Here is a 223,654-nt window from a genome sequence, read left to right as displayed (position 1 = left end):
CACCCGAAGATCAGTTGCGCGTACTCCTCCCGTTCGAGATCGCCTACGACCAGCTATTCTTCGAAACGAAGCGCAATAACATCACGGGTACGGTGCAATGGCAGCCGACGTCCGACACGGACATCCAGGTCGATGCCACCTATACGCATGTGAACCGCAAGCGCGACCGTGCGCAGCTGGCGATCCGCGCCGCGCCGCAATTTTTTCCGCTGCGCGAGGGGCAGGACAATGTCTACGACCCCTCCAATTCGACATTGCTTCGGTATCGTTCGATTGCCACCGACTATGGCCCGGGCGACGCGCGCAACCCCGGCTATGTCCGCCCGGTGCAGGAATATGAAGACACCTATGAGGAAACCTTCGTTCTCGGCTTCAATGCCGAGCACAAGGCAGGGCCATTCACGTTCAACCTGTCGGGTGGCCATTCGAACAGCAAGGGCCGCGACAATGACTATATCTATGCGACAGCGCAGCTCGAAAATCAGGCTCAAGCCGGAGCGGCAAGCTTCGACAATGGCTTTAACGGCTTCGACAATCGCCCCGGCTTTACTAAGGGTTATGACTGCGTCTCGGGAGGGCTTTGCTCGATCTTTTTGAGCGATACTGTTCCCAATCGAACGCAAGGCGGTACCAACGGCGCCAATCCGAACCTCGCGATCGTCGACGACGGATTTGAATTCGATATCGGCTCGATCAACTCGCGCGACCGTGCGATCAACGACAAGGCCACGAGTCTCTTCTTCGATGTCGACTGGGAAACCCGCTTCGGACCAATCAAGTCGATCGAGTTCGGGGTGAAATGGGACAAACGCAACCGCGTTCAGCGCCAGACCAACACCTTCCTCGATCGCTTCGCATTCGGCGATCCGCGCGCCAGTATCTTGCCGTTCGTCGTGGCCGGGGAAAGCGCCCTGCGCGACGGTTTTGGCGAGCAACTCGGCCTCCGGCGCGACAGCATCACGGACGGCATCGTCAAGTTCGACCCCTTCGCCCTGCGAACCGCGCTTCAGGAACAGCGTGGAGACGCCGGGATCACTTCGCCCGACGGGCGCGATTTCCGCGATCTGACGCTTGAAGTCTTCGGCGGCTATGCTCTCGCCAACTTCGAATTCGCCGATGGCCGCATCTTTGGCGACGTTGGCGGACGCTGGGTCAAGACCAATGTTGACGTCAGGGGCGGTTCGCTTCCGACGCCAAGCTTCCTGTCATTCGCGACGCGTCCCGAAAACCTCGCCTTCTTTGGATATTTCGGTCCTGGCGATCCGGCAAATACGACAACATTGGCCGACGCCCAGGCGGCTGTGATTGCGGTACTCGGTCCCGACCTGGTCGCTCAAACCGACCCGAGCTTCGTGCCGCTGGAATCTGTCGATGCATCAGATACGTTCAGCTACAATAACTTCCTGCCGTCGCTGAACCTGAACTGGCTCGCTTCGGAGAAGCTGATGGTCCGCTTCGCGGCGTCGCAGACGATGGCGCGCCCGAACATCGACCGTTTGCGGCCGAACTTCCTGTTCAACGAAAATACGTTCGCCAATTCCTTCGCAAGCGCCGGCAACCCCAGCCTGCGGCCTTTCAGATCGACCAACCTCGATCTGTCAGTCGAATGGTATTTTGATCGAAACTCGCTCTTTTCGGTCGCCTTGTTCAACAAGCAGATCAAGGATGCCGAACGAACGGTTTCGGAAACTTTCTATATCCGCGACTTCCGTAGCCTGCTTTTCGATGCGAACGGACGGTTCGATCCCAATAGCGGCTTTGAGCCGACGGCTTCGTCGTTGCTTCTTCCCTATACGCCGAACGCGCAGCCGCTCGACCAGTGTCTGCCGAACCGCGTGCTCGACCTGTCGCTTCAGAACCCGCTGCGTGAGTGCGAGATCGTGCAGTTCAACCGGCCCGTAAATGCGGGCAGCGGTTATGTCCGCGGCGTCGAGGTCTCGCTCCAGCACAACTTCACCTATCTGCCGGGTATTCTGAGCGGCCTCGGATTTGTGGCCAACTATACCTATGCGGACTCGGAACTGAAAGAGCAGACGATTACCGACGCGCTCGGCAATCCGCAGGTGTTCCGTGCGGCGCCACTGCCCAACACGTCGAACCACACCTTCAACCTGACGGGTTTCTATGAGAAGGACGGCATACAGCTCCGTGTGGCCTACAACTGGCGCTCTGATTATCTCGTCTCTTCGGCTCCCGAGCAGGGCGGTCTGCGCCGTTACTCTGAGGGCTATGATTCGCTCGATATCTCGGGTGGATTCGACATCACCGACCGGCTCCAGTTTAACTTCCAGGCGGTGAACTTGCTCGATACGGTGCGTCGCGATTATGCGGTGTTGGAGGCTGACGAGCCGGTCCCAAATGCAATCGCCGGCGAATCCTTGTCGCTGGGGAGTGCCCCCAAGGACCGCACCCTTCTGATCTCGAACACGGGCCGTATATTCCGTTTCGGCTTGCGCTATACCTTCTAAGCCGATCGGAAATACCGATGGCCGCTCGTCTGTGATCAGGCGGGCGGCTTTCATGCGTCTACAAATCACCAATAGACTTCAATTGGCTCAGGGATGCAGCAAGTTCGACCCTCCACTTTGCTAGGTGGCAGATAGTGTGTGTTCGGGTCAGGAATCGTATATAGGAGCCTGAAGAAGAGGGTGGCCGCGGTCCCGGGGCGGTTCAATCTGGAATGGCTGGTGATGCCTGCGCTGATCCATCAGCAATTCTATCTGTTCCGCGACAGGCAGCAGTCGGCCGGGCTTGCCATGTGGGCGAAATATACGCCTGAGTCTGTGGCAAAGCTCGATAGGGGCATGAACGAGCCCGAGAGCCGTTTGACGCACGCCCATTGGAACTCGGCAGAACCATGCCGAGAATTTCTGTGATTGACCCAAATAATGCAGTGAAAAGACATGCTTTGGTGCCGGTTTTCCGCTGCTTTGCCGCGAGGCGCGAAGATGGCTAGTGACATCATAATCCGCTCCTCGGACATCCGGCGCTCAACTCGCATACATCGGAAATCTCCCCGAGTTTGTCCCCGAAAATTGCTTGAGTACGGAATCGAAACTCGCTAAACGCGAAAAATCCGCAGTTTTCTGCGGCTTTCGGCCTCGCCGATCTTAGGCTTTGGCGGCATGTCAGCGGTTTTTGGTACCGCCATGCGCAGGTTCGAATCCTGCCGCCCCAGCCAGCCGGTGAGTTTCCGATCGTGGGCGTTCCTCAGGGCGCGAACAGCCAGCCCGCGGCCGCGCCCGCCGCGATTATCGCCGGCGTTCGCGCGCTGCCCCTTGCGTTCCAGATCAGCGCCGCTGCGGCGGCAAATATCGTCACCGCCACGCCGACGTTGGAGGCGCGTGCGGCGGTCGAAGTGCCGAGCTGAACCAGTGTCGCGGCGATGACGCCGACGACTGCGGCGGCGATGCCGGTCAGCATGCGATGAAGCGCCGGGTTCTCGACTGCAGCCTCGAGCCGTTCGAAAAAGATAAGGGAAAAAGCAAAGGCGGGCAGGAATATCCCGGCGGTAATCGCAACCGCACCGCTCCACCCTCCCGCCATATATCCAGCAAAAGTTGCAAAAATGACGAGCGGCGCAGGCAGGACCCCAGCCACCGCAACGCCATCGAGGAACATTCCGTCGGACAGCCAGCCGCGTCCAACAGTATCGGCGCGCACATAAGGGATGGCGGTATAGGCGCCGCCAAATGTGAGGAGGCCGCCCTTCAGTCCGGCGACGAACAGCGCGGCGGTGGTCGCGCGGCTTGGGGTGAGCGCGGCGCTCAACCCTATGGCGTGCATGTACGGTACGAGCAGGGTCAGGAGCAGGGCCGCGGCGCCTATCAAGGCGAGCATCCATGGTCGATCCGACACAATATAGGCGAGGCCAGATGCAATCAGCGGTATCCAGAATGGAACGCCTGCAAGTGTGGCACCAAAAGCCAGTCCGGCAAGCAGCCAGAGCATTCGGTCTTCCAACACATGGCGTCCGATGCGCTCGATCGCGCGCAGGATGATTGCCAGCACCACAAGCTGCACGCCGAAAAAGGCACTCGCCATTGCCGTGCCGCTGGCGAGCCATTCGTCATAGGCCCAGGCCGCGGCCAGCATCAGCGCGAAGCCCGGCAGCATGAAGCCCAGCCCGGCGAGAAGGCCGCCTATTCGCCCGCGCGCAATCATCCCCATGTGAACGCACAGTTCGTGCGCTTCCGGTCCGGGTAGAACCTGCATCACCGCGAGCAACCGGTTGAAGCGCGCCGACGATATCCAGCCTTCGTCCTCGACCAGCGCTTCGCGGATCATCGCGATTTGCGCGACCGGACCGCCAAAAGCCAGCAGGCCAAAGCGCAGGAATTTGAGGAACAGCTGCGGAAGGGTCGGAAAATGTGGCGCCGCCTGCTGCGTCATGGCATTCCCCTTGTTCGCGTCGCCACGGGCGGGGCGCTCCCCCCGTCTGCGATCCTATCGCGCTGGCGCCGTATCCGGTCAAGAAGCGCGAAAGCCGCTTGATCTCGGCTCAGACAAAGGGGCAGGTTCTAAGTCTCGGACGCGGGCAGCGGAATGTCGTGGCCGCCGGGGGGCTGGCAATCGGTCTGTTCGGGCTCAGACTGTTCTCCGACCCCCAAGCGATCTTGCACGTCGCCGAACTCGGCGTCGTGCTCTTCCACTTCATCATCGGGCTCGAAATGCAGCTATCGCCGCTCTGGTCGATGCGCGGAGAAATCTTTGGGCTGGGGGCACGCAGGTGTGTCTGTGCATCGCATTGTTCATCGGCGTCGACATTGATGATCAGCTTCGCGCGCTTTGGTCAGATCGTCAAACCCGATAGCTGAGGCAGCGAACCTTTGTCCCCCGCCCGCCGCGCCCGGCGGCCGCGACGGGGGAAAGGTTGTTTGTGCACAAAAAGAACATTAAGTGAACAAAATGATCGCGTCAACCCCATTTCGATGCGCGGAGTCGATGCGCCGGTGCTACGAGATCCGGCAGCAAATCACGCCCGAAAGGCCATTGCCCCCAACAGGATATTGACATAATCAATGTCAATATAATCGAGGGGAGAGCGAGGGTCATGGCGGTGCGCGTGCACAGCTGGAGGGTGCCGGGTCGCGTCGGTAGGTTGTGCCGCACCGTCTTATTGATTCTGGCAACCCTGTTCGCGGCGACGCCAGCGCAGGCACAGCGCCCTGCGGCGTCGCCGCGTTACCCCAATGTCGTGATCCTGCTCGCCGACGATTGGGGCTTCACCGACGTCGGGGCCTTTGGCGCCGAATTCGCGACACCGAATATCGACGCGCTCGCGCGCACGGGAGTGCGCTTTTCCAATTTCCATGTCGCCGGCTCCTGTTCGCCGACCCGCGCGATGCTCCAGACGGGGGTAATGAGCCACCGCGCGGGGCTCGGCAACATGCCCGAAACCATCCCCGACGAACATCGCGGAAAGCCGGGATACGACACGGTAATGAACCATCGCGTCGTGACGATCGGCCAGATGTTTCAGGCGGCAGGTTATCGTACCTATCTGACCGGCAAATGGCATTTGGGCAGCGATGCCGGGCGGCTTCCCGAAGCACGCGGCTATCATCGCGCCTTCAGCCTGGCCGATGCGGGCGCCGACAATTTCGCGCAGCGCCCGATCGAGGGGTTATACGAAACCGCTGCCTGGACCGAGGGCGGCAAGCCCGCGACCTTGCCGGCCGACTATTATTCGTCGCGCTTCGTCGTCGAACGGATGATCGACTATATCGAGGAGGGCCGTGCCGCGAATGCGCCCTTCTTCGCTTCGATCAACTTCCTCGCCAATCATATTCCGATCCAGGCACCCGACAGCGACATCGCTCGCTATGCGGCGATGTACCGCGACGGCTGGACCGCGTTGCGTGCGGCGCGGGCAAAGCGGGCGGCGGCGCTCGGGATCGTCCCCGCCGGTGCGCCGATGGTCCGGATGGCGACCACGCCCGATTGGGCGACGCTCGATCGCGACGAGCGCGCCGCCGCGGTGCGCGTGATGCAGGCCTATGCCGGCATGGCGACGGCGATGGACCGCGCGGTCGGCCGCCTTGTCGCGCACCTCAAGGCGACCGGCGATTATGAGAATACGATCTTCGTCTTTCTGTCGGACAATGGCGCCGAGCCGACCAATCCGTTCAACCGCTGGCGCAACCGGTTCTTCCTGAACCAGCAATATGATCTTTCGACCGCCAATATCGGCCGGCCGAACAGCTTCAGCGCGATCGGCCCGGGATGGGCGAGCGCTGCCGCATCGCCGCTAGCCGGATATAAGTTCAGCGCGGCCGAAGGCGGATTGCGAGTCCCGCTCATCATTGCCTGGCCCGGCAACGACAAGGTCGGGGCGGGCACAATCCAAGCGGGCTTTGCGCATGTGACCGACATCGTCCCGACGCTGGCCGAACTGGCCGGCGTTGCGCTGCACAGCGGCGAATGGCAGGGCAAGGCAGTCGAACCGGTGATGGGGCGCAGCCTCGTGCCGATGCTCGGCGATGCGGCAGGCAGCGTGCACGGCGATGATCCGCTTGGTTACGAATTGTCGGGCAATGCTGCATTGTTTCGGGGCGATTTCAAGCTGGTGCGCAATCTGCCGCCGGTGGGCGACGGGCGCTGGCGATTGCACGATTTGTCGCGCGATCCGGGAGAGACGCGCGACCTGTCGGCGGCGATGCCCGACCGCTTCGCGTCGATGCTCGCCGACTATCGCGCCTTTGCCAAGGCGAACGGCGTACTCGACATGCCGCCGGGATATTCGGCCGCGGACCAAATCGATCGCTATGCCTTCGCGCAGCAGGGACGCGCGCGGCTGATCCGGCTTGGGCTTTGGGTTGGTGGGACGTGTCTGTTGGTAGCTGCCCTTGTTTGGGCATGGCGGCGCAGACGGCGACGTCCGGTGCACTAGGCGGTCATTCCCCGGCGGCGAGCGCCGCCGCCAGCGCCTCGGCCATATGCGCGGTCACGTTGCCTGCCGCTTCGACCGACATTCCGTGATCGTGACGCAGCGCCCGCCAGTTCTGGAACGACAACGCCGCGCAGAGCGCTTCGGCCGGAACCGTGCGGCCGCGCATTTCCTTGGGCAGTAGTCGCAGCACCAGATCGCGCTCGATCGCAACCACTTTCCCATATTGCGCGGTGAGGAAGGGCGACTGGTAGCGTTTGATGTTCGCGGCAAGGCGAAAAGGCAGCATCGTTTCGAAAACGCGCGCGCGCCGCTCGACCAGATCGCGCAGGTTCACGCGCCAGTCGGTGCTGTCGTAGGGGGCTGTAACGATCGGCAACACACGTTCGGCGATTGTCGCAGAAATCTCGGCGTAAAGCGCGTCCATGTCGTCGAAATGACGAAAGACGGTGCGCAGTCCCAGCCCCGCTTCCTCGGCAACGCGCGCTGCGCTCGGCATCAGGTCGCCGCCCGCGATCAGGGTCATCATCGCCTTGACGATCCGGCGCCGGCTCGACCGGCCGCGCTCGCGTCGGCCGTCGACGCGCGCGGGCGCGGCGACTTCACTGATCCGGCTTTGCAAGCTTTGGGCCATAAAACCCCGCTGGCCTGTTCCGTTGCCTTCGTCAATGCCGCGCTTGCGCGACCACCGACATAATGACACATATAGTGTCACTTTCATAGCTGTGCGGCAGCGAGCAGGGGTGGGGCGATGGCAAAGGGCTGGATCGGGCTGAGCGTCGTGGCGCTCGCCGTCGCGGGTGGATATTGGGCTTACACCGAAAACCGATATCGGCTGCCCGGCATCGTGCAGGATTGGCGCGACCCCGTTCAGCCGAACCGTCCGGTCGTGTGGCAGGCCGGTCCCGACGCAGCACGGAGCGGTGAGCGGCCGCCCAACATCATCCTGATCGTCGCTGACGATCTGGGCTATAACGACATCAGCTTGAACGGTGGCGGCATTGCGGGCGGCATCGTGCGCACGCCCAATATCGACCGCATCGCGCGTGAAGGAGTGAATTTTACGACGGCCTATGCCGCCAACGCGACCTGTTCGCCTTCGCGCGCCGCAATGATGACCGGGCGCTATCCCACGCGCTTCGGATTCGAATTTACTGCTGTGCCGACCGAATTTGCGGAGAATCTTGTCCATGGCGGCGGAGTCGGGCCGCTCGAAGCGGTGTTTCACGCGGACCGCATCACCGACGACATACCCGATTATCCCGACATGGGCGTCCCGGCGAGCGAAGTGACGATCGCCGAAACCGTCAAGACAGCGGGCTATCGCACGCTTCACATCGGCAAATGGCATTTGGGGGAAGCGCCCAAGCTCCAGCCGCAGGCGCAGGGTTTCGACGAAAGCCTCGCGGTGCTGGCGGGCGCGGCGATGTTCCTGCCCGAGGATGATGCGGACGCGGTCAATGCCAAGCTTCCTTGGGATCCGATCGATCGCTTTCTCTGGGCCAATCTGCGCCATGCGGTGACGTTCAACGGCAGTCCGCGCTTTGCCGCGAAAGGGCATATGACCGACTATTTCGCCGACGAGGCCATTGAGGCGATCGAGGCGAACCGGAACCGGCCCTTCTTCCTCTACCTTGGTTTTACCGCGCCGCACACACCGCTGCAGGCGACGCGCGCCGAATATGACAAGTTCGTGCAGATCAAGGACCACAAGACGCGCGTATATGGTGCGATGGTCGCGCATATGGATCGGCGGATCGGTGACATTCTGGCAAAGCTCGAACAGCTTGGCATCGACGACGACACGCTTGTCATCTTCACCAGCGACAATGGCGGCGCCTGGTATGCGGGGATTCCCGATCTCAACGCGCCGTACCGCGGCTGGAAAGCAACCTTCTTCGAAGGCGGCATCCGCGCGCCGCTCTTCATGCGGTGGCCCAAGGCAATTGCGGCAAACACGGCTCGCGCCGATGTCACCGGTCATATCGACATTTTCGCGACGATCGCGGCGGCGGCGGGCGCAAAGCTGCCCAGCGGACGCCTACTCGACAGCGAAGATATATTGGCCGGCCCGGCGCAGCGCGATGCGATCTTCTGGCGCTCGGGGGACTATCGCGCGGTGCGCACCGGCGACTGGAAACTGCAGCTGACAAAGCGGCCTGAAAAGGCGCGGCTCTATAACCTTGCGACCGATCCCACCGAACAAACCGACCTTGCGGCGCGCGAGCCCGCCCGCGTTGCGGAGCTGCGCACGCTGATTGCAAGGCAGAACGCCGGGATGGCGAAACCGATCTGGCCCGGCCTTGTCGAAGGACCCGTGCGGATTGACGTGCCGCTCGACGCGCCGTGGCGCGATGGGCAGGATTATATCTACTGGACCAATTAGCGAAACGCTTTGCGGGACGGGCCGCCGCCGGACGCTATTTCTTCAGCCCGATCTCGCGCAGCCGATGTTGCAGATAATCGTCGGCGGTAATCGGTTGGGGATAGCGGTTCGGATGCTCGGCATCGATGCAGTTATCGAGCGTCTCGATCAGATAGTCCGAGCGGAAATGCAGGAAGAAAGGCATCGAATAGCGTGCGATGCTTGCGCGCCCTTCGTCGGGGTTGCGAACGCGGTGGGTAGTGGAGGGAAGGCGGTTATTGGTCAACCGCTGGAGCATGTCGCCGACATTGACCGCCATCGCGCCTGCAGGCGGCGACACGGGCAGCCAGCTGCCATCCTTGTCGAGGATTTCGAGCCCCGCCTCCTCGGCGCCGAGCAGCAGGGTGATCGTATTGATGTCCTCATGCGCCTCGGCGCGGATGCCCTTCGCGGGCGCTTCGACCGGCGGATAGTGGAGCAGGCGCATCACGCTGTTGCCGTCTCTCACCGTGTCGTCGAAGAAATCGGGGGCGAGCTTCAGATAGCGCGCGATGCCCGACAGCAGCTGTCCTCCGACGCGGTCGAATTCGGCGAAGAGCTTATCGAACACGGCGCGGAAGCCTTCGACCTCGGCGGGCCAGACATTGTTCGGTTGCTGCGCCGCAAGCGGGTGGCCTGCGGGCAGGTCGCGGCCGACGTGCCAGAATTCCTTGAGATCGACTTCTTTCGCGCCCTTGGCGATCTCGGTTCCGAACGGGGTATAGCCGCGCGCGCCGCCGCCGCCGGGGATGTGATAGCTGCGCTTCGCCTCCTCGGGCAGCGCGAAAAATTCCTTCGCCTTTGTCCATGCATCGTCGATCAGTGCGGGGTCGATGCCGTGGTCGGTAATCATGGCAAAGCCGAAACGCTCGAACGAGGCTCCGAAATCACGGGCAAAATCGTCGGCGGAAAGCGACATGGAAATGACGGGGACGGCGGCGGTCATAAATTGCGAATCCATATGGTCAGGGGTGGCGCCGCAAGGCGCGCGACATGCCGAGCGATTTAGGCGCTGCCGCGTGCGCTTGAAAGGGAAAAAGGCGGTTCCGTCGGCCGCACGGCTCGGCTAAACCGCGCGGCATGAGCAAGCAATATTGGCTGATGAAGTCCGAACCCGACGTCTATCCGTGGGACCAACTCGTCGAGGACGGCACCGGCATATGGGACGGTGTGCGCAACCATACGGCAAAGCTCAACATGATGGCGATGCAAGTCGGCGACGAGGCGCTCTTCTATCACAGCAATATCGGCAAGGAATGTGTCGGGATCATGCGGGTTACCGAAACCGCCTTTCCCGATCCGACCGCCGATGAAGGATCGCCGTGGGTCGTCGTGCGCGTCGAGCCGGTCCGGCCGCTCGATCACCCCGTCACGCTCGCGACCATAAAGGCCGACCTCAAGCTTGCCGACATGGATTTGATCCGCCAGTCGCGGCTGTCGGTCGGGCGCGTGCGCCCGGCTGAATGGACGCATATCCTGCGCCTGTCGGAGAACGCCGCGCGTTGATTCCTGGGGACGTTATGCGCCGCGCAGGCTTGCCTGCAGATGATCCGCCACCGCGGGATGAAGCGGCGCAATGAATTCGCACCCGTAATTATTGCCGTCAGCTCTGCGCACCACGGCCTCGAGCGGTTGCAGTCCGGGCAAGTTCACCCAGATGTGTTTGCCGATTTGCGGGCGAAAGGCGGTGACCATCCGGAACCCGGTCGACGACAGGTCGAACAGGTCAACATCGAATGGATTGAGCCCGGGTTCGCGGAACCGAGCGCGCGCCTTTACGGGGGCACGCTTCGAACGACGAGCGGCTTCGGGGGCTGGTCTGACCTTGAACTTCTGCGTTTCTATCACGGCGCTGATTTCCATAACCCAGTTTCGCTACGTCGATCTAAGCCGTAAACAGTTACCGCAAGATAGACGAACTTGGTAAACAGTCGGCACTCCTGTTTCTTATCGGAACAACTCGACGTCGGTGGCTACAGGCTGTGGGGGCTTTATTTGTCCCGGCGAGAGCGCTTTGTCGGGCGCCTGTCGGGCACGGTAATGGTCCGCGGTTGATCGGCGGCAATCATCATCCCGGCGCCCCTCATACTGCCTCCGACGAAACTCGGGGCGGTCAGACAAGGGGGGCCTCAGGGCGGATTTTGGGATTTCGCTCATGAACTGCTCCGCTTGATCGCTCGAGTGGTCTAGCGGAGCATCGTAAAAATCCTGTTTACTCCGCTCCGCGCACGCGGCCGCGCATCGCTTTCACCGCGCTGCGGGCCTTTTTTCCTTCGGCACGCCGCGCCTTCGCGGCCTTGCTCGGCTTGGTCTTGATCCGCCGTTCGGGACGGGTGAGTGCGGCGTCGATCAGTTCGCTGAGCCGATTCCGCGCGTCGGCGCGGTTCGCTTCTTGGGTGCGAAACCGGCGCGCGAGGATGACAAGCCCCCCTTCGCTCGTCAGCTTGCTGCCCGCGAGTGTCTTCAGCCGGCGAAAGGCATCGGGCGGCAAGCCCAGTGCATAGACGTCAACGCGTAGCTGGCACGCGGTCGCGACCTTGTTGACATTCTGCCCTCCCGGACCCGACCCCGCGAGGAAGCGCTCGCTGATCGCGCTTTCCGGAATCTCAGCCACGGGTTGGTGCCGCGCCCTCGGGCGCCTCGAACCCCAGAGCAGCAAAACGATCGGGGAACGGCGCCTCGGCGATGATTGGCGGCTTGACGTCACGATCGACCACAAGCCGTTCGGCGTGGAGCATCGTCCGGTCGCGCGGGCCGCCGCGGCCGTAGACGGGATCGCCGACGATCGCGAAACCGAGACCTTCGAGCGCGTGGACGCGCAATTGGTGCGTGCGCCCCGTCTCGGGGCGAAAGCGCAGCAGCGCGCGGCCCTCGACGACCGCCAGCTTTTCCCAGTGCGACACCGACGGTTTGCCGGTCGGGTCGCCGACCATCCGCCAGCCCGTTTCGGCGGTCGAGGTTTTGGACAGCGGCAGGTCTATTGTGCCGCTCGCTGCATCGGGAACGCCGTCGAGGATCGCGAGATATTGCTTGTTGACCGCACGGCTTTCGAACGCGCGCGTGAAGCGGCCATGTGCCTTTGGGTTGCGCGCGAGCAGCAGGCATCCCGACGTGTCGCGGTCGAGCCGATGGACGGCAAGCGGCCAGCGTTTGAAACCGAAGCGCAAGCTGTCGAGATGGTTTTCGAGGCTGAGGCTGCCGTCGCGCGGCGGATCGACGGGCAGGCCTTCGGGCTTGTCGAGGACGAGGGCTTCGCCGTCGAGAAAGAGGATGCGGTCTGAAAGAAGCATCGCCGCGCTATAGGGCGGGCAGCCCCTTGCCGAAAGCGGAAACGTCAGCGGCCATCGGATGGATGCAGCGGGAAAGTGACCCGGTCCGGCAGCGGAAACCGCGCCGGACCGGGTGCGGGCGCGGTCCGCGCCGGGTCAAGCGAAAGGAACAAACCCGGCGGGACGCGCTTTCGGGTCAGGCCGCCTGCTGTAGGCCGTCGATCGCGGCGGTCGCGCGGGTGACTGCCGTTTCGTCCGCCATCTGCTGGTCGGCAGCGATGATGGTGACGTCGGTGATTCCGACGAAACCGAGGACGTGGCGCAGATAGCCGGTGGCAAAGTCATAATCGCTGCCAACCGGGACGCCACCCGAGGCGACGACCAGGAAGGCGCGCTTGCCCTTCAGCAGGCCTTCGGGACCGGCTTCGGTGTAGCGGAACGTCTTGCGCGCGCGGGCGATCTGGTCGACCCATGCCTTGAGCGCGGCGGGGATTGCAAAATTATACACGGGGACGCCGATAACGATCGTGTCGGCGGCTTCGAGTTCGGCGATCAACGCGTCCGATCCCGCGAGGGACGTCTTCTGGTCGTCACTGCGTTCGGCTTCGTCGGTAAAGTTGGCGAATACCCAGCTTTCGTCGAGCAGCGCCGGCGGCGTTGCTGCAAGGTCGCGGTGGACGACCTTGGCGCCATAGCTTTCGGCGAGCAGGCGCTCGACAAGCTTTTCGGCGAGCGCGCGCGTGGTCGAACCCTGATAGCGGGCGCTGGCGTCGATACGAAGAATATTGGTCATGGCATTGCTCCTTGAACATTTCGAGAAGGGAGAAGGGGTGGGCCGCCGCCTCAGGGAGGGGACAAGCGGCGGCCCGGGGGGATTTCGTCAGAGGCTGTCGACGAGCACCAGTTCGGCGTCTTCGAGCGCCTCGACGATGATCGTGCCGACATCGCGGATCGCGATGCCATCGCGCGGATCGGCATTCAGACCATTGACGCGGATGCGTCCCTTGGCAGCGACCAGATAGGCGTGGCGTCCGTCTCCGAGGTCGTAGGACACGCTCTCACCGGCGTTGACCGTCGCGGCCGCGACACGGGCGTCGGCGCGGATCGGCAGGACATCGTCGCCCTCGATGCCGCTTGCCAGCGTTACGAAGCGACCCGAGCGATCCGCCTTGGGGAACTGGCGCGCGCCCCATCCGGGGTTGCCGCCGGCACGGTCGGGCATGATCCAGATCTGGAACAGCGTCGTTTCCTCGTCCTCGAGGTTGAACTCGCTGTGCGTCACGCCGGTGCCGGCACTCATCACCTGAACGTCGCCCGCTTCGGTGCGGCCGCTGTTGCCCATGCTGTCGCGATGGGTGATCGCGCCGGTGCGGACATAGGTGATGATTTCCATGTCGCGGTGCGGGTGCGGCGGAAAGCCGGCCTGCGCGGCAATGGCATCGTCGTTCCAGACGCGCAGCGCCCCCCAGCCCATGCGGTCTTCGTCATAATAGTTGGCGAAGGAAAAATGATGGCGGGCATCGAGCCAGCCGTGGTTGGCGTGGCCCAGCGTGTCGAATTTGCGAATGTCGATCATCGGGCATTCCTTTCTCTGGCACGCCCCCGGCATGGCGGCGGCCTTGGGTTGAGCCCAACATAGCGATTGGCATTGTTTCCAAAATAGCATAGATGGAAATCTATTGTTTCCATATGCAGGATGATTGCATGTCGCTCCCCGACTATGAAGGCTGGGCTTGTTTTGTGGCGGTTGCGGACGGCGGAAGCTTCACGGCCGCAGCGTCTTCGCTCGGCCTGTCAAAGGCGACGGTGTCGAAGGCGGTGTCGCGGCTGGAGGCGTCGCTCGGCATCGCGTTGCTTCACCGCAGTTCGCGCACGGTCGCAGTCTCGACCGCTGGTGCGGGACTCCTGGACGAGGCGCGCGCGATGGTTGCGGCGGCGATGGCGGCGACCGAAGCGGCGCGCGGCGACCGCATCGACCTTTCGGGGCCGATCAAGCTGGCGGCGCCGATGAGCTTCGGCATCAAGGTTTTGGGGCCGCCGCTCGCCGTCTTCCTCGAACGGCACCCGGCGGTCACGGTCGATGTGATGCTCAGCGACGCGCGGCATGACCCGGTAGCCGAAGGGATAGACCTGACGCTGCGCATCGCGCCGCTAGCCGATTCCAGCCTGCTTGCGCGAACCATCGCGCCGGTCGCCGCGTCGATCATCGCAAGCCCGGCCTATCTTGAAGCGCATGGTACGCCGCGCCATCCACTCGAACTCGCGCGCCATCGCCTGATCGGCTACGGCCACCGCGACCGCATATTGCCGCTGCATTTTTCGCGCGAAGGCGAGGAAGCGACGGTGATACCGACGGGCCCCATGTTCACGAACAACGGCGACATCATGGTGCCGCTGCTGGTGGCCGGCGGCGGCGTTGCCGTGTTGCCGGAGTTCATCGCGCGTGAGGAAATCGCGGCGGGACAGCTGGTGCCGATCCTCACCGACTGGTCATTGCCGCAGTCTTTTCTGCACCTGCTGTCGCCGCCGACGCGCTTGCGTCCGGCGCGCGTCCGCGCGCTTTCTGACCATCTTGTCGACAGTCTGAAACTGTCATGCACAGGGCGCGACTCGCGGGATTCCGCGGGTTAAGTCAAAATTAACCTTTCCCCTTCATTTGTTTCATGGTTAATGTTCCGGCAGTCCCGCAACGGGGGTCGGGCGCCGGCACCGTTATGACGAGCCAGCGACCGGGTTGCGGGGTCATCGTGGGAAGTCCCTTCGGGGATCGAGTGTAAGGGGTGCCCAATGCGTGTATTGCTGATCGAGGACGAGCCGACGACCGCCAAGGCGATCGACACGATGCTCACGACCGAAGGCTTCAACGTCTATACCACCGACTTGGGGGAAGAGGGCTTGGATCTGGGCAAGCTCTATGATTACGACATCATCCTTCTCGACCTGAACCTGCCCGACATGCACGGCTATGACGTGCTCAAGAAGCTCCGCACCGCCAAGGTGCAGACACCGGTGCTGATCCTGTCGGGCATTTCCGAAATGGATTCGAAGGTGCGTTCGTTCGGCTTTGGCGCCGACGATTATGTCACCAAACCCTTTCACCGCGACGAACTGGTGGCACGCATCCACGCCGTCGTTCGCCGTTCCAAGGGCCACAGCCAAAGCGTCATCAAAACCGGGAAGCTCGCGGTCAATCTCGATACCAAGACGGTCGAGGTCGACAGCATCCGCGTGCATCTGACCGGCAAGGAATATCAGATGCTCGAGCTGCTCTCGCTCCGCAAGGGCACCACGCTGACCAAGGAAATGTTCCTCAACCACCTTTACGGCGGCATGGACGAGCCCGAACTCAAGATCATCGACGTCTTCATCTGCAAGCTGCGCAAGAAACTCGCGCTCGCGTGCGGCGGCGAAAATTACATCGAGACGGTTTGGGGTCGCGGCTATGTGCTGCGCGATATCGACGACGACGGCAACGAGGTGCGCCGCGTCGCCTGACGCAATTTTCTGCGACGACAAGTTCACGAGGGGACCCGGCGCGGAGTGATCCGCGCCGGTTTCCTTTTGGCTTTTTGGTTTAGCGCTTACGGCCGTAGTGGCCGGGCAGGCTCGTCGCACGGCGCAGGCCCGGGCGCCAGGTATCGACCTGTGGTGCGGGGACGATCTGGAACTCGCTCTTGCTGTCCGCGGCTACCAGTTCGTCGGCATGCGCGGCGCGCAGGCGGGCCGTTTCGATTTCCTTGTCGGTTTCGAGCCCGAATCGCTCGCCCGCGACCCAGCGCACGGTCCCGGTCATTGCCTCGTGCCCCGGCATATACAGCGTCACCTGTTCGTCCTTTTCGAGAACATGCGGCCCGCGGCCGCCGACTCCCGTCTGTGACACGTTGCGTAGCGTAACGTCGAATCGGCCCAGCCGCTGGCAGGCGAGTGCAGCCTTAACCAGCCGCGATTGCCGCGGTTGGCGCTTTTCGGCTGAGGCCGTTGAGGCAGATCGGGCCTCGGAATCGGGCATAAGCGACCTAATATTATAATCGACCGCCTGTTCCCACGTCAGGCGGCTATTCTAACTGTTCCCATCGTCCCTCCTAAACGAGGAAGGTGAATTTTCGTATAGCGTTTTTCTATTTCGGTTCCGTTGACGCCAAAAGGAGCACGAAAATTGGCCCGCCGCGCGCCGATACGCAGGCGGGCCTGATATGAGCCGACAGTTGGAAAAGCTTAACGCAGACCCGAAAAGTCGATGTCGACAACGCGGCCGTAACGCACGTCGCAGCTGAACTTGCCGCGGTCGTAATAGCCGCCGCCGCGGCCCCAGCGGCCACGATAGCCGTCGGTCACGACGACACGGCCCTTTACGCGATAGCCGTCGCGCTTGCGGTCGATCTTCGTCACTTCTGTCACGTCGGTGCGGCCATAGCGGCGGCTGCCGCGTTCGACGGCGTTGACGCACTGATTCACCGCGCTGCGGCTGTTGCCATACCGGCCATAGTCATAGCCATACCCATAGCGCGGGTTGTCGTAGCGGCCGCGATAGCGGTTGTCATAGCGACGGTCGTAACGATCATAGCGATCATTTCCCGACGACAAGATGGCGGCGAGGCCGCCGATCACAACGGCGCCTGCGATAATCTCGCCAGCGCTGATGCCGTCGCGATCATGCCGGTCACGCGCCGTCGCGGGGGTGGCGGTCAGCGCCATTGCGCCGGCAGTGGCCGCACCAATCGCGGCCTTGCTTAGCTTGTTCATAGCCATGGTTCGGTCTCCTGAAGCGCAGGCGGCGACAGTCGCTGCCTGTTGAAGACCTTTTACCGGTCTGGCTGTGACGTCACGCTGAACCCGCCGCTTATCTGGCGTTCAGCCTTGGTTTTGCTGGTGTTCATCAACGGAAAGCGGCCTCGGCAAACAAGTGCCGGAGCCACCGAAAGCTCTACCGGGTGGACGGGCTGTGTCAGCCGAAGCTGACGTCGACGACGCGGCCTTCGCGGAAACTGCATTCGAAACGGCGGACGTCGCCGCCGCCGTCCGACGCAGTGCCCGCGACATGCCAGCTGTCCCCATCCGCGCGCGTCTCGCTAACGTCGTCGACGCGGGCGTCGCCGCCCATTTCGCCCTCGACCGCCCAGCTGCATGCATCGGCGGCGCGCGCCTCTGCTTCGCCGCGGCCATAGGCGCCCGTCTGAGGAGCGTCGTCATCGTCTCCGGGGTCATAGTTCGGAACGGCGCGCCGGTCCTGTTCGCGATAAGGCGGGTCATAACGTTCGTCGCGGTCGCGCCGATCCTTGCTTGCAGCGCTCGCAATGGCGGCGATCGTTCCGATGATCAGCAGGCCGCCGATGACGTCGCCCGCGTCGATGCGGTCGTGGTGGCGGTGGCCCCAACCACCGTGACGATGCCGCGCTTCGGCGGGAGTCGCGAAAAGGCCGACCGAACTCAAGACGACTGCGGCTGCGGCGCAAGCACCCGAAAATTTACGCATTGGAATGACTCCACCGGTGCGGGACAAGGGGCGTCTCGCCCGCTCTATTTTCCTCTATTCCCGCTTTGCTGTCGCGTCGCTGAACCGTTGCGCAGATGCGGCCAAAGGAAAGCTCGCCACCCTTGCGGATGACGAGCTCTCGGGTCGCCTCGATAAACTGGTTCAGCAGACGCAGCGCGGCTTGGGCTTTGCCTTTGGCTTCGTGCGCTTTTTGGCAACATAGCGCTTCCGGACCGGTGCCGTTTCATAATAAGTTTTGGTGGTGGTCTCGACGGTTTCGGTTACCAGCGGTTCGCCTTCGATGATGGTCGTGATGACGACGCCCGGCGTGTACCAGCCATAGCCATAATGACCGTAGGCATGGCTGCCATAATAACGATGAGTCGTCCCCGGACGGCCGTCGTAGCGATAGCGGCGGATTTGATGCTCGCCCCGGCTTGCCCACCATTCCTCGCACTTCTTGCGCTCGGCGGCATCGCCGATCGCCGCACCGACGAGTGCGCCGCCGCCGCCGCCAATCAGCGTTCCCGCCGTGCGATTGCCCTTTCCGGCGATGCGGTTGCCGGCGATTCCCCCCACGAGTCCGCCGACAACCGCTCCCCCGCCTGCGCCCCCCCGGCCGCAGCGGCGATACATGTCTTCGTCATGGCGCGAATCCGACGCGCCGTCATAAGCGGGATGATAGGGCGGCGGCGCGTAGCTCGTGCCGGGTCGCCCTTCGACCACACCTTCATAGCTGCCTTCGTAGCGTCGACCGTCGGGGGCTTCATAAGTGCCGTCCCAACGTCCCGACCAGCGCCCTTCGGCCTCATAATGACCGTCGACGCGGCGATAGTCGACCTCGCTCGGGACGCGGTCAGGATAGCCGGTGTAAACGCGCGTATCGGTCGTGGCGGGCGCGCTATAATCGAGGTGCGGCTCGGCGCTCGATGCGCGTCCCGACAGCAACAGCGTTCCCGCAGCCACCCCGAGAAGCAAAATCGTCCGCATGCCAAACTCCCTGCCAACCCCTGCCGAACCATTGCGCTCCGGCAATTTGTTAACAAATGTTTAGCAAAATTAGCGCTGACTCGCGAATCTGTTAACCCTTTGTGCCGCGTCCCATTTTGGGTCAGGCGGTAAATGCCCCCGCGATGCGCGCGACAAGCGCTTCGGCGCCCGCTTGATCAGCCGCCGAAAAGCGGCCGGGCAGCGGACTGTCGAGGTCAAGGACGCCGACCAGGCGATCATCTGCCACGATCGGAACGACCAGCTCGCTCCGGCTGTCGGCGTCGCACGCTATATGGCCCGGAAAGGCATGGACATCGTCGACACGCTGCGTCGCGCGCAGCCGCGCCGCGGCGCCGCACACGCCCTTGTCAAGCGGAATGCGGATGCACGCGGCCTTACCCTGAAACGGACCGAGCACAAGCTCTTCGCCGTCGAAGCGATAGAATCCGGCCCAATTCAGGTCGGGGATCGCCTGCCAGATCAAGGCCGCGACATTGGCCATATTCGCAATCGCGTCGGGTTCTCCGGCGACAAGCGCGTCGGCCGTATCAGCGGCTTCGGCCCAGCGTTCGGCGGGGCCGGTGGCTGAGAAGGCAAGGGCGTAGGACATGGATGGTTTTTCCGTTCAGGGAGTGCAGGGCGACAAGGGAACCGGCGCAGCCGCCGCGTCGCCGCGCCAGCTGAGCTGGAAAACTATATATTGGGCGTCATGATCCGAAAGGCGAGGGCCATTTTTACCGTCGAAGAAGGTTGCGACGGCGAGCGGTTCGATGTGAAGGGCCCGACCGCTGCGATAGCCGACAAGGTCGTAGGCCTGCCGCCACGCCTTGCCGTCGCGCATCGGCGCGGCGCGTCCGGCAAAGCCGCTGCCCTTTGCCGCCAATCGGAAAGCCGGATCCTCGGCAAAGCGGCCGCTGCGGTCGCCCGCGCGATAATTGTTGAAATCGCCAGCCGCGATAAGTGCGGCGTTGCGAGCAACGGCGGCAAGGAAAGCGTCATTCTCCTGTGTCTGCAACAGGTGCGATGCTTCGGCGCGGGTGATCCCGACCTTGGCGGGTTCGCGCGAGTTGCGGTGCGTGTTGAACAGAAACAGCGCCTCTGGCGCGCCGGGAACGCGGAGCTCTGCGAGCGCAGCCCCTTTGTTCGACAGGCAATCATAACCCGCGCAGCTGTGACTGCCGAAGGCTTCGCTTTTCGCCGCGGCGACAGGGATGTCGGTGGCGATATAGAGCCCGCCATCGAGCCATTTGCCGATTCCTTCGCCCTTCCACCAGCGTGCGCCTTCGGCAAAGGCAGCTGGTGCTTCAGCGGCGGGAAGACGCCGAAGCTGGTCCCGCGCCGGACCGGGCAGGATAGAGGTATATCCCGCCTGCACGGCAATTCGGGAGGCGTCGGGCGTGAACGCCTTTTGCAGGATCAATATGTCGGGGCCGCGTCCGGCCGCGCGGCGCGCGGCGATCCAGTCGGCAATGCGTTGAAGCGTCGCCGCGCGGCCGCTGCGGATCGGCCAGGGGAGGCCCTCGACATTCCAGAGCAGGATGCGAAGCCGCACCGCCTTGCGGCCGTCGGCCAGCGTCTCGACCGGCGGCAGCGCGGTAGGGCTATAGCAATCGGCGACCCGTTCGACGCGCGCGGCGCGCCCGTCGGGCAGCACGGCCCAGACCGCGGCGGCGCCCAGCAGGAGCGCCGCCACGGCCCACGGCCAGCGCCTTATTCGACGGCCAGCCCGGTCCATTTCGCCGCAAAGGCATATTTGTCGGCGGCCTCGGCAATGATCTTGTCGGTGGGCTTGCCCGAACCATGGCCGGCGCGTGTTTCGATGCGGATCAGGTGCGGCTTGTCGCCCGTCTCGGCATGTTGGAGCGCCGCGGTATATTTGAAGCTGTGGCCGGGAACGACGCGGTCGTCGGTATCGGCCGTCGTCACCAACACCGCCGGATAGCCCACGCCCGACTTGATATTATGATAAGGCGAATAGCGCAGAAGATTGCGAAAATCGGCTTCCTTCGACGGATAGCCATAATCGTCGACCCAATAGCGCCCGGCGGTGAAACGGTCGAAGCGCAGCATGTCCATCACGCCCACGGCAGGCAGCGCGGCGGCGATCAGGTCGGGGCGCTGGTTGGTCACCGCGCCGACGAGCAGTCCGCCGTTCGACCCGCCCTCGATCGCGAGCTGGCCCTTGCCGGTGATGCCTTCGGCGATCAGAAATTCGCCTGCGGCGATGAAATCGTCGAATACATTCTGCTTGTTGGCGAGGCGGCCGGCATCGTGCCACGCCTTGCCATATTCGCCGCCGCCGCGCAGGTTCGCGATGGCGAGCACGCCACCCTTGTCGACCCAGGCGAGCCGCGTCGGTGAAAAGGCCGGGGTCATCGACACGTTGAAACCGCCATAGCCATAGAGGATCGTTGGCGATCCCTTGCTGCGGTCGACACCCTTTTTCATCACCAGGAACATCGGCACTTCGGTGCCGTCCTTCGACTTGAAGAAACGCTGTTCGACGGTGAAATCGTCAGGTTTGAATGTCAGCTTGGGCTCTGCGAAAATCTCGGTCTTTCCGGTCGCTGTATCGAGGCGATAGATGGTCGTCGGCCGCGCATAGCTGGAAAAGGCATAGAAGGTTTCGGGGTCGGCCGACTTGCCGCCAAAGCCCGATGCCGATCCGATGTCGGCCAGATTGATTTCGGCTACCTTCTTGCCGTCCAGCGCGATCATTTCGGCCTGCGATTTGGCATCGCCCAGATAGGACAGGATGATACGATTGCCGACGCGCGACGCTCCGACGAGCGTCGCTTCGCGCTCGCCCACCAGCTCCGTAAGATCGCGAGGCTTGCGAATGTCCATCGACACGAGGCGCTGACGCGGCGCGCCCTTGTTTGTGACGAAGGTAAAGCGCGTGCCCTCGTTGGTTACATATTCCCAGTTGTTCGCGAAATCGTCGACCAGCACGACGGGCTTTGCCTTGGCTTTGCCGATTGTATGCAGCGTCAGTCCATAGCGTTCGTCGGTCCCTTCGGAACCGATGACGAGCAGATATTTGCCGTCGTCGGTGACGATTGCCGCATTGTTGAGTTTCGGCTTGTCGGGCGTTGCGTGGGTCAGCAGGTCAGCGCTCTGCGGTGTACCCAGCTTGTGAAAATAGACGCTGTGATTTTCGTTGAGTGACTGGAAAGCCGCGCCCTCGGCGGGTTCGGGGAAGCGCGAATAGAAAAAGCCGCTTCCGTCTTTCGCCCAGTCGAGCGCGGAAAATTTCACCCAGCGCACCTCGTCGGCGAGGTCCTTGCCCGTCGCGACGTCCATCACGCGCACGATGCGCCAGTCGGTGCCGCCGTCCTGCACCGAATAGAGCAGATATTTGCCGTCCTCCGACGGCGTCCATTCGGCAAGCGCGGTCGCGCCGTCCTTGGCCCATTGGTTCGGGTCGATCAGTACGCGGCCTTCGCCGTGCAGTCCGTCGCGCACATAGAGCACCGACTGCGGCTGCAGCCCGTCATTGCGCGCATAGAAATAGCGCGACCCCGCCTTCTTCGGCAGGCCGAAGCGTTCGTAATTGTAGAGTTCGGTCATCCGCGCCTTGAACGCATCGCGTCCCGGCAGAGTGTCGAGATAAGCATCGGTGACCTTGTTCTGTTCGGCGACCCACGCGGCAACCTTCGGATTGACGCGCACATCGTCCTCGAGCCAGCGATAGGGATCGGCGACATCGACGCCAAACTGGGGGTCGATGGTGTCGCCACGCTCGGTCGCGGGATAGGCGAGCGCCGGTGCGCTTGCCGATGCGGCACTGTCCTCGGCGGCAAAGGCGGTGGCGGGCGACATCAGCAGCAGCGCGAGCGCCAGCGGCGCGCCGAAGGAGTTACGGGACATGGCAAGGCGATCCTCATCGTTGGGGTAATATTCGTGCGTCTCAATGTAAGCATCGACAAGGGGCGGGCAAGAGGATTCGGGGGGCGACGACATTGAGCGTGGCCCAATCGGGTGGGCGTCAGATCTCGATAATGATACGGACTTTGTCGGTCGAAGTGCCCGCAAGCTGCGCAATAGTTTCGCGGCTATGCGCCACATATTCCGTCAATCCCACCGATCGGGCAGGTGTCTCCAGTGCGTCGTAGGACAGGTCGAGAAGATCCGACAGCGCCTTCATCCGATCGACCTTCGGTCGCATCCGACCCTTTTCCCATCCGCACACCGTCGCGACACTGACGCCGAGGGCTTGGGCAAGCCGGGACTGGCTATAGCCGCGCGCCGCGCGTTCGCGGCGCAGGCGGTCGGCGAAGGAAACGGGTATCAGGGCTGGTTTCACACGGGGGGATCGCTGGCGACTTGTTGCTATGTTTTGCACAACGATAATCCCATTTCCGGCGACTGCAACCAGCGAAAGTGCAGAAACGACGCCAAACAAGAAACGGGCGGCGATGATGTCATCGCCGCCCGTCTTTTTTCTTTCATGTCGAAGCCTCAGGCTTCGGCCATATCCTCGTCGTACTGCTCGGCCGGACCCGAATCCTGGCCCTTGGCATCGATGTCGCGATCGACGAATTCGATGATCGCGATCGGCGCCGCGTCCGAAGCGCGGATGCCAGCCTTGATGATGCGCGTATAGCCGCCGTTGCGGTCCTTGTAGCGCTCGGCGAGAACGTCGAACAGCTTCTTGAGCTGCGTGTCGTCCATCAGGCGGCTCTGCGCGAGGCGACGATTGGCGAGCCCACCGCGCTTGGCGAGCGTGACCAGCTTTTCGACATAGGGGCGCAGTTCCTTCGCCTTGGCGACAGTCGTCGTGATCTGCTCATGCTTGATGAGCGATGCCGACATGTTGCGGAACATTGCGGTGCGGTGCGCGCTCGTGCGCTGCAGCTTCCGGCCACCCGATTTATGACGCATAATCCATTCCTTCGTTTGTCAGAGGGGCCGTTTGACGGAACCCCAAGCCAGGCCCGCTTGCGGAGGAGCCCATTCCCTGTCCCCTCGCCCCCGCAAAGGCGGGGGCCGCTGGAGACGTAGCGCAAGGTTGCAGTCGGCCCCCGTCTTCGCGGGGGGCGACGCGTTTGTTACCCAAGCAGCTCCTGTTCGAGCTTCTTGGCCATTTCCTCGATATTCTCGGGCGGCCATCCGGGGATGTCCATGCCGAGGCGCAGACCCATCGACGACAGCACTTCCTTGATTTCGTTCAAGGACTTGCGGCCGAAGTTCGGCGTGCGGAGCATCTCGGCTTCGGTCTTTTGAACCAGGTCGCCGATATAGATGATGTTGTCGTTCTTCAGGCAGTTCGCGCTGCGGACCGACAGTTCGAGCTCGTCGACCTTCTTCAGGAGGAAGCGGTTGAGCTGGTTGACATCCGACTCGTCGCTTGCCTGGCTCGGCGCCGCCATTCCGATGAGGCCGCCTTCGGCCATCGCCTCTTCGAAGTGGACAAAGACCTGGAGCTGGTCCTGCAGGATGCGCGCGGCATAGGCGACGGCATCTTCCGGGGTCACCGTGCCGTCGGTTTCGACGGTCAGGTTCAGCTTGTCATAGTCAAGCTCCTGGCCGATGCGGGCATTGTCGACCTTGTAGGCGACCTGGCGCACGGGCGAATAGAGCGAGTCGACCGGGATCAGGCCGATCGGCGCGTCGACCGGGCGGTTGGCGGTCGCGGGGACATAGCCCTTGCCGGTATCGGCGACGAGTTCCATGTTCAGCGTCGCGCCATCGTCGAGGTGGCAGATGACGTGGTTCGGGTTCATCACCTTGATGTCGCCCGACACCATGATGTCGCCCGCCTTGACGGTCGCGGGGCCGGTCGCCGAAAGCTGGAGGCGCTTCGGTCCGTCGCCTTCCATCTTGAGCGCGATCTGCTTCACGTTGAGCACGATGTCGGTAACGTCTTCGCGAACGCCAGCGAGGCTCGAGAATTCGTGAAGGACATTCTCGATCTTGATCGAGGTGATCGCCGCGCCCTGGAGCGACGAGAGGAGAACGCGGCGCAGCGCGTTGCCGAGCGTCAAGCCGAAACCGCGCTCGAGCGGCTCAGCGACGAAGGTCGCCTTGCGCTTGCCGTCGCTGCCAGCCTTGATTTCCAGGTTGCTGGGCTTCTTCAATTCCTGCCAGTTCCGGATATTGACAGTCATGGATTTCCCTTTGCTAGTGGCGGGACGGGCGGGGGTCGGCCACCGGTCCGGCGAGAATAGGTGCGGGCGACACCCCGACGGGGCGCGCCCGATATTGGAGTCAGACGCGGCGGCGCTTGGCCGGGCGGACACCATTGTGCGGGATCGGCGTCACGTCGCGGATCGACGTGATGTGGAACCCGACCGCCTGCAGCGCGCGGAGCGCCGATTCGCGGCCAGCACCGGGGCCCTTGACCTCGACTTCGAGGGTCCGGACGCCATGTTCGGCGGCCTTTTTGCCCGCGTCTTCGGCGCAAACCTGCGCCGCGTAAGGGGTCGACTTGCGGCTGCCCTTGAAGCCCATCATGCCGGCGCTCGACCAGGCAATTGCATTGCCCTGTGCGTCGGTGATGGTGATCATCGTGTTGTTGAAGGTCGCGTTGACGTGGGCCACACCCGACGAGATATTCTTGCGTTCGCGCCGACGAAGACGCTGCGGTTCACGAGCCATTGTGATAAATCCTACCTAATCCTGAAGCGGGCCGGGGCGCGAGCCGTGAAGGCGGCCGCCGGCGCGGAAAAACCGGCTTACTTCTTCTTGCCAGCGATCGGCTTGGCCTTGCCCTTGCGGGTGCGCGCATTGGTGTGCGTGCGCTGGCCGCGGACCGGCAGGCCCTTGCGATGGCGCAGGCCGCGATAGCAGGCAAGATCCATCAGTCGCTTGATGTTCATCGCCGTGTTGCGGCGAAGGTCACCCTCGACCGTGTGGTCGGCGTCGAGCGTTTCGCGGATCTGCAGGATCTCGGCGTCGCTGAGGTCCTGGACGCGGCGGCTGTGGTCGATACCCAGCTTGTCGGCGATGTCGACGGCGGTCTTGCGACCGATGCCGTGGATATAGGTAAGGGCGATGATTACGCGCTTGTTGGTGGGCAGATTGACGCCCGCAATACGTGCCATGAAACTTTCTCCTGCTCCACAGGGCGCGCTGGCAAACGGCCCCATCTCAAAGCGTCTGATTTCCAACGCAAAAAACGGACCACGAACACGCTGCTGCGCTTCGCCGTCCGGTCAGGCTGTCGGAATGGAGGCGCAGTTAAGGTGAGTCGCCCGAATTGTCAAGCGAACTGCGGCGCATTGATGGGGTTTCCGCGATGCAGAAACCGGCGGCGGGTGCCGTCCTATGGTGCGGACGTAAGCGCCACCGCCCGGTCATGCAAGCGCGCAACGACGGCCCGGTGGATTCCGGCGGCGCAGGCGATGACGCCAAAGGCCTGCGCGCGCGGCGTGTTGAAACGCAGCGGGTCGCCAAAAGCGTCGGTGACGGCGGCCCCCGCTTCGGTGGCGATCAGCGCGGCGGCGGCGACATCCCACTCGAACCCCCAGCGCAGCGTCGCGACCAGATCGGCGCGATCGTCGGCAACGAGTGCCATGCGCAGCGCGATGCTGTTCGGTTTGGTGACCATGATGAGGTCGCGGTCGATCTTGGGCAGGCTGTCGGCGGGGACGCGCGATCCGTTGAAGATCATACGGCGGCTCGCGCGCAGCGTTTCGCCGTTCAGCGTTGCGCCCTGGCCCTTTTGCGCGACCCATAATTCGTCGAGCGCGGGGGCATAGAGCACGCCGAGTTCGGGTTCGCCGTCGATGACGAGCGCCACCGACACCGCCCAACCCGGCCGTCCGCGAATGAAATCGCGGGTGCCGTCGATCGGATCGACGCACCACATGGCGCGGCGCGACAGCCGGTCGTCACTGTCGGCGGTTTCCTCTGACAGCCAGCCTGCTTCGGGGACCATCGCACCCAGTACCGATTTCAGCCGCGCATCGACCGCCAGATCGACGTCACTGACGGGGTTGTCGTGGCCTTTGTGCCAGACGTCGACTGGCCGCCCTTCGCCGCGCCAGCGCGCCATAGCCATGTCGCCGACCTCGCGCGTTGCGGCGATCACGGCCTCAAGATTGCGCGCGGGCATCGCCGGGATCAGCTGCTCGCGACGGTCATGCCGTCGATGCGGATCGTCGGGACGTTGACGGCCTGCCGGAATTCGAGATCGTTCGCGGGCCTCATCGCCGCGAACATGTCGATCAGGTTCCCAGCGACGGTGAATTCGGCGATCGGTTCGGCAATCTGGCCGTCGCGAATGACGAAGCCCGACGCGCCGCGGCTGTAATCGCCGGTGACGGGATTGACGCCCTGGCCGATCAATTCGGTGACATAGACGCCGGTCTTGACGCCGGCCATCAAATCGGCGGGGCTTTGCAGGCCAGGGACGAGATGCAGGTTGCTTGCGCTCACCCCCGATGCGCCGCCGCCGCGGCTGGCATGGCCCGTGGGCGACAGGCCGAGTTGCTTGGCCGACGCCGTGTCGAGCAGCCAGCCGCTGATGCGTCCGTCCGACACGATGTCGCGTGCCGCAGTGGGAAGGCCCTCGCCGTCGAACGGGCGGCTGCGCAAGCCGCGCAGCCGGTGCGGTTCGTCGCGGACGACAATGGCGCTGTCGAAAAGCTGCTGGTCTTCCTTGCCGAGCAGGAAGCTGGTGCCACGGGCGATGGCCGGCCCGGCAATCGCGCTCATCAAATGGCCGAGCAGGCTGCCGCCGACGCGTGGATCGAACAATATCGGCAGCTTGCCGACGGGGGCCTTACCTGGGTTCAACCGTGCCACCGTGCGCTTTCCGGCGCGCGTGCCGACGTCAATAGCGCTTTCGAGATCGGACAGATGGTGCGTGCTGTGCCAGTCATAGTCACGCTGCATTCCCGCACCTTCGCCCGCAATGACGCTGGCCGACAGGCTGTGGCCGCTTGCGCCATAGCCGCCGGCGAAGCCGTGGCTGGTGACCAGAGCAAAGCGCATGCGGCTGTGGCTTGCGCTGCCGCCTTCGCTGTTCGTTACCCCGGCGACGGCGCGCGCAGCTTCCTCGACCGCGAGTGCAGTTTCGCGCAGGGCTTGCGGGTCGGCCTCGCTCCCGTCGTCGAGCTCGAGGTCGGGCGTCGGTCCCTTGAACAGCCGGTCTTCGGGCGCGAGCCCGGCGTAGGGATCCTCGGGCGCCTCGCGGGCCATCGCGACGCAGCGGTCGACGAGCTTGGCAAGTTCGCCCGCATCCATGTCGGCGGTCGACACGCTCGCGCTACGCTGCCCGACGAAGACACGCAGCGAAATGTCCTGGCCTTCGGACCGCTCGACATCCTCGAGCGCGCCGAGGCGCATCGACACTGAAGTAGAGGCGTTGCAGTAGAACAGCGCGTCGGCGGCATCGGCGCCCGCCTTTGTCGCGGCGTCGCACAGCAGTTGCGCGCGGTCGAGGGCTTCGGAAACACTCAGCATGGTCGCGCCCTATACGGCGCCAACCAAGGCGTCAAAATCTATGTCGCGGGATTAGTTCGCGATTGCCGCAATCGCGTCGGTCGCCGCCATCGCGCCGCTGACCCACATGATGGGAACGAACAGCGCGGCCGCCCACAGGCGGCGGACATCGCGGCGAAACCGTGCATGAAGCCCCCAGCTTGCGAGGGCTTGGCGGCTGAGGTGATACCAGTGTCGCTCAATGGCGCGCGCCGCCGGAATGGCGAGCGCAAGCAGGACCACGAGCGCGGTGATGACGAATGCCGAGGGCGCGCCCGCGGAAATCGCGCTCGATACCAGCCAGATTTGAAGAACGGAGAAAGCGATAAGCGCCGCGGCGGCATGGAATGTCATGCGGCGTCCAAGGCTGCGCGGGGGAGGAACCGATGCGCTCGCTCGTTTCCACAAGCGTGGTTCGAAGGTCGATGCCATTGTTTTCAGCCTCCCCGGCCGGCGATTCCCAGAAACGCCACGTTTGCCCCAATAATTCCCAAGTCAAGACAGCTTCGCACCGATTCGTTAATTTTTTTGCTCGACTCGCCTCGAAAATCGAACAAATCGCGCCAGGCTGCCAAATCGGTTTCAAATTCAGCCATTTCGGTTGCGATTCGTCCCCGTTCGACCGGTCGAGCATAACATTCTTGTCGACGGTCGATTGCAACGCATCGTTGGTCGAACTCTTGCATCGCCGAGAGTGCGCGATAGCGTCTATGCCCGGTCAATTGCTTCATTTCAAAACGGGGACATCATCATGCGCTATCTTGCCGCTCTGGCCACTCTTGCCTTGCCGTTTGCACCGGCACTTGCCGCCGAAGGAGAGGGCGCCGCGGTCGAGCCCAAGCCGGCAGCACTGATCGCCGATGGCGTACCCGCGGTCCCGGCCGACCTGCCTGCCGCAACGCGTCCCTATATGGAAAATCGCGGCGCCGGTTTCGTCGGCTGGCACCCGACCGACAAGTCGATGCTCATCGCCACGCGTTTCGGCAATACATCGCAAATCCATCGCGTCGCCGCCCCGATGGGCGCGCGCAAGTAGCTGACCTTCGAAGCCGAACCCGTCGGGCGCGGTGCATGGTCGCCGTCGACCGGCGATATGATGCTCGTGCAAAAGGACATCGGCGGGAACGAATTCTATCAGATCTACGCGATGAAGGACGGGCGGCTCGACCTGCTTACCGATGGCAAGAGTCGCAACGGTCTGAACGCGTGGAGCAAGGACGGGACGCTTGTCGGCTTTACTTCGACGCGTCGCAATGGGCGTGATAGCGACATCTATGTCATGAACCCGCGCGACCCGGCATCGAGCCGGATGGTGGCCGAAGTTCAGGGCGGCGGCTGGTATCTCGCCGACTTTTCGCCCGACAAGAGCTGGGCGCTCGTTGCCAAATATACGTCGGTGCAGAAATCGGACCTGTTCCGGCTCGACCTCGCCACCGGCGCGATGACGCCGATCGGCGACCATTCGAAAAGCGTCGCGCTCGGCGGCGCAGAATTTGCGCCCGACGGCACGATCTGGGTGACGAGCGACGAGGGAAGCGATTTTCAGCGGCTCGGAACTGTCGACCCGGCGACGGGCGCGTTTACCCCGCGTGGTCCTGCCGAAAAATGGGACGTCGATACGTTCGACATCGCCCATGACGGCAGCTTTATCGCCTATGTCGTGAACGAGGCGGGCATGGCCAAGCTCCGCATCCTCGATCCGAAAAGCGACGCGGTGCGGACGGTCGAGGCGCTGCCGCCGGGCATCATCGGCGGCATCGACATCGCGCCGTGGGGCGAAATCGGACTGACCTTTACCTCAGCGCGCAGTGCTGCCGACGCGTTTAGCGTCGATCCCAAGACGCTGAAGGTCACGCGCTGGACCGAAAGCGAGACCGGCGGTCTCGACGTCACGAAGAATGTCGAACCCGAACTCGTCAAAATCAAAAGTTTTGATGGGCTGGAGGTGTCGGGATTCCTCTATCGCCCGGACCCGGCCAAATTCCCCGGCAAGCGCCCGCTGATCATGAATGTCCACGGTGGACCCGAAGCGCAGTCGCGCCCCGGCTTCATGGGCCGCAACAACTATCTGCTCAACGAAATGGGGATTGCGATCTTCTATCCCAACGTTCGCGGTTCGACGGGCTATGGGAAGACTTTCGTCAGCCTCGACAACGGCCCGTTCAAGCGCGAAGACAGCGTCAAGGACATGGGGGCTTTCCTCGACCATCTGGCGAAGGACAAGATGCTCGACACGTCGCGCTTTGCGCTGACCGGCGGCAGCTATGGCGGCTATATGTGCTATGCTGCGGCGATCCATTACGCCGACAAACTGCGCGCCAATCTGTGCGTCGTCGCTATCTCGAACTTCGTGACCTTCCTTGAAAATACGCAGGATTATCGCCGCGACCTGCGCCGCGTCGAATATGGCGACGAGCGCGATCCGGCACAGCGCGCCAAGCTCATCGAAATCTCGCCGCTGACGCATGTCGACAAGATCGAGAAGCCGCTGTTCGTCGTCACGGGCGCGAACGACCCGCGCGTCCCGGCGTCCGAAGCCGACCAGATTGTCGAGGCGGTCCGCAAGAATGGGGGGACGGCTTGGCACCTTGTCGGCACCAACGAAGGCCATGGTTTCGCGAAAAAGGAAAATGCCGACTACAGCTTCTGGACGTCGCTCATGTTCTGGAAGCAGTACTTGCTGAATTAAGCATCATTCGCGCGTCCACCGAGATCATCCCGATCCCTGTGGACGCGTGATCGACATTCCGGCTCCCGCCAGAACTGCGGATAAGCTAGTTCAACTCTGCGGCGGGAGCGGCAAAGGTTCGGCGTCTGCTTCGCTATCGGGCGTGGTCGGCGCTTCGCCGTTCGCTTGCCGTTCGAGTTCGGCGGCGGCGCGGCGGCGTTCTTCCATCGCGCGTTCTTCGGCCACGACTGCCGCCTCGACCTCGGCCGCTGCGGAGTCGATACCTGCGAGTCGCTTGGCGCGTTCGTCGGCGATCATCGTCTGCCAGTCGGTCTTGTCGGCCGCGACGCGCTCGGCCTTGGCTCCCGCGACGAGTGCCTGCGTGCAGCCCGTGAACCCGCCAAGGCCCACCGGCGAGCAGCTGTCGGTGCCAAAGCGACCGACGCGCTCAAGTGCGACGACCTTGTTCGCCCACGCTTCGTTGCGCGGGTCGAGCGGGTCGCCGCGGAAAATCTGCGGGACGCGATAGCGATCCTGTTCGGGGAGGCGGCTGCAGACGACAATCTCGTTGGGGCTCGACTGTTCGCATTTGTCGTCGCCATAGACGATGACCTGGTTGATCTTCTCGCCATCGACCGTGGCTTCTTGCGCGCCGACGGACGGGATCGCCGCGTTTCCGGCGAGGATCAAGGCGAGGGAAAGAAGGCGGGTCATCGGTCGTTCCTTTATGGTTTCGGCGGGCATGACAGTGCGAAGCTGCATCGGTGCTGAACGGGCAGGCCCGCGCGCGAGCCTATCAGATACGCTTCGACAGCGCGATGGCTGCGCGACACCCGGCGCGGATCGCAAGATTGAGCAGGGGATAGCCCGGCGCATTTTCCGCGCCTGCGGCGATCGCCGCCTCCTTATGTTCCAGCTCCTCGGCGCGAAAATCGGCAACTGCAGCGCTCAGTTCGGGATCGCTGTCGCCAAGTTCGTCGAGTTGCTGCCGATAATGGCGGTCGATCTCGGTTTCGACCGCGGCGGTGCAGGCCATTGCGGCGCGCGGGCCGATGGCAGCCGTAATCGCCCCGAGGGCAAAGCCCGCGCGGTTCCACAGCGGTTGCAACGCGGTCGGGCGCACGCCGCGCCGGGCGATCATATCGTCGAAAAATTTGCGATGCCGCTCTTCCTGCTCGGCCATGTGGGCAATTTCGCGCGCCATTGGATGCCGGTCGCCGAGCACCGCAAGCTGCCCTGCATAGATACGCGTCGCGCCATATTCGCCCGCCTGATCGACGCGGATCATCGACGCCGTGCGGCGGTCGGTCGGGTCAGGGCTTTCGCTCATGCGTCCGATGTGGGCCGACGGAGCAGCAAGGTCAAGACAAGCGCCGCGCCGCCCAATGAGAAAATGGCATTGAAGCCTGCGAGCGAAATGCCGAACAAATCCCACTGCGTCTGGTCGCACCGGATCAGCGGCGCGTTCATGATCGATTCGAGCGAGACGGGGCCGGCGGCGCCGGTCGAGCAGCTCGTCAGACCTTCCCAAAAGCCATATTCGACGCCTGCGTGAAAGATGCCGATCGCGCCGCTGATAGCGATCGCAATCGCCGCTAGCGCCGTCAGCAGGCGCATCGCCTTGCCATTGCTGCGCAGCAACAGCGCCAGCGCAGCAAGCACGATCGCCGCCTGGTGCGGCCAGCGCTGCCAATAGCACATCTCACACGGGTGGAGGCCAAAGCCAAATTGCGACACGAGCGCACCGCCATAGAGGAGGAGCGGGATGGCGAGCGCGAGCAGCGGCGCGGCGAGGCGCGATTTCGGCATCGGTCGCGCCCCTTAGTTGCGGCGCGCCGGCTTGGCGACCGGTTTGGCCTGCGCCATGCGCGGAGCGGTGGCGCCGATGCGGCCGATGGTTTCCAACGCGTAGTGCAGCTGGAAATCCTCGATCCCCTTTGCCTTCAAGTCCGCCGCGGTCGCGGTAAAGCGCGGATCGGGTTTTTCGTCCTTTTCGATCAGGCTGTTGTCGACCTTTTTCTCGTTGACGAGGTGGCGGCGCAGATCGCTCTCACGGAACTTGGGCCGCGAAGCGTAGTCGGGGTCCGAAAGTTGCGGCACGCGGATGTCGGGGTCGATCCCGCCCTCTTGCACGCTGCGCCCCGACGGCGTGAAATAGCGCGCGGTGGTCAGGCGAAGCGCGGTGGTGTCGGTCAGCGGCAGGACGGTCTGTACGGACCCCTTGCCGAAGCTGCGTTCGCCCATCACCACGGCGCGGTGCTGGTCTTGCAGTGCGCCCGCAACGATTTCCGACGCCGATGCCGACCCGGCGTCGATCAGCACGATGACCGGTGCGCCCTTCGCGAGGTCGCCCGGCTCGGCGAAATAACGCTCGATGTCGCCCTTGCGGCGGCCGCGCTGCGACACGATTTCGCCGCGTTCGAGGAAGACGTCGCTTACGCCAACGGCTTCGTCGAGCAGTCCGCCAGGGTTCGAGCGGAGGTCGAGAACCCAGCCGCGCGGCTTGTGGCCCAGCGATTTTTCGACCGACAGCATTGCCGCCTTCAAATCGCGCGTCGCGTCGGCCGAAAAACTGCTGATAGTCAGCACGCCGACATCGTCCTTCACCTCCCACTTGACGGGCTTGAGGTCGATGATTTCGCGCGTCAGCGACAATTCCATCGGCTTGTCCTGGCCCTCGCGAACGACGGTAATGTCGATCTTTGTGCCGGGGCGGCCGCGCATCTGTTCGACCGCCTCGTCGAGCGTCAGGCCGAAAATCAGCTCCTTGTTGATATGCGTGATATAGTCGCCCGCCTTGATGCCCGCGCGCGAAGCCGGGGTGTCGGCGGTCGGCGCGATCACCTTTACGACGCCGTCCTCCATCGTCACCGATAGCCCCAGGCCGCCATATTCGCCGTCGGTTTGCGTCCGCAGCGTCGAATAGCCCGATGCATCAAGATAGCCCGAATGCGGATCGAGGCTGGCGAGCATGCCGTTGATCGCACCCTCGATCAGCGTCGAATCGTCGACCGGTTCGACATAGTTGGATTTGACCTCGAGGAACACGTCCATGAAGCGCGAGATTTCGCCGGTCGTCTTCGAATCGACGGCGGCCATCGCGCCCGTTGCCAGCGGGACGAGCGCGAGCGTGCTCAGCGCGGCGGCACCCTGCCACAGCGCAAAACGGCGCTTGGGCGACGCGGAAGTCTTGGGCGTTGCGGTCATATACGTCTTTCACTCATGCGGGAATCCCCGCTCTATAAACCCCGGCGCGCCATCCTCCTACGCAATTGCGCGCCCGTCAAGCATGGCATCCCGATACGGAACAGGGGTCAAACGGTCGATTAACCGGCCGTCAGCCGAGCATCGCGACGATGTCGACAGGCCGTCCGGCGCGGCGCAATTCGATGGTGATTCGGCTGTCATTCGACCCCGCACGACCGATCGGCATGCCGGCATCGAGCACGTCGCCGACACCGGCAGAGAGGCCGATCAGTCCGGTAATCAGCGACGTCCAGCCGCCGCCATGGTCAATGATGATGATCTTGCCATAACCGCGATAGTCGCCGGCGAAGCTCACGCGTCCCGGCGCGGGGGCCACCACCTGCCCGCCGGGCTGCGCCGCGACGGTGATCCCGCGCGACCGAACGCCGCTGTCGTTGACTTCGCCCAGTCCCGCGATGATGCGCCCGACGACAGGCAAGCGATAGGCGCCCACGGTCAGTTCGGGTTCGACTGGCGCTGGCGGGGTGGGCTGCGACGAAGCGCGCGAGGGATCGCGCGGCCGTGCGATCGGGCCGGGCAGCCGGGCGAGCTCCGCGCGCACCGCGCTGTCGGTTTCGAGTGTGTCCATCAGTTCGACAATATCGCGCGCCTTTTCGCCGAGCCCGAGCGCGCGGTCAGCCTCCAGCCGCGCGCTGCTGATGAGTTCGCGCGAGCGGAGTCGGCCTTCGTTTTCGAGCCGCGTCAGCGTGTCGCGACGTTCGGCCAGTTGCTCCTTGCTCGCCGCCAGTGCTTTCAGCGCAATCGCCTGATGCTGCTGGGCGGTGCGCAGTTCGGCGAGTTCGCGGCGCACGCCTGCGGTGCGGTGCTCGATGATCGGCATCGTCGCATCGAGCACCGCGCGCGCGTGGACCATGTCGCGGAGCGAACCGGGCTGCGCGAGGACACTGACGGGCGGCTGGCGGGACAATTGCTGCAGCGTCGCGGAGAGTTCGAGCAATGGCTTTTGCTGCTCGGCCAACCGCGCGCGGCGGATCGCGAGGCGGCGGTTGACGAGCGCGACCCGTGCCTCGCCCGCGCGGATGTCGGCCTCGGCCGACTGGATTCGTGCAGCAAGCGCCGCGCTTTGCTTCTTGAGCCGCTCGGCTTCGGAGCGGGCGGCGAGTGCCTGCGCCTCGAACTGCGCGCTTCGCGCCATCGCTTGTACCGACTGCTCCTTCGCTTCGCGTAATTGTTGGCGTTCGTTCTCAGCGATAACGACGGGGTCGAAGATGTCGCTCTGCGCGAGGGCGATGGCGCCGACGGTGCCTGCGGCGGCGAGAACGAGGGCGAAGAGCGCGCGCCTCATTGCCGTCCCTCGCGGTGATAGGGGTGGCCCGCGATGATGCTGGTCGCGCGCCACAATTGTTCGGCGAGCATCGCGCGCGCCATCAGATGCGGCCAGGTGGCGCGGCCAAAGGCGATCACCTTGTCGGCGCCTTCGCGCTCGTCGGGGGTAAAGCCGTCGGCGGCGCCCAGGCAGAAGCGCGTTTCGCGCACGCCGCTGTCGCGCCACTTTTCGAGAAGCCGAGCGAATTCGAGCGACGACATTTGTTCGCCCCCCTCGTCGAGAAGGACGGTACGGCTGGTATCGCCGGGGGCGGGCCAGCGCCCGCCCGTGTCGGAAAGTTCGGAAATCTTGTGCGGCCAGCCGAGCCGTTTCATGTAGCGATCGACGAGTTCGGCCTCGGGGCCGCGCCCGATGCGACCGCGCGCGATGATATGGAGCAACATTCCCGCCGTCTTACAGGATCAGCGGGCGCGCGCCATCAATTTGCCGCAGCAACCGGCGGGGCGTCGCCGAACGACCACATCCGCTCGAGATTGTAGAAGCTACGCACCTCGGGACGGAACAGATGGACGATGACATCGCCGGCGTCGATCAGCACCCAATCGGCGTTGGGCAGCCCTTCGACGCGGACAAGCCGGCCCGCTTCCTGCTTGATGCGCTGCGCCAGCTTGTCGGCGATCGCCGAGACATGACGCGTCGACCGGCCGCTCGCAATCACCATATGATCGGCGATGCTGCTCTTGCCGGCAAGCGGGATGGAAATGGTTTCCTGGGCCTGGTCCTCTTCCAGCTGGTGGAGGATCAGCGCGTGGAGTGCGTCCACGCTGTCGTTTGCGGGTGCGGCGCCGGGCGCGGCATCCTTGTTCGCGGCTATCAAGCGGTTCCTTTCCTTTCGCGGTCGCGCAGGCGCGAATGCGTCAGCGGGTCGCGCATCGCGCGGCCTGCATAGCGTTCGAACCAGCGGGGATTGGCCTGCCGTATAGCGGTTGCGGATCGCACATCGGGCGAAAAACGCAGGAACACGAGGGCAGGCGGTCTCCAGTTCGTCCAATGAAGTTTCTGGTCCGCGGGCCGGACGAAGCGCCGAAGCCAGCCCATCGCCTGCGCGGCATGGGTTCGGCCATTATAGCCCGGGCGCGCGACAACCGCAATCGGCATCAAGCGCGCAATGTCCCGCCAGTCGCGCCAGCGGGGCAATTGGACGAGATTGTCGGCACCCATGATCCATATGAAACGGCGATTGGGGTAGCGGCGCACCAGCTTTCGCAGCGTATCGACGGTATAGCGCGTCCCGAATTCCGCCTCGATCGCCGTTGCGCGGATCGGCGCGCGCCGCGCCATGTGCTGCGCCGACGCGAGTCGCGCGGGGAGGGGCGCCATGCCCTTTGCGGATTTGAGCGGATTGCCCGGCGAGACGAGCCACCACAGCTCGTCGAGCCCCAGTGCGTCGATGGCATTGAGGCTGATTGTGCGGTGCCCGCCGTGCGCAGGGTTGAAACTGCCGCCAAGGAGACCGGTGGGACGGGCGCGAGTCAGGGGCGGACCTGTCCCGTGCCGTGCACCAGCCACTTATAGGTGGTGAGCCCTTCCAGTGCGACCGGTCCCCGCGCGTGGAGCCGCCCCGTCGCGATGCCGATTTCGGCGCCGAGGCCGAATTCGCCGCCGTCTGCGAACTGGGTCGAGGCGTTGTGCATCACGATGGCGCTGTCGACTTCGCCCAGGAAGCGCCGCGCCGCCGCTTCGTCCTCGGTGACGATCGCATCGGTGTGGCGGCTCGAATGCGCGTCGATATGTGCAAGCGCGCCCTCGATTCCGTCGACCGCGGCAATCGACACGATCGCGTCGAGATATTCGCTGTCCCAGTCGACCGTGCTCGCCGGAGTGACATGCGGGCTGAGCGCCGTGATCGCGCTGTCGCCGCGCACTTCACAGCCCGCCGCGATCAACGCATCGACGATGGCTTGCGGTGCGCCATAGCTGCGGTCGATCAGGATCGTCTCGGTTGCACCGCAGATTCCGGTGCGGCGCATCTTGGCATTGACCGCGAGCGCGACCGCCTTGTCGGGATCGGCCGATCCATCGATATAAAGATGGCAGATGCCGTCGAGGTGCGCGAGCACCGGGACGCGCGCCTCGTCCTGCACGCGCGCGACCAGCCCCTTGCCGCCGCGCGGAATGATGATGTCGATATGGCCCTGCGCGCGCAGCAGCGCCCCGACCGCCGCGCGATCCTGCGTCGGGATGATCTGCACCGCCTCAGCCGGCAGTCCCGCTTCGGTCAGCCCTCCAACAAAGGCCGCATGGATGGCGCCATTCGAATGGACCGCCTCGCTGCCGCCGCGCAGGATCACCGCATTGCCCGACATCAGCCCGAGCGCGGCGGCGTCGGCGGTGACGTTGGGGCGGCTTTCGTAGATGATGCCGACGACGCCGAGCGGCACGCGCACCCGTTCGAGCTCCATTCCGTTCGGGCGCTTGGCGCGGTCGATGATTGCGCCGACCGGGTCGGGTAGCGCGGCGACCGCTTCGACCGCATCGGCAATGGCGCCGAGGCGATTTTCGTCGAGCCGCAGACGGTCGAGCATGGCCGAGGTGAGGCCCGCCGCCTTGCCGGCCTCCATATCCCGCGCATTGGCCTCGAGGATCGTGTTCGCCTTTGCGCGCAGCCAGCGCGCGGCAGCATTGAGCGCGGCGGCCTTCTCTGCCGTCGCAGTCACTGCAAGCCGTTTTGCCGCAGCGCGCGCGCGCAGCCCCATGTCGGCGATCAGCGCATCGGGGTCGGCGGTGGCGGGCGAGGCAAGCGTGTCGGTGGTCATGACGCCGCTCTATCACGCTTATCCGCGGCTGCGAAAGCCCCGTTGCGCGTGGCGGCGTGCCGGACTAGGCAGGGGCGATGAGCGGGGACATCGACAGCATCGGGGCGGCGGTCACGGCGGGACTCGCGGGCGCTGCGGTCGAACCCGCGCGCGGGATGGCTGCCGAGAAGGGCGGTCCGCGCCGCTGTTTCAACTGCGGGACCAGCCTTGTCGGCGCGCATTGCCACCGCTGCGGGCAAAAGGCCGACATCCACCGCAGCTTCGGTGCGATCGGGCACGACCTGGTCCACGCCATCTTTCATTTCGAAGGCAAGCTGTGGAATACGCTGCCACTGCTCGTGTGGCGGCCGGGTGACTTGACGCGGCGCTATATCCACGGCGAGCGCGCGAGCTTCATATCACCGCTCGCGCTGTTCCTGTTTGCCGTCTTTCTGACCTACGCCGTGCTGGCGATGGTCGGTTCGGGGAGCGGCCTCAGCGACCAGATGGCGAAGGCGGCCGCGGAACAGACGCGCCGCAACGCGCTTCAGACGAGCTTTCGCGCGGAGGTCGAACGGATCGACACACGTCTTGCGGCGGCGGGCGCGACCGATGCCGAAAAGGCGTCTCTGGCCGACGAGCGCGCGACGCTCGAAAAGAGCGCACAATATCTGGGTATCGCGCGCGATTTGACCGACGAAGAACGCGCCGCCGGACCGCCGGTGCTTGAGGATCCGGTCGAACAGGTCACATCGAGCGCCGATTTCCTGACGCGCACAAAGATCGACAGTGGCGTTCCCTTTATCGACAAGGCGCTGCAAAAGGCTTGGGCGAACCCGGGACTGCTTCTCTACAAGTTGCAGGCGAACGCCTATAAGTTCGCATGGGCGCTGATCCCGCTATCGCTGCCCTTCCTGTGGCTGCTCTATCCGTTCAGCCGCCGCTTTCACACCTATGACCATTTCGTCTTCATAACCTATTCGATCAGCTTCATGCTGTTGCTGTTCGTGGTTGTGCGGCTGTTCAACATGACCATCCTTGGCGAAACGATAAGCGTCGCTGCGCTCTTTTATGTCCCCTTTCATATGTACCGACAGTTGCGTGGCGCGTATCGTTCGTCGCGTTTCGGCGCGATCGTCCGGTCGATCCTGTTGCTCAATTTCAGCCTGTTCGCGGTGATCGCTTTCATGTTGCTGCTGCTTACACTCGGGATGATGGGGTAGCGCGAATTGTAACATTGGCGGGGCAGGGAAGACGCATCCGGGAAGGGAAGGAACGCCATGCATCCGATTTGGAGCGCCATCGAACGCCGTTTGCTCGTCAAGCTGGGGACCGCGGGGCTGGCGGCGCTCGCGCTCCCGGGCGCGGCGCGGGCGATGGTGGCCCAAGGCTTTACCCATGGCGTCGCAAGCGGCGAACCGGGCCCCAATTCGGTGATGCTTTGGACGCGCTACGCCGCATCCTCGGACACCGATCTGACCGTCGAGGTCGCGGAGAGCGCGGATTTCGCGAAGGTCGTTGCCGGGGGCACTGTTCGTGCCTCGGCCGAGCGCGACTTTTGCGCGAAGATGGTCGTCGACGGCCTCGACCCCGGGCGCTGGTATTTCTATCGTTTTATCGCCCCCGATGGCGGCACGTCGGTTTTCGGCCGCACGCGTACGCTGCCCGAAGGCGCGACGTCGGCGTTCACGCTCGCGCTCTTTTCGTGCGCGAACCTGCCTTTCGGTCATTTCAACGCCTATGCCCACGCGGCGGCGCGGCAGGACATCGATCTGGTCGTCCACGCGGGTGACTATCTTTACGAATATAAGATCGGCCAATATCCGACGCTGAAGGAAGCCTTGCCGGGGCGCCTCATCCAGCCGAGCCACGAGATTGTCGCGCTCGCCGATTACCGCCTGCGCTACGCCTCCTATCGCGCCGACGCCGATTTGCAGCGCATCCACCAGCTCTATCCGATGATCGCGCAATGGGACGATCATGAGCTGACCAACGACGCCTGGTCGGGCGGAGCGCAGAATCATCAGCCCGACGAAGGCGAATGGAGCGTACGGGCGGCGGTTGCCGAGCGCGTGTGGCGCGAATGGATGCCCGTCGCCGATACGCGCTGGCGCCATTATGAGGTCGGCGACCTTGCGACGATCTTCCTCCCCGAAACGCGGCTGACCGGGCGCGACAAGCAATTTTCGGTCGGCAACATCGTCAGGGATGCCGGCGATCCTGCGGCCGCGCTGCGACGCTTTCGCGAAACGGGGTATGTCGATCCGGAGCGCCAGCTGCTCGGCGCCGATCAGGAAAGCTGGCTGACGCGCGGCATCGCCTCATCGGTCGCGGCGGGCAAGCGCTGGCAGGTCTGCGCGCAGCAGGTCATCATGGGCAGCACCTACAGCCCGCCCGAGTCGGCGGGATGGTTCGGCGCCGACGCGCCCGACTATGTGCTCGAACGGATCAAGTCGGCGCAGCTTGCGGCGACGGCGGGGCTGCCGTTCAACTTCGACGCGTGGGACGGCTATCCTGCCGCGCGCGCGCGGCTCCTCGGCGCGGCGCAGTCGGCGGGGGCCAATTTCGTGTCTCTCGCCGGCGACAGTCATAACAGCTGGGCATTCGACCTGCCGCATGACGGGCGCCCCGCCGGCATCGAGGTCGCGGGGCAGAGCGTCACCTCGCCGGGAATCGAGGCATCGGCCAAGGCGGCGAGCGCCGCCGACCGCGCCGCCGCGCTCCGCGGCTCGTCGCCGCAGCTGCGCTGGGTCGACACCGAACGGCGCGGCTATGCGACCGTGGCGCTGACGCCGGACACAGTGACCGCCAACTGGCATTTTCTCGAAACCGTGGGGCAGAAGTCGCTCGCGCTTGCTGGCACGCACCGCATGACCGCACAGCATGGGCGCAACCGCTACGACGCCTAGCTATAGGGCGGCGCATCCTCGAATTCGTCGAACCACGGATAATCCTCCGCGACGCTCGCCGTGAAATCGGGCGCGCGCTTTTCGAGGAAGCTTGTCACCCCTTCGGCGGCGTCGGGGCTGCGTCCGCGCGAATAGATGGCGCGGCTGTCCCAGCGGTGCGCGCTCATCGGGTGCGGCGCGCCGAGCATCCGCCACAGCATGTGCCGCGTCAGCGCGACCGACACCGGCGCGCTGTGCTCGGTCATCTCGCGTGCCTTGGCGATCGCCGCGTCGATGAGCTCGCCCGGTGCGTGGACCGACTGGACGAGCCCCTTGTCGCGAGCTTCTTCGGCGGAAATCAGACGGCCCGAATAGCAAAGGTCGACCGCATTCGCGATGCCGACAAGCCGCGGCAGGAACCAGCTCGAGGCCGCCTCGGGCACGATCCCGCGCCGGGCGAAGACGAAGCCATAGCGTGCGGTGTCGCTCGCCAGCCGCGCATCCATCGGCAAGGTCATCGTCGCGCCGATGCCGACCGCCGCGCCGTTGATCGCGCCGAGCACCGGCTTCTTCGCCTCGAAGATGCGCAGCGACACGCGCCCGCCCGAATCGCGCACCAGCGGGTGCGACCAGTCGATCGACCCGTCGGCGCGGACCGGGGTCGGCGCGACGCCGTCGGGCAGCGCGACCGCCTTGTCGGTGCGCTTGTCATAATCGAAGGTCGCGGCGCCGCCGCCAAGGTCTGCCCCGGCGCAATATGCGCGCTCGCCCGCGCCGGTGAAGATCACCGCGCGCACCGCGTCGTCGGCGTCGCATTCGTCGAGCGCCGCGACGATGTCGAGCATCATCTGCGTGGTAAAGGCGTTCATCCGGTCGGGGCGGTTCAGCGTCAGCAGCGCGATCCCCTCCTGCTTGTCGAGGCTGATCTGTTCAAAGCTCATCGCGTCTCTCCCCCTGGCTTCTGGCCATGGTTGCAAGCAGGGCGGGCGATGGCAAGCGCTTTACGTAAACGTAAATCAATCGTCGCCTCCGCGAAGGCGGGAGCCGCTGTCGGCATGGCTCCCCGCTCCCGGTGTCCCCCGCCCTGGCCGGAGCGACGTGACTGATGACGCGCCGATGCTTTGCCGCTATAGGGCGCCGACCGCCCCGGCGCCGCGCTCGCTTATCCGAGTCGCTTTCGCCGGGGTCATTCATTTGGTTCCGACAGAAAGTTGACCGCCATGGCCCGTCGCCGCCAGATTTACGAAGGCAAAGCCAAGATCCTGTACGAGGGTCCCGAACCCGGCACCTTGATCCAATATTTCAAGGATGACGCGACCGCGTTCAACGCGCAGAAGCGCGGGACGATCAACGGCAAGGGCGTGCTCAACAACCGGATTTCGGAGCATGTCTTCACGCTGCTCGGCAATATCGGCGTGCCGCACCATTTCATCCGCCGCCTCAACATGCGCGAGCAATTGATCCGGCAGGTCGAGATCGTGCCGATCGAGGTTATCGTCCGCAACGTCGCCGCGGGCTCGCTGTCGAAGCGGCTGGGGATCGAAGAGGGGACGCAGCTTCCGCGCACGCTTATCGAATATTGCTACAAGGACGATGCGCTCGGTGATCCGCTTGTCGCCGAGGAGCATATCGCCTGCTTCAACTGGTGCAGCCAGGACGAGCTTCACGACATCCAGGACATGGCGATCCGCATCAATGATTTCATGAGCGGGCTGTTCGCCGCGGTCGGTATCCGCCTCGTCGACTTCAAGCTCGAGTTCGGACGTCTTTATGACGGCGATTTCAGCCGCATCATCCTTGCGGACGAAATCAGCCCCGACGGTTGCCGCCTGTGGGACATGGCGTCGGGCGAAAAGCTCGACAAGGACCGCTTCCGCCGCGATCTGGGCGGAGAGGTGGAAGCCTATCAGGAAGTCGCCCGCCGCCTGGGCCTGATGCCCGAAGGCGGCGACAATGCGGTTCTCGACCTCGAAAGCCACCGCAAGAAAAAGGGCTGAACGGCCCTCTCATATCCGTCATCCCGGCGAAGGCCGGGATGACGATAGGGGTATGTCCGCAGTCGCTTCCAAAAGCGCATGGCCTTGACGCGGGCGCAATGATCGCCAGAACGGCCGAATGACCAGCCCCATCCTCCGGCGTGCCGCGACCGCGCTGTCGGCCCTCGCCCTTCTTGCCGTCTGCTCGCCGCCGCTGCTTGCCAAGGAGGCCGAACGGTCCGCGGTGGCCGCCGCGGTCAATCCGCAGAACGACGCGGCAAGGGCATGGAACTTCGCCGCGAGCGACGTGCCCGTCGATCCGAACATCATTTTCGGCGTCCTGCCCAACGGCATGAAATATGCGCTCCTCCAGAACGGCACGCCCAAGGACAGCGTCGTCATCCGCATGCGCTTCGACGTCGGCAGCTTCGCCGAGGCCGAGGACCAGCGCGGCCTTGCCCATTTCCTCGAGCATATGGCGTTCAACGGCTCGACGAATGTGCCCGAGGGGGAAATGACCAAGCTGCTCGAGCGCAAGGGGCTGGCGTTCGGCGCCGACACCAACGCGTCGACCGGCTTTGACGAGACGATCTACAAGCTCAACCTGCCGGGTGCCTCGGACGATCTGATCGACACCGGCCTGATGCTGATGCGCGAGACGGCAAGCGAGTTGACGATCGACCCTGCGGCGGTCGACCGCGAACGCGGCGTCATCCTGTCCGAACGCCGCGCGCGCGACACCTATCAACTCCGCAACGTCATCGACCAGCTCGACTTCCAGATGCAGGGGATGAAAGTCGCGAGCCGCATCCCGGTCGGCACCGAAGAGGTGATCCGCACCGCCCCTGCCGAGCGGCTCCGCGATCTATACGACCGCTATTACCGGCCCGAGCGGGCGACGCTGGTGATCGTCGGCGATTTCGATCCGGCGGCGGTCGAGGCGAAGGTGAAGGCGCGCTTTGCCGACTGGACCGGGCGCGGCCCCGCGGGCGCCGACCCCGACATCGGAACGATCGATTATGATCGCGCCGCGGCGGCGGACGATTTCATCGATCCCGCAGTGCAGGATTCGGTGACGATTGCGACCTTCAAACCGTGGGTCGACGAACCCGATACGCGCGCCAAACGCGCCCGCAACCTGGCCGAAGAGGTCGGCGAGGCGATCGTCAGCCGCCGCCTCGCCAAGATCGCGCTTGCCGAGGATTCGCCGATCCTCGCGGGCTATTTCAGCGAGGCCGCCGGTTGGGACATTTTCGACCAGGTGACGATGGGCGCGGTCGCCAAGGAGGGGGCGTGGCGCGAGGCGCTGGCGCTGATCGAGCAGGAGTTCCGCCGCGCGCGCGACCATGGCTTCACCGAAACCGAGGTCGCCGAGCAGTTGGCGATCCGCCGCACCGCGCTCCGCAACGCCGTCGCGGGCGCCTCGACGCGGCGCAGCGAGGCGCTTGCCGACCGGCTCGTCGAGGCCGCCGAGGGCAAATTCGTTTTCGTGCGCCCCGAAACGAGCCAGATGCTGTTCGAGGCGGTCGCGCCGACGCTAAGTGCCGCTGCGGTCAGTGCAGCCTTCCGCGCGCGCACCGAGGGACTCAGCGCGCCGCTCGTCCGCGTGACCGCCAAAAAGCCGATCGAGGGCGGCGCCGACGCAATCCTCGCCGCGCTCGAGGCATCGACCGAAGTTGCGGTCGCGCCGCCGACCGAATCGGTTGGCATCGCCTTTGCCTATGAGGATTTCGGCGAACCCGGGCGCGTCGTCGCCGACGACCGCATCGACGACCTCGGCATCCGGCGCGTGCGCTTTGCCAACAATGTGATGCTCAACATCAAGACGACGGATTTCCAGAAGGACCGCGTTTACCTGTCGCTCCGCGTCGACGGCGGCAATCTGCTCGCGACGCGCGACGATCCGACGCGCGTGTCGCTCGCGGGCTCGTTCAGCCTCGGCGGTCTCGGGATGCACGGCCTCGACGATCTGCGCTCGATCCTCGCCGGCAAGACGGTGAGCACCAGCTTCGGGTCGGACACCGACGCCTTTGGCGCCAAGGCGCTGACCTCGCCCGAGGATTTCGCGCTGCAGGCAAAGCTGATGGCGGCGTTCGTCGCCGATCCGGGCTACCGCCCCGACGGCCTTGCGCTGATCCGCCGCTATTTGCCGCAGCAATATGCCGCGAACGACGCGACCCCCGCGGCGGTGCTGGGGCGCGATGCGGGCGGCATCCTTGCCAATGACGATCCGCGCGCGCAGACCCCGCCGCTCGACCACCTGCTCGCGCTCGATTGGGACCAGTTGCGCCGCGCCATCTCCGACAGCCTGGTCAACGGCGCGATCGAGATCGGCGTCGTCGGCGACATCGACGAGCAGGCGGCGATCGACGCGATTGCGGCAAGCTTTGGCGCGCTCCCCGAACGCCGCGCCGCCTTCGATCCGCGCAGCGAGGCGCGCGTGCGCGAATTTGCGGTCGACCGCAGCGAGCGCACGTTGATCCACAAAGGCCCCGCCGAACAGGCCGAGATCCGCGTCTATTGGCCCGCGCGCGACGACAGCGATCTCGCCGAAGCGATGCGGCTCAACCTGCTCGCGCGCGTGATGCAACTGATGCTGACCGAGGAATTGCGCGAACGGCTTGGTGAAAGCTACAGCCCCGGCGCGGGCGCCAGCCTGTCGGACGAGTTTCCGGGCTATGGCCATCTGTTCGCGTCGAGCAATGTCGATTTCCAGCATCTCGCGACGACGCGAGCGGCGATCTTTGCCATCGCCAAGCAACTGCGCGACATGCCCGTCGATGCCGACCTTCTCGACCGCGCCCGGCGCCCGCTCGTCGAGGCGATGGTGAAGGCGCGGCGCGAGAACGTCTATTGGCTCAATTATGTCGCCGAAGCGACGAGCGCCGCCGACCGCCTCGACCGCAGCCGCAACGGCATCGCCGAGGTCGAGGCGGCGACGGTCGAAGAATTGCAGTCGCTTGCCCGGCGCTATCTGACCGACGACAAGGCACTGGTAATCAAGGCGGTGAGCGACAAGGTTTGAGCCCGACGAAGCGTAAATAATCCGCCATCGTCATCCCGGATCAGGTCGGCGCTTGTCCATTTTCGCGAAGTAAGTGCTCCCCGGCGAAAGCCGGGGTCCAGGTTCGGGCCGCACTGCACCGCGTGGACTCCGGCTTTCGCCGGAGAACACCTAGGGGCCATAATCGCCGATCGAGTCGGGGGTGACGAGGTGGAACGAAAAACTGTTCCTTCTCCGCCAGCCGCCGCCATCAAAGCCGCCAAACAGAAAAGGGCCGGAGTTTCCCCCGGCCCTTCGCTAAATCGTTGCGATGTCGATCAGGCGCCGATTTCGGCGGTGTCGACCTTCACGCCCGGACCCATCGACGACGACAGGGCGATCTTGCGGACATATTTGCCCTTCGCGCCCGCCGGCTTCGCCTTGACGATCGCGTCGACAAAGGCGTCGAAGTTCTGGCGGAGCTTTTCCTCGCCGAACGACAGCTTGCCGATACCGGCGTGGATGATGCCCGCCTTTTCGACGCGGAATTCGATCTGGCCGCCCTTGGCTGCCTTGACCGCTTCGGCGACGTTCGGGGTGACGGTGCCGAGCTTCGGGTTCGGCATCAGGCCCTTGGGACCCAGCACCTTGCCGAGACGGCCGACGATGCCCATCATGTCGGGCGTCGCGATGACGCGGCCATAGTCGAGGTTGCCGGCCTGCATGTCTTCCATCAGGTCCTCGGCCCCGACCTTGTCGGCGCCAGCCTTCAGCGCTTCCTCGGCCTTGTCGCCGCGCGCGAAGACCGCGACCTTGACGTCCTTGCCGGTGCCGGCGGGCAGCGTCACGACGCCGCGGACCATCTGGTCGGCGTGGCGCGGATCGACGCCCAGGTTCATCGCGATTTCGAGCGTTTCGTCGAACTTCGTCGACGACAGGTCACGCACGGTCTTGATCGCTTCGTCGACGGCGTGAAGCTTCAGCGCGTCAACCTTGCCCTCGAGGGCCTTCTGCTTCTTGGTCAGCTTTGCCATCGGTTCAGCCCTCCGTCACTTCGAGGCCCATCGAGCGGGCGCTGCCTTCGATGATCTTCGTCGCCTGTTCGATGTCGTTGGCGTTCAGATCCTTCATCTTGATCTCGGCGATTTCGGCGAGCTTCGAGCGCGCGATCTTGCCGCCGCTGATCTTGCCGGGTTCCTTCGATCCCGACTTCAGGTTCGCGGCCTTCTTGATGAGGTAGGTCGCCGGGGGCGTCTTGGTGACGAACGAGAAGCTCTTGTCGGCATAGACGGTGATGATCGTCGGCGTCGGCGTGCCCTTGTCGAGCCCGTCGGTCGCCGCGTTGAACGCCTTGCAGAATTCCATGATGTTGACGCCGCGCTGACCCAATGCCGGCCCGAGCGGCGGCGAGGGGTTTGCGGTCCCCGCCGGAACTTGCAGCTTGATATAGCCGCTGATCTTCTTGGCCATGATGGCCTCCTTTCTTTCTGTCGCCGCGGATCAGGTCCGCGGCTCAAAATAAGCGGTCAAGCAGAAGGGCATCACCCCTTCCTCCCGCACGGACTCGCGCCCTTTTTCGACGCGAAGCGGCGCCGTTAGCGCCGGTGGAGCGAAAAGGCAAGGATTGCCTTGGTTCGCCCTCGGTGACGAAGGCGAAAACGGATCGATGTCTGCGGTGGAAAAGCGCAGAAATCCGCCGAACTTCACAGTGAAATACGATCCCGCGGGATCGTCACTTCATGCGTTCGACCTGTTCGAAGTCGAGCTCGACCGGCGTCGCGCGGCCAAAGATCGACACGCTGACCTTGACGCGCGCCTTGTCGAAGTCGAGTTCCTCGACGACGCCGTTGAAGCTTGCGAACGGGCCTTCGAGCACCTTGACCTGATCGCCGATCTCGTAATCGACGCGGATTTCGGTCTTCGGACGCGCCGCGGCCTCTTCCTTGCTGTTCAGGATGCGCGCGGCCTCCGCCTCGCTGATCGGCTGCGGCTTGCCCGACGAGCCGAGGAAGCCCGTGACCTTCGGCGTGTTCTTGACGAGGTGATAGACGTCGTCGGTCATCGTGAGCTTGGCGAGGACATAGCCGGGGAAGAATTTCCGTTCGGCCTGCACCTTCTTGCCGCGCTTGACCTCGGTGACGGTTTCGACCGGCACCTCGACCGCTTCGACGAGCTGGGTCAGGCCCATGCGCTCGGCCTCGGCGAGCACCGAATCGCGGACCTTGTTTTCGAAACCCGAATAGGCGTGAATGATGTACCAGCGCGCCATGTGTTGAAGTCCTGTCCTGTGAAACCGCGGCGATTAGCGCGCGAGCGACGTCAACCAGTTGACGATCGCGTTGAAAACCGTGTCGATGCCGAGGAAGAAGAGCGCGAGGATCGTCGTCATGATCAAGACCATGATCGTCGTCTGCATCGTCTCGCGGCCCGTGGGCCACACGATCTTGCCGGCTTCGGCGCGCACCTGACGGATAAATTCACCCGGGCTGGTCTTGGCCATGTCGATCGTCCTGTCCTTCAAGCGTCCAATATCTGGCCAGATGGGTCGCCGCCCGCGGCGCGTCAAGCGCGCTTCGGGCAATAGTCCGCCCACCCTCCCCGACCAGGTCGGCGAAAGGCGGAAGGAAAACGGCGCATCTGTCCGAATGAAAGCGGCCTTTAACCGCGCGTCCCGCCATTGGCAAGCAAATGGCGATGGTGCGGCCTGGCAGGGGCAGCAGGATTCGAACCCGCGACCCTCGGTTTTGGAGACCGATGCTCTACCAGCTGAGCTATACCCCTAGGCCGGAGTGCGCCCCTATACCGATTGCCGCATGGGAGCAAGGGGGATGAACGCCTTGCCAGCGGCTTCGGGGCTGATATGCGCAAACGCCATGTCGGCTGCCGCAACCTCCGCCGCCTCGACGCAGGCGCCCCAGCATTATCTGGGCGGCATCGCGCTGCGCCTGCTGGCGATGGCGAGCCTGTCGCTGATGTTCGTGCTCGTCAAATATGTCGACCGCGCCGGCATCCATATCGTCGAGAGCCTTTTCTGGCGGCAGGCATTGGTGCTGCCATTCCTGCTCGTCTGGATTCGCGCGACGACGGGCGGCTTCGCTTCGCTGAGGACGCAGCGCATCGGCGCGCATGCGCGGCGGATGACGATGGGGCTGGTCGGCATGGCGTGCAATTTCGGCGGGATGATCTTCCTGCCGATGGCCGAGGCGACGACGATCAGCCTGTCGGTGCCGATCTTTGCCGTGATCTTTGCCGCTGCACTGCTCGGCGAGCCGACGGGGTGGCAGCGGTGGAGCGCGGTGATCGTCGGCTTTGTCGGCGTGCTTGTCGTGCTCGACCCCGGCGCGAGCATCGCGGCGGGCTTTGGCGGCGATCATGGCATGGGCACGTTGATCGCGCTCGCGGGGGCGGTGATGACCGCGCTGATCACCATTGCGGTGCGTGACCTCGGCCGCACCGAGGCGGCGGCGACGATCGTCTTCTGGTTCAGCGCGCTGTCGATGATCCCGCTCGGGCTGATGCTGCCCTTTGTCATTACCTCGCACAGCGCGCAGGAATGGCTGCTCCTCCTCGGGCTCGGATTTTCGGGGGCCGTGGTCCAGATGGCATTGACCGGCGCGTTGCGGCTCGCGCCCGTCGCCGTGGTGATCCCGATGGATTACACCAGCCTGCTCTGGTCGATCGCGGCTGGCTGGTGGTTTTTTGGCACCTTCCCCGCCGAGACAACGTGGATCGGCGCGCCGCTGATCGTCGCGAGCGGGCTGTTCATCGCGTGGCGCGAACACCGGCTGCACATCGCACGGACCAAGGAGGTTGCCGCATGACCGGCGAGACGCCGCGCCCGATCCTCTATCACTGCCCCGACGCGCGTTCGCTGCGCTGCCTGTGGGCGGCCGAGGAAGCGGGGCTCGACATCGACCTGCGGCTGCTCAAGTTCCCGCCCCGCGCGTTCGAGCCCGATTATCGCAGCGTCAATCCGCTGATGACCGTCCCCGGCTGGGTCGAGGACGGCCGGTTGATGACCGAATCGGCGGCGATCTGCGAACGCATCGCCGAGGGAACATCGCTGGAGGTGCGGCGCGACGAGAGCGATTATTGGGCCTGGCGCAACTGGCTCCACCGCAGCGACGCGACGCTGACCTTTCCGCTGGCGATCATGATCCGCTACACGCGCGTCGAGCCCGAAGAGCGGCGGCTCGCGCAGGCGGTGCAGGATTACAAGGCTTTCTTCGGCGGCCGCGCCAGGAGCATCGAGGCGGCGCTGTCCGACGGGCGCGACTGGCTCGTCGCGGGGCGCTTCACCATCGCCGACATCGTGATCGGCTATGCGGCATTTCTTGCGACGACGCTGGGCGCCGACGATGTGCTGGGCGAAGCGACGCAGGCGTGGCTCGCCCGCTGCATGGCGCGCGAGGGGTTCGTGCGCGCACGGGCGCGGCAGTGAGGTGAATATGACCGACCCCGACGCGCGCTGGCACGCCCATATCTATTATGACGCCGCGGAGCGGGCGGCGGCGCTTGCGCTGCGCCAGGCGTTCGGTCGCGATGCCGCGATCCTGTTCGTCGGCGCGATGAGCGACGCGCCCGTCGGGCCGCATCCGATTGCGCAGTTCGAGGTGCATTTTCTTGGCGAACATCGTGCCGCCGTGGTCGCGGCAGTCGAGGCAACGGGGCTGCGCGCGCTGGTTCATCCGCTGACCGACGACGACCTTGCCGATCACACTACGCTTGCGCACTGGATCGGCGCGCCGCTCCCCCTCAACCTTTCGGTGCTCGATCCGCCGGGGACGAACCAGGGTGTCGCGCGCTTCGGCGTTTCGGATTTTTAAGCTTCGACCGGGCCGTCGGGGCCGAGGACATAGCCGCAGCCGAGCCGGTCGGCATCCTCGGCATCGGTGAGCGCGGCGACCGTGTGCCAGCCGTCGGCGCGCAGGCTTGCGGCGAGTTCGGCATCGTGGCCGAGCGGCAGGAAAATGCGGCGTTCGGCCTGATCGGCAGTGCCGAGTCCCGCGTCGATCAGCGGGTCGGGATAGAGCGAAAATCCGACCGCGGCTTCCTCCTGATCCTCGCCCAGCGGGATGGCATAGCTGCCGCCGCGCCCGACGGCGTCGCCCTGGCCGGGGACGAAGACCGAAAAGCCGAACCAGCTTTGATAGGCGAAGCCGTGCCGTTCGGTCGGGTCGAGCGTCAAGGTGACGCGGTCGCGCACCGGGGCGGCGATCGCCTGCAGCGCCTCTATCCGCGTCGCCAGCACGCCTTCGCTGTCGAACGCGGCAAGCTCGGCAATCGCGCGGTCGAAGGGGCCGGTCGCGCGGAGCAGCGGCAGATAGGCGTCGGCGCCGAGGCGCGTGAGTCCGCCGGCATCCTTGGCGTCGAGTTCGTCGCGGAGCTGGTCGAGCGGCACCTTCACCGGATGCACCTCGGCGAGCAGGTCGACGAGGTCGGGCAGGGTGAAGTCGATCGTCACCGGGCCGATGCCCGCGGCTTCGAGCGCGTCGATCGCGACGGTCACGATTTCGCGCGCCGCGGCGACGCTGTCGCTGCCGATCAGTTCGGCGCCGACCTGGAGCATTTCGCGCGCGGGGCGAAGCTGGCTTGCCCGCAGCTTGACCACCTGGCCGGCGTAGCAAAGGCGCAAGGGGCGGGGGGCGGCCGCGAGCAGCGAGGTCGCAATGCGTCCGACCTGCCGCGTGATGTCGGGGCGCAGCGCGAGCGTGCGCTGCGACACCGGATCGGTGAAGCGGAGCAGGTCGCGCGCCGACCGTTCGTCATTGCCGCCCAGCGTCTCGCGAAACTCGGCGAGCGGCGGCGACACGCGGCCATAGCCATGCGCGCGCATCGCATCGACCAGCGCGCGCGTGACGCGCGACGCCGCTTCGGCCTGCGCGGGCAGGCGGTCGCGGAGGCCTTCGGGCAGCAGGGCAGGGGCCTTGGTCATGGGGGCTCCTCTAGCCCTTGGTGCGGGCTTGTGAAAGCCCCTCCCCTGAAGGGGAGGGCGTAGCTGCGTCAGAACTTCAACCCCTTCACCGTCTTCACGCCGGGGAGCTGGCAGATCTGCCACAGCAGCGGCTCGGGCATGGCCGAGTCGATCGAGAGCAGCAGGATCGCCTCGCCGCCCGCTTCGCGGCGGCCGAGGTGGAAGGTGCCGATGTTGAGCCCGGCATCGCCCAGCGTCGACCCAATGCGGCCGATGAACCCCGGTGCGTCCTCGTTGACGATATAGAGCATGTCGCCGTCGAGGTCGGCCTCGACCTTGATGCCGAACATTTCGACGAGGCGCGGGTCGCCGTTGCTGAACAGGGTGCCCGCGACCGACCGGTCGCCCTGGCTCGTCGCGACGGTGACGCGGACGAGCGTGTGATAGTCGCCCTCGCGATCGTGACGCACTTCGCGCACGTCGAGCCCGCGTTCGCGCGCGAGATGCGGCGCGTTGACCATGTTCACGCTGTCCGAATAGCGGCGCATCAGCCCGGTGAGCACGGCAGCGGTAATCGGCTTCATGTTGAGTTCGGCCGCAGCGCCCTCGACCTCGATCGAGATGGTGGTGAGATTGTCGTGCGCGAGCTGGCCGACGAGGCTGCCGAGCTTTTCGGCAAGCTCCATATAGGGGCGCAGCTTCGGGGCTTCCTCGGCCGACAGGCTGGGGACGTTGAGCGCGTTGGTGATGCCGCCGGTCAGCAGATAGTCCGAAATCTGCTCGGCGACCTGAATCGCGACATTGACCTGCGCCTCGTCGGTCGACGCGCCGAGGTGCGGCGTGCAGATGAAGTTGGGCGCGCTGAACAGCGGGTGGTCGGCCGGCGGCGGCTCGACCGCGAAGACGTCGAGCGCGGCGCCCGCGACATGACCGCTTTCGAGCGCGTCCTTCAGCGCTTCCTCGTCGATCAGGCCGCCGCGCGCGCAGTTGATGATGCGCACGCCCTTCTTGGTCCTCGCGAGATTTTCGCGCGACAGCACGTTGCGCGTCTGGTCGGTGAGCGGCGTGTGCAAGGTGATGAAGTCGGCGCGCGCGAGCAAGGTGTCGAGATCGGCCTTTTCAACGCCCAGCTCGATCGCGCGCTCGGGCGTGAGGAAGGGGTCAAAGGCGACGACCTTCATTTTGAGGCCCAGCGCGCGTTCGGCGACGATGCTGCCGATATTGCCGCAGCCGATCAGGCCGAGCGTCTTCTGCGTCAGTTCGACACCCATGAAGTCGTTCTTCGGCCATTTCCCTTCCTGGGTGCGGGTGTTGGCTTCGGGGATCTGGCGCGCGAGCGCGAACATCATCGCGACCGCATGTTCGGCGGTGGTGATGCTGTTGCCGAAGGGCGTGTTCATCACGACGACGCCCTTGGCCGATGCGGCGGGGATGTCGATGTTGTCGACGCCGATGCCGGCGCGCCCGACAACTTTCAGGTTCGTCGCGGCGGCGAGGACGTCGGCGGTCACTTTGGTGGCCGAGCGGATGGCGAGGCCGTCATAATCGCCGATGATCGCGATCAGCTCGTCCTTGGTCTTGCCGGTGATCTCGTCGACCTGGATGCCGCGTTCCTTGAAGATCGCGGCGGCCTTGGGATCCATCTTGTCGCTGATGAGAACTTTGGGTTGGGTCATTTCGATATTCCTTTTACCTCGTCATTCCCGCGAAAGCGGGAACCCAGTGTGGGATCAGCCCAGGCACGCTCTGGGTCCCCGCTTTCGCGGGGATGACGAAAAAATGTTAGGCGGTGAGCGTTTCGTAGGCCCAGTCGAGCCACGGGCCGAGCGCTTCGATATCGGCGGTGTCGACGGTCGCGCCGCACCAGATGCGCAGCCCCGGGGGGGCGTCGCGATAGCCCGCGATGTCGAAGGCAGCGCCTTCGGCTTCGAGCAACCCCGCAAACTTCTTGATGAAGTCGGCATCGGCGCCCGCGACCGACAGGCAGACCGAGGTCTTCGAGCGGATTGCCGGATCGGCGGCGAGGTGGCTGAGCCAGTCGCGTTCCGCGACGATCGTGTCGAGCGCGGCGGCGTTGGCATCGCTGCGCGCCTTCAGCCCGTCGAGCCCGCCGACCGATTTCGCCCATTCGAGCGCGAAGATCGCGTCCTCGACCGCGAGCATCGACGGGGTGTTGATCGTCTCGCCCTTGAACACGCCCTCGACCAGCTTGCCGCCCTTGGTCAGGCGGAAGACTTTGGGGAGCGGCCAGGCGGGAGTGTGGCTTTCGAGCCGTTCGACCGCGCGCGGGCCGAGGATCAAGACGCCGTGGCCGCCTTCGCCGCCCAGCACTTTCTGCCAGCTGAAGGTCGCGACGTCGATCTTGTCCCACGGCAGGTCGTAAGCGAACACGGCGCTGGTCGCGTCGGCAAAGCTCAGCCCTTCGCGGTCGTCGGCGATCCAGTCGCCATCGGGAACGCGAACGCCGCTTGTGGTGCCGTTCCAGGTGAAGAGTACGTCGTTCGACCAGTCGACCTGAGCAAGGTCGGGAAGCTGGCCATAGTCGGCGCGCAGGATCGTCGGTTCGAGCTTGAGCTGCTTGGCGGCATCGGTGACCCAACCTTCACCGAAGCTTTCCCACGCAAGCGTCGTCACGGCGCGCTGCCCAAGCATCGTCCACATCGCCATTTCAAAGGCGCCGGTGTCCGAACCGGGCACGATACCGATGCGGTGCGTGTCGGGAAGCTGGAGCAGCTCGCGCATCAGGTCGATGCAATATGCGAGTCGCGACTTGCCGATCTTCGCGCGATGCGAACGGCCCAGCGAGTCGGTCGAAAGTTTTTCGGGGGTCCAGCCCGGCGGCTTGGCGCAGGGACCGGAAGAAAAAGTGGGGCGCGCAGGGCGCACCTGCGGCGTCGTTACGTCAGTCATCAGTCTCTCCTTGCAGAGAGCTCGCGCGGCGTTGGGACCGCGTGGCCCGGCGCCGCGTTTAAGGACGGCGCCGGGTTTGTCAAATGATTTGGGTCCTGACCCTGGCGGCGCGCCGCCTCAATAACCCTTGGCGCGGAAGAGCACCTGGCCGCGGCGCGCGACATAGAGCTTTTCGAAGGTGACGGGGTGGAAATAGGCTTCGACCCGGTCGCCTTCGGGGGTGGTGCCATAAACTTCGTAGCAGCCGCCATCGACCTTTAACTTGCGGACCTGCCAGCCGTCCTTGGTCAATTTCGATTCGAGCGCTTCGCGGCTCTTCCAGCCCGATTGCGGGCCGGCATCGCACTTGATCGCGCCGGTGGCGTGCGCGGGCGCCGACAGGCCCGCGGTGGCGGCGACGGCAAGCGCGAGCGCGGCGAGGGGGAGTTTGGTCATGGTCGGATTCCTTTCGGGGTTCGAGGGGGAGCGTCAACAGATTGGAGGCGCCGCGCCGCAAGGGCAAGCCAGACGAGGGCGAGCGGTGCGAAATGCGCGAGCGCCCCTGCAAGGCCATTGTGGACCCACCACCAGTGGAGGAGGGTGAGGAGCGCGGCGGGATAGGCGAGGCGCTGCAGCCGTTTCCACGCCGCTCCGAGCGCGCGCATCGCGGCATTGTTGCTCGTGCAGGCGAGCGGCAGCATCAGCGCGAGCGCGACCCATCCCGTCCAGATGCCCGGCGCGCCGATTTCGGCGAGCATGTCATCGAGATTGCCCATGTCGATCACGTAAAAGACGAGGTGCGCGAGCGCGTAGAGAAAGGCCGAAACGCCGAGCGCGCGGCGCCGGCGCAGCAGCCAGCCGAGCCAGCGGCGGGCGCCAAGCACGCCGGTCAGCGGGCCGATCAGCATCGCTGCGATCATCAGCCGCGCGCTCGTCTCGCCGGTCGGGTGGAGCATGTCCATCGTATCGATCGCGCCATCGAGCCATCCGGCGAGCATCAAGGCACCCGGAATCGCCAGCAGGAGCCAGAAAAAGGGCAGGCTGTTGAGCAGGGATCGCAGTTTTGCCACCGGCGTGGGATAGGGGAAAGCGGTCGCGATGGTCAATCAAAATGATAATCGTTCGCAACAAGGTCCGGGGCGTTAGCAATTGGTTAACGATAGTTCTTTAGATTTCGGGTCCATGTCCGGTGTCCGTTTCCCTCGTCCGATGCGCCCAGGCGCGGCCTTGCGGATTGTGCTGGTCGCCGCCCTTGCCGTCAGCCTGTCCGGCTGTATCGGCGGCAACGTGCCCGGCGACCGCCGTGCGCAAACGGGGTCGGGGCCGTCGACTGCAAAAGACCCGAAACTTTCGACAGTGCCTGCCTTTTCGACCCCCGAGGCGCGGCAGTGTGCGGTCGACCTCGAGCGGGCGGGGGTACGCTTCACGCCGCTCGCGAACCAGGATTTCGGCGGTGGGTGCAGCGCGATCGATTCGGTCAAGCTGCTCGACATCGGCACGCCGACGAGCAATCTCGGCCCGATGACCTGTCCGCTCGCGCGCAATTTCGCGGCGTGGGCGCAACATGCGGTGCGCCCCGCTGCGCGGCTCCATCTCGGCAGCGACGTGGTGAAGATCGAAACCTTCGGCACCTATAGCTGCCGCAACATCTATGGCGGCCGTTCGGGGCGCCTGTCGCAGCACGCCTATTCGAACGCGGTCGATGTTTCGGGATTTGTGCTCGCCGACGGGCGTCGCATCATGCTCGACGGCGGCTGGAACGGCGACCGCGCGTCGCAGCAATTCCTGCGTGCGTTGCACAAATCGGCGTGTCGCCGCTTCGGCACCGTGCTCGGCCCCGACTATAATGCCGCGCACTACAACCATTTTCATTTCGACATGAGCGGCAACGGCTATTGCCGCTGAGGCGGGGCCGTCTTGGCAAAGTCACGCGGACCGGCTAGCCGCGAGGGAATGACAAAAGACAAGCAACCCCATCGCTCGCGTTTCCACAAGGCCAAGGATGACGCGCAGTTCGCCCAGCAGGCGACGACCACCCCGCAGACCGCGAGCGAGGCATATAAGCTCGCCTTCCAGGATACCGACTTCCTGCTGCGCGAAGATTTGCGCCCGGTGCGCTTCCAGCTCGAGCTGCTCAAGCCCGAATTGCTGCTCGACGAGGCGGGAATCGAATCGACGCTCGTCATCTATGGCTCGGCGCGCATTCCCGAACCCGAGGTGGCCGACGGTCTGGAAGCCGCAGCGACCGACGACGTCCAGCGCAACATCGCGCGCCGCCTGAAGGCGAAGGCCAAATATTATGACGAGGCGCGCGCGCTCGCGCGGATCGCAAGCCAGGTGCCGTGCGACGAGGACGGTTGCCGTCATTTCGTTGTCTGCTCGGGCGGCGGTCCGTCGATCATGGAGGCGGCGAACCGCGGTGCGACCGACGAGGGGCGCGATTCGATCGGGCTCAACATCGTGCTGCCGCACGAACAGGCGCCGAACCGCTATGTCACCCCCGATCTCAGCTTTCAGTTCCACTATTTCGCGCTGCGCAAGATGCACTTCCTGCTCCGCGCGCGCGCGGTCGCGGTGTTCCCGGGCGGCTTCGGGACGTTCGACGAGATGTTCGAGCTGCTGACGCTGATCCAGACGGGCAAGATCAAGCCGATCCCGATCGTGCTGTTCGGCAAGGAATTCTGGCATCGCGTCGTCAATTTCGACGCGCTGGTCGAGGAAGGCGTGATCAGCGCCCGCGACCTCGACCTCTTTACCTTCGTCGAGACGGCGGCCGAGGCGTGGGCGATTATCGAGGAATTCTACGCGCAGGTTGAATCCTGACGCGCATCCTCCCTGTCGCGTAGCGATGGGGAGGACCGGTTTATTGCGACTGTTCTTCCAGATACAGGATCAGCGCTTCGCGATCTGCCGGATCGATGACGCCCGCGAACGCCATGCGCGTGCCGGGGAGCGCCTTCATCGGCGCTTCGAGATAGGTGTCGAGCGCGGGCTTGTCCCAGACCCCGCCCTTTGCCTTCATCGCGCCTGAATAGGAGAAGCCGGGGTGCGATGCGACCGTCCGGCCGACGATGCCGTGAAGATTGGGGCCGATGCCGCTGGCGCCGCCCTTGTCGATCGTGTGGCAGGCGACGCAGCGCTTGAAGACCTGCTCGCCCATCGCCGCGGTCGGCTCTACCGCGGGCGCAGCGCTTTCGGAGGCGGACGGCGCGTCGCCCGGTGCAGGGCCGTCGGCCTTGCCGCATCCGGCAAGGGCCATTGCGCCCGCCAGAACGACGGACGCGGGGCGCATTATTTCGCGGCTTCTGCCGGTGCCGCTTCGGTCGCTTCGCCTTCGGCGGGGGCGGCGCCTTCGGCCACCACGCCATCCTCTGCCGCGGCTTCACCTTCGGCCTGCACGGCTTCGGGAGCGGGGAGGGGCAGGTTCGAACCCATATTGTTCATGTAAACGATCAGGTTCGCGCGATCCTCGGCGCTCGACAGGCCGGCGAAAGACATTTTGGTGCCGGGCGCATATTTGCGCGGGCTTGCGAGCCACTCGTCCATCGCTTCAAACGTCCAGTTGCCCGGGACCGACTTCAAGGCATCCGAATAGGCGAAGCCTGCGACATGGCCGTGCGCCTTGCCGAGCGCACCATAGAGGTTGGGGCCGATGCCGTTGGCGCCGCCTGCGTCGATCGTGTGGCATGCCGCGCATTTCGCGAACACCGTCTCGCCCTTCGCCGGATCGGCGGCGGCGAGAAGGTTGGCGAGCGGAACGGCGGATTCGCCGCCACCGGCGCCCGCATCGGCGTCCTCGATCGGATAGCCGGGCTTTTCGGGGGCATGGGTCGCCGACAACATGCCGGTGCCGATCGTCAGGCCCAGCGCGCAAATGCCGGCGAACAATATCCAGCCGGCAATAGTGTTGTTGCGATTGTCCATGCTCTGCAGCCCCGTTCGATAGCCCCGGCGCGGGGCGCTTGCTGTGAATTTGGACGCTCCCTTACTGGCGCGCGGACGGCGGCGCAAGGGGATGAAATCGGCGAACGGGCCGGTTGCGCGTCGGCGGACCTCCCGCTATGCGCCGCGGCTCTGGCGCGGAAAGGCAGTCATGGGCAGTTATTCGGCATCGGCACAGCATCTGGTGGACGCGATGAAGGCGGCGGCGCTCGCCAATCCGGCGCGCGGCCTCGCGTTCCAGGGTGCCCCCGGCGCGAACAGCGACCTTGCGGCGCGCGAATATGACCCCAATTCGCTGCCGCTGCCCTGCTATTCGTTCGACGATGCGATCGATGCAGTGCGCGACGGCCGCGTCGACCGCGCGATCATCCCGATCGAGAACAGCCTGCACGGCCGCGTCGCCGACATCCATTTCCTGCTTCCCGAATCGGGGCTGCACATCGTTGGCGAGCATTTCCTGCCGATCCGCTACGGGCTGATGAGCCGCGACCTCGGGCCGGTGACGCGTGCGATGAGCCACGAGCAAGCGCTCGGCCAGTGCCGGCAGTGGCTGCGCGCGAACAATATCTCGCCCGTTGCGCACAGTGACACGGCGGGCGCTGCGGCATGGGTTGCCGATAGCGACGAGGTGGGGCTCGCTGCGCTTGCGCCGCCGCACGCGGCGGAACTCTATGGGCTGACGCTGCACGGCACCGGAATGGAAGATGCCGATTATAACATGACGCGCTTCGTCGTCCTCGCGCGCGAGCCGCTTTCCGACGTGTCGGCGATTGCCGCCCCGATGACGACCTTTGTCTTCGAGGTGAAGAATGTCCCCGCCGCGCTCTACAAGGCACTCGGCGGTTTTGCGACCAACGGCGTCAATATGACCAAGCTGGAAAGCTATCAGGTCGGCGGCAGCTTTGCGGCGACCAAATTCTATGCCGACATCGTCGGCGCGCCCGGCGACGAGCGGATCGACAATGCGCTCGACGAGCTGCAGTTCCAGACCAAATCGCTACGGTTGCTCGGCAGCTATGCGCAGGCGCGTCCGCGGCCCTGAACGACGAGGCTAGTCGCCGCGGCGACGCAGCATCCGCGCGGTTGTCGATGTCTGGACGACGAACAGCGTGACGAGGATGCTCGCAACGACGAGCGCGAACAGGTCGAACACCGAAAAATTGGTTCCGGCAACGTCCGCGGCGCCGATCACGGGCATGAGCGCGGTCATCGCCATCAGCATCAGTCGCAGTTCGGTCGGCCCGCCTGCCATGTAGGACAGACGAAATTCGCCGAGGATCTTCGCCGAAATGAAGGTGTGGATCGACAGCAGGAAATAGCCGATCACGGCCATCAGGGCGACGTCGAGCCGCATATAGGGGCTCATGCCGATCGCGCTGATCATCAGAAAGGTCGCGATCGCATCGACGCTATGATCGACGAAATAGCCGTAATTCGGCCGTTCGATGCCGCGCCAGCGCGCCAGGCTGCCGTCGAGCGAATCGCCGAACCAGTTGACGATATAGCCGACAAGCGAGAGGCCCAGCCACTCGCTGTCGACCCAGCTGAGCAGGTAGCCCGCGGCGACGAGCACCGCGCCCGCGAAGCCGAGCGCGGTGAGTTGGTCGGGCGTCACCCACGCGGGCAGCCGCGCGCAGAGCCAGTTGAGCAGGCGGCGCTCGCTGCGCGCGAGGATATTCTGCTGGATGCGGACCGGCGCCTTGGCGACGGGTTCGAACTTGCTCATGCCGACCCTTTGTTGCCGCCTGTCACAAAAGCGCCAGCCGGATGTCATCGCACCGTAATAGGGGCAATGTCAGCTATGCGAAAGGGCGGTGCGTTCGCTGCACCGCGCGTGTGCGGCGCTCAGTCGCGCCAGGGGCCGATTTCGCCGACTTCGCCGATAGTACGATATTGCACGCCGTCGCCCATCCATGCGACCTCCCACATCGGCGCCGGGCGCGCCCATTCGCCGATCACGAACAGCGGGATGCGGTTGCGCGCGACGAAGGCGAGGTCGTCGGGCGTCGGGCCTGGGACGATGGTTTCGGATTTCTGGTGGAGGCGGACGATCGCGATCGTGCCTGCGGGCGGCGGCGGAAGCGATTCGCGCGCGGGGAAGCCGAAACTTGCCGCGACCACCGGAAACCCCTTGTCGTCGCGCGCGAGCAGCAACAGCTTGTCGGCGGTGCCATAGGGGCCGCCAACGGGGCGCCCGACGACCTTGCGCCCCGCAACGGCCGCGAATTCGCGAATGTCGGCATCGGCAACGGGTGCGACGGCAGCGGGCGGCGCTTCGGCGGGCGCGTCAGCGGGGGCGGCGAGTTGCGCCGCGAGGACCAGCAGGGCGGCGATCAATGCGCGTCGCCCCAGCTCTTGCCCGCGCCGATATCGATGTCGAGCGGGACGCTGAGTTTCAGCACCGGCTCGGCCGCTCCCGCCATCACGCCGCGAATGACTTCCTTCGCGGGTTCCGCGAGGGCTTCGGGCGCCTCGAACACCAGTTCGTCATGGACCTGAAGCAGCATTTTGACGTCGGCGAGCCCCGCGGCGGCGAGCGCGGCGGGCATGCGCGCCATCGCGCGCTTGATGAGGTCGGCGCTCGTGCCCTGGATCGGCGCGTTGATCGCGGCGCGCTCGCTGCCCTGCCGCTCATTCTGGTTCGCGGCCTTGATCCGCGGGAACCAGGTTTTGCGACCGAACAAGGTTTCGGTATAGCCGCGCTCGCGCGCGCCCTCCAGCGTGTCGCGGATATAGTCGGAGATGCCGGGGAAGCGCTCGAAATAGCGGCTGATCAGCGCCTGCGCCTCGTCGGGGGTAATTTCGAGGCGGCCCGCGAGGCCCCAGCGCGAAATGCCGTAGAGGATCGAGAAATTGACCGTTTTTGCCTTGGCACGCGTGTCGCGATTGACCTCGCCGAACAATTCGATCGCGGTCGCGGCGTGAATGTCCTGCCCCTGCGCAAAGGCTTCCTTGAGTTCGGGAACGTCGGCCATATGCGCGGCGAGGCGCAGCTCGATCTGGCTATAGTCGGCGGCGAGCAGCAAGTGGCCGGGCGCGGCGACAAAGGCGTCGCGGATCTGGCGCCCGACCTCGGTGCGGATCGGGATATTCTGAAGATTGGGGTCGGTCGACGACAGCCGCCCGGTCTGCGCGCCGACGAGGCTGTAGCTGGTGTGGACGCGGCCCGTGCTTGCATTGATCTGCGCCTGGAGCGCGTCGGTATAGGTCGATTTGAGCTTCGAAAGCTGGCGCCATTCGAGGATGAGCCGCGCGATCGGCACGCCGTCGCGTTCGAGCCGTTCGAGCTCGTTCTGGTCGGTCGACCAGTCGCCCGACTTGCCCTTGCGCCCGCCCTTCAGCCCCAGTTTGTCGAACAATATTTCGCCGAGCTGCTTGGGGCTGCCGATGGTGAAGGGCTGGCCGGCCTCCTTGTGGATTTCGGCTTCGATGCGCTGCATTTCGGTGGCGAATTCGCCCGACAGCCGCGCCAGATAGTCGCGGTCGACCATGACGCCCGCGCGTTCCATCGATTCGACCACCGCGACGAGCGGGCGGTCGACCATTTCATATACGCGCGTCCCGCCTTCGAGCGGCAGGCGGAGCTTGAGCAGATTCCAGAGGCGCAGCGCGACGTCGGCGTCCTCGGCGGCATATTCGGTCGCGCGGTCCAGCGGTACTTCGGCAAAGCTGATCTGCGACTTGCCGGTGCCGCACATTTCCTTGAACGTCAGGCAGACATGGTCGAGGTGGAGCCTGGCAAGCTCGTCGAGGCCGTGGCCATGCTTGCCCGCATCGAGCGCGAAGCTCATGACGAGCGTGTCGTCATAGGGCGCGATCGCGATCCCATGCTGCGCGAGCACGCCGATGTCATATTTGAGGTTGTGGCCGACCTTGAGCACCGCCTCGTCGGCGAACAGGTCGCGCAGACGGTCGAGCGCCGCATCGAAATCGACCTGATCGGGGCGTTCGGCGAACATATCGGTCCCGCCATGGCCAAGCGGGACATAGCAGGCGCGCCCCGGCGCCGTCGCGAGGCTGACCCCGACGAGGCGGCCCGTGACGCTGTCGAGGCTTGCGGTTTCGGTATCGACCGCGACGACATGCGCGGCGCGCGCTTCGGCGATCCAGCGGTCGAGCGCGTCGAGCGTCGTGACGCATTCATAGGCCGCGCGGTCGATTTCCGGCATTGCAGGCAGGGCAGGCGTCGAAGGCGCCTCGGCTGCCGCCGCCGATGTCGCCTTCGGCAGCGTCGGCGGGCCGCCGGGCGACGCGCCATTGTCGAGCTTGGCCGAGAGCGAGCGGAAGCCATGCTCGTCGAGGAAGACCTTGAGCGGCGCGGGCGGGATCGCGCCAAGCTTCAACGCGTCGAGCGCGTCGGGGAGCGGGCAGTCGCGCTTCAGGTCGACGAGGATGCGCGACAGCCGCGCCATGTCGGCATGTTCGATCAGATTGTCGCGCAGCTTCGACGGCTTCATCGTCTCGGCGCCGGCGAGCGCCTTTTCGAGGTCGCCATATTCGACGATCAGCTTGGTCGCGGTCTTGGGCCCGACGCCGCGGACGCCGGGGACATTGTCGACGCTGTCGCCCATCAGCGCCAATATGTCGCCGACCAGTTCGGGGCCGACGCCGAACTTTTCGTGGACCGCCTCGACGCCGAGGCGGACATTCTTCATCGTGTCGAGCATGTCGACGCGCGGGCCTTCGTCGGGCTCGCGGACGAGCTGCATCAAATCCTTGTCGCTGCTGACGATGGTGACGTCCCAACCCTCGCGCACCGCCGCCTCGGTGTAGCTTGCGATGAGGTCGTCGGCCTCGAAATTCTCCATCTCGATGCACGGCAGCGAAAAGGCGCGCGTCGCGTGGCGGATCAGCGGGAATTGCGGAACGAGGTCCTCGGGCGGGTCGGGCCGGTTCGCCTTATACTGGTCGTAAATCTCGTTGCGGAACGACTGGCTCGAATGATCGAGGATGACGGCGAGGTGCGTCGGTCCGTCGGCCTCGTGCAGATCCTTCGCGAGCTTCCACAGCATCGTCGTATAGCCGTAAACCGCGCCGACGGGGACGCCCTGCGGGTTAGTCAGCGGTGGCAGGCGGTGATAGGCGCGGAAGATGTAGCTGGAGCCATCGACCAGATAGAGATGATTCTTGTCCGACATGGCGCGCGGTGTAGCAGGGGTGTCGCAGCCACGCGAGCGTCGATGGAGGCGCGCGGCGAAGTCCTTTCATCGCCGCGCGCCGGATATCAGTAACGGTTGCCGAGCTGGCCCCGTATCGCGCCGTCGGGATAGGCGGCGGTGTGGATGTTCACATAATAGTTGGAAAAATCGCGCTCGATCGAATCTTCGAGCCATTCGGAACGACCCTTGCAGCCTTTCCAGGCGCCTTCGTTCGATTTGGTGAGCGGGAGAACGACGGGGCCATTGGTCCCGGCACGCCCGCGGTGAATATGCATGCCGGTGATCGTGTCGATGTTACGAATATCCTTCACGTCATAGCAAATCTGGTTGAATTCGTCCGACACGCTAATCTCTGCCGTGGCCGAACCGTCGGGATCGCCGGGGCCGACCTCTTGCGCGCCGGTCAGATTGGTGCGGTGGGTTTCGGCAAGCGCTTCGGCAGTCCCTTCTTCGAGGGTTGCGCAGCCCGCGAGCATCGTGACCGCAAGCAGATGTGCGGCCCAAAAATTCTTGTCCATCACTCGTCTCCCAAGGATATGCAAAGCCCCAGACGGGCATGCGGATTGAACCCTTGAAGGAAGGCGGGGTTCCGCCGTCGCGCGCGGACCTCGATGCCGCTCTGGCGGGCGCGAGGCTTATTCGCGTCCTGTCGATCGCGCGCGCGGCTTCAGATCGAAGTGCATCACGTCTTCGCGGACGCCAAGCTTGGTATAGAGCGCCACCGCTGGATCGTCGCCGTAATCGGCCTGTACAAAGACCGCCCAGGCGCCCGTATCCGCGGCGATATATTGTAGTTCCTCGATCAGCCGTGTCGCAATTCCGCGGCGGCGATGGTCCTCGGCGACCGCAAGGTCGTAGAGATAGATTTCGTTGCGCGCCGCCTCGAGCTTGGGGAGTTCATAGGCGGTGAGGCCGCCGACGACCCGGCCTTTCGTTTCCGCCACCAGCAGGATGATCGCATCCCTGGCCAACTGGCGTGTCAGCCACGCGTTGTCCGGCGTGTCGCGGCGGTAGGTTTCATGGTCCTCAAAGGCCGCGGCGTAAAGGGCGTTGAGGTCGCGCATTGTGGCAACATCGTCGGGGCCAAGGCGTCGGATCCGCAGATCGGGGGAGGCTATCATGCCGCGGTATTTACGGGAAGAAATCGGGCAGGGCGAGCATGTGGAGCAAGGCCCGCTATGGATATTCGATCCGCAGCCTCGCCGCAGCCGCGACCGCCGCCGCGCGGGCGTCGTCGGTCGTGCCATCGGCTACCCGGGTCAATGTGACCCCCATGCGGCGCCAGGGGCGCGTTACGGGCTTGCCGAAGATGCGCGCATCGACGGATGTCTTGGCATTCGGCGGCACAAGCGCGTCCGCGAGGCCTGCGATTGAGAAACTCTCCGCATCGCGGTCGGCGAGCAGCACCGCGCTCGCGCTGGCGTGCGGGACGGCGACGTCGGGAATCGGCAGGCCGAGGATCGCGCGCGCGTGAAGGTCGAACTCCGACAATTGCTGCGAGATCAAAGTCACCATCCCCGTGTCGTGCGGCCGCGGTGAGAGTTCGGAGAAGATGACGGCATCGCCCTTCACGAAAAATTCGACGCCGAAAATGCCGTGCCCGCCGAGCGCGTCGACGACCTTGGCCGCCATATCCTGCGCGGCCTTGAGCGCCGCCGCCGACATCGCGGCGGGTTGCCAGCTTTCGCGATAATCGCCGCGTTCCTGCCGGTGGCCGATCGGCGGGCAGAAGGACACGCCGTCCTTGTGCCGCACGGTCAGCAGCGTGATTTCATAGTCGAAGTCGATGAAGGCCTCGGCAATCACGCGCAGCCGGTCGCCGCGCATCCCGGCGGCGGCATAGTCCCACGCCGCGTCGATGCCCGCGGCGTCATTGACCGTGCTCTGCCCCTTGCCCGACGAAGACATGACGGGCTTCACGACGAGCGGAAAGCCGATGCGCGTCGCCGCGGCCGCGAGCTCGTCGCGGCTGGTTGCATATTCGAAGGTCGAGGTGACGAGGCCAAGCTCGCTTGCGGCAAGATCGCGGATTGCGTCGCGGTTCATCGTGAGCTGCGCCGCGCGCGCCGACGGGACGACGTGAAAGCCCCCGGCCTCGACCTCGGCCAATATCTCGGTTCGGATCGCCTCGATCTCGGGGACGATATGATCGGGGCGATGCTTTTCGATCGCGGCGCGCAGCGCGTCGCCGTCGAGCATCGAAAACACCTCGGCCGCGTCGGCAACCTGCATTGCGGGTGCGCCCGCATAGCTGTCGCAGGCGACGACATGGCAACCGAGCCTTTTCGCCGAAATCACGAACTCGCGCCCCAGCTCGCCCGAGCCGAGGAGGAGGATTTTTGCGGTCGGGGTCATTCGGGCCAGTTTTCCGTATCGTGGTCGGGATGCTGGTGGTTCGACGCCGCGATTGCGCCGACATAATCGGCCATCACCTCTTCGGTCGTCCCTTCCTGATGCAAGGACGGCAGCGTATCGAACCACGGCATCCGCGCCTCGACCCCGAACTGATATTTGGGGGTGAAGCGCGCGGGTTCGTCGAACGAGCCGGTGGTCAGATTGAGATGCTTCGACGCGAGATAGTCGTAATAGAGCGGCGTCCCGCAATCGCGGCAGAAACCGCGCGCGACCTGGTCCGAACTGTTGAACGAGGCCGGCTCCCCGCGCGTCCAGACGATCGCGTCGCGAGGAATGCCGACGAGCGCGGCAAAGAAATTGCCCGCCGCTTTCTGGCACATGCGGCAATGGCAAATGTGCGACGTGTCGAGCATCGCGGAGACATGATAGCGGACCGCGCCGCATTGGCAGCCGCCGGAGGCGTCGGTTTCAATTCGCTCGAGCTTTTCCGGCATGGCGCTTCACTCCCACTCGATCGTTCCCGGCGGCTTTGACGTATAATCATATACCACGCGGTTGATGCCCTGCACCTCGTTGATGATGCGCGTCGCGCAGCGGCTGAGGAAACCGGCGTCAAAGGGGTAGATGTCGGCGGTCATGCCGTCGGTCGAGGTGACGGCGCGCAGCGCGCAGACATGGTCGTAGGTGCGATAGTCGCCCATCACCCCGACGGTCTTGACCGGGAGGAGCACCGCGAACGCCTGCCAGATCGCGTCGTAGAGGCCCGCATTGCGAATCTCTTCGAGATAGATGGCATCGGCCTTGCGGAGGATGTCGCAGCGCTCCTTCGACACTTCGCCCGGGATGCGGATCGCGAGGCCGGGGCCGGGGAAGGGGTGGCGGCCGACGAAGATGTCGGGGAGGCCAAGCTCCTTGCCGAGCAGGCGCACCTCGTCCTTGAACAGCTCGCGCAAGGGCTCGACGAGCTGCATGTTCATGCGCTCGGGCAGGCCGCCGACATTGTGGTGGCTCTTGATCGTCACGCTCGGTCCGCCGGTGAAGGAGACCGACTCGATCACGTCGGGATAGAGCGTGCCCTGCGCGAGGAAGTCGGCGCCGCCGATCTTCTTCGCCTCTTCCTCGAACACATTGATGAACTCGGCGCCGATGAACTTGCGCTTCGCTTCGGGGTCGGTGACGCCGGCGAGCCCCTTCATGAAGCGTTCCTCGGCGTCGACGACGACGAGCGGGATATTGTAATGGCCGCGGAACAACTCCTCGACCTGCTTGCGCTCGTTCATGCGCAGCAGGCCGTGGTCGACGAAGACGCAGGTGAGTTGCTCGCCGATCGCTTCGTGGATCAGCACCGCCGCGACCGCGCTGTCGACGCCGCCTGACAGGCCGCAGAGCACGCGCTGGTCGCCGACCTGCTCACGGATTTCGGCGATCTTGGTGGCGCGGAACTCGGCCATCGTCCAGTCGCCCGCGCATCCGCAGACGTGGCGCACGAAATTGGCGATCAGCCTGGCGCCGTCGGGGGTGTGGACGACCTCCGGGTGGAACTGCGTGCCGTAATAGCGGCGCTCGTCGTCGGCGATCAGCGCGAAGGGCGCGCCGTCGCTGACCGCGACGATGCGAAAGCCGGGGGCGAATTTGGTCACGCGGTCGCCGTGGCTCATCCACACCTGGTGGCGCTCGCCGACGTCCCAGAGGCCGTCGAAGAGCACGCAGGGTTCGGTGACCGTCAGGAAGGCGCGGCCGAATTCGCCGTCGCGCTCGCCGTCGATGCCGCCGGGCTCGACCTGCCCGCCGAGCTGCTGGCTCATCACCTGCTGGCCGTAGCAGATGCCCAGAATAGGGAGGCCGCTGTCGAAGATCGACTGCGGCGCGCGCGGGCTGCCAGGTGCGGGGACCGAGGCGGGCGAGCCCGAGAGGATCACGCCCTTCGGCTGCATGCGTTCGAGCGCGGCCTCGGCGGCGCTGAACGGCACGATCTCGCTATAGACCCCGGCTTCGCGAACGCGGCGGGCGATGAGCTGGGTCACCTGGCTGCCGAAGTCGACAATCAGGATGGATTCGGGGGCGGCGGAGGGGTTGGGAGTCGGCATGGCTGGCCGATAAGGAAGCGAAGCGATGCTGTCCAGCGGTCGGTGGTGGTCATTCGTCGATTGCGGATCGTGGTGCCATAAGTTTGCGACATTTGCCGCCTAGCCGGTCCGCAGTCATCGACCGTCCGCATTCGCGGACCGATTGGCTGTACCAAAATAACAGAATCAAGAAGTTAGTCAGGAAAGGCTCCCCTCCCCAATGACGATGTCATGCTCCCCGCTGTCGTTGCGCGCGGCGCTGCTGGCCGCAACGGCGTCGCTGGCCGTCCCGGCACAGGCCGATACAGCGAAGGCTGCAGCCGATGCGGCCACGGCGGCCGACACCGCGCAACCGGCGCAACCGGTCGCGGTACCCGCCGACAGCATCGAGAACACAGTGTTCGGCGGGGAGGAAGGCGATGAAATCATCGTGACCGCCCCCCGGCTTGCGGGCCAGCTTGACACCGATATCAAGGCCGAGGCTGAACTCGATGAGGCCGCGATCGCGAGCTATGGCGCGTCGAACGTGTCGGAACTGCTTGAAGCGCTCGCGCCGCAGACGCGCTCGGGGCGGGGACGCGGCAGCGGGCGACCGGTAATCCTGGTCAACGGGCGCCGTGTCGGCGGCTTCGGCGAGGTCCGCAACCTTCCCCCCGACGCCATCGCGAAGGTCGAGATTTTTCCGGAGGAGGTCGCGCTCCAATACGGATATTCCGCCGACGAACGCGTCGTGAACCTGGTGCTCAAACCCAATTTTCGCCAGATCGCCCTCGAAGGCGAGGCGGGCATCCCGACGCAGGGCGGGCGTTTCCACAGCGAACTCGAACCGAGCTTCCTGGCCATCGGCGAAAAGGGGCGCGTCAATATCAATGGAGGATGGGAGCATCGAACGATGCTGCGCGAAACCGACCGCGACATCGCCTATGATCCGGCGACCGGCCGCGCCGCCGAGGCGCCCGCACGCAGCCTGCTCCCGGCGACCGACGAATATAAGCTCGATGCAACCATCCAGCGCAGCCTCGACAAGGTGACTGACGCCTCGATCAACCTGCGCTTCGACCAGACCGACAGCCTGTCGTGGCTGGGACCGCGCAATGGCGATGCGAACGATCCGCTGACCCGCGACAGTCGCAGTCGTAATCTCAGCGGCACCGCCAGCGTCAACGGTATGCTCGGCGACTGGCGCTGGTCGGCGACAGGCAATTATGCCGACGCGGATTCGCGTATCTTTACCGACCGGAATGCAGGCGCGCGCGACCGTTTCGACAGCAGCCAGCAGAGTTTTGGCGGCAATGCCAATCTGTCGGGCACGGTGACCGAGGGCTGGGCAGGGCCGATTCGCCTCTCGATGACAGGGAGCTATTCCGGCATCCGGTTCGACAGCCGCTCCGAACGGTCGGGCGACGTGACGCTGACCGAATTGTCGCGCGATACGCCGAGCGTGTTCGGATCGCTCACCGTGCCGCTGCTCGACCCCGAATATGATGTCGCGAACATCGGGCGCGTGTCGCTGACGCTGAGCGGGCAGACGCAAAAGCCCAGCGATTTTCAGTCGCTCGTCAATTGGGGAGCGAGCCTCAACTGGGGCGTGACCGACAGCCTGTCGCTGCTCGCCAGCTTCAACAGCGACGAAGCGGCGCCCGGCATCCAGCAACTCGGCGCGGCGCCGCTCGTGACGCCCGCGGTCACCTATTATGATTTCCAGACCGGGCAGACGGTGGAGATCACGACAACGACCGGCGGCAATCCATTCCTGCTCGCCGAACGGCGCCGCGACCTCAAGCTCGGGGTCAACTGGTCGCCGCCGATGGTCGAAGGCCTCAACCTGTCGGTCAATTACAACCGTAACGTCAGCCATGACACCGCCGAAAGCTTCCCGCTGCTGACGCCCGAAATCGAAGCGGCCTTTCCCGACCGTGTGACGCGCGACGCCGGTGGCGTGCTCGTGGCGCTCGACCAGCGGCCGGTCAATTTCAACCGCAGCGAAAATTCACAGATCCGCTGGGGGCTGAATTTCGGGAAGAGCTTTGGCCAATCGGACGAGCGTGGCGGCGGGCGCCGGGGCGAAGGCGGTCCGCCGCCAGGCGGCGCGCGCGAGGGCGCGGGTGGGCCTCCGCCGGGGGCGGCCCGCGGCCCGCGGCCGGGCGGCAGTGGCGGCGGTATGCGCGGCCGGATGTTCGGCGGGCCGCAGGGCGGGCGCTGGCAGGTGTCGCTCTATCATACGCTGAGGCTCACCGACACGGCGCTCATCCGGCCCGGCGTCCCCGAGCTCGACCGTCTCAATGGCTCGGCGACCGGCAATAATGGTGGAAGCAATCGGCATCTTGTCGAACTCGACGGCGGCGTCTTTTACAAGGGCGTCGGCGCGCGCTTCAGCGCCAAATATGACAGCGGCAGCCGCGTGACGGGCGGCACCGCGGGCGACCTGCATTTCGGCGATCTTGCGACCTTCAACCTGCGCATGTTCGTCGACCTGAACCAGAAGCCCAAGATCACCGAAGCGCTGCCCTTCCTGAAGGGTTCGCGCCTGCGGCTTGCGATCGACAATATCTTTGACGCGCAGCGCCGGATCAGTGACGCAAACGGGGTCGTGCCGTTCAACTATCAACCGGGATATATCGACCCGCTGGGCCGCTACATCGAGATCGAGTGGCGGAAGAGCTTCTAGCGCTTGTCCTGTTTGGATTGAACCGATTCAAGCCGCTCCCCTGAAGGAGAGGGGCTTGATTCCACCCAAACCGAACAAGCTCTAGGCCGCGAGGCCCGGGGCACCGTGCATCGGCTCGGGCGCCGGGCGAGCGGGAACGAAGGTCAGCGCCTTGACGAATTGCCCGGTGCAGCTTTGCCAGCTGTAGCGCGCGCCGAGCGCTGCGGCATCGGCGCGCTCGCGCATCAGCGCGGCGGCGATCGCCTCGTCCAGATCCTCGTCGAGCGCGCCGGCCTTCTCGGTCACGATATCGGCCGGCCCAGCCACCGGATAGGCCGCGACGGGGGTGCCGCAGCTCAGCGCCTCGATGATCACCAGTCCGAAAGTATCGGTGCGACTCGGAAAGACGAAAACATCGGCGCCGGCATAGGCAGCGGCGAGCGCCTCGCCCGTCTGCTTGCCGAGGAAATGCACATGCGGGTAGCGCGCGCGCAATTCGGCGAGCGCGGGGCCGTCGCCGACGACAACCTTGGTGCCCGGCTGCGCGGTGTCGAGAAAGGCCTCGATATTCTTTTCGACCGCGACGCGCCCGACATAGAGCTGGATCGGACGCGCCAGTCCGGAGAAGCCGGGGTGCGGCGGACGGTCAGGCCGGAACAGGCGGTGGTCGACGCCGCGTTCCCAGAGCATCGTCCGGTCGAGACCCTGCGCCGCCAGCTCGTTCACGAGCGAGGGCGTCGCGACCATGATGTGCTGCGCGGGGCGGTGGAACCAGCGAATGAAGCGCCAGACCAGATCGGGCGAAATAGGGAGGCGCGCCGCGACATAGTCGGGGAAGCGCGTGTGATAGGCGGTGGTGAAGGGAAAGCCGTTCCTGATGCACCAGCGCCGCGCCGCGAGGCCCAATGGTCCTTCGGTCGATATGTGAATTGCTTGCGGATCGAACGTACGGATGCGGCGACCCACCGCGCGCTGTCCGGCAAAGGCGAGGCGGATTTCGGAATAGGAAGGGCAGGGGATCGAACGGAAGAGGTCGGGCGAGACGACGCCGACCTCATGCCCCGCGGCGCGAAGTTCGCCGATTGTCGCCTGGAGCGTGCGGACGACGCCGTTGACCTGCGGCTCCCACGCATCGGTGACGATCAATATCCTCATGCGGCGCGTGCCGGCGACGGAAGCTCGAGTTGCGCCGGTGCGTCGCGCGCCTCGACCTCCTTGGCCCAGTGCAAAATCTCCATGCGTCCGTCGTGATGCTCGACCAATGCGGTGCAGCCTTCGACCCAGTCGCCGTCGTTATAATAATCGACGCCTTCGATTTCGCGCATCTCGGCACTGTGGATGTGGCCGCACACGACGCCGTCGACTCCGCGCGAGCGTGCGGCATGCGCGACGACCTCTTCATAGCGGCCGATGAACTGCACGGCATTCTTGACCTTATGCTTGGCGACCATCGACAGCGACCAATAGGGAAGGCCGAGCTTGCCGCGCACCCAGTTGACCGCGACATTGCACTTCATCAGCGTCGTGTAGGCAGCGTCGCCGACAAAGGCGAGCCAGCGGTGCGCGAGCATTACCGCGTCGAATTCGTCACCGTGGACGACGAGCAGCTTGCGGCCGTCGGCGGTTTCGTGAACCGCCTCGCGGCGGATTTCGACGCCGCCGAAATCGAAGCCGTCGAAGGGCTTGACCATCTCGTCATGGTTGCCGGGAACATAGACGACGCGCGCGCCGCGCTTGGCGCGCTTGAGCACGCGCCACACCACGTCATTATGCTCGGGCGGCCAGAAGTGCCGCTTCTTGAGCCGCCATCCGTCGATGATGTCGCCGACAAGGTAGAGCGTCTCGCAATCGACATGGTCGAAGAAGTCGATGAGCAGCTTAGCGTTGCAGCCGCGCGTGCCGAGGTGGATGTCGCTGACCCACACGGTGCGATAGCTCCGCCGTTCGCCGATCACCCGTTCGGGAACATGCGGTTCACTGTTGAACGGATCGGCAAATCGCGCGGGGATCGGCAGGGTCGAGATCGAGGCCATGTCGTACTCCGTAAGCAGCTCTTGGCTGCCCCCGGCCTAGACAGGAGATTTGTTACACGCGGCGAATCAAAGCCGCGACAGTTTGAAGAAAGATCGGTGGCGGTTCGGTGACGTTGCTCCAGAGTGACACCTATCCTCCCCCTCGATGGGGGAGGCAGCGAGACTTGCGAATTTGTTCGTTGGTCGCAGCGGTGGGGGTGATTTCTCGGCCTTACACCGGCGGCGCAAGGCCGCACCTTCATCCTCATCCAACTTCCCCCATCAAGGGGGAAGAGATCAGGTCCGCCGGATAACCAAATTCCTGATTTCGCTCATGTCCTCCATCGCGAATCGGACGCCTTCACGGCCGAGGCCGCTGTCCTTGACTCCGCCATAGGGCATGTTGTCGACGCGATAGGAGGAGACGTCGTTGACGACGATGCCGCCGACCTCGAGCTCGTCCCAAGCCTCGAGCACCTTGTGCAGATCGCGCGTGAAGAGGCCGGCCTGGAGGCCGAACTTGCTGTCGTTGACTTCGGCAAGCGCCTTTTTCCAGTCGGTGAATTTCGAGAGGATGACGACGGGGCCGAAGGCTTCCTCGCGCACGACATCGCTGTTTTCGGGGGCGTCTTCGAGCAAGGTCGCCTCCAGCATATTGCCATCGCAGCCGCCACCCGCGAGCAGTGTCGCGCCCGCGCCGACCGCATCGTCGATCCAGCCTTTCAGCCGCTGCGCCTCCTTGGCGGAGATCATCGGGCCGATGAAGGTGTCGCGATGCTTGGGATCGCCAGATTTCAGCGTCTTGACCCTGGCGACCAGCATGTCGCGGAAGCGGTCGTAGATGTCGGCGTGGATGATCACGCGCTGGACGTGGATGCAGCTTTGCCCCGACTGGTAATAGCCGCCGAAGATGATGCGTTCGAGCGCGTGATCGAGATCGGCGTCCTTGTCGACGACGACCGCGGCATTGCCGCCGAGTTCGAGCACGACCTTCTTCTTCCCCGCCTTGGCCTTCAAATCCCAGCCGACGCCGGGCGAGCCGGTGAAGGAAAGGAGTTTCAACCGCTCGTCGGTGGTGAACAGGTCGGCGCCGTCACGGCTTGCAGGCAAAATGCTGAATGCGCCTTCGGGCAATATGTCGCATTCGGCAAGAATCTCGCCCATGATGATCGCGCCCAACGGCGTCATCGACGCGGGCTTCATCACGAAAGGACAGCCGATCGCGATCGCTGGCGCGATCTTGTGCGCGGCGAGGTTGAGCGGGAAATTGAACGGCGAGATGAAGCTGCACGGCCCGATCGGCACGCGCTTCCACATCCCCATATAGCCCTTGGCGCGCGCCGAAATGTCGAGCGGCTGGATCTCGCCATAGTTGCGCACCGCCTCTTCGGCCGCGATGCGGAAGGTGTCGATCAGGCGGCTGACCTCGCCCTCGCTGTCGGCAATCGGCTTCCCCGCCTCGATGCACAGCGCATAGGCGAGTTCGTCGAAGCGTTCCTTGAAGCGCGCGACGCAATGGTTGAGGACGTCCTGTTTCTCGTAGCTCGCAAGCCGCGCCATCGGCTCGGCGGCGCGCACCGCGCCGGCAATCGCCTCGTCGATCACGTCTGGGGTCGCGAGCGCGGTACGGAACGCGGCTTCACCGGTATATTTGTCGGTGACGACAAGGTCGGTATTGGGCTGCGCCGCCTTGTTGTTGAGATAGAGCGGATAGACGTCTTTGAGCTTCATCGCATCTCTCCCCCCTCCCCTTCAGGGGAGGGGCCGGGGGTGGGGCCATCGGGGTAGCAAAAGGCCGCAGCCTCCACCCCAACCCCTCCCCTGAAGGGGAGGGGCTTAGGCGCTTATAATTCCTTCGACAATTTCTTGATGTCGATGTTCAAAATCTGGTCATTCTCCGAATAATCGACCGGACAGTCGATCAGGTGGACGCCCGGCGTGTCGGTGCAATGCTGCAGCACCGCCTTCAGATGCGCGGCGCTTTCGACGCGGTGGCCGTGCGCGCCATAGCTTTCGGCATATTTGACGAAATCGGGATTGCCATAGGTCAGCCCCCAATCCTCGAACCCCATGTTCGCCTGTTTCCAGCGGATCATGCCATAGCTGTTGTCGTTTAGGATCAGCACGGTGAGATTGAGGCCGAGCCGCACCGCGGTCTCCATTTCCTGGCTGTTCATCATGAAACCGCCGTCGCCGCAGATCGCCATGACCTTGCGATCGGGATAGACCATCGCCGACATCATCGCGCTCGGCAGCCCCGCGCCCATCGTCGCGAGCGCATTGTCGAGCAGCACGGTGTTCGGCTTGCACGCCGTATAGCCGCGCGCGAACCAGATCTTGTACACGCCATTGTCGAGGCAGATGATGCCGTCGTCGGGCATCGCGTCGCGGACCTGCTGGACGAGGTGCGGCGGAAAGATCGGGAAGCGAGCATCGTCGGCCAGCCCGCGCGTATGGTCGACCTCCGCCGCGCGATAGGCGAGCATATGATCGAAATTCCAGCCGCCGTTGGGGACGATATCTTCCTTCATCTGCCAAACGGCATTGGCAATATCGCCGATCACCTCGATATGCGGGAAATAGACGGGGTCGACCTCGGCGGTCTTGGTCGACACATGGATGACGGTCGGTCCGTCCTGCTGCATGAAGAAGGGCGGCTTTTCGATCACGTCATGGCCAAGGTTGACGATGCAGTCCGCAGCCTCGACCGCGCGGTGGACGAAATCGCCCGCTGACAAGGCCGCGCAACCGAGGAATTTCGGATGCCGCTCGTCAATCACGCCCTTGCCGAGTTGCGTCGTCAGAAAGGGGATGCCGGTCTTTTCGATGAATTGCAGCAACATGCGGCTCGTCATCGTGCGGTTCGCGCCCGCGCCGATTACGAGGACGGGTGACTTCGCTTTTTCGAGCGCCTTCACCGCCTCGCGGATCGATTTGCTGTCGGCGTTCGGGCGCCGCGAATGGCTGCGCTTGAGCGGGGTGGAGTCGGTATGTTCGTCGGCGATGTCCTCGGGCAGTTCGATATGCACCGCGCCGGGCTTTTCCTCTTCGGCGAGGCGAAAGGCCTCGCGCACGCGGCTCGGGATATTGTCCGACGAGGCCATCTGGTGCGTGAACTTGGTGATCGGCCCCATCATCCGCACGACGTCGAGGATCTGGAAGCGGCCCTGCTTCGATTTCTTGATCGGCTTTTGCCCGGTGATCATCATCATCGGCATCCCGCCGAGTTGGGCATAGGCCGCCGCGGTCACGAAATTGGTCGCCCCCGGCCCGAGCGTCGCGAGGCACACGCCGGTCTTGCCGGTGTGCCGCCCATAGGTGGCGGCCATGAACCCTGCACCCTGTTCGTGGCGTGTGAGGATGAGCTTGATCTTCTTCGACCGCGACAGACTGTCGAGAAAATCGAGATTTTCCTCGCCGGGAACGCCGAAAATATACTCGACACCCTCTTCCTCGAGGCATTCGATGAACAGGTCGGATGCTTTTTTCATGCGTGTCGCCCCCTTAAGCCGCGCACCGCCATGGTGCGGCCCCAGATCATGCCGGCGACCCTTCGGCATCATGTCGTTGCAGCGGCGCCCGTCGTAAGCCCGCGAGTCCCTGCTGCATCACGCAGGATTTGTAACGAGGGGGGAGGGGGTTGTCACGCGGGGTGTCTTCGGTCGCATTCATGGGGGTTCGCGCAGAGGCAGGCGGTGGGGGCGAGTTTGGGGGTTGAGCAAGCTGAGGCCTTAATTCCGTAACTCACATCCATGTAAAGCCACGCTTGACATGTTGCATGTAAAGTGATACTTTCCACTCGTGGAGATCGAGAGCATCAGCCATAAAGCGCTGCGGCGGTTCGTCGAGACGGGCAAGCCGAAGGGCCTGCCGGGTGATCTGATCGACCGTCTCTCCAGGATGATGAACTTCATCATCGCGGCAGAGACGATCGACGAACTTGGAACGCCGCCCAACTATGGCCTGCATCCCCTGACGGGAGACCGGGCCGGGACATGGGCGATGACCGTCACGCGCAATTGGCGGATGACATTCTCGATCAACGACCAGGGGGCGATTATCGACCTGGATTTGGAGGATTATCACTGATGGCTATCAAGGTTCACCCCTCTTTCGCGATCCACGCCGGCGAGTGGCTGAAGACCGAGATCGTCGAAGCGCATGGCGTATCGATCAATGACCTGGCGGAGGCGTTCGGCGTCAGCCGCCAGTCGGTGAGCGCCGTGCTCAATGGCCGCGCGGCGCTGACCGCCGATATGGCCATCCGCTTTGAGAAGGCGTTCGGCGTGAAGGCCGAGACGCTGCTGCGGATGCATTCGCGCTATGAACTCGCCAAGGCGAGAGAGCATGAAGCCGACCTCGTCGTGAAGCGGCTGATCGCGGCCTGAGCCATGACGGCGTAGGGGAAGCGATTTGCCTTGTTTCGAAATCCGGTATCGAATTCAGGGGTTAAGTGAGTTGTCGCTGTAATTTAAAACAGGGGATTCCTCGCGACTTATTGAGCCTCCAAATACATTGGTTAGACAATGCAACACAGTTCCAATAATTCGCCCAACGGTTAGCCCGCTCAATCAATATCGAACAACCCCGCCAACTGCTCGACCATCGTGCCGCCCAATTGCTCGGCGTCCATGATCGTCACCGCGCGGCTGTAATAGCGGGTGACGTCGTGACCGATGCCGATCGCGCAAAGCTCCACCGGCGATTTCTTTTCGATCCACTCGATCACCTGCCGCAGATGCTGGTCGAGATAGGCGCCGTGGTTGACCGACAGCGTGCTGTCGTCGACCGGCGCGCCGTCGGAAATCACCATCATGATACGGCGTTCCTCGGGGCGGTTGACGATCCGGCTGTGCGCCCACATCAGCGCCTCGCCGTCGATATTCTCCTTGAGAAGCCCTTCGCGCATCATCAGCCCGAGCGACTTGCGCGCGCGGCGATAGGGTTCATCGGCGGGCTTGTAGATGATGTGCCTGAGGTCGTTGAGGCGGCCGGGGTGCAGCGGTCGGCCGGCGGCGAGCCAGTCCTCGCGGCTCTGCCCGCCCTTCCATGTCCGCGTCGTGAAGCCGAGGATTTCGGTCTTCACGCCGCAGCGTTCGAGCGTGCGCGCGAGGATGTCGGCGCTGATCGCCGCGATGCTGATCGGGCGCCCGCGCATCGATCCCGAATTGTCGATGAGAAGCGAGACGACGGTGTCGCGAAAGTCGGTGTCGCGCTCGATCTTGTATGACAGCGAATGGCCGGGCGACACGATGACGCGTGCGAGCCGCGCGGCGTCGAGCTGGCCTTCCTCCTGGTCGAAGTCCCACGCGCGGTTCTGCTGCGCCATCAGGCGGCGCTGGAGCCGGTTGGCGAGCTTGGTCACCGCGCCCTGCAGATGCGTCATCTGCTGGTCAAGATAGGCGCGCAGGCGGGTGAGTTCGTCGGCGTCGCAAAGTTCGGTCGCGGCGACGATCTCGTCATGCTTTTCGGTGAAGCGCAGATAGTTGAAATCGGGAACGTCGGTCGGCAGGCGGTTGGGGCGGACGGGGAGCATGCCCTCGTCGCCTTCGCCGCCCATTTCGGGCTCGCCGTCGGCTTCCATCTCCTGCGCGTCGGGGTCGCTGTCGCCGTCGTCGGCCTGATCGCCCGCCATTTCGGCGCGCGCGTCGACCTGGCTCTCGCCGCTGCCGCCGTCCTCGCTTTCCTGCTCCTCGGCGCTTTCCTCGGCCTCGGTCTCGTCGTCCTCGCCGCCGTCCTCGGCTCCCTCTTCGAGCGGCTCGTCGCCGTGGATGAGGTCGAGGTTGCGCAGCGCAATCTTCGCGGTTTCGGCAAAGGCGGCCTGGTCGTCGAGCAGCATCGACAGCGCGGTCAGGTCGCCGCCCGCGTCCTTGGTGATCCATTCGCGCACGAGCGACAGGCCGGTTTCGGTCCCCTGCGGGGCATGATCGCCGGTCAGCGCTTCGCGCAGCAGCAGTTCGAGCGCGCTCGACATCGGCACATCGTCACGGCTTTGCGCGCGGCTGATCGGGTCGCTCCGCATCCGCATCGCGAGGCTCGCCGACAGATTGGCGCGCATACCTTCCATGTTGCGGGCGCCGAGCGCCTCGATCCGCGCGCGCTCCATCGCGTCGAACGCGGCGGCGGCGATGGGCTCGGCCGGGCGCGCGGCGGCGTGGAGCTTTTCGCTGTGATGCTTCATCCGCAGCGCATAGCTGTCGGCAAAGCCGCGCGCCTCGGCCACCTGGTCGCGCGGCAGGGTGCGCGACGGGGTGGGGACGCGAATCGCCTTGCCGATCTGCGCGGGGGCGTCGGCGGTAAAGCCGACCTCGACCTCGGCATCGCGCGTCACTGCGCGCGCGACACTCGACAGCGCGGCCTTCAGATCGTCGAGGGGAGAGTGGGCGGTCATGACGAGTCGGCTCTAACCGGCTTTGGTAAGGGAAGGAAGAGGATGAGGGCTTGCATTGAGACCGTCACCCCGGATCAAGTCGGAAATTATACCTATCCGTGATGCAAGCGATCCCCGGCGAAAGCCGGGGTCCATTCCGGGGCAGCGCCGCGCCGCGTGGCCCCGGCTTTCGCCGGGGGGCACCAGTTCCTCGCCTGAGAGGTATGATCGCCGATCAGTGCGGGGGTGACGAAAGAAGGGTTAAGCAAAGCCATAGCTAGGGTCAGGACCCATTAATTGCGCGTACGAGGCGTCGAAATGGCGAAGATATCGGGTCCGGGCGGGTGCAGCGGGTAGCATCGCTACCCGCAAGGCCGCACGGGCCCGAGATCGAAGCCATTTCGGCGTCCCTCCGGGATTTGACCGATTTTGTCCATTGCTTCGTCGGCAAGCCTAGAAATATCGACATATTCCGTCGTCTTGCCTCCTCGCACTGAACAAAATCGCTTCAAACCTCGTACGCGTAATTAATGGGTCCTGACCCTAAGCTCGCTTGACCTTGCGCCGTCCGAGGCGCATCGGCGCTCCATGGTTTCCCCCAGCCATAGGTCTCCCCCAATGAAAAAACCCTGGATCGTCATCGCCTGCGCGGCCTTCATCGTCACCCTCGCGATGGGCGTGCGGCAAAGTTTCGGATTGTTCCTTCCGCAAATGAGCGTCGAGATCGGCATCAGCCGGTCCGACTTCGGGCTCGCGATGGCGCTCCAGAACCTGCTTTTCGGCCTCGTCCAACCTTTCGTCGGCGCGCTCGCCGACAAGCACGGCGCGGGACGCGTCGTGGTCGCCGGGGCGCTGCTCTATGCGGCCGGACTCGTCAGCGCGGCGCTCGCGACCGACGCGCTCGGCCTTCATATCAGTTTCGGGCTGCTCATCGGCATGGCGCAGTCGGCGACGACCTTTGTCGTCGTGCTCGGCGCAGTCGGGCGCGTGGTGAGCGCGGAGAAGCGCAGCACCGCCTTCGGCATCGTCACTGCGGGCGGATCGCTCGGCCAGTTCCTCGTCGTGCCGGTCGCGTCATCGCTGCTGGGCGGTGTCGGTTATGAGCAGACCTTGTGGATTATGGCGGCGCTTGTCGCCTTGTGCGGGCTGCTCGCGATCGGCGTCGCCGGACGCCCGGCTGCGGCCGGTGCGCCGGGGGCGCTGGCGGTCGAGGAACAAGGCGCGCGCGAGGCGCTGCGCGAGGCGGCGGTGCATCGCGGTTACTGGCTGCTCAACGCCGGCTTTTTCGTTTGCGGCTTCCACATCGCCTTCATCGCAACGCACCTGCCATCCTACCTCGACGACAAGGGGCTGGGTATCGAGATTGGCGCGCAGGTGCTGGCGCTGGTCGGGCTGTTCAACATCCTCGGCTCCTATGTCTTCGGGCGCGCGGGCGACATGATGCGGCAGAAATATGTGCTGTCGGCGCTCTACACCGCACGCTCGGCGGTCATCGCGCTCTTCCTTTTCGTCCCGCTCAGCCATGCGAGCGCGCTCGTTTTCGCGGGCGCGATGGGCTTCCTGTGGCTCGGAACGATCCCGCTCACCAGCGGCATCGTCGGGCGCATTTTCGGCATCCGTCACCTGTCGATGCTCTATGGCATCGTCTTCCTCAGCCATCAGGTCGGCAGCTTCTTCGGCGCGTGGATGGCGGGGCTGATCTTCGACGCAACGGGAAGCTATGACATCGCGTGGGGCTTTGCGATCGCGCTCGGCCTGTTTGCAGGGCTGGTGCACCTGCCGATCGCCGACAGCCCCGTCAAAAGGCTGCAACCGGCATGAGGATCGCGCGGCACGACTGGATCGCGCTCGGCGCCTTTGCGCTGATCGCGGTCGCCGGTCTGGCGCTGTGGCGTAGGGAAGGTGCGGTCGTTTGGCTCGCCGATATGGCGATCATGTGCGGCTTCGGCTGACGCGGCGTCAGCCTTCGCCGTTGCCCACCCGATGACAGATGGCTCCATCCATCTCCTTTGGCATCGCCGGATCGGGGCGTAGCAGGAAGACGTGCGGCCATTTCGTTGCGACGCGCTCGGACCGTTCGTTTTTGCCCGCGACGACATCGATGAAGTCGCGGCACGCGACGGCGCTGCGCAGGAAATTGCTGTGTCCGGTCGCCCCGCGCGACACGTCGGTCGTGTCGATGATCGTGACCCCCGGCATCGCGGCGGCGTAGCAACGCACGGGTAGCCCCTCGGCCTTGAGTTCGTCGGCGGCGAAAGTGTCGAAGCAATAGGGCGAACCCAGCCGCGGATAGCCGTGCAGCGTCCGCGACGCCGCCAGCGCCTTGTCGGAATGCGAAACATAGACGGTGATGCGCCTTCCTGCCGCCACGTGTCGCGCAGTGAGCACAAGGTCTTGCGCGTCGCGCTCGAACGTTTCGCGGTCGATGTCGGGCGAGGCGAGGATGATGTTCGAAATATTGCCGCTGTCTTCGCGGGCGGCGACGCGGTCGACATAGGCGATGGCGGGAACGACCAGCCGCGCGCCGAGCGAATGCGAAACGACGACGATTTCCTTGACCCAGTCCTGTTCGGCGAGCGCTTTCAGGAAGTCGCGGAAATTGCGGACGTCGTGATACATGTTCGTCTCGTCGACGCCATAGCCGAGCAGGTCGCCCTGCGACGGCCAGCTATAGGCGACAACCGGACCGTCGAACCCCGTCATCCGGCTGATCTGCGCGGCATCCTTTGTGGTCGTCTCGAAATTCTCGCGATATCCATGCACGTAAAGCAGGACGCGGCCCTGCCGGCGGTCGGTTTCTGCCCGCAGCGCGCGCCACCAGTCGTCGGGTGTCTGCAGGGCGAAGGGCGTGCGAAAGCGTTGCTTGCCGCCCAGCATCTCATCGCGCGGTGCGGCGAAGCGGCCATAGCGCACCCTGTCGCCGCGATGGGAGAGCAGGACGATGTCGGGGCTGCGACAATCGGGCAGGCGGCTCGTCGCAAAGAAGAGCAGCAGCGCAGCGTCATCGACAGGCGCGCCGGGGTCCGGCGTGCAGCGCGCGTCGGCGACATAGTCGGCGTGGCGCACCGGTCCGTAGTCGACGCCGGTCGCGCAACCGACGAGCGCGAGCGCCGCGAGCGCCACCCAGAGGCGGCGCGGCGAAATCACTTGCCGACGACGCCTTCGGGAAGGTCCTCGCCGAACACGCGCTGGAAATATTCGGCGACGATCATCCGCTCGGCCTCGTCGCACTTGTTGAGGAAGGACAGGCGGAAGGCAAAGCCGAGATTGTTGAAAATCGCGGTGTTCTGCGCCCAGCTGATCACGGTGCGCGGGCTCATCACAGTCGAGATGTCGCCGTTGATAAAGCCCTGCCGCGTCAGATCGGCGACCTTGACCATGTTGGCGACGGTCGTCTCGTCGGTGGCAGGAACCTTCGCCAGAATGATCGCGCTTTCGGTTGCGGCGGGCAGATAGTTCAGCGTGACGACGATGTTCCAGCGGTCCATCTGGCCCTGGTTGATCTGTTGCGTGCCATGATACAGCCCGCTCGTATCGCCAAGTCCGACGGTGTTCGCGGTCGAGAAAAGACGGAAATGCGGATTCGGGCGGATGACGCGGTTCTGGTCGAGCAGCGTCAGCTTGCCCTCGGCCTCGAGCACGCGCTGGATCACGAACATCACGTCGGGGCGTCCCGCGTCATATTCGTCAAAGACGAGCGCGGTCGGCGTCTGCAGCGCCCAGGGGAGCAGGCCTTCGCGGAACTCGGTGACCTGCTGTCCGTCGCGCAGCACGATCGCGTCGCGGCCGACAAGGTCGATGCGGCTGATATGCGCGTCGAGGTTGACACGGATGCACGGCCATTTGAGCCGCGCGGCAACCTGTTCGATATGCGTCGATTTGCCCGTGCCGTGATAGCCCTGCACCATCACGCGACGGTTGAACTTGAAGCCCGCGAGGATCGCGAGGGTGGTGTCGCCGTCGAAGACATAGGCCGGGTCGAGGTCGGGAACGCGCTCGTCGGCCTCGCTGAACGCCGGGACCTTCATGTCGATGTCGACCCCGAACATCTCGCGCGCATCGACCTCGGTATCGGGCGCGGCGAGGAGCGTCGAACCGTGATGGTCGGGGAGGCTGTTCGGAATGTCGGTCATGTCAAAGGCCCAGCTGATATTGGAGGAGAGTCGCCGGCGGAGCCGACGGCGCCAAGCATAGCGCGGTAGAGCGACGGGTTGCGGCTTGCAACGCCTTTTGTCGTCGACACGTCAGGCGAAGGCGCGCGATTTGCGGAGCAGTTGATAGGCCTCGACCACCGCGCCAAGCCGCGTTTCGTAACTGCGGTCGCCACCGTTGCGGTCGGGGTGATATTTGCGGACCAGTTCGCCGTAGCGGCGGCGCAACGCGGTGCGGTCGGCATCGGCCGCAAGCCCCATCGTCTGGAGCGCGCGATGCTCGTCGCGCGTGAAGCGCGGGTCGGCGGCCTCGCGCCGCGCCTCGTCCATCCGCTGGCGAAAGCGCGCGCCGAGCGCGTCCATCGGATCCTTGAAATCGGCCCAGCGCGGCGGCAGGTCCGCGCTCCCCGCTGCGCGAAAGGCGCGGCTTTCGGTTTCCCAGCCCGACGTCGGCGACTGCGCGGCCAGAATCTGGTCGGCGCTCATCCCGTCAAAGAAATTATAGCCCGCATTGAATTCGCGCACATGGTCAAGGCACAGCCAGCGGTAGGGCGGCGGCCCGTCGGGCGAGCGATGCGCCGTGGCCGGGGCACGAAATTCGCCGGCCTCGCCGCAGCCGGGAACGGCGCAGGGCGCTTCGCGGGGAATGCGACCGTGGAATCGATTGGGGCGGGCAGAAGGAGGCAAACCAGGCTTTCGGGAGTCTTGGGAGGCCTTATAATTTGGCGACGCGGCGGCTATGGTCAACCCCATGACGACCAAGGGCCCCGTGCAAACAGAAATGGAAAGCCTGCTACGCGCAGCTTTTCCCGACGCCAATTTCGTGCTCAGCAATGATAGCGCGCAACATCATGGCCATGCCGGCGATGACGGGTCGGGCGAGTCGCATTTCAGCCTCAGCATCGAATGGGCGGGCTTTGCCGGGCAGAATCGCGTCGCGCGCCAGCGCGCGGTGAACAAGGCGCTCGGCGATTTGCCGGGGCAGCGCGTCCACGCGCTCGCGATCCGCGCGACGGCGCCGGGGGAGTAGCGGGTGGCGGAGCATCGCATCTTTTCGACCAGCTTCGCCAGCGTCTATCCGCACTATGTCGCCAAGGCCGAACGCAAGGGGCGGACAAAGGCCGAGGTTGATGAGATCATCCGGTGGCTGACGGGATACAGCCAGAAGCAACTCGACGCGGAGATCGCGTCTGCGACCGACTTTCGCGGCTTTTTCGACAAGGCACCCGCGATGAACAGCGCGCGCGACCAGATCAAGGGTGTCGTCTGCGGCGTCCGCGTCGAGAATGTGGACGACCCGCTGATGCGCGAGATCCGCTATCTCGACAAGCTGGTTGATGAGCTTGCCAAGGGCAAGGCGATGGAAAAGATCCTTCGGGCGCCGGCATCATGACGATCGACAAGGTCAATCTGGCGCACGCCTTTGCGAGTTTTGGCGACCATTGGAATCCGCGCGTTGCGGGCGACATCAACGATTTCCAGGTCAAGCTGGTGAAACTCGACGGCAAGTTCGACTGGCATCATCATGAGCGCGAGGATGAATTGTTCCTCGTCGTCGCAGGGCGGATGAAGATGGGGCTGCGCACCGGCGATGTGATCGTCGAAGCAGGCGAATTCATCATCATTCCGCACGGCGTGGAACATTGCCCCGAGGCACTGGACGGCGAATGCCATGTCCTGCTTCTCGAGCCCAACACGGTGCTCAACACCGGCAATGTCGAAACCGACAAGACGCGAGCGACCCTCGAAAGGCTTGGCTGATGGTTACGGTGATTACGCCCTCGACGCACGACATCGGCGCTTTCGAGGTGCGCCGCACCCTGCCGGACAAGGCGCGCACGATGGTCGGCCCCTTCATCTTCGTCGATCAATTCGGCCCGGCGCATTTCGACATCGGCAAGGGGATGGACGTGCGCCCGCACCCGCACATCAACCTCGCCACCGTCACCTATCTCTTCGAAGGCGCGATCGATCATCGCGACAGCCTTGGCACCTATGCGACGATCCGGCCAGGGGCGTGCAATCTGATGACCGCTGGCCGCGGTATCGTTCATTCGGAGCGCACGCCTTCGGCCGCGCGCGCCACGGGATCGCCGATCTCGGGAATGCAGACCTGGCTCGCGCTGCCCGACGGCAAGGAAGAGATTGATCCGGCGTTCGAGCATGTGGCGAAGGACGACCTGCCTTTGGTCGAAGACAATGGCGTTTCGGCGCGCGTTATCATGGGCAGCCTGTGGGGCGCGACATCGCCGATCACCCAGCACAGCTCGACCATCTATGCCGATATATTGATGAACGCAGGCGCGAGCATCCCGATTGAAGCCGAGGCGGATGAGCGCGCCGTGCTCGTGGCGCTCGGCGATGCCAGCCTCGACGGCGAGCGGCTTGAAAGGCACAGCCTGTATATATTGAAACCCGGCGAGGCGATGACGCTGCGTGCGGCGAGCGACGCGCGCGTGATGCTGCTCGGCGGCGAGGCGTTCACGACCCCGCGCCACGTCTGGTGGAACTTCGTCAGCTCGTCGCGCGAACGAATCACGCAGGCGAAACACGACTGGAAGGACCGCAATTTCCCGCTCGTCCCCGGCGACAGCGAGGAATTCATCCCGATCCCCGAAGTGCCAAAGACGGTGAGCTATCCTTAGCTAGCGGCGACCGCTATGGGAAACGGCCGTGATCCACCCGATCCGGACCTGCCGTCGCTCCCGGCCCCATAACCTCGCACCCCATCCATTGTCGCGGCTTGCCAGCCGCTCTGATCCTCGCCACATTGGTTGCGAAACGAAACCAAAGGGAGCGGGCGATGGTCGGCGATTTCGAACAGCGGCGGGTGAAACTTGCAACCGGAGTCGAACTCGACACGGTCGATATGGGGCCGCGCGACGCGCCGGTGTTGATCTTCCTCCACGGCTTTCCCGAATCGCACCGCACGTGGCGCCACCAGCTTCCGCATTTCGCGACTCGCTTTCGCTGCATCGCGCCCGACCAGCGCGGCTATCGCGGCTCGTCGAAGCCGCAGGCGGTCGAGGCCTATACCCCCGACAAGTTGATCGCCGACATATTCGCGCTCGCCGACGCGCTCGAGGTCGATGAGTTCACCGTTGTCGGTCATGATTGGGGCGGGGCGATTGCGTGGGGTGTCGCACTCGGCGGCCAGCCGGGCGGACTGCATCCCCAATGGGCCGGGCGCGTGACGCGTGCGGTGATTGCCAACGCGCCGCACCCCGGCATTTTCCAGCGCCTGCTCGCGACCAATGCCGAGCAGCGCGCTGCCAGCCAATATATCCGCACCTTCCGCGACGCCGCGAACGACGGGCTGGTCGAGGAAAAGGGGATTGCAGGGATATTGGGGCTGGCGTTCGAGGGGCGGACGCCGAGTGGCGGATTGCAGCCCGCCGACGAGATCGACCGTCTGCTCGCCGACTGGGAAGATCGCGACGCCTGCCGCGCGATGCTCAATTGGTACCGCGCGTCGCCGCTGGCGGTGCCTGCAATGGACGATCCCTATGCCGAACCGCCGTCGTCGCCGTTTCCGACGCTGACCATTCCGACGCTCGTGATCTGGGCGCTGGACGATACGGCCCTGCCGCCATGCAACCTCGAGGGCATCGACGAATTTGTTCCCAACGCGACGATTGTCCGCGTCCCCGACTGCGGCCATTTCGTGCCGTGGGAGGCGCCCGACGCGGTCAATGCCGCGATGGACGCCTTTCTGGTTTCCTGAGGTCCTGACCCTAATCGGCGGGGTCGAGCAGGCAGCCGCTTGCCCCCGCATAGCGCGCGCTGCGCGAGGCGAGGAGGGGGACGCTGCCGGTGATGGTGCGCGTGTCGGGATCCTCGCTCAGCGACACCATCTCCATGCCGGGTTCGAAGTCGCTCTGGCAGCTTTCGAGGCTGCGGCCCTGGACGTAGCGGCACGAGCAACCGACGCGCGCGGCATAGGCCGAACCGAGCTCGGCCTGTGCCTTGAACGACGGAAATTTCCAGACCAGCCAGCCCGCAAGTATGACGCCGATGAGGATCGCCCACGGAAGGCACCCGCCCCAGCGTCCGGGCTTGCGCGCCCGGTCCCTTCCGGTTGCGGGGGTGTCGGACCGGGATACAGACGACGGAGGCGGCGGTACGGGCTCGGGCGTTGCCGATGGGGGCGGGTTGGTGTTAGTCACGGTCGGGCATGATGACCAAAAAAGCCTTGGTGGCAAGTGCCGCGCTGGTGCTTCTGGGCAGCTGGACCTTGTCGCTCGCGGCCGCGCCGGGCACAATGGCGCCCGCGGCGCCGGTCCCGAAGCTCGGTGCATCGCTCGACCCCGCTGCGGCTGCCGACGACCCACAGCCGCTCCCCGCGCTTCCCGCGGATATTCGTACGAAGGCCGAAGCGCTGTTCTCGGAAAGCGAAGCGGTCGGGCAGACGCGCGCGCTTCTTGTGCTGCGCGATGGCGATCTCGTTTACGAACGTTATGCCGCGGGATTCGGGCCCGACACGAAGCTTATCAGCTGGTCGATGGCCAAGAGCATTACCGCGGTGCTCGCGGGGTTCATGGTCGCCGACGGGCAGCTCGCGCTCGACGGTCCCGCCCCGGTCACCGCGTGGCAGCGCAGCGGCGATCCGCGCGGCGCCATCACGCTGCGCCATCTACTCCATATGTCGTCGGGGATCGAGCATGTCGAAAATGGCGATCCGATCTGGGAGGGCGACACCGTCGAAATGCTGTTCGGCGCAGGAGCCGCCGACATGGCGGGTTTTGCCGAAGCGAAGCCCGCGGCCGCGCAGCCCGGCGAGCGGTTCAACTATAGTTCGGCGACCAGTGTCATCCTGTCTGACATATTGGCCGACACGCTGACCCCCGCGCAAGGCGCGACCGCGCGCCGCGACGCGATGCGCGAATATATCCGCGGGCGACTGGCCGAGCCGCTCGGTATGACCAGCCTGACGCCGGAATTCGACGCGAAGGGGACGATGATCGGCGGCTCGATCATGCATGCCACGGCACGCGATTATGCGCGTTTCGGAGAGTTCCTGCGCAACCGGGGCGTCGCGGGCGGCCAGCGATTGCTGCCCGAAAGCTGGATGCGCTTCATGCTGTCGCCTTCGCCGAACGATGCGGGCTATGGCGGGCATATCTGGCTCAACCGGCGGCGTCCGCCGGGCGCGCGCGCGGCGCTTTGGCCCGAGCGCGGGCCGAACGACCTGTTCGCGTGCATCGGCCATCAGGGCCAATATATCATCGTCTCGCCGTCGCAGCGGGTGACGATCGTGCGGTTGGGCGTCACCAAAGAGGATCAGTTTCCGGCGTTGCGCCAGCGTCTTGCCGACCTGCAGGCAGCGCTATAGCAGGAATTCGCCGGTCAGCGTCGTGACGCAACGACCCGACAGCTCGACACGGTCGCCGTCGAGGCGGCAGCCGAGATGGCCGCCGCGTGCGCTCGCCTGAAAGGCCGTGAAACGGTCGCGGCCGAGCCGCTTCGTCCAATAGGGCGTCAACACGCAATGCGCCGAGCCCGTCACCGGGTCTTCGTCGACCCCCGCTCCGGGGACGAAAACCCGGCTGACGATGTCGCTTCCTGCCGCATCGCCCGATCCGGGCGCGGTCGCAATGGCCTGCACGTCGCCGATCGCGCGGAGCGCCGCCATGTCGGGGGCGAGCCCGCGCACTTCGGCGGCAGTCGCGTAGACAAGCACGGCATAGCGCCCATCGTGCCACAGCGTCTCGACCGGCGTTCCGCCGACCGCAGCCGCAATCCCGGCGAGTGGCTTGGGTTCCGGCGGAAAGGCGGGGAGCGCCATGCGATAGCCATCTTCGCCATCGCGCGCGACCGTCAGCACGCCGGCCTTGCGCGTGCGGAACAGCATCTTGTCGCGATAGGGTGCCGCGGTGAGCAGCACGTGCCCGCTGGCGAGCGTCGCGTGCCCGCACAGAGCAATCTCCAGCCCCGGCGTGAACCAGCGCAGCTCATAATCGGCGTCGTCGCTGTCGTCGGGGACCAGGAAGGCAGTTTCGGACAGATTGTTCTCGGCAGCCATCGCGAGCAATGTCGCATCGTCGAGCCAGTCGTCGAGTGGCATCACCGCCGCGGGATTTCCTGCGAAGGGCCGGTCGGCAAATGCGTCGACGCGGGTGATCGGAAAACGGCGCCAGCTCATGGATAGAGCATTCCCTTCGTCCAGGCATCGCCGTCGCGTTCGAACAGCGTGCGCTCGTGCAGCCGGTGCGCGCGGTCCTGCCAGAATTCGATGCGGTCGGGCACGACGCGCCAACCCGACCAGCGCGGCGGGCGCGGGACGTCCTGCCCTTCGAAGCGCCGCTGCATGTCGACGAAACGCGCCTCGAACGTCTCGCGCCGGTCGAGCGGACGCGACTGGTCGCTCGCCCAGGCGCCAAGCTGGCTGTCGCGGCTGCGGGTCGCGAAATAGGCGTCGGCGACGCGATCGTCGACGGGCACGACCGGGCCTTCGATGCGGATCTGACGGCGCAGCGACTTCCAGTGAAAGAGCAGCGCGACATGAGGATTCTCCGCGAGTTCGCCGCCCTTTCGGCTGTCGAGATTGGTGTAGAAGATGAAGCCGTCGGGGCCATGCCCTTTGAGAAGGACCATTCGGAGCGATGGAAGCCCTGCGGGGGTGGTCGTCGCGAGCGCCATTGCATTGGCGTCATTGGGTTCGCTCGCCGCCGCTTCGGCGAACCAGGCGTCGAACAGGTCAAAGGGGTCGTTCGTCATGTCCGCGGTCATAATGCCGAGCGCCTGTCGCGTCGAGCGAAAGCCTGTGCCGTCGGTGCGCTACCCGGTGCCGAATGAAAACCACATATTGCAAAGCGCTTGACCGGGTGACGCGGCTTTCCCACATCGGTCGGCAATCGGGCCTTTTCGCCCGTCGGCATATCAGGCTACAGACAGGTTTATGGCAGATCCCTATTCCACCCTGGGCGTCGCAAAGGGCGCAAGCGACGCGGAGATCAAATCGGCATATCGCAAGCTCGCGAAAGAGCTTCACCCCGACCGGAACAAGGATAACCCGAAAGCGGCCGAGAAATTCTCGGACGCGACCAAGGCCTATGACCTGCTCTCCGACAAGACGAAGAGGGCGCAATTCGACCGCGGTGAAATCGACGCCGATGGAAACCCGGCCATGCCCTTCGGCTATGGCGGCGGCGGGTTTCGCGGCGACCCGCGGGGCGCGCAGGGCGGCTTTGGCGGGGATGGCGCCGACTTCGCCGATATTTTCGAAGGGCTGTTCGGTGGCCGCGCGGGCGGCGGTCCGTTCGGCGGTTTTGGCGGACGTCAGGCGCCGCCGCCCAAAGGCGCCAATGTCGCCTATCGGCTGTCGGTATCGTTCATCGACGCCGCGACGCAGGCGCCGCAACGCATCACGCTCGCCGACGGCGGCACGATTGATCTCAAGCTGCCCGCGGGCGTTGAAACCGGGACACAGATGCGCCTGGCGGGCAAGGGGCAACCGGGACCCGGCGGCAATGGCGACGGCATCGTCACCATCACGGTCAAGGACCACCCCTTTTTCGAACGCGACGGAGCGAATATCCGGCTCGACCTGCCCGTCACGCTGACCGAGGCCGTGAAAGGCGCAAAGGTCAAGGTTCCGACGGTCGACGGCCCGGTCATGCTCTCGATCCCCGCAGGCTCGACGTCGGGGAAGGTGATGCGGCTGAAAGGAAAGGGATTCAGCCAGAAGGGCGGCGGGCGCGGCGACCAGCTCGTGCGGTTGATGGTCGATCTGCCGGGCGACGACGCCGATCTGGCGAAGCTGGTCGATGCATGGTCGGACAAGCGCGCGGTGCGGGCCGACCTCGGCGTGTGACCGGTGAGCGATAAACCCAATCCTGAATCGGTCGATGCGCTGGAGCGCGAGGTTGCCGAAGAGGTCGATCGGGAGTTTTTCGCCGAGGGTCACTCGCCGCACTCGCCCGAAGCGCGCGCCGAGCGCGCAAAACGCACCCATGTCCGCGCCCATTCGCTCGGCATTATCGAGCGCGGCCGCGAGCGGCTCGGCCCCGGTACGCGGGTGTTCGAGATTCTCCGGCGCGTGGTCGTCGGCACCTATACGGACGGGTTTATCCACGCCGGCAATCTTGCCTATCTGGCGCTGATCGCGTTGTTCCCCTTCTTCATTCTTCTTGCTGCGGCACTCAGCCTGATCGGTGGTAGCGCGGGCGGTGAGGCCGCGATCGAAGCGGTGTTTTCGTTGATGCCTCCCACCGTCGCGCGCGCGCTCGCAGGGCCTATCCGCGAGGTGATGACGGCGCGCACCGGGCTTTTCCTATGGCTCGGCGCGCTCGTCGCGCTCTGGACCGTCGGCAGCCTGGTCGAAACGATCCGCGACATTCTGCGCCGTGCCTATGGCACCCATTTTTCCAAGGGCTTTTTTCATTATCGCTTGCTGTCGATCGGCATCATCACCGGCGCGGTCGTCTTGATGTTGCTGTCGTTCAGCCTGCAGGTGCTGATTTCGGGGATCGAGCAGTTCGTTGCCCGCTTTCTTCCCGCAGCCTATCAAACGGCAGGCGCGGTTGCGATTTCGCGCGGCGTGTCGGGCTTCGGTCTGTTTCTTGCCATCTATATGCTCTTCTATTGGCTGACCCCGTCGAAATACCGGCGGCTCAAGCACTGTCCCAAATGGCCGGGTGCGCTGTTTACGACCTTGTGGTGGATCGGCGTGACGCTCGCGCTGCCGCCGCTGCTTGCGGGCCTGCTCCGCTATGACGCGACCTATGGCAGCCTTGCCGGAGTGATGGTCGCGCTTTTCTTTTTCTACCTCGTCGGATTGGGTATGGTCATCGGTGCCGAACTCAACGCCGCGCTCGTCGAGGTTGAGGATTTGGACCATCACGCTATTGGGCGCGTGGACGAAAGAATTGCCGAAGCCGGAGAAAATATATGACGGGTCTGATGAAGGGCAAGCGCGGGCTGATCATGGGGCTTGCCAACGACAAGTCGCTCGCATGGGGCATTGCGAAGGCGCTGCACGAGCACGGCGCCGAACTTGCGATCAGCTATCAGGGCGAAGTGATGCTGAAGCGGGTCAAGCCGCTCGCCGACCAGCTCGGCTGCGATTTCCTGATCGACTGCGACGTTGGCGACATGAGCAATCTCGACGCCGCCTTTGCGACGCTCGCCGACCGCTGGCCGACGATCGACTTCGTTGTCCACGCCATCGGCTATACGAACAAGGAGGCGCTGCGGGGCAAATATGCCGATGTGACGCTCGACGACTTCCTGATGACGATGAACATCAGCGTGTACAGCTTCACCGCGGTCGCGCAGCGCGCGGCGGCGATGATGACGCCCTATGACCCCGAAACGGGCAAGGGCGGCGGGTCGCTGCTGACGCTCAGCTATTATGGCGCCGAAAAGGTCATCCCGCATTACAATGTCATGGGCGTCGCCAAATCGGCGCTCGAGACGAGCGTCAAATATCTCGCCAATGATTATGGCCCGCAGGGCGTTCGCGTGAACGCAATTTCGGCAGGGCCGATCAAGACGCTGGCGGCGAGCGGAATCGGCGATTTCCGCCTGATCCTGAAGTGGAACGAGTTCAATGCGCCGCTGCGCCGCAACGTTACGATCGACGATGTGGGCGGATCGGCGCTCTATCTGCTGAGCGATCTGGCAAGCGGCGTGACGGGCGAAACGCACCATGTCGACGCGGGCTATCACACCATCGGCATGAAACAGGAAGACGCGCCGGATATCGCGCTTGCCTGACGAACTGCTGATACGGTCAGCCAGCAAGACCGATGCCGAGGATATTGACCTGCTCGTTCGCGCGGCTTTTGCACAGACCGAATTCGGTCATCAGGGCGAGGCTGAGCTGGTACGGATGCTGAGTGACGATGGCGACGCACTCGTCTCGCTCGTCGCCGAAAGCGGTAGTGCGCTGGTCGGACATGTGCTGTTCAGTCGGATGGATGTCGAGGCGGACGGCGCCGCGCTGTCGGCAGCGGGGCTTGCGCCCGTGTCGGTGGTTCGCGCTCGGCAGGGTGAAGGCATCGGCGCAGCGCTCATCAACGCCGGGCTCGATGCGCTTCGTCAGCAAGGCATTGCGATGAGTTTCGTGCTGGGGCACGTCGACTATTACCGGCGCTTTGGCTATTCCATCGATCTTGCCGATCGCTTCGCGTCCCCGTTTTCAGGGCCGCATTTCATGGCGATGATGCTGGACTCGAACGCCGAATGGCCGCAAGGCGGCCGGGCGGACTATGCGCCAGCATTCGGCCGACTGGGATAGGGGACGATGAGTTTCAACAGCTTCGGGCGCGTTCTTCGCTTCACGACCTGGGGGGAAAGCCATGGCCCCGCGCTCGGTGCGGTCGTCGACGGTTGCCCGTCGCGCCTGTCGCTGTCGGAGGCGGATATCCAGCCTTTTCTCGACAAGCGCCGCCCGGGCCAGTCGCGCCATACCACGCAGCGCAAGGAACCCGATCAGGTGCGCATCCTGTCGGGGGTGTTCGAGGGCAAGACGACGGGCACGCCGATCAGCCTGATGATCGAGAATGTCGACCAGCGGTCGAAGGATTATGGCGAGATCGCGCAAGCCTATCGCCCCGGCCACGCCGATTATGCCTATGACGCCAAATACGGCATCCGCGACTATCGCGGCGGCGGCCGGTCGAGCGCGCGCGAGACCGCAGCGCGGGTGGCGGCGGGCGCGGTGGCGCGGCTCGTCATCCCCGAAGTTCAGATCCATGCGTGGGTTGCCGAAATCGGGGGCGATGCGATCGATCCCGCCAATTTCGATCTTGAGGAGATCGACCGCAACCCCTTCTTCTGCCCCGATCCCGCGGCGGCTCAGCGGTGGGAAGGGCTGATGGACGCAGCGCGCAAGGCCGGAAGCTCGCTAGGCGCGGTCATCGAATGCGCGGCCAGCGACGTGCCTGCCGGGTGGGGCGCCCCTGTCTATGCCAAGCTCGACGCCGATCTGGCGGCGGCGATGATGGGGATAAATGCGGTGAAGGGCGTTGAAATCGGCGCTGGCTTCAACGCGGCGCGGCTGCGCGGCGAGGAAAATGCCGACCCGATGCGTCCTGCGACCGACGGCAGCAACCGCCCCGATTTCCTGTCGAACAATGCGGGCGGCATAGCCGGGGGCATTTCGACGGGGCAGCCCGTGGTCGTCCGCGTCGCGTTCAAGCCAACGAGTTCGATCCTGACGCCCGTGCCGACGGTCAACAAGGCGGGCGAGGCGACCGATATCGTAACAAAGGGGCGACACGACCCGTGCGTCGGCATCCGCGGCGCGCCGGTCGTCGAGGCGATGATGGCGCTCGTCCTCGCCGACCACAAGCTGCTCCACAGGGCGCAATGCGGCTGAGCGTATGATCGCGGCGGCGCAGGCCTTCATCGCCGATTATCAGGCGATCATCGGCCTTATCGTGCTCGCGCTGATGTTCGTCGGTTTCGTCGTCGAGCGCTTCCCTGCGGCAGTTGTCGCGATCCTTGGCACCTGCACCTTCCTGTTTCTCGGCATTTTGTCGGGCAAGGACCTGTTCTCGGTCTTTTCCAATTCGGCGCCGGTGACGATCGGCGCAATGTTCATCCTGTCGGGTGCGCTGCTGCGTACCGGGACGCTCGATGCGATCGCCAACCGGATTATCGCGCGCGCGCAGCGCCACCCGAAGCTGGCGCTCGCCGAAATGTTCGTCGGCGCCTATTTCGCCTCGGCTTTCCTCAACAACACGCCCGTCGTCGTCGTCATGATCCCGATCATGATGAAGCTTGCGAGCGCGCTGGGGCTGAGCGCGAAACGCTTGCTGATACCGCTCTCCTATGTTGCGATCCTCGGCGGGACGACGACGCTGATCGGCACATCGACGAACCTGCTTGTCGCCGCCGTCGCCGACGAAAACGGCCTCGACCGGTTCGGTATCTTCACCATCACGCCGGTCGGACTTGTCGCGGGCGCCGCGGGTGTGCTCGCGCTGATTCTGATTGCGCGGCACTTCCTTCCCGACGACACGCCGCAACAGATCGCGCTGAGCCAGGACCATCGCAGTTTCCTGTCAGAGGTCCGCATTCTGAAGGGCGGAACGCTCGTCGGGCGCAAGGTCAGCGATGTGCCGTTCGTGAAGCGCGCCACCGTCAAGCTCGTCGGCCTGAAACGTGGCGCGGTGCTGCGCCGGAGCGGGATCGAGAGCGAGCGGCTCGAAGCCGACGACCGGCTCGTGCTTCGGCTCGAGCTGGCCGAACTGCTGTCGATGCGCGCGAACAAGAATATCGCGATTGGCCTGACTGCGGGACATGACGACATCGACCAGGACGACACGGCGATCGTCGAAGCGATGATCGCACCGAGCCATCCCGCCATCGGGCGGCGCCTTGTCGAAATTCCGTTTCTGTCGGCGCTCAAGGTGCGCGTGCTCGGCATTGCCCGCTTTCGCAAGACCCCGGGCCCCGACCTGCCCAATGCGCGCATCCAGGCGATCGACCGCGTGCTCGTCACCGGCCCCGCCGATCAGGTCGGGCAGCTTTATGGCAATCCGCATCTCTATGGTGTCGGGTCGACCAACGAGCGCGAATTTCGGCGCAGCAAGGCCCCGATCGCCATCGGTGCGCTGCTCGGCGTCGTCCTGCTCGCGACATTCAACATCCTCGATATCGGCGTCGCAGCGATCATCGGTGTTGGGCTTATCCTCGTTACGCGCTGTATCGACGCCGACGAGGCGTGGGATTCGATCGACGGCAACGTCCTCGTCCTCATTTTCGCGATGCTTGCGGTGGGGCTCGCGCTCGAAAACTCGGGCAGCGTCGCGATCGTCGTGGGCGAACTCACGCCGCTGCTCCGCAACGTGCCGCCATGGGGGCTGGTGCTCGCCACCTATGTCATTTCGGTGATGCTGACCGAGATCATCACGAATAACGCAGTTGCGATCCTCGTCACCCCGCTTGCCATCGCCGTCGCGCGCGATCTTGGCGTCGATCCCTATCCGCTCGTCGTCGCGGTGATGTTCGCCGCATCGGCGAGCTTTGCGACGCCGATCGGCTATCAGACAAACACGCTCGTCTATGCGGCGGGCAATTACCGTTTCGTCGATTTCTTCCGCGCGGGCATTCCGCTGACGCTCATCGTCGGGGCGACGACCTGCGTCGCAATAACATTGCTCATCTAGGGCGCAAGCCGTTGTAGCCTACTGGACGTGGTACGCGAATTGGTGAAAGGGTGCGCCGCGAAAAGCAATGCGCGGGACAGGGGCTGGGCCGCAACGCGGCAACAAAAGCCATAACCGGACGCAGGGAGTGAAAGGATATTATATGGGTTGGTGGTTCCGCATTCCCCTTTGGCAGCGCGTCGTCGGTGCGCTCGTCCTCGGCGTATTGACCGGATTTCTGTGGGGGCCGGAGGCCGCGAGCCTGAAATGGATCGGGGACTTCTTCATCAAGGCGGTGAAGATGCTCGTTGTTCCGCTGATTTTCTTTTCGCTCGTCTCGGGCGTCGCCGCGATCGGCGACCTGCGCAAGCTCGGCAAGGTCGGCGGGCGCGCGATGCTGCTTTTCGTTGTTACCGGTCAAATCGCCGTGTGGCTCGGCCTTGGCCTGGGGACGGTCCTTCAGCCGGGCGTAGGTGTCGATACGAGCGCGATCGAGCGCGGGCCGGTGCCCGAGCCGAACGCGACGGGCTGGACCGACATGATCCTGTCGATCGTTCCCGAAAGCCCGGTGCAGGTGATGGCCGACGTCCAGGTGCTGCCGCTCATCGTCTTTGCGTTGCTGATCGGCATCGGCATCCTGATGGCGAAGGAGGAAGGCACGCCGGTCGCCAAAATTTTCGACAGTGGCGCAATCATCATGCAGAAGGTCACGATGCTCGTCATGGAGCTGACCCCTTTCGGCGTTTTTGCACTGATGGCGTGGGTTGCGGGCGTGCTCGGAATGGAGGCGCTCCAGTCGCTCGCGCAGCTCGTCGGGCTCAACTATCTCGGTTGCCTCCTCATCATTTTCGGCCTGTATCCGTTGATGATCCGTCTGCTCGCCAAAGTGCCCGTCATCGGTTTTTTCCGAGGCATGATCGACGCGATGGCCGTCAGCTATTCGACCGCTTCGTCGAACGCGACGCTGCCCGTCACCTTGCGTTGCACGCAGCGCAACCTTGGCGTGTCGCCGAGTGTGTCGAGCTTCGTCATCTCGCTCGGCGCGACGATCAACATGAACGGCACGGCGATGTATCTGGGGCTCGCGACGCTGTTCGGTGCGCAGATCTTTGGCGTCGACCTGAGCCTCGCCGACTATATCATGATTTCGGTCACCGCGACGCTCGGAGCGATCGGCGCGGCGGGGATACCCGGCGCAGGACTCATCATGATGGCGCTGGTTTTCGGCAGCGTTGGCGTTCCGCTTGAAACCATCGCCTTTGTCGCGGGCGTCGACCGGATCATGGACATGATGCGCACGACCACCAACGTCACGGGCGACGCAGCGGTCGCGGTGACGGTCGCGTCGATGACCGGCGAACTCAATGTCGAAGAGCTGGTGTCCGCCGACGACGTCTAGCGGGCGCCAAGCCTAATCTTCGCGCATCCGGTTGGCCCGGTCGCCGCCGCGCGAGGCGGCGCGGGTCGCGGGTCGCTCGGCGCGTTCCGGCCGTGCGACCGGAGCAGCAGTCGCGCGCGGGGCAGGCGCCCTCGCGGCCTCAGGGACGGGCGCGCGCTGCACGGGGCGTGCGGCAACGGGTTCGCGTCGAGGAGCCGCCGCAGCAGGGGCAGCCTGCCGTGCCGGCGCACGCATGGCCGGTCGGCGCGATGTCACAGGATCGCCGCCGATCGTTTCGCGATTCGGACGCGGACGAACGGCGTCGGGGTCGCGCGGTGGACGCTGAGAAGGCGTTCCCACGGGCGCTCCCGGCGTATGGGAAGTCGGCGGATGATCGGTGCCACCACCGCGTCCCGGCCGATGTCCGGGGCGACCCTTGCCGTCGCCGTCGCGGTCGCCGCGATTCCAGCCGTCGGGGCGTCCCGGGCGTCCGTCGTGATCTCCGCGACCCGGCCGGTTCCAATTGCCGTCGCCGCGACGCCCATGATGCTTCCACCACGCGCGGCGGCCACCCCAATAGTTCAGATAATGGCCGCGTAGCGGATAGCGGTTGCGATAGCCGTCAAACATCCACAGGCCATAGCCGGGGTAATAATAGCTGTCGTACCAGCCGCCGCCGAAACCGATCTGGACAAAGCCCGATCCATAGTCGCCGCCGTCGTAGCAGTCGTACCCATAGCCATCGTCATAAGCATAGGGATCATAGGCGTCGTAATAGCCGGAGCCATAACGCGTCTCGCACGCATAGCCCGCCGACGCGTAGCTCGCGCCGTTGACGTCGCCATAATAGCAGCCGCCGAGCGCAGCAGTCGCGGCCGCTCCAAGCGCGATCGACAGTGGGCGGCGGAGGACGCTCGACATATCAAATTCCTTTGCTGGCCCGCGCGTGCGAGCCGTTCATCATGCGAGCCAGAATATGCGAGTCGAATTGAATTTGCGGTGAACGGTTATGAGGACGGGCAATGCGCTTGCTTGCAACAATGTCAGTAGCGCGATAGGCTGGGATCATCTCCCGTCCTGCCAAGGAGCAGAGTGATGAACGCGCCGTCCAAAAGTTTCTGGTCAGAAACCCGCTTCGGTCCCGAAACGCAGCATTGGCTGCCGCGAACGCCCGACGCCGCGCTCGACCATATCCCCGGCGAGGACGGATTGCCGGTGGTGGGCAATACGCTGGAACAATTGCGCGATTACCGCGCCTTCACGCGGCGGATGGTCGCCAAATATGGCCACGTCTATCGCAACAATAGCTTCGGCGGGCGCAATGTTGCGCTGCATGGCCCCGAAGCGAACGAGCTGGTCATGTTCGACCGCGAGAAGATTTTCTCGTCCGAACAGGGCTGGGGGCCGGTGCTCAACCTGCTCTTTCCGCGCGGGCTGATGCTGATGGATTTCGACAAGCACCGCGCCGACCGCAAGATATTGTCGGTCGCCTTCAAGCCCGAACCGATGCGCCATTATGCCGAGGCGCTCAATACGGGCATCAGGGAGCGCGTCGCGCGCTGGAGCGGCAAGCGCATCAGATTCTATCCGGCGATCAAGGAGCTGACGCTCGACCTCGCCGCGACGAGCTTCCTCGGCATCCCTTGGGGTCCCGAAGCTGACCGGGTGAACAAGGCGTTCGTCGACATGGTGCAGGCGTCGATCGGCATCGTGCGGGTGCCGCTGCCCTTCACCGCGATGGGCCGCGGGGCGAAGGGGCGCGCCTATCTCGTCGATTATTTCGGTCGCATGGTGCCCGAGCGGCGCGAGGGAACGGGAGAGGACATCTTCAGCCAGATCTGCCGCGCAAAGGACGACGACGGCAATCATATGAGCGTCGAGGCAATCGTCGACCATATGAACTTCCTGATGATGGCGGCGCACGACACGATCACCAGTTCGATCACGACGATGGTGTGGATGCTCGCCATGCACCCCGAATGGCAGGAGCGGTTGCGCGACGAGATGCTCGACGTTGCGCCCGCGGGCGAGGGCGTCGGGCACAATGGCCTCGGCGAGCTCGAGCTCACCGAATGGGCGTTCAAGGAATCGCTCCGCCTCGTTCCCCCCGTGCCGAGTTTCCCGCGCCGCGCGCTCAAGGATTTCGAGTTCGGCGGCTATCGCATTCCGGCGGGGACCCCGGTCGGCGTCAGCCCCGCCTTCACGCATATGATGGAGGAGCATTGGCCCGAGCCCGAAAAGTTCGACCCGATGCGCTTCGCCCCCGAACAGGCGCGCGAGCGGCACAAATATGCGTGGGTGCCGTTCGGCGGCGGCGCGCATATGTGCCTGGGGCTGCACTTCGCCTACATGCAGGCGAAGATCTTTTTCCATCACCTGCTGACGACGCACCGCATCGAAGTGGACGAGGGCTATGCCCCCGAGTGGCAGTTGCTTCCGATCCCCCGCCCCAAGGACGGACTGCCGGTGCGGTTCGTGCCGCTCTGAGCTTGCCAGTCGGCGTGTCTGCCCCCAAGTGGCAGGCGTGAAGAGTTTTCGTCCCTATCTCATATGGTTCGGCGTGGCAGTGCTGCTGGCATTCGGGGCGGTGCGCGCGATGCAGTGGGTGCGTGACCATCCCGAGCATAACCCGACCGCGCGCTTCGAGGTCGCGCATCCGCAGGGGTGGGCGACGCACCGCAAACTTGTCGCGCTCGCGAGCGACGATACGGCCTGCTTCGCGGCGCTCGACCGCGCGGGTGCGGCCTATGAAATGCGGCCGGTGGTCGGCGAGGGGATATGCCGCGCGAGCCAGCGGCTCGTTCTCACGAGCAATCGCTTCGTTCCGACGATGCGCCCCGCCACCGCCGCGCCCGGCTGCGCCGTCACCGCGGCGATGATGCTGTGGACACGCGACGTTGTGCAGCCGCTCGCCATTCGCCATTTCGGCCAGCGCGTCGTCGAGATCGAAAATCTGGGCAGCTATAATTGCCGCAAAATAGCCGGGCGCGAGGCGCAGAGCGAACATTCGACAGCGAATGCGATCGACGTATCAGCCTTCATCCTGTCCGACGGAACGCGCATTTCGTTGATCAACGATTGGGACGATGCCGATATTCGCAGCGAGTTCCTGCGCGCCGTGCGCGACGAATCCTGCGGGCTGTTCAGTACCGTGCTATCGCCCGACTATAATCGCGCGCACGCCGACCATTTTCACCTCGACATGGCGGAACGGATGGCGGGCTGGACGGTGTGCCGATAGGTTAGACGGTAAAGCTTTCGCCGCAGCCGCACGCGCCCTTGGCGTTCGGATTGTTGAACACGAAGCCCGCGGCAAAATCATCCTCGACCCAGTCCATCGTGCTGCCGATCAGGTAGAGCACCGACGCGCCGTCGATGTAGAAAACGCCGCCGGACGTTTCGATCTTTTCGTCGAACTTCGCTTCCTCGGTCACATAGTCCACCGAATAGGCGAGGCCCGAACAGCCGCGGCGCGGGGTCGACAGCTTGACGCCGATCGCGCCTTCGGGGGCAGCGGCCATCAGCTTCGTGATGCGCGCTTCCGCGTTGGCCGTCAGCGTGACGGCGGCGGGACGGGGGCGGGTTTTCGTTTCAGTCACAATTGGTTCCTTTCCCCGTTCGTGTCGAGCGAAGTCGAGACACCCATCGACGTGGCGTCTGGCCCGAGGGGCATCTCGACATCGCTCGATGCGAATGGAAAATTTTCAAGGGCCTGTTTCACAACATCCCCAGCTCCAGCCGCGCCTCGTCGCTCATATTCTGCGGCGACCAGGGCGGGTCCCAGACGAGGTTCACTTCGGCATCGCCCACGCCCGGCACCGCGCCGACGCGCAGCTCGACCTCGGCGGGCATCGATTCGGCGACGGGGCAATGCGGCGTCGTCAGCGTCATCGTGACAACGACATGCCCCTCGTCGATCTCGACATTATAGATGAGGCCGAGGTCATAGATGTTCACCGGAATCTCGGGGTCGTAAATATCCTTGAGTGCCGCGATCACCGCCTCGTACAGGTCGCCGCCGACGCTGTGCGGATCGACCGCCGCGGGCTTGGCGGCAAGGAAGCCTTCCAGATAGTCGCGCTTGCGTTCGAGCTTTTCGGGCGCACTCTCGACATCGCCGACGCGCGCCTTGGGCGGCGCCTCGACGCTCGTCACTTCTTCAACCTTGATCGCCCGTTCCTCGTTCATTCGAAAATCCTTTCGACGCGCGACAGCCCTTCGATCAGGGCGGCGACATCGTCGTCGTTGCTGTACACGCCAAAGCTCACGCGCGCGGTGGCCGGGACGCCCAGATGCTCCATCAGCGGCTGTGCGCAATGGTGCCCGGCGCGGATCGCGACCCCGCTTTCGTCCAAGATAGTGCCGATGTCGTGCGGATGAACCCCTGCCATCGAGAAGCTGACGATTCCGGCGCTGTTTTCCGGACCATAAAGGGTGATGCTGTTGCGCCGCGCGAGTTGGCTGCGCAAGCTGGCGACAAGCGCACATTCGTGCGCGTGGATCGCGTCGAGCCCGATCGTCTCGACATAATCGACCGCGGCGGCGAGCCCCAGCGCCTCGACGATTGCCGGCGTTCCCGCCTCGAAGCGCGTCGGCGCAGGGGCATAGGTCGTTCTTTCGAAGGTCACGCGGTCGATCATTGACCCGCCGCCCTGCCACGGCGGAAGCGCGTCGAGCTTGTCGCTCCACAGCGCGCCGATGCCGGTCGGCCCATAAAGCTTGTGCCCAGAAAAGACATAATAGTCGCAACCGAGCGCGGAAACATCGACCGGCAGGCGCGGCACCGCCTGGCAGCCGTCGATCAGCAGTTCGGCGCCGACGCGGTGCGCCAATTCGGCGGCACGCGCGACATCGAGCGGGCTGCCGAGCACGTTCGAGACATGCGCGAAGGCGACCATCGTGTGTTCGGGGGTGAGCAGCTTTTCGGCGGCATCGAGGTCGATGCAGCCGTCAGAGGTCAGCGGACAGACGTCGACCTGCCAGCCTGCAAGCTGCCACGGCACGATATTGCTGTGATGTTCGAGCATCGACAGCAGCACGCGGCCTTTGCGTGGATGCGAATAGGCGACAAGATTGATCGCCTCGGTCGCGCCGCGCACGAAGGCGATCTCGTCCTCCTTCGCGCCGATGAACGCCGCGATGCGCCGCCGCGCCGCCTCATAGGCGAGCGTCATGTCGGCGGAGCGCGCATAGACGCCGCGGTGAACGGTCGCATAATCGCGGCCGATTGCGTTTACCGTCGCGTCGATGACGGCCTGCGGTTTCTGCGCGGTCGCGGCAGTGTCGAGATAGTGCCAGCCGGGGGTGAGGCCGGGGAACTGGTCTCGAATGCCGTTCGGGTCGAGCGAAGTCGAGACACCCCGAAGGCGTGCGTTCCCGATGGGCATCTCGAATTCGCTCGATGCGAACGGGGAAGGGAGGTTGCTCACACCAGCTCTCCCAATTTCGCGAGCGCCAGTTCCTGCAACCGCACCTCATCGTCGGCGCCGTCGAACACGCCCGCGACGAACGCCTGCAGCATCAGCTTCTTCGCTTCGCCCGGCGGCATGCCGCGCGACTGGAGATAATAGAGCGCCATCGGATCGAGCTCGCCAATCGCGCAGCCGTGCGCGCATTTGACGTCGTCGGCGAAGATTTCGAGTTCGGGCTTGGCGTTGGCGGTCGCGCTGCGGTCGAGCAGCATCGCCTTCACGTCCTGCTCGCTGTCGGTCTGCTGTGCATCGCGCGCGACCGCGACCTTGCCGAGATAGGTGCCGGTCGCGGTGTCGCCGAGCACCGATCGCACAACCTGCCGCGACGTCGCGCCGGGTTCGGCGTGGGTGACGGTGGTGATGATTTCGAGGTTCTGCTCGCCGCCGCCGATCTGCGCCGCGCCGAGTGTGAAGTCGGCGCCCTCGTGCAGCGTGATGTTCAGGTCAATGCGGCCATAAGCGCCGCCGATGTTGAGCACGTGCAGCGCCGCAGTCGCGCCCTTGCCGATGCTCATCTCGACCTGATGGATCGCGCCCGCATCCTGTACGATTGCGCGCTTGAAGTCGCCGCCCGCGGGCACGACGATGCTCTCGGGCGCGGGCAGCGGCCATGCGGCGGCGATCGCATCGATATCGCTATAGCGCCAGGCTTCGTCGCGGCGGGTGGGGAGGGTGGTCATCATTTCTTCTTTCGCGCTTCTTTGCGGATCTGCGCGATCAACTTTGGTTTGCTTGCCGCAACGCACTGGTTGATCGTCTGATCGTCACTTGCGCCCTTTTGCACGCATCTGGTCACCGCGCGGCATAAACGGTCATCAAGCCGGGCAAGACCCGTGCTGCCGCTGAGGCTGCAATGATAGCGCCCCTTGTCATCGCGACCGACGCTGGCCGAAATCTCGTCCAAGCGGCGCGCGATCACGACGATCTCGTCATCGGTCGGAACGGGCTCGGTCACTTGTGCCATCGCCAAAAGAGCCAGCGACAAGATCACCGCGCTTCTCCCCACACCTCGTCACCCCGGACCTGATCCGGGGGCCACGCGGTCATGGATGCCGGATCAAGTCCGGCATGACGAGGAAAGGAAAGGCGGGCGCGATTGTTCACGCCGCAATCTCCGCATAACCATGCGCTTCCAATTCCCGCGCCAGCTCCGGCCCGCCCGACTTGACGATGCGGCCGCCTGCGAGGACGTGGACGAAATCGGGCTCAACATAATCGAGCAGGCGCTGATAATGGGTGATCAGCAGCACCGCCTTGTCGGGTGCGCGCATGATGCTGTTGATCCCGTCGCCGACGGTGCGCAGCGCGTCGATGTCGAGGCCCGAGTCCGTCTCGTCGAGGATCGCGAGGCGGGGGTCGAGGATCCCCATCTGCACCATCTCGTTGCGCTTTTTCTCGCCGCCCGAAAAGCCGACGTTCACGGGGCGCTTGAGCATGTCCATGTCCATCTTGAGCAGCCCCGCCTTCTCGCGCGCGAGCTTCAGGAACTCGCCGCCCGACAGCGGTTCCTCGCCGCGCGCCTTGCGCTGCGCGTTGAGGCTCTCGCGCAGGAACTGGACGTTCGACACGCCGGGAATCTCGACCGGATATTGGAAGCCGAGGAACAGGCCGGCGGCGGCGCGTTCATGCGGTTCGAGGGCGAGGAGGTCGATGGCTTCCCCATCATCGTCACCCCGGACTTGATCCGGGGTCCATTCCGGCGCCGCAGCCGTGGATGCCGGATCAAGTCCGGCATGACGAGGAGGGGTGAACATCACCGAGCCATCGGTGACCTCATACCCCGGCCGCCCGCCGAGCACATAGGACAAAGTCGACTTGCCCGCGCCATTCGGCCCCATGATCGCATGAATCTCGCCCGCATTGATGCTGAGCGACAGGCCCTTGAGGATCGGCTTGTCGGCGACGGTGGCGTGGAGGTTTTCAATTTTGAGCATTAGTCTTTCCCAGGGCTTGCGCGGCGGACCGTTGTCCGCGCGGTCCTAGCGGGGTCGGGTCTGCCGGGGATTATTGGAATTGTGCTGGCAGTGGTCCACAAATCGCGGAGCTGGAGGGTTTCGCGGTCAGTCATGGGGTGGCACCAATTCATTGGTGATTGCCCGAGCCATTCTGTCAAATTCATCGCCGCGACCGTTCAGCCGGGCGGTGGCGTAGGTAAACCACAGCCCCGCGACCTGACGAAAGCGTTCAAGAACCACTCGTTGGTTCTCTGAATCGCCGTATATTCTTTGTTTCGACAGATATTTACCCGCTTTAAGGTCCGCCGCGTGTCGCTTTTCTGTGCAACGGGAGCGCGCTGAATGCATAGCTTCAATTGCTACTTTCCCCTCCTCAGTGCCGAAGCGATCATCGGCACTAAGGTGGTTGTAATAACATATAAAATAAGGGTAATAGATTTTATTGATCGTCTCGAGATGAAGCGCATGAACTTGGTTTTCAGGCTTTCGGGAATAGTCGTAAACACTATCGCCCTTGCCGTCTCTGGGGCGGGTAGTAATCGCTGGCATAGGTTGGGCGAGAATTATTAGAGTGGTGGCTAACGTCACTATCATCCCGCACTCCCCTCAAGGCTGATGCCCAGCAGTTTCTGCGCCTCAACCCTCTTAAGCCCCTCCCCTTTAGGGGAGGGGTTGGGGTGGGGGCCATCGGCCTTGCGTAAGGCTTCTGAAATGAACGTCAAAACGCCGTCCATGTTGGACATCACATCATGGTTCGTAACGCGGATGGTGCGATAGCCTTGCTCCGACAGCGCCTTATCGCGAGCGCGATCCACCAACTCTTCATGCGTGTCGCCATCGACTTCGATAATCAGCTTTGCCGACGCACAAACGAAATCTGCAATGAACCACCCGACCACCTGCTGACGCCGGAACTTGTGTCCATCCAACTGTCCGTTCGACAAACTCCGCCACAGGCGTTTTTCCGGCTCGGTCGGGTTGTTGCGCATCTGGCGCGCGCGAGACTGCAACTCGGCGATGTCCAAGGCCGATAGACCCCACCCCCGGCCCCTCCCCTGAAGGGGAGGGGTGTTGAGTTGCTTCGCCTGATCGCGAAGGGTCCAGTTCATCCGACCGACCCCTCCAACGAAATCCCCAGCAGTTTCTGCGCCTCAACCGCAAACTCCATCGGCAATTGCTGCAGCACTTCCTTCGCAAAGCCGTTGACGATCAGCGCCACCGCTTCCTCCGCATCCAGCCCGCGCTGCATGGCATAGAAAAGCTGGTCGTCGCTGATCTTGCTCGTCGTCGCTTCATGCTCGACGGTGGCGCTCGGGTTGCGGACTTCGATGTACGGTACGGTGTGCGCGCCGCTGAGCGAGCCCAGCAGCAGGCTGTCGCACTGGGTGAAGTTGCGCACGCCCTCCGCGTTCGGTGCCACGCGCACCAGCCCGCGATAGGTGTTGTTCGACTTGCCCGCGCTGATCCCCTTCGACACGATGGTCGAGCGGGTGCGCTTGCCGTTGTGGATCATCTTGGTGCCGGTGTCGGCCTGCTGGTAATTGTTGGTGACCGCGACCGAATAAAATTCGCCGACGCTGTCGTCGCCGTTGAGCACACAGCTCGGATATTTCCAGGTGATCGCGCTGCCGGTTTCCACCTGCGTCCACGACACCTTGCTGCGCTTGCCCTGGCACAGCGCGCGCTTGGTCACGAAATTATAGATGCCGCCAAGGCCCTCGGCATTGCCCGGATACCAGTTCTGGACGGTCGAATATTTGATCTCGGCATCGTCGAGCGCGACCAGTTCGACCACCGCGGCGTGGAGCTGATTCTCGTCGCGCATCGGCGCGGTGCAACCTTCGAGGTAGCTGACGTAGGCGCCCTTGTCGGCGACGATCAGCGTCCGCTCGAACTGCCCTGTATTTTCGGCATTGATGCGGAAATAGGTGCTGAGCTCCATCGGACAGCGCACGCCCTCCGGCACATAAACAAACGTCCCGTCCGAAAAGACCGCGCAGTTCAATGTCGCGAAATAATTGTCGTGCATCGGCACGACCTTGCCGAGCCACTTCTTCACAAGCTCGGGATATTCGCGGATCGCTTCCGAAATCGACAGGAAGATCACGCCCGCGCGCTTCAGCTCTTCGCGAAAGGTCGTCGCGACGCTGACGCTGTCGAACACCGCGTCGACCGCGACCTTGCGCGCGCCCTCGACGCCCGCGAGCACCTTCTGCTCCTCGATCGGGATGCCGAGCTTTTTATAAACCTCGAGAATTTCGGGATCGACCTCATCGAGGCTGCTCAGCTTCGGCTTGGGTTTCGGCGCCGCATAATAATAGGCGTCCTGATAGTCGATCGGGGGCACGTTGAGCTTCGCCCAGTCGGGCGGGGTCATCGTCTGCCAGTGGCGGAACGCCTTCAGCCGCCAGTCGAGCATCCATTCGGGCTCGTTCTTCTTGGCGCTGATGAAGCGCACCGTATCCTCGGTCAGCCCCTTGGGCGCAAAGTCGGTCTCGATCGCCGAGGACCAGCCATGCTCATAATCGGCGACCTTTGCGGCGGCATCGTGGGCGGCCTGGTCCTTGACGGGGGTTTCGGGTGTGTCGGTCATTGCAAAATTCCGTTCGCCTCGAGCGAAGTCGAGAGGCCCATCGTGGGTGCACTGTCGAGGGGTGTCTCGACTTCGCTCGACACGAAGGGGTTTGATTTGGTTGGCGTGGCGGTCAGGCTCGCGAGGCTTATCTCCGCCAACGCTCCACGCACCGCGCCGTTCACCACGCCCCAGTGCGGCTGCACCTTGCAACTGCCTTCGAGCGCGCAGTCGTGCCGGCCTTCGTCGACGCAGCTCGTCAACGCGATCGGCCCTTCGACCGCCTCGATAATCTCGGCCACGTTGATCGCTGCCGCGGGCCGCGCGAGGCGCACGCCGCCGCCGCTGCCGCGCGATGCGACGAGCAGGCCGGCGCGCGCGAGGCCGCTCACCAGCTTTTGCGCGGTCGGCCCCGGGATTCCCGTCTGCTCGGCGAGCATCGCGGCGTGGATGGGCACCGACCCGCACTGGCGGGCGGCGGCGCTCATCAGCACGACGGCATAATCGGCAAGGTTGGACAGGCGCATGGGTGCGTCGGGTGCCTCATATCGTCCGCACTCTGCGAACGATTCTTAAGTGGAGTAAATCGTTCCACTTATATAGGCGCGGCGTTCGCGCGGTGCAAGCAAGGCAAAATTGGGTGCAGGCAAAAAAAGGCACCCGTCCGGCCGGGGCCAAACGAGTGCCGAGATGAAGGTCTCAGTCCTCGTCAGAGGAAGAGCTCTTCTGGGTCGCGAGGCCCGATTATGCCTTGCCAGCGATTCGCGATTGTATGGAAACGCCAAATCGACATGACGATTGAAATTAGATGCTTAACAGGCCCGAACTGTCACGTGTCTGAAACAATCGGACTCACTTTTCCCGCAAGATTCTTGCGTCCCTTGGCCGTCGCCTCGGTATAGCGTGACGGGCGTGCGAGCTGTCCCGGCGTCGCGCCGGCAAAGCGCTTGATCTCGCGGATCAGGTGCGACTGGTCGTAAAAGGCGTCGCCGAGCTTCGCCGAAGCCAGGTCCTCGCCGCGCGCGAGAGCCGATGCCGCGCGAACCGCGCGATATTTGCGCGCGAGCATGCGCGGCGACAGGCCGTAATAATGCTTGGTCATCCGCTCGACCGACCGGATCGACATGCCGGTCGCTTCGACCAGTTCGGGGACTTGCGGCGACGCCGATTCGGTCAGCCACTTGTCGACGGTGCGGATGAACCACAGCGGCGCCGGCTCGCCGGGCTTCATGATCTCGCGCACGATATTGTTTGCGATCACGAGCCGATCCTCGACGCTCGTTGCTTCGATTAGCGCGCCGACCGCATCGTCGATCCAGCCGCCGAACAGATCGGCGGCGTCGATCGCCCGGTCGGTCAACTTTTCGGCTTCGTCGCCCATCAGCGCGGCCCAGCCGGCGGGCATGATGCCAAAGCCATAGAGGGCGGTCGGCCCGCGCGCGATCGCACGAACGCTGCCGCTAGTCGGGCCGATAATCGTAGCGCGCGCGGCCGGAAAACGGTGACCGCCGGGAAAGACATATTCGCCGTCGGGCTTGGTCATGATGCGGAACTGCGGCCGGTCGGCGCGCTCATATTCGTCGAACAGCGGCATATCGAGCCGCGCGAAATAAAAGCTCGACACCATGTCGGTCAGGTCGGGATCGGGCGCAAAATAGTGCAGCTCAAATGGCTGGCTGGTGTCCGCACCGTCCGGCGGAGGTAACTGGTCAGGCATTCATGACGACCCCCGGCAACATTATTGCTGCCTTGTTGATGCCTCTATAATTTTCAATTCACCCCCGCGCGTCAAGGCGCAATCCGATTCTTGTTAACCTTTTTGCTTGGCAATCCACCTGTCGACGCGCCGATCCAGTATGTCGAGCGGAACCGGTCCCGATTCGAGCACAACCTCGTGAAATGTCCGATAATCGAAACGGTCGCCGAGCGCCGCCTGCGCCCGTCCGCGCAATTCCATGATCTTGAGCTTGCCGATCAGATAGGCGGTCGCCTGGCCCGGATAGACGATGTAGCGCTCGATCGCCTTTTCGATGTCGCCGTCAGGGTTCGGCGTGTTCTCCTTGAGATAGGCGATCGCCTGTTCGCGGCTCCAGCGCTTGTCGTGGATGCCGGTATCGACGACCAGGCGGCACGCGCGCCACAGCTCCATACCGAGGCGGCCGAAATCGCTGTAGGGATCGGTGTAGAAATCCATGTCCTTGCCCAGCTCTTCCGAATAGAGGCCCCAGCCTTCGGTATAGGCGGTCACGCCGCCGAAGCGGCGGAAGGGTGGCAGCTCCTCAAGCTCGGTCTGCACCGCGCGTTGGAGATGGTGCCCCGGAACCCCCTCGTGATAGGCGAGGGCTTCGAGCTCGGTCTTCGACATGTCGCGCAGGTCGTACAGATTCACATAATAGGTGCCGGGGCGCGATCCGTCGGGCGAAGGCGATTGATAAAAGGCTTTGCCCGCCGATTTCTCGCGAAACGCCTCGACCGCCTTCACTTGGAGCGCAGCCTTGGGGAGCGTGAGGAAGAATTGCGGAAGCCGCGCCTCCATCGCCTTCACCCGCGCATCGACGTCGGCCAGATAGGCTTCGCGCGTTTCGTGGAAATATTGCGGGCTGGTGCGCAGATGCTCGAAAAATTGCTGGAGCGTCCCCTTGAACCCGACCTTGGCCATGATCGCGCGCATCTCGCCATGGATGCGCGCGACTTCGGAAAGGCCGAGGTTGTGGATTTGCTCCGCGGTCATGTCGGTCGTGGTGTAATTGGCGAGCAACGCTTCATAATAAGCCTTGCCGTCCGGCAGCCTCCAGACGCCGTCGTCGGTCGGTGCCACGGCCTGCTGACGCTTCATCTCGGCGAGCAAGCGGTCGTAGGCCGGACCGGCGCTTTCGACCCAGGCCGCCTTTGCCGCCGCAATCAGCCGCGCCTTTTCGGCGTCGGCGACCGTCAGCTTGCCGACCTTTGCGGCGAAATCGTCGAGCACCGCATTGTCGGGCCGGTTGATGTTGCCAATGTCCGAAATGACATAGGGATAGACCCATTTGGGCGGTTGCACGCCAGCGGCGGCGCGCTTCGCCGATTCGGCCGTCTGGATGTCGAGCCACGGCCCGAGCCCGCGAATGCGCTCGACATAAGCTTCGGCCTCCGCCGGGTCGGCGACGCGGTGGATATTGATCAGGAAGGCGGGGCCGCTGCTCTGCGCGCCGTTCATCTGGTCGAAGATGTAGCCGTGGTTGCGATAGGGAAACAGCCGGTCGGCGCGCGCCGCCGCTGCGAGGAACAGTTCGTGCGAAAGTGCATCGTCGGGTGAAAGGCGTTGCGGATCGAAGCCGTCGCGCAGCGCGGCCGCCGTTGCCTGACGCAACGAATGATTGGCGATTTCAGCCTCTTCGCTCGGGTCGTCCCATCGGCCATAGTCGGCGTCGCGAATCCCGCGATACGCCTTGTCGATGGGCGACAGCGACAATTGGGCTTCGTCATATTTGCGGAAAAATTCGCCGAGGTCGGCACCTGCGGGCACCGGGTCGGACGCTGCCTGCGGCTGTTGTTCGGCGGCCATCGGCGCACAGCCGACGAGGGCAAATGCGGCGAGCGCGGTCGATGTCAGGACGATTTTGCGAAGCGGCGACACATTTTTCTCCCGGTTTTCCTGTTGTCTGCAGGCTTGCCATAGCGCCCGGTCGCGCGCAATGGCGGGGCCATGTCGCTCTTTGCTTCGCTCACCGACGCCGCCTATGCGCTCGTGCGCCCGGTCGTCCACGCCACCGACGGCGAGGCCGCCCATAATCTGACTCTCAACGCGCTGCAGCCACTCCCGCGAGCGCGCCACGCGCTGACCAGTCCCGCGCTCGCAACGCACTTTGCGGGGATCGAGTTCCCGAATCCCGTCGGCCTTGCTCCGGGCTTCGACAAGGATGCACGCGTCGCGCATGCGATGCCGCATTTCGGCTTCGGCTTTGTCGAAGTGGGCACGCTCACCCCGCTGCCGCAGGAGGGCAATCCTCGCCCTCGGCTGTTCCGGCTTGTCGAGGACGGTGCCGTTATCAATCGCATGGGTTTCAACAATGGCGGGCAGGCGAAGGCGACCGAACGCATCGCTTGCCTGCGCCGCTTCGGCCTTCCGGTTCCGCTAGGCATCAACATCGGCGCGAACAAGGACAGCGCCGACCGCGTTGCCGATTATGCAAAGGGCACGGCGGCGATGGCGCCGCTCGCCGATTATCTGACGGTTAATATCAGTTCACCCAACACGCCCGGGCTTCGCGCGCTTCAGGACAAGGGTGCGCTCGAGGCGCTTCTCGACGCCGTCGCGGCGGCGCAGCAGACGGGTGTTGCCGTACCGGTGTTGCTGAAGGTCGCACCCGACCTCGAGTCCGCCGACATCGACGATATCGTCAAGGTCGCGCTCGACAAAGGGATCGCCGCTGTCATCGTTGCGAACACCACGATTACGCGCCCGCCGCTGGCGTCGCCTCACGCCGGAGAGGCAGGGGGGCTTTCGGGCGCGCCGCTCGCTGCGTTGGCGCTTCAGCGGCTCAAGGATTTCCGGGCGGCGAGCGGCGGATCGCTGTCGCTCGTGGCCGCCGGGGGCATCGGGTCCGCCGAGCAGGCGTGGGAGCGCATTCGCGCGGGTGCCGGACTGGTGCAGATATATTCGGCCATGGTCTATTCGGGACCCGGTCTCGCAAGTCGGATTGCGAAAGGGCTTGAAGCACTCGCCGCGCGCGATGGTTTCGCCCGGGTAAGTGACGCGGTGGGCATCGATCACTGACAGGGTTGCGCGGGCGCGGGCGCCGCGCCAATGTCGCGCGCATGATCAAACGATTCCTCGGCTTTATCCTCGCCCTTTTTATCCTTCCCTCGCTGGCCTTCGCACAGGGGGTCTCCTCATCGGCCGACCCGCGCGCGACCGAAGCTGGGCGACAGATTTTGCAGCAAGGCGGCTCGGCTGCCGACGCCGCGGTCGCGATGGTCGCGGTGCTCACGCTCGTCGAGCCGCAATCGAGCGGCATCGGCGGCGGGGGCTTCCTCGTCTATCATGATGAAAGAGCGGGAAATATTACCACCATTGACGGGCGCGAGCGAGCGCCCGCCGCTGCCAAGCCCGAACGTTTCCTGGGCGCGGACGGCAAGCCGCGCGGCTATATGGATGTCATTCCCGGCGGACTGTCGGTAGGCGTACCCGGCAACGTCCGACTGATGGAGATGGCGCATCGCAAATGGGGGCGGCTGGGTTGGGACGCACTGCTCCAGCCCGCAATTCGCCTTGCCGAAGAGGGGTTCGAGGTTACCCCCGTGCTCCACAATTGGCTCGTCCGTTTCGAGCCCTTGTGGAAGGATTTTCCTGCGGCGCGGGCCATATATTATGTCGATGGCAAGCCTGCACCCGTCGGCACGCGCATTCGCAATCCGGCCTATGCCGCCTTGCTGCGCGACATGGCCACGCGCGGGCCCGACGCCTTTTACAGCGGCGCGAACGCGCGCGCGATTATCGACGCCGTCGCGACCGCCCCGCGCAACCCAGCGACAATCACCGCGAAGGACCTCGCCGCCTACCGGGCCGACGAACGTCCCGCGGTCTGCACCACCTATCGCGTTTACAAGCTTTGCGGCATGGGCCCACCCTCCTCGGGCGCGACGACCGTGTTCGGTATCCTCGGCATGCTCGAGGGTTGGGACATGAAGGCGATGGGCAAGGACAATCCGATGAGCTGGCACCTGCTCGCCGAAGCGATGCAACTCGCCTATGCCGATCGCGAACTCTATCTCGGCGATGCCGATTTCGTCGAGGTGCCGGTCGCCGGCCTGCTCGACAAATCCTATTTGGCCGAGCGCCGCCGCCGTATTTCGCCTTTCGGACCGGCCGAGGACTATCCCGCCGGAACCCCGCCCGGCGCACCGGCGCGGACCGCGTCGGGGCCGGTCGCCGAAAATGGTACGACGCACTTCGTCGTGGTCGATCGCGACGGCAATGTCGCCTCGATGACGTCGACAGTCGAAAGCATTTTCGGAAGCCACCTCATTGCCAACGGCTTTGTACTCAACAACGAACTCACCGATTTCGACCTCAGCCCCGAAAAGGCAGGGGCGCCTGCCGCCAACCGTGTCCAGCCGGGCAAGCGCCCGCTCTCGTCCATGTCGCCGACGATCGTCTACGGTCCAGACGGCAAGCCTGTTCTCGCCGTTGGCTCGGCGGGGGGCAAGCGCATCATCATGCATGTGACCAAGACGCTGATCGGAGTGCTCGACTGGGGGCTCAGCGCCGAGGAGGCGATCGCGCTTCCAAACCTGTATTTCGGTCGCGACGGCGTTCTCATCGAGGACAATGAGGCCGGTAGGGCGATTGCGGCGAAAATCGCGCCCTTCGGATACAGCTTTTCGCCCACCGATCTCGGATCGAAACTCAATGCGGCCGAACGCGTCGACGGTCATTGGCGCGGCGCCGCCGATCCGCGCGGTCCGGGAACATCGGCGGTCGACGACGCCCCGCCGCAGGGCTAATCAGATACGATAAGACGGCTGCACAGGCCGACGCCCATACCTCCCCGGGAGAGCAGAGGAATGAAGCTGGAGAATCCACATCTCGACCATTTTCCGAGTCTGGTCGCGATGTTCTTTGACCGTGCAGAAAAGGGAGGCGATTCGCCCTTTCTGTGGCGCAAGGCCGATCGCGCGTGGCAACCGCTGAGCTGGAACGAGGTTGCGAACCAGGTTGCGGCGCTCGCGCACAACCTGCGCAAGCTCGGGCTGAAAGAAGGCGACCGCGTCGTGCTGGTCAGCGAAAACCGCCCCGAATTCTGCATCGCCGATCTGGGAATCATGGCGGCGGGATGCGTCACCGTCCCGACCTACACGACCAACACCGAGCGCGATCACCAGCATATCCTCGACAACAGCGGCGCGCGCGCGGTCATCGTGTCAACCGCGAAACTTGCGCGCGTCCTGATGCCAGCGGTGATGCGGTCCGATGCAAAGCTGGTTATCAGCATGGAGCCGCTGCGCGTCGGGCAGCAGGGCGATGTCGAGATTTGCGACTGGGCGCCCCTCGTCACCGACGGCGCGACCTATGTCGAAGAAACCAAGGCGCGCGGCCTTGGCGTCAAGCGCGACGACCTTGCCTGCCTCATCTACACCAGCGGCACCGGCGGCGCGCCGCGCGGGGTGATGCAGCATCACGGCGCCATCCTGCACAATGCGGCCGGCGCCGCCGAGGTGCTGGTCAATGATTTCGGGATCGGGGAGGAAGAGGTGTTCCTGTCCTTCCTGCCCTTGAGCCACGCCTATGAACATTCGGGCGGGCAATTCCTCCCGATCATGGTCGGCGCGCAAATCTATTACAGCGAGGGGCTCGAAAAGCTCGTCGCCAATATCGAGGAGACGCGCCCGACGATCATGGTGGTCGTCCCCCGGCTGTTCGAGGTGATCCGCGCGCGGATGATCAAGGCGCTCGAAAAGCAGGGCAAGCTGGCCAATTGGATGCTCGCGCAGGCGCTGCGCGTCGGCGAAAAGGATTATGAGCGGCGCATGGGGGTGCTCGACCGGCCGGTCGACATGCTGCTCAACCGGCTTTTCCGGCCCAAGATTCAGAAGCGTTTCGGCGGCCGGATGAAGGCGCTCGTCTCAGGCGGCGCACCGCTCAATCCCGAAATCGGCGTGTTTTTCCATTCGATCGGCCTTACGCTGCTACAGGGTTATGGGCAGACCGAGGCAGGGCCGGTGATCAGCTGCAACCGACCGAAAACCGGGCTCAAGATGGACACGGTCGGGCCGCCGCTGATGAACACCGAGGTGCGCATCGCCGACGACGGCGAGATTTGCGTGCGCGGCGAGCTGGTGATGAAGGGCTATTGGCGCAACGAGGCGGAAACGCAGCGTGTGCTGGTCGACGGCTGGCTCCACACGGGCGACATCGGTCATGTCGACGAGGCGGGCCGCATCGTCATCACCGACCGCAAGAAGGATCTGATCGTCAACGACAAGGGCGACAATGTGTCGCCGCAGCGGGTCGAAGGAATGCTGACATTGCAGCCCGAAATCCTGCAGGCGATGGTCTATGGCGACAAGCGTCCGCACCTGGTCGGCATCCTGGTGCCCGATCCCGAATGGGCGAGCGAATGGGCCGAGGAACAGGGGCTGCCCAAGGACATGAAGCTGCTGCGCGAGCATGAGAAATTTCGCGCGGCGGTGCGCGCGGCGGTCGACCGCGTCAACGGCCAGCTTTCGGTCATCGAAAAGGTGCGGAAGTTCGACTTTGCCGACGAGCCTTTCACGATCGAGAACGAACAGATGACGCCGTCGATGAAGATCCGCCGCCATGTGCTGCGGCAGGTCTATGAAGAGAAAATCGCGTCGCTCTACAAAGCGTAGGCGCATATCGCAGGCGAGGGTGCGACCCGAAGAGCTCGGTGCAAACCGGAACCTCGCCTGCTGCCGGGCCGGAGCCTAGCCCTTGTCCCCCGCCGGTTTGCGATAGGGGACGAAGTCGCCAAAAACGCAGGTCGGACCGCGAATGCCGCTCGATCGGTCGACCAGATGAAAAAAGTCGCCCGAACAGGTCGATGACCCATATTGTTCGATGACCAATATATCGCTGTCGCGTGCGAGGCCCGGGCAGCTGCTCTTGAGATTGTTGCGATAAACGAGGTTCGATCCGCTGCGATAGAGCAAGATGTCGTCCGATACGCGGACGAGGTCAAGTGTGCGGAAGTTGGGCAGGCATTTGGTCGGTTCACCCGCGACCTTGCCCGCAAGCTGTTTGTCGAGCGTTTCGGCCTGCCGCGGCGTTAGTGCAGCGGCGCCGGGCTCGCCCGAACCGGCAGGGGCGCAGCCGGTAGCAAGCGGCATCGCCGCAGCCAGCAGCGCGGCCCCCACGAGATTCAGCTTTGCCATGAATATGCTCCTTGCGACTTGCGATTATTGTTATCGATAATGAATAGGCGCTGAAGCCGGCGCATCAGGCGGCATCTTTCAAGGCGCGAATACGACCGAGTTCGGTCGCGCTGTTGGCGCGCAAAAAGGGGTTGGTGGCCCGCTCTTCTCCGATAGTTGTCGGCACGGTTGCGTCACCGGCGCTTCGCGCGGTCTCGACTGCGGCAAGGCGCTTTGCGAGTGCGCTGTTGTCGGGTTCGACCGTGACGGCAAAGCGCGCGTTGGACAAAGTATATTCGTGCGCGCAGTAAACGCGCGTCGCGTCGTCCAGCTCTGCCAGCCGCTGCATGTTCGCGAACATCTGTTCGGCGGTGCCTTCGAACAGGCGCCCGCATCCCATCGCAAACAAGGTGTCGCCGACAAAGATCGCGCCATCATCGGCGAAATGATAGGCGATATGTCCCGCTGTGTGCGCGGGAACGTCCCACACCGCGGCGACATGATTGCCGAGGCGCACCGTGTCGCCGCCCGTTACCGTGATGTCGAGCGTCGGGATGCGCGCCGCTTCGGCGGCGGGCCCGGTGATCGTACACCCCGTCGCCTCCTTGATTGCGGCGTTTCCTCCCGTGTGATCGGGGTGCCAGTGCGTGTTCCAGATGTCGGTAATCGTCCAGCCTCGCTCGGTTGCCGCCGCGAGCACCGGGTCGGCGACCGCCGGATCGACCACCATCGTTGCGCCGCTTTCGGACTCGTGGACCAGCCAGACATAATTGTCGCTGAGGACCGGAATGCGGACGATTTCAAGCGCAGCCATCTCGTCTCCTTTCCCCCGTCCATCGTTCATAGCATAGACGGCGCGAAGACGAAGCAGCCTTGGTTGCTTACCAGCTTCCGCTGTTCGGCATCGACGCCCAGGGTTCGGCGGGGTCGAGATAGCCGTCCTGCAGCAATTCGACCGAAATGCCGTCGGGCGAGCGCACAAAGGCCATATGTCCGTCGCGCGGCGGGCGATTGATCGTCACTCCCGCGTCCATCAGGCGCTGGCAGGTGTCATAGATATTTTCGACGCGATAGGCGAGATGGCCGAAATTGCGCCCGCCCGAATAGGCCTCGGGCGCGCTACCGTCTTCGGGCGGCCAATTATAAGTAAGCTCGACCTCGGCGATCCCCTCCTGCCCGGGAGCGGCGAGGAAGATCAGCGTGAAGCGGCCCTTTTCATTATCAAAGCGGCGAACTTCTTCGAGCCCGATCAGCTTGAAAAAGTCGATTGTCGCGTCGGGATCGCTGACGCGGATCATCGTGTGGAGATATTTGGTCATGGGGGCAATTTAGGCGCGGAGCGCGCATCCTTCAAATGCTTCGAACATGTTTACGATTTCATCGGGCACGGGAGCGGGGGCGCCGCGCGCTTCGGCGACATGGACGCTGACCTCAAGCCCGGTGGCGCGCAAATCCTCCTTGCCCGCGCCGTGAAGTTCGAAAAGAAATGTCGCCGAACTGCGTCCGATCCGCGAACAGCGCACGCAGATGTCGATCTCTTCGTCGACCAGCATGGGCACCTTGTAGTCGACCTCGGCGCGCGCGACGTGAAACTCGGGGCTGTCGTGGACCGGCCAGCGTTCATAGATGCCGACTGCCCGCCAATATTCGGTGATGCCGATGTCGAAATATTCGAGGTAGCGGCTGTTGAACACGACCGCCTGCGCGTCGATTTCGGCATAGCGGACGCGTTTTCGGACGTGGAACTTGAAATCGCTGCGGGCCATTTATTCCTCTAATCGTTCGTTGCAAGCCGCGCGACGGTATCGATGAGTAGCGCGATGTCGCCCTCACGCGACAGGCGGTGATCGCCGCCCTTGACCAGCGTGACCTGTACATCCTCGCTCGCCAGCGCGGCGGCGAGGCGATGGCTGATCCCGGGCGGGACGTCGCCGTCGGCTTGCCCGTGGAGCAGGCGCACGGGGCAGGCAAGGGGGATCGGAGCGTCGAGCAACCGATTTGCCTCGCCCGACTGCCAAAAACGCCGCGTCGTCACATAGGGCTGGTCGCTGTAGGGCGTGTCCTCGCGCAGCTCGCCTTCGGCCTGGATGATCGCTTTCTCTTCGTCGCTGAAGCCCCAGTCCGTGAAATCGGGCGCCGCAGCAATGCCGACAAGTCCGGCCACGCGCGCCGGACCGTCGCGCCGGACAAGCGCGAGCGCCACCAGGAGCATCAGCCAGCCGCCCATCGATGAGCCGACCAGCAGCACCGGCCCTTCAGCCTTCGCGTCGATCAGGTCGAGCACATCGCCCCGCCAGTCGATCAGGTCCTGCTCGGCAAACAAACCCTCCGACGATCCGCACCCGGCATAGTCGAGCAGCAGGCATGCCCGCCCTTCGGCGGCAGCCCAGGCATAGAGCGCCGTCGCCTTGCCGCCCTCCATGTCGGACATATAACCGGGGAGGAAGACGATCGTCGGGCCGGTGCCAGCGATATGGCGATAGGCGAGGCGTGGGCGGCCGGTGCGGTCGAGGAGCTGAAACGCGGGACCATCCGTCATGGGTTCAGATCACCCAGTCGACAGTGTTGACCTGTATGGCCGCCTGGCCTTTTGCGGCGCGCTGTTCGACCATGATCTTGTTGAGTCGCCGGATCGTGTCGCTTCCCGTGGTGATGCACCAGCCGGGGACGATTGCGTGGACCAGCGCACAAAGTCCGCCCCAGATCATCGTCACACCGAATTTCGACGCGACGCCGAAATGTTCGATATAGCTTTCGTCGACGCTTTTGGGGTGATCGACAAACAGGCGGTTGAACATCGACTGGGCTTCCTTCCGTATGGGTGCCGCCCTAGCGGGCGCTGCGGTGCCTCGCAAGCGCAGCCGCGCTCGCACCATTCAATCATGCGTCGCCGGATGGCCGCCGCGGCGCCAGTTGATGAGGTGTGCGCCGGCGAGCAGCAGCGCCCCTGCGCCGGAGAAAAACCGGTCGGCGATCTCGGGGTCGGCCACCGGCAGCCAAGTTTCGTGCGCGGCAAGGCCCAGCGCAAGAAGCGTCAGGCCTGTCGCTGCCAGCAGGGCCGGCATCGGCCGCCTATGCCGCCGCCATCCCCCAACCATGGCGACAAGCGCAGCCGGCAGCGCCAGCATCAATATCGCGGCGTGGACTTCGCCGGAAAGGTCCAGCCATGTCGAAAGGGCGGGCGCAAGCACGAGGGCGAGCGGCAGGGCCAGACAATGGACGAGGCAGGCGACGGACAACGCGACACCCGCAAGATCGGCGGCGCGATGACGCAGGGACGGACGGTGCGCGACGGCAAGGGACATGTACGGAGCTTTCGATCAGGCGTACGCCCCATTTAGTGATACAGTATATCATTGCAAGAGTGTCTTGTCGCGCGTGTGGCTGTCGGTGGAAGTGCGGGCCTATGCGGCACGCGCATCGGATCTAAATTGTGGCGTCAGTCGGCCAAGAATTTATCGAGCGCCTCGGCAAAAGCCGCGGGCTGGTCGAGCATCAGGAAGTGACGGCTATCTGAGATCATCTGTGCGCGGAAGTTGGCAATATCGCGATAGGGCGTTTCGAACAGTGCCTTGGTTGCAACGGGCGACGCCACCCGATCGTCTTGCGCATAGACAAGCGTCACCGGCGCGGTGACCGAGCCGAGTTCAGCGCGCATGTCTGTCGTCAGGACATCATAAAAGGCCTGGGCGGACACTCGGGGGTCGGATGCCCTTGCCCATGTCGCAACCGCAATCCGCCCTTCGGCACTATTCGACATGCGCCCCATCGGGCTCTTTTCGCCCGGGTCGGCGACCGGTCCGTCGGGCTGCGGGCGGCCGTATTCTGCGCGCATCGCACCCGCTGCCACCTCGGCCTGTGGACGCAGCGTCTCGACAGTGGCATCCGGGGCGAACAATGTGCCGATAAAGGGCAGCGCGTCGACGATCATCAGCTTCCCGACCGCGTCGGGTTGGCGCGCCGCGATCATCAGCCCGGCGAGTCCGCCCATCGAGTGGCCGACGATTGCCGGAGCTTCACGTCCCGCTCCCAAGATACAGTCGTCGATATAACCCGCGACCTCTCTGGATGCCGGGTCCAGCACCGGCCCAGTGGCATTGGCGCCCGCAGAATCGCCAAACCCGCGGATCTGGACGATGTGGAGCCGGTACGCGTCCTTCAGCCGGCGTGCCGTGCGATCCCACACCGCGCGGGGTGACGACAGGCCCGGAAGCAATACGACGTCGGGGCCATTGCCCGAAATTGCAACGGTAACGCGCGTTCCGTCGAACAATGGCGCGCTGCATGCTTGTGGGATAGCAGCGGCAGTGGCAGCGGTAGTCGAAAGCGAGGCTGCGGCAAACGCCACAGCAAACGTCCATTTCAACATGTTCAGTCTCCGGGAAAATGCGTCAATCGCGCAGGAAAATCTCTTCGATCGAAAGGTCGAACAGGTCGGCAATGCGAAAGGCGAGTGGGAGCGAGGGGTCATATTTCCCCGTTTCGATCGCATTGACCGACTGGCGCGATACCTTGAGCCGCTCGGCAAGGTCGCCCTGGCTCCAGTCGCGCTCGGCGCGCAGCACCTTCAGCCGGTTCTTCACGGACAGCCCCCGTCGCCAAGCGTGAGCTTGTTGACAAGCGCGCCGACGCCAAGGCCGATGCACCAGAGGGGGAACACCCAGAAAATCTCGATCCGCGGTACGTCGGTATAGATTTCAAGGATGCCCCAAGTCGCAGTCAGCGCGAGGGTCATGGCCGTTGCAATCAGCGCTTTTCTCACCTCCAGAAAACGCAAATATTCGTCGGTCAGCTCCGCAAGGAAGCTGCCGATCGCCCAGATGAAAGCGAGCACCGCGATACCGGGAACGAGCGCGATGGCGACCGTCAGCGGCGTCGCTTTCGCATCGTCGGGGATGATGCTGCTCGCAGCGAAGATCGCGGCCACATAAATTGCCGAAACGGCGACCATGCGGCGAAAATAGCGACGGGTCGGGGCATCGATCGCCATCGGTCAGGCCTTTGCGCGTAGGCTGCAGCAGCGTGCTGCGCGCGGCGTCGTCGCGATCATCAGCGCCGGCAGCACGATGATCAGCGTGTTGGCGAGGTCCGTCGGGACCAGCTCAAAAATGCTCGCGACAGCAACGCCCATCAGGGCAACCGACCAGAGCAGGGCGCGGTGAACGGGATTCATTGGTCAAGCCTCCTTGTTCAATAGTAAAGGAACATTGACATAGCGAGTCGCGCATGTCAAGTGTCATTTACATAGTGACAAGCAACCTGTTCCGAGTCTTCGGCAACGCGCGCGCGTGACGATACGCCGGGCCTCTTGCGGCGGCGCAGCATGGCTGGCAAAGGGGCGCAGTTTAACTCCGCCAGAAAGGCCGCTTTCCCGATGTCCGAGATGATCCGTGTCACCCTTCCCGATGGCTCTGCCCGTGAAGTCGTGCGCGGGACTACCCCGGCGCAGATTGCGGCGGATATCGGCCCCGGCCTTGCCAAGGCGGCGCTCGCGGCGCGCGTCGACGGCGAGGTGCGCGACATCATGCGGCCGCTGGATGCCGACACGCAACTCGCGCTGATTACTGCGAAGGACGAGGCCGACGCGCTCGAATTGGTGCGCCACGACTATGCCCATATCCTGGCCGAAGCGGTGCAGGCGCTGTGGCCGGGAACGCAGATCACCTTTGGTCCCGCGACCGACGACGGCTTTTACTATGACGTGAAGGCGCCAGAGAGCCGCGACCCCTTCTCGATGGACGATTTGCCCGCGATCGAGGAAAAGATGCGCGAGATCATCCGCGCCGACAAGCCGCTCCGCCGCGAGGTGTGGAGCCGCGATGCGCTGATCGCCAAATGGGAAAAGGAAGGCGAGGTCTTCAAGGCCGAATGGGCAAAGGAATTGCCCGAGGGCGAGGAACTTTCCGTCTATTGGTCGGGCGACGACTGGCTCGACATGTGCCGCGGCCCGCATCTTGCGAGCACGGGCAAGGTTGACCCCCAGGCGTTCAAGCTGATGCGCGTCGCGGGCGCCTATTGGCGCGGCGACCAGCGCAACGCGCAGCTCACGCGCATCTATGGCACCGGCTGGCTCAACAAGAAACAACTCGACGCGCATCTCCACCGGCTCGAGGAGGCCGCGAAGCGCGACCATCGCAAGCTGGGGCGCGAAATGGACCTCTTCCACTTGCAGGAAGAGGCGCACGGCAGCGTGTTCTGGCACCCGCACGGCTATATCGTCTGGCGCGAGCTTGAGGCCTATATGCGCCGTGCCATCGACGCGGCGGGCTATCGCGAAGTCAAGACGCCGCAGGTGATGGATGCGCGCCAGTGGGAACAATCGGGCCACTGGGGCAAATATCGCGAGAATATGTTCGTCATCCCCGACGAGGTGCCGAATACCGAAGACGACGGGCCGCTGGTTTCGGACGCCGCCGAATGGATGGCGCTCAAGCCGATGAACTGCCCCGCGCACGTCCTGATCTTTCGCCAGGGGATCAAGTCGTATCGCGACCTGCCGCTGCGTTTCTACGAAAACGGCTGCTGTCACCGCAACGAACCGCACGGCGCGCTCCACGGGCTGATGCGCGTGCGCCAGTTCACGCAGGACGACGCGCATATCTTTTGCCGCGAAGACCAGATCGTCGACGAGGTGCAAGCCTTTTGCCAACTCGCCGACCGCATCTACAAGGACATGGGCTTCGACAGCTATGCGATCAAACTCGCGCTGCGCCCCGAAAAGCGCTTCGGCAGCGAGGAGATGTGGGACAAGGCCGAGGCCGAACTGCGCGCCGCGGTGGCGCGCGCGGGGCTTGCGACCGACGACTATGGCTGGGAAGAATTGCCGGGCGAGGGCGCCTTCTATGCGCCCAAGCTCGAATGGCATCTGACCGACGCGATCGGCCGGACGTGGCAGGTGGGAACGATCCAGTCGGACCGCGTGCTTCCCGAACGGCTCGACGCCTCTTATGTGGCCGAAGACGGCGAGCGGCATCGCCCGGTGATGCTCCACCGTGCGATTTTCGGCAGCTATGAGCGCTTCATCGGCATCTTGATCGAACATTTCGCGGGGCGCTTTCCAACGTGGCTCGCACCGGTGCAGGCGGTCGTCGCGACGATTGTCAGCGACGCCGACGATTATGCGAAGGAGGCGGTCGCGCAGCTCACCGCCGCGGGCATCCGCGTCGACACCGACCTGCGCAACGAAAAGATCAACTACAAGGTCCGCGAACACAGCCTCGCCAAGGTTCCGTACCTGCTCGTCGTCGGCAAGCGCGAGGCAGAGGAAGGCACGGTTGCGATCCGTACGCTCGGCCAGGATGGCCAGCGCGTCATGCCGCTCTCCGAAGCGATCGCGATGCTGAAGGCCGAAGCGACGCCGCCGGATCTGCGCAAAGATTGAACGTGCTTGCCGACCTGGTCGACCTCGCGCCGCTGACCTTTGCCGGTGCGGCGGCGATGACCTTTGGGGCAGCCTATGTGCGCGGGCTGACGGGGTTCGGGATGGCGATCATTCTCGTGCCGTTATTGGGCCTGATCGTCCCGCCGGGCGAGGCGGTGGTGCTGGGCATTCTGCTTCAGCTTTTGATCGGACCGGTCGGTATCAACATCATCCTGGCCGATGCCGATCGCGCGACCGCGCTGCCGATCGGGCTCATTGCGATGGCGACGACGCCGGTGGGCATGGTCGCGCTCGATGCGACGCGGCCTGAGGTGGCGAGGCTGTTGATCACGCTCGTCGCGGTTGGTGCCTTTGTCGCGGTGTTGCTGCCCAAGCAGCCGGCGGGGCACCGCCCGGGGCGTATCGCGGTCGCGGGGACCGGGTTGGTCTCGGGCGTGTTGACCGGCTTTGCGGCGATGCCGGGGCCGCCCGTTGTGCCCTTTTACCTCCGCCGCGCGCTCGACCCGCGCACGTCGCGCGCGTCGATGCTGCTGATCTTTTTCCTGACCGCGATTGCCGGGACGCTCGCGGCGCTGTGGGTCGGGATCGCGACGTGGAAGCTTTTCCTGCTGTCACTGCTGCTCTTTCCGCCGATGTGGTTCGGCAACCGCCTGGGCGGGCGCCATTTCGGCAGCGTGCCGCCGCATGTCTGGCAGACGATGGTCGCGCTTGTGCTCGGCATTGCCGCCGTATCGGCGCTGGTCAGGCTGATCGACTAGAGGCTCCGCAGCGCCTGCGCCGGCTTTGCCGAGAGGAGCGGCCAGCTTCCCGCGATCCCGATCAGGAAGGACAGGCCTGCGCCGCCGAGCAGGGTCAGGCCGACGATCAGCGGATCGGGCGCGAAGGTGAATTCGAAAAGTTGCGTCACCACATACCACGCCCCGGCCAGTCCGAGCCCCAGCGCGAGCAACGCGAGTACCGATGCGAGCAGCGCATATTCCATCCCCTGCGCTCCCAGAATCTGACCACGCGTCGCGCCGAGCAGCTTCAGGATCACGCTGTCATAGACGCGGCGCTCGCGGCTCGCGGCGATCGCGCCGATGAGCACAGCGATGCCCGCGAGGATCGCGATGCTGGCGGCGGCGGCGATCGCCTGGCTCATCTGCGTGAGCAGGATCGTGACCTGGCTGACGACATCGCGCACCGCGATGAGCGATGCCGAGGGGAAGGCGCGTGGAATGCTGCGCGCAAGGTTGGTTTCCGCGGTCTCGCCGACTGCGACCGTCGCGACCATATTGTGCGGGGCGGCGTCGAAACTGCCCGGCGAGAAAACGAGCACATAGTTGAGCCCGAAATTGTCCCAGTCGACAGTGCGGAACGAGGCAACGCGCGCCTGCACTTCGACCCCCAGCACGTTTACAGACAGCGTATCGCCGATTTCGAGGCCAAGCGATGCGGCAACCTCCTGTTCGACACTGACGAGCGGCGGGCCGCTGTAATCGGCCGCCCACCATTCGCCGCCGACGAGCGTGCTGCCGTTGGGCAGCGCGGGACTGTAGGTCAGCCCGCGGTCGCCGCGCAGCACCCACGCGCCCTCCGGCAATTGTTCGAGCTCGTCGACGCGCTGGCCACGGAATTCGGTGACGCTGCCGCGCAGTGCGGGGATCAGGTTGAGCTCGGCGCCCTTGTCGGCGGTGGTCACCATCGCGCGGAATTCGGTGCTGCGGTCGCGCGGGATGTCGAGCACAAAGAAACTTGGCGCGCGCTGCGGCACGGTGCGTGAAATCTCCGCAGTGATGCTCGTCTGGATCGCGGCGAGGGTGACGAAAAGGGTGAGGCCGAGGCCGAGCGCGACGACGAGCGCGCCGGTGGCAGAGCCAGGCCGGTGGAGGTTCGCCAGCGCAAGGCGCAGCAGCGGGCGGCGTGGGCGCGGCAGGCGGCTCGCGGTGCGACGGACGAGCCAGCCGAGGAAGACGAGGATGAGAAGCAGCCCGACCGCGGCGCCGATGAAGCTCAGCGCGAACAGCGGCTCGCGCGCAGTGCCGACCGCGAGTGCGACGATGGCCGCGAAGGCGATCACGACCGCCGCGATCGTGCGCTTGCCGATGCGCGCCGCGCCGCTGACGGTCGCGCGGTAGAGGCCCGCGGCGGTGACGTGGCGTGTCGCCGATAGCGGCGGCAGCGCAAAGGCGAGCGCAATGAGCAGGCCATAGGCGGCGCTCACCGCCAGTGGGAGCGGATAGAGGGCGAAGCCGGGCTTGACCGGCAGCACATCGCCCGCGATCCACCCAATTGCCGAGGGGATGAGCGCACCGACCGCGAGTCCCGCGACGATCGACACGGCGGCAACCGCGACAATCTGAAGCCCATAGATGCGCGCGACCGTCGCGCTGTCGGCGCCGAGCACCTTGAGCGTTGCCAGCGCAGGCCGCTTCCCCGACAAATAGCTTGCGACGCCATTGCCGACACCGATCCCTGCGATAACGAGCGCGGCAAGCCCGACGAGCGCGAGGAACTGGCCCATGCGCTCGATGAAGCGGCGCGTTCCGGGGGCGCCGTTGCTGCGGTCGGTGATGTCCCAGCCGGCGCCCGGAAATTGCTCGGTCAATTGCTTGCCGACGGTTTCGGGGTTGGCGCCGCCGGGCAAACGGATGCGATATTTGCTCTCGAACAGGCTGCCGGGCTGGATAAGCTGCGTCGCGTCAAGGTCGCCGATGCCGATCAGTGCGACGGGGCCGAGCGTGAATCCTTCGCCAAGCCGGTCGGGCTCTTCGGCGATGATGCCGTCGATAACGAACGCTTTTTCGCCGAACTTCACACTGGATCCGACTTTGAGGTCGAGCCGCGAAGCGAGGTCGGCGCCGATCCAAACCGCTCCGGGCGGGGGCGGGCCGCGACGCGCGCCATCGTCGGTGCGCATCGTGCCATAGAGCGGATAGGCGGCGTCGACGGCCTTGAGTTCGGCGAGCAGCGCGTCGCCGCCCGGCGCATTCGCCATCGCGCGCATCCGCACGGTTGCCGAAGCGGTGCCGGCAGCCCGGAACGCCGCCATTTCGGCGTCGGTCGCTTGTCGTTGCGGAAGGCTGAATTCGATATCGCCGCCGAGGATCGTCTGCCCGCGCGCCTCGAGTTCGGAGGTAATGCCGCGGGTCAGGCTGCCGATGGCGGCGAGCGTCGCGACGCCGAGAAAGAGGCACACGGCGAGCAGGCGAAGGCCACGGATACGCGCCGCAAGGTCGCGCCGCGCAATGCGCCAGAGGCTCGCGAGGGGGAGCATCAAAATCCTCCCCGCTTGCGGGGAGGGGGACCGTCCAAAGGACGGTGGAGGGGGGTAGCGGCCATCACCGAGGTATCAGCCCGCGAGCGCCCTCCGTCAGCGGCTCCGCCGCTGCCACCTCCCCACAAGTGGGGAGGATTTGATATTGCCTCGCTCACGCCCGTTCCTCGATCCGCCCGTCGTGCATCACGACGACGCGGTCGCAATGCTCGGCGAGTTCGGGGTCGTGCGTGATGATGAGCAAGGTCGCGCCGAGCGCGGCGCGGCGCGCGAAGATGAGTTCGATGATGCTGTGACCCGTTGCCGTGTCGAGATTGCCTGTCGGCTCATCGGCGAAGATGATCGCAGGCTCGCTCGCCATCGCGCGCGCGATGGCGACGCGCTGTTGTTCGCCGCCCGAAAGCTGCGCGGGATAATGGGTGAGGCGATGGCCAAGCCCGACCGCCACAAGCTCGGCGGCGGCGCGACCGAAGGGATCGGCGTGGCCCGCAAGCTCGAGCGGGACGGCGACATTCTCGAGCGCGGTCATTGTCGGAAGCAGGTGGAAAGCCTGCAGGACGATACCGATGCGTCCGCGCCGCGCGCGTGCGAGGTCGTCCTCGTCCATCGTGCCGAAGTCGAGCCCCGCGACCTTGATCGTCCCGCTGCCTGCGCGTTCGAGTCCGGCGAGTACCGCCATCAGCGAACTTTTGCCTGAACCGGACGGGCCGAGCAGCGCGACCGAGCTTCCTGCCGCGACTTCCAGATCGACGCCGCGCAAAATTTCGACGGGGGCCTTGTCGCTCCCCAGCGTCAGCGTCACATTGTGGGCGGCGATCGCCGGTTCGGGCGATGGTCGGGTGGCGTCGGTCAAGAAGGGGCCCTTTGGAATGAAAACGGCTGGATGGCGTTCTGCGTTGATATATGGTTGCGCGGTCGCGCTTTGCCAACCGCTCGCCGCGTGCGGCTCGGCGGACGCGCCATCGGCATCGACGAACGACAAGGCGGCGGCGCCTGCCAGGACCGCCGCCATTCCTGCCGACGCACCGCTCGTGATTGCGTTCGGCGACAGCCTTTATGCTGGATATCAGCTTGGGCCGAAGGAGGGGCTGGCGCCGCAGCTTCAGGCCGCACTTGCCGAGGATGGCGTGGTCGCGCGCGTTCAGAACGCAGGCGTATCGGGCGATACGAGCGCGGCGGGGCTTCAGCGGCTCTCTTATGTCCTCGACAATGCGAAGACCAAGCCCGCGCTCGTCGTGCTGGGGCTAGGCGGCAACGACATGCTGCGCGGCATCGGGCCGGAGCAGACGCGTGCCAATCTTGACGCGATGCTTGCCGAGCTCAAGAAGCGCAAGATTCCGGTGCTGCTCACAGGAATGATGGCGGCGCCCAATCTCGGCAGCGACTATGCGAACGCTTTCAACCCCATCTATCCCGAGCTGGCGGGTAAATATGATGTCAACTTCTACCCCTTCATTCTCGATGGGGTGATAGCCGACAAGTCACTGATGCTGGGTGATGATCTTCATCCCAATGCCAAAGGGGTGACGGTGATTGCCGAGGCATTGGCACCGTTGGTAGGAGAGGCGTTGCCCGACGGCGAATGACCGGACGGTCCCCTAACGCGTCATCCCAGCAGTTTTCCGGCGCGCGTGCGCCACGTCGTTGCCAACACATCCATGCCCGTCAGCTCGCGCAAAGCCGCGGGCTCGCGCTTGCCTCCGCCGCCAATGAGCAGGCCGAACACGCGTTCGACGGTCCATTCGGGCATCGGGCGATCAAGAAGGGCGAGTGCGTCGCCCGCCGCGACCGCCCCTTCCTCGATCACGCGGTAGTACCAGCCGCTGCGCCGCGTCTTGACAACCGTCGCCGGAACGCTCGCGATACCGAAGCGGTGGCCGAGTTTCCAGCACGGCTGGCGTCCCTGGCTGATTTCGACGAGCGCACTGCCGAGCCGGAAGCGGTCGCCGACGCAGACTTCGGCCTCGACAAGGCCGATTGTCGAGACATTTTCGCCGAACGCGCCCGCGTTGACGAGCAACGCGTGGCCGCCGAACATCTCGTCCCAGAAGGAATAATGATCGCGCGGGTAGTGATGGATAGCCTTGTCGGGGCCGCCATGGACGGTCAGGTCGGCTTGCTCGTCGCCTTCGATACCGAGCAATCCGACTTTGCGTGGGCCGTCCACCAGGGTTTTGGCGATGGCGCTCTTTTCGGTCCCGCGAAAGGCGCGCGCCTTTCCGGTGAGTAGGGCGTCAATGCGATGCTCCATGAAGACTCCTTCGGCGGACCGATGCAACGCCAACGGCGGCGAGGCAAATGAAAAGGGGCGGCCCGTAAAGGCCGCCCCTTCCCGTTTCAATCGCTGTTCCGAAAATCAGAAAGCGAAGCCAACGCCCGCGGTGATCGTGTCGAAGTCACCGAAGTTGCCGATGAACTGGTGGCGATATTCCACCTTGCCATAGACGTTCGAGCCGAACTTGTGCTGATAGCCTGCACCGACATAGGGATCGTCGATGTCGCTGAAGGTGTAACCGGCGGTGGCAAAGAGCTTGCCGTTCGAGCCGATCTTGGCACCAACGCGGCCACCGGCCGAGAACTGGACGTCGGCGCCGTCGATGAGCACCTTGTCACCCGCGACTTCGGCGCCGGCGAACGCGGTGCTGCCGAGGTCGAAGTCATAGCCGGCGGCAAGGCCGAGCGTGCCTTCGTCGATCCCGTTACCGGTGATCAGGCCGCCGCGAACTTCGACACGGCCTTCACCGCCGGGGGCGGCGAGTGCGGGGGTGGCGACAACGGCAGAGAGGAGAGCTGCTGCAACTGCGAATTTTTTCATCGTCTTATATCCTTCATTATGATTCGAGCCCGCCCTTTTGGGTCGCGGCCCGGCGCCCTAAATGGCGATTGCGGCTGTCGCTTCAATGAACGGATCGTTCAGACTATGACAATTTTCTTACCTGTGTTATTTTTACAACACGGTATAGAATTGTTCATGCGGCGTTCAGGCGGAAAACGGGCGTTTTCCGGGTCGCGGCACATTGGGAAAATGGTGGAACGGGCGCGGAAGACGCGCGTAATCAGCCCAGCGCGGCCTGCTTTTCTTCAGCGATGCGGTCGAGTTCGGCGCGCGTCGGCTTGGTCGCGGCGCTCTTGAGCTGGCCGCACGCGGCCATGATATCGCGACCGCGCGGGGTGCGGATCGGGGCCGAGATCCCCGCCTCGAAAATCAGGTTGCTGAACGCGCGCACGCGCTCGGGCGACGAGCATTCATAGGGCGCGCCGGGCCACGGGTTGAAAGGAATCAGATTGACCTTTGCGGGCAGCCGATACTGCTTGATCAACCGCACCAATTCGCGCGCGTCGGCATCGCTGTCGTTCTTGTCCTTCAGCATCACATATTCGAACGTGATGCGCCGCGCATTATTGGCACCTGGATAGGCGGCGCAGGCTTCGAGCAGTTGTTCGATGCCGTATTTTCGGTTGAGCGGGACGATCTCGTCGCGCACTTCCTTGTTCACCGCGTGAAGCGAAACGGCGAGGTTGACGCCAATCTCTTCGCCAGCGCGCGCCATCATCGGAACGACGCCGCTCGTCGACAGGGTGATGCGCCGCTTCGACAGCGCAAGGCCGTCGCCGTCCATCACGATCTTGAGCGCGCCCTTGACCTCGTCGAAATTATAGAGCGGCTCGCCCATGCCCATCATCACGATGTTGGTGAGCATGCGGCCGTCGGCGGTGTAATGGCCCGCGTCGTCGTCCTCGTCTTCGATATCCGCGCTCGATGCCATCGTCCCCTTCGGCCATTCACCGAGCGCGTCGCGCGCGAGCAGCACTTGCCCGACGATCTCGCCCGCGGACAGATTACGCACGAGGCGCATCGTGCCGGTGTGGCAGAAGCGGCAGTTCAGGGTACAGCCGACCTGGCTCGACACGCAGAGCGTTCCGCGGTCGGCGTCGGGGATGAACACCATTTCATATTCCTGGCCGTCGGCGGCGGCGAGCAGCCACTTGCGGGTGCCGTCGTTCGACACCTGCGCGGTGACAACCGTGGGGCGCCCGACGATGAATCGCTCGGTCAGCCAGGGACGCATCGCCTTGGCGATGTCGGTCATCGCGTCGAAATCGGTGACGCCGCGATGATAGATCCAGTGCCAGATCTGCTTCGCGCGAAGCTTCGCAGCCTTGGCGTCGAGCCCGGCCTCTTCGAGCGCCGCACGTACGCCGTCGCGCGTCAACCCGACAAGGTCGATGCGGTTACCGCCGCGCAGCGGGACGGTGCCCGTCGTCACGGGGTCGATATGGCCGGGAATCTGCATGATATGCGCGCATATAGGCACGAACGCCCGGTTGCGCAATCATGGCGGATGAAGGGCGCAAAAAGACCCGCGCGTCGTCCGACGCGCGGGAGTAGAGGAGTCCGTAAAGGCCTGGACGGAATGTCTGTTATTGCGCGGCCGTAAGGAGGATCGGCTGGCTCCCGCGCGCGGCCGCGACGAGTTCGTCGGCCTGGGCCGAAGCGACTTGAGCCGTCTCGCGGCGGCATTTGCGAACTTCATTCTTGCCTTCGAGGTCGAATTCATGCGCGGTTCCGCACACATCGGCGGCGGCGCGCCAGATCCGGTGCTTGAGCCGGTCCTGTCCCGACTTGGTCGCCAGATCGAGGTCGCTATGGTGGATAAAGGCCGTCCGCTGGGTGGAAGCGGGTTCGGCATAGGCAGGCACGCCCAGCTGGATGGTAACCAGGGCGGCGAGGATCAGATGCTTTTTCATCATATGTCTCCATCGGCCGGCTGTTTAGGGAGGGGAGGAAGCCGGTGGAGCCAATTTAGGCAATCGTCGCGCGCGCCGGGAGCAACGATGTTGCGCGATCATTCTGCGAAATTGCAGAACCGCGCGAGTGGGCGTATGAGCCGGCGCACCATGTACGACTGGAACGACCTCAAATCCTTTCTCGCCGTGGCGGAAACGGGCAGCACGCTCGCCGCGGCGCAGGCGCTGCGCGTCAGCCAGACGACGGTCGCGCGGCGAATCGCGGCGCTGGAGGAGGCGACGGGGCTCGCCCTGTTCGAGCGACGGCAGGCGGGATATGCGCTGACCCCGGTTGGGGAAGCGATGCTGGGTCACGCGGCGGCGGTGCGCGATGCCGCCGAGCGCTTTGATCAGGCCGCTGGCGCAAGGTCGCGCGATACGGCAGGGACGGTAAGTCTTACCACGATGGAAATGATCGCGGTCACGATTCTGCCTCCGATCCTCCGCGCGCTCCGCACCGCGCATCCCGAAATCCACTTGCAGGTCGACTCGGCAGACGAAACGCGCGATCTCGCTGCGGGCGCGGCCGACATCGCAATCCGCAGCAGCAAGCAACCGTCGGGGGGAGGACTGGTCGGTCGCCGCGTCGCCGATAATCCCTGGACGCTCTATTGCAGCCGCGAATATGCGGAACTCCACGGCAAACCCCAGCGCCGGGACGACCTTGTCTTGCACCCCTTCATCGGGGGTGGGGGTAACGTCTGGGGACCCTATAAGGCGTGGTTGCAACGGCACGGTCTCGAGGATTCGGTCGTCATGCAATATGACAGCGCCGCGGGGCTGTTGTCCGGTGTCCGATCGGGGATGGGGCTTGCAATCCTTCCCAGCTTTCTGGCGGACAGTGACCCCGAACTCGTGCGCTGCATACCGCCGCGAAAGGACGACACCACCGGCCTCTGGCTGCTCGTCCACGAAAGGCTGCGCCACGTCCCGCGCGTTCGCACGGTGCTCGATTTCCTCGCGCTCGAACTGAAGCGCGTGGCGCGCGGTTAGCGCGAACCCGCTATCGAAGCTTCGCGCAGCCAAGTGCAGCGGCGTCGATCGCGGTCGCTGCGCCGCGCAGGCGGTACCGGTCCGAAATCGCACCCCCACTCGCCGCGCGGCTTTCGACACGCATGGTCTGCGCCGAACGCATGGCGGCGATGATCGCGGCGTCCATCCGGGCATCGCTCGCCCAACCGTGGGCGCCGTTGCCGGCGAGGATGAAGCGGCGGCTGCCGACGGTCAGACGCAATTCGCTGCCGTCAAGGCGCGGTTTCGACAGGCGGATATAGAATTGCCCGCGGATACGCGACCGCGGCCAATATCCGATGCTCGCAAAGGGCTTTTCCTGCGCGCGACCGATCGAAGCCGACGGCTCGGCAATCGCAAAGCAGCGCGGCGTCCTCGCCTCGCGAAAGGCGCCCCAATCCTCGAAAATGCCGAGCGCCGTGCGCGGCGCCGCGAGCGCCGCGGCGGGCAGGAGGACCAGAATGAGAGAAAAGAAGGCCGCGCGCCGCATCGCGCCTTCGTTCGCGCGAATGGCGCTGCAATGCAAGCTTGGCTTGCGCGGCGCGTTGCGTTCGTTAAGGAAGGTGGACATTTTTCGGCGAACGGGATTCGGGGCATGCTGGCCCGCGCCGCCGAATTTCCCAGGGCAATCCTGACAGACACAGGGATGATGGATTAGATGAAAGCGACGATCGAACGTGCGGTGCTGCTCAAGAGCCTCGGCCATGTCCAGTCGGTGGTCGAGCGGCGCAATACCATCCCCATCCTGTCGAACGTCCTGATCGAAGCCGACGCGTCGGGCAGCCTGAAGCTGATGGCGACTGACCTCGACCTGCAGGTCGTCGAAACCATCGCGGCCAAGGTTGAAACGCCGGGCACGACAACCGTGTCGGCGCACACGCTTTTCGAGATCGCGCGCAAGCTGCCCGAGGGGGCCGAGGTCAGCCTCGCTGCCGCCGAGGGCAAGATGCAGGTCAAGGCCGGCCGCTCCAACTTCAACCTGCCGACGCTGCCGCGCGACGACTTTCCGGTGATCGCCGAGGGTGACCTGCCGACGAGCTTTGAGCTGCCCGTCGCCGAGCTCATCCAGATTATCGACAAGACGCGTTTTGCCATCTCGACCGAGGAAACGCGCTATTATCTGAACGGCATCTTCTTCCATGTCGCCGAGGATGCGACGGGTCCTGTGCTCAAGGCCGCGGCGACCGACGGCCACCGCCTCGCGCGTTACACGGTGACGCGCCCCGAAGGCGCGAGCGGCATGCCCGACGTCATTGTACCCCGCAAATGCATCGGCGAAATCCGCAAGCTGCTCGACGAGGCCGAGGGCAATGTCGAGATCAGCCTGTCGGCGACCAAGATCCGCTTTACGCTGGGCCATGCGGTGCTGACGTCGAAGCTGATCGACGGCACCTTCCCCGACTACAGCCGCGTCATCCCGACGGCGAATGACAAGCTGCTGAAGGTCGATCCCAAGAGCCTGTTCCAGGGCGTCGACCGCGTGTCGACGATTGCGAGCGAAAAGACGCGCGCGGTGAAGGTCGGGCTCGACAAGGACCGCATCACGCTCAGCGTGACCAGCCCCGAAAACGGCACCGCGGCCGAAGAACTCGCCGCAGGCTATGACAGCGACGCGATGGAGATCGGCTTCAACGCCCGCTATCTCAGCGACATTTTGGGCCAGGTCGACGGCGACAGCGTCGAGCTCCACCTCGCCGACGCCAACGCCCCGACCTTGATCCGCGAAAGCGAGAAAAGCCCGGCGCTTTACGTGCTGATGCCGATGCGGGTCTAAAGACCTTCGCCCCCGCGAAGGCGGGGTTGCCATCGTTTTAGGCCGAGGGTGGGAGCAAGGCTGCCAGTGGTCCCCGCCTGTGCGGGGACGATGCCTTTTAGCCTCCCTTCGCAACCCGCCAGATAACCCCACCGGTATCGTCGGCGATCAGCGCGCTGCCGTCCTTTGCAACCTTGACGTCGGCGGGGCGCCCGCGCGTAGTCTTTGTATCCGGGGCAAGGAATCCGTCGAGCAGGGTGACCGGCAGCGCATCGACCGGCTTGCGGTTCGCGCCGAACTTGACGAACACAACGTCATAGCCTGCCACAGGATCGCGATTCCATGATCCATGCCGTGCGACGAGGGCGCCGTTCGCCCAGCGCTCGCCAAGGTCGAGGCCGTCGGTGAATGTCATGCCGAGCGGTGCAGTGTGTGCGCCCAGCCCATATTCGGGGCGCTTCACATATTGGCGGCGATCCTCCGCCTCGGGCGGGACGCGCGGGTCGATGAAGCCACCCCAATAATACCAGGGCCAGCCGTAGAAATCGCCTTCGGCTACGTCGGTCAGATAGTCGGGGACAAGGTCGCTGCCGATCATGTCGCGCTCGTTGACCACGGTCCACAGCCGGTCGGTGCCGGGATAAAAGGCAAGCCCGACAGGGTTGCGAATGCCCGCGGCATAGGTACGCATATATTTCTGTTCCGGGCGCACTTCGAGCACGCTCGCGCGGCGGAACTCGCGGTTCATCCCCGCCTCGCCGATATTCGAATCGGCGCCGACACCGATGTAAAGCCAGCCGTTCGGCGCCGCGGCGAGGCTCTTGGTCCAGTGGCGGTTGGTGCCCTTGGCGGGGAGGTCGACGATTTTTTCGGGCTTGGCGCTCATTGCAGTCTCGCCTTCGACATAGGGAAAGGCGAGCAGGGCGTCGGTGTTGGCGACGTAAAGCGTTTCGCCGACCAGCGCCATGCCATAGGGCGAGTTGAGCCCGGTGATATAGGGGGTCTTCACTTCGGCCTTGCCGTCGCCATCGGCGTCGCGGAGCAGGGTGATGCGGTTGGCCGAGACGCCGCCTGCGCCCGCCTTGCTCATCAGCCGGCCCATCACCATGCCTTCGATGCCCGACGTGTCGCGCGGCGGGCTCTGTGCTTCGGCGACGAGCACATCGCCATTGGGCAGGACCAGGATCGTGCGCGGATGGTCGAGCCCTTCGGCAAAGCGGCCAACGGTCAATCCCTGCGCGGCGCGCGGCGCCTCGCCGGCGGGCCAGCTTGTCGCCTCTGGCACGTTGATCGTCGGGAAAGTCTCGGTGCGTTGCGACGCCATCACGGGGACGCGGCCACTGAGTTCGGCGGTTGAGAAACGCGCGATGTCGGGGCGCGACATGACGTAAAGCGTGACACCTCCGGCGATCAGCAGCACCAAAAGGCCGAGGGCGACATATTTCAGGATCTTGCGCATGGTCTTTTCCTACACGCGCGCGGCGCGGCGGCAAAGGGGCGAAACGCAGCCCAAGTCTGGTCCCGAAATATGCTTACCCATTTGTTCATCACGGTTGGGAACGGCGCAGTCAGGGGCGCGGGGGTAGGTAGGTCGGCGATCGAGAGGGCCGGGAACGATATGCAATTGCAAGCGCCATATTTGACCGACCGCGGTGCGGTCGACGAAGCCGACGCGCTCATCCGCGAACATGGCGATGAAGCCGGCTTTGCCGCCGCGGCGCGCGCGGAGCAGTTCCGCGTCCTTGGGAACCACATCCACTTTGCGCGCTGGCGCCAGATCGAACGGTTGATTACCTATCTGTCGATCGACACCGCGCTCGACACGGTTCACTGAGGTCAGAGTCGCAGGCTCGCGGTCTCGGGCAATCCTGCCATGATATTGAGGTTCTGGACGCACGCTCCGCTTGCGCCCTTGCCGAGGTTGTCGAGCCGCGCAACGAGCCGCGCCTGGCTGCCGTCACCATTGCCGAACACGAACAGTTCGATTTGGTCGCCACCCTCCTCGGAGCCGCGCAGCAGCATTTCGCCACTGGCAGGTGCCTCGCCCATCGTGACGATCGCGCTGCCCGCATAAAATTCGGCCAGAGCGGCGCGCAGCGCATCAGGGTTGGCAGCGCGCGGCATAGCGGCGAGCGGCAGTGGGATTTCGACGACCATGCCGCGATGCGCAGGAATCACCGCAGGGGTGAACAAGGGCGCGACCGACAGGCCGCAATGCGCCTGCATCTCCGGCACATGCTTGTGGCCGAGCGTCAGCGCATAGCCGCGCCATGCAATGTCGCGGTCCTGCTCGAAGCGTTCGATGAGCGCCTTGCCGCCGCCCGAATAGCCGCTGACTGCGTTGCAACTATAGGGCCAGTCGGCGGGGAGCAGTCCCGCGCGCACGAGCGGCGCGAGCAGCGCGATGAATCCGGTCGAATAGCAGCCGGGATTGCTGACGCGCGCGGCAGCCGCAACCGCATCATGGCCGCTGACTTCGGGAAAGCCATAGGTCCAGCCGGGCGCGACGCGGTGTGCGGTCGAGGCATCGATGACGCGCGTTCGTTCGTTAGCGATCATCGCGACCGCTTCGCGCGCCGCATCGTCGGGGAGGCACAGGATGACAAAATCGGCGTCGTTGAGCGCCTCGCGGCGCGCATCGGCGTCCTTGCGCCGCGCTTCGTCGAGCGCGATCAGCGAAAATTCGCTCCGCCCCGCCAGTCGTTCGGCGATTTCGAGCCCCGTGGTACCGGCAGCGCCGTCGATGAAGATCGACTGTGTCATGCGTCAGCGCGGCCGCTTGTAGCCGAGCACGGCGGGGTCATTCCCTTCGGCGGCCGAGCGCGCGACAAGGTCGGCGAGCGGTTCGGCGCGCACTTCGTTCCAGTGCTGGCTGGCGTGGACGATGGTCCCCCCGTCGGCCACGATCCCGACATGGCCGGGGAAGAAGACAAGGTCGCCGCGCGCCAGATCGCCCGGCGCCACATCCTTGTCGGGGCCGAGCGCATCGAGCTGCAGGTCGCTGTCGCGCGGCAGCTGTACGCCTGCCGCATGCCAGGCGAGCTGGACCAGTCCCGAACAGTCGATACCTTTCGCCGTGCGTCCGCCCCAAAGATAGGGCGTGCCGATCAGATCCTCTGCAACCGCCACGGGGTCGCTGTCGGTTTCGTCGACCTCGGCAAGCGCCGCCAAGGGAAAATATCCGTGCGAGGTGGCGAGCCACTCGCCCTGCGCCTCTCCCATCACCAGCGCGCCGCGCGGGACGATCGCCGAGCCGCCGCTCGCGGCATCGGGCGCGCTGTGGACGATCGATTCGCGCGCAATAACGCGGTGGGTCGGGGCAATCGGTGCGGCGAGCGCGTCGGCGGCGATATAGCCGACATAATGGTCGGCGAGGCTGTAACCCCACGCCCAGCCGCCGGTGATGTCGAGAAGCGCAAATCCTTCGCCGAACAGCAATTCGCTTGTCTGTTCGGCGTCGGTCGCCGGGGAAGCGCGCATCGCCGCGGCCGGCAGCGCGCCGCTCCGCATCATCGGCGCGGCATAATGGGGCGCGAAATAGCGGCCTGCGACCGCGATATCGGCGAGGTCGGGCCGGATCGCAACGATGCGCGGATCAAAGGACTGCGAAACGCCGGTCAGGCCAAAGCGATCGCGGCCGGCGCCAGCGACACCGGGCCGCCCCATCCGTACCCGCGAAGAGACCTGATTATCGCCGCTTTCTCCAGTCACCTATTGTCCTGTCACTATCCGAATAGCCGCCGCTGGCGGAATCGCGCGGCATTAGCCCAGCCGGACGAAGTTTATCAAGCCGCTTCCCGTTTGCCGCGCCGGTCGTAGCGTGACTGCAGCATCGCCCATGCCGCGCGCAGCCCGAGCGCCGCGCCGCCCTTTGGCCGGCCGGGCTTTGCCGTCGGTCGCCAGGCGAAGGTGTCGAAATGCGCCCAAGTGGTCTTGTCGGGAATGAAGCGTTGGAGGAAGAGTGCCGCGGTGATCGACCCCGCAAAGGGCGAACTGCCCGCGTTGCCAAGGTCGGCGATGTCGGTTTCGAGCAACTCGGCATAACCGTCCCACAGTGGCATGCGCCACAGCGGATCGTCGCGCTCGGTCCCGCTCGTGAGCAGGTCGTCAGCCAGCGTGTCGTCATTGGCGTAAAGGGCGGGAAGGTCGGGGCCGAGCGCAACGCGTGCTGCGCCGGTCAAAGTCGCGAAATCGACGATCAACTCGGGCTTGCTCTCGCCCGCGCGCGCGAGTGCGTCGCCGAGGACGAGGCGCCCTTCGGCGTCGGTATTGCCGATCTCGACCGTCAGCCCCTTGCGGCTTTTGAGCACGTCGCCGGGGCGAAAGGCGTCGGACGAAATCGCATTCTCGGCCGCCGCGACGAGGCAATGGAGCCGGACGGGAAGGCCGCTCGCCATCACCAGTTCGGCGAGCGCGAGGACGTGCGCGGCGCCGCCCATGTCCTTTTTCATCAGTCGCATCCCCGAAGCGGGCTTGATGTCGAGCCCGCCGCTGTCGAAGCTGATCCCCTTGCCGACCAGCGCAACCCGAGGATGCTGATCCTTGCCCCAGTCGATCTCGATGAGGCGCGGCGCATGATGCTTGGCCGCCGCGCGCCCGACCGCGTGAATCATCGGATAGCCCTGTTCGAGCGCCTCGCCCTTGGTGACGGTCAGCTTGCCGCCGTGCGCCTTGGCGATCCGTTCGGCAGTCTTTTCGAGTGTCGCGGGTCCCATATCGGCGGCGGGGGTGTTGACGAGATCGCGCACCAGCGCGACCGCGCGCACCTCGGCGACCATCGGCGCGATCGCGCCGACGTCGGTGGTAAGCAGGGTGCGCGGCCCGCGAGTCTCGCTCTTTGATTTGTAGTTATCAAATCGATACTGGCCGCTCATCCAGCCGAACATTGCCTTGCCTGGCTGGCGCCCCTCAAGCCGATAACGTCCTTCGGGGAGGACGGTGCCGAGCTTCGAAATGCACCAGGCCGACAGGCTGTCGACATCGGCGACTGCCGTAACCACCGACCAGCTTTCAGGCACGTCGCCGGGCAAGATGGCATGGGCGTAACCGTCGGGCTTGTAGTTTGCGGCCTCAAGCGCCGCGCGTTCGCGCGCGCTGCGCCCCTTGAGCCAGTTGTCATAGCTCTTCTTGTCGACGAGGTGGATGATGCGGGCGTCCTGCCCCTTGTCGGGTTGCACGAGGTCGGAATAGTCGGTCATCCGCTTTTGCTAGGCGCGGCGGGAAACTTTGTCGATTCCCGGCGTTGAGGGAGGAATGAGAATCGTGACGAACCTTAAAGTACCCGCGGCGCTGCTGGCCGCATCGCTTGTCATCGCCGCGTGCAGCGAAAAGGCGTCGCCCCTTGCCGAAGAGGTCGAGGCCGTGTCGGTGCCCGGGGCGCCCCCCGAGGGTGCCGAAGAGCTTGTCGCGCGCGGCGCGCAAGCGTCCGACGAGCGGCAGTCGGACGAACTCGTCGAATTTGCCTATGCCTATCCGGTCGAGGCAGCACGAATTGCCAAGCTCGCCGCGTGGCTCGACAATGACCGCGAGACAAAACGCGAGGCGCTGATCGCGGCAGCGAGGCGTGACCGCACCGCGGCTGAAAAGGGTGGCTTTCCCTATCGTCAGCACAGTCACCTGCAGAAATGGGAGCGGGTGACGGATACGCCGCGTTTCCTCAGCCTCTCCTCCGAAATCGCCACTTATACTGGGGGCGCGCACGGCATGTTGAGTTTCGATTCGCTGATCTGGGATCGCACGCGCGCCCGGTTGCTGCGCCCGATGGATCTTTTCACGAGTTCCGACGCATTCGACCGCGCGGCGAAGGACGATCTGTGCGCGCGGCTGAACAAGGCCAAAGAGCGCAAAGGTATCGAATGGGATCGCTCGGCGGACGGCCCCTTTGGCGAATGCCCGGTCCCGTCGGCGCAGACGGTGTGGATTGGCTCGTCGGACGGCAAGCATCTCGACCGGCTGACCATCGCCATCGCGCCCTATGAGGTCGGGCCATGGGCCGAGGGCAGCTATCGCGTCAACCTCCCCATGTCGCGGGCCATAGTCGATGCGGTGAAGCCCGAATTTGCCCGCGAATTTCTCCCCCTCAACTGACCGGAAAGGACTTTCTCATGGCGAAGCGACCGAAGGCCGGAAAGGTCGGCGAGACGCCGGCGGAAAAGAAAGGCAAGAAGCGCACCGCCGCCAAGCTCGAACAGGAAGTCGGCAAGTCGCAATCGATCGCCGATCCGCCGAGCGATCGCGAGACCGACCTCGACCGCGCGCCAAAATGGGAGCCGCGCTATCCGGGATCAGGACGCCTCCACGGCAAGGTGGCGATCGTCACGGGTGGCGACAGCGGGATCGGCCGCGCCGTGTGCGCGCTTTTTGCGCGCGAAGGCGCCGCTGTCTCCATCGTCTATCACGAGAATCGCGAGGACGCCGAACGGACGGCGCAGATTGTCACCGATGAGGGGAGCCGTGCGGTGGTGATCAAGGCGGATGTCGGGAGGCCCGCGGCTTGCGAGAAGGTCATTGCCAAAACCGTCGGGCGCCTCGGCCGCCTCGACATCCTCGTCAACAATGCCGGCGAGCAGCATCCGGCCGCCGATATCCGCGACATTTCGGCCGAGCAGCTTCGCCGCACCTTTGAGACGAATATCTTTGGCATGTTCTATCTTGTGCAGGCTGCGCTGCCGCATCTCGGCAAAGGCGCGGCGATCGTCAATTGTACGAGCGTGACGATGTACAAGGGGTCGGCGGGCCTGCTCGATTATAGCGCCACAAAGGGCGCGATCACCGCTTTCACGCGCTCGCTCAGCGAAAATCTGGTCGACAAGGGCATTCGGGTGAACGCCGTCGCGCCGGGGCCGATCTGGACGCCGCTCAACCCGCGCGGTGGCGCGCCCGTGTCGAAGGTGGAGGAATTCGGCGAATCGACGCCAATGAAGCGGCCAGGCGAGCCGAATGAGGTCGCGCCCGCCTTTCTGTTCCTCGCTTGCGACGACAGCAGCTATATGTCGGGTCAGGTGTTGCATCCCAATGGCGGGATGATCGTTAACGGATAGCGGGGGCAGACAGGAGAATTGTCATGCCAGCCAAATCCAAAGCCCAGCAAAAGGCCGCCGGCGCGGCGCTCAGCGCCAAGCGTGGCGATACGCCCAAGTCCGAGCTGAAAGGTGCATCGAAGGACATGTACGACAGCATGAGCGAAAGCCAGCTCGAGGATTTCGCCAAGGGTTCGCGCGAGGGCAAACCCGAGCACGTCGATTAGGCGGAGCGCGCTATTCGGCGGCCTCGAGCGCGGGGGCCGTCGCCGCGCTCTTCGCATGTCCGAAGGCCAGCACGCCGTCGTCGACCGGGCCGCTCCGCATATAAGCGCGGTCGTGGACATAATCCTGGTTGAGCCGCCACGGCAGCGCATCGGCATTTTTGGGCATGATGTGCAGCGACCGCTGGATATAGCCCGACGAGAAATCAAAGATATTCTCCTCGGTCAGGCTGGCGGGGTCTTCGAGTGCGGGCGTCGCCACCTCGGTCCCCGTCGCGCGCATGTGGTTGAGCACGCGGCACACATATTCGGCGACGATGTCGGCGCGCAGCGTCCACGACGCGTTGAGATATCCGAACACCGCAGCGAAATTGGGGACGTTCGAGAACATGCACGCCTTGTAATAGAAATGCTCGCTCCATTCGATCCGCTCGCCGTCGACATGGACGGGAATCTTCCCTGCAACAGCCAGCTTGAGCCCCGTTGCGGTGACGATGATATCGGCGTCGAGGTGGCGGCCCGACTTGAGCAGGATGCCGCTTTCGTCGAAGCGCTCGATATGATCGGTGACCACCGATGCCTTGTCGGCCTTCATTGCTTCAAAGAAGTCAGCGTCGGGGACGAGGCAAAGCCGCTGATCCCACGGATTATAGGGCGGGGTGAAGGCCTCTTCGTCATAGCGGTCGCCGAGCGCCGCCTTGAGCTTGCCGGTCAGGAAATCCTTGACCTTTTCGGGCTTCGTCCGCGCGCGGCGAAAGCCAATGTCCTGCAGCTTCACATTTTTAAAGCGCGTGATCCTGTACGCGACCTTCTCGGGCAGGATCTTGCGCAGGAAATTGGCGAGTGCGTCCTTTGCGGGGCGGATGAAATACCATGTCGGGGTGCGCTGGAGCATCGTCACATGCTCCGCTCCCTTGCCCTCGCTGTTGTCGGCGATGGCCGGGACGATGGTCACGGCGGTGGCGCCCGATCCGATCACCACCACCTTCTTGCCCGCATAGTCGAGGTTCTCGGGCCAGAATTGCGGATGGACAATCTGTCCCTTGAACGCCTCGCGCCCCGTGAAATTGGCGTCGAAGGGCTCGTCATAGTCATAATAGCCCGACCCGAGATAGAGCCATCGCGCCGTCGTCGTCGACTTTGCACCGGCGTCGTCCTCCATCGTCACGGTCCAGCGCGCCGTCGCGCTGTCCCAGTCGGCGCCGATGACTTTGCGGTTGAAACGGATGCGTTCGCGGATGCCGCGTTCGTCGACGATGCGGTTGAGATAGTCGAGGATCGCCGGGCCGTCGGCAATCGATTTCTCATGCTTCCACGGTTCGAAAACAAAGCCGAGCGTGTGCATGTCGCTGTCCGAGCGGATGCCGGGGTAGCGGAACAAATCCCAAGTCCCGCCCAGATTGGCGCGACGTTCGACGAGGCCGAAACTGCGGTCGGGGCAGCGCATTTGCAGATGTGCCGCCATGCCGATGCCCGAAATCCCGGCGCCGACGATCAGCACATCCTGATCGACCGGCGCAGCTTGCGTGCCTGCAGGGCGGTTCATCGTCGCCGTGGCTGCCATCATCGCATCTCCCATCTGCTTTGGCCCCAGCTTACGCACCGCGTTGCATTTTGCAATCGAATTGACGTTTACGGAAAGTGCAGGTTGTCAGGGCCACCATTGCCGCTGTCACATTATTGTCATAAGAGCGACATCGTTTTGCAACGATACGATCCTCGCTGTCGTTCAAGATCATGAAAAGACGAATTTAATTGCGCCAGATCGCTGTCCTTCCCTATCGATTCGGTGGCCCCGCGCAGGATGGCGCGACCGAAATCCTGCTCATCACCTCGCGCGAGACCAAGCGTTGGGTGATCCCGAAAGGCAATCCGCTGACCGGGATGGAACGCCACGCCGCCGCGGCGATCGAGGCGGAGGAAGAGGCTGGCGTTTTGGGCGCGGTATGCCCGACTTCGATCGGCAGCTATGAATATCGCAAACGGCGCGGGAACGGCGCGTCGATCATGTACAATGTCGAGGTTTTTCCGCTCGCGGTAACGCGCGAACTGTCCGAATGGAAGGAAATGGACGAGCGCGACAGGCGCTGGTTCTCGTTCCGCGACGCGGCCGCGGCCGTCGATGAGCCCGACCTGCAGGCGATGATCCGTTCGTTCGGCGACGGGGGCTTTCGCGCCGCCGCGCAGCCGCGCGGGGTCGTCCATAATGTAGCCGAAAAAACAGGGGTCAACCGGATGTTCGCATGGTTCCAGCGGCTGTTGCCGCGGCAGGGCAATTTCTTCGAGCTGTTCGAAAGTCACGCCGCGACGCTGGTCGCCGGAGCGAACGCCTTGTCACGGATGTTGCAGGGCGGCGAGGGCATGGCCGATCATGTGCGAGAGATTATCGAGCGCGAACATGACGCCGATGCGATCACGCGCGAAGTGCTGCAGACGGTGCGCCGCACCTTTCTGACGCCATTCGATCGCAGCGCGATCACCGACCTCATCGCGTCGATGGACGATGCGATCGACGAAATGCAGAAAACCGCCGGGGCGGTCGACCTCTACGACGTCACCGAATTCGAACCCGAAATGCGCGACATCGCCGGGATCATCGTCGATGCTGCCCGCCTGACCGCCGAGGCGCTGCCGCTGCTGCGAAATATTTCGGCCAATGGCCCGCGCCTGCACGAGTTGACCGAACGCCTTGTCCGGATGGAAGGCCATGCCGACGAAATCCATGCTGCGGGTCTGAAACGCCTGTTCAAGGAGCATGGCCAGTCGAATGGCGTTCGCTTTGTCATCGGGCGCGAACTCTATCGGCACCTCGAGCGCGTTACCGACAGTTTCGAGGATGTCGCGAACGAAATCGACGGCCTCGTCATTGACCACGCGTAGCGCACGCGGCTGACATGCACGAACTCGCGTTTCACCTTCTGGTCGGGCTGGTCATCCTTGCGCTGGCTTTCGACTTTCTGAATGGTTTGCATGACGCTGCGAACAGCATCGCGACGGTCGTCGCGACACGCTTGCTCCGGCCGGTGCAGGCTGTGATCTTTGCCGCCTTCTTCAATTTCGCCGCCTATTTCCTCAGCCTCGCCTTTCCGGCGCTCCACAAGGTCGCCGAAACCATCGGATCCGGGCTGATCGACAAGGATCTGGTGACCCCGGCGGTCGTGTTCGGCGCGCTCGTCGGGGCGATGTTCTGGAACGTCGTGACTTGGCTCAAGGGCATCCCCTCCTCGTCGAGTCACGCGCTCGTCGGCGGCATCGTCGGCGCGGGCGTGGCGCACGCGGGGTTCGAGGGCATCCAGTGGACCGGGCTCAACAAGACCGTCGTCGCGATCTTTCTGTCACCGATGCTGGGCATGCTGCTGGCGATGCTCGTGATGCTGGCGAGCAGTTGGGCGCTCCGCCGCGCCACAGCGAAATTTGCCGAAAAATCCTTTCGCTATCTCCACCTTTTCTCCTCCGCAGCCTATTCGCTCAGCCACGGACTCAACGACGCGCAAAAGACGATGGGGATCATTGCGGTCCTCCTCTATTCGACCGGCTATCTCAGCGGTGAATTTCACGTTCCGCATTGGGTGGCGTTCAGTTGCTATGTCGCCATCGCTTTGGGTACGCTGTCCGGCGGCTGGAGGATTATCGAGACGATGGGCGGCCGGATCACCAAGCTGTCGCACCATCAGGGCTTCGCCGCCTCGACCGGCGGATCGATCATGGTGTTCACCGCCAGCCTGCTCGGCATCCCGGTATCGACGACGCACACGATCACGGGCAGCATCATCGGCGCGGGCGTCGCGCGCCGCGCGAGCGCGGTGCGCTGGGGCGTTGCGGGTAACGTCATCGCAGCCTGGTTCATTACGATCCCGGCGAGCGGTTTGGTGGCGGCGCTTTTCTACGCGCTGACGCGGCTTTTCTGATCGTCAGCGGCGCGGGCGGTAATCGACCGTCGCGCCGCCGGTCATCCGCACCGGCATATACAGGCCGTTGCCATAGGCGCGGATCGTGCCCGTTTCAAAGCCGTCGATGCGCGTCCGGATGACGAAGGCGCCCTCCTGCCGTTCGTCGACCGCGCGCCGGATCTTGGTTTCGAGTTCGGCGACGTCGCGCGTGAAATTCTGGCTCAGCGCTTCGGCGATCAGCGGCGCGAATTCCTCGTTGCGGCCGAGCAGGATCAACAGGTCGCCGCCGATTCCGTCGCTGTCGCCGTTGACGACCAGATCGGTGAACTGCACCTTTGCCGATCCGGCTTCGGTCACCGGCACGGCGGTCATCCAGATACGGCCGCGGGTCGGGTCGCCCGAACGGATTTGCAGGCGCGCGTCGACATCGACGCCGACCGCGATGCGGCCGCCGGGCGCGCCATAGATGGTCGACTTGCCGAATTTGACGTCCATCGGACCAAGTTTCGGCAGATCGAACGGGCGCTGCGCGCGCTTGGCGAGCGCGCGGTCGACGACCGGCTGAAGCTGCGCATAAGCGGCGATGACGGGCACGCGAATGTCGAGCTGCGGCTTGGGAACGCCGTTGTCGAGCGCGGGAAGCGGCACGGGTACGGGGTCGGCCGGGCGCTTCGCGACAAAGGTTTCGGTGACGGCCTCTACGCCGAGGTCGAGTCGGATGCGCCGACCGTCGATACGATAGCCGCCGTAAAGGATGCGCTTCGGCGTGACGCGCATCCACACGGGCGGATTTTCACGGTTGAGCGACAGGGTGGTGAAACTCTGCCGCCAGATGTCGGCGGCCTGCGTGCGCATGTCGATCTTCGCGATTTCGCGGTTTACCTCGCGCTCGACGTTGCGCACCACCGGCCTCAGCTTTGCGTCGGCCTCTTCGGTGAAGGTGATGCGATGACCAAGGAAGTCGATGCCGGGCGCTTTGGTCCAGCCATAGGTGATGCGCGCGGTACCGCGCGTTCGCCAGTCGGACAGCAGTTCGACACGGATGCGGGCGTGGGCCAGCGCCGAGCCGTTGGCGGTTTCCTCCTTCAGGATGCCGCCGACGTCGCGCGCGCTGATCCGCGCGTTGAGCGGAACGTCGACGACGATCTCGTCACCCTCGCCGCGCAGGCGCAGCGCGCCGCGCGTGACGCGCCCGACAATCGTGCAGGCGATCGGCGGCGTCACGTCGATCCGGCGCCCCAGCACCTTGACCTCTTGCGGCGGCACGCAGCGCGGTTCGCGCCGATTGATCGTCCACAAGGTGCGCGGGACAGCGCGTTCGAGCGCGCGTTTGAGCGCCGCCGTATCGGCGTTGATCGGAACGGCAATCGTCGATAACTGGCTGGGGGAGGGAGCGATGTCGGTCGCGCGCGGCGGTGGTTCCGCGCCGCCCTTGGCCGGATCGCAGCCCGCGAGGACTGCCATCGTCAGCAGCGCCGGGCCCATCGTCCTGATCGCGTGCGTCATTCGCTCCCCGATTCATGCCGTCGATAGCATCAATCGGGGTGCTGTGCCTATTCGTCAGCGGTCGATGACGACCCCGAACAGGTCGTGTTCGTCGGCGTCCTCGACCGTCACATCGACGATGTCGCCCGCCTGCAGCGATTCGGCAACGTCGCGCAGATAGACATGGCCGTCGATTTCGGGCGCGTCCGCCTGGCTGCGCCCGGTCGCGCCGAAGCTGCCCTCTTCATCCGCCTCGCCGACCTCGTCGATGATCACAGGCAGTGTGCGGCCGACCTTGGCGGCGAGCTTGGCGGCGCTGATCGCGGCAGTCTTTGCCATGATGCGCTGGAAGCGCTCTTCCTTCACCTCTTCGGGCACCGGATCGGGCAGGGCGTTCGCCTGCGCGCCCGCGACGGGTTCGAAGCGGAAGGCGCCGACGCGGTCAAGTTGGGCTTCGTCGAGCCAGTCGAGGAGATATTGGAAATCCTCTTCGGTCTCGCCCGGAAAACCGACGACGAAGCTTGATCGGATCGCGATGTCGGGGGCGATCGCGCGCCAGTTCTTCAGCCGTTCGAGCACCTTCGCTTCGTTCGCGGGGCGCTTCATGCGCTTGAGGACGCTGGGGCTCGCGTGCTGGAAGGGGATGTCGAGGTAGGGCGTCAGCAGTCCCTCGGCCATCAGCGGGATGACCGCATCGACATGCGGATAGGGATAGACATAGTGGAGGCGCACCCAGGGCGCGCGGCCTTCGCTGGTCTGGAGCTGCCCCAGTTCGCGCGCGAGGTCGGTCATGTGGGCGCGGACTTCGCGGCCGTGCCACTGGCGCGGGTCATGGCGGATATCGACGCCATAAGCCGAGGTGTCCTGGCTGATGACGAGCAATTCCTTCGTGCCCGCCGCAACGAGCTTTTCGGCCTCGCGCAGCACCGCGTCGATGCGACGGCTGACGAGTTTGCCGCGCAGGTCGGGGATGATGCAGAAGGCGCAGCTGTGGTTGCAGCCCTCCGAAATCTTGAGATAGCTGTAATGGCGCGGCGTGAGCTTGAGCCCGCCTTCGGGGACGAGATCGACGAAAGGTCCTTGCGTCGGCGGCGCTGCGTCGTGGACGGCATCGACCACCTGCTCATATTGATGTGCGCCGGTGACGGCGAGCACGTTCGGGAAGCGCGCGCGGATCGCCTCCGCCTCATTGCCCATGCAGCCGGTGACGATGACGCGGCCGTTCTCGGCCATCGCCTCGCCGATCGCCTCGAGGCTTTCCTCCTTCGCCGAATCGAGGAAGCCGCAGGTGTTGACGAGCACCACGTCGGCGCCCGCATAGTCGGGCGAGAGGCCATAGCCGTCGGCGCGGAGCTTGGTCAGAATCCGTTCGCTATCGACGAGCGCCTTGGGGCAGCCGAGCGACACCATGCCGACTTTCGGCTGGGCAGGGAGGGTCTTGGTTGTCATGATCGGGCGCGCCCATAGCCCAAATTCCCCGGCTTGTCACGCGCGCGCCGCGGGCGCATGGTGGCGGGGGACGAGGGGAGAAAAATCATGGCCAATATGAGCTGGATCGCAATCATCGTCGCTGCGGCGGCGGGGTTTTTCGTCGGGGGGCTGTGGTACGGCCCGCTGTTCGGCAAGGCATGGATGAAGGAGCGCGGCTTTACCGAAGAGGAGTTGAAGGAAGGCAATATGGCGCTGATTTACGGCACCACCTTCCTGCTGAGCATTGTTTCGGCCATTTTCCTTGGCCATCTGCTCGCGCATTTCGGCGAGATGAGCATGCGATCGACGATGATGATCGCGATAGGCGTCGCGATCGGCTTCGTCGTGCCGGCGATCGGTACCAACTATCTGTTCAGCCGCGCGACGTTCAAATTGTTCGCGATCGACGCCGGATACTGGACCGTCTTCTACGCCGCGATGGGACTCGTGTTCGCCTTTTTGGGGTAAGGCTGGCAGGCGCAGTCTGCCTTAGGGTCATGGCCCTAGTCGCGTCGCCCCCTATTCGGGATCGCAGCGGATGACTTCGACGATGAGGTCGCCGCTCTGCAGCGACTGCGCCTCCGGCTCCCAGAAGCCATAGGGGTGGCCGCCGCGATAGACGCGCAGGCCGCGCCCGCCCGTCGCCAGCTGGTCGATGCTCCGGCCGACTTCCTCGGGGTGCACGGCGCGCTCGTTCAGTTGCACCTTGCCGGTGACCGAGGCGAGATCGGCCATATATTCGGCGACGTGCACGCCTTGCGCCGATCCCGCGAGCAATAGCCCGGTAAAAGCGACAGGATTGATCACATTGTTCGCCCCCGCCTGCCGGGCGAGCAGTTCATTGTCCTTGGCGCGGATGACGACACTGATCGGCACGTCAGGGGCAAGGTGGCGAACGGTAAGCACGATGAGGATCGAACTGTCGTCACGTCCCGCCGACACGAGCACGGTCTGCGCGTTCGCGATGCGCACGTCGAGCAGCGTTTCGTCGTTCGAGGCGTCGCCCTCCAGCACATTGCAGCCCAGATCTTCCGCCGCCGCGATGCGGGCAGGATTGCCGTCGATCACGACAATGCACGCCGGGTCGGTGTCGCGCGCGATCAGTTCCTTGACTGCTTCGGACCCGCTGATGCCGAAACCGAGGACGACGATATGGTTGGTGAGTTCTGCCTGGATGCGGGCCATGCGCCATTTTTCCCATGTGCGTTTGATGACGAAGCTATAGGCGGTGCCGACGAAAATGAAGAGCACCGCGATGCGGATCGGCGTGACGATGACCGATTCGATCAACCGCGAGCGGTCGGAGATCGGCGCGATGTCGCCGAACCCCGTCGTCGTGACCGAGATCATCGTGAAATAGACGACGTCGAGAAAGCTGACATGGCCGTCATAATGGTCGATCAGCCCGCCGCGATCGAGCCAGTGGACGAGGATGACGACGCCGATCAGCGCAAAGGCGAGGCCGAGGCGTGCGGTGACGTCGGCCCACACCGGCCATTTGCTCGCGCGGCGTAGCGGTTGAAAGCGATGCAGCCGCGGTTCGGGGCGTTTCTTTGCCATGCGCCGCTATCTTGGCGGCATTTTTCGCGGCCGGTCAACGGCTATGACGGCACTGCGTTTCCCGTCGATGCTTCATAGGCGCTGCGCAGCGCGGCCATCGACGCGTCGTGCGTCAGGTCGAGCTGCAGCGGCGTCACCGAAATGAAACCGTCGTCGATGGCTTCCAGATCGCTGTCGTGCGCGAGCGAATGTTCGATGCCGTGGAGGCCGAACCAATAATAGGGATAGCCGCGCGGGTCGGTGCCTTCGACGATCGAGCCGCGGCCATAGTCGTGAAATCCTTGCCGCGTCGCGCGGACGCCGCGCACCTCGCCTGCGGGGATCGCGGGGAAGTTGATATTGATCAGCGTGCGCGGCGCCATCGTCATTTCGAGCAGCGGCGCGAGCACCTTGGCGCCCCAGGATTCGGCGGCGTCGAAGGGGACGGTGTCGCCCATGCCTTCGCGTGCATAGACCTGACTCAAGGCAATCGCCGGGATGCCCGCAAGCGCCCCCTCGATCGCCGCTGACACGGTGCCCGAATAGGTGATGTCGTCGCCAAGGTTTGCGCCGCGATTGACGCCCGACAGGATGAGGTCGGGGCGTTCGGGCATCAGCTTGCCGATCGCCATCATCACCGAGTCGGTCGGCGTTCCGCTGCACGACCAGCGCCGCTCGGCATGCTGGCGGATACGCACGGGGCGCGACAAAGTGAGCGAATGGCCCGCGCCCGACTGTTCCTCTGACGGCGCGCAGACCCAGATGTCGTCGGACAGCTGGCGCGCGATGGTTTCGAGCACCGCCATGCCGGGGGCGTGATAGCCGTCGTCGTTGGTGAGGAGGATGCGCATTTTTATTCTTTCACTTCTTCGTCACCCCGGACTTGATCCGGGGTCCACGACATCGCCGCTGAATGGACCCCGGATCAAGTCCGGGGCGACGATGATTTAACTGTTGGGCGTAAGTTTCGTGATCCCGCCCATATAAGGGTGGAGCGCTGCGGGAATATCGACGCTGCCGTCGGCCTGCTGGTAATTTTCGAGGATCGCGACGAGCGTGCGCCCCACCGCGAGGCCCGAGCCGTTGAGCGTGTGGACGAACTCATTGCCCTTCACGCCCTCGCGGCGAAAGCGCGTGTTCATGCGGCGCGCCTGGAAATCGCCGCAGTTCGAACAGCTCGAAATTTCGCGGTATGCGCCCTGGCCGGGGAGCCAGACCTCTAGGTCATAGGTCTTGCGCGCGGCAAAGCCCATGTCGCCCGCGCACAGCAGCATCTTGCGATAGGGAAGCTCAAGCGCCTCTAGGATGCTTTCCGCGGCGCGCGTCTTGCGTTCGAGTTCGGCGTCCGAATCCTCGGGACGGGTGATCGAGACGAGTTCGACCTTCCAGAACTGGTGCTGGCGAATATAGCCGCGCGTGTCGCGTCCCGCCGATCCCGCTTCGGAGCGGAAGCAGGGCGTCAGCGCGGTCATGCGGATCGGCAGGTCGGCCTCGCTCAATATTTCCTCGCGCACCGCATTGGTGAGGCTCATCTCGGAGGTCGATATGAGCCAGCGGCCGTCGGTCGTCTGGAACAGGTCTTCGCGAAACTTCGGCAACTGCGTGGTGCCGAACGCCGCTTCGTCGCGGACCATCAGCGGGGTCGCGCATTCGCTATAGCCCGGTTCGCCCGTCTGCATGTCGAGCATGAACTGGCCGAGCGCGCGTTCGAGCCGCGCCATCGGTCCTTTGAGGAAGGCGAAGCGCGCGCCCGACATCTTTGCCGCCGTCTCGAAATCGAGCCCGAGTGCCGGAGCGAAGTCGGCATGTTCCTGCGGCGTGAAGTCGAAACTGCGTGGTGTGCCCCAGCGTGCGATCTCGACATTGCCATCCTCATCCGCCCCCTCCGGCACGTCGTCGGCGGGAAGATTGGGGAGTGCCGCCATCAGTTCCTGAAGCGCGGCCATCCGTTCGCGTTCGGCCTGTTCCTGCGCGGGCAGCGATTCCTTGAGCGCGGCAACTTCGGCCTTGAGCGCCTCGGCCGTCTCCTTTTCGCCCTTGGCCATCGCCTGCCCGATCGCCTTCGACGCTTCATTGCGGCGCGCGAGAGCAGCCTGCATGTCGGTCTGGAGCGCGCGCAGCTCGGCGTCGAGCGTGAGGATTTCGGCCGAATGCGGCGCGACGCCGCGGCGCGCGAGGCCAGCGTCAAATGCGGCGGGATTGTCCCGGATCAGGCGGATATCGTGCATGGCCGCGCTATGGCGTTGCCGCGCGCGCCGCGCAACCCCGTGTGTCGTTCAGCGCTTGGGCCGCGTCCAGCCCTTGTTCGCCATGCAGGTGTCGATCGCGAACCGCCGTTCCTCACGCCCGCCAAGCGCGGAGGTCCGGCCTTGACAGTCGGCATAGGCCTGATCGAACGGTTCGGCGCCCGTGCCGGTCCAGCCGCTCTCGGTCGTCGCGCAGGCGGCGAGCAGGAGGAGCAGGGTAGGCGAAGCGACGCCAAGCGATCTGGGCATGAAATTCCTCCCGACGGTGCGCGTTGCTGCCTATCGCGAGCCACGCACCGCGGCAATCCTGGCCGAAGAAAAAGGGGCCACCGCAAGCGATGGCCCCAGTCCGGTGGTCTGGGTTTCCCCCCCACACCCCCAGTGGATTTCGTCAGGCTGCGTCCGACTTCCGCCCTTCGCGATTCGCGACGTGGCGGCGAGCAACGAGCGCGGCTGCTGCTGCGCCGAATAATAGCATCATCGGCGGTGCCGGAACAGGGGTCGGCGGCGGATTGCCGCTGCTGCCGCCGGAGCTCGAAGAGGACGACGAACTCGACGATGAGGAACTGCTCGATGACGAAGAACTGGTGCTGCTGCTCGAGCCGAAGCTGCTGGTGCTGCTCGTCGCGCCCGATGACGTTGCACCGCTGCTCGTCGATGAACTGCCCGACGAGGAAGAGGAGCTTGATGAGGAGGAACTGCTCGACCCACCCGAGCTTGTCGAACCACCGCGCGACGATCCGCCCCAGCTCGAACTGCCGTGCGACGACCCGCCCTTCGACGAACTGCCGCCCGACGAGGAGGAACTCGACGACGAGGAGGACGAAGACGAAGAACTCGACGACGAACTGCTGCTGGACGAAGAGGTGCTCACGCCGCCGGTCGAGGTGCTGACGCTACCAGTCGACGTGCTCACGCCGCCGGTCGAAGTCGACACGCTTCCGGTCGAGGTGGAAACCCCGCTCGACGTGCTGACGCCGCCCGTCGAGGTCGACACGCCGCCGGTGGAGGTGGTCGTGCTGACCCCGCCGGTCGACGAGGTTGTGCTGACGCCCCCCGTCGACGTCGATACGCCGCCCGTGGACGAGGTCGTGCTGACGCCGCCCGTCGATGTCGAAACGCCGCCCGAGGTGCTGCTGCTCGTCGTGCTGAGGCCGCCGGTCGTCGTCGACGTCACGACAATGCTGCCGCTGCTGCCACCCGAGCTGCCGCCGAAGAATCCGCCGAAGAAACCGCCGCCGAACCCGCCGCCGAACCCGCCGCCGATGACGGTCAGGCCGCTGCCGCTGCTGCCGCCGCCTTCCCAGCTGCCGCGCGGCGGGAAGGGCGCATAGGGAATCGGGGGTAGCGGAACCGTCTGCGTCACGACGCGCGTCTGCGGCGTCTCGGTGCGAATCACGCGCTTGGTCGTGACGACGCGGCGCACACGCTTGACCGGCTTACGCGCGGCGTGGCGCTTGCGGACGACCTTTTTCGTCGTGCAGCAGGATTGCGCCTGGGCCTGCGCCGACGGCACATCCGAAATCTGCATCGCACCGCCGCCGATAATGGCACCGCCGCAGGTGCAGGCGCAAAGCTTGGCGAGGGCCATACGGACTGACATAGGCGTGACTTTCTTTCCCGTTGGCGGGTCGCTGGCACTGCCGGCAGACCCCGATAGTTTGTCGCTAGCGCCAATTGGCCAACGCTTTGTTGATACGGCAATCGCGTTAACCGCATTTAGGTGTTCGACAGCGGGAATTCGGACGCAGAATCAACCCCGGCAACCTCAACTGTCCCAAAACAGTACGAAAAACGCACTGTTAACAAGGGTCGTGTTAACAAAATCGCGAAAATATTAAGCGCGCCGGAATGTCCGGCCTGCGTAGCGACGTCGGAGTCTTCGGCTGGTTCAGCTTTGCTTCACCCCTTTCTCCCTACTTCATTTTTTCGGCGCTTGTATCGCATCGGGCGGGTGGTTATAGGCGCGGCGCAACCTTGGTTCGCCAAGCTCGGCGGCAAGGCGACAGGAAAGGACTTGGAAGCCCACCATGCCGACCAAGATTGCCGATGTTGGCGCCGATGCGCTTCTAGTAGCCAAATCCAAACTCGACTCTGATTATACGCCGAGCGAAGACGAAGAGTTCATGAACGAGCGGCAGCAGGAATATTTCCGCGGCCTGCTTATCGCCTGGAAAAAGTCGATTCTCTCCGAAGCCGAATCGACGCTCGCGCATCTGCAGGACGGGCCGCTGCGCGAACCCGACCTCGCCGACCGCGCGTCGAGCGAAACCGATTGGGCGATCGAACTCAGGACCCGCGATCGCCAGCGCAAGCTGATCGCCAAGATCGACTCGGCGATCCGTCGCATCGACGAAGGCGAATATGGCTATTGCGCCGTCACCGGCGAACCGATTTCGCTCGCGCGGCTTCAGGCGCGTCCGATCGCGACGATGACGCTTGAGGCGCAGGAGCGGCACGAGCGCAACGAACGGATTTCGCGCGAGGATTGACCCGCGACGGGACACAAGCTCCCCGGTTTAACCTTTCGGAAACAGCCGCGACTTAAATTCGCGCCCCACAACAAAAGAGGGTCGGGCGCAGATGGAATCGCGGGTGCCGCAAACTTTGGACGAAGAAGTGGCGGCGCTGTCGCGCGGCGCCGATCGTGACAGCCTGTTCATGCAGGCCGAACTGATTCTGCCCGGGCAAACCAAGACTGCAACGGTGCGCGTGCGAAACCTCTCCGCCGGCGGGATGCTCGCCGAAGCGCCATTACGCATTGCACAAGGCACGACGGTCGAGGTCGATCTGCGCAACATCGGCGCGGTGCCGGGGCACATTGTTTGGGTCGGCGACGGCAAGTTCGGCATCGCCTTTGAATATCAGGTCAACCCGCAGGCGGTGCGCCGCCAGATTGCGCGGACACCGGAAGTGCCGGCGCATATTTCGGTGCTGAACCGGGGACCCTTTCACCGTCGCAGATGAAGCCACCGTCGGCGCTGAAGGGCTTCGGAACAAAGCCCGTCAGCCGACGGCAGCGTTGCTCGCGCTAAACGCTGGCGAGCATCTCTTCCTTTATCTTGAGTTTCTGCTTTTTCAGCTGCGCCAGCATGGCCGCATCGGGGCAAGGTCGGCGCTCTTCATTCGCAATTTTCGCGTCGAGGTCCGCGTGGCGGGACTTCAGGGCGGAAAGGTGCGACTCGCTCATTGGCCATTCTCCTTTTCGACTCGGGTAGGCACGGCTGAGTAAATCATGAATTGCGCCCGATGTCGTGACGATTCGGTCAGTCGGTGCCCGTTGCGGACGGACCGCGATTCTGGCAGGAAGATCGAGTGAATCCCGAAGAGATTGTCCAGCGCCTCGAATTGCTCAAGATCGAGCACCGCGACCTCGACGCCGCGATTTTCGCGCTGTCGGAAGGGGCGGTCCCCGATCAACTCCAGATCGCTCGGATGAAAAAGCGCAAGCTCAAGCTGCGCGACGAAATAGCGTGGTGCGAGGACCAGCTGCTCCCCGACATCATCGCCTGAGCGCGAAAGGCGCGAGCAATATCGTGTCGACGCGTTAACCGACAAAATTGGTTACCGCCATTGCCCCCCGCGGTCGCCTCGTGGCATCGGATGCGCATGACCGGTGGACCTACCTCGGACTCGATAGCAGGACGGCCGCTGCACCGCGTGCAGGTCGAAAATCTCTATGTCGAGGCAATGCTGCTCGCCGACGAAGCGCATGCGACATTCGCGGCCGAGCGTGACCTTGGCACGTCGCGGGGCGACAGCCTGCTCCGCATCAACCTGGCCTGCGAATCGCTCAAGACCACGACGCGGCTGATGCACGTTATCGCCTGGCTGCTCCACCGCCGCGCGATGCTCGCAGGCGATCTCGGCGCCCGCGCCGACGACAGTGCTGCGCGGATCGGCGAACCCGTGGCCGCCGACTGGACCCTTTGCGAAAGTTTCGACGAACCCGTGCGCCGCATAATCGCGGCAAGCGAGCGCTTGTTCGACCGTGTCGCGGCGCTCGAAGCGGGATGGGATGCGCCAGCGGTGGCGCCGGTGCAGGCGATGCTGGCGCGGCTGCACGCGCAGCTCTGAAGCGAGCGACAATCGGCTATCCCCTCAGAACCACCTCGACACGACCTTCGCCTGCCCCCTTAGACCAGCCATTCGATCCACGCGCCATGGGCGTGCGCGCGCGCGAGCATCCTGGGTTCGCCATCGCCGGGCCAGTGGCGTACGACCAGTTCATGGTGGTGGACGGTACGGTTCGCTTCGAGCGCGATCCATGCGAGCGGCCGCTCGCGAGTGGCGCGCGCGGCCGCGGCCTTCATCGCCGCGGTAACACGCGCTTGCTGGTCGGCGGGGACATATTGCCAGACGATCGAGTGCATCAGCACGCGTGTCCGGCCCTCGGTTTGCGGGCGCGCGAGTTCGGCTTCGACGAAATCGGCGGCGTTGGCGCGGACGAGATTCGGCTGGTCGCGATAGGCTGCGGCGATGGCCGCCTCCATCCGCTCGAACCGCACATGATGCTCGGGCCAGATATAGGCCTTGAGCCGCAGCGCCTGTTCGGGATCGGTGAGATCGACCGGTCCGACGTCGCAACCCTTCAGCTCGGCAAAACCGATGCCGTGCTGCGGCGGATGGCGACCGCGCCATTCGGGGGTAAACGCCATGACGCCCGGATGCGGCCCCACCTGCACGCCGCCGAGGTCGTAATGATAGCGGTCGAGCATCAGGTTGATCCCCGCGCTCGACCCGATCTCGATACAGTCGAACAGCGGCGGCAATCCCTGATCGGCGAGCCAGAGCATCGCGGCGATAAAGTTCGACGAGCGCCCCGCCTCGTTCGTTTGCGGCGGGCCATCGAGCCACGGCAGCAGGCTGGCTTCGTGATGCGCGACGACTGCGCCGACGATCGCGGCGTCGTTGATGTCCTCGGCATCGGCATAGATGGGTGCAAGATCGGGGGCGACGCCGCCGAGATGCAACGCGTGGAGTCCGCCGGCGGCGCGCAGCGGCAGGGCATCGGCGAGCGGGGCGCCCTCCCACGCCGCGATTCGCCGCGCAAATTCGGTTGCGGGCTTGTCGAGCAGGGTCGCGAGCGCCGCGACGATGCGCGCGGTAATCGGGGCGTCGTTGGCGCGGCAATAGGCGACCTGATTGGCAAAGGCGGCGCGGATGGCGGCGGGTCCCGCCTCGTTGAGTTCGACCGGCTGCATACGCTCGCTCATTGCCCTTTCTCCCGCTGCCGCTTATGTGCGCCTCGCTTATGCCCGAACCGATCATCTTTGCCATCCCGAAAGGACGCATCCTCGACGAGGCGCTGCCGCTGCTCGCGCGCGTCGGGATCGAGCCTGCGGCAGACTTCTTTGACAAGAAGAGCCGCGCGCTCGTGTTCGGCACCAACCAGCCGCATATTTCGCTGATCCGCGTGCGCGCGTTCGACGTCGCGACCTTCGTCGCGCATGGCGCGGCGCAGCTTGGCATCGTCGGGTCGGACGTCGTCGACGAATTCGCCTATTCGGAGCTCTACGCCCCCGTCGACCTCGGCATCGGCCATTGCCGCCTGTCGCTCGCGGGGCCGGAGGGCAGTGCGCCGCCGGGGATCGGCGAAAGCCACATCCGCGTTGCGACCAAATATCCGGCGACGACGCGCCGCTGGTTCGAGGCGCAGGGCATCCAGGCCGAGTGCATCAAACTGAACGGCGCGATGGAAATCGCGCCGAAGCTGGGGCTCGCCTCGCACATCGTCGATCTGGTTTCGACGGGGCGCACGCTCGTCGAAAACGCGCTGGCGGAGCAGGTCGTCATCAGCGAGGTTTCGGCGCGGCTGATCGTCAACCGCGCGGCGTTCAAGCTGCGCTCGGCGGAAGTGCCGGAACTGGTCGAAAAATTTCGCGCGGCAGCGGGGCAGGGCGATGCGGCGGCTTGACGCCTCCGATCCCGGTTTTGCGGCGGCGTTCGACGCGTTGGTACACGACCGGCGCGAGAGCGCGTCCGACGTGTCGGCCGACGTCGCGGCGATCATCGCGCGCGTGAAGGCGGAGGGCGACGCCGCGCTCGCCGACTATACCGCGCGTTTCGACCGTTTCGATCTCGATGCGAGCGGCTGGAGCATTTCGAAGGAGGAATGCGCCGCGGCCTATGAGGCGCTGGCGCCCGAGCTGCGCGTGGCGCTCGACCTCGCGGCGGAGCGTATTCGTGCCTATCATGCCGCGCAATTGCCCGAGGACCGCGACTATCGCGACGCGGTGGGCGCGCGGCTCGGTGCGCGCTGGCGTGGGGTCGATGCCGCAGGGGTCTATGTCCCGGGAGGGCGCGCCGCATACCCTTCTTCGGTGCTGATGAACGTCATTCCGGCGAAGGTCGCGGGGGTAGAGCGCATCGTGATGGTGACGCCGACACCCGATGGCTGGGCCAACCCGGTCGTGATGGCCGCCGCGCATATCGGCGGGGTCGACGAAATCTGGCGCGTTGGCGGCGCACACGCGGTCGCCGCGCTCGCCTATGGTACCGAGCGTATCGCGCCGGTCGATGTCGTCACGGGTCCGGGTAACGCCTGGGTCGCCGAGGCGAAGCGCCAGCTTTACGGTGTCGTCGGCATCGACATGGTCGCGGGGCCGAGCGAGATCGTCGTCGTCGCCGATTCCCGGAACGACCCGCATGTCATCGCTGCTGACCTGATGAGCCAGTCGGAGCACGACCCGACGAGCCAGTCGATCCTGTTCACCGATGACGCGGAATTCGCCGATGCCGTGGCCGCGGCGGTGGCAGACGTCATCCCGACGCTGTTGACCGCGGCGACGATGCAGGCGAGCTGGGCCGACAATGGCGCAGTGATCGTCGTGCCGACGCTTGGTGCTGCGATCCCGCTGTGCGACCGGCTCGCGCCCGAACATCTCGAACTCGCGGTCGATCCGGCCGAGGCCGAGGCGCTGTTCGCACAAGTCCGGCACGCGGGATCGGTCTTCCTCGGTCGCCAGACGCCCGAGGCGATCGGCGACTATGTCGCCGGCCCGAACCATGTCCTTCCCACCGGACGCCGCGCACGCTTTTCGAGCGGGCTTTCAGTCACCGACTTCATGAAGCGCACAAGCTTCCTTGCACTCGACGACGAAAGTCTCGTCGCTATCGGACCGGCGGCGGTCGCGCTCGCCGAGGCAGAAGGGCTGCCCGCGCACGCGCTTAGTGTTCGGAACAGATTGAACAAGACCAACCATTGAACCCCAATATTTGTCGTTCCGGCGAAGGACGGAATCTCATCATTGCGAAATGTCGCGCCGGCGAGATCCGGGCCTTCGCTGGAATGACGATTTGAGATAAAGCGAAAAACCATGAACAAACGCGCCCAATCCCGCTCCGCTGCCCGGCTTGCTGCTGTCCAGGCGCTCTATCAGCACGAGATGGAGGGCACGCCGGTCGCGCAGCTTGTCCACGAATTTCACCAGCACCGTATCGGCGCGATCATCGAGGATGCCGAATATGCCGAGGCTGACGTTCCCTTCTTCGACGACATTGTGAAAGGCGCACTCGCGCGCATGACCGAGGTCGATGCCGCGATCACGGCGCGGCTGGCGAGCGGCTGGACGATGGACCGGCTCGACCGGACGATGAAGGCGATATTGCGCGCCGGCGCCTATGAACTGGTCGCGCGCGGTGACGTGCCGGTGGGTGCGGTGGTCAGCGAATATGTCGATGTCGCCAAGGCGTTCTTCGACGGGCGCGAAGCGGGCTTTGCCAACGGCCTGCTCGACGCGATCGGCAAGGACGTGCGGGGAACCACCGCATAAGCTGTCCGTTCGCATCGAGCGTAGTCGAGATGCCCCTCGGTCTTGCGCAGTTTCGACGGACGTCTTCGCTCGCCCCGAGCCGACGATAGATGCCCGGGATTGGCAAGAGGGTAGGATGAACGAACCCGATTTCATCGCGCGTCTGCGCGGCATCGCGACCGACCCTGCCGCGCGTGGGCTCACCGACGATGCGGCGGTATGGGAAGGGCTGGTGCTCACGCACGACATGATCGTCGAGGGCGTGCATTTCCTGCCCGACGATGTGCCGCAGGATGTTGCGTGGAAGCTCGTCGCGGTGAACCTGTCCGATCTCGCCGCCAAGGGAGCGGCGCCGGTTGGGGTGCTTGTCGGATACAGCCTTGGCGACAGCGAATGGGATGCGGCTTTCGTCGAAGGGCTGGGCAAGGCGCTGCGCCATTTCGGCATCATCCTGATCGGCGGCGACACGGTGCGCGCTCCGGCGGGCGCGCCACGGAGCCTGGGGCTGACCGCGATCGGACGCGCGCCGACGGGCGGCGCGCCGTCGCGCAGCGGTGTGCGCCCCGGCGACCGGCTGTGGGTCACCGGGACGATCGGTGATGCGGGTGTCGGGCTGGCGATGCGGCTGGGGCAGGTCGACCCCGCCGACGCGTGCCTTGCTGCCTATGCTTGCCCGCAGCCGCAACTCACCTTCGGTCTCGCGGTGGCGCCGCATGTTCATGCGATGATGGACCTGTCCGACGGGCTGCTCATCGACGCCGAGCGGATGGCCGAGGCGAGTGGGTGCGCGATCGCGCTGATGCTGGAAAATATTCCGCTGTCGCAGGGGCTGTTGTCGGTGCGGCCCGATGTTCTCGATACGCGGCTTGCGGCGGCGACGGCGGGCGACGACTATCAACTCTTCTTCGCCGCTGCGCCGGAGGCCGATGCGGCGATCCGCAAGATTGCCGCGGGGCTGGGGGTCGCGGTGACCGTGGTGGGACATGCCGGCGTCGGCGAAGGAATCACACTGACCCATCGTGCGCGGCGCATCGCGCTGCCCGACCGTCTCGGTTTCGCGCACTAGTTCGGAATCGGCGGGAATTTCGAGGAATTACCGGGCTTGCCCTGACTGGGCTTTCTTCCCATAACGCAGCGTCCAAATTTGGGGCGGTCGCATCAGGGGAGAGAGCGAACCGGCATCAATAAGTCGGACGGGCTCGACTGCTATCCTTGCGTTCGCCCTTCTCAATGGGGAAGGAACAGTCACGCATGAATCCGGTTTTGATCGCGATAGCGTGCGGCCTATTGGCCGTGCTCTATGGCTTTGTCACGTCCCGGCAGGTGCTCAGCGCCTCGGCCGGTAACGAAAAGATGCAGGAAATCGCCGGCGCCATTCAGGAAGGCGCCAAGGCGTATCTGGGCCGTCAATATCGCACCATCGCTGTCGTCGGCGTTGTCGTCGCGATCATCGTCGGGCTGTTTCTCGGCGCGATTTCAGCGACGGGTTTCGTCATTGGCGCTGTCCTGTCGGGCGTTGCGGGATTTGTCGGCATGAACATCTCGGTCAAGGCCAACGTCCGCACGGCGGCGGCGGCACAGACCGGCCTTCAGGCGGGGCTGACCATGGCGTTCCGCGCCGGCGCGATCACCGGTATGCTGGTCGCGGGGCTTGCGTTGCTCGCGATCTCGGTCTTCTTCTGGTATTTGACCGGCCCCGGCGGCTTCACCGTTGGCGGCGATGATCGCACCGTCGTCGACGCGCTCGTCGCGCTGGCGTTCGGCGCTTCGCTCATCTCGATCTTCGCGCGTCTGGGTGGCGGCATCTTCACCAAAGCCGCGGACGTCGGCGCCGACCTCGTCGGCAAGGTCGAAGCTGGTATCCCCGAGGACGATCCGCGCAACCCAGCGGTGATCGCCGATAACGTGGGCGACAATGTCGGCGACTGCGCGGGTATGGCCGCCGACCTTTTCGAAACCTATGTCGTCACCGTCGGTGCGACGATGGTGCTGATCGCCTTGTTGCTCAAGGGTGCGGGCGATATGTTGATGCCATTGATGACGTTGCCGCTGCTGATCGGCGGCGTGTGCATCATCACCTCGATCATCGGCACCTATTTCGTCCGTCTCGGCAACGGGACCAACGTGATGGGCGCGATGTACAAGGGCTTCCTTGTCACCGCGGTGCTGTCGATCCCGGCGATCTGGTTCTCGACCAGCTATGCGCTGGCCGGCGACATGGCCACCGACATTACCGGCACGACGTTCAACGGCAGCGACCTTTTCTTCTGTTCGCTGCTTGGTCTCGTCATCACGGGGCTGATCATCTGGATCACCGAATATTATACCGGCACAAATTATCGTCCCGTGCGCTCGATCGCCAAGGCATCGGAAACGGGCCACGGCACGAACGTTATTCAGGGGCTGGCGATCAGCCTTGAATCGACCGCGCTGCCGACGCTGGTTATCTGCGTCGGGATCGTTGTCGCCTTCCAGACGGCAGGTATTGTGGGCATCGCTTTTGCGGCCACCGCGATGCTCGCGCTCGCGGGCATGGTCGTTGCTCTCGACGCCTATGGCCCCGTCACCGACAATGCCGGCGGCATCGCCGAAATGGCAGGTCTCGATGATTCGGTCCGGGAAAAGACCGATCTGCTCGACGCCGTCGGCAACACGACCAAGGCGGTGACCAAGGGCTATGCGATCGGTTCGGCGGGCCTGGCCGCGCTGGTGCTGTTCGGAACCTATACCGCCGACATCACCGAATATTCGGTTGCGCTCGGACTCGAAGCGCCGCTGACTTTCTCGCTGTCGTCGCCCTATGTCATCGTCGGACTGCTGCTCGGCGCGCTCTTGCCCTATCTGTTCGGGGCTATGGGCATGACCGCGGTCGGCCGCGCGGCGGGCGATGTGGTGAAGGACGTCCGCGACCAGTTCGCGAACAACAAGGGCATTATGGACGGCACCAGCCGCCCCGATTATGCCCGCACCGTCGATCTCGTCACCAAGGCGGCGATCAAGGAAATGATCATTCCTTCGCTGTTGCCGGTACTTGCGCCGATTGTGGTCTATTTCGTCATCCAGTGGGTGGCGGGTACGGCTGCGGCGCTCGAGGCGCTCGGCGCGTTGCTTCTCGGCGTGATCGTCGGCGGGCTGTTCGTCGCAATCTCGATGACCTCGGGCGGCGGCGCTTGGGACAATGCCAAGAAATATATCGAAGACGGCAACCACGGCGGCAAGGGCAGCGAAGCCCACAAGGCGGCCGTGACCGGTGACACCGTCGGCGATCCCTACAAGGATACCGCGGGTCCGGCGGTGAACCCGATGATCAAGATCACCAACATCGTGGCGATCCTGCTCCTCGCGGCACTGGCGCACGGCGCGGCGTAAGCTGCGTTGCCCCTTGCTGGTGACGAAGAACCCCGCCGGAGCGATCCGGCGGGGTTTTTTGTTGCGGGAAGAGCGGAGATTACGGCGAATTGAAAGTCAGGCTTTGACCTTAACCCGCCCTTACGACTCGGTCGCTTCCATTTGTTGCGCATAGCCTGCCTGCACCATCGCGCTCATCCGGTCGAACAGCGCGTCGGGGTCGCTGCGGCGAAGGGCGGGGATGGCGGCTTCCATCCCTTCGGCAACGACGATCTCGCGCTTGCCCTCGTCGAGCGCGGTCAATATCTGCCGCGCGGCCTCTTCGGGCGGGAGGCCATTGTCGATCGCCTTGTCGCTCGTCCCGCGCACGCTGCCGTGGGCGGTGAGTGCGTTGCGGCTGACGTTCGTTCGCACCGAACCCGGAGCAACGACGAGCACGTTCAGGCCCAGATGTTCATTCTCGGCACGCACCGCGTCATGATAGCCGATCAACCCATGCTTTGCCGCGCAATAGGCGCTGCGCAGCGGCACGCCCGCCATGCCCGCGACGCTGGAGATGGCGACGATCCGCCCGCCGCCCGCCGCGATCATGCGCGGCAACAGCTGCTGCGTCAGCGCGATCGGGGCGAGCAAATCGACCGCGACAATCTGTTCATAGACGGCAAAGTCGGTATCGACCGCAAGGCTGCGCTGCGAAATGCCGGCGTTGTTGACAAGGCCGTCGATGCGCCCGCACCAATCCCACGCCCGCGCGGCAAGCTGCGGCAGCGCGGCATAGTCGGTCGCCTCGAAAGGAAGGATCATCGTCGCCGTTTCGCATTCGGCGGCAACCGCTTCGAGTGCCGCGACATTGCGCCCCGACAGGATCAGCCGCGCCCCGCGAATCGACAGCGCCCTGGCGAGTGCTGCCCCGATTCCCGACGACGCGCCCGTCACCCACCACACTTGATCGTGCATGCCAGCATCCCCATCTGTTGTTTCGTTGCAACGTGAAACGCGTCCACACGGGCGTCAAGGCGCCTTGCCGCAGATTTCCGTGCGGGGGTGGCAATTTTGTTGCGAATCTGTTATAATAAATATCAACGCGCCGACATTCTGCCTCTTCCCCTCGCCGGGTCGGGCATGGTCGGCGCTCCCGATGGAGCTGAATCCCTTGCCAGTTTGACAGGCTAGCGCCGCCCGCATGTCCAATCCCCCTTCAACAAGGGCCGGAGGCATCGGTTTGTACGCGCTCTTCCGTCCGGCGAGGCCAAAGAAAGGAAGCTGAATGTCCGCGAGCACGCTTTTGTTCGAAGTTGGGGACTATGTCGTTTATCCGAAGCATGGCGTGGGGCGCGTCATCGAACTGCAGAAGTCGGAAATCGCCGGCATGCAGCTCGAGCTGTATGTCCTTCGCTTTGAAAAGGAAAAAATGACGCTGCGCGTCCCGACCAACAAGGCCGAGGGCGTGGGCATGCGCAAATTGTCGTCGGACAAGACGCTGAAGGAAGCTTTGCAGGTTCTGACGACCAAACCGAAGGTCAAGCGCACCATGTGGTCGCGCCGCGCGCAGGAATATGAAGCGAAGATCAACTCGGGCGACCTCGTGTCGATCGCCGAAGTGACGCGCGACCTGTTCCGCGCCGATGACCAGCCCGAACAGAGCTATTCGGAGCGCCAGATCTTCGAAGCGGCGTCGAGCCGCCTCGCGCGCGAACTCGCCGCGATGGAGGAAAGCGACGAAAAGACCGCGCAGGCGAAGATCCTGCAGATTCTGAACGAACATGCGCCGCTTTATTACGCCGAAAAGGCGTAAGCCGGGCGCATAGCCACAACAAAAGGGCGGTCCTGCGGGGCCGCCCTTTTTCGTCGCCCGTGATATTCTTTCGGCATGCCGGACCCTTCGACATGCTCAGGACAGGCTTGATCCGGCATCACCGCGGCGTTGCCGTCATGAACCCCGGATCAAGTCCGGGGTGACGAAGCGCGGCTGTTATGGATAGCGCGCCTCGACGAAATAGAGCCCGTCAGGCGGTGCGTTCAGGCCGAGCGCGCTGCGGTCCGCGGCATCGAGCGCAGCCTTCAAATCGCGCGCCGACCATTTGCCTTCGCCGACCATTGACAGGCAACCGACCATCGAGCGCACCTGGTGGTGGAGAAAGCTGCGCGCCGCCGTCTCGATGATGATCTCGTCACCGTGGCGACTGACGTTGATCCGGTCGAGCGTCTTGACCGGGCTTTCGGCCTGGCAATGCACCGAGCGAAAGGTCGTGAAATCATGGCGTCCGACGAGCGCTTGTGCCGCGCCGTGCATCGCCTCGGCATCCAGCGGTTTGGCGAACTGCCACGACAGTCCCTTGTCCCACGTCAGCGGCGCGCGGCGATTGACGATGCGATATTCATAGGCGCGCCCGATGCACGAGAATCGCGCGTGCCAGTCGTCGGCCACTTCCTCGCACGCGAGGATCGCGACGGGAGCAGGGCGAAGCTGCGCGTTGAGCGCCTCCATCAGCCGGAAGGGCGTGAGCGGTTTGTCGATGTCGACATGCGCGCGCATCGCGATCGCATGGACCCCCGCGTCGGTGCGCCCCGCGCCATGCACCGCGGCCTCCTCGCCGGTGATGCGCGTCACCGCTTCCTCGATCGCCTGCTGGACGCTGGGACCGTGCGACTGGCGCTGCCAGCCCATGAAGGGGCGGCCGTCGAATTCGATGGTGAGGGCGAAGCGGGTCATGGGCGTTTCCATTGCCCATTGCCGTCGCCCCGGACTCGATCCGGGGGCCATTTTTCCACCGTCGTGCGACTGGACCCCGGATAAAGTCCGGGGTGACGAGGGGGGAGGAACATGGTCATGCGAGCCGTGTTCCCTTGGCGATCGCCCGCCCGCGCAGCAGCTCCGTCGCGTCCATCGCGGGCTTGCCCGCGCGCTGGATGCGGGTCGCGCGGATCGCGCCGGGGTTGCAGGCGATGGTGAGCGCATCGTCGAGCGCCACCCCCGGCGCGGCCCCGACGACCGTGTCGGCAGGATGCACGACCTCGGCCGCCAATATCTTGAACCGCTCGCCGTCGAGTTCGAAAAAGGCGCCCGGCATCGGGTTGAAGGCACGAATCTGGCGTTCGACCTGCACTGCGCTCGTCAGGAAATCGAGCCGCGCCTCGCTCTTGTCGATCTTGGCCGCGTACGTCGCGCCCGCATCGGGCTGCGGTTCGGGCGGATAGGCGGTAAGCTTGCCGAGCGCCTGCACCATCAGCGCCGCGCCCATGTCGGCAAGTTCGTCGGTGAGGTCGCCCGCACTCTTGCCATCGACCGGCGTCCGCCCGATCAGCCGCATGCCGCCGGTGTCGAGCCCTGCGTCCATCTGCATGATCGTGACGCCCGTTTCGGCATCGCCCGCAAGGATCGTGCGCTGCACCGGCGCCGCGCCGCGCCAGCGCGGCAGGACCGAACCGTGGACGTTGAGGCAGCCGTGGCGCGGCGCGTCGAGGATCGCTTGCGGCAGGATCAGGCCATAGGCCGCGACCACCGCGGCATCGAGGTTCAGCGCGGCGAATTCGGCCTGCGCCGTCGCATCCTTCAGGCTCTTGGGCGTGCGCACCGACAGGCCGTGCGCTTCGGCCCAATTGTGGACCGCGCTTTGCTGCAGCTTCTTGCCGCGCTGCGCGGGGCGCGGCGGCTGGGTATAGACCGCCGCAATATCATGCCCCGCCGCGTGAAGCGCAGCGAGCGTCGGCACCGCAAAGGGCGGCGTTCCCATGAAGGCGATACGCATGGGTGCGGGCTTTGGCGGAGGATGGGGGGGAGTGCAAGGGCGATGGGTTCCTTGAATTGTCACCCCGGGCTTGACCCGGGGTCCCGCTTTAAATTGAGCGGCCGACAGCGGGACCCCGGGTCAAGCCCGGGGTGACGAAGGAGGTGGGATTGGGGATATTGCGGGTGGCGCCCGCAGCCACTACCACCGCCGCATGGCGTCCACCGAAATCGAAGCGCTCGTCCAGCAACTCGCCCGGCTCCCCGGCCTCGGCCCGCGGTCGGCGCGGCGGGCGGTGCTGCACCTGATGAAAAAGCGCGAGAGCGCGTTTGTGCCCTTGCTCGCGGCGCTGCAGACGGTGGCCGAGCGGCTCGTCACCTGCGGCATTTGCGGCAATGTCGACACGCAGGACCCGTGCGCGATCTGCGCCGACCCGCGCCGTGACGCGCGCAGCCTGTGTGTCGTCGAGGAGGTGTCGGACCTGTGGGCGCTCGACAAGTCGCGGCTGTTTCCCGGAAAATATCATGTGCTCGGCGGGCGGCTCTCGGCGCTGGAGGGGGTGCGACCGCAGGATCTCAGCATCGACGCCCTCGTCGCGCGCGTCGCGGCGGGCGGCATCGACGAGGTCGTGCTCGCAATGAACGCGACGCTGGAGGGGCAGACGACCGCGCATTATCTCGCCGAGCGGCTGGAGGGCTATCCGGTGCGGCTGACGCAGCTCGCGCACGGTCTGCCGGTGGGCGGCGAGCTGGATTATCTCGATGAGGGGACGCTGGCGCAGGCGCTCAGGGCGCGGCGGCCGGTGGGGTGATACCGCATTCGCATTCGTCATTGCGATGAGCGTAGCGACGCGGCAATCCCCAGCTATCGTCGCTGCGTGAGGCCGGTCGCCGGAGATTGCTTCGCTGTGCTCGCAATGACGGTGTTGCGGTCACGGACCTGTTGCGCGCCCCCTTGACCAAACGCCCCCTCGACCATACCTGAGCCCCCATGGCCATCCTACCCATCATCGAGACGCCGGACCCCCGGCTGCGCGTCATTTCGAAGCCCGTCGAGACGTTCGATGCCGAGCTGAAGCAGCTTGTCGCCGACATGTTCGAGACGATGTACGACGCGCCCGGTATCGGGCTGGCGGCGATCCAGGTCGGGATGGCGAAACGCATCCTGGTTATCGACCTGCAGGAAGCCGATCCCGAGGACGAAGAGGGCAAGAAGGTGATCCGCCACCCGCGCGTGTTCATCAACCCCGTCTTCTCCGACTTTTCGGAGGAGCATAGCGTCTATCAGGAAGGCTGCCTGTCGGTCCCCGAACAATATGCCGAGGTGACGCGCCCCGCCGAGGTCACCGTCGACTGGCAGGATGTCGAGGGCAAGCACCACAAGGAGCGCATGACCGGCCTGATGGCGACATGCATCCAGCACGAGCATGACCATCTGGAGGGCATCCTGTTCATCGACCATCTGTCGCGGCTGAAGCGCGAGATGGTGCTGAAGAAGCTCGCGAAGCTGCGCAAGGCGGCGTAGCACCCTCTCCCACAAGGGGAGAGGGGGTAGGTCATCAATCCGGCTTCTTGGCGACCCCGACCATCGCGGGGCGCAGCAGGCGGTCTTTCATCATATATCCCGCCTGCATTTCCTGCACGATCGTGCCGGGCTCCTTGTCGCTCGGAATTTCGAGCATCGCCTGATGCTGGTTGGGGTCGAGCGGCAGGCCGATCGCGGCGATGCGCGTGATGCCGTGGCGTTCGAACACGCTCATCAGCTCGCGCTCGGTCGCCTCGAGCCCGGTGACGAGCGGCTTGATCGCCTCGTTCGCGCGTTGCTCCTCGCCCAGCGAGGCGAGCGCACGGCCCAGATTGTCGGCGACCGACAATATGTCGCGCGCGAATTTGGTCGCGGCATAGGCGTGCGCGTCGGCGATTTCCTTGTCCTTGCGGCGCGTGACATTCTGCGTCTCGGCGCGCGCATAGAGCAGGTCCTGCTGCAGCGCGGCAATCTGTTCGGCAGCGTCCGCCGCTTCGTCCTGCGGTTCGGCCGCGACGGCTTCTGCAGCTTCGGTATCTTCGGTCGCGCCGTCCTCGACGGGCGTGTCATTTTCGGTGTTTGTCATAGACCTATCGTATCAGTTTGGAGAGTGATTGTGCGGTGAAGTCCACCATGGGAACGATGCGCGCATAGTTCAAGCGCGTCGGGCCGATAACCCCGACAACGCCGACCACGCGCCCGTCGCCGCCGCGATAGGGCGCGGCGATAACCGACGATCCCGACAGCGAAAAGAGCTTGTTTTCGGACCCGATGAAGATGCGCGTCGCGCTGCCTTCGCGCGCGCTGTCGAGCAGCTGCGCGATGTCCTGCTTCGTTTCGAGTTCGTCGAGCAGCTGCCGCACGCGGTCGAGATCGCCGACGGCGCTGTCGTCGAGCAGGTTCGCCTGCCCGCGCACGATCAGCACCGGGCGGTCGGAGCCGTCGGACGACCAGACCGCGAGGCCGCGCGACACAAGATCCTGCGCCGCGCGGTCGATCGCGATGCGCTCGGCCTCGATCTCGCGGCGCACGCGCACCATCGCTTCGTCGAGCGTCAGGCCGGATAGCGTCGCCGAGATATAATTGCCCGCTTCGATGAGGGCCGAGGGGTTTAGCCCCGGCGGGATGTCGATCACGCGATTCTCGACCGCGCCGTCGCCCGCGACGAGCACGACGAGCGCCTGGGCCGCCGACAGCGGCACGAAGGCAAGCTGCTTCAGCACGCGTTCGTGCTTGGGCACCAGCACCAGCCCAGCGCAGGCCGACAGGCCCGACAGCGCGGCAGTCGCGTGCGCGAGGGCGCTTTCGATCGGTCCGCCTTCGGACAGACTCGCCTCGATCTGCGCGCGGTCCTCGGCCGACGGTTCGGCGACCTGCATCATCCCGTCGACGAAGAGGCGCAGCCCCTGTTCGGTCGGCAGGCGGCCCGCACTGGTGTGCGGGCTGGCGAGCAGGCCGAACTCCTCGAGATCCTGCATCACGTTGCGGATCGACGCCGGCGACAGGTTGAGCGCGGCGAGCTTCGACAAAGTGCGCGAACCGACCGGCTGCCCGGTCTCCAGATAGGCATCGACGACGAGCCGGAACACGTCGCGCGCGCGCGTCGTCAGTTCGGGGATCGGCGGTGTGCTCATGCGGAGGATTTAGGATGGCGAGGGCGATGGGGCAAGTTGGCAGTCCTCAACGAGGATGGCAGAGGGTTTGCGCTCGCGCCGCATCGCCGCTAAGCGCCCCCGCACACAGCCACAGGAGAATCCCCCATGCGCCCTTCCGGCCGCGCCCCCGACCAGATGCGTTCGATCGCCATCGAAACCGCCTTCACCATCCATGCCGAGGGCAGCGTCCTCGTCAGCTTTGGCAATACCAAGGTGCTGGTCACCGCGAGCGTCGAGGAAAAGGTGCCGCCATTCCTGCGCGGCAAGGGGCAGGGCTGGGTCACCGCCGAATATGGCATGCTCCCCCGCGCGACGCACACCCGCGGCAGCCGCGAGGCGGCGAAGGGAAAGCAGTCGGGGCGGACGCAGGAAATCCAGCGGCTCATCGGACGCAGCTTGCGCGCCGTGGTCGACATGCAAAAGCTGGGCGAGCGGCAGATCGTGATCGATTGCGACGTGATCCAGGCCGACGGCGGGACGCGCACCGCCTCAATCTCGGGCGCGTGGGTCGCGTTGCGGCTCGCGGTCGACAAGTTGCTGGAAAGCAAGGCAATCGTCGGGGACCCGATCGCGGACAAGGTCGGCGCGATCTCGTGCGGCATCTACAAGGGCACGCCGGTGCTCGACCTCGATTATGACGAGGATTCGGTCGCGGAGGCCGACGGCAATTTCGTGCTGACGGGCAAGGGCCAGATCGTCGAGGTGCAGGCGAGCGCCGAGGGCGCGACCTATGACGAGGAAGGCCTCCTCCGCCTCCTTCGCCTCGCGCGCATCGGCTGCGGCGAAATTTTCGCGGCGCAGGACAAGGCGACGGGGCGGTAGGATTTCCTCTCCCGTCGGGAGAGGAAGCGAGACTTGCCAGCTTGCTGGCTAGTCGCAGCAGGTGAGGGGATGTGACCGAGCGGCAGCACAAACCGTCCACGCCCATCGCGCGGAAGCTTCGCCGCGACGCGACCGAGGCCGAAAAGCACCTGTGGCGATGGCTTCGCGGGCGGCAGATACTCGGCTTCAAATTTCGGCGCCAATCGCCGGTCGCGGGGTTCATCGCAGACTTTCTTTGCGAAGAATTGCGGATCATCGTCGAGCTTGACGGGGGCCAACACTCCGATAGCAGCACCGATGCCGATCGGACGGCGCGATTACAGGCGGCCGGCTATCAGGTCATCCGTTACTGGAACAACGACGTGATGCGAAACATGGAGGGTGTGTTGGAGGATTTGCGTAGCCGCCTGATTGCTGTCGCAGGCGCCGGAACCCCTCACCCAACCCTCTCCCGGGGGGAGAGGGCTTTATGAGCCGCAAACTCGCCCCCGGCAAACTCGTCATCGCCAGCCACAACGCGGGCAAGGTGCGCGAGATTCGCGCATTGCTCTTGCCCTATGGCATCGAGCCCGTGTCGGCGGGCGACCTTGGCCTGCCCGAGCCCGAGGAGACGGGGACGAGCTTTCGCGAAAACGCGCTGCTCAAGGCGCACGCCAGCGCGAACGCGGCGGGCCTTCCCGCGCTTGCCGACGACAGCGGGCTCGAGGTTGCGGCGCTTGACGGGCGGCCGGGGGTGTACACCGCCGACTGGGCCGAGCGGCAGTGGTTCGAGGGCGAGCCCGGCCGCGACTGGTATATGGCGATGGGCAAGGTCGAAGGGCTGCTCGCCGAGCAAGGCCATGACGTCGACCGCAGCGCGCGTTTCGTCTGCACGCTGGCGCTCGCCTGGCCCGACGGCCATGCCGAAGTGTTCGAGGGATGCGCCGAAGGCAGCCTGACCTGGCCGCCGCGCGGGACGATGGGCTTCGGCTATGACCCGGTGTTCGTGCCGACGGGCAGCGCGCTGACCTTTGCCGAAATCGACCCCGCCGAAAAGCATGCGATCAGCCACCGTGCCGACGCATTTGCAAAGCTGGTGGCGGGGGCGTTCTGAAGCGCGCGGCCTCGCCAGCGGCAGTGCGGAGGTCCAGTTTGCGCGATTGGAGGTCGGCAATGCGCCTGATATCCGTGTTTCTTTCTTTCCTGTTGGCTGCGGCGAGCATCGCGGCGGAGCCGAGCTGCCGGATGGCGGAGGCGGACCGCGCGTGGCTCGCGCGGTCGATCGTGCTGTGGAAAACGGCCGAGACCGACTGGCTGCGCCTTGTCGCCCAGCCGCTTCCCGACATTGTCGTATTCGATGGCAACTGCACCTATCGCCTGCCCGATGGCGATTTCGGGGCGCTGGTTTCGCAGGCAAATGTCGACGGCATGGCCACCTACGACGGTCACCCGCTCCCGATGGGGCCGGTCTCTTTTGCCGATGGCAGCGGGGCTTTTGTGATGAGCCTTCCGAGCGTCTGGCGCGCTGCCGGAGTGGACAGCGCGCTTGGTCTCGAGGTGCTGATGGAGGGCGTGTTCCTTCATGAGATCATGCACACACGCCAATCTTCATTGGCGAACGCCGCATTTGAAGGGTTCGGAGCCGAACAGACCGAGGAGCTTTCAGACGATTTCGTGCAGGCGCTGTTCGAAGCCGATGCAGCCTATGGTGCCGCCTACCGGCAGGAACGCGACATGTTGTTCGCCGCCGCGTCTGCGGACGATATCGGCGAAGCGCGGACGCTGGCGGGGCAGGCGCTGGAGCTGATGCGCGCGCGTCGCGCCCGCTGGTTCACGGACGATCGCGCGTGGCTGACCGTTGCCGACGATGTGTTCCTCACGATGGAAGGGATGGGGCAGTGGCTTGTCTATCGGCATTTCGCATCGCTCCCCGGGATCGGTGCACAGCGCGCGATGGACGAAGCCCGCCGCGGGGGGCGGTTCTGGGCCCAGGATGAAGGCCTGGCGTTGATGCTGGTCGTCGACCGGCTGGTCCCCGATTGGCAGCAGCGCGCCTTTCGCGAGCCCGAATGGCGCGCCGTGAAGTTGCTTGCCGCCGCCGCGTCGCGCTGATCGCATGGCCGAACCGCTCGCCCTTTATGTCCATTGGCCGTTTTGCGTGTCGAAATGCCCCTATTGCGACTTCAACAGCCATGTGCGCGAGGCTGTCGATCAGGATGCGTGGCGCGCCGCGCTGCTCGCCGATCTGCGGCACGAGGCGACGCTGTTGCCCGGACGCAAGGTCTCGTCGATCTTCTTCGGGGGCGGGACGCCCAGCCTGATGCCGCCTGCAACGGTCGCGGCGGTGATCGCCGAGGCCGAAGCGCTGTGGGGCGTGTCCGCCGATTGCGAAATCACGCTGGAGGCCAATCCCAATTCGGTCGAGGTCGCCAATTTCGCGGCGCTCGCGGCGGCAGGGGTCAATCGCGTGTCGATCGGCGTGCAGAGCTTTGACGCCGATGTGCTGGCCTTCCTCGGCCGCGCGCACAGCGGCGACGAGGCGCGGCGTGCAATTGCCTCAGCGCAGGCGCATTTCGCGCGCGTCAGTTTCGACCTCATCTACGCGCGCCCCGGCCAGACGCTCGCCGCGTGGGAGGCGGAGCTTGCCGACGCGCTCGGGTTCGGGACGGGACATTTGTCGCTCTATCAGCTCACGATCGAGCCGGGGACGCGCTTTGCGACACTCGCGGCAAAGGGCGACCTCGTCATCCCCGATGGCGATGCCGCTGCCGACCTGTTCGACGCGACGCAGGCGATCACGCGCGCCGCGGGGCTGCCGCGCTACGAGGTGTCGAACCATGCGCGTCCGGGCGAGGAGAGCCGGCATAACCTCACCTATTGGCGCTATGGCGACTATGCGGGGGTCGGGCCGGGGGCGCACGGGCGGCGGCTGGCGCAGGCGACCGAGCGGCACAAGAAGCCCGAGAATTTCCTGTCGGCGGTGGAGCGCAATAGCCATGGGCTGAAGCAGGAGAGCGACCTGCCCGCGCACGAACGCGCGACCGAGGCGATGCTGATGGGGCTGCGCTTGACCGAGGGCGTCGACCTGGCGCGCGTCGAGGCGCGCAGCGGGCTGGGCCGCGATGCCTTTGTCGATGTGAATGCGGTGGCGCGGCTGGAACGGCAGGGACTGATGCGCGCCGAGGCCGACCGGCTGCGCGTCACCGATGCGGGGATTTTGCTGCTCGACAGCATCCTTTCCGAGGTGGTCAAGACCCACTAAGCTTTCAGGCCGGTCGCATCGAACGAAGTCGAGATGCCCCCCGGCCTCGCGCTTGCCTTCGGGGTGTCTCGACTTCGCTCGACACGAACGGATATCAAGGGATGGTGTTGGCCGACGATCTGATCCGCACATGGGACGCCCATCTGGCGCATGAAAAGCGCCGGTCGGAGCATACGCGCCGCGCATATATCGCGACGGCCGAGCGCTTCTGCGCCTTTCTGTCGCGCCACCGTGGCGGCGAAGTCGATACCGCGATGCTCGCGGCGCTCGTGCCCAACGATCTGCGCGCATTCCTCGCCGAGCGCCGCGCCGAGGGGCTCGGTAATGCGTCGGCAGCGCGCGAGCTGAGCGCGGTGCGCGGTTTCTTGCGTTTCGTCGGCGGGTCCGAGGCGAAGGTGCCCGCGATGCGCGGCCCGCGGGTCAAAAAGGGGCTGCCGCGCCCCGTCGCACCGCAAGAGGCGCTGGCGCTTGCGCAAGATGTCGAGGCAAATGCGCGCGAAGGCTGGGTCGGTGCGCGCGATTTTGCGCTGTTGCTGATGCTTTATGGCGCGGGCTTGCGCATCGGCGAGGCGCTTGCGCTGACTGGCGCGGCGCTGCCGCTCGGCGAGACGCTTCGCGTCACGGGGAAGCGCGGCAAGACGCGGATCGTGCCGGTGCTGCCCGCGGTCGCGCACGCGGTGGCGCGCTATGTCGAGGCTTGTCCCTATCCGATCGCCAAGACTGCGCCGCTATTCGTCGGCGCGCGCGGCGGGGCGCTCCAGCCCGGCGTCGTGCGCGCGAGCGTGCGTTCGGCGCGGCGCGCGCTCGGGCTTCCCGAGCGGACGACGCCGCACGCCCTGCGCCACAGCTTTGCGACGCACCTGCTCGCGGGCGGGGCGGATTTACGGTCGCTGCAGGAATTGCTCGGCCATGCGAGCCTTGCCTCGACGCAGGTCTATACCGGAGTCGACGCGGCGCACCTGCTCGACATCTATCGCAACGCGCACCCGCGGGCGTGACGTCCGTTTTGGGGTTGGAAAGCGGTCGTTCAGCGAAATTACTTCGCTGGAGCAAGCCTGTGTATCGAGACGCTCGCTTTCGCATGAGGCGACTTGCTCGTGAGGGTCTGACACAGGTCGTGCGTTCCTTTCAAAATCGTTGGCGCTCCTTGCTTCTTTAGTGCCGCGGCCACGCTGCTGAACCTCTTGTCCATCAGTAAATAATCTGCCGCGCGGTTTGGTCCGAACCTGTAACAGAGTACCATCGCGCTACCGGGGATCGTCTTGGCAGCGCCCACTATTTCTCGGATGATGATATTTTGTCCAGACGAGAAATTCGTTTGACCTTCTTCGAAGTCGACATGAAGCATTGACGCACCGGGCACAATCAGCACCGGAGGAGCGTTTTGTGCGAATGCGGCCGCGTAAGTCGGCAGAATCATAGCGGCGAGTGGAATAAGTGTTCGCATCTAGACTCCTCATGCTGAACCGTTGCTGTTTCTGCCGCCATTGGTGAATGACCGCAATGGGGTCGGTTGCCGGCAGGCAGCTTTTTCTGATTGTTCGGTAAAGCCGTCAGGCTGGTTCCAAGGGGCGATGCGAGCTTGCCGAATGACCAAAGAGGGGTGGGGAGCGGACGTTCGACGCGATTAAAGCCCCTCCCCTTCAGGGGAGGGGTTTGGGGTGGGGGTCCGACGCCTTGCGCAAGGCCGCTGGCCCCCACCCCACTCCGACTAGGCAGCAAGCTGCCAAGTCTTCGTTGCCCCTCCCCTGAAGGGGAGGGGCTGTCTTTTCCTTACGGCAACTATCGGTCGTTTCCCGCCTTTCGTCATCCCGGCGAAGGCCGGGATCCACGACCGCGCTGAAAGCATGGTCCCCGGGGCAAGCCCGGGGTGACGACGAATCGAGATTACGGTTTTAGGTCGCAAGCAGTCGGCTCGACCGAAGGAAAGCAAGGGCCCGGCTATTCTTCCTTGGCCTTCGGATTCCATGTGAAAACCCGCCACACATAGAACAGCACCAGCGAGCCGATTGCCACGAGGGCGAGCGGGCCGACAATCGCATCGAGATTGGCGAAGCTGCGCGCGAACCAGTTGCCCGCGCCTGCGAGCGCGGCGATCCAGATCGACGACCCCGCGGCGGTCCACAACAGGAACTTGCCCTGGTGCATCCGCACCATCCCCGCGGGCAGCGACACCATCGTCCGCGTCACCGGCATGAAGCGCGCGACGAATACAATGCCGGGGCCGAAGCGGAGGAAGATGTTGTGGAGCCGCTCGACCTCGCTCCAGTCGAGCGTCAACCAGCGACCGTGCCGGTCGATGAAGGGCTTGAGGCGCTCATATCCGATCCAGCGTCCGATGCCGTACCACACCCAATTGCCGAGCGTCGTTCCCGCGACCCCGACCGCAACGAGCGTCCAGAAATCGAACCGTCCCTGCGCCGCGGCGATCCCGCCCAGCCCCATGATCACCTCGCTGGGGATCGGCGGAAAAACATTCTCGATGACCATCAGGACGAAAATGCCGGCGTAACCCCAGCTTTCGATCAGGTTCAGGATGAAGTCGGTCATGGAGGTGTCAACGCCGCAAAGGTGCGGATAGATGCCCCGATGTTGGGCACGACTTACCCTATCCGCCGTGCAATGGCGTCCCAGATCATGCCCGCGGTGTCGCTGTTGTTGAAGCGATCGATGGCGACGATGCCGGTGGGCGAGGTGACGTTGATCTCGGTCAGCCATTCGCCGCCGATGACGTCGATGCCGACGAAGATCAGCCCGCGCTCGCGAAGCTGCGGGCCGAGCGCGTCGCAGATTTCCCGTTCGCGCGACGTCAACTCGGTCGCCTCTGCATAACCCCCGACTGCAAGGTTCGAGCGGAACTCGCCCTCGCCTGGCTTGCGGTTGATCGCGCCCGCGACCTCGCCGTCGACGAGTACGATGCGCTTGTCGCCCTTTGCCACGCTCGGCAGGAATTGCTGGACCATGAAGGGTTCGGGCCACACCTGGCCGAAGAGTTCGACGAGCGCGCCGAGGTTGCTGCCGTCGGCGTCGATGCGAAACACCGCCTTGCCGCCATTGCCGTGCAGCGGCTTGATGACGACCGCGCCGTAGCGCTTCTGGAAATCCTTCACCGCGCCCAAGTCGCGCGTCACCATCGTCGGCGGCATATAGTCGGCGAAATCGAGCACATAGACTTTCTCGGGCGCGTTGCGCACCGACACGGGATCGTTGACCACCAGCGTCTCGCCGCGAATCCGCTCGAGCAGCCAGGTGCCGGTCAGATAGCCGAGGTCGAATGGCGGGTCCTGCCGCATCAGCACGACATCGACATCGCGCCGGAGGTCGAGCGTCACTTCATCGCCGAAGCGATAATGATTGCCGGCCTCGCGCTTGACGTCGAGCACCGGATGCGCGCGCGTCGTCAGCCGTCCCGCCTCCCACGTCAGACCGCGCACGTCATAGTGGAAGAGCGAATAGCCGCGTTCCTGTGCGCTGAGCATCAATGCGAAGCTGCTGTCGCCGGCGATGTTGATGCCGTCCATCGGGTCCATTTGCACCGCGGCGCGCAGGGTCATTGTCTTCTCCTTTTGGCCTGCGCGCTGCGCGGCATTCAAACTGTCGTCATCCCGGCGAAGGCCGGAATCTCGACGTCACACTATGACGCCCCGGCGAGATCCCGGCCTTCGCCGGGATGACGCATAGTGGCGTGCGCCTAGCACCCTCACGGCTGCCAAACATGGACCAGATGGCGTGGCAGGCGGCGCGGCGCAAGGAGCATCACGTCGATCCTGATGTCGTCGCCGGGTTTCGCGAAACGCGAGCTCAGCATTTCGGCGGCCGCTGCGACGCGGCGCAGGCGGTGTTGGTCGACCGCGAGATCGAGGTCTTCGGCACGCTCGCGCCACTTCACTTCGATGAAGGCGACCATGCGTCCGCGCCGCGCGACGAGGTCGACCTCGCCAACCGGTACGCGCAGCCGCTGGCCGAGAATGCGCCAGCCGTGAAGGCGCAGCCACCAGGCGGCGCGCGCCTCGGCCTTGCGCCCGCGCGCTTCGGCCTCGGCGCGTTTCAACCCGCGTCCTTCAGCGTGAGCGCGCGCGCATAAATCTCGTGCCGGTCGAGGCCGAAGCGCTTGGCGACGGCCTTTGCAGCCTGCGCCACGGGCTTGTCGGCCATCGCTTCGCGGAGCGCAGCGTCGAGCGTGGCATCGTCGGCCTCTTCGGCGGCCGCTTCGCCCGGTGGGCCGACGACGATCACGATCTCGCCCTTTGGCGGCGTGTCGGCATAGCGCGCCGCCAACTCTGTGAGCGTGCCGGTCACGCATTCCTCGTAGAACTTGCTGATCTCGCGTGCGACCGCTGCCTCGCGGTCGCCGAGCCCTTGCGCCAGCGCTGCAAGCGAGGCGGACAGGCGCGGACCGCTTTCATAGAAAACCAGGCTCGCGCGAAGCCCGGAAAATTCGGCAATCGTGTCGGCGCGCGCCTTTGCCTTCGACGGCAGGAAGCCCGCAAAAACGAAACGGTCGCTCGGCAGTCCCGACAGCGTGATCGCGGCGATTGCGGCGCAGGGGCCGGGCAGGGTCGTGACATGCCGCCCCGCCGCGCGCGCGTCGCGCACCAGCTTGTAACCGGGGTCGGAAATGAGCGGCGTCCCTGCGTCGGACACCAGGACAACCACTTCGCTCGCCATGCGTTCGACAAGCGCGGCGCGCACCCGCTCGTCGCTATGATCGTGATAGGGGGTCATCGGAACGCGCAGTCCCAGATGTGACAGCAGCTTCGCTGTCACACGCGTGTCTTCGGCCGCGATCACATCGGCGCGCGCGAGCAACGCCGCGGCGCGCGCGCTGATATCGCCGAGGTTGCCGATGGGCGTCGCGACGATATAGAGACCGGGCAAGGGAGATTGAGAGATGGTCGAATCCGGCATGACGCCGAAAATGGCAGAAACTTCGGCGGAGCGCCAAGCCTATGCGTCGTCGCGGCGCCAATTGTTGCGCGGGCTCGGCGTTACCGCGATGGCGGGCTTCCTCGCCGCATGCCAGGTCGTGCCAAAGGCGGGCGGGCCGGTGGCGCCGCCGCCGCCCGAGCAGCCGACCGACAATGTCGGCCCGGGGCTGCCGACCGATACCGATCGTCACCGCATCGCGCTGCTTGTGCCGCAGACCGGCACCAACGCCGACGTCGGCACCTCGATCGCCAATGCAACGACGCTCGCGTTGCTCGATACAAAGACCGAGCGGCTACGTATCACTACTTATGACACAGCGCTGGGCGCCGCCGCGGCGGCGCGGCAGGCGGTGGCCGACGGCAACAAGCTGATCCTCGGCCCGCTGCTCAGCGAGGATGTGACCGCCGTCGCGCCGATCGCGCGCGCGGCGAAAGTGCCGGTGCTCAGCTTCTCGAACGACACCGGCGTTGCGGGCAATGGTGTTTTCATCATGGGTTTTGTGCCCGGCCAGTCGGTCGAGCGCGTCATATCCTATTCGCAAGCGCAAGGGCACAGCCGCTTCGGCGCTCTCGTGCCCAAAAATGTCTATGGCGACCGGTCGGCTGCGGCGTTTCGCGATGCTGTCGCCGAGGCGGGCGGCACGCTGGTCGCGGTCGAAAGCTATGACCGCAGCGCTACCGCGCTGACCGGCGCCGCGCGGCGGCTCGCCAATGCGGGCGACATCGACGCGGTGCTCGTCGCCGATTCGGGTGGCAATGCGGTGCGCGCGGTTCCCGTGCTCAAGAGCAGCGGCGACAAACAGATCCTCGGCACCGAACTCTGGAACACCGACGCCTCGCTGGGCGGCAGCGCGGCAATGCGCGGCGCGTGGTTTGCGAGCGTGTCCGATGGCCTTTACGGCCAGCTCGCGGGCAAATATCGCGCGCGCTTTGGCCGGGCGCCTTACCGGCTCGCCAGCCTCGGCTATGATTCGGTGCTGCTCACGGTGCGGATTGCCCGCGACTGGAAGCCCGGAACCAATTTTCCCGTGAGCAAGCTGATGGCCGAAGACGGCTTTGGCGGGATTGACGGCATCTTCCGCTTCAACAATCGCGGCGTCGCCATTCGCGCGCTCGAAGTCAGCGAAATCGGCGCCGGCGGTTTTCGCGTGATCGACCCCGCGCCAGCGAAATGGTAGGCTCGTGGGGCGTGGCATAGCCGCCACAGTCGGGTAAAAAGCGGCGCCGAATGGCGTGCCGCGCCCTTTACGTGGCCGTGCTGTTCACTATATGGACAGTGCGCGCGACGGCTATGGCTTGTCGCGTCGATCATCAATAACCAGGAGATACAGCTATACGCCCGCCCATGACCCGCCGCCCCTTGGCGCCGATGCCGCCCAAGAATGGCCCGCGATACAATGAATTCATCGCCTCCCCGAAAGTCCGCGTTATCGACGAGGAAGGCGAAAATCTGGGCGTAATGCTGACTGCCGAAGCGATCGAACAGGCGGCCGAAGTGGGCCTCGACCTGGTCGAAGTCTCCCCCAACGCCGATCCGCCGGTGTGCAAGTTCCTCGATGTGGGCAAATTCAAGTACGAAGCCCAGAAAAAGGCCAATGCCGCGCGCAAGAGCCAGAAGACGCAGGAGATCAAGGAGATCAAGATGCGTCCGAACATCGACGACCATGATTTCGAGGTGAAGATGAAGAAGGTCTTCGACTTCCTCGAGGATGGCGACAAGGTCAAGATGACGATGCGTTTCCGCGGCCGCGAGATGAGCCACACGCAGCTCGGCCTCAACGTCCTTCAGCGCGTGGCCGAAATGACCGCCGAGATCGCGAAGGTCGAAGCGCATCCGCGCACCGAAGGCCGTCAGATGCTGATGGTGCTCGCACCGAAGTGATATATTTTCCTCCCCATGGCTTCGCTGCAGGGAGGATTATCTCAACCGATCCGAAAATCGAGGGCGGTCGTTCCACCGGGGCGGCCGCCCGCTTCGTACCGGCGCTCGACCATCCGGACGGCGCCGTCCGCCGCCACCGCGACGAGGGTCGAGGCGCGCGTGCCATACACCTCGCCCATCAGGAACAGCGCCGGATCACCTTCCGCCGTCAGCGTGTCGAGCAGCCCCTCGGGATCGCTGCCCGTCGCGACCACGGCGGCGAGCGCGGCGCGCAGCCGTTCGGCGCGCGGGCAGGGGCGGTCAATGGGCTCGTTCGCGAGCGCGTGGACGCCCTTCTCTAAAGCTGAAAGCTGCGGCGCTGGCCGGTTGGTGAAAAGGCGCGGGGTGCCCAAGCCAACCGCAAACAGGTTGAAGGCGTTGAAACGGTCGAGGTCGGCGGCGGCCGGGTCGGCAAAGTGGCCCTGCCCGCGTAGCAGATCGGTGACGAGCGTGCCGCGCGAGTCCTTTGCCGGATCGGGCATCGCGCCGCGGACATTGGTGACGACCACGGCACGGCCGCTCGGGCGATGAACGCCGAGCCATGTCCCGCCCGCCTGCAAGTCACGCCCCGCGACGATGCCGCTGCCGTCTTCCCACATATGGAGCGACGCGGCGGGGCGCGCGTGAAACTCGTCGCGGTTGCCGATGAGGATGAGCGGCCAGTCGGGGTGGACGCGGTGGGCGAGGGCGACGACGCACATGCGCGCCCATATCGGTCGTCGCGCTCGATTTGCCAAGCCGGTGCCGTGGTGTATTGTATGGATATATCACTAATTGCCGACGCAGCGGAATGGTGATAGCCTCCGCCCATCTTTCTGGAGGGGGAGATGAATATGACCGATGCTGTGAAGACGCCTCTGCACCTGTGGGTGGTGGGGATCGTGTCGCTGCTGTGGAACGCCTTTGGCGCGTTCGACTATGTGATGACCAAGCTTAAAGACCCTGGCTATATGGCGGCGTTCACGCCCGAACAGCAGGCGTATTTCTATGGTTTTCCGCTGTGGGCCAATGTCGGCTGGGCGCTGGGGGTGTGGGGATCGGTGCTGGGGTCAGTGCTGCTGCTCGCGCGCAGCCGTCACGCGGTGACGGCGTTTGCGCTGTCGCTCGTCGGGCTGGCGATCAGCAGTGTCTATCAGTTCGGGATGCATTATGGCGATCTGGAACGGATGTTCGGGATTTTTCCGATGATCTTTACGGCCGTGATCTGGGTGATCGTGATCGCGCTGTTCCTGTATGCGCGCGCGCAGGCGGCGAAGGGCGTGCTGCGGTAGAAGCATCTGCTTCGGGGTGGAGAGCTGCCGCTAAATCCTCCCTGTGGCGAAGCCATGGGGAGGGGGACCGCTCGCGAAGCGAGGGGTGGAGGGGCCGCGACGTTGCGCCATTAGCCCCTCCGTCAGCCCTTCGGGCTGCCACCTCCCCATGCCTGCGGCACAGGGAGGATCGAACGTCCGCAACCGGTCCTTAGCAGCCGTTCTACCGCGCCCGGATGAACGCCCGCACATCCTCCGACAGTTTCCGCCGGTCGTCGTCGCGGATGTACATCATGTGGCCCGCGCCATAATAAGTGTAAGTGATGCGGTCCTGCGGGATTCCGGTGCGTGACAGCGCATATTCGGCGGCGAAGAAGGGCGTTGCGAAATCATACCAGCCTTGCGCCACAAGCACGCGTAACCCCGAATTCTCGCGCATTGCCTGCCCGATCCAGGGGGCGACGTTGAGGTAGGCGTTGGCGTCGCGCCCGCCGATGCGCCAGTCCCACTGGCCGCCGATGCCGCTGATCGACTGATATTCGCGGTCCGTCCTGAACCCCAGCCCGTCGCGGCTCCAGCTGTTGATCGCCGCGGTGTAGCTTGCGTCGATGCCATAGAAACTCGGGTCGTTGTCCGGGCTTTCACCGGCGTTATCATAGTCCTTGCCCGTGTAGCGGCTGTCGAGCCGCCCGACGGTCAGGCCGCGGTCGCGCAGCAGTTCCTTGTAGAAGCGCGCCGGGGTGACGCGCAGGTCCGCCTGTTCGAGATAGGTTTCGGAAAGGCCGGTGAAGCGCGCAAGCTCGCGGCGGATCGCGGCGCGTTCCTCGCCCTGCAATTTCTGCCCTTTCAGCAGCGCGGTCGCATAGGGGCCGATCGCCCATTGCCGCGCTTCCTCGGCAAAGGCCTCGACCGACGCGGCGCTCGCCTTGCCGTGATAGAGCGCGGTGACCGCCATCGAGGGCAGGTTGGTGACGGGCGACAGTTCATTGCCCGGCGTGTCGGCGCCCGCCGCGAAATCGAGCACGGTCGAAATCAGGATCAGGCCGTTGAACGCGACGTCATTATAGGTTGCATTCATCAGCTGGTGCGCAACGGCGGCGGTGCGCGTCGTGCCATAGCTTTCGCCGCCCAGATATTTGGGGCTGTTCCAGCGGCCATTGTCGCTCAGCCAGCGGCGGATCACCTCCGCGACGAGCTTCGCATCCTGCTTGACGCCATAATAATCCTCGGGGTTGGCCTTGCTGATCAGGTGCGAAAAGCCCGTGCCCGGCGGGTCGATGAACACGACATCGGTGACGTCGAGCAGCGCATCGGGATTGTCGACGATCGGATAGGGCGGGGCGCCATCATCGACCCCGGTGCCGGGGATCGCGACGCGCTTCGGCCCGAAGGCGCCCATCATCAACCAGACGGTGCCCGACCCCGGGCCGCCGTTGAACAGGAAGGTCACCGGGCGATTGGGGTCGCGCGGTTCCTTGACATAGGAGGTGGTGACTACCGCGACTTCGGGCACGCCGTCCTTGTTCCTGATGATCGTCTCGCCGATCGTTGCGGCGTAATTGATCCGCTGGCCGCCGAAGGTGCCGCTGAGTTTGGTGGTGCGGATTTGCGGTTCGTAGTCGGCGGGCTTTTCGACCTTCGCCTTGTCAGTCGCGTCCGCAGCGTGGACGATGGCAGGAACCGCGACGGCAAGCGCCAGCGCGATCAGCGACAGACCCGATTTCATAAACTGCTCTCCCCGTTCGAAGCGCGGACGCTAAGCCGCACGCGGGGAGGGGGCAAGGGCGCTGGTCGGTTGCGGTGGGGTTTTGGTCGAACCTGCGGGTTCTACCGCCCCCATTTCGTCTTGCTCTGCTTTCCGAACCGCCCCTTGCGCGTACCCGGCTTGCCCTCGTTGCTCCGCCCGACACGCGGCGCGACCTGCTGGTCCGGCGGCAGGCCCAGCTCGTCGGCCTCGAGCTTGCGGATTTCGTCGCGGAGGCGGCCGGCTTCCTCGAATTCCAGGTCGGCGGCGGCGTCGCGCATCTTCTTTTCAAGCTCCTGGATGTACGCGCGCAGGTTGTGGCCGACCATGTGCGCGGGCTTGTCGTCGCCGATGTCGATGACGACGCCGTCCTTCGACGCGACATGCGCGATGATGTCGCCGATGTTGCGCTTGATCGTCGTCGGGGTGATGCCGTGCGCTTCGTTATACGCCTTCTGCTTTTCGCGGCGGCGGTCGGTTTCGCGCATCGCGCGTTCCATGCTGCCGGTGATGCGGTCGGCGTAGAGGATGACGCGGCCGTCGACGTTGCGCGCGGCGCGGCCGATCGTCTGGACGAGGCTGGTTTCGCTGCGCAGGAAGCCCTCCTTGTCGGCGTCGAGGATCGCGACGAGCCCGCATTCGGGAATGTCGAGTCCTTCGCGCAAGAGGTTGATGCCGACGAGCACGTCGAACACGCCGAGCCGCAGGTCGCGGATAATCTCGATGCGCTCGAGCGTCTCGACGTCCGAGTGCATGTAGCGGACCTTCAGCCCCGCTTCGTGGAGGAACTCGGTCAGATCCTCGGCCATGCGCTTGGTCAGCGTCGTCACCAGCGTGCGGTATCCCGCCGCGGCGGTCTTTTTCGCCTCGGCGATCAGGTCGTCGACCTGTTCCTCGACCGGCTTGATCTCGACCGGCGGGTCGATGAGGCCGGTGGGGCGGATCACCTGTTCGGCGAACACGCCCTGCGTGCGGTCCATCTCCCAGGTGCCGGGCGTCGCCGACACGCTCACCGTCTGCGGGCGCATCATGTCCCATTCGGCAAAACGCAGCGGCCGGTTGTCGATGCAGCTCGGCAGGCGGAAGCCATATTCGGCGAGGGTGATCTTGCGGCGGTGGTCGCCCTTCGACATCGCGCCGATCTGCGGGATCGTCTGGTGGCTTTCATCGACGAAGAGGAGGGCGTTGTCGGGGAGATATTCGAACAAGGTCGGCGGCGGCTCGCCGGGGAGGCGGCCTGTGAGGAAGCGGCTGTAATTTTCGATGCCCGCGCAGCTTCCGGTCGCGGCGATCATTTCGAGGTCGAAATTGGTGCGCTGTTCGAGCCGCTGCGCTTCGAGCAGGCGGCCTTCGGCTTCGAGTTCCTTCAAACGCTCGGCGAGTTCGTGGCGGATCGCCTCGCTCGCCTGCTTCAGCGTCGGGCCGGGCGTGACATAGTGGCTGTTCGCAAAGACGCGGACGTAATTGAGGCTCGCGATCTTCTTGCCGGTCAGCGGGTCGAACTCGGTAATCTCTTCGATCTCGTCGCCGAAGAAGCTGACGCGCCACGCCATATCTTCATAGTGCGACGGGAAGATTTCGAGGCTGTCGCCGCGCACGCGGAAATTGCCGCGTGCGAACGCCTGATCGTTGCGTTTGTACTGGAGCGCGACGAGCTTGCGGATGATCTCGCGGCTGTCGGCGACCTGGCCCTTCTTGAGGTCAAAGATCATCGCCGAGTAGGTCTCGACCGAGCCGATGCCATAGAGGCAGCTCACCGACGCGACGATGATGACATCATCGCGTTCGAGCAGCGCGCGCGTTGCCGAGTGGCGCATGCGGTCGATCGCCTCGTTCACGCTCGACTCTTTCTCGATGTATGTGTCGCTGCGCGGGACGTAAGCTTCGGGCTGGTAATAGTCGTAATAGCTGACGAAATACTCGACCGCATTGTTCGGGAAAAAGCTCTTGAACTCGCCATAAAGCTGCGCCGCGAGGATCTTGTTCGGCGCGAGGATGAGGGCAGGGCGCTGCAACTCCTCGATGACTTTTGCCATGGTAAAGGTCTTGCCCGAGCCGGTGACGCCGAGCAGCACCTGATCGCGCTCGCCTGCAAGGGCGGTTTCGACCAGTTCCTTGATCGCGGTCGGCTGGTCGCCCGCGGGTTGATAGTCGCTGACAAGTTCGAAGCGCTTGCCGCCCTCGACCTTCTCCGGGCGCGCCGGCCGGTGCGGGACATAATCGGCCGTCGTGTCGATTTCGTCGAGCGAGGTACGAATCTGAATTGCCATCGCGGGCAATATGGTAACGATAGCGCGGGTCCACAATCGCAATGAATCGCAACGGCGACCGACGCGACTTTCACAGGAGACAGAGTATGAAGACTATGTTGGCGCTGGCCACATTGGGGGCTGCCTTGGCGATTGCGGGTTGTGGAAAGACCGAAAATGCGGGTGGGCCGGTGAAACGCGAGGCGGGCAACTGGAAAACCGACGTCAAGCTCGTGAAATTCGATGTGCCGGGCATTCCCGACGAGATGAAGGCCGGGATGAAACAGATGGTCGAAGGCGCGAGCGGCATGGACCAGTGCTTCACGCAGGAACAGGTCGACAAGGAAGACATTGCGGCCGAGCTTGCCAAGGGACCGGGCAATGGCGGCGAATGCACCTGGACGAAAAAGGATGTGGGCGGCGGCACGATCGACGTTGCCGGGACCTGCACAGCAAATGGCCAGACGGTCGACATGGCCATGGCGGGCACGATGGCGGCAAAGAAGACCGACGTGACGATCACCACCAAAGGCGCGGTCCCGGCGGGCGGCGAAATGGAAATGGTGATGCAGATGACGAGCACGCATACCGGCCCGTGCAAGGAAGGAGCGGCGACAACGCAAAGCTGAGCGGCGCTGGGCGTAGCGGTTTTGGGGGACGGCCGAGAATCGGCTCAGTCGAGGGATTTGCGGACTTGGCGGGCGGAATTGTAGGTGGGGCTACGCCTCCGCCCGGCCAAGTCACATGTTCATGAAGCCGATTGATGTGCAGCGGACGCCAGGGACCAGCTCGCGTCTGCCGCAACAGCGGCTTCAATCCGCCCGGCCCGGTCGAAGACCGGGGCGGACCACGGTGCTATGGGGGGCTCCGTGACTTTCCCAAAATGGTGCAGTTTTCGGCGAAATTGCAGTTACAAGAGGTCACGTAGCGGGGAGTAGCGATTTGGTAGAAATTTGTTAACCCGAATGGACGCGAATTCAATGCGGATTGGCCAACTCGCTGAAATTTGTTACAAGGCACGCCGCCGCTGTTACCGTTACATGGGTGTAACAGCAACTAGCCCCGGTTCTCGATTGGCTTATTGGTCGCGCACCGCCCGGTGGGGCAAATGGAATTTGGGACAGCGTGAGCGATAACGACATTCAGGACTCCGGCGAAGCCGACAGGATCATAGCCGAAGAGCTTCAGCGGCTGCTGGAATCGCCCATGTTTGTGCGTTCGCCGGTGCTGTCGCGGCTCTTGCAATATCTGGCTGACCATCGATTGCGCGGTGGACGCACGACGCCCAAGGCCTATGCCATCGCTACCGAGGCGCTCGGTCGCAGCGCCGATTTCGACCCTGCGGTCGACAGCTATCCTCGCGTCATGGTCGGGCGGCTGCGGACATTGCTCGACCGCTATTATTCCGAAACGCCGTGGGTTCACCGCTTGCGCGTTCCGCAAGGCAGCTATGAAGTCGTCGTCCAGTATCGCGCGTCGCCGCCGGGCCGGTCGGATTCATCCTCGGACAACGCCTCCGTCACCACGGCGGACGCGATGGCCGCAGGCGGCGCGACGCAACCACCCGTCGCTCCAGCGCCGGCTTCGTCGGCGAGCCAGCCGTCGCGCCGGGGTTATGGCTGGGTCATTTCGGTGCTGGTGTTCGTGGTCGCTCTTTATGTCGGCTGGCAATTGCTCGGCAGCGCGGGGCGCTATTTCTCCAGCAAGCCCATCCCGATGCCCGTCGTCGAGGTCAGCGCGCCGCAGTCGGGCGAAACGGCCGTCTCGCGCGCCATGGCCCGCGCGCTGGACGGCAAGCTTCGCGACGGCATTCGGCGCTTCGGCCTCGTCCAACTGCAAAGCAGGCGGCAACCCGATACGCGCGCGCCGGAGCCCGATTATCGCCTCGATTCCTCGATCGTTCGCACCGTTGAAGGTCCGGTCGACGTCACGCTCGTCCTGAACCGCGTCGCCGACCAACGGACCATCTGGTCGCAGCAATTTCGTGTCGCGCATCAGGACATGCCGGCTTTCACGACGGTCGAGCCCGCCATTGCCCAGATTGCCGGCGATTTCGGCATGATCGTTCGCGACCAGGTGCAGCGCCAACCGAACAATTTTGCCACGGGCTTTCCGTGTCTCGCGCAGTTCAACCGGTTGCGCCAGATGCGTCAGGCCGCGACGGCGCGCCGCGTCGAGGCGTGTCTGCGCGAAACGCTCGTTCAAGATCCGCTCGACCCGATTATACTCTCGTCATTGTCGCTGCTTCGCTTTGGCGATTGGCAACCGCTGCGCGGAACGCCGGCGGGCAATGAAGCCTTCGCCGAGGCGCGCGAGCTTGCGGAACGCGCTTATCATAACGGATCGAATTCGAGTGCGGGCCTCTTCGCGATGGCGCGCGCCAATTTTTATGCGGGCAATTGCTCGGCGGGCAATACGCTCGGCGGCGCGGCAGTTCGGTTCAATCCTTATGACCCGGACATTGCGGGCTTCCTCGGCCTTTACAAGGTCGCGTGCGGACAGGCAGCCGAAGGCGAAGCGATGCTCCAGCGATCGCTCGACCTCGACGCATCCTTTCCGGGGGTGCCCGCGGTCACGCTCGCCTTCCTGATGTCGCAGCGCGGCGAACAGGACGAGGCGATGGCAGTGCTCGACAACATGCCGTCGCCCAGCAACATGGAACCGCAATATAAGATGGTGCGCGCAATCGTCACCGCGCGCCAAGGCGATTCCGTAACGGCACGGCGGCTTTGGAAAGAACTTGTCGCCTATACGAAGCAGCCTGCAGACGCCGCTCCGGAAACGGTGCTTCGCCAGTTCATCATCACACCCTCCGTCATCGCACGCTCGTCCGAAGCGTTGCGCGATTCGGGGGTCGTTGCTGCCAAATCGCCGCGCTGAACCGGCTCCTGTAGTGCTGCGATCGCCGCATTTGTGCCGTTCGCGCGCTATTTTCGATGGTCACGAAGCGCCAGCCCTCTTGCCAGCCCCGTTGGCTCGCTCTAGGGCAAAACCCAACATTCACGCGTCAGCAAGAAAGAAAAAGGAAATCTGCATGAGCGATTCGGCCGACAAGGTTAAAAAGATCGTCGTCGAACATCTGGGCGTCGAAGCCGACAAGGTCACCGAAGAAGCGAGCTTCATCGACGATCTGGGCGCGGACAGCCTCGACATCGTCGAGCTGGTGATGGCGTTCGAAGAAGAATTCGGTGTCGAAATCCCCGACGATGCGGCGGAAAAGATCGCCACCGTCAAGGACGCGATCGACTATATCGAAGCGAACAAGGGCTAAAATGCCCCGGTCCGGCGTGGCCGGACGCGGCGGCGACGCCGCCCACGCGTTTCCGGCTTCCCGGTTCCGAGCGCATGTGCGCCCAGACCGGGAAGCCTTTTTTTTGGACATGCGTTCACGATATTGATGCGGGCACCTGCGGGGGTGGGGCCGACGAAAGGAATGACTATGCGCCGGGTTGTGGTGACGGGTTTGGGTCTGGTGACGCCGCTGGGCGGCGATGTCGAAACGAGTTGGAAGAACCTGCTCGCGGGCAAATCGGGTGCGGGAACGATCACGCGCTTCGATACGACCGACCAGAAATGCACGATCGCGTGCGAGGTCAAACCCGCCGATCACGAATATGGCTTCGATCCGATGAAGCGCGTCGACCACAAGGTCCAGCGCCAGGTCGACCCGTTCATCGTTTATGGCATCGACGCCGCCGGACAGGCGCTCGAGGATGCCGGCCTTTCCGACATGACCGACGAGCAAAAACTGCGTGCGGGCTGTTCGATCGGGTCGGGCATCGGCGGTCTGCCGGGGATCGAAAGCGAAAGCCTGCTGCTCGCCGAAAAGGGGCCGGGCCGCGTCAGCCCGCACTTCGTCCACGGCCGCCTCATCAACCTCATCTCGGGGCAGGTCAGCATCAAATACGGCCTGATGGGGCCGAACCATGCGGTCGTCACCGCATGCTCGACCGGCGCGCATTCGATCGGCGACGCGGCGCGGATGATCCGCGACGACGACGCCGACATCATGCTCGCGGGCGGCGCCGAATCGACGATCTGCCCGATCGGTATCGCCGGCTTCGCGCAGGCGCGCGCGCTCAATATGAGCAGCAATGACGCGCCCGAAAAAGCGAGCCGTCCCTATGACAAGGACCGTGACGGCTTTGTGATGGGCGAGGGCGCCGGCGTTGTCGTGCTCGAGGAATATGAGCATGCCAAGGCGCGCGGTGCGAAAATCTATGCCGAGGTGGTCGGCTATGGCCTGTCGGGCGACGCCTATCACGTCACCGCGCCGCATCCCGAAGGCTTTGGCGCCTTTCGCTCGATGGAAATGGCGCTGAAGAAGGCGGGCATGACCCCCGCCGACATCGACTATATCAACGCGCACGGCACCTCGACGATGGCCGACACGATCGAGTTGGGCGCGGTGAAGCGCCTGTTCGGAAACGAGATCGCCAATGTGTCGATGAGCTCGACCAAATCGGCGATCGGCCATCTGCTCGGCGGCGCGGGTGCGGTCGAATCGATCTTCTGCATCCTCGCGATCCGCGATCAGATCGTCCCCCCGACGCTCAATCTCGACAATCCCGACGAGGGGACCGAGGGCGTCGACCTTGTCCCGCACACGGCCAAGAAGCGCGCGGTCAAGGCGGCGCTCAACAACAGCTTCGGTTTTGGCGGCACCAATGCCAGCCTGATCGTCAAGGCGGTCGAGGACTGACGCGATGCGCCGGCTGCTTGCAGCCTTGCTCGCGCTCCTCCTCGCCGCCTGTTCGGGCGGCGCGCCGCGCGATGCCGAAGTCGTCATTCCGGCCGGATCGAGCATCGCCAAGGCAGGGCAGATTCTGGAGGAGGCGGGGGCGACCTCTGCCTCGGCGTTCGTCAATCACGCGCGCTTTTTCGGCGGCGACGACCCGATCAGGCCCGGCGAGTATAAAATCGAAAAGGGCATGGACGCGGGCGACATCCTCGCGCTGATGCAATCGGGCAAGACCGTCCAGCGCTTCGTCACCGTGCCCGAGGGCATGCCGTCGATCATGGTGTGGGAGCGGCTGATGGCCGAGGAGCGGCTGAAGGGCGAGGTGCCCGTGCCGCCCGAGGGCAGCGTGCTTCCCGACACCTATGCCTTCACGACGGGCGAGAAGCGCGCCGCGGTGCTGAAGCGGATGCAGGACGCGATGGACAAGACCTTTGCCGAACTCTGGGCAAAGCGCAGCCCGCGCTCGGCGGTCAAGGATCGCAACGAGGCGCTGACGCTCGCCTCGATCGTCGAGAAGGAAACCGGCGTACCCGCCGAACGCCGTACCGTCGCTGGCGTGTACACAAACAGGCTCGCGGTGGGCATGCGGCTGCAGGCCGATCCGACAATCATCTATCCGATCACCAAGGGCAAGCCGCTCGGCCGCCGTATCAAGCGATCCGAAATCCAGGACGTGAACGATTACAACACGTACAGCATGGCAGGGCTGCCCAAGGGGCCGATCGCCAATCCGGGCAAGGCCTCGATCGCCGCAGTGCTCGATCCCGAGCCCAACGACTATCTCTATTTCGTCGCAAAGGGTGATGGCGGGCATATCTTCGCGCGCACGCTCGCCGAGCATGATGCCAATGTGCAGAAATGGTATGCGCTCCGCCGCGAGCGGGGCGAGATGTAGGGAATCCGCGGCCCCCGCGAAGACGCGGGCCGCTGGCGGACCTGCCAGCCTGGGCTGCCCAAACCGATAGCGGTCTCCGTCTTCGCCGGGGGCGGCCAACGAGGGGATGAAATATGGCTGCCAAGCTCTTTCTCCACGGTGTGCCCGACAGCCCGGCGATCTGGCGCCCCTTGCTCGCCGCGCTCGACCTTGGCGATACGCCCGTGACGGTTCCGGCGCTTCCCGGATTCACCGGCCCGCTGCCGGCAGGATTCGCCGCGACCAAGGAGGCCTATGCCGAATGGGCGGTGGGGCAGGCGGAGGCGTTGTTCGCCGCGCACGGCCCCATCGACATCGTCGGTCATGACTGGGGCGCCTTGATCGCGCAGCGCGTGGCGATGCTGCGCCCGGACCTCATTCGCAGCTGGGTCGTATCGAATGCTGTGATCGACCCCGATTATCGCGGCCACCGCATCGCGCGCATCTGGAACACCCCGGTGCTCGGCGAAATTTTCATGGCGCTGAGCCGCGCCGACAAGCTCGCCAAGGGGCTCGCCGCGCAGGGCATGCCCGCCGCCATTGCGCGCGAAGAGGCCGAGCAGTGGCAGAACAAGGACAAGCGCCGCGCGATCCTCAAACTCTATCGCTCGGCGCGGGGGCTGAGCTTCGAGCATGATTGGGCGCGCGATTTGGACAGGCTGCCGCCGAACGGCGCGTTGGTCTGGGGCGCCAACGATCCCTATGTGGGGCTGGAGGTTGCGGAGCGCTTCGCCGCGGCTACCGGCGTGTCGCTTCACATCGTCGAAAAGGCCGGCCATTGGGCGATTGCCGAACGTCCGGCAGAGGTGGCGGCGGCCCTGAGGACCTTCTGGGGGGCGTTAAGACGCGGATAATATTATGTCATCGCATTATACGATGATTGTGATGCAGTAATTCGATTGGCGTTTGCGCGGTCGAACTACCAGATGCGCCATTGAACGCGAAAGGGCGTCCCATGGACGACGGCACATCCCCCTCCCGACCGCCGCGCCCATCCCGCTTCGCGAACGGCGACCCGGACATCCCCCCTCCCGTCCGGGCCACTGGTGCCGCGCCCCTCATTCTGACCGGAATGATGGGTGCGGCCGACCAGCGCCATTTCGACGCGCTGCGCGCCGCGCACTTCCCTCCCGACCGCAATTTCCTGTCGGCGCACATTACGCTGCTTCATCAGCTCCCGCCGTCGGCACATGACGAACTCGATCGGCTCGTCCGCCGGATCGCCGCCGACACACCGCCGCCCGCCGCGAGACTTGGCGCGCCCTATTCGCTCGGGCGCGGCGTTGCCTTTCGCGTCGACAGTCCCGAACTGCTCGTCATCTGCGAACGCATTGCGGACCATTTCACCGGCATGCTCACCGCGCAGGACCGGGGCGTGCCGCGCCTCCACATCACGGTTCAGAACAAGGTGACGTCCGCCACGGCGCGCGACCTGCTTGCCCGTCTCGCCACAGACTTCCGCCCGCGCCCGCTGGAGATCACAGGTCTCGCGGCACATCATTATCGCGGCGGCCCCTGGGAAGACGCCTTTGCCCGCAAATTTCGCGGACCGCGCAGATGATATTGACCGCCCGCCGCGCCCTGCCTATAGGCGCTGCTCGCCCAAGCGGCGGCCTTTCGGGGCGGAGTAGCTCAGCAGGTTAGAGCAGCGGAATCATAATCCGCGTGTCGGGGGTTCGAGTCCCTCCTCCGCTACCAGAGCCGAAAATCCCAGCTCATCCCGGTTTGCGCTGTTCCGTATTTATTTTTCCTGAAACCAGCCGTTTAATCGGCGCCGATGGGTGCCGATAGAGAGCGTTGCGTTCCGGTGCGGTGATTTGATTTTGGGGGTGGATGGGGGATAATTTTTGCCTGTTCCTCAAACAGGCGATGCCCAATGACCTTGAAAGAGCTCGAAGTGAAATATGCGACGCGGTGTGAGCGGCCGTATAAAATGTCTGACGGAGGCGGACTATAGCTGCTCGTGCAGCCCACCGGATCGAAGTTCTGGCGCATGAAATATCATTTCCGTGGCAAGGAAAAGCTGCTCAGCTTTGGCAAATATCCAGCAGTGACACTCGCGATGGCGCGAATGAAGTTGAACGATACCAAGGCGTTAATCGACGCAGGATGCGATCCCGCCGAAACGAGGCGGGTGGCAAAAAGATTGGCGGCCTCGCCTGACTTCTTCGAGCCTGTCGCGCGGGCGTGGCACGCGAATCGCGTCGACGGTTTTAGCCCGGCACATGCCGATCGGGTGCTGAGCCGCTTGGAACGCGACGTTTTTCCTGTACTTGGCAAAAGGCCAATCCGATACATTGCGGTGCCCGGGGTGCTCGACGTCATTCGCACGGTGGAGGCGTGCGGAGCGCTCGATAACAGCAGGCGGCTCAAGCAGAACATCGGACAAATGTTCCGGTTCGCGATCGCAAGCGGCTGACGGATTCAGCGGTTCGACCGAACGTCAGCTTTCCCAAATTCTGTTCCTGATACCGGACCGACAGAACACGGCCAGTATTGATGCTCTCCGAGGTTCCTTGGGCTTGCTCAGTCATTGTGAAGTCTTGCTCGGCAGCGCCGGCTTTGGCGCGGGGCCTGCTTCCGGATTTCGAACGATCCAGCCCCGACCCTCGCGCAAGTCGAGCGTGATGATCCAGTCGTGCAAAAACGGCATGCCCAGATTGCCATCCATAATCATATCTGGCGTGAACATATGTTCGGATTGGAGATCTACGCCTTCGGCAACCTGGAAATACCCCGACTGGGGTTCCTCTGCATCAGGCTGCAAGCCGAACAGGGCCGCGTTGTGTTTTGCTACCAGCACCGTGCCGCCATTACCTGAGTCCAATTCCATCCAGACCGGACCACGTGGGCTGGTTACTTCGGCCATAATGGCAAGCGCGGTGCCTTCCACCTCGCGTTTCATGCGGATCGGGAATGGCCGCATCGAACGCACGCGTTCGTGGAGGCTCGCTGGCGATTCCACGATGATTTCGCCTTCGCCAAGATTCAGTGTGATTGCGCGACCCTCGAACATGTTGAGTGCAGCAATTCCCTCCAATTCGGCATCGGCGGGATTGAGCTTCCCGAGGTCGATTGCTCCTAGAAGCGGTGGCCGGAATGGATGACCTGCGACGAAGATATCCATCGCGTTGCAACGAGGCCCGTCGCCCCGCTGGCCGAACATCCGAAAGCCCGTCACGCGTCCCCAAAGTTCACATTTTGCGGCCGAAAGCACATCGGGATGGAGCAGGGTCAGGCCGGCGCCCGTATCGAAGAGAAGCTTGCGTTCCGCACCCCCAAAGTCGACCCGGATGAACCACCGGGTGCGCCAGCGCTCCAGAGGAATGACGGCGTCGGGAGACGCGTTCGTTGCAGGCGTGACCTGGTCTCTCGCATTCGCGGTCGACGGGCTCGCGAGATGAGCAAAAACAAGGCAAGCAGCGACAAGCGTTGCGCGAAGCGTCATTTCGTTCCCTTACGTCAGCCGCTTCCTGCGGCGATTGATTTCGGCCGATTTGACAAGGACGACCTTAACCCTCGCCGAACGAAAACATGCGATAATGTCGGCCGTATCGGTCAAGGGATCCAGCCCACCGCATCGCTACCTGACCGCCAATCATCGCCTCCGCTTTGCTGCCGGCCGCCGCTCGAAGCGATCACCTTCGCCTAGGCCGATCTCGGGCAACCGGAACGCACGCACTTCGCCTGCCGGGCGGTCAATCGCGAAAATTCGCCGCGGCTCTGCCGGATCGAAGGCGAAAGCCTGACCTCCAGCGTCAAGGTCGATCGTCGCGACATGGAGCAGTTCGACGCCCATCCGGGGTTTCGCCAGCACGTAAAGCTCGGGCAGTGTGTGACCGAAGAGATAGAGGAAGCCGTCGGGTCCGATTGCGCCGCCCGATGCTGCCTGCGGCGCCATTTTCTTGCGGATCGAGGGCGGAATCAGCCAGCCACCTGTACGACGCCATTGGTCGTCGACGCTGATGATCGACGAATAGTCCGACGACTTGAAGGGCACACCGGTCTCGTCCGAATAATGCGAGAAGCCGAGGAGCCAACCGCCCGCCATCGGTTCGGCGAAAGTCAGCGACCCCTCGTCCCTATTGCCGAGGCTGTGGCTCGCTTTGTGCGCGAGGGTAGCCGTGTCGAAGACTTCCACCGAACTCCCCATCGGCACTTCGGGATGGTTCGAATGGGCACAAACGAGCTCGGTGTCCATCACGATGCAGCTGTTGAGGTGGCGCAGCATCCCGCCGCGCGGACTCGCCCAGCGAGCGAGCAGTCGCCCGTCGGCACGCGAATATTTGCCGATCGCGGTGTTGACCACGGCATAGATATTCTGCGCGTCGACCGCGACGCCCTGCCGCGCTTCTGGCGCGCCGTAAACATATTCCATCCTGGCCTTGAGGCGCGAAATCTCACGCGGCTGCAAAGGCGGCAGCAACGTGCTCAGCCCGCGCGCGGGGGGCGCAGCGTCGCCCACAAAAACGCCGATATGATTGCCGAGCGGTCGCTGACGTCCCGGGACGCCGGTGTGGATCGGTCGGCTCATCACGATGGGGCCAGCGGGGCCGCGGGCGACCATCGTTGCCGAGCCGCCGCCATCGAGGCTCATGACGTCGCTTGCGCCAAGCTTGCGGAACAGGGCCAGAATATCGTCGGTACTCGCGCCGAGGCTCCATCCCGGCTGGCGGCCGTCGGCGACGACGAGCCACAGTTTCGTGCCGTCGGCATTCAGCCCCGCGACGGTGCGCGGGCCGCCACCCGAACCCGGTGGCGCAGCTGCAAGCTGCGCCGCTTCCTCGGGCGTCAATTCGGTCGCGCCGTGAAATACGCCGTCGCGGCCAAGGCGGCGACGCGGTACGAATTCGCCAGCTTTCAGGATGCGCGGCCCGGCCGACACACCTTCGGTAAAGCCCGCGGGGCAGACCTGACCTTCGACGATCGCCGCACGGGTCGGCGCGAAGCAAATCATGCTGTCGACGCGCGCATCAATGCCCTCGACCGGCGAGACGGTCGCGCCGTCCGAGATCACGGCGCCTGATGCCGCTGCGGCTTGTCCCGGCTGCGGTACAAAATCATCGCCACCTTTCGATCCGCCGACGAATGGCAGGAAGTAGCTGGCGTTGACCGCAAGTACCGCGCCGGACCTTGCGAGATAATCGCTAGCGGTCTGTGCCCGATACTCCATCCCGGCCGAACGGTCGGCGGGCGTGACCTTCACTTGAACATCGGAGCGCGTGAGGTCGATTTCGGCGACATGCATCACCAACGGCGCATCGCCGGCGCGGACGATGCGCCAGTATCGGACGCCGAGCGCGATGTCGCACGGCGTCTCATCCCCGCCGACGCATCGCTCGGCGCCGATCGGTCCGGACAGGAAAGGATCGACCGACTGGGCGGCGGCGGGCGTGCCGCCGCCCAACAGGGAAAGGAGAAGCGCGTATTTCATGCGCGGCGTCCCGATTACAACGAGAACGCTACGCCGACCCAGAACTGGCGGCCAAACCGGTTAATGTCGCGCGCGATATTCTGGTCGGGTCCGGTCAGGTTCAACCGCTGCTGATTGGTCAGGTTGCGGACCTCGCCGATCATTTCGATCCCCGAATTGATGCGGATGCGCGTCTGGAAATCGAAGGTGTTGAACGCTGCTTCGGTCCGGTCGGCCGCCGGGTTGGCGGCGTTCACCGACGTCTTGTTCTTGCCGATATGTGCATAGCTGAGGCGCGCGCGCACGGGCCCCTGTTCATAGAAGATCGCGGCATTGGCCAGGAACTTTGCCTGGCCCGGCAGCTGGTCGAGCTTGCGGCGAACCGTATTGTTGCGGATCGTGATGCTGCCGTCGAGCACGGTCACATTGCCCGACACGCCGAAGTTGGACAAGAAGCCCGGCAGGAAGGCCAAACGGTTGACCACCAGATTGGCTTCGAAACCCGTGACCTTCGCGCCTTCGGCGTTGCGCGGCTGGCTGACATTCCGCTGCACGCCGTCGATCGTCTCTATCGACGCGAAGGTATAGATTTCGTCCTCGATCTTCTTGTGAAAGGCCGCGAAAGACAAAATGCCGAGCCGGTCGGGCAGATAATATTCGAGGCTCGCTTCATAGCTGTCGCCGCGACGCGGATCGAGGTCGGGGTTCGGGCGGCTGATCGAATCGTCTGCGTTGATCACTTCCTGGCCCGCGATCGAATTAGGGTTCGGCCGGCCGATCGCCTTGAACCAGGCGGCGCGAAGGCGAAGGTTCTCGCTGATATCATATGACGCCGTGATCGACGGCAAGAGGTCGTCATAGGAATTCTTGCGTGATATCGGGGTGAACTGGTCGACGCCGCCAACGGTACGCCGCGAATAACCGTCGGCCGTCGTCTCGGTCTTTTCGTAGCGGACGCCGGCGATGATGGTGTGCCGATCGCCATGATGCCGGACAAGGCCGTAACCGGCATAGACATCTTCCTGGAACCGCCAGTCGCCGCCGATGGTCTGCCGCGCGCTGTTCGCGGCACTATAGGTGAACTGCGACGGGTTGGCGTTGAAATAGTCGAGGAAGCTCTGGAAATCGACGAACAGGTGGTTGAAATTGCCGAAGATCGGCTGGTAATTTTCGACTTGGTTGAACTGCGTCAGGCGCAGGTCGACACCTGCGGCAGGCGACCAGAAATCCTGCGTGCGGTCGTTGTCGCGGATCGTCTGCCGATATTTGGCTCCAATGCCTACGCCGAAGCCGTCATCGCCAGAAGCGTTGTTCCAGCCGTAATCGAACTGGCCTTCGGTAACCTTGTCGGTCGAGTCATCTTCATAGGGATTATAGCTGGTGAAGCGATATTGCGCTGGATCGCTGAAGCGCGGGTCGATGTTGGTCGCAACCGGATAGCGCCCGTCGAGTTCGAGATCGAAGGTCGGCGCCGCGCCGACCAGGTTGAACTGCAGCTGGTTCGACGGTTCGACGAAGCTCGCCTGCGAATAGGATCCGCGCAGTGCAACATAATGGCCTTCCTGTTCATAAGACAGCTTGCCCTGTCCCATGTGGAGTGGCTTCCGGATCGGGAAATCGTTGAATCGCACGAAGCTGCCGCCCGCCGTGTTGAGCAACTGCTGCGAATGGCGCAGTTCGGTGTCGTCCTGCGAGAAATAGGTATAGGCGAGGCTGGCTTCGAGCCCGTCGCCGGGGCGCGCCTCCAGCTTCACCGTGCCGCCATAACGGTCGACCGAATTGGGATAGGTCGACCAGAGCAGGTTGGTGTTGGGACCGGCCGGCGCGGCGGTCGCGCCCGTGCCCGCCGGGATATTCTGCGGCAACAGCCGTTCCTGGTCGCGCCTTTTGCGGCTGAACGATCCGGTCACGACCAAGCCGAAGATCCCGTCGGGCCCGAAGCGGGTCGAGGCAATCGCGTCGCCGCGGAAATTGATGCCATCATCGCTGTCGCGACCAAAGCCGCGGCCCGGAATATCCTGCGAATCCGACATGCCGACAAAAGCATTGCCGGCGATGAAAGTGCCGGGCTTGTCGAACGCCGAACGGGTGACGACGTTAATCGCGCCGCCGATGGCGTTGCCCTCCATATCGGGGGTGCGCGACTTCAGCACTTCCAGGCTGGACACGGCGGTCGACGGAATCGCTTCCATGTTGAGCTGGCGATTGCCGCGTTCGGCGGTGGCCATCGTGCCGCCGTCGAAGCTGCCAATAGTGAAACTGGGGTTCAGGCCGCGGATCGAAACATAGCGGCCTTCATCCTCGTCGAAAATCGTCTGAACGCCGGGAAGGCGGCGCAGGCTGTCGGCGATATTATAGTCGGGCTGCTGCCCGATATCGTCGCTTTTGGCAAACTCGGCGATGATTTCGGCGTTCCGCTTGGCATCGACGGCCAGCTGGTTCTGGGCGCGAAAGCCGGTGACGACGATATCCTCGCCTTGATCCTCCTGTGCAAAAGCTGCGGTCGGGCAACAAAGCGCCATCACGCCAGCACCGGTCAGCAACGAATGACGGATCGATTGCGACACCATTTGAATCATGGGGGGAGGCTCCTGTTTTTGTTTTCGGCGGGAAGGAGCTGACCCCCTAGGGGTGGTTTGTTGCAGTCATCACACGAAGCAATGACGGTTGATGGTCGGTTGGATGACAAATCCGCAATGGAGGCTGGGCGCAGGAGCCTATCGCGAAAAGATCGCTTTCGCTCAGGGGCTTCGTCACGTGCCAGTTGGTCCGCGCTCAGAGCAGTGCTCATCATCGGTATAAATGAACTGCCCTTGTCCGGGGGGCTCGGGACTGGGAGCGTGGGTCTCCCCGGCTCCGTTCGTCGTTCTTAGGGGATAGTCTGAAGCTGGTCTCGCTTGGAGGAGTCCGCATCGGACTGCGCGCGATCAATGCCGTCGAGCGGCCCGCGTTTCAGCCTACTAACACTGGCTCGTCGCAACACGTTCGAATGTGTCGTCGTAATCTGGGTGATTCACGGTATCGGACAGGGCTTTCCCGAACGAGCCGTAACTTTTTTGTGTTGCGCGCAATTGCTCCACAATTGTCGGGAAGGCAGGGGGCTCAACACCCTGGTTGCCGGTGTCCCACTCGTCGGCAGTCGTCAGTGCCCATAATTTGGTGACTTCATGGGTGTAATCCGAAGCCGCGATATGGGAGCCGGGTGAAAGTTCGAACATTGTTTGGAGAAAGACGGCCTTCAATCGATCTTGTCGGCCGCTATCTGGCGACATCTCCACATCCTTTTCGGCAAGCCGCCTGTCCCAGCCATATATGGCGCGGGGATAGGAGCCGATCGGCAAAAATTCCTGAAGGGCAAAGCGCAGGCCCCAGGCATCTTCTCCTATCGCATCAATCTGCCGATCATTCGTCGTCGCTGTTTCGTTCGGTCGAGCGCCGCTATATCTGGATTGCAGTTCGTCATGCACCGCTTGCTGGTCGCGTATCGGCTTCTTGAAATCCAAAGCCACTTGCGCCGGGTCAAAAGAACAGCGCGGCGAACCGGCCAAGCCGCATCCGGCCATAAGCAGCGCAAAAGGCAGGAACAAACCTCTCATGCCCGATGCCCTGGTTACCACGATTCGGCGTCCTTCTTTATGCTGCCCGGGACCCGAGGGCACATTATTTCTCGATATCGTCATGGCAGGCAGTCCAGACGAAACGCTCGAGATTTGGCGCGAAAGACGGTTGCTCGATCGCTTCAAGCATGACCGAATGGAGCGCGCGATGCGCGGCGGCCAGCCGATCCCTGGCGAGCAGAAGCGGATAGGAATGAAAGCTTTTGCCATCGATATTGTCGTGCACGGGCGTCCACGCATCCATTTCCCGCAAGGCATCGTTATAATCGAACAAAATTGCTCCATTTTCGTCTTCGGCACTGGCCAGCATGCGAGCGAAACCGATGCGCAAACGCTCCTTGCTTCCGGTTCCCGTCGGCGGCGGCACACGGATCGAACGCACATCGGTCGCGACGCCATCGGCACGTTCGACCCGCTCGACTGGTGCAAGGATGTTCAGACTGAAAAATTGGGCGCTGTCGATCACCGAACGCAGCATAGTCTGGCGCTCGCGATCGAATAACGGGACAGGCTGGCCCCATCGGTCGCTGTTTTGATCATGGCGCTCCCGGTCTTCGGCGAGCGTTTCGAGAGCCTTGCCCAGCTCATGGACATTATAGGCGATATATTCGCTTGCCTGATCGGCCGGGAATTCATCCTCTGCAGGGCAAAGGTCGACGCGATCCTCGTCGAATGCGCTCCAAAACTCTCCCGCGGCGGCCTGTGACGGACTCATTGTAATAGCCAGAATTACCGTGACGAACATTGTGGCTTTCATTGATCTCACCTTCGGCTTGCAGCGATGTCACCGTGCTGCGCACATCTGTTGTAGCCGTTTGATGTTCGCGGCCGCTCGGTCGGCAGCAGCGGCGGACAGATAGGAAAGCGATAGGTTATCAACTTGACGCACCCCCGCCGTGCTATCGACATTGCGAACGGGTTTCGGGCCGCCGGGTTCGGAACTGAGAACCAGATAAATTGTCTCTTGCTTGAAGCTGGCTCCGTGGCTGCGACTGAGCCAGCGTATTTGCGAGAGGTTGAATCTGGCGGTTTGACGAAATGTCGAAGTCATCCCCCGCTCCCATGTCCCCACCTCAACCGTGACATCGGCGATACAATCGGCAATTTCGACAGCATTCTTCCAGCGTCGTTTGTTAATCGACCCGTTGCTTCGCTCCATCCTGATATTCGTGTCATCCGCGATTTGCTGTTCGATGCGGGACATTTCGGGAGATGCCGTCATTGCCGCCAACCAGGCCAGCGTCGCGCTCGGCGTTGAATCATTGGCACCGAGTGTCAGGGCCATTGCCGCAAGAACAAACATCGTCATTTCCCTTTTCGAAATGTCATTCGGATTGGTCCCGTTCGGACAGGATATCGTCGCAATATGATGTCATCCGGCGACCAAGCGCCGTTTCGAACCCGGGTGCAAATAACGCTGTCTTGAGCGCGGGCATGAACGCTTCAAAGGCGTTTTTCAGGCCGGAATTCTGGTCATGGAATGCTGGCGCCGGCTGACCCGATGCCAGCGCAAGCGTGCTGCCCTCAAGAGCATGGAGCGCCTCGACAAAGGCGATGCCAAGTGCGCGGTTTTCCTGCGCGCCGGACAAGAATTGCTCCATGGCCACGATCTGGTGCTCGGCGGCCGTGCCATAGGCGGGAACCGAGCGTGTCGCGAATCGTTCGACGAGCCTTTCGCCGTCGCTTGGCCGGCTATATTGCGGGAACAAGGCGCCCATCAGCGCCATCAGATGTTGGAGCCGCTCCTTATACCGCTCCATTCGCGCGCGCATCGGGTCGCGCGCAGAGAGAGGCGACAGACCAAATTGAGCGGAATGGGGGCTGATCCGGGCGAGCGTCGCACGGCCATGGACGTCGAGATCGTACCAGGCGCTGCGTATGGCGCCCCCGACCAGCGATAGCCGTTGTTCCGGCGGGACCTGGCAATAGTCGCTCGGGTCAAGATGCTGTTGATGGCCATTTTGAGCGACGGCGGGGGTGGTGATGAACAGGAAGCCGGTCAGGGTCAGGGTAGCGAGGCAAATTTTGTCCATCACCTTCCTCCGGCCAACGGACGTCCACGCGGCACGCAGCGTTGACCGTCCCAAGTCGAATCCCATGTACCAAAGAGGCTGGGATTACGCCCGTCGGAATAGAAGGTCGCGTTATAGCCCTGCCCGTTATTGGCGTGCCAGGGACAAAGCAGGCTGCTTGAATGTCTCTCGTTGTTGTTCCTTGACCGCAGTCGCCGGAGTATCGCTTTGCGCCGCTCGAGACAGACATTGTCATAGCCGACAAACGCGTCGTCGCGGTCGTAGATGGAGCAGATCTCATAATCGCCGTCGCCGAGCGACCGGGCCGACGCTGGTTGGGGTGCGACGATGAGCAGGGCCATGGCCCACGCGGCGATCATCGTCACCATGGCATATGCGCGAGAATGCATGAACTTTCTCCCTCGATCGCCCCGAGCACCGGAGAGCGCACCGGCAACAATTCCCATTCTGACAGTCGCGCAGGCCAGGTCTTTGTCGGCCCGGTGAAAAGTTATGAAAAATTCTGAAGCGAGCCGAACGCGTTCGGCGTCGCCGCTCGCCGGGCGAGCATTCCCGGCGGTTGCGGGGATTTACATGCTAAAAATCAAACGGCGGTGCGGCTGGTTGAGTGCGCCCGCGGGCGCCTTTGTGCCTTATCAAGGCTGGACCATCGTTACTGCGGGAGATACGCTCAGGATTACGACAATCGCGACGGGGGTTTAGATTGTTCCAAGCCGAACAGCGTTGCTGCAGTTTTCACTCGATCCGCTTCATTCCCGATGTGCGTCTTGTCCGTTCGGCCGACGAAGATATTCTGCTCGATCGCAGTTCCTGCGCGATCTTCGCGCTTTTGCTTGAACGCTGCGGCGAAGAGGTTTCCAAGGACGAATTGCTCGAAGCCGGCTGGACCGGACGCATTGTTCATGAAAATTCGCTCGCGAAGGCGATCGGGCGGTTGCGTCATGCGTTGGGCAAAGACAAGGACCGGCTCGAAACGGTCTTTGGCAGGGGCTATACACTGGTCGGCGAGGCCGTTTGGCAGGGCGTAGACAGCGCCCCCGCGGCTGTGCCCACCCGCTCGACCGTCATGGCGCCGAGGCGGATAGTCGATCGTTTCGTGAGTGCGGCCAGGTCGCGGCGCGGCATGGCGGTCTTGAGCGGCGCGATCCTGCTCATAGCGGCACTGCTCCTCAGCGGCCTCTGGGCGCCGAAGACAAACGCCGGGCGAAGCGCCGAGGCGGAAGCCCTCGTCGCCTATGTGTCGAACGATCTGATCGCGGCGACCGACCCCTATTCGCTCAACGAGCGCGACCCGAAATTGCGCAATGTCGTCGAGCGGATTGCCCTCTCGATGGACACGCGCTTCGCCGACCATCCCGCATCGCTGGTGTCACTTCATCAGATGGTCGCGAACGCCGTGAGCGGCTGGGGCGAATATGGCCGGGCGGTTCGGCATCTTGATGCGGCACGGGATTATGCCGAACGATATCTTCCCGCTTCCGATCCGGTCTTCGTAAAAATCGATACCGATCTCTGCCAGCAACTGCGGCTCGCGGGACTGACCAAGCGAGGGGAGCGCGTATGCTTGCGCGCGCTGTCGGGGGCCGAGGTGCGAGACAGGGCATCCTTGCCCCGTGCCCGCGTCAATCGCGCAAAAATGGCGTTCGAGATTGGCGACTATGCCGCCGCGCGCGCAACCTTGCGGCAGACGATTGCGGTGCCCGCAGACCTGGATCCCAATTTGCTTGCCGACGCCTATTGGTTCCTCGGCTTGTCCGAGCGCAAGCTTGCGCGCTTCCCCGCGGCTGACGAAGCGCTGCGCGCGCATATCGCGATGCGCGAGGAACAATATGGGGCGGATCACCCGCTCACGGGCTGGGCCTATTCGGATTATGGCGACCTGCTGGTCGATGCCGGTCGGTATGACGATGGGCTGAAGGCGCTCGAAAAGGCACAGACAATCTTCGATGCCCGGCTCGGCTCCGACCATCTGGAATCGCAATCGCCCAAATATAGCGTGGCGCTGGTGCATGCGGCGCGCGGCGACCGGCACAAGGCCCGTGACATTTTCGTATCCATGTTGGCCATATTTCGCGAAAAACTCGGCAGCGACCATTTCTGGACGCTCTATACGATGACCGAACTGGCCGATGTCGAGGCCGAACTGGGCGACATCGACGCCGCCGCAAAACTGGTGATCGAGGCCCAGAAAAATGCCGAGCGTCTGCTCTATGGGCGTCCGGGAAAGGAAGGCTGGTTCCGCCTGCGGTGGGCCGAAATCCTCACCAAAATCGATCATAAAGAGGCTGCGGCAACCGAGTTGCGGCGGTCCCAGACCGCGCTGCGATCAAGTTTTGGGTCCGCCCATCCTTGGCATGCACGCAGCCTCTGCGCCGCGGCGCGCCTTGCGAAGCCGGACGCGGCTACGCGTCAAGCCCGTGCATGTCTCGAGACCTTGCAGCGTGCCGATGTGCCGCCCGAATATCCTGTCTTGATCGAAGCCGAGCGGATGGTCCTTGCGAGCAGCTGAGAAAACCGATTTGCAATAAGCCATTGTAATATAGTATATATATTTCTGTTTCATCAAATTTCAGAAATTTTCATCGCTCGCGGCAAAGACTTGACCCACGCCTCCGTGATCCTTTCCCCTGACGGCCGCTTGCAAACGGCTCAGGCAATGTTCCGGGAGATCGGTTGTGCAAAAGCGGAGCGAAAAATCCGCCATTCAAAAATTCGGAGCGGCGCTCCTGGGTTCGGGCCCCGTCCTTTTGATTGCCGCGAGCGGGGCGAGCACGAGCGCGATCGGAAGCACGCGGGCAGAGGCCTGCGCAAAGGCAAAGAGCAGCGCGATTTCCATTTACGGGCGGTCGAAGATCAAGGGTTTCGGCCATTGCAACTGCACGCGCCAAGGCAGTCCGCAATCCACTTGGTATGACTGCAAGATCGCGGTCACTTTGACCGACTGACCGTGCGTCGGTGCCAAGGCCGGTCAAATATTGGCCAGCCCAGGCTGGGATCATCAGGCAAATCAGGGAAGGATCAGAAAGTCCATGCGCATCGTCCTCATCATGACCGGCCTTGCAGCGGCCATGTCGTTCAGCCCGTCGTTCGCTCAGTCCAATAGCCAGATTAGCGCGGTCGGCCGCACGATCGTCACGCAAATACCGTCGGGCTTCAGCGCCACCAATTCCCGCAACCAGACGCGGTCCTTCTACGCCAACAAAATATTGGTGAAGGGGTGCCAGTTCGATATTGCGACCTCGGTCGATCGCGAGGGCCCGCGCGTCACGCGCAATATGGAAGAGCATCAATCACGCTTTGCTGCCCGCGATATCGCCAGTTTTGCATGGGGCGCGGCGCCCGACGGTAGCGGCTGGTTCCGGCTGAACCTGACGCAAAAGCTTGCCACCTACGGCTATGAAATGAATGGGCGATATGGCGAAACGAAGAGCACCGCCGTTCGCCTGTTCCTCCGGTCAAAGGAAGATGCTGATCGGCTGTTGAGCCAATTCGAACAGATAAAAACCCTGTGCGGCTGAACCCCGCAGTCCTCCTCAACGCCTTTGGCAAGAATAGGGCCGCCGATTGGTCCGCTGACAAATTATCGCATGTCCCCGCTAAAAACTCGGAAAAGGAAATCAGGATGAAAAAAATGATCATCGCCACCGCTGGAATGTCCGCTTTTGCGATCGCTGCGCTGACCGTTGCCGCTCCCAGCTATGGACAGGGCGTCGAAACCAAACAGGGTGTGACCTCCCGTTCGGCCGGATACAGAAATGGGCAACCGGTGAAGAGTGACGCCGAATTGTGCGCAAACCTCCGGCCTGCGACGGTCGGAAAAGTCATTCCTTCGACTGTTACGCAATGCCGCTGCGAGGACCGAAACATGGGCTCTCGGACCCGCGTCTGTTCGGTTTCCTATAATTATACGGTCGGCGTCAACCGTTCCAGCGGGAACGGAGGATCAGTACGCTAGCCGTTTGATAATCCGCGCCTTGGGGGTCTATCTGCGAGCTATGTCACCGACGGTACCTCGGGCTCGGATTACTGTTATTCTTTGGTGATCGCTGAACCGATACCGAATTCGGACGACAGCAAGCGGCGGCGTCATTATCTCGACAGGACGCTTGTCCATGCGCGAGTAAAGCGCCTCTTGTGGGGACGACCTCCGCAGCGCAGCAGCCGTTCGGAACAACTTGCGATCTGCAGTCATCGACTGTTTTGCAAGCAATGCTTAACATGCTGCCGCGATGATCTGGCGGCAGCTGTGCAGTTGATGTTCGCCGAGGATTCTGCAGGACGCATTCCGGCGTTCGATGGCGATGCGGCTAAAGGTTGGCTCGAAAGAGATGACGGCATTGCGCATGCTAAAACCATCTCGTTTACACCGAGAGAGTCGGCTAGCGGTCAAGAGGCGCCATTCCCACCAGTCAGCTTTGCAATGGCAATCCCTAACCGGACACACCGAACATAACGAAGAAGAGAGCGGCAGCAAAGCTGGCGAGTGACGCTGCCGCCACCGGAGCCGTCGCGCGCCAGCCAAGATCGAGCAGCAAGTCGGTTCGCGAACGCATGGCCGTTGCGGTGACGGCGAGCAGAAGCATGGCCTTCGACGCGGCGAGCGACGTCGTTGCTGTCATTGCAGGCAGGTCGATCAGGCTGTTGACCGCGACGATAGCGAGGAAGAGCGTGATAAACCACGGGACGGCAAGCCGGCGCCAGGCGGGTCGCGCGGCGTTGCTGGCGGCGGGGCCTATCCAGAGCGATACCAGCAGTACCACTGGGGCGAGCATGGTGACGCGCGCGAGCTTCACGATCGTGGCGTAGGCGCCCGCTGTATCGGAAAAATCATAAGCGCCGCCGATCGCCTGGCCGACATCATGGATCGACGCGCCGATCAGGTAACCGGCCTGCGCGTCGGAGAGTCCCAGCTGTGCGGCAATGACAGGATAGAGCGACATGGCGAGCGCGCTCGCCATCGACACGCCAACGAGCGTCAGTGCAAATTGCGCCTGCCCGAGCCGTTCCTTCCCGATGACGCTGTAGAGCGCCAGCGCGGCGCTCGCGCCGCAGATCGCAGTCGCGCCGCCCGCGAGGAGGCCCGCAAATGGTGATTGGCGCGACAGGCGGGCGGCGATCAGGGCGGCCGCCAAGGCGATCGCCATAATCGCCAACAGGGCCGCGAAGGGTCCGATTCCCAGTGCCATGATCTGCGATGCGCTGACCTGGAAACCCAGCAAAACGATACCGATCCGCAGAAATTGCTGCGATGCCAGATCGAGTCCCCGATGCGTCCGTGGGTCGCGCGCCGCGAAATTGAGCGCGAGACCGACAAGAAGTCCGAGCAGGATGACGGGCACGCCATAGTGGTCCGATAGCCAGGCCGCAGCGCCCGAGGCTACCGCACAGATCGTCAGGCCCGGAAAATAGTCGCGGACCGTCGGCGCTGCCGCGCTTCGGGTCAATTCGGCAAGGTGGATCTCGCCGAACAGGTCGCCGGAATAGGGCTCGGTGGGAGAGGGGGCGCGGCCCATCGCATCGCTGTCCTTCAGTTTATGTCCTACGGTGTCATATTTTTCTTCCCTTATCGGCGGCGTGCGCTAGGTTGCAAGTCGAAACAGCTTCAAGGGCGAGGGAGAGAAGATGATGGCGACCGCAGCAGCGCAGCAGGACCGCTCGACGCGCATCGCGATCATGCTGGTTACGCTGCTTTTTCTGGGCAACGCGCTCAACTATGTCGACCGGCAGGTGCTTGCGCTCCTCAAGCCGACGCTTGAAGCCGAGTTCGGATGGAGCGATTCGGATTATGCACATCTGGGATCGACCTTCCAGATCGCGGCTGCCGTCGCTCTCTTGGGTGTAGGCTGGTTCGTCGACCGTCTTGGCGTACGCTGGGCCTATGCAATCGCCATAGCGGTCTGGAGCCTTGCAGGGATGGCGCACGCCCTGGCGCAGTCCGTTCAGCAATTCGTCGCAGCGCGCGTCGTCCTCGCGGTCGGCGAGTCGGTCAGCACGCCGGCTGGAATCAAGACGGCTGCCACCTATTTGCCGGTGCGGCAGCGCAATATGGCGATCGGGCTGATCAACACCGCCCCCAATATCGGTGCGATCATCACGCCGCTCCTTATCCCGCCGCTGGCGATGGCCTTTGGCTGGAAAGCGGCCTTCATCGTAACCGGTGCGCTAGGCTTTGTGTGGCTTGCCTTCTGGATACCCGCAATGCGCAAGATGCGCCCGCTCGGCGACCTTCCCGAGCGAGCGAAAGTCGCTTGGCGACCGCTGCTGCGCGACCGCCGGACGTGGGCGGTCGTCGGCGCCAAATTCTGCACCGACTGCGTGTGGTGGTTTGTGCTCTTCTGGATGCCCGATTTCTTCAACCGGGTTTTCGGGATGAGCCAAAGCGCACTCGGTCTGCCGATCGCCATCGTCTTTACATTGGCAGCGCTCGGTGCCGTGACGTCGGGCGCCCTCTATCCGATCCTGCTTGCGCGCGGCTATTCGGTCAATCGTGCGCGCAAATTGTCGATGTTCATCTTTGCGCTCGCGGTTTTGGCAATGCCGCTCGCCATGTACACGGCCAATCCTTGGGTCGCGGCCGTGTGCGTTGGCATCGGCCTGTTCGCGCATCAGGGTTTCTCGACCAATATCTTTGGCATGACCGCCGACATTATCCCGCCGCTGCGCGTCGCAACCGTCATTGCGCTTGGCGCCGTGGCAGGCAATCTGTCGGGCACGGCGATCATCGAATTCGCGGGCTGGTCGCTCGGAAACGGGCTGGGCTATGGGCCGCTCTTCGCAATTTGCAGCGTCGCCTATCTGTGCGCGCTTGGGCTGGTCCATCTGGTCGTGCCGCGCCTAGAGCTCGCTGACACGAAGGAATGAGGCGCGGCGTTCGGCGCGCCTTCAATCAGGATTGTCGGTGATTCCCGGCGAAGGCCGGGATCCGAAAGTCCCCAAATTTGCAGGTTCATTGCGCCCGGCTTTGACCGGGCGTCGCGCGAAGGGTGCGGGGGAGCATCTCAGATGGTGCGCGGCCAAGGCACCGCACATCGGCGCCAGCTCGCCGTTCCAATACGCCGATCCACTGGATGCCGCCTATCCTCGTAGCTTGGCGCATGTCGATAAGCGGGCCGGCACGAAGAGGTCGGCGCCGCAGGCAGAGCGTTATTGATCGCTGGTGGACTTGTCGGCCGATATTCTGTCGCGGGCGGCCGATCGCGGTCGTCAGCCCTGCCCGATTGCGCGGCGCAGGCGGTCGGCGGCCGTGTGAAGGACATGAATAGCCCCCCTGCGCTGGGCGCAGGGGGGCAGGGGATGATCCTCGTGGGGAACGAGCGGCCCGACCCGCGGGCGCCCATTCCGATTACATGCGCGCGCGGAGGCTCACGCCGAAGTAACGGTCGGCATCGCGCGGGATCTGGAGGCGCTGGCCGTTCGAGACGTTCAGCAGCACATAGCTTTCGTCGCTGATGTTGCGTGCGTGGAAGGTCAGGCGATAGCGGTCCTCGGCGTCCGAGATGCCGATTGATGCGTTCCACTGGCCATAAGCGTCGATGAGGCCCTGTTCGCCAAGGTCGGAGAATTGCTTCGACACATGGCGATAGTCGGTGCCGAGGTAGAGCATCATGCCGCCTACCGGCACCTCATAGTCCGCGCCCACGGTGTAGGTGAACTTCGGGGCGAGCGGCAGGCGCGTGCCGTCGCGGGCATCGGGGGCATTGGTGAGCGGGTTCGGATTGAACTTCTTCACCTTTGCGTCGGCATAGGCGGCGCTACCGCGCAGCGTCAGCCCTTCGACGGGAACCGCGGTCAGGTCCGCCTCGAAGCCCTCGCTCTTCACGGTGCCGGCGTTGGTCAGGTTGGTGACCACGGCACCGTTCAGCAGCACGAAGTTGTTCGCCTGAAAGCCGTCATACTCGACGCTGAAGCCCGCGAGGTTGAGCTGGACCTTGTTATCGAGGAATCGCGATTTCAGACCGATTTCAAAGGCGTCCGACGTTTCTTCATCGATCGGAACCGCGTTGGTCGGCGCCGTATGGTTGAAGAAGACGTTGAAGGCCGGACCCTTATAGCCGCGCGTATAGCTGCCATAGAGCATGATGTCGTCCGACGGGGTGAATTGCAGCACGGCCTTGCCCGAAAGGTTGCCGTTGCTGCTCGACCCGCTCGACGTGTTGAGGCCTGTTCCGCCCGAAGCGATCGTACCGCCCGCCGGGCTGCCCGAAATTCCCGGGCCGGTCGCCGGGAGGCCGGTCACCGCATTGATGCCCGGCGCGCGGAAGTGCGTGAAGCTGAGGTCGTCCCAGGTGTAGCGGAGCCCGCCGGTCAACGCGAAGAGGTCGTTGAAGCGATAGGTCGCCTGACCGAACAGCGCGAAGTTGGTCGAATTGACATCGCTGTTCGACGTTGCGGTCGGGAACAGCGTGTTGACCGTGTCGTTGACGTTGCACGGGCGCGCACCCGTTACCGGATCGACGGGAAGCGTCGATGTGGTGCAGGTAATGTCGCGGCGCGTGAAGTCCTGCTTGTTGTCCGAATGCCAGGCAAAAGCCCCGACCTGGTAAAAGAAGGGCATGGACTGGTCGGACGCGATGCGCGCCTCGACCGAGAACTGCTGCGTCTTCACGAGGCCGTTGTCGTGCAATTCGGCCGTGCCGACGATCGCGCGGGGCAGGAAGTCGCCTTCGCGGATCTCTTCATTCTCCCAGTTGCGATAGCCCGCGACGACGCTCAGCGTGTGTGTGTCGGTGAGATCGAAATCGCCGCTGGCGGTCAGGCTCCATTGCTTGTCGCGCGTGCGGGTAACAAGATTGTGATTGATGAAGCGCTGCTTCTCGCCGAGCGCAACGCCGCCCGGGAGGCCGAGTTCTGCATCGAGCACCGCGCCGCGGCTCGCACCCGTTACATCGGCGCAGCAATCGTCATCGGCCTCGAAATAATCGGCAATGAAGCGCAGCCGCGCCACGTCGCCGCGATAGTCGACGATTCCGCGCGTGCCCCAATGTTCATAGCCATTCACCTTGCGGTTGCGACCGCCATTGATGTTGGTGATGTTGCCGTCATAGCTGCCGTAAAAGCCGGTGATGCGACCACTCCAGTCGCCGCCGATCGGGCCCGAAACCGAACCGCGGAGGCGATATTCGTCGCCCTCGAACCATTCGGCCTTCGCCTCGGCTTCGAGTTCGTCCGTGCCGCCCTTCGACACGATGTTGACGAGGCCGGCCGACGCATTCTTGCCGAACAGCGTTCCCTGCGGGCCGCGCAGGACCTCGAGGCGCTCGGCATCGACGAGGTCCATGAAGGCCTGGCCCGAACGGCTGAGAACGATGCCGTCGACGACGGTCGACACGCTCGGCTCCGCCGCGACGGAGAAGGTGATGGTTCCGACGCCGCGCATCACGATTGCACTGTTCGCGCTGGTCGTGCCCTTGCGGAACGTCACCGAGGGAACAATGCGCGTAATGCCTTCGAGACTCGTCGTGCCTGTCGCCTCGAGGCGGTCGCCCGAAACCGCGGTGATCGCGATCGGGACCTTCTGCACATTTTCCTCGACCTTCTGCGCGGTGACGATGATATCTTCGACTTCCTGCGCGTGCGCTGCGGTGGCCGAAGCGACTGCGATCATGCTGGCCGTGGCGGCCGCGGCGCGCAAAAGGGTAAAATTGGACGCACTCATAGCATTCTCCTCCCAATATCGATTCGGGGCGTTTTTCTGCCGCCGGAAGCCCGGCTGCACGAAAAACGCCTCTCGCTTCCTGCATGGCAATGCGCCTGTCCTCCGAATATGTCAAGCGGTGTCATATAGGCCTTGCGATGCGGCCGGATTTGTGGTTCTAAAACACCTAGGCGAGAGGGTCTGTAGCGTGAATTTGCGATTTTCCGACAGTAAAGGCGGTTTTGAGCTTCGATTCGGAGCGCATGTCGTGCTGCGCCATGCCGTTCAATGTCCATCGGTGGTCATTGCGAAGGGCGACCCGCAGGTCGCGATGTATCGCGGCAATTTCCGCATCGACGATGCGCCAAGCGGGCGCATTGCGCCGACGGAATGGCGTGCCGATGGCGCCGACATGCTGTTGCTCGATGCGGGCGAGCCCGCGGTGCGGCTGCGTCTCGACGGCGACGCGCTGGTCGTTGACGCTCTGCGCGGCGGCTATGACCGGATAACGACCCGCTTCCACGCCGAGCCTGACGAGGCCGTTTGGGGCGGCGGCGAGCAAATGAGCTATCTGATGCTTGCCGGACGACGTTTTCCGATCTGGACGAGCGAGCCGGGAGTCGGTCGCGACAAATCGACCGAGATCACGCGCATCATGGACGCCGACGGCATGGCTGGTGGCGACTATTGGAACAGCAACTATCCCCAGCCGACCTTTTTGACGTCGCGGTGGCTGGCGGTCCATCTGGACAATTTCGGGTATAGCGTCCTCGATTTTTCCGATCCGGCGGCGCACTGCGTCGATTATTGGGGTGCGCAGGCGCGGTTCGAGTTTTTTGCCGCTGAAGGTCCGAGAGAGATCGTCGGGCAATTGTCGGCGCGCTTCGGCCGCCAGCCAGCGCTGCCCGACTGGGCGATCGGCGGCGCGATCGTCGGCCTCAAGTCCGGGACATCGAGCTTCGATCGCCTTGAGCGCTTCGTCGATGCCGGGGCCGCTATATCGGGGCTTTGGTGCGAAGACTGGGCGGGCATTCGCGAGACGAGCTTTGGCCGCCGTCTCTTTTGGGACTGGACTGGCGGAGCGCGCAGCGAACAGCGTTACCCCTATCTGCGCGCGCGCATCGCAGCGTTGAACGCCCGCGGCATTCGTTTCCTCGCATATGCAAACCCCTATCTGGCGGTCGACGGCACGCTTTATGAGCAGGCGAAGGCCGAGGGGCATTTCTGCCTGCGCCAGGACAGTGACGAGGTTTATCTTGTCGACTTTGGCGAGTTCGACTGCGGGGTCGTCGATTTCACCCGCCCCGAAACGCGCGACTGGTTTGCCGAACATATTCTCGGTCGCGAGATGCTCGACATCGGCATTGACGGATGGATGGCCGATTTTGGCGAATATCTGCCGACCGACGTGCGGCTCGCCGACGGATCGGACCCGATGGAGGCGCACAACCGCTGGCCGGTGCTGTGGGCCGAGGTGAATGCACAGGCGCTCGCCTCGCGCGGCAAGACGGGCGATGCGCTCTTCATTCATGCGCGCCGGTTTTTCCGGCGTGCAAGCGCACTGCCCTTTGCTCTGGGCGGGCGATCAATGTGTCGATTTCACCCGCCACGACGGCATCGGAACGGTGATTACAGGAGCGCTGTCGGCAGGGCTCGTCGGCAATGCGTACAGCCATTCGGACTGCGGCGGCTATACCTCGCTGCATGGCAATGTCCGCACCGAGGAACTGATGCAGCGCTGGTGCGAACTGGCTGCGTTCGCCCCGGTCATGCGCAGCCACGAGGGCAACCGGCCCGACGACAATCTGCAATATGATTCGACGCCCGAACTGCTGGCCTGCTTCGCACGATGGAGCCGCGTCCATGCGCATCTTGCGCCTTATGTCCGGCATCTGTCCCACGAAGCGCAAGATAAAGGGCTGCCTGCACAGCGGCCACTCTTTCTCCATTACCCTGATAATCGCGGCCTCTTTACGGTGCAGGATCAATATCTTTACGGTGCAGACCTCTTGGTGGCGCCGGTCATCGAGCAGGGGGTCGAGGCGCGGCACGTCATCCTTCCGGGCGAAGGGCCGTGGCGCCACTGCTGGACCGGCGAGGATTTCGCCGGCGGCATCCACGATATCCCTGCGCCTGTCGGCATGCCACCGGTATTTTACCGGCCGGACAGCGCGTTTGCACCGCTGTTCGGCGAGATGGCGGAGGTATTGAATCGATGAGCGAGCGGTCGAACATTCGGGACGTGGCCGCAAAGGCGGGTGTGGCGGTAAAGACGGTGAGCCGCGTGCTTAATGGTCATCCCTATGTGAGCGACGAAACGCGGCGCCGGGTCGAGACCGCGATGGCGGAACTCGATTTTCGCCCGAGCGTCGCTGCCCGTATCCTTTCAGGCGCGAAGTCGAACCAGATCGCGCTGATCTATGACAATCACAGCCCCTACTACATGTTCCAGATCCAGACAGGCTGCTGGCAGCTTTGCAAGGAGCGAGGGATCCGCCTGCTCGCCCAGCCCGTCGATGTCGCCGACCCGTGCGTCGGTGACCAGGTGCGCGGACTCGTGACCGAAACGCACGTCGACGGAATCATCCTGTCCTCGCCGGTCACCGATTGCGAGCCGGTCCTCGCAGCGCTTGAGACGCTGGACATTCCGTTCGTGCGCATTTCGCCGGGAACGAACCATTCGCTGACAAGCTCGGTCTTCATGGACGACGCGCAGGCCGCCGACGATATGACGACGCACCTCATCAACGCGGGCCACCGGCGGATCGGATTCATCAAGGGGCACCCGAGCCACCGCGCGTCCGATGATCGCCTCTATGGTTATCGCCGCGCGCTCGACCGTGCCGGAATCGCTTTCGAGCCCGGGCTCGTTTGCGACGGTGAGTTCGATTTCGACAGTGGCGTTGCTGCCGGACGCTTCCTGCTCGGACTCGACAATCCTCCGACAGCCATTTTCGCGGCAAACGACGATATGGCGGCGGGTGTGCTCGCAGTCGCACACGATCGCGGAATCGACCTCCCGTCCGAGCTTTCGGTGGCGGGTTTCGACGACACGACCTTGTCGCGAACCGTCTGGCCGCCGCTCACCACCATCCACCAGCCGATGGCTGAGCTTGCCCGCACCGCGACCCGTATTTTGATCGAGGGAGGCGATATCAGTCACCACCGTCTTCCCCACACCCTCGTCGAGCGCGCTTCGGTCGCTCCGCCAAACAGGACCAATATATGAGCCTTTTGTCTGCCCCCCCTGTTTCCCGCCCGCTTGGAAACAGCGGAATTTCGATTTCGTCCATCGCGTGGGGGATGTGGCGGCTTGCCGAGGGCGAACGCACCGCAACCGAAGCGGCGCGTCTCGTCCACGCCGCGCTCGACGCGGGGATCAACTTTCTCGATACGGCCGACATTTACGGCTTTGACGGCGCGCAGGGTTTTGGCGATGCCGAGGCGCTGCTGGGCGACGTACTCGCCAATGAGCCCGCGCTGCGCGATCGCATGGTGCTGGCGACGAAGGGCGGCATCCGTCCGCCGCTCCCCTATGATCAGAGCGGCGAGTATCTGGTCGAAGCGATCGATGCATCCTTGCGGCGGCTGCGCACTGACTTCGTCGATCTTTGGCAGGTCCATCGCCCCGATATTCTGACCCACCCGCAAGAGGTGGCGCGCGTCCTCGACGATGCGGTCGCGGCCGGCAAGATCCGGACGCTTGGTGTCTCCAACTTCACCCTTGCGCAGACTGACGCGCTTGACCGATTCCTGGGTAACAAGCTGGTTTCGACGCAGCCCGAAATCAGCCCGCTTCGTATCGATTGCTTCGAAAATGGCGAGCTCGATCACGCGATGGCGCACGGGATTGCAGTACTTGCATGGTCGCCGCTCGGCGGCGGCCGACTGCTAGCGCCGCAAAGCGAGCGCGACAAAGCGGTTGCCGCCGCATTGGACGGCGTCGCCGAAGCGCAGGATGTGTCGCGCGAAATCGCGGCTTACAGCTGGTTGATGGCTCATCCGGCGGGAATTGTGCCGATCGTCGGATCGCAGCGCGCCGAGCGAATCCGCGAGGCGGCGAGTGCGCTCAACGTCCGCTGGACGCGCGCCGAATGGTATAATGTGTTGGTTGCAGCGCGCGGCGCCCCGCTGCCCTGAACATGGCGGCGCGGGACAGCCGCGCCGGCCACGGTCCTGCGTCGCGCGGCGCGTGGGAGATAGAGAGGAAAGAATATGACCCAGCAGCAATGCGAAATCGCCTGGTTCTCGGCGCTGTGCGACGACGACTATGAATTTTTGGGCGTCTCCGACCCCTATCTGCGCTCAAGCTGGGAGCATTGCCGCAATATCGTGCTCCGCGCCGAAGAGGGCGGATTCGACAATATCTTGCTGCCTTCGGGCTATCAGCTCGGGCTCGACACTACGGTCTTTGCGGCCGCCGTTGCGACGCAGGTGCAGCGCATGAAGCTGTTGTGGGCGACGCGCATCGGCGAAGACTGGCCGCCGCAGCTTGCGCGCCGTATTGCGACGCTTGACCGCATCCTAGGCCCCAACGCGGCGGGCACCGGCGGAAGGCTTAACGTCAACATCATCTCCTCGGACATGCCCGGCCAGCAGCTCGCTGGAGGGCCGCGCTATGCACGCGCGACCGAGGTGATGAAAATCGTGCGCACGCTGCTCAATGGCGAGGCGCTCGACCATGACGGCGAATTTTATCAGCTGAAGCTCGAGCCGCCGCGCATCACGACGCTTTCGGGCAAGTGCCCGCCCTTCTATTTCGGCGGGCTGAGCCACGAGGCGCGCGAATGCGCTGCCGAGGGCTGCGACGTCTATCTCATGTGGCCCGACACGATGGACAAGGTGCGCGAGACGATCGCCGATATGCGCGAACGCGCGGCGCGCTTCGGGCGCACGTTGAAGTTCGGATATCGCGTCCATGTGATCGTGCGCGAAACCGAGGACGAGGCCCGTCATTACGCCGACCGGCTGCTTTCAAAACTCGACGAGGCAACGGGCGCCGCAATCCGCGAGAAGTCGCTCGACGCCAAGAATTACGGGGTCCAGCGACAGGCGGAACTGCGTAGCGCGGCGGGCGGCGACGGGTTCGTCGAGGAGAATCTGTGGACCGGCATTGGCCGCGCCCGCTCGGGTTGTGGAGCCGCTATCGTTGGTACGCCCGACCAGGTGCTCGCCAAGCTTCGCGCCTATCAGGCCGAGGGGATCGAGGCGTTCATCCTGTCGGGCTATCCGCACGCGCAGGAAGCCGACCTGTTCGCACGCCATGTGTTGCCGCACATCGCGCACGCGCCGCTCGAGTTCCGGTAACGGAGCGCGCGAATGTCCGCCGACATCTTTGACATTGCGGTGATCGGCGGTGGCATCAACGGCTGCGGTATCGCCCGCGATGCCGCGGGGCGCGGCGCGCGCGTCCTGCTGTTCGAAGCAAATGACCTTGCGAGCGGGACGTCCTCTGCCTCGACAAAGCTCATCCACGGCGGCCTGCGCTATCTCGAACATTATGAGTTTGGTCTCGTCCGCGAGGCGCTGTCCGAGCGCGAACGCCTGTGGGCGATCGCGCCGCATATTGTGAGACCGATGCGGTTCGTCCTGCCGCATGTTGCGGGCCTGCGTCCGCGCTGGCTGATCCGGCTGGGCCTGTTCCTCTACGACCATATCGGCGGGCGAGCGCGGCTGCCCGCGACCGCAACCATCGACCTGCGCAAGCATGTCGCAGGGCGGGCGCTTCAGGACGGGTTTGCGGCAGGTTTTGTCTATTCGGATTGCTGGGTCGATGACGCTCGGCTCGTTCTTCTCAATGCGCGTGATGCCGCCGACCGCGGCGCTGAAATTCGTACTGGATGCCGCGTAACGCGTTTCGAGCGCCAGGGCGATCACTGGACTGTCGATACGCCCGCCGGCCAGTTTCGTGCGCGCGCCATCGTCAATGCAGCGGGGCCCGCGGCGGTCGACGTGTCGGGGCTCGGCGATGCGCCGGTCGGCAAGCGCGTGCGGCTCGTACGCGGATCGCATATCGTCGTCCCCGCGCTGTTCGCTCACGACTATAGCTATTTTTTCCAGCTTCCCGACGGGCGCATCTTTTTTGCCATCCCCTATGAAGGCGATTTTACGCTGATCGGGACGACCGACCGCGACCATGACGGCGATCTTTCGGATATCCGAGCCTCCGACGAGGAGGTCGCTTATCTGTGCGAAGGCGCGAGCCGCTTTTTTAGGAAAAGCGTATCCCCGGCCGATGTGGTCTGGACCTATTCGGGGGTGCGCCCTCTTGTCGACGATGGATCGGACCGTCCCGAGGCGGCGACGCGCGGCTACAATCTCGACCTCTCTCCCGAAGGCGACGGCCCGGCGCTGCTGACCATCTTTGGTGGCAAGATAACGACCTATCGCCGCCTTGCCGAAGACGCGCTTGACCTGCTTACGCCGCGGGTTCCCGCGATAACGCGGACCCGCTGGACGGGCGACGCGCCGCTTCCTGGCGGAGATTTCGCGATCGATGGTTTCGCGGATCTCGTGCGGTCGCTGCGTGCGACCTTTCCCTTTCTCGAGGCGCATTGGGCCGAGCGTCTCGCGCGCAGCTACGGCACGCGAACCTTTGGGATCCTTGCCGGAGCGTCGCGGCTCGACGAATGCGGGCGCCATTATGGCTTTGGACTGACCGATCGCGAGATTGGCTATCTCGTCGAACAGGAGTGGTGCAAGACAGCCGACGATCTTCTCTGGCGCCGGACCAAGCTTGGCCTGCACCTTGACGCTGCGGCGCAGCAGGCGCTGGCGGAAGCCTTTGACGAAAGGAAATGTGCGTGAGCATCAACATTGTCGCTATTGGCGGCACGGTGTCGCCGATCAGCGCGACCGAACAGGCGCTTGGCGTTGCTGCGGCGCGGGCGACGGCGCAGGGCGCGCACGTCGACCTGTTCGGCGGCAGCTATTTGGGCGCACTACCGCATTATCGGGGTCCGCTCCACGGCCCTGAGGATGGCATAAAGCTTGTCGAGGCTGTACGGAACGCCGACGGCATATTGATTGCAGCGCCCGGCTATCACGGTACGATTTCGGGGCTGGTGAAAAATGCCCTCGACTATCTCGAGGAACTGGCGGGCGATGTGCGTCCCTATCTCGACGGACGGGCGGTCGGCCTTATCGCGACGGCCTATGGTGACCAGGCGACGATGAGCACGATGCAAACATTGCGCAGCATCGTTCACGCGCTGCGCGGCTGGCCGACGCCGATGGGGGCGACCGTTCGCACCTATCGAGGGCTCTTTTCGCCCGACGGCGAATGTCTTGAGGACAGGGCTCGGCTTCAGCTCGAACTCGTCGCCGACCAGCTTGTCGCGGGCGCCAGCAGCTTTGCTGCCGCGCGAAAGGCAGCTTGATGCCTGACATCGAACACGCTCTCGAAGCGCTGGCGCAGGGACGCATCATCATCATCACCGGCGATCGGTTGCGCGGCGGCGACATCGATTTCGCCGTTGCCGCACGGCATGTTACGGCAGATGCTATCAACTTCATGGCCAGTCACGGGCGTGGGCTCATCTGTCTGACGATGCGACCCGAACGTGCGGTTCGATTGGGCATCGGGCTTCTCAATCCCGGTGCGGAGCGCCAGTCGGGCCGGCCGTTCGGCCGTTCGATCGAGGCGCGCCATGGCGTCGAAACCGGGATTTCCGCGGCGGATCGCGCGCATACGGTCCGCGTTGCGACAGCGCCCGAGGCAACGGGCGACGACCTCGTGTCGCCCGGACACGTCTTTCCGCTGATCGGGGCGCCGGGAGGGGTGCGCGAGCGCGCGGCCGCCGCTGAGGCGTCGATCGAGCTTTGCAACCTTGCGGGTGCAGGCGACATGGCTGTGATCTGTTCGATCATGCGCGACGATGGCGAGATGGCACGGATCGACGATCTTGACGATTTCATCGCCCGGCATGCGATTCCCGTCGCCGACATCGGCGCGCTGATCGACCGCATTGGCTAGTTTGCGCCAATTGGGGGAAGGGCGATGATCGATTCCGGGCTGAAAGACGAGCGGCTGTTTCTGGTGCTCGACGAGGGAACGACGTCGACGCGCGCAATCCTTTATGACGACCGCGGGGTGCGTCGCGCCATGTCGCAGGCCGAGCTTACCCAATATTATCCGGCGCCCGGATGGGTCGAGCACGACGCTGCCGAGATTCGCGATCGCACCATCGAATGTGCGCGCGAAATGGTAGCCGGGGCTGGCGGCGCTGATCGCATCGCTGCGATCGGCATTGCCAACCAGCGCGAGACGATCGTCGCCTGGGACCGGACGAGTGGCGAGCCGGTCGGCCGGGCGATTGTCTGGCAGGATCGCCGGACCGCGGTGCAGTGTGCGACGCTTCGCGACGAGGGGCATGAGGCGCTCGTATCCGATAGGAGCGGTCTCGTACTCGATCCCTATTTTTCGGCGACAAAGATCGCCTGGGTGTTGGCAAACAATCCGGAGGCACGCGCGCTCGGTTCCCGGCTAGCGGTCGGCACAGTCGAAAGCTGGCTGGTCTGGAATCTGACGGGCGGCCTTCATATTAGTGACGCGAGCAACGCAAGCCGCACGATGCTGATGAACCTCGACAGCGGCCGGTGGGACGATGATCTGCTGGCGCTTCACGGCGTGCCGCGCAGCATATTACCTGAAATTGTCGATTCCTGTGGCGAGCTTGGTTCGACAAGCGCCGACATTTTCGGTGCGCCGATTCCTGTCTGCGGGCTCATCGGGGACCAGCAGGGCGCGATGATCGGGCAGGCATGCCTTGCTGACGGTCAGACGAAGGCTACGCTTGGCACCGGAGCCTTCATTCTCAGCAATACGGGCGATCGGCCGGTCCGAAGTGCCCATCGCCTGCTCGGTACCGTGCTCGCGCAGGTCGGGGGTAAACGCTCCTACGCGCTCGAAGGATCGATCTTTGTTGCGGGAAGCCTCGTTCAGTGGCTCCGCGACAAGCTCAGCATTATCAAGGATGCGTCCGAAACCGAAGCGCTGGCACGGTCCGTCGAAAGCAGCGGCGGCGTGACCATTCTTCCGGCGTTGTCGGGGCTGGGCGCTCCCTATTGGCGCGCCGAGGCGCGCGCCGTCATCGCCGGCCTCACGCACGGCACGGGACGCGCGGAAATCGCGCGCGCTGCGCTTGAATCGATCGCGCATCAACTCGACGATCTCAAAACCGCCTACGCAGGCGATGGCTGCCACTGGAATCGGCTGCGGCTTGATGGCGGGATGAGTGCCAATAACTGGGTTGCGCAGGATATTGCCGATATCCTCGGCCTCGGCGTCGAACGCCCCCACGACGTCGAAACGACCGCTCGCGGTGCAGCGATGCTCGCGGCGGTAGGGATTGGGCGCTTCTCTTCATTGATCGAGGCCGCCGATATGTGCGGCCAATCGGACCGCTTCGATCCCGTCATCAAGGAGGACGTCAGGCGCGCGCGCCTCGCCGACTGGCATCGTCTGGTCGCCCAATAGGCGCGATGCTCGACGATGTGAACGATTGAAGGGTCATGCCGGTAGGCGAGGGGCGCTCCAGCGAGCCCGTCGGCAAATCGAACCCCATTCTTCGCCAGGCTGTCGGCCGAGAACCTGTCGCTTTGCATTTGGTGCAAGTCGTTATCGCTGCCCTGTAGCCTTCCGTTGTCCGCGTCTCCCGCTGGTGGCCTTGGAGCTGGCTATCCGATATCGTGAAGGGTTCGGGCGCCGCCAGGTCCAAGGCACGAGCCCGCTGACGCCTTGTCACCGGCTTGGGGAATTTTCGATTTTCGTCGCGTTCTGGTGGGAGCGCGACCGGTTCCGGGATGCACGGATCGCGATGCCGTCGGGTTGCTTTGCAGCATGTGGAACCGGCGATGATGGCCGGGCATGAGGTTATGATGCAGTCTCGACCTGCCGCGCTCGAGCCGCAGAACAAAACCGGCGCTCTCATCGGCGAATATCGTGCG

229 protein-coding genes, 2 tRNA genes and 1 pseudogene (1 of these 232 only partly in view) are annotated in these 223,654 nt (G+C 64.4%); 99 read left to right on the top strand and 133 right to left on the bottom strand.

The genetic code is table 11. The features are described from left to right. Positions 1 to 2,468 carry the 3' portion of a TonB-dependent receptor gene (locus JI743_RS06655; RefSeq protein WP_201927127.1) on the top strand. The gene continues 910 nt to the left of window position 1, outside the view, so the window shows 2,468 of its 3,378 coding nt (coding positions 911-3,378); its start codon lies beyond the left edge, outside the window; the stop codon is at positions 2,466 to 2,468. 138 nt (positions 2,469 to 2,606) lie between these two features. Next, positions 2,607 to 2,876, top strand: coding sequence for a toxin-activating lysine-acyltransferase (locus tag JI743_RS06650; protein WP_330902123.1), 270 nt, complete (start codon positions 2,607 to 2,609; stop codon positions 2,874 to 2,876). Positions 2,877 to 3,210: 334 nt separating this feature from the next. On the opposite strand, the gene chrA is transcribed toward JI743_RS06650, so the two are convergent. Then, on the bottom strand, positions 3,211 to 4,392 hold the full coding sequence (gene chrA, locus JI743_RS06645) for a chromate efflux transporter (protein WP_201927123.1): 1,182 nt from the start codon (positions 4,390 to 4,392) through the stop codon (positions 3,211 to 3,213). A 98-nt stretch (positions 4,393 to 4,490) separates the two neighbouring features. Here chrA and JI743_RS06640 point away from each other — a divergent pair, with 98 nt between their 5' ends. Beyond that, positions 4,491 to 4,817 carry a cation:proton antiporter gene (locus JI743_RS06640; RefSeq protein WP_236659705.1) on the top strand — a complete coding sequence of 109 codons (327 nt, stop codon included), beginning with the start codon at positions 4,491 to 4,493 and terminating at the stop codon, positions 4,815 to 4,817. A gap of 302 nt (positions 4,818 to 5,119) precedes the next feature. Continuing rightward, positions 5,120 to 6,892, top strand: coding sequence for an arylsulfatase (locus tag JI743_RS06635; RefSeq protein WP_227339950.1), 1,773 nt, complete (start codon positions 5,120 to 5,122; stop codon positions 6,890 to 6,892). Between the two features lie 4 nt (positions 6,893 to 6,896). Here the strand turns inward: JI743_RS06635 and JI743_RS06630 are convergent, their stop codons facing one another. After that, entirely contained in the window at positions 6,897 to 7,523 is a 627-nt protein-coding gene (locus tag JI743_RS06630) for a TetR/AcrR family transcriptional regulator (RefSeq protein ID WP_201927119.1), read from the bottom strand. A 117-nt stretch (positions 7,524 to 7,640) separates the two neighbouring features. On the opposite strand from JI743_RS06630, the gene JI743_RS06625 reads away from it, so the two are divergent. After that, entirely contained in the window at positions 7,641 to 9,275 is a 1,635-nt protein-coding gene (locus tag JI743_RS06625; RefSeq protein WP_201927116.1) for a sulfatase-like hydrolase/transferase, read from the top strand. 34 nt (positions 9,276 to 9,309) lie between these two features. Here the strand turns inward: JI743_RS06625 and JI743_RS06620 are convergent, their stop codons facing one another. Then, a complete protein-coding gene (locus JI743_RS06620; protein ID WP_201927114.1) occupies positions 9,310 to 10,239 on the bottom strand; it encodes an isopenicillin N synthase family dioxygenase in 930 nt (309 codons plus the stop codon). 134 nt (positions 10,240 to 10,373) lie between these two features. Between JI743_RS06620 and JI743_RS06615 the strand changes: the two genes are divergently transcribed. Then, entirely contained in the window at positions 10,374 to 10,799 is a 426-nt protein-coding gene (locus tag JI743_RS06615) for an EVE domain-containing protein (RefSeq protein WP_201927112.1), read from the top strand. Between the two features lie 12 nt (positions 10,800 to 10,811). Here the strand turns inward: JI743_RS06615 and JI743_RS06610 are convergent, their stop codons facing one another. The 5 genes from JI743_RS06610 to JI743_RS06590 all read right to left on the bottom strand — a co-directional run bounded on the left by JI743_RS06610 (position 10,812) and on the right by JI743_RS06590 (position 14,138). Beyond that, entirely contained in the window at positions 10,812 to 11,141 is a 330-nt protein-coding gene (locus JI743_RS06610) for a PilZ domain-containing protein (protein WP_330902118.1), read from the bottom strand. 364 nt (positions 11,142 to 11,505) lie between these two features. Next, positions 11,506 to 11,907 carry an alternative ribosome rescue aminoacyl-tRNA hydrolase ArfB gene (gene arfB / locus JI743_RS06605; protein WP_201927103.1) on the bottom strand — a complete coding sequence of 134 codons (402 nt, stop codon included), beginning with the start codon at positions 11,905 to 11,907 and terminating at the stop codon, positions 11,506 to 11,508. Next, entirely contained in the window at positions 11,900 to 12,583 is a 684-nt protein-coding gene (locus JI743_RS06600) for an RluA family pseudouridine synthase (RefSeq protein ID WP_201927100.1), read from the bottom strand. The genes arfB and JI743_RS06600 overlap by 8 nt, the downstream gene beginning before the upstream one ends. 175 nt (positions 12,584 to 12,758) lie before the next feature. Further along, positions 12,759 to 13,355: an FMN-dependent NADH-azoreductase gene (locus JI743_RS06595; RefSeq protein WP_201927090.1), complete on the bottom strand. Its 597-nt coding sequence runs from the start codon at positions 13,353 to 13,355 to the stop codon at positions 12,759 to 12,761. Between the two features lie 87 nt (positions 13,356 to 13,442). After that, positions 13,443 to 14,138 carry a pirin family protein gene (locus tag JI743_RS06590; protein ID WP_201927088.1) on the bottom strand — a complete coding sequence of 232 codons (696 nt, stop codon included), beginning with the start codon at positions 14,136 to 14,138 and terminating at the stop codon, positions 13,443 to 13,445. Positions 14,139 to 14,266: 128 nt separating this feature from the next. On the opposite strand from JI743_RS06590, the gene JI743_RS06585 reads away from it, so the two are divergent. Continuing rightward, positions 14,267 to 15,193: a LysR family transcriptional regulator gene (locus tag JI743_RS06585; protein ID WP_201927085.1), complete on the top strand. Its 927-nt coding sequence runs from the start codon at positions 14,267 to 14,269 to the stop codon at positions 15,191 to 15,193. A 156-nt stretch (positions 15,194 to 15,349) separates the two neighbouring features. Further along, positions 15,350 to 16,057: a response regulator transcription factor CtrA gene (ctrA, locus tag JI743_RS06580; RefSeq protein ID WP_201927084.1), complete on the top strand. Its 708-nt coding sequence runs from the start codon at positions 15,350 to 15,352 to the stop codon at positions 16,055 to 16,057. 79 nt (positions 16,058 to 16,136) lie between these two features. On the opposite strand, the gene JI743_RS06575 is transcribed toward ctrA, so the two are convergent. The 16 genes from JI743_RS06575 to JI743_RS06500 all read right to left on the bottom strand — a co-directional run bounded on the left by JI743_RS06575 (position 16,137) and on the right by JI743_RS06500 (position 29,050). Next, positions 16,137 to 16,571, bottom strand: a complete 435-nt coding sequence (locus JI743_RS06575; protein WP_201927082.1) for a PilZ domain-containing protein — start codon at positions 16,569 to 16,571, stop codon at positions 16,137 to 16,139. Positions 16,572 to 16,777: 206 nt separating this feature from the next. Then, the gene (locus tag JI743_RS06570; protein ID WP_438870679.1) at positions 16,778 to 17,305 is read right to left on the bottom strand and encodes a hypothetical protein; all 528 of its coding nucleotides are present in this window, start codon (positions 17,303 to 17,305) and stop codon (positions 16,778 to 16,780) included. 202 nt (positions 17,306 to 17,507) lie between these two features. Further along, positions 17,508 to 18,035, bottom strand: coding sequence for a hypothetical protein (locus tag JI743_RS06565; RefSeq protein ID WP_201927078.1), 528 nt, complete (start codon positions 18,033 to 18,035; stop codon positions 17,508 to 17,510). A gap of 162 nt (positions 18,036 to 18,197) precedes the next feature. Continuing rightward, positions 18,198 to 19,025, bottom strand: a complete 828-nt coding sequence (locus JI743_RS06560) for a hypothetical protein (RefSeq protein ID WP_201927075.1) — start codon at positions 19,023 to 19,025, stop codon at positions 18,198 to 18,200. Positions 19,026 to 19,146: 121 nt separating this feature from the next. Next, complete coding sequence (locus JI743_RS06555) at positions 19,147 to 19,635, bottom strand: free L-methionine (R)-S-oxide reductase MsrC (protein WP_201927073.1); 489 nt, start codon at positions 19,633 to 19,635, stop codon at positions 19,147 to 19,149. Between the two features lie 15 nt (positions 19,636 to 19,650). Further along, positions 19,651 to 20,718: an exonuclease/endonuclease/phosphatase family protein gene (locus JI743_RS06550; RefSeq protein WP_201927071.1), complete on the bottom strand. Its 1,068-nt coding sequence runs from the start codon at positions 20,716 to 20,718 to the stop codon at positions 19,651 to 19,653. A gap of 17 nt (positions 20,719 to 20,735) precedes the next feature. Continuing rightward, entirely contained in the window at positions 20,736 to 22,895 is a 2,160-nt protein-coding gene (locus JI743_RS06545; protein ID WP_201927069.1) for a prolyl oligopeptidase family serine peptidase, read from the bottom strand. 118 nt (positions 22,896 to 23,013) lie between these two features. Beyond that, a complete protein-coding gene (locus JI743_RS06540) occupies positions 23,014 to 23,331 on the bottom strand; it encodes a helix-turn-helix domain-containing protein (protein ID WP_201927067.1) in 318 nt (105 codons plus the stop codon). A gap of 155 nt (positions 23,332 to 23,486) precedes the next feature. Further along, positions 23,487 to 23,909, bottom strand: a complete 423-nt coding sequence (gene rplQ / locus JI743_RS06535) for a 50S ribosomal protein L17 (protein WP_201927065.1) — start codon at positions 23,907 to 23,909, stop codon at positions 23,487 to 23,489. A 167-nt stretch (positions 23,910 to 24,076) separates the two neighbouring features. Further along, positions 24,077 to 25,135: a DNA-directed RNA polymerase subunit alpha gene (locus JI743_RS06530; RefSeq protein ID WP_201927063.1), complete on the bottom strand. Its 1,059-nt coding sequence runs from the start codon at positions 25,133 to 25,135 to the stop codon at positions 24,077 to 24,079. 100 nt (positions 25,136 to 25,235) lie between these two features. Then, entirely contained in the window at positions 25,236 to 25,625 is a 390-nt protein-coding gene (rpsK, locus tag JI743_RS06525) for a 30S ribosomal protein S11 (protein ID WP_003040416.1), read from the bottom strand. A gap of 77 nt (positions 25,626 to 25,702) precedes the next feature. Then, positions 25,703 to 26,071 carry a 30S ribosomal protein S13 gene (gene rpsM, locus JI743_RS06520; RefSeq protein WP_058454488.1) on the bottom strand — a complete coding sequence of 123 codons (369 nt, stop codon included), beginning with the start codon at positions 26,069 to 26,071 and terminating at the stop codon, positions 25,703 to 25,705. 221 nt (positions 26,072 to 26,292) lie between these two features. After that, positions 26,293 to 27,084: an inositol monophosphatase family protein gene (locus JI743_RS06515; RefSeq protein WP_201927061.1), complete on the bottom strand. Its 792-nt coding sequence runs from the start codon at positions 27,082 to 27,084 to the stop codon at positions 26,293 to 26,295. 8 nt (positions 27,085 to 27,092) lie between these two features. Continuing rightward, positions 27,093 to 28,436, bottom strand: coding sequence for a TldD/PmbA family protein (locus JI743_RS06510; RefSeq protein ID WP_201927059.1), 1,344 nt, complete (start codon positions 28,434 to 28,436; stop codon positions 27,093 to 27,095). A gap of 51 nt (positions 28,437 to 28,487) precedes the next feature. Then, on the bottom strand, positions 28,488 to 28,808 hold the full coding sequence (locus tag JI743_RS06505) for a hypothetical protein (RefSeq protein ID WP_236659704.1): 321 nt from the start codon (positions 28,806 to 28,808) through the stop codon (positions 28,488 to 28,490). Positions 28,809 to 28,891: 83 nt separating this feature from the next. Beyond that, entirely contained in the window at positions 28,892 to 29,050 is a 159-nt protein-coding gene (locus JI743_RS06500) for a hypothetical protein (RefSeq protein ID WP_201927054.1), read from the bottom strand. A 155-nt stretch (positions 29,051 to 29,205) separates the two neighbouring features. Between JI743_RS06500 and JI743_RS15145 the strand changes: the two genes are divergently transcribed. Together JI743_RS15145 and JI743_RS06495 are read left to right on the top strand one after the other, a co-directional pair. Next, the gene (locus JI743_RS15145; protein WP_236659703.1) at positions 29,206 to 29,490 is read left to right on the top strand and encodes a hypothetical protein; all 285 of its coding nucleotides are present in this window, start codon (positions 29,206 to 29,208) and stop codon (positions 29,488 to 29,490) included. A gap of 57 nt (positions 29,491 to 29,547) precedes the next feature. Then, entirely contained in the window at positions 29,548 to 31,143 is a 1,596-nt protein-coding gene (locus JI743_RS06495; protein WP_236659702.1) for a S9 family peptidase, read from the top strand. Positions 31,144 to 31,233: 90 nt separating this feature from the next. Here JI743_RS06495 and JI743_RS06490 read toward each other — a convergent pair whose 3' ends face one another. The 9 genes from JI743_RS06490 to JI743_RS06450 all read right to left on the bottom strand — a co-directional run bounded on the left by JI743_RS06490 (position 31,234) and on the right by JI743_RS06450 (position 38,472). Beyond that, positions 31,234 to 31,836 (bottom strand): hypothetical protein, encoded by a 603-nt coding sequence (locus JI743_RS06490; RefSeq protein WP_201927052.1) that lies wholly within the window; start codon positions 31,834 to 31,836, stop codon positions 31,234 to 31,236. Positions 31,837 to 31,918: 82 nt separating this feature from the next. Beyond that, positions 31,919 to 32,452, bottom strand: coding sequence for a demethoxyubiquinone hydroxylase family protein (locus JI743_RS06485; protein ID WP_201927050.1), 534 nt, complete (start codon positions 32,450 to 32,452; stop codon positions 31,919 to 31,921). Continuing rightward, on the bottom strand, positions 32,449 to 32,931 hold the full coding sequence (locus JI743_RS06480) for a disulfide bond formation protein B (protein ID WP_201927048.1): 483 nt from the start codon (positions 32,929 to 32,931) through the stop codon (positions 32,449 to 32,451). Before JI743_RS06480 ends, JI743_RS06485 begins: the two co-directional genes overlap by 4 nt. A 12-nt stretch (positions 32,932 to 32,943) precedes the next feature. Next, on the bottom strand, positions 32,944 to 34,329 hold the full coding sequence (locus tag JI743_RS06475) for a S41 family peptidase (protein ID WP_201927046.1): 1,386 nt from the start codon (positions 34,327 to 34,329) through the stop codon (positions 32,944 to 32,946). A gap of 130 nt (positions 34,330 to 34,459) precedes the next feature. After that, on the bottom strand, positions 34,460 to 35,674 hold the full coding sequence (locus tag JI743_RS06470) for a murein hydrolase activator EnvC family protein (RefSeq protein WP_201927044.1): 1,215 nt from the start codon (positions 35,672 to 35,674) through the stop codon (positions 34,460 to 34,462). Next, positions 35,671 to 36,099 (bottom strand): 23S rRNA (pseudouridine(1915)-N(3))-methyltransferase RlmH, encoded by a 429-nt coding sequence (locus JI743_RS06465; RefSeq protein ID WP_201927042.1) that lies wholly within the window; start codon positions 36,097 to 36,099, stop codon positions 35,671 to 35,673. The genes JI743_RS06470 and JI743_RS06465 overlap by 4 nt, the downstream gene beginning before the upstream one ends. Positions 36,100 to 36,134: 35 nt before the next feature. Then, positions 36,135 to 36,533, bottom strand: a complete 399-nt coding sequence (rsfS, locus tag JI743_RS06460) for a ribosome silencing factor (RefSeq protein WP_201927040.1) — start codon at positions 36,531 to 36,533, stop codon at positions 36,135 to 36,137. Further along, on the bottom strand, positions 36,530 to 37,225 hold the full coding sequence (locus JI743_RS06455) for a nicotinate-nucleotide adenylyltransferase (protein ID WP_201927037.1): 696 nt from the start codon (positions 37,223 to 37,225) through the stop codon (positions 36,530 to 36,532). Before JI743_RS06455 ends, rsfS begins: the two co-directional genes overlap by 4 nt. After that, on the bottom strand, positions 37,189 to 38,472 hold the full coding sequence (locus JI743_RS06450; protein ID WP_201927034.1) for a glutamate-5-semialdehyde dehydrogenase: 1,284 nt from the start codon (positions 38,470 to 38,472) through the stop codon (positions 37,189 to 37,191). Before JI743_RS06450 ends, JI743_RS06455 begins: the two co-directional genes overlap by 37 nt. A 77-nt stretch (positions 38,473 to 38,549) precedes the next feature. On the opposite strand from JI743_RS06450, the gene JI743_RS06445 reads away from it, so the two are divergent. Next, a complete protein-coding gene (locus JI743_RS06445; protein WP_201927032.1) occupies positions 38,550 to 39,674 on the top strand; it encodes a DUF3667 domain-containing protein in 1,125 nt (374 codons plus the stop codon). Between the two features lie 57 nt (positions 39,675 to 39,731). Beyond that, positions 39,732 to 41,360, top strand: coding sequence for an alkaline phosphatase D family protein (locus JI743_RS06440; protein WP_201927030.1), 1,629 nt, complete (start codon positions 39,732 to 39,734; stop codon positions 41,358 to 41,360). Here JI743_RS06440 and JI743_RS06435 read toward each other — a convergent pair. After that, positions 41,357 to 42,280: a crotonase/enoyl-CoA hydratase family protein gene (locus tag JI743_RS06435; protein WP_201927028.1), complete on the bottom strand. Its 924-nt coding sequence runs from the start codon at positions 42,278 to 42,280 to the stop codon at positions 41,357 to 41,359. The genes JI743_RS06440 and JI743_RS06435 overlap by 4 nt on opposite strands. Before the next feature lie 279 nt (positions 42,281 to 42,559). On the opposite strand from JI743_RS06435, the gene purC reads away from it, so the two are divergent. Both purC and JI743_RS06425 read left to right on the top strand, forming a co-directional pair. Then, positions 42,560 to 43,336 (top strand): phosphoribosylaminoimidazolesuccinocarboxamide synthase, encoded by a 777-nt coding sequence (gene purC, locus JI743_RS06430; protein WP_201927348.1) that lies wholly within the window; start codon positions 42,560 to 42,562, stop codon positions 43,334 to 43,336. Positions 43,337 to 43,454: 118 nt separating this feature from the next. After that, entirely contained in the window at positions 43,455 to 46,340 is a 2,886-nt protein-coding gene (locus tag JI743_RS06425) for a M16 family metallopeptidase (RefSeq protein WP_201927026.1), read from the top strand. Between the two features lie 296 nt (positions 46,341 to 46,636). Here the strand turns inward: JI743_RS06425 and rplA are convergent, their stop codons facing one another. The 5 genes from rplA to JI743_RS06400 all read right to left on the bottom strand — a co-directional run bounded on the left by rplA (position 46,637) and on the right by JI743_RS06400 (position 49,079). Next, entirely contained in the window at positions 46,637 to 47,332 is a 696-nt protein-coding gene (rplA, locus tag JI743_RS06420; protein ID WP_201927024.1) for a 50S ribosomal protein L1, read from the bottom strand. 4 nt (positions 47,333 to 47,336) lie between these two features. Then, positions 47,337 to 47,768 (bottom strand): 50S ribosomal protein L11, encoded by a 432-nt coding sequence (gene rplK / locus JI743_RS06415; protein WP_201927022.1) that lies wholly within the window; start codon positions 47,766 to 47,768, stop codon positions 47,337 to 47,339. Positions 47,769 to 48,030: 262 nt separating this feature from the next. Next, positions 48,031 to 48,567: a transcription termination/antitermination protein NusG gene (gene nusG, locus JI743_RS06410; protein ID WP_201927020.1), complete on the bottom strand. Its 537-nt coding sequence runs from the start codon at positions 48,565 to 48,567 to the stop codon at positions 48,031 to 48,033. A 33-nt stretch (positions 48,568 to 48,600) separates the two neighbouring features. Continuing rightward, positions 48,601 to 48,798, bottom strand: a complete 198-nt coding sequence (gene secE / locus JI743_RS06405) for a preprotein translocase subunit SecE (RefSeq protein WP_201927018.1) — start codon at positions 48,796 to 48,798, stop codon at positions 48,601 to 48,603. 205 nt (positions 48,799 to 49,003) lie between these two features. After that, a tRNA-Trp gene (locus JI743_RS06400) sits at positions 49,004 to 49,079 on the bottom strand. Positions 49,080 to 49,171: 92 nt separating this feature from the next. On the opposite strand from JI743_RS06400, the gene JI743_RS06395 reads away from it, so the two are divergent. The 3 genes from JI743_RS06395 to JI743_RS06385 are packed head-to-tail and all read left to right on the top strand — an operon-like array spanning position 49,172 to position 51,124. Next, complete coding sequence (locus JI743_RS06395; RefSeq protein ID WP_201927016.1) at positions 49,172 to 50,119, top strand: DMT family transporter; 948 nt, start codon at positions 49,172 to 49,174, stop codon at positions 50,117 to 50,119. Continuing rightward, complete coding sequence (locus tag JI743_RS06390) at positions 50,116 to 50,739, top strand: glutathione S-transferase family protein (protein ID WP_201927014.1); 624 nt, start codon at positions 50,116 to 50,118, stop codon at positions 50,737 to 50,739. Before JI743_RS06395 ends, JI743_RS06390 begins: the two co-directional genes overlap by 4 nt. 7 nt (positions 50,740 to 50,746) lie before the next feature. Continuing rightward, a complete protein-coding gene (locus JI743_RS06385) occupies positions 50,747 to 51,124 on the top strand; it encodes a DOPA 4,5-dioxygenase family protein (protein ID WP_201927012.1) in 378 nt (125 codons plus the stop codon). On the opposite strand, the gene JI743_RS06380 is transcribed toward JI743_RS06385, so the two are convergent. From JI743_RS06380 to JI743_RS06360, 5 genes are all read right to left on the bottom strand, one after another. After that, complete coding sequence (locus JI743_RS06380) at positions 51,121 to 52,233, bottom strand: ATP phosphoribosyltransferase regulatory subunit (RefSeq protein WP_201927010.1); 1,113 nt, start codon at positions 52,231 to 52,233, stop codon at positions 51,121 to 51,123. The two genes, JI743_RS06385 and JI743_RS06380, sit on opposite strands and share 4 nt — an antisense overlap. 68 nt (positions 52,234 to 52,301) lie before the next feature. Then, positions 52,302 to 53,888 (bottom strand): phosphoglycerate dehydrogenase, encoded by a 1,587-nt coding sequence (gene serA / locus JI743_RS06375; protein ID WP_201927008.1) that lies wholly within the window; start codon positions 53,886 to 53,888, stop codon positions 52,302 to 52,304. 106 nt (positions 53,889 to 53,994) lie between these two features. Further along, the gene (locus tag JI743_RS06370) at positions 53,995 to 55,122 is read right to left on the bottom strand and encodes a phosphoserine transaminase (RefSeq protein WP_201927005.1); all 1,128 of its coding nucleotides are present in this window, start codon (positions 55,120 to 55,122) and stop codon (positions 53,995 to 53,997) included. A 117-nt stretch (positions 55,123 to 55,239) separates the two neighbouring features. Beyond that, positions 55,240 to 55,557, bottom strand: a complete 318-nt coding sequence (locus JI743_RS06365) for a PepSY domain-containing protein (protein ID WP_201927004.1) — start codon at positions 55,555 to 55,557, stop codon at positions 55,240 to 55,242. Beyond that, entirely contained in the window at positions 55,554 to 56,171 is a 618-nt protein-coding gene (locus JI743_RS06360; RefSeq protein WP_201927002.1) for a protein-methionine-sulfoxide reductase heme-binding subunit MsrQ, read from the bottom strand. Before JI743_RS06360 ends, JI743_RS06365 begins: the two co-directional genes overlap by 4 nt. 139 nt (positions 56,172 to 56,310) lie before the next feature. Here JI743_RS06360 and JI743_RS06355 point away from each other — a divergent pair, with 139 nt between their 5' ends. After that, entirely contained in the window at positions 56,311 to 57,006 is a 696-nt protein-coding gene (locus JI743_RS06355; protein ID WP_201927000.1) for an extensin-like domain-containing protein, read from the top strand. A 48-nt stretch (positions 57,007 to 57,054) separates the two neighbouring features. Then, complete coding sequence (locus JI743_RS06350; protein ID WP_201926998.1) at positions 57,055 to 57,924, top strand: LOG family protein; 870 nt, start codon at positions 57,055 to 57,057, stop codon at positions 57,922 to 57,924. A gap of 40 nt (positions 57,925 to 57,964) precedes the next feature. Here the strand turns inward: JI743_RS06350 and JI743_RS06345 are convergent, their stop codons facing one another. Both JI743_RS06345 and JI743_RS06340 read right to left on the bottom strand, forming a co-directional pair. Next, positions 57,965 to 58,360, bottom strand: coding sequence for a c-type cytochrome (locus tag JI743_RS06345; protein WP_236659701.1), 396 nt, complete (start codon positions 58,358 to 58,360; stop codon positions 57,965 to 57,967). A gap of 32 nt (positions 58,361 to 58,392) precedes the next feature. Further along, positions 58,393 to 59,025, bottom strand: a complete 633-nt coding sequence (locus JI743_RS06340) for a c-type cytochrome (protein WP_201926994.1) — start codon at positions 59,023 to 59,025, stop codon at positions 58,393 to 58,395. A gap of 169 nt (positions 59,026 to 59,194) precedes the next feature. On the opposite strand from JI743_RS06340, the gene JI743_RS06335 reads away from it, so the two are divergent. Next, positions 59,195 to 60,085: a prephenate dehydratase gene (locus tag JI743_RS06335; RefSeq protein ID WP_201926992.1), complete on the top strand. Its 891-nt coding sequence runs from the start codon at positions 59,195 to 59,197 to the stop codon at positions 60,083 to 60,085. Between the two features lie 9 nt (positions 60,086 to 60,094). Here JI743_RS06335 and JI743_RS06330 read toward each other — a convergent pair whose 3' ends face one another. The 8 genes from JI743_RS06330 to guaA all read right to left on the bottom strand — a co-directional run bounded on the left by JI743_RS06330 (position 60,095) and on the right by guaA (position 68,644). Beyond that, positions 60,095 to 60,769 (bottom strand): CDP-alcohol phosphatidyltransferase family protein, encoded by a 675-nt coding sequence (locus JI743_RS06330; protein ID WP_201926990.1) that lies wholly within the window; start codon positions 60,767 to 60,769, stop codon positions 60,095 to 60,097. A gap of 119 nt (positions 60,770 to 60,888) precedes the next feature. Continuing rightward, the gene (locus tag JI743_RS06325; RefSeq protein WP_201926988.1) at positions 60,889 to 61,380 is read right to left on the bottom strand and encodes a hypothetical protein; all 492 of its coding nucleotides are present in this window, start codon (positions 61,378 to 61,380) and stop codon (positions 60,889 to 60,891) included. Next, positions 61,377 to 64,181 (bottom strand): DNA polymerase I, encoded by a 2,805-nt coding sequence (gene polA / locus JI743_RS06320; RefSeq protein ID WP_201926986.1) that lies wholly within the window; start codon positions 64,179 to 64,181, stop codon positions 61,377 to 61,379. Before polA ends, JI743_RS06325 begins: the two co-directional genes overlap by 4 nt. Positions 64,182 to 64,267: 86 nt before the next feature. Continuing rightward, a complete protein-coding gene (locus JI743_RS06315) occupies positions 64,268 to 64,720 on the bottom strand; it encodes a CHRD domain-containing protein (RefSeq protein ID WP_201926983.1) in 453 nt (150 codons plus the stop codon). Between the two features lie 117 nt (positions 64,721 to 64,837). Next, complete coding sequence (locus JI743_RS06310) at positions 64,838 to 65,323, bottom strand: AAC(3)-I family aminoglycoside N-acetyltransferase (protein WP_201926981.1); 486 nt, start codon at positions 65,321 to 65,323, stop codon at positions 64,838 to 64,840. Positions 65,324 to 65,378: 55 nt separating this feature from the next. Next, positions 65,379 to 66,557 carry a formate-dependent phosphoribosylglycinamide formyltransferase gene (gene purT / locus JI743_RS06305; RefSeq protein WP_201926979.1) on the bottom strand — a complete coding sequence of 393 codons (1,179 nt, stop codon included), beginning with the start codon at positions 66,555 to 66,557 and terminating at the stop codon, positions 65,379 to 65,381. After that, a complete protein-coding gene (locus JI743_RS06300) occupies positions 66,554 to 67,051 on the bottom strand; it encodes a GFA family protein (protein WP_201926977.1) in 498 nt (165 codons plus the stop codon). Before JI743_RS06300 ends, purT begins: the two co-directional genes overlap by 4 nt. Positions 67,052 to 67,057: 6 nt before the next feature. After that, entirely contained in the window at positions 67,058 to 68,644 is a 1,587-nt protein-coding gene (gene guaA, locus JI743_RS06295) for a glutamine-hydrolyzing GMP synthase (protein ID WP_201926976.1), read from the bottom strand. Positions 68,645 to 68,843: 199 nt separating this feature from the next. Between guaA and JI743_RS06290 the strand changes: the two genes are divergently transcribed. Next, complete coding sequence (locus JI743_RS06290) at positions 68,844 to 71,291, top strand: TonB-dependent receptor plug domain-containing protein (protein WP_201926974.1); 2,448 nt, start codon at positions 68,844 to 68,846, stop codon at positions 71,289 to 71,291. Positions 71,292 to 71,372: 81 nt separating this feature from the next. On the opposite strand, the gene JI743_RS06285 is transcribed toward JI743_RS06290, so the two are convergent. From JI743_RS06285 to JI743_RS06270, 4 genes are all read right to left on the bottom strand, one after another. Further along, positions 71,373 to 72,425 carry a glycosyltransferase family 4 protein gene (locus tag JI743_RS06285; RefSeq protein ID WP_201926972.1) on the bottom strand — a complete coding sequence of 351 codons (1,053 nt, stop codon included), beginning with the start codon at positions 72,423 to 72,425 and terminating at the stop codon, positions 71,373 to 71,375. Beyond that, positions 72,422 to 73,303, bottom strand: coding sequence for a UDP-2,3-diacylglucosamine diphosphatase (locus JI743_RS06280; RefSeq protein WP_201926970.1), 882 nt, complete (start codon positions 73,301 to 73,303; stop codon positions 72,422 to 72,424). Before JI743_RS06280 ends, JI743_RS06285 begins: the two co-directional genes overlap by 4 nt. A gap of 276 nt (positions 73,304 to 73,579) precedes the next feature. Then, on the bottom strand, positions 73,580 to 75,013 hold the full coding sequence (locus JI743_RS06275; RefSeq protein WP_201926968.1) for an aldehyde dehydrogenase family protein: 1,434 nt from the start codon (positions 75,011 to 75,013) through the stop codon (positions 73,580 to 73,582). Positions 75,014 to 75,126: 113 nt separating this feature from the next. Beyond that, complete coding sequence (locus tag JI743_RS06270; protein WP_201926967.1) at positions 75,127 to 76,773, bottom strand: acetolactate synthase large subunit; 1,647 nt, start codon at positions 76,771 to 76,773, stop codon at positions 75,127 to 75,129. Positions 76,774 to 77,083: 310 nt separating this feature from the next. Between JI743_RS06270 and JI743_RS06265 the strand changes: the two genes are divergently transcribed. Both JI743_RS06265 and JI743_RS06260 read left to right on the top strand, forming a co-directional pair. Beyond that, positions 77,084 to 77,371, top strand: coding sequence for a type II toxin-antitoxin system RelE/ParE family toxin (locus JI743_RS06265; protein WP_201926965.1), 288 nt, complete (start codon positions 77,084 to 77,086; stop codon positions 77,369 to 77,371). Then, positions 77,371 to 77,670, top strand: coding sequence for a HigA family addiction module antitoxin (locus JI743_RS06260; RefSeq protein WP_201926963.1), 300 nt, complete (start codon positions 77,371 to 77,373; stop codon positions 77,668 to 77,670). Before JI743_RS06265 ends, JI743_RS06260 begins: the two co-directional genes overlap by 1 nt. Before the next feature lie 179 nt (positions 77,671 to 77,849). Here the strand turns inward: JI743_RS06260 and cobT are convergent, their stop codons facing one another. Continuing rightward, the gene (cobT, locus tag JI743_RS06255; protein WP_201926961.1) at positions 77,850 to 79,673 is read right to left on the bottom strand and encodes a cobaltochelatase subunit CobT; all 1,824 of its coding nucleotides are present in this window, start codon (positions 79,671 to 79,673) and stop codon (positions 77,850 to 77,852) included. 597 nt (positions 79,674 to 80,270) lie between these two features. Here cobT and JI743_RS06250 point away from each other — a divergent pair. Together JI743_RS06250 and JI743_RS15285 are read left to right on the top strand one after the other, a co-directional pair. Continuing rightward, entirely contained in the window at positions 80,271 to 81,473 is a 1,203-nt protein-coding gene (locus JI743_RS06250; RefSeq protein WP_201926959.1) for an MFS transporter, read from the top strand. Beyond that, on the top strand, positions 81,470 to 81,604 hold the full coding sequence (locus JI743_RS15285) for a hypothetical protein (RefSeq protein WP_269090301.1): 135 nt from the start codon (positions 81,470 to 81,472) through the stop codon (positions 81,602 to 81,604). Before JI743_RS06250 ends, JI743_RS15285 begins: the two co-directional genes overlap by 4 nt. A gap of 7 nt (positions 81,605 to 81,611) precedes the next feature. On the opposite strand, the gene JI743_RS06245 is transcribed toward JI743_RS15285, so the two are convergent. From JI743_RS06245 to JI743_RS06235, 3 genes are all read right to left on the bottom strand, one after another. Further along, positions 81,612 to 82,799 carry an alpha/beta hydrolase gene (locus JI743_RS06245; protein ID WP_201926958.1) on the bottom strand — a complete coding sequence of 396 codons (1,188 nt, stop codon included), beginning with the start codon at positions 82,797 to 82,799 and terminating at the stop codon, positions 81,612 to 81,614. After that, positions 82,796 to 83,785, bottom strand: a complete 990-nt coding sequence (cobS, locus tag JI743_RS06240) for a cobaltochelatase subunit CobS (RefSeq protein WP_201926956.1) — start codon at positions 83,783 to 83,785, stop codon at positions 82,796 to 82,798. The genes JI743_RS06245 and cobS overlap by 4 nt, the downstream gene beginning before the upstream one ends. Positions 83,786 to 83,896: 111 nt before the next feature. Next, entirely contained in the window at positions 83,897 to 84,556 is a 660-nt protein-coding gene (locus JI743_RS06235; RefSeq protein ID WP_201926954.1) for a J domain-containing protein, read from the bottom strand. Here JI743_RS06235 and JI743_RS06230 point away from each other — a divergent pair. The 5 genes from JI743_RS06230 (at position 84,555) to JI743_RS06210 (ending at position 87,527) form a co-directional block, all read left to right on the top strand. Beyond that, entirely contained in the window at positions 84,555 to 84,833 is a 279-nt protein-coding gene (locus tag JI743_RS06230) for a BolA family protein (RefSeq protein ID WP_390881083.1), read from the top strand. The two genes, JI743_RS06235 and JI743_RS06230, sit on opposite strands and share 2 nt — an antisense overlap. A 3-nt stretch (positions 84,834 to 84,836) precedes the next feature. Further along, positions 84,837 to 85,196 (top strand): DUF2200 domain-containing protein, encoded by a 360-nt coding sequence (locus JI743_RS06225; protein WP_201926950.1) that lies wholly within the window; start codon positions 84,837 to 84,839, stop codon positions 85,194 to 85,196. After that, entirely contained in the window at positions 85,193 to 85,564 is a 372-nt protein-coding gene (locus JI743_RS06220) for a cupin domain-containing protein (RefSeq protein ID WP_201926948.1), read from the top strand. The genes JI743_RS06225 and JI743_RS06220 overlap by 4 nt, the downstream gene beginning before the upstream one ends. Beyond that, complete coding sequence (locus tag JI743_RS06215; RefSeq protein WP_201926946.1) at positions 85,564 to 86,448, top strand: pirin family protein; 885 nt, start codon at positions 85,564 to 85,566, stop codon at positions 86,446 to 86,448. The genes JI743_RS06220 and JI743_RS06215 overlap by 1 nt, the downstream gene beginning before the upstream one ends. 158 nt (positions 86,449 to 86,606) lie before the next feature. After that, positions 86,607 to 87,527: an alpha/beta fold hydrolase gene (locus tag JI743_RS06210; protein WP_201926944.1), complete on the top strand. Its 921-nt coding sequence runs from the start codon at positions 86,607 to 86,609 to the stop codon at positions 87,525 to 87,527. Between the two features lie 10 nt (positions 87,528 to 87,537). On the opposite strand, the gene JI743_RS06205 is transcribed toward JI743_RS06210, so the two are convergent. Beyond that, positions 87,538 to 87,969 carry a hypothetical protein gene (locus JI743_RS06205; protein ID WP_201926942.1) on the bottom strand — a complete coding sequence of 144 codons (432 nt, stop codon included), beginning with the start codon at positions 87,967 to 87,969 and terminating at the stop codon, positions 87,538 to 87,540. 8 nt (positions 87,970 to 87,977) lie between these two features. Between JI743_RS06205 and JI743_RS06200 the strand changes: the two genes are divergently transcribed. Further along, positions 87,978 to 89,135, top strand: a complete 1,158-nt coding sequence (locus JI743_RS06200; protein ID WP_201926940.1) for a serine hydrolase domain-containing protein — start codon at positions 87,978 to 87,980, stop codon at positions 89,133 to 89,135. Here the strand turns inward: JI743_RS06200 and JI743_RS06195 are convergent. After that, a complete protein-coding gene (locus tag JI743_RS06195; RefSeq protein WP_201926938.1) occupies positions 89,130 to 89,945 on the bottom strand; it encodes a PhzF family phenazine biosynthesis protein in 816 nt (271 codons plus the stop codon). The two genes, JI743_RS06200 and JI743_RS06195, sit on opposite strands and share 6 nt — an antisense overlap. Further along, the gene (gene pdxH, locus JI743_RS06190; RefSeq protein ID WP_227339934.1) at positions 89,942 to 90,520 is read right to left on the bottom strand and encodes a pyridoxamine 5'-phosphate oxidase; all 579 of its coding nucleotides are present in this window, start codon (positions 90,518 to 90,520) and stop codon (positions 89,942 to 89,944) included. The genes JI743_RS06195 and pdxH overlap by 4 nt, the downstream gene beginning before the upstream one ends. A gap of 181 nt (positions 90,521 to 90,701) precedes the next feature. Between pdxH and JI743_RS06185 the strand changes: the two genes are divergently transcribed. The 7 genes from JI743_RS06185 (at position 90,702) to JI743_RS06155 (ending at position 98,299) form a co-directional block, all read left to right on the top strand. Continuing rightward, a complete protein-coding gene (locus JI743_RS06185; protein ID WP_201926933.1) occupies positions 90,702 to 91,616 on the top strand; it encodes a DnaJ C-terminal domain-containing protein in 915 nt (304 codons plus the stop codon). A gap of 3 nt (positions 91,617 to 91,619) precedes the next feature. Beyond that, positions 91,620 to 92,696, top strand: coding sequence for a YihY/virulence factor BrkB family protein (locus JI743_RS06180; RefSeq protein ID WP_201926931.1), 1,077 nt, complete (start codon positions 91,620 to 91,622; stop codon positions 92,694 to 92,696). Next, a complete protein-coding gene (gene fabI / locus JI743_RS06175) occupies positions 92,693 to 93,520 on the top strand; it encodes an enoyl-ACP reductase FabI (protein WP_201926929.1) in 828 nt (275 codons plus the stop codon). The genes JI743_RS06180 and fabI overlap by 4 nt, the downstream gene beginning before the upstream one ends. After that, entirely contained in the window at positions 93,513 to 94,043 is a 531-nt protein-coding gene (locus JI743_RS06170; protein WP_201926927.1) for a GNAT family N-acetyltransferase, read from the top strand. Before fabI ends, JI743_RS06170 begins: the two co-directional genes overlap by 8 nt. 6 nt (positions 94,044 to 94,049) lie before the next feature. Continuing rightward, positions 94,050 to 95,126 (top strand): chorismate synthase, encoded by a 1,077-nt coding sequence (gene aroC / locus JI743_RS06165; protein WP_201926925.1) that lies wholly within the window; start codon positions 94,050 to 94,052, stop codon positions 95,124 to 95,126. A 4-nt stretch (positions 95,127 to 95,130) separates the two neighbouring features. Further along, positions 95,131 to 96,921, top strand: a complete 1,791-nt coding sequence (locus tag JI743_RS06160; protein ID WP_201926923.1) for an SLC13 family permease — start codon at positions 95,131 to 95,133, stop codon at positions 96,919 to 96,921. Positions 96,922 to 97,063: 142 nt separating this feature from the next. Next, a complete protein-coding gene (locus JI743_RS06155) occupies positions 97,064 to 98,299 on the top strand; it encodes a dicarboxylate/amino acid:cation symporter (protein ID WP_201926921.1) in 1,236 nt (411 codons plus the stop codon). A 12-nt stretch (positions 98,300 to 98,311) separates the two neighbouring features. Here the strand turns inward: JI743_RS06155 and JI743_RS06150 are convergent, their stop codons facing one another. After that, positions 98,312 to 99,199: a hypothetical protein gene (locus JI743_RS06150; protein ID WP_201926919.1), complete on the bottom strand. Its 888-nt coding sequence runs from the start codon at positions 99,197 to 99,199 to the stop codon at positions 98,312 to 98,314. Between the two features lie 174 nt (positions 99,200 to 99,373). Here JI743_RS06150 and JI743_RS06145 point away from each other — a divergent pair, with 174 nt between their 5' ends. Then, on the top strand, positions 99,374 to 100,765 hold the full coding sequence (locus JI743_RS06145) for a cytochrome P450 (protein ID WP_201926916.1): 1,392 nt from the start codon (positions 99,374 to 99,376) through the stop codon (positions 100,763 to 100,765). A 37-nt stretch (positions 100,766 to 100,802) separates the two neighbouring features. Beyond that, positions 100,803 to 101,519 (top strand): extensin-like domain-containing protein, encoded by a 717-nt coding sequence (locus JI743_RS06140; RefSeq protein ID WP_330902024.1) that lies wholly within the window; start codon positions 100,803 to 100,805, stop codon positions 101,517 to 101,519. A 1-nt stretch (position 101,520) separates the two neighbouring features. Here the strand turns inward: JI743_RS06140 and JI743_RS06135 are convergent, their stop codons facing one another. The 12 genes from JI743_RS06135 to JI743_RS06080 all read right to left on the bottom strand — a co-directional run bounded on the left by JI743_RS06135 (position 101,521) and on the right by JI743_RS06080 (position 111,820). Beyond that, on the bottom strand, positions 101,521 to 101,880 hold the full coding sequence (locus JI743_RS06135) for a HesB/IscA family protein (protein WP_201927346.1): 360 nt from the start codon (positions 101,878 to 101,880) through the stop codon (positions 101,521 to 101,523). 115 nt (positions 101,881 to 101,995) lie between these two features. Further along, positions 101,996 to 102,466, bottom strand: a complete 471-nt coding sequence (locus JI743_RS06130; RefSeq protein ID WP_201926912.1) for an SUF system Fe-S cluster assembly protein — start codon at positions 102,464 to 102,466, stop codon at positions 101,996 to 101,998. Next, positions 102,463 to 103,665: an aminotransferase class V-fold PLP-dependent enzyme gene (locus tag JI743_RS06125; RefSeq protein WP_201926910.1), complete on the bottom strand. Its 1,203-nt coding sequence runs from the start codon at positions 103,663 to 103,665 to the stop codon at positions 102,463 to 102,465. Before JI743_RS06125 ends, JI743_RS06130 begins: the two co-directional genes overlap by 4 nt. Positions 103,666 to 103,703: 38 nt before the next feature. Continuing rightward, on the bottom strand, positions 103,704 to 104,429 hold the full coding sequence (locus JI743_RS06120) for a SufD family Fe-S cluster assembly protein (RefSeq protein WP_438870675.1): 726 nt from the start codon (positions 104,427 to 104,429) through the stop codon (positions 103,704 to 103,706). Continuing rightward, positions 104,429 to 104,740, bottom strand: coding sequence for a hypothetical protein (locus JI743_RS06115; RefSeq protein WP_201926906.1), 312 nt, complete (start codon positions 104,738 to 104,740; stop codon positions 104,429 to 104,431). The genes JI743_RS06120 and JI743_RS06115 overlap by 1 nt, the downstream gene beginning before the upstream one ends. 109 nt (positions 104,741 to 104,849) lie before the next feature. Beyond that, positions 104,850 to 105,683, bottom strand: coding sequence for a Fe-S cluster assembly ATPase SufC (gene sufC / locus JI743_RS06110; RefSeq protein WP_201926904.1), 834 nt, complete (start codon positions 105,681 to 105,683; stop codon positions 104,850 to 104,852). Positions 105,684 to 105,809: 126 nt separating this feature from the next. After that, positions 105,810 to 106,298, bottom strand: a complete 489-nt coding sequence (locus tag JI743_RS06105; protein WP_236659700.1) for a hypothetical protein — start codon at positions 106,296 to 106,298, stop codon at positions 105,810 to 105,812. Beyond that, positions 106,295 to 106,813, bottom strand: a complete 519-nt coding sequence (locus JI743_RS06100; RefSeq protein ID WP_201926901.1) for an endonuclease domain-containing protein — start codon at positions 106,811 to 106,813, stop codon at positions 106,295 to 106,297. The genes JI743_RS06105 and JI743_RS06100 overlap by 4 nt, the downstream gene beginning before the upstream one ends. Further along, the gene (gene sufB / locus JI743_RS06095; RefSeq protein ID WP_201926899.1) at positions 106,810 to 108,297 is read right to left on the bottom strand and encodes a Fe-S cluster assembly protein SufB; all 1,488 of its coding nucleotides are present in this window, start codon (positions 108,295 to 108,297) and stop codon (positions 106,810 to 106,812) included. The genes JI743_RS06100 and sufB overlap by 4 nt, the downstream gene beginning before the upstream one ends. Next, a complete protein-coding gene (locus tag JI743_RS06090; protein WP_236659699.1) occupies positions 108,294 to 108,803 on the bottom strand; it encodes an RrF2 family transcriptional regulator in 510 nt (169 codons plus the stop codon). The genes sufB and JI743_RS06090 overlap by 4 nt, the downstream gene beginning before the upstream one ends. 302 nt (positions 108,804 to 109,105) lie before the next feature. Further along, positions 109,106 to 109,993 carry an AraC family transcriptional regulator gene (locus tag JI743_RS06085; protein ID WP_201926897.1) on the bottom strand — a complete coding sequence of 296 codons (888 nt, stop codon included), beginning with the start codon at positions 109,991 to 109,993 and terminating at the stop codon, positions 109,106 to 109,108. A 93-nt stretch (positions 109,994 to 110,086) separates the two neighbouring features. Beyond that, positions 110,087 to 111,820: a DUF885 domain-containing protein gene (locus tag JI743_RS06080; RefSeq protein ID WP_201927344.1), complete on the bottom strand. Its 1,734-nt coding sequence runs from the start codon at positions 111,818 to 111,820 to the stop codon at positions 110,087 to 110,089. Between the two features lie 141 nt (positions 111,821 to 111,961). Between JI743_RS06080 and JI743_RS06075 the strand changes: the two genes are divergently transcribed. Genes JI743_RS06075 through JI743_RS06065 form a run of 3 tightly spaced genes read left to right on the top strand, consistent with a single transcriptional unit; the run spans position 111,962 to position 116,628 of the window. Next, entirely contained in the window at positions 111,962 to 113,032 is a 1,071-nt protein-coding gene (locus tag JI743_RS06075; protein WP_201926895.1) for a quinone-dependent dihydroorotate dehydrogenase, read from the top strand. A gap of 41 nt (positions 113,033 to 113,073) precedes the next feature. Continuing rightward, a complete protein-coding gene (gene ggt, locus JI743_RS06070; protein WP_201926893.1) occupies positions 113,074 to 114,762 on the top strand; it encodes a gamma-glutamyltransferase in 1,689 nt (562 codons plus the stop codon). 60 nt (positions 114,763 to 114,822) lie between these two features. Then, a complete protein-coding gene (locus JI743_RS06065; protein WP_201926891.1) occupies positions 114,823 to 116,628 on the top strand; it encodes an AMP-dependent synthetase/ligase in 1,806 nt (601 codons plus the stop codon). A 75-nt stretch (positions 116,629 to 116,703) separates the two neighbouring features. Here the strand turns inward: JI743_RS06065 and JI743_RS06060 are convergent, their stop codons facing one another. From JI743_RS06060 to JI743_RS06010, 11 genes are all read right to left on the bottom strand, one after another. After that, a complete protein-coding gene (locus tag JI743_RS06060; protein ID WP_201926889.1) occupies positions 116,704 to 117,150 on the bottom strand; it encodes a hypothetical protein in 447 nt (148 codons plus the stop codon). Between the two features lie 64 nt (positions 117,151 to 117,214). After that, on the bottom strand, positions 117,215 to 117,943 hold the full coding sequence (gene gloB / locus JI743_RS06055) for a hydroxyacylglutathione hydrolase (protein WP_201926887.1): 729 nt from the start codon (positions 117,941 to 117,943) through the stop codon (positions 117,215 to 117,217). A 67-nt stretch (positions 117,944 to 118,010) separates the two neighbouring features. After that, on the bottom strand, positions 118,011 to 118,448 hold the full coding sequence (locus tag JI743_RS06050; RefSeq protein WP_201926885.1) for a VOC family protein: 438 nt from the start codon (positions 118,446 to 118,448) through the stop codon (positions 118,011 to 118,013). A 9-nt stretch (positions 118,449 to 118,457) separates the two neighbouring features. Then, complete coding sequence (locus tag JI743_RS06045; protein ID WP_201926882.1) at positions 118,458 to 118,895, bottom strand: acyl-CoA thioesterase; 438 nt, start codon at positions 118,893 to 118,895, stop codon at positions 118,458 to 118,460. A gap of 8 nt (positions 118,896 to 118,903) precedes the next feature. Further along, positions 118,904 to 119,668 carry an alpha/beta fold hydrolase gene (locus JI743_RS06040; RefSeq protein WP_201926880.1) on the bottom strand — a complete coding sequence of 255 codons (765 nt, stop codon included), beginning with the start codon at positions 119,666 to 119,668 and terminating at the stop codon, positions 118,904 to 118,906. A 4-nt stretch (positions 119,669 to 119,672) separates the two neighbouring features. Continuing rightward, entirely contained in the window at positions 119,673 to 119,927 is a 255-nt protein-coding gene (locus tag JI743_RS06035) for a DUF6356 family protein (RefSeq protein WP_201926878.1), read from the bottom strand. Between the two features lie 78 nt (positions 119,928 to 120,005). Then, positions 120,006 to 120,434 carry a MerC domain-containing protein gene (locus tag JI743_RS06030; RefSeq protein ID WP_201926876.1) on the bottom strand — a complete coding sequence of 143 codons (429 nt, stop codon included), beginning with the start codon at positions 120,432 to 120,434 and terminating at the stop codon, positions 120,006 to 120,008. A gap of 134 nt (positions 120,435 to 120,568) precedes the next feature. Next, positions 120,569 to 121,498, bottom strand: a complete 930-nt coding sequence (locus tag JI743_RS06025; protein WP_201926874.1) for an alpha/beta fold hydrolase — start codon at positions 121,496 to 121,498, stop codon at positions 120,569 to 120,571. Between the two features lie 22 nt (positions 121,499 to 121,520). Beyond that, positions 121,521 to 121,712 (bottom strand): helix-turn-helix transcriptional regulator, encoded by a 192-nt coding sequence (locus tag JI743_RS06020; RefSeq protein ID WP_201926871.1) that lies wholly within the window; start codon positions 121,710 to 121,712, stop codon positions 121,521 to 121,523. Continuing rightward, entirely contained in the window at positions 121,709 to 122,119 is a 411-nt protein-coding gene (locus JI743_RS06015; protein ID WP_201926869.1) for a hypothetical protein, read from the bottom strand. Before JI743_RS06015 ends, JI743_RS06020 begins: the two co-directional genes overlap by 4 nt. A gap of 3 nt (positions 122,120 to 122,122) precedes the next feature. Further along, a complete protein-coding gene (locus tag JI743_RS06010; RefSeq protein ID WP_201926868.1) occupies positions 122,123 to 122,302 on the bottom strand; it encodes a hypothetical protein in 180 nt (59 codons plus the stop codon). A gap of 201 nt (positions 122,303 to 122,503) precedes the next feature. On the opposite strand from JI743_RS06010, the gene thrS reads away from it, so the two are divergent. Further along, the gene (thrS, locus tag JI743_RS06005; protein ID WP_201926866.1) at positions 122,504 to 124,510 is read left to right on the top strand and encodes a threonine--tRNA ligase; all 2,007 of its coding nucleotides are present in this window, start codon (positions 122,504 to 122,506) and stop codon (positions 124,508 to 124,510) included. A gap of 2 nt (positions 124,511 to 124,512) precedes the next feature. After that, positions 124,513 to 125,268, top strand: coding sequence for a sulfite exporter TauE/SafE family protein (locus tag JI743_RS06000; RefSeq protein WP_227339928.1), 756 nt, complete (start codon positions 124,513 to 124,515; stop codon positions 125,266 to 125,268). Here the strand turns inward: JI743_RS06000 and JI743_RS05995 are convergent. Next, the gene (locus JI743_RS05995) at positions 125,265 to 127,766 is read right to left on the bottom strand and encodes an ABC transporter permease (RefSeq protein ID WP_201926864.1); all 2,502 of its coding nucleotides are present in this window, start codon (positions 127,764 to 127,766) and stop codon (positions 125,265 to 125,267) included. The genes JI743_RS06000 and JI743_RS05995 overlap by 4 nt on opposite strands. A gap of 154 nt (positions 127,767 to 127,920) precedes the next feature. Beyond that, positions 127,921 to 128,619 (bottom strand): ABC transporter ATP-binding protein, encoded by a 699-nt coding sequence (locus tag JI743_RS05990; RefSeq protein WP_201926862.1) that lies wholly within the window; start codon positions 128,617 to 128,619, stop codon positions 127,921 to 127,923. 16 nt (positions 128,620 to 128,635) lie between these two features. On the opposite strand from JI743_RS05990, the gene JI743_RS05985 reads away from it, so the two are divergent. Continuing rightward, positions 128,636 to 129,352: an arylesterase gene (locus JI743_RS05985; protein ID WP_201926860.1), complete on the top strand. Its 717-nt coding sequence runs from the start codon at positions 128,636 to 128,638 to the stop codon at positions 129,350 to 129,352. A gap of 20 nt (positions 129,353 to 129,372) precedes the next feature. On the opposite strand, the gene JI743_RS05980 is transcribed toward JI743_RS05985, so the two are convergent. The 4 genes from JI743_RS05980 to JI743_RS05965 all read right to left on the bottom strand — a co-directional run bounded on the left by JI743_RS05980 (position 129,373) and on the right by JI743_RS05965 (position 132,515). After that, on the bottom strand, positions 129,373 to 130,017 hold the full coding sequence (locus JI743_RS05980; RefSeq protein WP_201926858.1) for an MOSC domain-containing protein: 645 nt from the start codon (positions 130,015 to 130,017) through the stop codon (positions 129,373 to 129,375). A 105-nt stretch (positions 130,018 to 130,122) separates the two neighbouring features. Then, positions 130,123 to 130,581: an outer membrane protein gene (locus JI743_RS05975; protein WP_201926856.1), complete on the bottom strand. Its 459-nt coding sequence runs from the start codon at positions 130,579 to 130,581 to the stop codon at positions 130,123 to 130,125. Positions 130,582 to 130,822: 241 nt separating this feature from the next. Next, complete coding sequence (gene rlmN / locus JI743_RS05970) at positions 130,823 to 132,061, bottom strand: dual-specificity RNA methyltransferase RlmN (protein ID WP_201926854.1); 1,239 nt, start codon at positions 132,059 to 132,061, stop codon at positions 130,823 to 130,825. A gap of 127 nt (positions 132,062 to 132,188) precedes the next feature. After that, the gene (locus tag JI743_RS05965; RefSeq protein WP_227339927.1) at positions 132,189 to 132,515 is read right to left on the bottom strand and encodes a UrcA family protein; all 327 of its coding nucleotides are present in this window, start codon (positions 132,513 to 132,515) and stop codon (positions 132,189 to 132,191) included. A gap of 135 nt (positions 132,516 to 132,650) precedes the next feature. Here JI743_RS05965 and JI743_RS05960 point away from each other — a divergent pair, with 135 nt between their 5' ends. Then, positions 132,651 to 133,547: a LysR family transcriptional regulator gene (locus tag JI743_RS05960; RefSeq protein ID WP_236659698.1), complete on the top strand. Its 897-nt coding sequence runs from the start codon at positions 132,651 to 132,653 to the stop codon at positions 133,545 to 133,547. Between the two features lie 10 nt (positions 133,548 to 133,557). Here the strand turns inward: JI743_RS05960 and JI743_RS05955 are convergent, their stop codons facing one another. Beyond that, positions 133,558 to 134,055 carry an invasion associated locus B family protein gene (locus tag JI743_RS05955; protein ID WP_201926850.1) on the bottom strand — a complete coding sequence of 166 codons (498 nt, stop codon included), beginning with the start codon at positions 134,053 to 134,055 and terminating at the stop codon, positions 133,558 to 133,560. Between the two features lie 168 nt (positions 134,056 to 134,223). On the opposite strand from JI743_RS05955, the gene dnaN reads away from it, so the two are divergent. Beyond that, positions 134,224 to 135,339 carry a DNA polymerase III subunit beta gene (gene dnaN, locus JI743_RS05950; RefSeq protein ID WP_201926848.1) on the top strand — a complete coding sequence of 372 codons (1,116 nt, stop codon included), beginning with the start codon at positions 134,224 to 134,226 and terminating at the stop codon, positions 135,337 to 135,339. A gap of 97 nt (positions 135,340 to 135,436) precedes the next feature. Here the strand turns inward: dnaN and JI743_RS05945 are convergent, their stop codons facing one another. Continuing rightward, positions 135,437 to 136,777: a PQQ-dependent sugar dehydrogenase gene (locus JI743_RS05945; RefSeq protein WP_201926846.1), complete on the bottom strand. Its 1,341-nt coding sequence runs from the start codon at positions 136,775 to 136,777 to the stop codon at positions 135,437 to 135,439. A gap of 159 nt (positions 136,778 to 136,936) precedes the next feature. On the opposite strand from JI743_RS05945, the gene JI743_RS05940 reads away from it, so the two are divergent. After that, positions 136,937 to 137,152, top strand: a complete 216-nt coding sequence (locus JI743_RS05940; protein ID WP_201926844.1) for a hypothetical protein — start codon at positions 136,937 to 136,939, stop codon at positions 137,150 to 137,152. 2 nt (positions 137,153 to 137,154) lie between these two features. Here JI743_RS05940 and argC read toward each other — a convergent pair whose 3' ends face one another. The 3 genes from argC to JI743_RS05925 all read right to left on the bottom strand — a co-directional run bounded on the left by argC (position 137,155) and on the right by JI743_RS05925 (position 140,516). Then, positions 137,155 to 138,081 (bottom strand): N-acetyl-gamma-glutamyl-phosphate reductase, encoded by a 927-nt coding sequence (gene argC / locus JI743_RS05935; protein ID WP_201926842.1) that lies wholly within the window; start codon positions 138,079 to 138,081, stop codon positions 137,155 to 137,157. Positions 138,082 to 138,084: 3 nt separating this feature from the next. Then, positions 138,085 to 138,984 (bottom strand): C40 family peptidase, encoded by a 900-nt coding sequence (locus JI743_RS05930; RefSeq protein WP_201927338.1) that lies wholly within the window; start codon positions 138,982 to 138,984, stop codon positions 138,085 to 138,087. Positions 138,985 to 139,103: 119 nt separating this feature from the next. Next, positions 139,104 to 140,516 (bottom strand): leucyl aminopeptidase family protein, encoded by a 1,413-nt coding sequence (locus JI743_RS05925; protein WP_201926840.1) that lies wholly within the window; start codon positions 140,514 to 140,516, stop codon positions 139,104 to 139,106. Between the two features lie 64 nt (positions 140,517 to 140,580). On the opposite strand from JI743_RS05925, the gene JI743_RS05920 reads away from it, so the two are divergent. From JI743_RS05920 to JI743_RS05910, 3 genes are read left to right on the top strand one after another with little or no spacing between them, the layout of a single operon-like run. Further along, complete coding sequence (locus tag JI743_RS05920) at positions 140,581 to 141,405, top strand: DUF4163 domain-containing protein (protein ID WP_201926839.1); 825 nt, start codon at positions 140,581 to 140,583, stop codon at positions 141,403 to 141,405. Between the two features lie 17 nt (positions 141,406 to 141,422). Continuing rightward, positions 141,423 to 142,358, top strand: coding sequence for an SDR family oxidoreductase (locus JI743_RS05915; protein ID WP_201926837.1), 936 nt, complete (start codon positions 141,423 to 141,425; stop codon positions 142,356 to 142,358). Positions 142,359 to 142,381: 23 nt separating this feature from the next. Next, entirely contained in the window at positions 142,382 to 142,564 is a 183-nt protein-coding gene (locus JI743_RS05910; protein ID WP_201926835.1) for a DUF3008 family protein, read from the top strand. Positions 142,565 to 142,574: 10 nt separating this feature from the next. Here the strand turns inward: JI743_RS05910 and JI743_RS05905 are convergent, their stop codons facing one another. Further along, positions 142,575 to 144,125 (bottom strand): flavin-containing monooxygenase, encoded by a 1,551-nt coding sequence (locus tag JI743_RS05905; RefSeq protein WP_227340045.1) that lies wholly within the window; start codon positions 144,123 to 144,125, stop codon positions 142,575 to 142,577. Positions 144,126 to 144,316: 191 nt separating this feature from the next. Here JI743_RS05905 and JI743_RS05900 point away from each other — a divergent pair, with 191 nt between their 5' ends. Both JI743_RS05900 and JI743_RS05895 read left to right on the top strand, forming a co-directional pair. Continuing rightward, positions 144,317 to 145,441, top strand: coding sequence for a DUF47 family protein (locus JI743_RS05900; protein WP_201926833.1), 1,125 nt, complete (start codon positions 144,317 to 144,319; stop codon positions 145,439 to 145,441). Positions 145,442 to 145,455: 14 nt separating this feature from the next. Next, positions 145,456 to 146,469: an inorganic phosphate transporter gene (locus JI743_RS05895; protein ID WP_201926831.1), complete on the top strand. Its 1,014-nt coding sequence runs from the start codon at positions 145,456 to 145,458 to the stop codon at positions 146,467 to 146,469. A 3-nt stretch (positions 146,470 to 146,472) separates the two neighbouring features. Here the strand turns inward: JI743_RS05895 and JI743_RS05890 are convergent, their stop codons facing one another. Further along, positions 146,473 to 147,957 (bottom strand): DUF4403 family protein, encoded by a 1,485-nt coding sequence (locus JI743_RS05890; protein WP_201926829.1) that lies wholly within the window; start codon positions 147,955 to 147,957, stop codon positions 146,473 to 146,475. Positions 147,958 to 148,011: 54 nt separating this feature from the next. Continuing rightward, entirely contained in the window at positions 148,012 to 149,385 is a 1,374-nt protein-coding gene (gene rimO / locus JI743_RS05885; RefSeq protein WP_201926827.1) for a 30S ribosomal protein S12 methylthiotransferase RimO, read from the bottom strand. 87 nt (positions 149,386 to 149,472) lie between these two features. Between rimO and JI743_RS05880 the strand changes: the two genes are divergently transcribed. Continuing rightward, positions 149,473 to 149,874, top strand: a complete 402-nt coding sequence (locus JI743_RS05880) for a DUF1761 domain-containing protein (protein WP_201926825.1) — start codon at positions 149,473 to 149,475, stop codon at positions 149,872 to 149,874. A 51-nt stretch (positions 149,875 to 149,925) separates the two neighbouring features. On the opposite strand, the gene JI743_RS05875 is transcribed toward JI743_RS05880, so the two are convergent. The 4 genes from JI743_RS05875 to JI743_RS05860 all read right to left on the bottom strand — a co-directional run bounded on the left by JI743_RS05875 (position 149,926) and on the right by JI743_RS05860 (position 153,440). Then, entirely contained in the window at positions 149,926 to 150,966 is a 1,041-nt protein-coding gene (locus JI743_RS05875) for a potassium channel family protein (protein ID WP_201926823.1), read from the bottom strand. Between the two features lie 41 nt (positions 150,967 to 151,007). Continuing rightward, a complete protein-coding gene (gene surE / locus JI743_RS05870; RefSeq protein ID WP_201926821.1) occupies positions 151,008 to 151,796 on the bottom strand; it encodes a 5'/3'-nucleotidase SurE in 789 nt (262 codons plus the stop codon). A 96-nt stretch (positions 151,797 to 151,892) separates the two neighbouring features. Then, positions 151,893 to 153,173, bottom strand: a complete 1,281-nt coding sequence (serS, locus tag JI743_RS05865) for a serine--tRNA ligase (protein ID WP_201926819.1) — start codon at positions 153,171 to 153,173, stop codon at positions 151,893 to 151,895. A 48-nt stretch (positions 153,174 to 153,221) separates the two neighbouring features. After that, positions 153,222 to 153,440: a hypothetical protein gene (locus JI743_RS05860; RefSeq protein ID WP_201926817.1), complete on the bottom strand. Its 219-nt coding sequence runs from the start codon at positions 153,438 to 153,440 to the stop codon at positions 153,222 to 153,224. A 263-nt stretch (positions 153,441 to 153,703) separates the two neighbouring features. On the opposite strand from JI743_RS05860, the gene JI743_RS05855 reads away from it, so the two are divergent. The 3 genes from JI743_RS05855 (at position 153,704) to JI743_RS05845 (ending at position 156,158) form a co-directional block, all read left to right on the top strand. Beyond that, entirely contained in the window at positions 153,704 to 154,525 is an 822-nt protein-coding gene (locus JI743_RS05855; protein ID WP_201926815.1) for a hypothetical protein, read from the top strand. A 696-nt stretch (positions 154,526 to 155,221) separates the two neighbouring features. Continuing rightward, positions 155,222 to 155,683, top strand: coding sequence for an RNA polymerase-binding protein DksA (gene dksA / locus JI743_RS05850; protein WP_201926813.1), 462 nt, complete (start codon positions 155,222 to 155,224; stop codon positions 155,681 to 155,683). Between the two features lie 103 nt (positions 155,684 to 155,786). Continuing rightward, complete coding sequence (locus JI743_RS05845; protein ID WP_227339922.1) at positions 155,787 to 156,158, top strand: PilZ domain-containing protein; 372 nt, start codon at positions 155,787 to 155,789, stop codon at positions 156,156 to 156,158. A gap of 64 nt (positions 156,159 to 156,222) precedes the next feature. On the opposite strand, the gene JI743_RS05840 is transcribed toward JI743_RS05845, so the two are convergent. Then, on the bottom strand, positions 156,223 to 156,381 hold the full coding sequence (locus JI743_RS05840; RefSeq protein WP_201926809.1) for a DUF465 domain-containing protein: 159 nt from the start codon (positions 156,379 to 156,381) through the stop codon (positions 156,223 to 156,225). A gap of 125 nt (positions 156,382 to 156,506) precedes the next feature. Here JI743_RS05840 and JI743_RS05835 point away from each other — a divergent pair, with 125 nt between their 5' ends. Then, positions 156,507 to 156,704 (top strand): YdcH family protein, encoded by a 198-nt coding sequence (locus JI743_RS05835; protein WP_201926807.1) that lies wholly within the window; start codon positions 156,507 to 156,509, stop codon positions 156,702 to 156,704. A gap of 96 nt (positions 156,705 to 156,800) precedes the next feature. Continuing rightward, the gene (locus tag JI743_RS05830) at positions 156,801 to 157,268 is read left to right on the top strand and encodes a DUF1465 family protein (RefSeq protein ID WP_227339921.1); all 468 of its coding nucleotides are present in this window, start codon (positions 156,801 to 156,803) and stop codon (positions 157,266 to 157,268) included. A 59-nt stretch (positions 157,269 to 157,327) separates the two neighbouring features. Here the strand turns inward: JI743_RS05830 and JI743_RS05825 are convergent, their stop codons facing one another. Beyond that, on the bottom strand, positions 157,328 to 158,407 hold the full coding sequence (locus JI743_RS05825) for a DUF2332 domain-containing protein (RefSeq protein WP_201926805.1): 1,080 nt from the start codon (positions 158,405 to 158,407) through the stop codon (positions 157,328 to 157,330). 38 nt (positions 158,408 to 158,445) lie between these two features. Between JI743_RS05825 and hisG the strand changes: the two genes are divergently transcribed. The 5 genes from hisG (at position 158,446) to JI743_RS05800 (ending at position 164,314) form a co-directional block, all read left to right on the top strand. After that, on the top strand, positions 158,446 to 159,108 hold the full coding sequence (gene hisG / locus JI743_RS05820) for an ATP phosphoribosyltransferase (RefSeq protein WP_201926803.1): 663 nt from the start codon (positions 158,446 to 158,448) through the stop codon (positions 159,106 to 159,108). After that, a complete protein-coding gene (gene hisD / locus JI743_RS05815) occupies positions 159,095 to 160,399 on the top strand; it encodes a histidinol dehydrogenase (RefSeq protein ID WP_201926801.1) in 1,305 nt (434 codons plus the stop codon). The genes hisG and hisD overlap by 14 nt, the downstream gene beginning before the upstream one ends. 111 nt (positions 160,400 to 160,510) lie before the next feature. Further along, positions 160,511 to 160,966 (top strand): transcription antitermination factor NusB, encoded by a 456-nt coding sequence (gene nusB, locus JI743_RS05810; protein WP_201926800.1) that lies wholly within the window; start codon positions 160,511 to 160,513, stop codon positions 160,964 to 160,966. A gap of 115 nt (positions 160,967 to 161,081) precedes the next feature. Then, positions 161,082 to 162,011, top strand: coding sequence for a thiamine-phosphate kinase (thiL, locus tag JI743_RS05805; protein WP_201926798.1), 930 nt, complete (start codon positions 161,082 to 161,084; stop codon positions 162,009 to 162,011). A gap of 185 nt (positions 162,012 to 162,196) precedes the next feature. Beyond that, the gene (locus tag JI743_RS05800; RefSeq protein WP_201926796.1) at positions 162,197 to 164,314 is read left to right on the top strand and encodes a sodium-translocating pyrophosphatase; all 2,118 of its coding nucleotides are present in this window, start codon (positions 162,197 to 162,199) and stop codon (positions 164,312 to 164,314) included. A gap of 120 nt (positions 164,315 to 164,434) precedes the next feature. Here the strand turns inward: JI743_RS05800 and JI743_RS05795 are convergent, their stop codons facing one another. Further along, a complete protein-coding gene (locus JI743_RS05795) occupies positions 164,435 to 165,250 on the bottom strand; it encodes an SDR family NAD(P)-dependent oxidoreductase (protein ID WP_201926795.1) in 816 nt (271 codons plus the stop codon). A gap of 310 nt (positions 165,251 to 165,560) precedes the next feature. Here JI743_RS05795 and JI743_RS05790 point away from each other — a divergent pair, with 310 nt between their 5' ends. Next, positions 165,561 to 166,088 (top strand): CarD family transcriptional regulator, encoded by a 528-nt coding sequence (locus tag JI743_RS05790; protein ID WP_201926793.1) that lies wholly within the window; start codon positions 165,561 to 165,563, stop codon positions 166,086 to 166,088. Positions 166,089 to 166,265: 177 nt separating this feature from the next. Here JI743_RS05790 and truA read toward each other — a convergent pair whose 3' ends face one another. Beyond that, the gene (truA, locus tag JI743_RS05785; protein ID WP_201926791.1) at positions 166,266 to 167,006 is read right to left on the bottom strand and encodes a tRNA pseudouridine(38-40) synthase TruA; all 741 of its coding nucleotides are present in this window, start codon (positions 167,004 to 167,006) and stop codon (positions 166,266 to 166,268) included. 115 nt (positions 167,007 to 167,121) lie between these two features. Beyond that, on the bottom strand, positions 167,122 to 168,042 hold the full coding sequence (gene fmt / locus JI743_RS05780; protein WP_201926789.1) for a methionyl-tRNA formyltransferase: 921 nt from the start codon (positions 168,040 to 168,042) through the stop codon (positions 167,122 to 167,124). 193 nt (positions 168,043 to 168,235) lie between these two features. Here fmt and recR point away from each other — a divergent pair, with 193 nt between their 5' ends. After that, a complete protein-coding gene (gene recR, locus JI743_RS05775; protein WP_201926787.1) occupies positions 168,236 to 168,832 on the top strand; it encodes a recombination mediator RecR in 597 nt (198 codons plus the stop codon). 179 nt (positions 168,833 to 169,011) lie between these two features. Further along, positions 169,012 to 169,545: a peptide deformylase gene (def, locus tag JI743_RS05770; RefSeq protein ID WP_201926785.1), complete on the top strand. Its 534-nt coding sequence runs from the start codon at positions 169,012 to 169,014 to the stop codon at positions 169,543 to 169,545. Positions 169,546 to 169,579: 34 nt separating this feature from the next. On the opposite strand, the gene grpE is transcribed toward def, so the two are convergent. Both grpE and hrcA read right to left on the bottom strand, forming a co-directional pair. After that, positions 169,580 to 170,131 (bottom strand): nucleotide exchange factor GrpE, encoded by a 552-nt coding sequence (grpE, locus tag JI743_RS05765; RefSeq protein WP_201926783.1) that lies wholly within the window; start codon positions 170,129 to 170,131, stop codon positions 169,580 to 169,582. A 4-nt stretch (positions 170,132 to 170,135) separates the two neighbouring features. Next, positions 170,136 to 171,179 carry a heat-inducible transcriptional repressor HrcA gene (gene hrcA / locus JI743_RS05760; RefSeq protein ID WP_201926781.1) on the bottom strand — a complete coding sequence of 348 codons (1,044 nt, stop codon included), beginning with the start codon at positions 171,177 to 171,179 and terminating at the stop codon, positions 170,136 to 170,138. Between the two features lie 126 nt (positions 171,180 to 171,305). On the opposite strand from hrcA, the gene rph reads away from it, so the two are divergent. The 6 genes from rph to JI743_RS05730 all read left to right on the top strand — a co-directional run bounded on the left by rph (position 171,306) and on the right by JI743_RS05730 (position 176,261). After that, on the top strand, positions 171,306 to 172,022 hold the full coding sequence (rph, locus tag JI743_RS05755) for a ribonuclease PH (RefSeq protein WP_201926779.1): 717 nt from the start codon (positions 171,306 to 171,308) through the stop codon (positions 172,020 to 172,022). Between the two features lie 71 nt (positions 172,023 to 172,093). Beyond that, on the top strand, positions 172,094 to 172,495 hold the full coding sequence (locus JI743_RS05750; RefSeq protein WP_201926777.1) for an endonuclease domain-containing protein: 402 nt from the start codon (positions 172,094 to 172,096) through the stop codon (positions 172,493 to 172,495). Beyond that, positions 172,492 to 173,115 carry an RdgB/HAM1 family non-canonical purine NTP pyrophosphatase gene (gene rdgB / locus JI743_RS05745; protein ID WP_201926775.1) on the top strand — a complete coding sequence of 208 codons (624 nt, stop codon included), beginning with the start codon at positions 172,492 to 172,494 and terminating at the stop codon, positions 173,113 to 173,115. Before JI743_RS05750 ends, rdgB begins: the two co-directional genes overlap by 4 nt. 74 nt (positions 173,116 to 173,189) lie before the next feature. After that, complete coding sequence (locus JI743_RS05740; protein ID WP_201926773.1) at positions 173,190 to 174,113, top strand: hypothetical protein; 924 nt, start codon at positions 173,190 to 173,192, stop codon at positions 174,111 to 174,113. Between the two features lie 4 nt (positions 174,114 to 174,117). Further along, the gene (gene hemW, locus JI743_RS05735) at positions 174,118 to 175,263 is read left to right on the top strand and encodes a radical SAM family heme chaperone HemW (RefSeq protein ID WP_201926771.1); all 1,146 of its coding nucleotides are present in this window, start codon (positions 174,118 to 174,120) and stop codon (positions 175,261 to 175,263) included. Positions 175,264 to 175,364: 101 nt separating this feature from the next. After that, complete coding sequence (locus tag JI743_RS05730; protein WP_201926769.1) at positions 175,365 to 176,261, top strand: tyrosine recombinase XerC; 897 nt, start codon at positions 175,365 to 175,367, stop codon at positions 176,259 to 176,261. A 38-nt stretch (positions 176,262 to 176,299) separates the two neighbouring features. Here JI743_RS05730 and JI743_RS05725 read toward each other — a convergent pair whose 3' ends face one another. The 5 genes from JI743_RS05725 to rsmI all read right to left on the bottom strand — a co-directional run bounded on the left by JI743_RS05725 (position 176,300) and on the right by rsmI (position 180,171). Further along, positions 176,300 to 176,710, bottom strand: a complete 411-nt coding sequence (locus JI743_RS05725; protein ID WP_201926767.1) for a hypothetical protein — start codon at positions 176,708 to 176,710, stop codon at positions 176,300 to 176,302. 494 nt (positions 176,711 to 177,204) lie between these two features. Then, a complete protein-coding gene (locus JI743_RS05720; protein ID WP_201926765.1) occupies positions 177,205 to 177,813 on the bottom strand; it encodes a DedA family protein in 609 nt (202 codons plus the stop codon). 53 nt (positions 177,814 to 177,866) lie between these two features. After that, positions 177,867 to 178,817 carry a glutathione synthase gene (gene gshB, locus JI743_RS05715; protein ID WP_201926763.1) on the bottom strand — a complete coding sequence of 317 codons (951 nt, stop codon included), beginning with the start codon at positions 178,815 to 178,817 and terminating at the stop codon, positions 177,867 to 177,869. Between the two features lie 146 nt (positions 178,818 to 178,963). After that, positions 178,964 to 179,314: a YraN family protein gene (locus tag JI743_RS05710; protein ID WP_201926761.1), complete on the bottom strand. Its 351-nt coding sequence runs from the start codon at positions 179,312 to 179,314 to the stop codon at positions 178,964 to 178,966. Beyond that, positions 179,311 to 180,171, bottom strand: coding sequence for a 16S rRNA (cytidine(1402)-2'-O)-methyltransferase (rsmI, locus tag JI743_RS05705; RefSeq protein ID WP_201926759.1), 861 nt, complete (start codon positions 180,169 to 180,171; stop codon positions 179,311 to 179,313). The genes JI743_RS05710 and rsmI overlap by 4 nt, the downstream gene beginning before the upstream one ends. A 10-nt stretch (positions 180,172 to 180,181) precedes the next feature. On the opposite strand from rsmI, the gene JI743_RS05700 reads away from it, so the two are divergent. Together JI743_RS05700 and infC are read left to right on the top strand one after the other, a co-directional pair. Then, positions 180,182 to 181,369 carry a penicillin-binding protein activator gene (locus JI743_RS05700; RefSeq protein WP_201926757.1) on the top strand — a complete coding sequence of 396 codons (1,188 nt, stop codon included), beginning with the start codon at positions 180,182 to 180,184 and terminating at the stop codon, positions 181,367 to 181,369. 167 nt (positions 181,370 to 181,536) lie between these two features. Continuing rightward, on the top strand, positions 181,537 to 182,073 hold the full coding sequence (infC, locus tag JI743_RS05695) for a translation initiation factor IF-3 (protein WP_201926755.1): 537 nt from the start codon (positions 181,537 to 181,539) through the stop codon (positions 182,071 to 182,073). Positions 182,074 to 182,114: 41 nt separating this feature from the next. On the opposite strand, the gene JI743_RS05690 is transcribed toward infC, so the two are convergent. Then, positions 182,115 to 182,813 carry an NRDE family protein gene (locus JI743_RS05690; RefSeq protein ID WP_201926753.1) on the bottom strand — a complete coding sequence of 233 codons (699 nt, stop codon included), beginning with the start codon at positions 182,811 to 182,813 and terminating at the stop codon, positions 182,115 to 182,117. A 132-nt stretch (positions 182,814 to 182,945) separates the two neighbouring features. Between JI743_RS05690 and JI743_RS05685 the strand changes: the two genes are divergently transcribed. After that, entirely contained in the window at positions 182,946 to 183,383 is a 438-nt protein-coding gene (locus JI743_RS05685) for a hypothetical protein (RefSeq protein ID WP_201926751.1), read from the top strand. Between the two features lie 202 nt (positions 183,384 to 183,585). On the opposite strand, the gene JI743_RS05680 is transcribed toward JI743_RS05685, so the two are convergent. Next, positions 183,586 to 185,088 (bottom strand): S10 family peptidase, encoded by a 1,503-nt coding sequence (locus JI743_RS05680; RefSeq protein WP_201926749.1) that lies wholly within the window; start codon positions 185,086 to 185,088, stop codon positions 183,586 to 183,588. A 101-nt stretch (positions 185,089 to 185,189) separates the two neighbouring features. Continuing rightward, on the bottom strand, positions 185,190 to 187,376 hold the full coding sequence (uvrB, locus tag JI743_RS05675; protein ID WP_201926747.1) for an excinuclease ABC subunit UvrB: 2,187 nt from the start codon (positions 187,374 to 187,376) through the stop codon (positions 185,190 to 185,192). An 86-nt stretch (positions 187,377 to 187,462) separates the two neighbouring features. Here uvrB and JI743_RS05670 point away from each other — a divergent pair, with 86 nt between their 5' ends. The 9 genes from JI743_RS05670 (at position 187,463) to JI743_RS05630 (ending at position 195,428) form a co-directional block, all read left to right on the top strand. Beyond that, a complete protein-coding gene (locus JI743_RS05670) occupies positions 187,463 to 187,984 on the top strand; it encodes a DUF3617 domain-containing protein (protein WP_201926745.1) in 522 nt (173 codons plus the stop codon). Positions 187,985 to 188,480: 496 nt separating this feature from the next. Further along, the gene (locus JI743_RS05665; RefSeq protein WP_201926743.1) at positions 188,481 to 190,235 is read left to right on the top strand and encodes a tetratricopeptide repeat protein; all 1,755 of its coding nucleotides are present in this window, start codon (positions 188,481 to 188,483) and stop codon (positions 190,233 to 190,235) included. A gap of 154 nt (positions 190,236 to 190,389) precedes the next feature. Further along, a complete protein-coding gene (locus tag JI743_RS05660; protein ID WP_201926741.1) occupies positions 190,390 to 190,626 on the top strand; it encodes an acyl carrier protein in 237 nt (78 codons plus the stop codon). Between the two features lie 168 nt (positions 190,627 to 190,794). Next, entirely contained in the window at positions 190,795 to 192,057 is a 1,263-nt protein-coding gene (fabF, locus tag JI743_RS05655; protein WP_201926739.1) for a beta-ketoacyl-ACP synthase II, read from the top strand. Positions 192,058 to 192,061: 4 nt separating this feature from the next. Next, positions 192,062 to 192,991 carry an endolytic transglycosylase MltG gene (gene mltG / locus JI743_RS05650; protein ID WP_201926737.1) on the top strand — a complete coding sequence of 310 codons (930 nt, stop codon included), beginning with the start codon at positions 192,062 to 192,064 and terminating at the stop codon, positions 192,989 to 192,991. Positions 192,992 to 193,104: 113 nt separating this feature from the next. Then, a complete protein-coding gene (locus JI743_RS05645; protein WP_201926734.1) occupies positions 193,105 to 193,863 on the top strand; it encodes an alpha/beta fold hydrolase in 759 nt (252 codons plus the stop codon). A gap of 221 nt (positions 193,864 to 194,084) precedes the next feature. Continuing rightward, entirely contained in the window at positions 194,085 to 194,570 is a 486-nt protein-coding gene (locus JI743_RS05640) for a 2'-5' RNA ligase family protein (RefSeq protein WP_201926732.1), read from the top strand. Positions 194,571 to 194,630: 60 nt separating this feature from the next. Next, positions 194,631 to 194,707, top strand: a tRNA-Met gene (locus tag JI743_RS05635). Positions 194,708 to 194,972: 265 nt separating this feature from the next. Continuing rightward, positions 194,973 to 195,428, top strand: coding sequence for a tyrosine-type recombinase/integrase (locus JI743_RS05630; RefSeq protein ID WP_330901976.1), 456 nt, complete (start codon positions 194,973 to 194,975; stop codon positions 195,426 to 195,428). A 111-nt stretch (positions 195,429 to 195,539) separates the two neighbouring features. Here the strand turns inward: JI743_RS05630 and JI743_RS05625 are convergent, their stop codons facing one another. The 8 genes from JI743_RS05625 to JI743_RS05590 form a co-directional block, all read right to left on the bottom strand. Beyond that, the gene (locus JI743_RS05625; protein WP_201926728.1) at positions 195,540 to 196,457 is read right to left on the bottom strand and encodes a hypothetical protein; all 918 of its coding nucleotides are present in this window, start codon (positions 196,455 to 196,457) and stop codon (positions 195,540 to 195,542) included. A 150-nt stretch (positions 196,458 to 196,607) separates the two neighbouring features. Then, positions 196,608 to 198,443 (bottom strand): phosphodiester glycosidase family protein, encoded by a 1,836-nt coding sequence (locus JI743_RS05620; protein WP_201926727.1) that lies wholly within the window; start codon positions 198,441 to 198,443, stop codon positions 196,608 to 196,610. Between the two features lie 14 nt (positions 198,444 to 198,457). Further along, entirely contained in the window at positions 198,458 to 201,001 is a 2,544-nt protein-coding gene (locus tag JI743_RS05615) for a TonB-dependent receptor (protein ID WP_201926725.1), read from the bottom strand. Positions 201,002 to 201,382: 381 nt separating this feature from the next. Beyond that, positions 201,383 to 202,039 (bottom strand): hypothetical protein, encoded by a 657-nt coding sequence (locus JI743_RS05610; RefSeq protein ID WP_201926723.1) that lies wholly within the window; start codon positions 202,037 to 202,039, stop codon positions 201,383 to 201,385. A gap of 43 nt (positions 202,040 to 202,082) precedes the next feature. Then, positions 202,083 to 202,754 carry a hypothetical protein gene (locus JI743_RS05605; protein ID WP_201926721.1) on the bottom strand — a complete coding sequence of 224 codons (672 nt, stop codon included), beginning with the start codon at positions 202,752 to 202,754 and terminating at the stop codon, positions 202,083 to 202,085. 69 nt (positions 202,755 to 202,823) lie between these two features. After that, positions 202,824 to 203,348 carry a hypothetical protein gene (locus tag JI743_RS05600; protein ID WP_201926719.1) on the bottom strand — a complete coding sequence of 175 codons (525 nt, stop codon included), beginning with the start codon at positions 203,346 to 203,348 and terminating at the stop codon, positions 202,824 to 202,826. Between the two features lie 16 nt (positions 203,349 to 203,364). After that, positions 203,365 to 204,072, bottom strand: a complete 708-nt coding sequence (locus JI743_RS05595) for a hypothetical protein (protein ID WP_201926717.1) — start codon at positions 204,070 to 204,072, stop codon at positions 203,365 to 203,367. Beyond that, on the bottom strand, positions 204,072 to 204,461 hold the full coding sequence (locus tag JI743_RS05590; protein ID WP_236659697.1) for a hypothetical protein: 390 nt from the start codon (positions 204,459 to 204,461) through the stop codon (positions 204,072 to 204,074). Before JI743_RS05590 ends, JI743_RS05595 begins: the two co-directional genes overlap by 1 nt. Positions 204,462 to 204,775: 314 nt before the next feature. Here JI743_RS05590 and JI743_RS05585 point away from each other — a divergent pair, with 314 nt between their 5' ends. After that, positions 204,776 to 206,581 (top strand): tetratricopeptide repeat protein, encoded by a 1,806-nt coding sequence (locus JI743_RS05585; RefSeq protein WP_201926714.1) that lies wholly within the window; start codon positions 204,776 to 204,778, stop codon positions 206,579 to 206,581. Between the two features lie 195 nt (positions 206,582 to 206,776). Here JI743_RS05585 and JI743_RS15280 read toward each other — a convergent pair whose 3' ends face one another. Then, positions 206,777 to 206,908 (bottom strand): hypothetical protein, encoded by a 132-nt coding sequence (locus tag JI743_RS15280; protein WP_269090300.1) that lies wholly within the window; start codon positions 206,906 to 206,908, stop codon positions 206,777 to 206,779. A 193-nt stretch (positions 206,909 to 207,101) separates the two neighbouring features. Here JI743_RS15280 and JI743_RS05580 point away from each other — a divergent pair, with 193 nt between their 5' ends. Together JI743_RS05580 and JI743_RS05575 are read left to right on the top strand one after the other, a co-directional pair. Beyond that, positions 207,102 to 207,590, top strand: a complete 489-nt coding sequence (locus tag JI743_RS05580; protein ID WP_201926712.1) for a hypothetical protein — start codon at positions 207,102 to 207,104, stop codon at positions 207,588 to 207,590. A gap of 104 nt (positions 207,591 to 207,694) precedes the next feature. Then, positions 207,695 to 208,027 carry a hypothetical protein gene (locus JI743_RS05575; RefSeq protein ID WP_201926710.1) on the top strand — a complete coding sequence of 111 codons (333 nt, stop codon included), beginning with the start codon at positions 207,695 to 207,697 and terminating at the stop codon, positions 208,025 to 208,027. A gap of 475 nt (positions 208,028 to 208,502) precedes the next feature. Here the strand turns inward: JI743_RS05575 and JI743_RS05570 are convergent, their stop codons facing one another. Continuing rightward, positions 208,503 to 209,585 (bottom strand): YeiH family protein, encoded by a 1,083-nt coding sequence (locus JI743_RS05570; protein ID WP_201926708.1) that lies wholly within the window; start codon positions 209,583 to 209,585, stop codon positions 208,503 to 208,505. A 112-nt stretch (positions 209,586 to 209,697) separates the two neighbouring features. On the opposite strand from JI743_RS05570, the gene JI743_RS05565 reads away from it, so the two are divergent. Continuing rightward, positions 209,698 to 210,933 (top strand): MFS transporter, encoded by a 1,236-nt coding sequence (locus tag JI743_RS05565; RefSeq protein WP_201926705.1) that lies wholly within the window; start codon positions 209,698 to 209,700, stop codon positions 210,931 to 210,933. Between the two features lie 481 nt (positions 210,934 to 211,414). On the opposite strand, the gene JI743_RS05560 is transcribed toward JI743_RS05565, so the two are convergent. Next, positions 211,415 to 213,727 (bottom strand): TonB-dependent receptor, encoded by a 2,313-nt coding sequence (locus JI743_RS05560; RefSeq protein WP_201926704.1) that lies wholly within the window; start codon positions 213,725 to 213,727, stop codon positions 211,415 to 211,417. Here JI743_RS05560 and JI743_RS05555 point away from each other — a divergent pair. The 9 genes and pseudogenes from JI743_RS05555 to JI743_RS05520 all read left to right on the top strand — a co-directional run. Beyond that, positions 213,621 to 215,532, top strand: a pseudogene (locus JI743_RS05555) (alpha-glucosidase); the annotation flags it as partial. The gene JI743_RS05560 and the pseudogene JI743_RS05555 sit on opposite strands and share 107 nt — an antisense overlap. Before the next feature lie 150 nt (positions 215,533 to 215,682). Continuing rightward, positions 215,683 to 215,925 (top strand): glycoside hydrolase family 31 family protein, encoded by a 243-nt coding sequence (locus JI743_RS15375; protein WP_369076737.1) that lies wholly within the window; start codon positions 215,683 to 215,685, stop codon positions 215,923 to 215,925. After that, a complete protein-coding gene (locus JI743_RS05550; protein WP_201926702.1) occupies positions 215,922 to 216,935 on the top strand; it encodes a LacI family DNA-binding transcriptional regulator in 1,014 nt (337 codons plus the stop codon). The genes JI743_RS15375 and JI743_RS05550 overlap by 4 nt, the downstream gene beginning before the upstream one ends. Then, positions 216,932 to 217,846: an aldo/keto reductase gene (locus JI743_RS05545; RefSeq protein ID WP_201926700.1), complete on the top strand. Its 915-nt coding sequence runs from the start codon at positions 216,932 to 216,934 to the stop codon at positions 217,844 to 217,846. Before JI743_RS05550 ends, JI743_RS05545 begins: the two co-directional genes overlap by 4 nt. A gap of 75 nt (positions 217,847 to 217,921) precedes the next feature. After that, the gene (locus JI743_RS05540) at positions 217,922 to 219,013 is read left to right on the top strand and encodes an LLM class flavin-dependent oxidoreductase (protein WP_201926698.1); all 1,092 of its coding nucleotides are present in this window, start codon (positions 217,922 to 217,924) and stop codon (positions 219,011 to 219,013) included. A 12-nt stretch (positions 219,014 to 219,025) separates the two neighbouring features. Beyond that, positions 219,026 to 220,513: a glycerol-3-phosphate dehydrogenase gene (locus tag JI743_RS05535; RefSeq protein ID WP_201926696.1), complete on the top strand. Its 1,488-nt coding sequence runs from the start codon at positions 219,026 to 219,028 to the stop codon at positions 220,511 to 220,513. Then, complete coding sequence (locus JI743_RS05530; RefSeq protein ID WP_201926694.1) at positions 220,504 to 221,085, top strand: NADPH-dependent FMN reductase; 582 nt, start codon at positions 220,504 to 220,506, stop codon at positions 221,083 to 221,085. Before JI743_RS05535 ends, JI743_RS05530 begins: the two co-directional genes overlap by 10 nt. Continuing rightward, a complete protein-coding gene (locus JI743_RS05525; RefSeq protein WP_201926692.1) occupies positions 221,085 to 221,681 on the top strand; it encodes a 3,4-dihydroxy-2-butanone-4-phosphate synthase in 597 nt (198 codons plus the stop codon). Before JI743_RS05530 ends, JI743_RS05525 begins: the two co-directional genes overlap by 1 nt. A 24-nt stretch (positions 221,682 to 221,705) precedes the next feature. Continuing rightward, a complete protein-coding gene (locus tag JI743_RS05520; RefSeq protein ID WP_201926690.1) occupies positions 221,706 to 223,184 on the top strand; it encodes a glycerol kinase in 1,479 nt (492 codons plus the stop codon). Positions 223,185 to 223,654: the final 470 nt, after the last annotated feature.

Origin of the sequence: Sphingopyxis jiangsuensis (assembly GCF_016734905.1) — a bacterium.
Classification (GTDB): Bacteria; Pseudomonadota; Alphaproteobacteria; order Sphingomonadales; family Sphingomonadaceae; genus Sphingopyxis; species Sphingopyxis jiangsuensis.
The sequence above is the reverse complement of the archived record's forward strand: the minus strand, read 5'-3'. Positions and strand labels throughout refer to the sequence as shown.

Bases quoted from the DNA above. Each gene is read 5' to 3' on its own strand.
- chrA (WP_201927123.1), bottom strand. From the start codon at position 4,392: ATGACGCAGCAGGCGGCGCCACATTTTCCGACCCTTCCGCAGCTGTTC.
- JI743_RS06630 (WP_201927119.1), bottom strand. From the start codon at position 7,523: ATGGCCCAAAGCTTGCAAAGCCGGATCAGTGAAGTCGCCGCGCCCGCG.
- JI743_RS06625 (WP_201927116.1), top strand. From the start codon at position 7,641: ATGGCAAAGGGCTGGATCGGGCTGAGCGTCGTGGCGCTCGCCGTCGCG.
- JI743_RS06620 (WP_201927114.1), bottom strand. From the start codon at position 10,239: ATGACCGCCGCCGTCCCCGTCATTTCCATGTCGCTTTCCGCCGACGAT.
- JI743_RS06615 (WP_201927112.1), top strand. From the start codon at position 10,374: ATGAGCAAGCAATATTGGCTGATGAAGTCCGAACCCGACGTCTATCCG.
- JI743_RS06600 (WP_201927100.1), bottom strand. From the start codon at position 12,583: ATGCTTCTTTCAGACCGCATCCTCTTTCTCGACGGCGAAGCCCTCGTC.
- JI743_RS06595 (WP_201927090.1), bottom strand. From the start codon at position 13,355: ATGACCAATATTCTTCGTATCGACGCCAGCGCCCGCTATCAGGGTTCG.
- JI743_RS06590 (WP_201927088.1), bottom strand. From the start codon at position 14,138: ATGATCGACATTCGCAAATTCGACACGCTGGGCCACGCCAACCACGGC.
- JI743_RS06585 (WP_201927085.1), top strand. From the start codon at position 14,267: ATGTCGCTCCCCGACTATGAAGGCTGGGCTTGTTTTGTGGCGGTTGCG.
- ctrA (WP_201927084.1), top strand. From the start codon at position 15,350: ATGCGTGTATTGCTGATCGAGGACGAGCCGACGACCGCCAAGGCGATC.
- JI743_RS06575 (WP_201927082.1), bottom strand. From the start codon at position 16,571: ATGCCCGATTCCGAGGCCCGATCTGCCTCAACGGCCTCAGCCGAAAAG.
- JI743_RS06570 (WP_438870679.1), bottom strand. From the start codon at position 17,305: ATGAACAAGCTAAGCAAGGCCGCGATTGGTGCGGCCACTGCCGGCGCA.
- JI743_RS06565 (WP_201927078.1), bottom strand. From the start codon at position 18,035: ATGCGTAAATTTTCGGGTGCTTGCGCCGCAGCCGCAGTCGTCTTGAGT.
- JI743_RS06560 (WP_201927075.1), bottom strand. From the start codon at position 19,025: ATGCGGACGATTTTGCTTCTCGGGGTGGCTGCGGGAACGCTGTTGCTG.
- JI743_RS06555 (WP_201927073.1), bottom strand. From the start codon at position 19,635: ATGTCCTACGCCCTTGCCTTCTCAGCCACCGGCCCCGCCGAACGCTGG.
- JI743_RS06545 (WP_201927069.1), bottom strand. From the start codon at position 22,895: ATGTCCCGTAACTCCTTCGGCGCGCCGCTGGCGCTCGCGCTGCTGCTG.
- rplQ (WP_201927065.1), bottom strand. From the start codon at position 23,909: ATGCGTCATAAATCGGGTGGCCGGAAGCTGCAGCGCACGAGCGCGCAC.
- JI743_RS06530 (WP_201927063.1), bottom strand. From the start codon at position 25,135: ATGACTGTCAATATCCGGAACTGGCAGGAATTGAAGAAGCCCAGCAAC.
- rpsK (WP_003040416.1), bottom strand. From the start codon at position 25,625: ATGGCTCGTGAACCGCAGCGTCTTCGTCGGCGCGAACGCAAGAATATC.
- rpsM (WP_058454488.1), bottom strand. From the start codon at position 26,071: ATGGCACGTATTGCGGGCGTCAATCTGCCCACCAACAAGCGCGTAATC.
- JI743_RS06515 (WP_201927061.1), bottom strand. From the start codon at position 27,084: ATGCCCGCGCGCAATCTTGAGGCCGTGATCGCCGCAACGCGCGAGGTC.
- JI743_RS06510 (WP_201927059.1), bottom strand. From the start codon at position 28,436: ATGCTGAGTGTTTCCGAAGCCCTCGACCGCGCGCAACTGCTGTGCGAC.
- JI743_RS06505 (WP_236659704.1), bottom strand. From the start codon at position 28,808: ATGACATTCCATGCCGCCGCGGCGCTTATCGCTTTCTCCGTTCTTCAA.
- JI743_RS06500 (WP_201927054.1), bottom strand. From the start codon at position 29,050: ATGGCTGAATTTGAAACCGATTTGGCAGCCTGGCGCGATTTGTTCGAT.
- JI743_RS15145 (WP_236659703.1), top strand. From the start codon at position 29,206: ATGCGCTATCTTGCCGCTCTGGCCACTCTTGCCTTGCCGTTTGCACCG.
- JI743_RS06495 (WP_236659702.1), top strand. From the start codon at position 29,548: ATGATGCTCGTGCAAAAGGACATCGGCGGGAACGAATTCTATCAGATC.
- JI743_RS06490 (WP_201927052.1), bottom strand. From the start codon at position 31,836: ATGACCCGCCTTCTTTCCCTCGCCTTGATCCTCGCCGGAAACGCGGCG.
- JI743_RS06485 (WP_201927050.1), bottom strand. From the start codon at position 32,452: ATGAGCGAAAGCCCTGACCCGACCGACCGCCGCACGGCGTCGATGATC.
- JI743_RS06480 (WP_201927048.1), bottom strand. From the start codon at position 32,931: ATGCCGAAATCGCGCCTCGCCGCGCCGCTGCTCGCGCTCGCCATCCCG.
- JI743_RS06475 (WP_201927046.1), bottom strand. From the start codon at position 34,329: ATGACCGCAACGCCCAAGACTTCCGCGTCGCCCAAGCGCCGTTTTGCG.
- JI743_RS06470 (WP_201927044.1), bottom strand. From the start codon at position 35,674: ATGAGGCGCGCGCTCTTCGCCCTCGTTCTCGCCGCCGCAGGCACCGTC.
- JI743_RS06465 (WP_201927042.1), bottom strand. From the start codon at position 36,099: ATGTTGCTCCATATCATCGCGCGCGGTCGCATCGGGCGCGGCCCCGAG.
- JI743_RS06450 (WP_201927034.1), bottom strand. From the start codon at position 38,472: ATGACCACCGACACGCTTGCCTCGCCCGCCACCGCCGACCCCGATGCG.
- JI743_RS06445 (WP_201927032.1), top strand. From the start codon at position 38,550: ATGAGCGGGGACATCGACAGCATCGGGGCGGCGGTCACGGCGGGACTC.
- JI743_RS06440 (WP_201927030.1), top strand. From the start codon at position 39,732: ATGCATCCGATTTGGAGCGCCATCGAACGCCGTTTGCTCGTCAAGCTG.
- JI743_RS06435 (WP_201927028.1), bottom strand. From the start codon at position 42,280: ATGAGCTTTGAACAGATCAGCCTCGACAAGCAGGAGGGGATCGCGCTG.
- purC (WP_201927348.1), top strand. From the start codon at position 42,560: ATGGCCCGTCGCCGCCAGATTTACGAAGGCAAAGCCAAGATCCTGTAC.
- JI743_RS06425 (WP_201927026.1), top strand. From the start codon at position 43,455: ATGACCAGCCCCATCCTCCGGCGTGCCGCGACCGCGCTGTCGGCCCTC.
- rplA (WP_201927024.1), bottom strand. From the start codon at position 47,332: ATGGCAAAGCTGACCAAGAAGCAGAAGGCCCTCGAGGGCAAGGTTGAC.
- rplK (WP_201927022.1), bottom strand. From the start codon at position 47,768: ATGGCCAAGAAGATCAGCGGCTATATCAAGCTGCAAGTTCCGGCGGGG.
- nusG (WP_201927020.1), bottom strand. From the start codon at position 48,567: ATGGCGCGCTGGTACATCATTCACGCCTATTCGGGTTTCGAAAACAAG.
- secE (WP_201927018.1), bottom strand. From the start codon at position 48,798: ATGGCCAAGACCAGCCCGGGTGAATTTATCCGTCAGGTGCGCGCCGAA.
- JI743_RS06395 (WP_201927016.1), top strand. From the start codon at position 49,172: ATGTCGGCTGCCGCAACCTCCGCCGCCTCGACGCAGGCGCCCCAGCAT.
- JI743_RS06390 (WP_201927014.1), top strand. From the start codon at position 50,116: ATGACCGGCGAGACGCCGCGCCCGATCCTCTATCACTGCCCCGACGCG.
- JI743_RS06385 (WP_201927012.1), top strand. From the start codon at position 50,747: ATGACCGACCCCGACGCGCGCTGGCACGCCCATATCTATTATGACGCC.
- JI743_RS06380 (WP_201927010.1), bottom strand. From the start codon at position 52,233: ATGACCAAGGCCCCTGCCCTGCTGCCCGAAGGCCTCCGCGACCGCCTG.
- serA (WP_201927008.1), bottom strand. From the start codon at position 53,888: ATGACCCAACCCAAAGTTCTCATCAGCGACAAGATGGATCCCAAGGCC.
- JI743_RS06370 (WP_201927005.1), bottom strand. From the start codon at position 55,122: ATGACTGACGTAACGACGCCGCAGGTGCGCCCTGCGCGCCCCACTTTT.
- JI743_RS06365 (WP_201927004.1), bottom strand. From the start codon at position 55,557: ATGACCAAACTCCCCCTCGCCGCGCTCGCGCTTGCCGTCGCCGCCACC.
- JI743_RS06355 (WP_201927000.1), top strand. From the start codon at position 56,311: ATGCGCCCAGGCGCGGCCTTGCGGATTGTGCTGGTCGCCGCCCTTGCC.
- JI743_RS06350 (WP_201926998.1), top strand. From the start codon at position 57,055: ATGACAAAAGACAAGCAACCCCATCGCTCGCGTTTCCACAAGGCCAAG.
- JI743_RS06345 (WP_236659701.1), bottom strand. From the start codon at position 58,360: ATGGCCCTTGCCGGATGCGGCAAGGCCGACGGCCCTGCACCGGGCGAC.
- JI743_RS06340 (WP_201926994.1), bottom strand. From the start codon at position 59,025: ATGGACAATCGCAACAACACTATTGCCGGCTGGATATTGTTCGCCGGC.
- JI743_RS06335 (WP_201926992.1), top strand. From the start codon at position 59,195: ATGGGCAGTTATTCGGCATCGGCACAGCATCTGGTGGACGCGATGAAG.
- JI743_RS06330 (WP_201926990.1), bottom strand. From the start codon at position 60,769: ATGAGCAAGTTCGAACCCGTCGCCAAGGCGCCGGTCCGCATCCAGCAG.
- polA (WP_201926986.1), bottom strand. From the start codon at position 64,181: ATGTCGGACAAGAATCATCTCTATCTGGTCGATGGCTCCAGCTACATC.
- JI743_RS06315 (WP_201926983.1), bottom strand. From the start codon at position 64,720: ATGGACAAGAATTTTTGGGCCGCACATCTGCTTGCGGTCACGATGCTC.
- JI743_RS06310 (WP_201926981.1), bottom strand. From the start codon at position 65,323: ATGATAGCCTCCCCCGATCTGCGGATCCGACGCCTTGGCCCCGACGAT.
- purT (WP_201926979.1), bottom strand. From the start codon at position 66,557: ATGACCCCGACCGCAAAAATCCTCCTCCTCGGCTCGGGCGAGCTGGGG.
- JI743_RS06300 (WP_201926977.1), bottom strand. From the start codon at position 67,051: ATGCCGGAAAAGCTCGAGCGAATTGAAACCGACGCCTCCGGCGGCTGC.
- guaA (WP_201926976.1), bottom strand. From the start codon at position 68,644: ATGCCGACTCCCAACCCCTCCGCCGCCCCCGAATCCATCCTGATTGTC.
- JI743_RS06290 (WP_201926974.1), top strand. From the start codon at position 68,844: ATGACGATGTCATGCTCCCCGCTGTCGTTGCGCGCGGCGCTGCTGGCC.
- JI743_RS06285 (WP_201926972.1), bottom strand. From the start codon at position 72,425: ATGAGGATATTGATCGTCACCGATGCGTGGGAGCCGCAGGTCAACGGC.
- JI743_RS06280 (WP_201926970.1), bottom strand. From the start codon at position 73,303: ATGGCCTCGATCTCGACCCTGCCGATCCCCGCGCGATTTGCCGATCCG.
- JI743_RS06275 (WP_201926968.1), bottom strand. From the start codon at position 75,013: ATGAAGCTCAAAGACGTCTATCCGCTCTATCTCAACAACAAGGCGGCG.
- JI743_RS06270 (WP_201926967.1), bottom strand. From the start codon at position 76,773: ATGAAAAAAGCATCCGACCTGTTCATCGAATGCCTCGAGGAAGAGGGT.
- JI743_RS06260 (WP_201926963.1), top strand. From the start codon at position 77,371: ATGGCTATCAAGGTTCACCCCTCTTTCGCGATCCACGCCGGCGAGTGG.
- cobT (WP_201926961.1), bottom strand. From the start codon at position 79,673: ATGACCGCCCACTCTCCCCTCGACGATCTGAAGGCCGCGCTGTCGAGT.
- JI743_RS06250 (WP_201926959.1), top strand. From the start codon at position 80,271: ATGAAAAAACCCTGGATCGTCATCGCCTGCGCGGCCTTCATCGTCACC.
- JI743_RS15285 (WP_269090301.1), top strand. From the start codon at position 81,470: ATGAGGATCGCGCGGCACGACTGGATCGCGCTCGGCGCCTTTGCGCTG.
- cobS (WP_201926956.1), bottom strand. From the start codon at position 83,785: ATGACCGACATTCCGAACAGCCTCCCCGACCATCACGGTTCGACGCTC.
- JI743_RS06230 (WP_390881083.1), top strand. From the start codon at position 84,555: ATGACGACCAAGGGCCCCGTGCAAACAGAAATGGAAAGCCTGCTACGC.
- JI743_RS06235 (WP_201926954.1), bottom strand. From the start codon at position 84,556: ATGGGGTTGACCATAGCCGCCGCGTCGCCAAATTATAAGGCCTCCCAA.
- JI743_RS06220 (WP_201926948.1), top strand. From the start codon at position 85,193: ATGACGATCGACAAGGTCAATCTGGCGCACGCCTTTGCGAGTTTTGGC.
- JI743_RS06215 (WP_201926946.1), top strand. From the start codon at position 85,564: ATGGTTACGGTGATTACGCCCTCGACGCACGACATCGGCGCTTTCGAG.
- JI743_RS06210 (WP_201926944.1), top strand. From the start codon at position 86,607: ATGGTCGGCGATTTCGAACAGCGGCGGGTGAAACTTGCAACCGGAGTC.
- JI743_RS06200 (WP_201926940.1), top strand. From the start codon at position 87,978: ATGATGACCAAAAAAGCCTTGGTGGCAAGTGCCGCGCTGGTGCTTCTG.
- JI743_RS06195 (WP_201926938.1), bottom strand. From the start codon at position 89,945: ATGAGCTGGCGCCGTTTTCCGATCACCCGCGTCGACGCATTTGCCGAC.
- pdxH (WP_227339934.1), bottom strand. From the start codon at position 90,520: ATGACGAACGACCCCTTTGACCTGTTCGACGCCTGGTTCGCCGAAGCG.
- JI743_RS06185 (WP_201926933.1), top strand. From the start codon at position 90,702: ATGGCAGATCCCTATTCCACCCTGGGCGTCGCAAAGGGCGCAAGCGAC.
- fabI (WP_201926929.1), top strand. From the start codon at position 92,693: ATGACGGGTCTGATGAAGGGCAAGCGCGGGCTGATCATGGGGCTTGCC.
- aroC (WP_201926925.1), top strand. From the start codon at position 94,050: ATGAGTTTCAACAGCTTCGGGCGCGTTCTTCGCTTCACGACCTGGGGG.
- JI743_RS06160 (WP_201926923.1), top strand. From the start codon at position 95,131: ATGATCGCGGCGGCGCAGGCCTTCATCGCCGATTATCAGGCGATCATC.
- JI743_RS06155 (WP_201926921.1), top strand. From the start codon at position 97,064: ATGGGTTGGTGGTTCCGCATTCCCCTTTGGCAGCGCGTCGTCGGTGCG.
- JI743_RS06150 (WP_201926919.1), bottom strand. From the start codon at position 99,199: ATGTCGAGCGTCCTCCGCCGCCCACTGTCGATCGCGCTTGGAGCGGCC.
- JI743_RS06145 (WP_201926916.1), top strand. From the start codon at position 99,374: ATGAACGCGCCGTCCAAAAGTTTCTGGTCAGAAACCCGCTTCGGTCCC.
- JI743_RS06130 (WP_201926912.1), bottom strand. From the start codon at position 102,466: ATGAACGAGGAACGGGCGATCAAGGTTGAAGAAGTGACGAGCGTCGAG.
- JI743_RS06125 (WP_201926910.1), bottom strand. From the start codon at position 103,665: ATGCCCATCGGGAACGCACGCCTTCGGGGTGTCTCGACTTCGCTCGAC.
- JI743_RS06120 (WP_438870675.1), bottom strand. From the start codon at position 104,429: ATGACCACCCTCCCCACCCGCCGCGACGAAGCCTGGCGCTATAGCGAT.
- sufC (WP_201926904.1), bottom strand. From the start codon at position 105,683: ATGCTCAAAATTGAAAACCTCCACGCCACCGTCGCCGACAAGCCGATC.
- JI743_RS06105 (WP_236659700.1), bottom strand. From the start codon at position 106,298: ATGATAGTGACGTTAGCCACCACTCTAATAATTCTCGCCCAACCTATG.
- JI743_RS06100 (WP_201926901.1), bottom strand. From the start codon at position 106,813: ATGAACTGGACCCTTCGCGATCAGGCGAAGCAACTCAACACCCCTCCC.
- sufB (WP_201926899.1), bottom strand. From the start codon at position 108,297: ATGACCGACACACCCGAAACCCCCGTCAAGGACCAGGCCGCCCACGAT.
- JI743_RS06090 (WP_236659699.1), bottom strand. From the start codon at position 108,803: ATGCGCCTGTCCAACCTTGCCGATTATGCCGTCGTGCTGATGAGCGCC.
- JI743_RS06085 (WP_201926897.1), bottom strand. From the start codon at position 109,993: ATGCCTGACCAGTTACCTCCGCCGGACGGTGCGGACACCAGCCAGCCA.
- JI743_RS06080 (WP_201927344.1), bottom strand. From the start codon at position 111,820: ATGGCCGCCGAACAACAGCCGCAGGCAGCGTCCGACCCGGTGCCCGCA.
- JI743_RS06075 (WP_201926895.1), top strand. From the start codon at position 111,962: ATGTCGCTCTTTGCTTCGCTCACCGACGCCGCCTATGCGCTCGTGCGC.
- ggt (WP_201926893.1), top strand. From the start codon at position 113,074: ATGATCAAACGATTCCTCGGCTTTATCCTCGCCCTTTTTATCCTTCCC.
- JI743_RS06065 (WP_201926891.1), top strand. From the start codon at position 114,823: ATGAAGCTGGAGAATCCACATCTCGACCATTTTCCGAGTCTGGTCGCG.
- JI743_RS06060 (WP_201926889.1), bottom strand. From the start codon at position 117,150: ATGGCAAAGCTGAATCTCGTGGGGGCCGCGCTGCTGGCTGCGGCGATG.
- gloB (WP_201926887.1), bottom strand. From the start codon at position 117,943: ATGGCTGCGCTTGAAATCGTCCGCATTCCGGTCCTCAGCGACAATTAT.
- JI743_RS06050 (WP_201926885.1), bottom strand. From the start codon at position 118,448: ATGACCAAATATCTCCACACGATGATCCGCGTCAGCGATCCCGACGCG.
- JI743_RS06045 (WP_201926882.1), bottom strand. From the start codon at position 118,895: ATGGCCCGCAGCGATTTCAAGTTCCACGTCCGAAAACGCGTCCGCTAT.
- JI743_RS06040 (WP_201926880.1), bottom strand. From the start codon at position 119,668: ATGACGGATGGTCCCGCGTTTCAGCTCCTCGACCGCACCGGCCGCCCA.
- JI743_RS06035 (WP_201926878.1), bottom strand. From the start codon at position 119,927: ATGTTCAACCGCCTGTTTGTCGATCACCCCAAAAGCGTCGACGAAAGC.
- JI743_RS06030 (WP_201926876.1), bottom strand. From the start codon at position 120,434: ATGTCCCTTGCCGTCGCGCACCGTCCGTCCCTGCGTCATCGCGCCGCC.
- JI743_RS06025 (WP_201926874.1), bottom strand. From the start codon at position 121,498: ATGTTGAAATGGACGTTTGCTGTGGCGTTTGCCGCAGCCTCGCTTTCG.
- JI743_RS06015 (WP_201926869.1), bottom strand. From the start codon at position 122,119: ATGGCGATCGATGCCCCGACCCGTCGCTATTTTCGCCGCATGGTCGCC.
- JI743_RS06010 (WP_201926868.1), bottom strand. From the start codon at position 122,302: ATGAATCCCGTTCACCGCGCCCTGCTCTGGTCGGTTGCCCTGATGGGC.
- thrS (WP_201926866.1), top strand. From the start codon at position 122,504: ATGTCCGAGATGATCCGTGTCACCCTTCCCGATGGCTCTGCCCGTGAA.
- JI743_RS05995 (WP_201926864.1), bottom strand. From the start codon at position 127,766: ATGCTCCCCCTCGCGAGCCTCTGGCGCATTGCGCGGCGCGACCTTGCG.
- JI743_RS05985 (WP_201926860.1), top strand. From the start codon at position 128,636: ATGAAAACGGCTGGATGGCGTTCTGCGTTGATATATGGTTGCGCGGTC.
- JI743_RS05980 (WP_201926858.1), bottom strand. From the start codon at position 130,017: ATGGAGCATCGCATTGACGCCCTACTCACCGGAAAGGCGCGCGCCTTT.
- JI743_RS05975 (WP_201926856.1), bottom strand. From the start codon at position 130,581: ATGAAAAAATTCGCAGTTGCAGCAGCTCTCCTCTCTGCCGTTGTCGCC.
- rlmN (WP_201926854.1), bottom strand. From the start codon at position 132,061: ATGCAGATTCCCGGCCATATCGACCCCGTGACGACGGGCACCGTCCCG.
- JI743_RS05965 (WP_227339927.1), bottom strand. From the start codon at position 132,515: ATGAAAAAGCATCTGATCCTCGCCGCCCTGGTTACCATCCAGCTGGGC.
- JI743_RS05960 (WP_236659698.1), top strand. From the start codon at position 132,651: ATGAGCCGGCGCACCATGTACGACTGGAACGACCTCAAATCCTTTCTC.
- JI743_RS05955 (WP_201926850.1), bottom strand. From the start codon at position 134,055: ATGCGGCGCGCGGCCTTCTTTTCTCTCATTCTGGTCCTCCTGCCCGCC.
- dnaN (WP_201926848.1), top strand. From the start codon at position 134,224: ATGAAAGCGACGATCGAACGTGCGGTGCTGCTCAAGAGCCTCGGCCAT.
- JI743_RS05945 (WP_201926846.1), bottom strand. From the start codon at position 136,777: ATGCGCAAGATCCTGAAATATGTCGCCCTCGGCCTTTTGGTGCTGCTG.
- JI743_RS05940 (WP_201926844.1), top strand. From the start codon at position 136,937: ATGCAATTGCAAGCGCCATATTTGACCGACCGCGGTGCGGTCGACGAA.
- argC (WP_201926842.1), bottom strand. From the start codon at position 138,081: ATGACACAGTCGATCTTCATCGACGGCGCTGCCGGTACCACGGGGCTC.
- JI743_RS05930 (WP_201927338.1), bottom strand. From the start codon at position 138,984: ATGGGGCGGCCCGGTGTCGCTGGCGCCGGCCGCGATCGCTTTGGCCTG.
- JI743_RS05925 (WP_201926840.1), bottom strand. From the start codon at position 140,516: ATGACCGACTATTCCGACCTCGTGCAACCCGACAAGGGGCAGGACGCC.
- JI743_RS05915 (WP_201926837.1), top strand. From the start codon at position 141,423: ATGGCGAAGCGACCGAAGGCCGGAAAGGTCGGCGAGACGCCGGCGGAA.
- JI743_RS05910 (WP_201926835.1), top strand. From the start codon at position 142,382: ATGCCAGCCAAATCCAAAGCCCAGCAAAAGGCCGCCGGCGCGGCGCTC.
- JI743_RS05905 (WP_227340045.1), bottom strand. From the start codon at position 144,125: ATGGCAGCCACGGCGACGATGAACCGCCCTGCAGGCACGCAAGCTGCG.
- JI743_RS05895 (WP_201926831.1), top strand. From the start codon at position 145,456: ATGCACGAACTCGCGTTTCACCTTCTGGTCGGGCTGGTCATCCTTGCG.
- JI743_RS05890 (WP_201926829.1), bottom strand. From the start codon at position 147,957: ATGACGCACGCGATCAGGACGATGGGCCCGGCGCTGCTGACGATGGCA.
- rimO (WP_201926827.1), bottom strand. From the start codon at position 149,385: ATGACAACCAAGACCCTCCCTGCCCAGCCGAAAGTCGGCATGGTGTCG.
- JI743_RS05880 (WP_201926825.1), top strand. From the start codon at position 149,473: ATGGCCAATATGAGCTGGATCGCAATCATCGTCGCTGCGGCGGCGGGG.
- JI743_RS05875 (WP_201926823.1), bottom strand. From the start codon at position 150,966: ATGGCAAAGAAACGCCCCGAACCGCGGCTGCATCGCTTTCAACCGCTA.
- surE (WP_201926821.1), bottom strand. From the start codon at position 151,796: ATGCGCATCCTCCTCACCAACGACGACGGCTATCACGCCCCCGGCATG.
- serS (WP_201926819.1), bottom strand. From the start codon at position 153,173: ATGCACGATATCCGCCTGATCCGGGACAATCCCGCCGCATTTGACGCT.
- JI743_RS05860 (WP_201926817.1), bottom strand. From the start codon at position 153,440: ATGCCCAGATCGCTTGGCGTCGCTTCGCCTACCCTGCTCCTCCTGCTC.
- dksA (WP_201926813.1), top strand. From the start codon at position 155,222: ATGCCGACCAAGATTGCCGATGTTGGCGCCGATGCGCTTCTAGTAGCC.
- JI743_RS05840 (WP_201926809.1), bottom strand. From the start codon at position 156,381: ATGAGCGAGTCGCACCTTTCCGCCCTGAAGTCCCGCCACGCGGACCTC.
- JI743_RS05830 (WP_227339921.1), top strand. From the start codon at position 156,801: ATGACCGGTGGACCTACCTCGGACTCGATAGCAGGACGGCCGCTGCAC.
- JI743_RS05825 (WP_201926805.1), bottom strand. From the start codon at position 158,407: ATGAGCGAGCGTATGCAGCCGGTCGAACTCAACGAGGCGGGACCCGCC.
- hisG (WP_201926803.1), top strand. From the start codon at position 158,446: ATGCCCGAACCGATCATCTTTGCCATCCCGAAAGGACGCATCCTCGAC.
- hisD (WP_201926801.1), top strand. From the start codon at position 159,095: ATGCGGCGGCTTGACGCCTCCGATCCCGGTTTTGCGGCGGCGTTCGAC.
- nusB (WP_201926800.1), top strand. From the start codon at position 160,511: ATGAACAAACGCGCCCAATCCCGCTCCGCTGCCCGGCTTGCTGCTGTC.
- thiL (WP_201926798.1), top strand. From the start codon at position 161,082: ATGAACGAACCCGATTTCATCGCGCGTCTGCGCGGCATCGCGACCGAC.
- JI743_RS05800 (WP_201926796.1), top strand. From the start codon at position 162,197: ATGAATCCGGTTTTGATCGCGATAGCGTGCGGCCTATTGGCCGTGCTC.
- JI743_RS05795 (WP_201926795.1), bottom strand. From the start codon at position 165,250: ATGCACGATCAAGTGTGGTGGGTGACGGGCGCGTCGTCGGGAATCGGG.
- JI743_RS05790 (WP_201926793.1), top strand. From the start codon at position 165,561: ATGTCCGCGAGCACGCTTTTGTTCGAAGTTGGGGACTATGTCGTTTAT.
- truA (WP_201926791.1), bottom strand. From the start codon at position 167,006: ATGACCCGCTTCGCCCTCACCATCGAATTCGACGGCCGCCCCTTCATG.
- fmt (WP_201926789.1), bottom strand. From the start codon at position 168,042: ATGCGTATCGCCTTCATGGGAACGCCGCCCTTTGCGGTGCCGACGCTC.
- recR (WP_201926787.1), top strand. From the start codon at position 168,236: ATGGCGTCCACCGAAATCGAAGCGCTCGTCCAGCAACTCGCCCGGCTC.
- def (WP_201926785.1), top strand. From the start codon at position 169,012: ATGGCCATCCTACCCATCATCGAGACGCCGGACCCCCGGCTGCGCGTC.
- grpE (WP_201926783.1), bottom strand. From the start codon at position 170,131: ATGACAAACACCGAAAATGACACGCCCGTCGAGGACGGCGCGACCGAA.
- hrcA (WP_201926781.1), bottom strand. From the start codon at position 171,179: ATGAGCACACCGCCGATCCCCGAACTGACGACGCGCGCGCGCGACGTG.
- rph (WP_201926779.1), top strand. From the start codon at position 171,306: ATGCGCCCTTCCGGCCGCGCCCCCGACCAGATGCGTTCGATCGCCATC.
- rdgB (WP_201926775.1), top strand. From the start codon at position 172,492: ATGAGCCGCAAACTCGCCCCCGGCAAACTCGTCATCGCCAGCCACAAC.
- hemW (WP_201926771.1), top strand. From the start codon at position 174,118: ATGGCCGAACCGCTCGCCCTTTATGTCCATTGGCCGTTTTGCGTGTCG.
- JI743_RS05730 (WP_201926769.1), top strand. From the start codon at position 175,365: ATGGTGTTGGCCGACGATCTGATCCGCACATGGGACGCCCATCTGGCG.
- JI743_RS05725 (WP_201926767.1), bottom strand. From the start codon at position 176,710: ATGCGAACACTTATTCCACTCGCCGCTATGATTCTGCCGACTTACGCG.
- JI743_RS05720 (WP_201926765.1), bottom strand. From the start codon at position 177,813: ATGACCGACTTCATCCTGAACCTGATCGAAAGCTGGGGTTACGCCGGC.
- gshB (WP_201926763.1), bottom strand. From the start codon at position 178,817: ATGACCCTGCGCGCCGCGGTGCAAATGGACCCGATGGACGGCATCAAC.
- rsmI (WP_201926759.1), bottom strand. From the start codon at position 180,171: ATGCCGGATTCGACCATCTCTCAATCTCCCTTGCCCGGTCTCTATATC.
- JI743_RS05700 (WP_201926757.1), top strand. From the start codon at position 180,182: ATGGCAGAAACTTCGGCGGAGCGCCAAGCCTATGCGTCGTCGCGGCGC.
- infC (WP_201926755.1), top strand. From the start codon at position 181,537: ATGACCCGCCGCCCCTTGGCGCCGATGCCGCCCAAGAATGGCCCGCGA.
- JI743_RS05690 (WP_201926753.1), bottom strand. From the start codon at position 182,813: ATGTGCGTCGTCGCCCTCGCCCACCGCGTCCACCCCGACTGGCCGCTC.
- JI743_RS05685 (WP_201926751.1), top strand. From the start codon at position 182,946: ATGACCGATGCTGTGAAGACGCCTCTGCACCTGTGGGTGGTGGGGATC.
- JI743_RS05680 (WP_201926749.1), bottom strand. From the start codon at position 185,088: ATGAAATCGGGTCTGTCGCTGATCGCGCTGGCGCTTGCCGTCGCGGTT.
- uvrB (WP_201926747.1), bottom strand. From the start codon at position 187,376: ATGGCAATTCAGATTCGTACCTCGCTCGACGAAATCGACACGACGGCC.
- JI743_RS05670 (WP_201926745.1), top strand. From the start codon at position 187,463: ATGAAGACTATGTTGGCGCTGGCCACATTGGGGGCTGCCTTGGCGATT.
- JI743_RS05660 (WP_201926741.1), top strand. From the start codon at position 190,390: ATGAGCGATTCGGCCGACAAGGTTAAAAAGATCGTCGTCGAACATCTG.
- fabF (WP_201926739.1), top strand. From the start codon at position 190,795: ATGCGCCGGGTTGTGGTGACGGGTTTGGGTCTGGTGACGCCGCTGGGC.
- mltG (WP_201926737.1), top strand. From the start codon at position 192,062: ATGCGCCGGCTGCTTGCAGCCTTGCTCGCGCTCCTCCTCGCCGCCTGT.
- JI743_RS05645 (WP_201926734.1), top strand. From the start codon at position 193,105: ATGGCTGCCAAGCTCTTTCTCCACGGTGTGCCCGACAGCCCGGCGATC.
- JI743_RS05640 (WP_201926732.1), top strand. From the start codon at position 194,085: ATGGGTGCGGCCGACCAGCGCCATTTCGACGCGCTGCGCGCCGCGCAC.
- JI743_RS05625 (WP_201926728.1), bottom strand. From the start codon at position 196,457: ATGACGCTTCGCGCAACGCTTGTCGCTGCTTGCCTTGTTTTTGCTCAT.
- JI743_RS05620 (WP_201926727.1), bottom strand. From the start codon at position 198,443: ATGAAATACGCGCTTCTCCTTTCCCTGTTGGGCGGCGGCACGCCCGCC.
- JI743_RS05615 (WP_201926725.1), bottom strand. From the start codon at position 201,001: ATGATTCAAATGGTGTCGCAATCGATCCGTCATTCGTTGCTGACCGGT.
- JI743_RS05605 (WP_201926721.1), bottom strand. From the start codon at position 202,754: ATGAGTCCGTCACAGGCCGCCGCGGGAGAGTTTTGGAGCGCATTCGAC.
- JI743_RS05600 (WP_201926719.1), bottom strand. From the start codon at position 203,348: ATGACGATGTTTGTTCTTGCGGCAATGGCCCTGACACTCGGTGCCAAT.
- JI743_RS05595 (WP_201926717.1), bottom strand. From the start codon at position 204,072: ATGGACAAAATTTGCCTCGCTACCCTGACCCTGACCGGCTTCCTGTTC.
- JI743_RS05590 (WP_236659697.1), bottom strand. From the start codon at position 204,461: ATGCATTCTCGCGCATATGCCATGGTGACGATGATCGCCGCGTGGGCC.
- JI743_RS15280 (WP_269090300.1), bottom strand. From the start codon at position 206,908: ATGGAAATCGCGCTGCTCTTTGCCTTTGCGCAGGCCTCTGCCCGCGTG.
- JI743_RS05580 (WP_201926712.1), top strand. From the start codon at position 207,102: ATGCGCATCGTCCTCATCATGACCGGCCTTGCAGCGGCCATGTCGTTC.
- JI743_RS05575 (WP_201926710.1), top strand. From the start codon at position 207,695: ATGAAAAAAATGATCATCGCCACCGCTGGAATGTCCGCTTTTGCGATC.
- JI743_RS05570 (WP_201926708.1), bottom strand. From the start codon at position 209,585: ATGGGCCGCGCCCCCTCTCCCACCGAGCCCTATTCCGGCGACCTGTTC.
- JI743_RS05565 (WP_201926705.1), top strand. From the start codon at position 209,698: ATGGCGACCGCAGCAGCGCAGCAGGACCGCTCGACGCGCATCGCGATC.
- JI743_RS05560 (WP_201926704.1), bottom strand. From the start codon at position 213,727: ATGAGTGCGTCCAATTTTACCCTTTTGCGCGCCGCGGCCGCCACGGCC.
- JI743_RS05550 (WP_201926702.1), top strand. From the start codon at position 215,922: ATGAGCGAGCGGTCGAACATTCGGGACGTGGCCGCAAAGGCGGGTGTG.
- JI743_RS05545 (WP_201926700.1), top strand. From the start codon at position 216,932: ATGAGCCTTTTGTCTGCCCCCCCTGTTTCCCGCCCGCTTGGAAACAGC.
- JI743_RS05540 (WP_201926698.1), top strand. From the start codon at position 217,922: ATGACCCAGCAGCAATGCGAAATCGCCTGGTTCTCGGCGCTGTGCGAC.
- JI743_RS05535 (WP_201926696.1), top strand. From the start codon at position 219,026: ATGTCCGCCGACATCTTTGACATTGCGGTGATCGGCGGTGGCATCAAC.
- JI743_RS05530 (WP_201926694.1), top strand. From the start codon at position 220,504: ATGTGCGTGAGCATCAACATTGTCGCTATTGGCGGCACGGTGTCGCCG.
- JI743_RS05525 (WP_201926692.1), top strand. From the start codon at position 221,085: ATGCCTGACATCGAACACGCTCTCGAAGCGCTGGCGCAGGGACGCATC.
- JI743_RS05520 (WP_201926690.1), top strand. From the start codon at position 221,706: ATGATCGATTCCGGGCTGAAAGACGAGCGGCTGTTTCTGGTGCTCGAC.